This is a genomic window from Snodgrassella sp. B3882, assembly GCF_026535915.1.
In the GTDB taxonomy this organism is placed as follows: domain Bacteria; phylum Pseudomonadota; class Gammaproteobacteria; order Burkholderiales; family Neisseriaceae; genus Snodgrassella.
This window is the reverse complement of sequence record NZ_JAFNPF010000001.1, coordinates 1475980-1706665: the sequence shown is the minus strand read 5'-3', so window position 1 is coordinate 1706665 and position 230686 is coordinate 1475980. Positions and strand designations below refer to the sequence as shown.

171 protein-coding genes, 11 tRNA genes and 2 pseudogenes (2 of these 184 running past the window's edge) are annotated in these 230686 nt (G+C 39.9%); 83 read left to right on the top strand and 101 right to left on the bottom strand.

The genetic code is table 11. The features are described from left to right. The 6 genes from J3U68_RS07180 to J3U68_RS07155 all read right to left on the bottom strand — a co-directional run. Positions 1-502 carry part of the coding region annotated (locus tag J3U68_RS07180; protein WP_267375743.1) for a tetratricopeptide repeat protein on the bottom strand (this coding region is incomplete at its 3' end). Its footprint begins 323 nt before the window's first position, so 502 of the 825 annotated nt are shown. A gap of 1147 nt (positions 503-1649) precedes the next feature. Beyond that, positions 1650-2102 carry a hypothetical protein gene (locus J3U68_RS07175; RefSeq protein ID WP_267375742.1) on the bottom strand — a complete coding sequence of 151 codons (453 nt, stop codon included), beginning with the start codon at positions 2100-2102 and terminating at the stop codon, positions 1650-1652. Between the two features lie 185 nt (positions 2103-2287). Next, on the bottom strand, positions 2288-3745 hold the full coding sequence (locus J3U68_RS07170) for an NAD-dependent succinate-semialdehyde dehydrogenase (protein ID WP_267375741.1): 1458 nt from the start codon (positions 3743-3745) through the stop codon (positions 2288-2290). A 193-nt stretch (positions 3746-3938) separates the two neighbouring features. After that, complete coding sequence (locus tag J3U68_RS07165; protein WP_267375740.1) at positions 3939-4802, bottom strand: hypothetical protein; 864 nt, start codon at positions 4800-4802, stop codon at positions 3939-3941. Between the two features lie 294 nt (positions 4803-5096). Further along, positions 5097-5282 (bottom strand): hypothetical protein, encoded by a 186-nt coding sequence (locus J3U68_RS07160; protein WP_267375739.1) that lies wholly within the window; start codon positions 5280-5282, stop codon positions 5097-5099. Positions 5283-5782: 500 nt separating this feature from the next. Continuing rightward, positions 5783-6988 carry a sugar efflux transporter gene (locus J3U68_RS07155; protein WP_267375738.1) on the bottom strand — a complete coding sequence of 402 codons (1206 nt, stop codon included), beginning with the start codon at positions 6986-6988 and terminating at the stop codon, positions 5783-5785. A gap of 395 nt (positions 6989-7383) precedes the next feature. Between J3U68_RS07155 and J3U68_RS07150 the strand changes: the two genes are divergently transcribed. Continuing rightward, the gene (locus J3U68_RS07150; RefSeq protein WP_267375737.1) at positions 7384-8220 is read left to right on the top strand and encodes a VanW family protein; all 837 of its coding nucleotides are present in this window, start codon (positions 7384-7386) and stop codon (positions 8218-8220) included. Between the two features lie 342 nt (positions 8221-8562). Here J3U68_RS07150 and J3U68_RS07145 read toward each other — a convergent pair whose 3' ends face one another. Beyond that, a complete protein-coding gene (locus J3U68_RS07145) occupies positions 8563-9567 on the bottom strand; it encodes an asparaginase domain-containing protein (protein WP_267375736.1) in 1005 nt (334 codons plus the stop codon). A 110-nt stretch (positions 9568-9677) separates the two neighbouring features. On the opposite strand from J3U68_RS07145, the gene gltX reads away from it, so the two are divergent. From gltX to J3U68_RS07125, 4 genes are all read left to right on the top strand, one after another. Then, positions 9678-11069, top strand: coding sequence for a glutamate--tRNA ligase (gltX, locus tag J3U68_RS07140; protein WP_267376231.1), 1392 nt, complete (start codon positions 9678-9680; stop codon positions 11067-11069). A gap of 805 nt (positions 11070-11874) precedes the next feature. Then, a complete protein-coding gene (gene mnmA, locus J3U68_RS07135; protein ID WP_267375735.1) occupies positions 11875-12981 on the top strand; it encodes a tRNA 2-thiouridine(34) synthase MnmA in 1107 nt (368 codons plus the stop codon). A gap of 126 nt (positions 12982-13107) precedes the next feature. After that, entirely contained in the window at positions 13108-14769 is a 1662-nt protein-coding gene (locus tag J3U68_RS07130) for an AMP-binding protein (protein WP_267375734.1), read from the top strand. Positions 14770-15293: 524 nt separating this feature from the next. After that, positions 15294-15878 carry an imm11 family protein gene (locus tag J3U68_RS07125; protein WP_267375733.1) on the top strand — a complete coding sequence of 195 codons (585 nt, stop codon included), beginning with the start codon at positions 15294-15296 and terminating at the stop codon, positions 15876-15878. A gap of 494 nt (positions 15879-16372) precedes the next feature. Here J3U68_RS07125 and J3U68_RS07120 read toward each other — a convergent pair whose 3' ends face one another. The 5 genes from J3U68_RS07120 to J3U68_RS07100 all read right to left on the bottom strand — a co-directional run bounded on the left by J3U68_RS07120 (position 16373) and on the right by J3U68_RS07100 (position 19757). Beyond that, on the bottom strand, positions 16373-17224 hold the full coding sequence (locus J3U68_RS07120) for a L,D-transpeptidase family protein (protein WP_267375732.1): 852 nt from the start codon (positions 17222-17224) through the stop codon (positions 16373-16375). Between the two features lie 433 nt (positions 17225-17657). Next, the gene (gene purE / locus J3U68_RS07115; RefSeq protein ID WP_267375731.1) at positions 17658-18146 is read right to left on the bottom strand and encodes a 5-(carboxyamino)imidazole ribonucleotide mutase; all 489 of its coding nucleotides are present in this window, start codon (positions 18144-18146) and stop codon (positions 17658-17660) included. A gap of 29 nt (positions 18147-18175) precedes the next feature. After that, positions 18176-18856: a tetratricopeptide repeat protein gene (locus tag J3U68_RS07110; protein WP_267375730.1), complete on the bottom strand. Its 681-nt coding sequence runs from the start codon at positions 18854-18856 to the stop codon at positions 18176-18178. Positions 18857-18887: 31 nt separating this feature from the next. Further along, positions 18888-19556, bottom strand: a complete 669-nt coding sequence (locus J3U68_RS07105) for a class I SAM-dependent methyltransferase (RefSeq protein ID WP_267375728.1) — start codon at positions 19554-19556, stop codon at positions 18888-18890. A gap of 15 nt (positions 19557-19571) precedes the next feature. Beyond that, a complete protein-coding gene (locus J3U68_RS07100) occupies positions 19572-19757 on the bottom strand; it encodes a DUF3460 family protein (protein WP_267375727.1) in 186 nt (61 codons plus the stop codon). Positions 19758-19970: 213 nt separating this feature from the next. Between J3U68_RS07100 and pcnB the strand changes: the two genes are divergently transcribed. The 10 genes from pcnB to glnE all read left to right on the top strand — a co-directional run bounded on the left by pcnB (position 19971) and on the right by glnE (position 31541). Then, positions 19971-21308 carry a polynucleotide adenylyltransferase PcnB gene (gene pcnB, locus J3U68_RS07095; protein ID WP_267375726.1) on the top strand — a complete coding sequence of 446 codons (1338 nt, stop codon included), beginning with the start codon at positions 19971-19973 and terminating at the stop codon, positions 21306-21308. Next, entirely contained in the window at positions 21305-21805 is a 501-nt protein-coding gene (gene folK / locus J3U68_RS07090; protein WP_267375725.1) for a 2-amino-4-hydroxy-6-hydroxymethyldihydropteridine diphosphokinase, read from the top strand. Before pcnB ends, folK begins: the two co-directional genes overlap by 4 nt. A gap of 29 nt (positions 21806-21834) precedes the next feature. Beyond that, positions 21835-22467, top strand: coding sequence for a deoxynucleoside kinase (locus J3U68_RS07085; protein ID WP_267375724.1), 633 nt, complete (start codon positions 21835-21837; stop codon positions 22465-22467). 428 nt (positions 22468-22895) lie between these two features. Continuing rightward, a complete protein-coding gene (locus J3U68_RS07080; RefSeq protein ID WP_267375723.1) occupies positions 22896-23147 on the top strand; it encodes a hypothetical protein in 252 nt (83 codons plus the stop codon). A gap of 396 nt (positions 23148-23543) precedes the next feature. Continuing rightward, positions 23544-24335: a 3-methyl-2-oxobutanoate hydroxymethyltransferase gene (panB, locus tag J3U68_RS07075; RefSeq protein ID WP_267375722.1), complete on the top strand. Its 792-nt coding sequence runs from the start codon at positions 23544-23546 to the stop codon at positions 24333-24335. A gap of 141 nt (positions 24336-24476) precedes the next feature. Next, entirely contained in the window at positions 24477-25301 is an 825-nt protein-coding gene (thiD, locus tag J3U68_RS07070) for a bifunctional hydroxymethylpyrimidine kinase/phosphomethylpyrimidine kinase (protein ID WP_267375720.1), read from the top strand. An 88-nt stretch (positions 25302-25389) separates the two neighbouring features. Then, entirely contained in the window at positions 25390-26049 is a 660-nt protein-coding gene (gene ung / locus J3U68_RS07065; RefSeq protein ID WP_267375719.1) for a uracil-DNA glycosylase, read from the top strand. Between the two features lie 43 nt (positions 26050-26092). Continuing rightward, positions 26093-28093, top strand: coding sequence for a DNA helicase Rep (gene rep, locus J3U68_RS07060; protein WP_267375718.1), 2001 nt, complete (start codon positions 26093-26095; stop codon positions 28091-28093). A gap of 98 nt (positions 28094-28191) precedes the next feature. Beyond that, complete coding sequence (locus tag J3U68_RS07055; protein ID WP_267375717.1) at positions 28192-28671, top strand: FKBP-type peptidyl-prolyl cis-trans isomerase; 480 nt, start codon at positions 28192-28194, stop codon at positions 28669-28671. A 173-nt stretch (positions 28672-28844) separates the two neighbouring features. Continuing rightward, on the top strand, positions 28845-31541 hold the full coding sequence (gene glnE / locus J3U68_RS07050) for a bifunctional [glutamate--ammonia ligase]-adenylyl-L-tyrosine phosphorylase/[glutamate--ammonia-ligase] adenylyltransferase (RefSeq protein ID WP_267375716.1): 2697 nt from the start codon (positions 28845-28847) through the stop codon (positions 31539-31541). 72 nt (positions 31542-31613) lie between these two features. Here glnE and J3U68_RS07045 read toward each other — a convergent pair whose 3' ends face one another. The 5 genes from J3U68_RS07045 to J3U68_RS10695 all read right to left on the bottom strand — a co-directional run bounded on the left by J3U68_RS07045 (position 31614) and on the right by J3U68_RS10695 (position 34881). Continuing rightward, the gene (locus J3U68_RS07045) at positions 31614-32054 is read right to left on the bottom strand and encodes a hypothetical protein (RefSeq protein ID WP_267375715.1); all 441 of its coding nucleotides are present in this window, start codon (positions 32052-32054) and stop codon (positions 31614-31616) included. Positions 32055-32421: 367 nt separating this feature from the next. Next, complete coding sequence (locus J3U68_RS07040) at positions 32422-32874, bottom strand: hypothetical protein (protein WP_267375714.1); 453 nt, start codon at positions 32872-32874, stop codon at positions 32422-32424. A gap of 368 nt (positions 32875-33242) precedes the next feature. Beyond that, positions 33243-33689 carry a hypothetical protein gene (locus tag J3U68_RS07035; RefSeq protein ID WP_267375712.1) on the bottom strand — a complete coding sequence of 149 codons (447 nt, stop codon included), beginning with the start codon at positions 33687-33689 and terminating at the stop codon, positions 33243-33245. A 369-nt stretch (positions 33690-34058) separates the two neighbouring features. Further along, positions 34059-34505 (bottom strand): hypothetical protein, encoded by a 447-nt coding sequence (locus tag J3U68_RS07030; protein ID WP_267375710.1) that lies wholly within the window; start codon positions 34503-34505, stop codon positions 34059-34061. Between the two features lie 250 nt (positions 34506-34755). Next, a complete protein-coding gene (locus J3U68_RS10695) occupies positions 34756-34881 on the bottom strand; it encodes a hypothetical protein (protein ID WP_416384638.1) in 126 nt (41 codons plus the stop codon). A 38-nt stretch (positions 34882-34919) separates the two neighbouring features. Here J3U68_RS10695 and hda point away from each other — a divergent pair, with 38 nt between their 5' ends. From hda to J3U68_RS07000, 6 genes are all read left to right on the top strand, one after another. Further along, complete coding sequence (gene hda / locus J3U68_RS07025) at positions 34920-35588, top strand: DnaA regulatory inactivator Hda (RefSeq protein ID WP_267375709.1); 669 nt, start codon at positions 34920-34922, stop codon at positions 35586-35588. Beyond that, positions 35585-36250, top strand: coding sequence for an HAD family hydrolase (locus J3U68_RS07020; protein ID WP_267375708.1), 666 nt, complete (start codon positions 35585-35587; stop codon positions 36248-36250). Before hda ends, J3U68_RS07020 begins: the two co-directional genes overlap by 4 nt. Before the next feature lie 891 nt (positions 36251-37141). After that, positions 37142-37552: a hypothetical protein gene (locus J3U68_RS07015; protein WP_267375706.1), complete on the top strand. Its 411-nt coding sequence runs from the start codon at positions 37142-37144 to the stop codon at positions 37550-37552. A 709-nt stretch (positions 37553-38261) separates the two neighbouring features. After that, entirely contained in the window at positions 38262-38402 is a 141-nt protein-coding gene (locus J3U68_RS07010) for a hypothetical protein (protein ID WP_267375705.1), read from the top strand. Between the two features lie 93 nt (positions 38403-38495). Further along, positions 38496-38636, top strand: a complete 141-nt coding sequence (locus J3U68_RS07005) for a hypothetical protein (protein WP_267375703.1) — start codon at positions 38496-38498, stop codon at positions 38634-38636. 448 nt (positions 38637-39084) lie between these two features. Continuing rightward, the gene (locus tag J3U68_RS07000) at positions 39085-42033 is read left to right on the top strand and encodes an autotransporter outer membrane beta-barrel domain-containing protein (protein WP_267375701.1); all 2949 of its coding nucleotides are present in this window, start codon (positions 39085-39087) and stop codon (positions 42031-42033) included. A gap of 567 nt (positions 42034-42600) precedes the next feature. On the opposite strand, the gene J3U68_RS06995 is transcribed toward J3U68_RS07000, so the two are convergent. The 3 genes from J3U68_RS06995 to J3U68_RS06985 form a co-directional block, all read right to left on the bottom strand. After that, positions 42601-42792 carry a hypothetical protein gene (locus J3U68_RS06995; RefSeq protein WP_267375700.1) on the bottom strand — a complete coding sequence of 64 codons (192 nt, stop codon included), beginning with the start codon at positions 42790-42792 and terminating at the stop codon, positions 42601-42603. Between the two features lie 620 nt (positions 42793-43412). Further along, the gene (locus J3U68_RS06990) at positions 43413-43781 is read right to left on the bottom strand and encodes a nuclear transport factor 2 family protein (RefSeq protein ID WP_267375699.1); all 369 of its coding nucleotides are present in this window, start codon (positions 43779-43781) and stop codon (positions 43413-43415) included. Between the two features lie 153 nt (positions 43782-43934). Continuing rightward, positions 43935-45203 (bottom strand): glycerate kinase type-2 family protein, encoded by a 1269-nt coding sequence (locus J3U68_RS06985; protein WP_267375698.1) that lies wholly within the window; start codon positions 45201-45203, stop codon positions 43935-43937. 595 nt (positions 45204-45798) lie between these two features. Between J3U68_RS06985 and J3U68_RS06980 the strand changes: the two genes are divergently transcribed. Further along, positions 45799-46233 carry a DoxX family protein gene (locus J3U68_RS06980; protein ID WP_267376230.1) on the top strand — a complete coding sequence of 145 codons (435 nt, stop codon included), beginning with the start codon at positions 45799-45801 and terminating at the stop codon, positions 46231-46233. Between the two features lie 631 nt (positions 46234-46864). Here the strand turns inward: J3U68_RS06980 and J3U68_RS06975 are convergent. Both J3U68_RS06975 and J3U68_RS06970 read right to left on the bottom strand, forming a co-directional pair. Next, positions 46865-50845 carry a translocation/assembly module TamB domain-containing protein gene (locus J3U68_RS06975; RefSeq protein WP_267375697.1) on the bottom strand — a complete coding sequence of 1327 codons (3981 nt, stop codon included), beginning with the start codon at positions 50843-50845 and terminating at the stop codon, positions 46865-46867. After that, on the bottom strand, positions 50845-52680 hold the full coding sequence (locus J3U68_RS06970; RefSeq protein ID WP_416384659.1) for an autotransporter assembly complex protein TamA: 1836 nt from the start codon (positions 52678-52680) through the stop codon (positions 50845-50847). The genes J3U68_RS06975 and J3U68_RS06970 overlap by 1 nt, the downstream gene beginning before the upstream one ends. A 599-nt stretch (positions 52681-53279) precedes the next feature. Here J3U68_RS06970 and kdsA point away from each other — a divergent pair. Beyond that, the gene (gene kdsA, locus J3U68_RS06965) at positions 53280-54116 is read left to right on the top strand and encodes a 3-deoxy-8-phosphooctulonate synthase (RefSeq protein ID WP_267376229.1); all 837 of its coding nucleotides are present in this window, start codon (positions 53280-53282) and stop codon (positions 54114-54116) included. 62 nt (positions 54117-54178) lie between these two features. Here kdsA and J3U68_RS06960 read toward each other — a convergent pair whose 3' ends face one another. Further along, positions 54179-54763 (bottom strand): adenine phosphoribosyltransferase, encoded by a 585-nt coding sequence (locus tag J3U68_RS06960; protein ID WP_267375694.1) that lies wholly within the window; start codon positions 54761-54763, stop codon positions 54179-54181. 194 nt (positions 54764-54957) lie between these two features. Here J3U68_RS06960 and J3U68_RS06955 point away from each other — a divergent pair, with 194 nt between their 5' ends. Then, the gene (locus tag J3U68_RS06955; RefSeq protein ID WP_267375693.1) at positions 54958-57168 is read left to right on the top strand and encodes a RelA/SpoT family protein; all 2211 of its coding nucleotides are present in this window, start codon (positions 54958-54960) and stop codon (positions 57166-57168) included. Between the two features lie 441 nt (positions 57169-57609). Here the strand turns inward: J3U68_RS06955 and J3U68_RS06950 are convergent, their stop codons facing one another. The 3 genes from J3U68_RS06950 to J3U68_RS06940 form a co-directional block, all read right to left on the bottom strand. Next, a complete protein-coding gene (locus J3U68_RS06950) occupies positions 57610-58044 on the bottom strand; it encodes a hypothetical protein (RefSeq protein WP_267375692.1) in 435 nt (144 codons plus the stop codon). Positions 58045-58461: 417 nt separating this feature from the next. Next, positions 58462-60324 carry an excinuclease ABC subunit UvrC gene (gene uvrC / locus J3U68_RS06945; RefSeq protein WP_267375691.1) on the bottom strand — a complete coding sequence of 621 codons (1863 nt, stop codon included), beginning with the start codon at positions 60322-60324 and terminating at the stop codon, positions 58462-58464. Positions 60325-60429: 105 nt separating this feature from the next. After that, the gene (locus J3U68_RS06940; RefSeq protein WP_267375690.1) at positions 60430-60882 is read right to left on the bottom strand and encodes a DUF4124 domain-containing protein; all 453 of its coding nucleotides are present in this window, start codon (positions 60880-60882) and stop codon (positions 60430-60432) included. A gap of 187 nt (positions 60883-61069) precedes the next feature. Here J3U68_RS06940 and guaB point away from each other — a divergent pair, with 187 nt between their 5' ends. From guaB to carB, 4 genes are all read left to right on the top strand, one after another. After that, complete coding sequence (gene guaB, locus J3U68_RS06935; RefSeq protein WP_267376228.1) at positions 61070-62530, top strand: IMP dehydrogenase; 1461 nt, start codon at positions 61070-61072, stop codon at positions 62528-62530. Positions 62531-62838: 308 nt separating this feature from the next. Then, positions 62839-63972: a glutamine-hydrolyzing carbamoyl-phosphate synthase small subunit gene (carA, locus tag J3U68_RS06930; protein WP_267375689.1), complete on the top strand. Its 1134-nt coding sequence runs from the start codon at positions 62839-62841 to the stop codon at positions 63970-63972. A 45-nt stretch (positions 63973-64017) separates the two neighbouring features. Continuing rightward, a complete protein-coding gene (gene leuE / locus J3U68_RS06925; RefSeq protein ID WP_267375688.1) occupies positions 64018-64692 on the top strand; it encodes a leucine efflux protein LeuE in 675 nt (224 codons plus the stop codon). 72 nt (positions 64693-64764) lie between these two features. Beyond that, on the top strand, positions 64765-67977 hold the full coding sequence (gene carB / locus J3U68_RS06920) for a carbamoyl-phosphate synthase large subunit (protein ID WP_267375687.1): 3213 nt from the start codon (positions 64765-64767) through the stop codon (positions 67975-67977). Between the two features lie 129 nt (positions 67978-68106). Here carB and J3U68_RS10690 read toward each other — a convergent pair. Beyond that, a pseudogene (locus J3U68_RS10690) lies at positions 68107-68577 on the bottom strand (DUF2569 family protein); the annotation flags it as partial. Positions 68578-69421: 844 nt separating this feature from the next. On the opposite strand from J3U68_RS10690, the gene J3U68_RS06915 reads away from it, so the two are divergent. The 3 genes from J3U68_RS06915 to J3U68_RS06905 all read left to right on the top strand — a co-directional run bounded on the left by J3U68_RS06915 (position 69422) and on the right by J3U68_RS06905 (position 71405). Further along, the gene (locus J3U68_RS06915) at positions 69422-70174 is read left to right on the top strand and encodes a Nif3-like dinuclear metal center hexameric protein (protein ID WP_267375686.1); all 753 of its coding nucleotides are present in this window, start codon (positions 69422-69424) and stop codon (positions 70172-70174) included. A gap of 165 nt (positions 70175-70339) precedes the next feature. Continuing rightward, the gene (locus J3U68_RS06910) at positions 70340-70945 is read left to right on the top strand and encodes a glutathione S-transferase N-terminal domain-containing protein (protein WP_267375685.1); all 606 of its coding nucleotides are present in this window, start codon (positions 70340-70342) and stop codon (positions 70943-70945) included. 22 nt (positions 70946-70967) lie between these two features. After that, entirely contained in the window at positions 70968-71405 is a 438-nt protein-coding gene (locus J3U68_RS06905; protein ID WP_267375684.1) for a ClpXP protease specificity-enhancing factor, read from the top strand. 355 nt (positions 71406-71760) lie between these two features. Here J3U68_RS06905 and J3U68_RS06900 read toward each other — a convergent pair whose 3' ends face one another. Next, positions 71761-72390: a DUF2238 domain-containing protein gene (locus J3U68_RS06900; RefSeq protein ID WP_267375683.1), complete on the bottom strand. Its 630-nt coding sequence runs from the start codon at positions 72388-72390 to the stop codon at positions 71761-71763. A gap of 410 nt (positions 72391-72800) precedes the next feature. Between J3U68_RS06900 and ahpC the strand changes: the two genes are divergently transcribed. From ahpC to J3U68_RS06880, 4 genes are all read left to right on the top strand, one after another. Continuing rightward, positions 72801-73367 (top strand): alkyl hydroperoxide reductase subunit C, encoded by a 567-nt coding sequence (gene ahpC, locus J3U68_RS06895; RefSeq protein WP_267375682.1) that lies wholly within the window; start codon positions 72801-72803, stop codon positions 73365-73367. A 155-nt stretch (positions 73368-73522) separates the two neighbouring features. Continuing rightward, positions 73523-75091 carry an alkyl hydroperoxide reductase subunit F gene (ahpF, locus tag J3U68_RS06890; protein WP_267375681.1) on the top strand — a complete coding sequence of 523 codons (1569 nt, stop codon included), beginning with the start codon at positions 73523-73525 and terminating at the stop codon, positions 75089-75091. A gap of 945 nt (positions 75092-76036) precedes the next feature. Continuing rightward, positions 76037-76513 carry a toxin-activating lysine-acyltransferase gene (locus J3U68_RS06885; RefSeq protein WP_267375680.1) on the top strand — a complete coding sequence of 159 codons (477 nt, stop codon included), beginning with the start codon at positions 76037-76039 and terminating at the stop codon, positions 76511-76513. Between the two features lie 116 nt (positions 76514-76629). Then, positions 76630-79851, top strand: coding sequence for an autotransporter outer membrane beta-barrel domain-containing protein (locus J3U68_RS06880; RefSeq protein WP_267375678.1), 3222 nt, complete (start codon positions 76630-76632; stop codon positions 79849-79851). A 692-nt stretch (positions 79852-80543) separates the two neighbouring features. Here the strand turns inward: J3U68_RS06880 and J3U68_RS06875 are convergent. The 7 genes and pseudogenes from J3U68_RS06875 to msrAB all read right to left on the bottom strand — a co-directional run. Next, positions 80544-80634, bottom strand: a tRNA-Leu gene (locus J3U68_RS06875). A 35-nt stretch (positions 80635-80669) separates the two neighbouring features. After that, a tRNA-Cys gene (locus tag J3U68_RS06870) sits at positions 80670-80744 on the bottom strand. Positions 80745-80766: 22 nt separating this feature from the next. After that, positions 80767-80840, bottom strand: a tRNA-Cys gene (locus J3U68_RS06865). A gap of 38 nt (positions 80841-80878) precedes the next feature. After that, positions 80879-80954, bottom strand: a tRNA-Gly gene (locus tag J3U68_RS06860). 31 nt (positions 80955-80985) lie between these two features. Beyond that, positions 80986-81061, bottom strand: a tRNA-Gly gene (locus tag J3U68_RS06855). Positions 81062-81165: 104 nt separating this feature from the next. Beyond that, positions 81166-81738 carry a CDP-diacylglycerol--glycerol-3-phosphate 3-phosphatidyltransferase gene (pgsA, locus tag J3U68_RS06850; RefSeq protein ID WP_267375676.1) on the bottom strand — a complete coding sequence of 191 codons (573 nt, stop codon included), beginning with the start codon at positions 81736-81738 and terminating at the stop codon, positions 81166-81168. Between the two features lie 233 nt (positions 81739-81971). After that, positions 81972-82973 (bottom strand): annotated as a pseudogene (gene msrAB, locus J3U68_RS06845) (bifunctional peptide-methionine (S)-S-oxide reductase MsrA/peptide-methionine (R)-S-oxide reductase MsrB); the annotation flags it as partial. A 135-nt stretch (positions 82974-83108) separates the two neighbouring features. Here msrAB and J3U68_RS06840 point away from each other — a divergent pair. The 5 genes from J3U68_RS06840 (at position 83109) to rfbD (ending at position 87334) form a co-directional block, all read left to right on the top strand. Beyond that, positions 83109-83597, top strand: a complete 489-nt coding sequence (locus J3U68_RS06840; protein ID WP_267375674.1) for a GNAT family N-acetyltransferase — start codon at positions 83109-83111, stop codon at positions 83595-83597. A 427-nt stretch (positions 83598-84024) separates the two neighbouring features. Continuing rightward, entirely contained in the window at positions 84025-84480 is a 456-nt protein-coding gene (gene nrdR, locus J3U68_RS06835) for a transcriptional regulator NrdR (RefSeq protein WP_267375673.1), read from the top strand. Between the two features lie 113 nt (positions 84481-84593). Next, entirely contained in the window at positions 84594-85184 is a 591-nt protein-coding gene (locus J3U68_RS06830; protein ID WP_267375672.1) for a cytochrome C, read from the top strand. A 33-nt stretch (positions 85185-85217) separates the two neighbouring features. Beyond that, on the top strand, positions 85218-86330 hold the full coding sequence (ribD, locus tag J3U68_RS06825; protein ID WP_416384637.1) for a bifunctional diaminohydroxyphosphoribosylaminopyrimidine deaminase/5-amino-6-(5-phosphoribosylamino)uracil reductase RibD: 1113 nt from the start codon (positions 85218-85220) through the stop codon (positions 86328-86330). Positions 86331-86473: 143 nt separating this feature from the next. Next, positions 86474-87334 carry a dTDP-4-dehydrorhamnose reductase gene (gene rfbD / locus J3U68_RS06820; protein WP_267375669.1) on the top strand — a complete coding sequence of 287 codons (861 nt, stop codon included), beginning with the start codon at positions 86474-86476 and terminating at the stop codon, positions 87332-87334. A 40-nt stretch (positions 87335-87374) separates the two neighbouring features. Here rfbD and J3U68_RS06815 read toward each other — a convergent pair whose 3' ends face one another. Together J3U68_RS06815 and J3U68_RS06810 are read right to left on the bottom strand one after the other, a co-directional pair. Next, positions 87375-87812: a DNA polymerase III subunit chi gene (locus J3U68_RS06815; protein ID WP_267375667.1), complete on the bottom strand. Its 438-nt coding sequence runs from the start codon at positions 87810-87812 to the stop codon at positions 87375-87377. A gap of 6 nt (positions 87813-87818) precedes the next feature. After that, a complete protein-coding gene (locus tag J3U68_RS06810) occupies positions 87819-89234 on the bottom strand; it encodes a leucyl aminopeptidase (protein ID WP_267375666.1) in 1416 nt (471 codons plus the stop codon). Between the two features lie 127 nt (positions 89235-89361). Between J3U68_RS06810 and lptF the strand changes: the two genes are divergently transcribed. Together lptF and lptG are read left to right on the top strand one after the other, a co-directional pair. Beyond that, positions 89362-90468 carry an LPS export ABC transporter permease LptF gene (gene lptF, locus J3U68_RS06805; RefSeq protein ID WP_267375665.1) on the top strand — a complete coding sequence of 369 codons (1107 nt, stop codon included), beginning with the start codon at positions 89362-89364 and terminating at the stop codon, positions 90466-90468. A gap of 2 nt (positions 90469-90470) precedes the next feature. Then, positions 90471-91556, top strand: a complete 1086-nt coding sequence (lptG, locus tag J3U68_RS06800) for an LPS export ABC transporter permease LptG (protein ID WP_267375664.1) — start codon at positions 90471-90473, stop codon at positions 91554-91556. Between the two features lie 995 nt (positions 91557-92551). Here lptG and J3U68_RS06795 read toward each other — a convergent pair. From J3U68_RS06795 to J3U68_RS06785, 3 genes are read right to left on the bottom strand one after another with little or no spacing between them, the layout of a single operon-like run. Continuing rightward, the gene (locus tag J3U68_RS06795; protein WP_267375662.1) at positions 92552-93877 is read right to left on the bottom strand and encodes a TolC family protein; all 1326 of its coding nucleotides are present in this window, start codon (positions 93875-93877) and stop codon (positions 92552-92554) included. After that, positions 93877-95304, bottom strand: a complete 1428-nt coding sequence (locus J3U68_RS06790; RefSeq protein ID WP_416384658.1) for an HlyD family type I secretion periplasmic adaptor subunit — start codon at positions 95302-95304, stop codon at positions 93877-93879. The genes J3U68_RS06795 and J3U68_RS06790 overlap by 1 nt, the downstream gene beginning before the upstream one ends. A 33-nt stretch (positions 95305-95337) precedes the next feature. After that, the gene (locus J3U68_RS06785) at positions 95338-97473 is read right to left on the bottom strand and encodes a type I secretion system permease/ATPase (protein ID WP_267375660.1); all 2136 of its coding nucleotides are present in this window, start codon (positions 97471-97473) and stop codon (positions 95338-95340) included. Between the two features lie 1388 nt (positions 97474-98861). Here J3U68_RS06785 and J3U68_RS06780 point away from each other — a divergent pair. The 3 genes from J3U68_RS06780 (at position 98862) to J3U68_RS06770 (ending at position 107927) form a co-directional block, all read left to right on the top strand. Beyond that, positions 98862-99893 (top strand): hypothetical protein, encoded by a 1032-nt coding sequence (locus J3U68_RS06780; protein ID WP_267375659.1) that lies wholly within the window; start codon positions 98862-98864, stop codon positions 99891-99893. A gap of 363 nt (positions 99894-100256) precedes the next feature. Then, positions 100257-101258 (top strand): hypothetical protein, encoded by a 1002-nt coding sequence (locus tag J3U68_RS06775; protein WP_267375657.1) that lies wholly within the window; start codon positions 100257-100259, stop codon positions 101256-101258. Positions 101259-101714: 456 nt separating this feature from the next. Further along, positions 101715-107927 carry a calcium-binding protein gene (locus J3U68_RS06770; RefSeq protein WP_267375655.1) on the top strand — a complete coding sequence of 2071 codons (6213 nt, stop codon included), beginning with the start codon at positions 101715-101717 and terminating at the stop codon, positions 107925-107927. Positions 107928-108522: 595 nt separating this feature from the next. Here the strand turns inward: J3U68_RS06770 and J3U68_RS06765 are convergent. The 4 genes from J3U68_RS06765 to J3U68_RS06750 all read right to left on the bottom strand — a co-directional run bounded on the left by J3U68_RS06765 (position 108523) and on the right by J3U68_RS06750 (position 114154). After that, positions 108523-110043: a catalase gene (locus J3U68_RS06765; protein WP_267375653.1), complete on the bottom strand. Its 1521-nt coding sequence runs from the start codon at positions 110041-110043 to the stop codon at positions 108523-108525. 759 nt (positions 110044-110802) lie between these two features. Continuing rightward, positions 110803-111150 carry an iron-sulfur cluster insertion protein ErpA gene (gene erpA / locus J3U68_RS06760; RefSeq protein WP_267375652.1) on the bottom strand — a complete coding sequence of 116 codons (348 nt, stop codon included), beginning with the start codon at positions 111148-111150 and terminating at the stop codon, positions 110803-110805. A 56-nt stretch (positions 111151-111206) separates the two neighbouring features. After that, positions 111207-112247 carry an N-acetyl-gamma-glutamyl-phosphate reductase gene (argC, locus tag J3U68_RS06755; protein WP_267375650.1) on the bottom strand — a complete coding sequence of 347 codons (1041 nt, stop codon included), beginning with the start codon at positions 112245-112247 and terminating at the stop codon, positions 111207-111209. A 35-nt stretch (positions 112248-112282) separates the two neighbouring features. Beyond that, on the bottom strand, positions 112283-114154 hold the full coding sequence (locus tag J3U68_RS06750; RefSeq protein WP_267375649.1) for a potassium transporter Kup: 1872 nt from the start codon (positions 114152-114154) through the stop codon (positions 112283-112285). Positions 114155-114595: 441 nt separating this feature from the next. Between J3U68_RS06750 and rimP the strand changes: the two genes are divergently transcribed. From rimP to rbfA, 4 genes are all read left to right on the top strand, one after another. Then, positions 114596-115078, top strand: a complete 483-nt coding sequence (gene rimP / locus J3U68_RS06745; RefSeq protein WP_267375648.1) for a ribosome maturation factor RimP — start codon at positions 114596-114598, stop codon at positions 115076-115078. Between the two features lie 47 nt (positions 115079-115125). Then, positions 115126-116613 (top strand): transcription termination factor NusA, encoded by a 1488-nt coding sequence (gene nusA, locus J3U68_RS06740; protein ID WP_267375647.1) that lies wholly within the window; start codon positions 115126-115128, stop codon positions 116611-116613. 10 nt (positions 116614-116623) lie between these two features. Then, positions 116624-119524 carry a translation initiation factor IF-2 gene (gene infB / locus J3U68_RS06735; protein WP_267375646.1) on the top strand — a complete coding sequence of 967 codons (2901 nt, stop codon included), beginning with the start codon at positions 116624-116626 and terminating at the stop codon, positions 119522-119524. A 79-nt stretch (positions 119525-119603) separates the two neighbouring features. Then, on the top strand, positions 119604-119975 hold the full coding sequence (rbfA, locus tag J3U68_RS06730) for a 30S ribosome-binding factor RbfA (RefSeq protein ID WP_267375645.1): 372 nt from the start codon (positions 119604-119606) through the stop codon (positions 119973-119975). Positions 119976-120020: 45 nt separating this feature from the next. On the opposite strand, the gene J3U68_RS06725 is transcribed toward rbfA, so the two are convergent. Further along, positions 120021-120506 carry a YbhB/YbcL family Raf kinase inhibitor-like protein gene (locus J3U68_RS06725; RefSeq protein ID WP_267375644.1) on the bottom strand — a complete coding sequence of 162 codons (486 nt, stop codon included), beginning with the start codon at positions 120504-120506 and terminating at the stop codon, positions 120021-120023. Between the two features lie 303 nt (positions 120507-120809). On the opposite strand from J3U68_RS06725, the gene J3U68_RS06720 reads away from it, so the two are divergent. The 3 genes from J3U68_RS06720 (at position 120810) to fumC (ending at position 124818) form a co-directional block, all read left to right on the top strand. Then, entirely contained in the window at positions 120810-121511 is a 702-nt protein-coding gene (locus J3U68_RS06720; protein WP_267375642.1) for an alpha/beta fold hydrolase, read from the top strand. A 181-nt stretch (positions 121512-121692) separates the two neighbouring features. Beyond that, positions 121693-122898 carry a peptide antibiotic transporter SbmA gene (gene sbmA / locus J3U68_RS06715; protein WP_323811431.1) on the top strand — a complete coding sequence of 402 codons (1206 nt, stop codon included), beginning with the start codon at positions 121693-121695 and terminating at the stop codon, positions 122896-122898. Between the two features lie 531 nt (positions 122899-123429). Next, positions 123430-124818 (top strand): class II fumarate hydratase, encoded by a 1389-nt coding sequence (fumC, locus tag J3U68_RS06710; RefSeq protein ID WP_267375641.1) that lies wholly within the window; start codon positions 123430-123432, stop codon positions 124816-124818. Positions 124819-125081: 263 nt separating this feature from the next. Here the strand turns inward: fumC and J3U68_RS06705 are convergent, their stop codons facing one another. The 6 genes from J3U68_RS06705 to J3U68_RS06680 form a co-directional block, all read right to left on the bottom strand. Further along, positions 125082-125540, bottom strand: a complete 459-nt coding sequence (locus J3U68_RS06705; RefSeq protein WP_267375640.1) for an META domain-containing protein — start codon at positions 125538-125540, stop codon at positions 125082-125084. An 85-nt stretch (positions 125541-125625) separates the two neighbouring features. Next, positions 125626-126471 carry an RnfABCDGE type electron transport complex subunit B gene (locus J3U68_RS06700; RefSeq protein WP_267375639.1) on the bottom strand — a complete coding sequence of 282 codons (846 nt, stop codon included), beginning with the start codon at positions 126469-126471 and terminating at the stop codon, positions 125626-125628. Between the two features lie 133 nt (positions 126472-126604). After that, the gene (locus J3U68_RS06695; RefSeq protein WP_267375637.1) at positions 126605-128011 is read right to left on the bottom strand and encodes an efflux transporter outer membrane subunit; all 1407 of its coding nucleotides are present in this window, start codon (positions 128009-128011) and stop codon (positions 126605-126607) included. Then, positions 128008-129273, bottom strand: coding sequence for an HlyD family secretion protein (locus J3U68_RS06690; protein WP_267375636.1), 1266 nt, complete (start codon positions 129271-129273; stop codon positions 128008-128010). The genes J3U68_RS06695 and J3U68_RS06690 overlap by 4 nt, the downstream gene beginning before the upstream one ends. Before the next feature lie 19 nt (positions 129274-129292). Next, on the bottom strand, positions 129293-130972 hold the full coding sequence (locus J3U68_RS06685) for an MFS transporter (RefSeq protein WP_267375634.1): 1680 nt from the start codon (positions 130970-130972) through the stop codon (positions 129293-129295). 291 nt (positions 130973-131263) lie between these two features. After that, positions 131264-132493: a uracil-xanthine permease family protein gene (locus J3U68_RS06680; RefSeq protein WP_267375633.1), complete on the bottom strand. Its 1230-nt coding sequence runs from the start codon at positions 132491-132493 to the stop codon at positions 131264-131266. A gap of 195 nt (positions 132494-132688) precedes the next feature. On the opposite strand from J3U68_RS06680, the gene J3U68_RS06675 reads away from it, so the two are divergent. From J3U68_RS06675 to J3U68_RS06665, 3 genes are all read left to right on the top strand, one after another. Beyond that, a tRNA-Thr gene (locus tag J3U68_RS06675) sits at positions 132689-132764 on the top strand. A 403-nt stretch (positions 132765-133167) separates the two neighbouring features. Continuing rightward, a complete protein-coding gene (locus tag J3U68_RS06670) occupies positions 133168-133506 on the top strand; it encodes a hypothetical protein (protein ID WP_267375632.1) in 339 nt (112 codons plus the stop codon). A gap of 369 nt (positions 133507-133875) precedes the next feature. Beyond that, entirely contained in the window at positions 133876-134265 is a 390-nt protein-coding gene (locus J3U68_RS06665; RefSeq protein ID WP_267375631.1) for a hypothetical protein, read from the top strand. Positions 134266-135404: 1139 nt separating this feature from the next. Here the strand turns inward: J3U68_RS06665 and J3U68_RS06660 are convergent. Both J3U68_RS06660 and J3U68_RS06655 read right to left on the bottom strand, forming a co-directional pair. Further along, positions 135405-138992 (bottom strand): PilC/PilY family type IV pilus protein, encoded by a 3588-nt coding sequence (locus J3U68_RS06660; protein WP_267375630.1) that lies wholly within the window; start codon positions 138990-138992, stop codon positions 135405-135407. A 727-nt stretch (positions 138993-139719) separates the two neighbouring features. Then, entirely contained in the window at positions 139720-143085 is a 3366-nt protein-coding gene (locus tag J3U68_RS06655; RefSeq protein ID WP_267375628.1) for a PilC/PilY family type IV pilus protein, read from the bottom strand. A 786-nt stretch (positions 143086-143871) separates the two neighbouring features. Here J3U68_RS06655 and J3U68_RS06650 point away from each other — a divergent pair. From J3U68_RS06650 to J3U68_RS06640, 3 genes are all read left to right on the top strand, one after another. After that, positions 143872-143947 (top strand) — tRNA-Val (locus J3U68_RS06650). Between the two features lie 32 nt (positions 143948-143979). Then, positions 143980-144056, top strand: a tRNA-Asp gene (locus tag J3U68_RS06645). 22 nt (positions 144057-144078) lie between these two features. Beyond that, positions 144079-144154 (top strand) — tRNA-Val (locus tag J3U68_RS06640). A 227-nt stretch (positions 144155-144381) separates the two neighbouring features. On the opposite strand, the gene J3U68_RS06635 is transcribed toward J3U68_RS06640, so the two are convergent. From J3U68_RS06635 to J3U68_RS06620, 4 genes are read right to left on the bottom strand one after another with little or no spacing between them, the layout of a single operon-like run. Next, a complete protein-coding gene (locus J3U68_RS06635; protein ID WP_267375626.1) occupies positions 144382-145854 on the bottom strand; it encodes a YfcC family protein in 1473 nt (490 codons plus the stop codon). A 60-nt stretch (positions 145855-145914) separates the two neighbouring features. After that, the gene (gene arcC / locus J3U68_RS06630) at positions 145915-146850 is read right to left on the bottom strand and encodes a carbamate kinase (RefSeq protein WP_267375625.1); all 936 of its coding nucleotides are present in this window, start codon (positions 146848-146850) and stop codon (positions 145915-145917) included. A gap of 21 nt (positions 146851-146871) precedes the next feature. Further along, positions 146872-147879, bottom strand: a complete 1008-nt coding sequence (locus J3U68_RS06625) for an ornithine carbamoyltransferase (protein ID WP_267375624.1) — start codon at positions 147877-147879, stop codon at positions 146872-146874. 22 nt (positions 147880-147901) lie between these two features. Next, positions 147902-149146: an arginine deiminase gene (locus J3U68_RS06620; protein ID WP_267375623.1), complete on the bottom strand. Its 1245-nt coding sequence runs from the start codon at positions 149144-149146 to the stop codon at positions 147902-147904. Between the two features lie 619 nt (positions 149147-149765). Between J3U68_RS06620 and J3U68_RS06615 the strand changes: the two genes are divergently transcribed. Beyond that, complete coding sequence (locus J3U68_RS06615) at positions 149766-150230, top strand: Lrp/AsnC family transcriptional regulator (RefSeq protein WP_267375621.1); 465 nt, start codon at positions 149766-149768, stop codon at positions 150228-150230. 43 nt (positions 150231-150273) lie between these two features. Here the strand turns inward: J3U68_RS06615 and argS (J3U68_RS06610) are convergent, their stop codons facing one another. The 5 genes from argS (J3U68_RS06610) to metX form a co-directional block, all read right to left on the bottom strand. After that, on the bottom strand, positions 150274-152010 hold the full coding sequence (gene argS, locus J3U68_RS06610; RefSeq protein ID WP_267375620.1) for an arginine--tRNA ligase: 1737 nt from the start codon (positions 152008-152010) through the stop codon (positions 150274-150276). Positions 152011-152366: 356 nt separating this feature from the next. Next, a tRNA-Leu gene (locus J3U68_RS06605) sits at positions 152367-152451 on the bottom strand. 144 nt (positions 152452-152595) lie between these two features. Then, a complete protein-coding gene (gene argS / locus J3U68_RS06600; protein ID WP_267375619.1) occupies positions 152596-154317 on the bottom strand; it encodes an arginine--tRNA ligase in 1722 nt (573 codons plus the stop codon). A 503-nt stretch (positions 154318-154820) separates the two neighbouring features. After that, a complete protein-coding gene (gene metW / locus J3U68_RS06595; protein ID WP_267375618.1) occupies positions 154821-155423 on the bottom strand; it encodes a methionine biosynthesis protein MetW in 603 nt (200 codons plus the stop codon). Next, positions 155420-156583 (bottom strand): homoserine O-succinyltransferase MetX, encoded by a 1164-nt coding sequence (metX, locus tag J3U68_RS06590; RefSeq protein WP_267375617.1) that lies wholly within the window; start codon positions 156581-156583, stop codon positions 155420-155422. Before metX ends, metW begins: the two co-directional genes overlap by 4 nt. 906 nt (positions 156584-157489) lie before the next feature. On the opposite strand from metX, the gene J3U68_RS10685 reads away from it, so the two are divergent. Beyond that, positions 157490-157657 carry a protein MIGRI gene (locus tag J3U68_RS10685; protein ID WP_416384636.1) on the top strand — a complete coding sequence of 56 codons (168 nt, stop codon included), beginning with the start codon at positions 157490-157492 and terminating at the stop codon, positions 157655-157657. A gap of 121 nt (positions 157658-157778) precedes the next feature. Here J3U68_RS10685 and J3U68_RS06585 read toward each other — a convergent pair whose 3' ends face one another. Continuing rightward, positions 157779-158756 carry a malate dehydrogenase gene (locus tag J3U68_RS06585; protein ID WP_267375616.1) on the bottom strand — a complete coding sequence of 326 codons (978 nt, stop codon included), beginning with the start codon at positions 158754-158756 and terminating at the stop codon, positions 157779-157781. A 1473-nt stretch (positions 158757-160229) separates the two neighbouring features. On the opposite strand from J3U68_RS06585, the gene J3U68_RS06580 reads away from it, so the two are divergent. The 4 genes from J3U68_RS06580 (at position 160230) to lpdA (ending at position 167172) form a co-directional block, all read left to right on the top strand. After that, complete coding sequence (locus J3U68_RS06580; protein WP_267375615.1) at positions 160230-160619, top strand: hypothetical protein; 390 nt, start codon at positions 160230-160232, stop codon at positions 160617-160619. 889 nt (positions 160620-161508) lie between these two features. Beyond that, positions 161509-164340, top strand: a complete 2832-nt coding sequence (locus J3U68_RS06575) for a 2-oxoglutarate dehydrogenase E1 component (protein ID WP_267375614.1) — start codon at positions 161509-161511, stop codon at positions 164338-164340. Between the two features lie 64 nt (positions 164341-164404). Continuing rightward, entirely contained in the window at positions 164405-165604 is a 1200-nt protein-coding gene (gene odhB, locus J3U68_RS06570) for a 2-oxoglutarate dehydrogenase complex dihydrolipoyllysine-residue succinyltransferase (protein ID WP_267375612.1), read from the top strand. Between the two features lie 155 nt (positions 165605-165759). Beyond that, the gene (lpdA, locus tag J3U68_RS06565) at positions 165760-167172 is read left to right on the top strand and encodes a dihydrolipoyl dehydrogenase (RefSeq protein ID WP_267375610.1); all 1413 of its coding nucleotides are present in this window, start codon (positions 165760-165762) and stop codon (positions 167170-167172) included. Positions 167173-168209: 1037 nt separating this feature from the next. Here lpdA and citX read toward each other — a convergent pair. From citX to J3U68_RS06495, 14 genes are all read right to left on the bottom strand, one after another. Continuing rightward, complete coding sequence (gene citX / locus J3U68_RS06560) at positions 168210-168767, bottom strand: citrate lyase holo-[acyl-carrier protein] synthase (protein ID WP_267375609.1); 558 nt, start codon at positions 168765-168767, stop codon at positions 168210-168212. 101 nt (positions 168768-168868) lie between these two features. Beyond that, entirely contained in the window at positions 168869-170389 is a 1521-nt protein-coding gene (gene citF, locus J3U68_RS06555; protein ID WP_267375608.1) for a citrate lyase subunit alpha, read from the bottom strand. A gap of 13 nt (positions 170390-170402) precedes the next feature. Beyond that, positions 170403-171284: an aldolase/citrate lyase family protein gene (locus tag J3U68_RS06550; protein ID WP_267375607.1), complete on the bottom strand. Its 882-nt coding sequence runs from the start codon at positions 171282-171284 to the stop codon at positions 170403-170405. Then, positions 171281-171571, bottom strand: coding sequence for a citrate lyase acyl carrier protein (citD, locus tag J3U68_RS06545; RefSeq protein ID WP_267375605.1), 291 nt, complete (start codon positions 171569-171571; stop codon positions 171281-171283). The genes J3U68_RS06550 and citD overlap by 4 nt, the downstream gene beginning before the upstream one ends. A gap of 25 nt (positions 171572-171596) precedes the next feature. Continuing rightward, positions 171597-172631, bottom strand: coding sequence for a [citrate (pro-3S)-lyase] ligase (gene citC, locus J3U68_RS06540; protein WP_267375603.1), 1035 nt, complete (start codon positions 172629-172631; stop codon positions 171597-171599). Between the two features lie 5 nt (positions 172632-172636). Further along, complete coding sequence (locus tag J3U68_RS06535) at positions 172637-173473, bottom strand: fumarylacetoacetate hydrolase family protein (protein ID WP_267375601.1); 837 nt, start codon at positions 173471-173473, stop codon at positions 172637-172639. Between the two features lie 101 nt (positions 173474-173574). Then, a complete protein-coding gene (locus J3U68_RS06530) occupies positions 173575-174948 on the bottom strand; it encodes a 2-hydroxycarboxylate transporter family protein (protein WP_267375599.1) in 1374 nt (457 codons plus the stop codon). A 463-nt stretch (positions 174949-175411) separates the two neighbouring features. Beyond that, positions 175412-176272, bottom strand: a complete 861-nt coding sequence (gene citG / locus J3U68_RS06525; RefSeq protein ID WP_267375598.1) for a triphosphoribosyl-dephospho-CoA synthase CitG — start codon at positions 176270-176272, stop codon at positions 175412-175414. A gap of 545 nt (positions 176273-176817) precedes the next feature. Next, complete coding sequence (locus tag J3U68_RS06520) at positions 176818-177228, bottom strand: RNA-binding S4 domain-containing protein (RefSeq protein ID WP_267375597.1); 411 nt, start codon at positions 177226-177228, stop codon at positions 176818-176820. A 110-nt stretch (positions 177229-177338) separates the two neighbouring features. After that, on the bottom strand, positions 177339-178556 hold the full coding sequence (pncB, locus tag J3U68_RS06515) for a nicotinate phosphoribosyltransferase (RefSeq protein ID WP_267375596.1): 1218 nt from the start codon (positions 178554-178556) through the stop codon (positions 177339-177341). A gap of 90 nt (positions 178557-178646) precedes the next feature. After that, positions 178647-179081 (bottom strand): PaaI family thioesterase, encoded by a 435-nt coding sequence (locus J3U68_RS06510; RefSeq protein WP_267375594.1) that lies wholly within the window; start codon positions 179079-179081, stop codon positions 178647-178649. Then, on the bottom strand, positions 179078-179557 hold the full coding sequence (locus J3U68_RS06505; RefSeq protein ID WP_267375592.1) for a PaaI family thioesterase: 480 nt from the start codon (positions 179555-179557) through the stop codon (positions 179078-179080). The genes J3U68_RS06510 and J3U68_RS06505 overlap by 4 nt, the downstream gene beginning before the upstream one ends. 101 nt (positions 179558-179658) lie before the next feature. Then, a complete protein-coding gene (locus J3U68_RS06500) occupies positions 179659-180453 on the bottom strand; it encodes a segregation and condensation protein A (protein ID WP_267375590.1) in 795 nt (264 codons plus the stop codon). Next, positions 180441-181217, bottom strand: coding sequence for a tRNA threonylcarbamoyladenosine dehydratase (locus J3U68_RS06495; protein WP_267375589.1), 777 nt, complete (start codon positions 181215-181217; stop codon positions 180441-180443). Before J3U68_RS06495 ends, J3U68_RS06500 begins: the two co-directional genes overlap by 13 nt. A gap of 101 nt (positions 181218-181318) precedes the next feature. Here J3U68_RS06495 and J3U68_RS06490 point away from each other — a divergent pair, with 101 nt between their 5' ends. Continuing rightward, positions 181319-181783, top strand: coding sequence for a universal stress protein (locus J3U68_RS06490; RefSeq protein WP_267375588.1), 465 nt, complete (start codon positions 181319-181321; stop codon positions 181781-181783). Between the two features lie 1003 nt (positions 181784-182786). Here J3U68_RS06490 and J3U68_RS06485 read toward each other — a convergent pair. The 4 genes from J3U68_RS06485 to trkA form a co-directional block, all read right to left on the bottom strand. After that, positions 182787-183329: an isochorismatase family protein gene (locus J3U68_RS06485; protein WP_267375587.1), complete on the bottom strand. Its 543-nt coding sequence runs from the start codon at positions 183327-183329 to the stop codon at positions 182787-182789. Positions 183330-183455: 126 nt separating this feature from the next. Next, positions 183456-185339, bottom strand: coding sequence for a transglycosylase SLT domain-containing protein (locus tag J3U68_RS06480; RefSeq protein ID WP_416384635.1), 1884 nt, complete (start codon positions 185337-185339; stop codon positions 183456-183458). 30 nt (positions 185340-185369) lie between these two features. Beyond that, a complete protein-coding gene (locus J3U68_RS06475; RefSeq protein ID WP_267375586.1) occupies positions 185370-186875 on the bottom strand; it encodes a TrkH family potassium uptake protein in 1506 nt (501 codons plus the stop codon). 10 nt (positions 186876-186885) lie between these two features. Beyond that, a complete protein-coding gene (trkA, locus tag J3U68_RS06470; protein WP_267375585.1) occupies positions 186886-188283 on the bottom strand; it encodes a Trk system potassium transporter TrkA in 1398 nt (465 codons plus the stop codon). A gap of 324 nt (positions 188284-188607) precedes the next feature. On the opposite strand from trkA, the gene J3U68_RS06465 reads away from it, so the two are divergent. From J3U68_RS06465 to J3U68_RS06450, 4 genes are all read left to right on the top strand, one after another. Beyond that, complete coding sequence (locus tag J3U68_RS06465; protein WP_267375584.1) at positions 188608-189471, top strand: M48 family metallopeptidase; 864 nt, start codon at positions 188608-188610, stop codon at positions 189469-189471. Positions 189472-190718: 1247 nt separating this feature from the next. Beyond that, the gene (gene acnB, locus J3U68_RS06460) at positions 190719-193304 is read left to right on the top strand and encodes a bifunctional aconitate hydratase 2/2-methylisocitrate dehydratase (RefSeq protein ID WP_267376226.1); all 2586 of its coding nucleotides are present in this window, start codon (positions 190719-190721) and stop codon (positions 193302-193304) included. A gap of 386 nt (positions 193305-193690) precedes the next feature. Next, positions 193691-194623, top strand: a complete 933-nt coding sequence (gene cysK / locus J3U68_RS06455) for a cysteine synthase A (protein ID WP_267375583.1) — start codon at positions 193691-193693, stop codon at positions 194621-194623. Between the two features lie 154 nt (positions 194624-194777). Beyond that, on the top strand, positions 194778-195284 hold the full coding sequence (locus J3U68_RS06450; protein ID WP_416384634.1) for a prokaryotic membrane lipolipid attachment site family protein: 507 nt from the start codon (positions 194778-194780) through the stop codon (positions 195282-195284). Positions 195285-195489: 205 nt separating this feature from the next. Here J3U68_RS06450 and J3U68_RS06445 read toward each other — a convergent pair whose 3' ends face one another. The 3 genes from J3U68_RS06445 to J3U68_RS06435 all read right to left on the bottom strand — a co-directional run bounded on the left by J3U68_RS06445 (position 195490) and on the right by J3U68_RS06435 (position 197940). Beyond that, complete coding sequence (locus tag J3U68_RS06445) at positions 195490-195981, bottom strand: peptidylprolyl isomerase (RefSeq protein WP_267375581.1); 492 nt, start codon at positions 195979-195981, stop codon at positions 195490-195492. Between the two features lie 46 nt (positions 195982-196027). Further along, on the bottom strand, positions 196028-197002 hold the full coding sequence (locus J3U68_RS06440) for a class 1 fructose-bisphosphatase (RefSeq protein WP_267376225.1): 975 nt from the start codon (positions 197000-197002) through the stop codon (positions 196028-196030). A gap of 89 nt (positions 197003-197091) precedes the next feature. Continuing rightward, the gene (locus J3U68_RS06435; RefSeq protein ID WP_267375579.1) at positions 197092-197940 is read right to left on the bottom strand and encodes a 23S rRNA (adenine(2030)-N(6))-methyltransferase RlmJ; all 849 of its coding nucleotides are present in this window, start codon (positions 197938-197940) and stop codon (positions 197092-197094) included. A 636-nt stretch (positions 197941-198576) separates the two neighbouring features. Here J3U68_RS06435 and J3U68_RS06430 point away from each other — a divergent pair. Next, complete coding sequence (locus tag J3U68_RS06430; RefSeq protein WP_267375577.1) at positions 198577-199053, top strand: hypothetical protein; 477 nt, start codon at positions 198577-198579, stop codon at positions 199051-199053. 1140 nt (positions 199054-200193) lie between these two features. On the opposite strand, the gene J3U68_RS06425 is transcribed toward J3U68_RS06430, so the two are convergent. From J3U68_RS06425 to J3U68_RS06415, 3 genes are read right to left on the bottom strand one after another with little or no spacing between them, the layout of a single operon-like run. Then, positions 200194-200631, bottom strand: coding sequence for a hypothetical protein (locus J3U68_RS06425; protein WP_267375576.1), 438 nt, complete (start codon positions 200629-200631; stop codon positions 200194-200196). An 8-nt stretch (positions 200632-200639) separates the two neighbouring features. Next, positions 200640-200924 (bottom strand): hypothetical protein, encoded by a 285-nt coding sequence (locus tag J3U68_RS06420; protein WP_267375575.1) that lies wholly within the window; start codon positions 200922-200924, stop codon positions 200640-200642. Positions 200925-200960: 36 nt separating this feature from the next. After that, positions 200961-201062, bottom strand: a complete 102-nt coding sequence (locus tag J3U68_RS06415; RefSeq protein ID WP_416384633.1) for a hypothetical protein — start codon at positions 201060-201062, stop codon at positions 200961-200963. Between the two features lie 637 nt (positions 201063-201699). Between J3U68_RS06415 and J3U68_RS06410 the strand changes: the two genes are divergently transcribed. Next, positions 201700-202386 carry a glutathione S-transferase family protein gene (locus J3U68_RS06410; protein WP_267375573.1) on the top strand — a complete coding sequence of 229 codons (687 nt, stop codon included), beginning with the start codon at positions 201700-201702 and terminating at the stop codon, positions 202384-202386. A 46-nt stretch (positions 202387-202432) separates the two neighbouring features. Here the strand turns inward: J3U68_RS06410 and J3U68_RS06405 are convergent, their stop codons facing one another. From J3U68_RS06405 to J3U68_RS06380, 6 genes are all read right to left on the bottom strand, one after another. After that, entirely contained in the window at positions 202433-203494 is a 1062-nt protein-coding gene (locus J3U68_RS06405; RefSeq protein ID WP_267375572.1) for a hypothetical protein, read from the bottom strand. A gap of 389 nt (positions 203495-203883) precedes the next feature. After that, complete coding sequence (mscL, locus tag J3U68_RS06400) at positions 203884-204333, bottom strand: large conductance mechanosensitive channel protein MscL (protein WP_267375570.1); 450 nt, start codon at positions 204331-204333, stop codon at positions 203884-203886. 147 nt (positions 204334-204480) lie between these two features. Next, positions 204481-205290 (bottom strand): enoyl-ACP reductase FabI, encoded by an 810-nt coding sequence (gene fabI / locus J3U68_RS06395; RefSeq protein WP_267375568.1) that lies wholly within the window; start codon positions 205288-205290, stop codon positions 204481-204483. 149 nt (positions 205291-205439) lie between these two features. Beyond that, positions 205440-206396 (bottom strand): thioredoxin-disulfide reductase, encoded by a 957-nt coding sequence (trxB, locus tag J3U68_RS06390; RefSeq protein WP_267375567.1) that lies wholly within the window; start codon positions 206394-206396, stop codon positions 205440-205442. Positions 206397-206519: 123 nt separating this feature from the next. Then, complete coding sequence (locus J3U68_RS06385) at positions 206520-206711, bottom strand: zinc-finger domain-containing protein (protein WP_267375566.1); 192 nt, start codon at positions 206709-206711, stop codon at positions 206520-206522. 83 nt (positions 206712-206794) lie between these two features. Continuing rightward, complete coding sequence (locus J3U68_RS06380) at positions 206795-207718, bottom strand: branched-chain amino acid transaminase (protein ID WP_267375565.1); 924 nt, start codon at positions 207716-207718, stop codon at positions 206795-206797. Between the two features lie 923 nt (positions 207719-208641). Here J3U68_RS06380 and J3U68_RS06375 point away from each other — a divergent pair. The 3 genes from J3U68_RS06375 to pyrF all read left to right on the top strand — a co-directional run bounded on the left by J3U68_RS06375 (position 208642) and on the right by pyrF (position 211054). Next, positions 208642-208983: a LapA family protein gene (locus J3U68_RS06375; RefSeq protein ID WP_267375564.1), complete on the top strand. Its 342-nt coding sequence runs from the start codon at positions 208642-208644 to the stop codon at positions 208981-208983. Between the two features lie 18 nt (positions 208984-209001). Beyond that, entirely contained in the window at positions 209002-210186 is a 1185-nt protein-coding gene (gene lapB / locus J3U68_RS06370) for a lipopolysaccharide assembly protein LapB (protein ID WP_267375563.1), read from the top strand. 139 nt (positions 210187-210325) lie between these two features. Further along, on the top strand, positions 210326-211054 hold the full coding sequence (gene pyrF / locus J3U68_RS06365) for an orotidine-5'-phosphate decarboxylase (protein ID WP_267375562.1): 729 nt from the start codon (positions 210326-210328) through the stop codon (positions 211052-211054). 61 nt (positions 211055-211115) lie between these two features. Here pyrF and ubiM read toward each other — a convergent pair whose 3' ends face one another. Beyond that, entirely contained in the window at positions 211116-212330 is a 1215-nt protein-coding gene (gene ubiM / locus J3U68_RS06360) for a 5-demethoxyubiquinol-8 5-hydroxylase UbiM (RefSeq protein WP_267375561.1), read from the bottom strand. Between the two features lie 168 nt (positions 212331-212498). Here ubiM and J3U68_RS06355 point away from each other — a divergent pair, with 168 nt between their 5' ends. From J3U68_RS06355 to prmB, 3 genes are all read left to right on the top strand, one after another. After that, on the top strand, positions 212499-213131 hold the full coding sequence (locus J3U68_RS06355) for a Smr/MutS family protein (RefSeq protein ID WP_267375560.1): 633 nt from the start codon (positions 212499-212501) through the stop codon (positions 213129-213131). Between the two features lie 170 nt (positions 213132-213301). Further along, on the top strand, positions 213302-213829 hold the full coding sequence (locus J3U68_RS06350; RefSeq protein WP_267375559.1) for an eCIS core domain-containing protein: 528 nt from the start codon (positions 213302-213304) through the stop codon (positions 213827-213829). A 94-nt stretch (positions 213830-213923) separates the two neighbouring features. Next, positions 213924-214826, top strand: coding sequence for a 50S ribosomal protein L3 N(5)-glutamine methyltransferase (prmB, locus tag J3U68_RS06345; RefSeq protein ID WP_267375558.1), 903 nt, complete (start codon positions 213924-213926; stop codon positions 214824-214826). A 38-nt stretch (positions 214827-214864) separates the two neighbouring features. Here prmB and J3U68_RS06340 read toward each other — a convergent pair whose 3' ends face one another. The 4 genes from J3U68_RS06340 to yaaA all read right to left on the bottom strand — a co-directional run bounded on the left by J3U68_RS06340 (position 214865) and on the right by yaaA (position 220615). Then, positions 214865-215329 (bottom strand): CYTH domain-containing protein, encoded by a 465-nt coding sequence (locus tag J3U68_RS06340; RefSeq protein ID WP_267375557.1) that lies wholly within the window; start codon positions 215327-215329, stop codon positions 214865-214867. Positions 215330-215670: 341 nt separating this feature from the next. After that, positions 215671-218244, bottom strand: a complete 2574-nt coding sequence (clpB, locus tag J3U68_RS06335) for an ATP-dependent chaperone ClpB (RefSeq protein WP_267375556.1) — start codon at positions 218242-218244, stop codon at positions 215671-215673. Positions 218245-219633: 1389 nt separating this feature from the next. Beyond that, positions 219634-219724 (bottom strand) — tRNA-Ser (locus J3U68_RS06330). 117 nt (positions 219725-219841) lie between these two features. Beyond that, complete coding sequence (gene yaaA / locus J3U68_RS06325; RefSeq protein ID WP_267375555.1) at positions 219842-220615, bottom strand: peroxide stress protein YaaA; 774 nt, start codon at positions 220613-220615, stop codon at positions 219842-219844. Between the two features lie 756 nt (positions 220616-221371). On the opposite strand from yaaA, the gene J3U68_RS06320 reads away from it, so the two are divergent. The 3 genes from J3U68_RS06320 to J3U68_RS06310 all read left to right on the top strand — a co-directional run bounded on the left by J3U68_RS06320 (position 221372) and on the right by J3U68_RS06310 (position 225233). Continuing rightward, a complete protein-coding gene (locus J3U68_RS06320; protein ID WP_267375554.1) occupies positions 221372-222553 on the top strand; it encodes an O-succinylhomoserine sulfhydrylase in 1182 nt (393 codons plus the stop codon). 305 nt (positions 222554-222858) lie between these two features. Then, a complete protein-coding gene (trxA, locus tag J3U68_RS06315) occupies positions 222859-223188 on the top strand; it encodes a thioredoxin (RefSeq protein ID WP_267375553.1) in 330 nt (109 codons plus the stop codon). A gap of 779 nt (positions 223189-223967) precedes the next feature. Next, complete coding sequence (locus J3U68_RS06310; protein WP_267375551.1) at positions 223968-225233, top strand: MFS transporter; 1266 nt, start codon at positions 223968-223970, stop codon at positions 225231-225233. 81 nt (positions 225234-225314) lie between these two features. Here the strand turns inward: J3U68_RS06310 and J3U68_RS06305 are convergent, their stop codons facing one another. The 3 genes from J3U68_RS06305 to aroA all read right to left on the bottom strand — a co-directional run bounded on the left by J3U68_RS06305 (position 225315) and on the right by aroA (position 229204). Next, positions 225315-226703 carry a phosphomannomutase/phosphoglucomutase gene (locus tag J3U68_RS06305; RefSeq protein ID WP_267375549.1) on the bottom strand — a complete coding sequence of 463 codons (1389 nt, stop codon included), beginning with the start codon at positions 226701-226703 and terminating at the stop codon, positions 225315-225317. 77 nt (positions 226704-226780) lie between these two features. Then, entirely contained in the window at positions 226781-227815 is a 1035-nt protein-coding gene (gene ruvB, locus J3U68_RS06300; protein ID WP_267375548.1) for a Holliday junction branch migration DNA helicase RuvB, read from the bottom strand. A gap of 72 nt (positions 227816-227887) precedes the next feature. Further along, positions 227888-229204 carry a 3-phosphoshikimate 1-carboxyvinyltransferase gene (gene aroA, locus J3U68_RS06295; protein WP_267375547.1) on the bottom strand — a complete coding sequence of 439 codons (1317 nt, stop codon included), beginning with the start codon at positions 229202-229204 and terminating at the stop codon, positions 227888-227890. Here aroA and J3U68_RS06290 point away from each other — a divergent pair. The 3 genes from J3U68_RS06290 to J3U68_RS06280 form a co-directional block, all read left to right on the top strand. Further along, positions 229203-229391, top strand: coding sequence for a hypothetical protein (locus J3U68_RS06290; RefSeq protein ID WP_267375546.1), 189 nt, complete (start codon positions 229203-229205; stop codon positions 229389-229391). The genes aroA and J3U68_RS06290 overlap by 2 nt on opposite strands. A 7-nt stretch (positions 229392-229398) precedes the next feature. Then, complete coding sequence (locus J3U68_RS06285; protein ID WP_267375545.1) at positions 229399-229722, top strand: hypothetical protein; 324 nt, start codon at positions 229399-229401, stop codon at positions 229720-229722. A gap of 851 nt (positions 229723-230573) precedes the next feature. After that, positions 230574-230686: the beginning of a hypothetical protein gene (locus J3U68_RS06280; RefSeq protein WP_267375544.1), read on the top strand. 607 nt of this gene lie beyond the right edge of the window; 113 of the gene's 720 nt are visible here — the first part of the coding sequence; its start codon is at positions 230574-230576; the stop codon falls past the right edge of the window.

The following is a 230686-nucleotide window of genomic DNA, read 5'->3' as shown; positions in this document are numbered from 1 at the left end:
CGTTTTTATACATAGCCCCTAAATTATTTTGCGCATAAGCAACGCCTTGTTTAGCAGCTCTAGTAAACCAAAATAGCGCTTTTTCTTTATCGACTTCGACCCCATCCCCTTCATAATACATAAGCCCTAAATTATATTGCGCACTATCAATCCCTTGTTCAGCGGCTCTAGTAAACCAAATTAGCGCTTTTTCTTTATTAACTTCGACCCCATCCCCTTCATAATACATAAGCCCTAAACTAAATTGCGCTTTATAATGCCCTTGTTCAGCGGCTTTAGTATACCAAAATAGTGCTTTTTCTTTATTGACTGCGACAGCCATCCCTTCGTCATACATAAATGCTAGATTAAGCTGAGCTTTCCCATCTCCCTGCTTAGCCTGTTTTTCACAAGCTAATAAAGCGTTGTCATAATCTTTTTTAATATAATATGTAGCACAATCATTTGCATAAATAGTCAATGAGAATAGTGCAGTATAGATAAAACAAAATATTTTCTTCATAAATTTTCCTTGGGTTCATAAAAATAGGATAATAAATTTAATTTTGCTCTAATGTGTAAAGTTGCAAACATTTAATGAATAATTTTTAACAATGAACAGTGCTTTGATAAGCAGCTTGATCGTCTCCTAATGTTAGCCAATTTGGTCATAAATTGACTTGTAATATTATTCAATAACTATAAGCTACGAATAGGTTGGCAATGGTTCTTACACCAATACCAGTTGCACCTGTTACCCTCAATGTGCTAGCACATTTACGGGATGTTGCTGAACAGTCGATATAAAGCCAGTTGTGATTATATTGCGAATAAAATATGCCAAAAATGTGACTACCGTGCTGTCACCAGCCGTATTAGGTGATCCGTAAATTTCTATATCATCAATTGAGAAAGGGTACTGAGAGGTTGTAGCTCTCTCTTTTTTCATCAGCATGGGTTTATTCAAAAAGCTTAGGAAATGGTTTTTATGTAAGTCATAATTAATCAGCTAAAATCATTTAACATTATAATATCAGAGTTTTGTATATGCTGACGTATTACTTTAATCTTGACTTCACTTTTTTCAAACACATATAAACTTATACATAAGCGCTGGCCATACCTAAATGTCAGGGTAAAGCAAAAATAAGAATGAAATATGCGCTTAGACTATTAAATATTTGGATCATCAAATGCGCCTTTTAATCATTTAAAGAAATAAAATTTCCCCTGATGCTGATTTTTTTTCATCAATCCAATCCTGATTATGCTGATAAATCTTTCATTACGTTATTAGCTATCCTTGTTATTGCCATAGTAATGAGTTTTTATCAATCCTTCTTCCATTTATGCTAATAATGAACCGAAAAAACCATTGGCATGATTGTTCTTGCGACTACTTTCTAAATATTTAACATGTGCTGGGTATGGGAAAACATGGTGATGGAAGCGAGCTGATAGGGCTATTTGTGATTCAGTGCTAGAAGGGTATTCTAAGTTGGATCTGTGTGATTGAATATGTTCGATTGTCGAAGGCGATTGTCGGGGGAAGGATTGCTAACTGCAAATGTTGGCCATTACTGTACAGGTTGCAGCGGTTCAACATCGGGGTGCATTAAGCAGAGCTGGTGGGAATGTTGCATAGGGCGGATAAGGTGCTATTTATTTTCTCAAAAACCACGTTGTATTTTGTTTTCGTTGATGATATCGGTGATGCTGGCGTTGGATTTGACTTTGCCATTAACAAATACAACTGGCGCCGGCATTTTCTGCACATAGTATATACGGTTAACAATTTGATTCGCTTCCCTTTCTGTATAGTTTGATAGGTCCATTTGGTAATGATAACCATTCATCCGTACTACAGGGATTTTCATATTTTCTAATTCACGCGCTAATTTGTCGGCTCTTTTTGCCTGATCTGAAGGACAATTGATTGGCGCTAGAATGACGATACCATCGCGACCAGTTAGGTTGACCGAAATATCGACAAAGCCATATTGGTCTGTGCGCGATTTGATATCGCGGACTATCTGTTGTTTGGCCAGTTTGTTTTTATGCATCTGATATCCGGCAAAGGAAAGAATGATGGCGACGATGCCAATATAGATGATTTTTTTCATTAAAGATTCCACAATGCGCTAGGTTATTTTTTTGAAAATATAGGGCAAAATGGAGTATATGTAAATATTGATCAATTATGTTAAGTTGTGATTAGGTGGTGGTATTTAAGAAGTAAGCGCAAGTATTGTTGGCGGTTGAAAGTTTTTGCGTGGATAACTGGGATCGTCTCAACCGCCTGCAAGTTTTATTGATCGATACCGGCTAATAATACGTACTTTATTTCTAAATAATCTTCAATACCATATTTGGAGCCTTCTCGTCCTAATCCAGATTGTTTAACGCCGCCAAACGGGGCTGCTTCGTTTGAAAGCAGGCCAGAGTTGATCGCTACCATGCCATAATCCAGTTTTTCACTCACTCGCACGATTGTGCCGATGTCTCGACTATAAAAATAGCTTGCTAAACCAAATTCGGTGTCATTTGCCCAATTGATCACTTCATCTTCGTGCTCGAATTTGAATACGGGTGCCAGTGGACCGAAGGTTTCTTCTTTCGCTACTTTCATCTCTTGTGTGACATCCTGAAGCAAGGTTGGTTGAAAGAAAAGCGGTCCATGGCTATCAGTGTGACCACCGGTTACGATTTTGGCGCCTTTGCTAACAGCATCGTCGATGTGTTCACGAATTTTTGCTACTGCGTTGCTGTCGATCAAAGGACCAAAGGTGACGTCGGATTCTAAACCGTTGCCGATTTTAAGTTGGCTCATGGCTTTGGTTAGTTTGCTAATGAATTCTTGGTAAACGCCACTTTGTACATACAGACGATTGGCGCAAACGCAAGTTTGACCGGCATTGCGAAATTTGGAAATCATAGCGCCAGTAACAGCTGCATCGATATCGGCATCATTAAAGACGATAAAGGGGGCATTGCCACCCAACTCCATGGAAACTTTTTTGACGGTTGAAGCGCATTGGGCAATCAGTTGGCGACCCACTTCGGTTGAGCCAGTAAAGCTGAATTTTTTGACCCGATCATCTTCGGTTAGGATTTGCCCAATTGCGGTTGAGCTACCAGTGACGACGTTGAATACGCCGGCGGGAATACCAGCACGCTGCGCCAATTCTGCAATTGCTAAGGCAGACAGGGGAGTTTGCGAGGCGGGGCGGATAACAAATGTACAACCTGCCGCCAATGCGGGGGCAATTTTGCGGGTTATCATGGCATTAGGGAAATTCCATGGGGTGATGGCTGCACAAACGCCAATAGGTTGTTTAATGACGATGATCCGTTTGTCGTTGGATGGTGCTGGAATGGTATCACCATAAATCCGTTTGGCTTCTTCGGCATACCATTCCAGATAGGCGGCACCATAAGCGATTTCACCTTTGGCCTCGGCTAATGGTTTGCCTTGTTCAAGTGTCAGTATTCGGCCTAAATCATCCTGATGCTGCATCATCAGTTCAAACCAACGCCGTAACAGCTGACTGCGCTCTTTCGCGGTTTTTTTCTGCCATAGTTTTAAAGCAGTTTGTGCTGCTGTTACTGCCCGTTGCGCTTCTGTTGCCCCCATTTTGGGGATATCAGCCAATTTTTCTCCGGTTGCTGGATTGTAAACGGTGAAAACGCTGTTATCGTCGGCCTTGACCCATTGTCCGTTGATATAGCACTGTGTTTTGAAGAGCTGTGGATCTTGCAACTGCATAATGTTTTTCCTGAAAGGTTTAAGGTGTTGTCTGTTATTGCTTGATAATAGCATTGTGTCAAATAATTCAGTATCTAAATTTGATCCTGATCTTAATCCTGCCAAATAGCTCTTTTTCCGTGTCTATAATGTTGTTGAATAGATGTTTTTTTGTATGATTTATATTGTATACTTTAAAAATTTGAATGATTTATCATTTATTTGAATAATAATAGCGATCATTAAGTTTGATTGCAATCGAGTCAATCTTCTGGATTTTTAGTTTAGAAATGTCAATAAAGTAGACGATATATGATCTGTCAGGTCTGTTAAAACCAAGTAACTTACAACCATGACTTTTATTTTTTTCAGTGACACTATTTATAAAAATACTGTGAATAAAATCTAAATGATATATTTCACCATTTGATCTGAGGTTAACATGGATATCTTTAATATCATCAATAGATTGATCAGTAACTTTTATAGTTAATTCAATTTCCTTTATATTTTTATTTTTTATTATTTTTTTTACAAGTACATTTGCGTTTTTGAAACTAGTTTGATCTAGAAATGTATTTTCTACTCCCAGTAATTTAACGCTATTTTTATAATAGTAAGGATCAGTATTTTCTAAAACGTGTTTTTCTCTATTATCTAGTAGAAAAAATATGGTAATAATATCAATGTCTTTTGAAATTGCAGTTGGTAAATTTATATCAATAATTAATAATTCCTGCTCTTTATCCATACGAATATTGGTAATTGCTTTTATTTTATCCGCATCAAATTGTAAATGGGTTAATTTTGCCGTATTACCTATGGTTAGATCTATATGCTTAATATCTGTTATTTTGCTCAAATTTTTTAATCTACTATCTATTTTTATAATAAGTCGGATCTTTTCTATAGAGTCTTGTTGTTCAGATAAAATATGATAAATGATATCAGTATCCTGAAAATGAGATTGTTTTAAAGTAATCGGATTAACCGGACTATTATTTTCTTGAGATTTTAAACCACATGAAAAGACAAATAGAGGTAATAAGAATAAAAATATTATTTTTAATTTTTTCATTGTTCGTCTTTTATTAGTTTTGATATATGAATCTATTTTCCAATTTCTAAAGGATCTTAGTCATTTGTCAATTTATAAAATTTTCCATTTTCTCTATTTCCCTATTTAGGTCCATATTTCATTTGTGTACGATTTTTTTCCAACAGGAGCAACGCCATCATTTACCTTTCACTATACATTACTGCTAGTCATATTTGCTCATTTTTGTGCAATAGATTGTTTTAATCCAATTGCTGCATGACATGCCCGTAAGAAGAGCATGCATTTTTGTGGCAAATAATAATGATCCATTATTTATATATTTTCCAGTCCATTTATAACGTTTTTGTAGATGTTATTATTATCTGCAAAAATATATGCTGCAATAGCATGAGAAAATAATGCTAAAAAACAAATTTGTTCTTGAGCAGCATAATTATTTTTGTCTGGTTTTTGTATCCTTATTTTAAACATTGCTGGTGCTAATGTATCAATACTCAATCCAGAACCATTTTTTATAACATTAATCTTTTCTTTAATAAATGTTTTAACTATATCGCTTCTATAATTGGTTTCCTACATCATAGATATTGCATAGTATAATTTTTTCATTGTTTTCCTAATCATATTTTTCTATATAAATTATTATTATTATTTGAATAAAATTTTATGTTAGCTAAATCCAATAGGTATTTGGACGAAATTTTATTAATATTCTTTCTCCATAGTTCATATTTGTGTAATAAACTTTATATTTTAAGGTTTTGCTATCAATAGTTTGTTTTTTTCATTTCCATCAGTGTAAATTCTTACCCCTTCAGTTTCTACCTTGATCGTTTCTTAGGTGTGCTGGGAAATAGTTAGCTTGGCGCAAACGATGCATCAAGCCATTTTATTCGCAAGTGTAATCATGATACTGAAGATGGCAGAAATAAATTCAAGCCTCGGCTAATGGGATGATGTTTAGTGGTTCGCTTTTCGAAAAGGGGAGATATTGATCGTTAGCTGGTTGGTGGTTTTTTAATGCTCTGTGGCGGCTGAATTATCAGGCACAGTATAAAGGACAGACAGACCATGACGAGGGAGATGGCATAAATAGCCTGATGCCCCAGTTTAGCGGAAACCACGCCTTGCAGCATGCCGGCTATAATGATGCTGCAAGATATGCAGTTATTGAACAGTGTTGAGGCAATACCGGTGCGCCCTGGAAGCAAATCCTGAAAATACAACATGCCGATACTGGCTACAATCCCAATAAATAATCCGTTTAACAGTTGTAGTAGGTACAGCATTTGGGTACTTTGACATGTCACCATGCCGATAAAGAATAAGATGCCACAAATAACGGCAAAGCAAATGAGATTTTTATTGCCAAAGCGTGGCACGAGCATGCTGGCTATCAACATGGCCGGTATTTCGATGGCAGCAGCTAAACCCATGAGCCGACCGGCTAGGTAGTCGGCAGTGGGAAGGACTTCTTTAAGGTATAAGGGCATGTCTATTAGATACATCATGTTGGCTGTGCCCATAAATATGGATGCTAGAAACAGCATTAATACGTTTTTATTGGTTATGATGGGTTCAGAAGGCTGTTCGGTCTCTATGGAAATGCGTTTATGGCGCATAGCTGGAAAAAAGACCAATACGATTAGCAACGCAACTAAGTACATTGCCGCAGCACTGCTGTACATGGATGTAAAGCCATATTTTACGGCCAATGTAAATGATAGGGGTGGTCCTATAACCCAAGCTAGGGAGAGTTGGGCACGTAATATACCGTTGAAAACGACTACGTTGCCTCCGGTACGATCAGTGTATTCTCTCGATGCGGCAAATATTTGTGGCATGGCGGCAGAGCTTAATGCTGAAAAAAAGATGCCGACGCTGAAGAGCATCCAGTATTGGCGTGAAAAAGCAAAGGTGATGCAGTTGCCAATCCCCATTAAGCAGCAAAATAGGATGATATTGCGTCTAATTCCTTTTTTATCTGAGTATTGTGCTAATAAAAAACTCACAGCTATGCCGGCGATGGCATTAACTGAATAGAATAATCCTATTAGATATTCGTTTACTTTAACTTCTTCGGATAGGTAAAGGCTTAAAGTAGGGGATTGTAACGCTCCGGCAATTCCAATAATAAAGGCGCCCAATAAAAATGAGCAGAGAATTAATATGGGTTGCTGTTGAAAGGATTGGCTGGTTTTCACACGTGTTTTTTCATATTGGCAAGATTTCTTTATATCATAATCTTTTATGCCTGTTTAGTTAAAGCCTGGTGAAATAATCTTATTTTTTGTTGGTTTATTGATGATTTTTTTTGTTGGGATTAATTTATTTTAATAATTATATCAATAAGATAAGTTTGTGATGAGGTATGTGGTGTTTGTGATGCATAGGGTGGTTTTCAGCTAAATAATCGCTGCAAATCAAGTTGTATCGAAAGGTAGTTTAGTCGTCCATTTTTTAAGTTATTCTCCTAAAAATTTTTTATCTTTAGCTATAATTATTAAATACTTACTCCATTTAGCTATTAAGATTAATAAAGTTATAGTTGGTTTGCCATTAATTATGTAAATTTTAATTTGCTATTGGACTTTATAAGATGATAAAAAATAGAGTAGAGAAACCTGAAAATCGCAGCCCTTTAAGGCTTAAATTGGGGAAAGAGTATTTTATTTTAAAACGTAAGTATTTTTGGTGGAGGGATCGTAAGTATTATAGTCAGGTTGACCTGAATAATCGATATTGTGGTTATTCGCATAAGAAACATCAATCAGTTTTACTAAGACCATTAAAAAATGTAGATATGTATTTACAGTACAACAAAATCACTAATCTGCGTTTAGCTGTTGAAAAACTTAATGGTTCTATTATTAAACCAAATCAATTATTTTCAATTTGGCACAAGGTTGGGCGCCCGACTAAAAGTCGCGGGTTTTTAGAAGGTCTTTCGTTACATAATGGTCAAATCGGGAAGGATATTGGCGGGGGGCTTTGTCAATTAGGTAATTTGATTTATTGGTTGGTTTTACACACTGATTTAACTATTGTTGAACGTTGGCGCCATAGTTTTGATGTGTTCCCAGATGTCAATCGAACTATCCCTTTTGCTTGTGGCGCAACGTTGTCTTATAACTATATTGATTTGGTATTGATTAATAAAACGTATATGACTTACCGGCTTAATTTGTGGTTAGATGATAAATATTTGCACGGTGAGATTCTTGCGGATGTGCCTTTATCTTATCATTATGAGGTGTTTGAAACGGATCACAAAATCGAACAGCAATGGTGGGGCGGTTATACCCGGCATAATAAAATATGGCAACGAAAGACCCATTTAATTGCTGGTTTTCAGGAAGAAAAACTCATCAGTGAAAATCATGCGATTATGATGTATAACCCTTTTATTCCAGATAATGAAAACTCTAATATTTAGACATGATCGACACAATACGGTTATGTAGCAGGGAAGTGTGGAGGTGATTTAATTTGAATATCACGCTGTTTCGTGGTCTGAAAACATGATTTTCGATCAGTATTGTCGTCTTTTTCTGATTAGTTCAAACCATCATTAAACTTTGAAATGTATTAATACATTATAAATATGATGAAAATCAGTGTTTTTTAGGTTTAGCGCTACAGGGATGGTTTGTTTTTACTGGAATAATATGCTATATACATAATTTGATTTTGCTTTGTTGTCATTAAAAATGAGGTTGCTCAGCATTTATTTAAAGTTAATTTTGTTATGAGTGGCTTGGTTAGGTTGCTGCTTATTTCAGATTAAATGATGCTGTTGCAAGATGGTGATGATTTTTTCTTTGTCCCAATGGTTGCTTGTAGCCAGGGTAAGTAAGGCCAGAGCGGTTTCTAAATTACATTTACCGCCATTGATGACGCCCGCTTGCCTGAGGGCATGACCTTGAGCATAGATGGCGGCGCATCTTCCTTGTGCCACTTGACTGATGTTCAATATGGGTATGTGTTTTTTTCCAATCTGTGAAATTGCTTGCAGCAAATGTGGGTCATCAGGGGTATTACCATTGCCAAAGCTTTGCACAATGACACCATCGGGTGGATTGTGGCTCAGGCTTTGAGCAATCATGTCTGTGTTAGCGCCGGGGGTAAGAATAAAACTATGAATTCTGGCGCTTGGATCTATGCTACGGGGTAGATCATCGCTGGTGTTGGGTTGTGTAGTTTGGATGTTCAGTTTAGTCCAGCCGGTATGTGCAGACCACTGCCCCATTGCGCCAAAATGTGGATTAGCAAAGCCTGCTGCACTTTCGGTACTGACTTTACTGCTGCCAATGGCTGACCACAAATATCCGTTGAAGGCAATCACAGTTTGCTGTAATTGCGGAAGTTTGAATGCCGCCAGTGCGGTGCGTAAATTCAAACTGGCATCGCTGTTTTTAGCCGCAAATGGATGTTGTGCTCCGGTAAGGACGACAGGTTTTTGCAGAAGAGGACGAGCCAAGGCTAGAATATTGGCAGTGTAAGCCATGGTGTCTGTGCCATGCAGTATCAGGATGCCATCATAATTCATCGCGTGCATATCTAGCCATTGGAGCCATTTTTTCCAGTCTGACAATGTGATGGCAGAGGAGTCTATCAATGGCTGGCACACAAACCAGTCATAGCTGAAATGATCGGCAAATTCCTGCATGATGGGTGAAACCAGTTCGGAAAGATCCTGAGCCGGTGCCAGTCCGGTAGCGGTGGGCTTCATGCCTATTGTGCCACCGGTGTAATAAATGGCCAGATGTTTACGTTTGCTCATATGATGATTGTTTCGTTGTTTACCGATTTGTAACAAGGATAACATAGATGGGTTTTGTTTAAACCCGCTTGCGCGTACAATATTGTTTTTTCGTTTATGTCTGAAAAGTGATCATGATACGTACTCGTTTTGCTCCCAGTCCTACTGGTTTTCTGCATATTGGTGGTGTGCGCACTGCTCTATTTTCTTGGGCGTTTGCCCGCAAACATCATGGTAAGTTTGTTTTGCGTATAGAAGATACTGATCTGGAACGTTCGACTGCTGAGTCTGTACAGGCGATTCTGGATGGTATGCATTGGGTGGGACTGGATTATGATGAAGGTCCTTTTTATCAGACTAAGCGTTTTGATCGCTATGGCGAAGTTTTGCAGCAACTTTTGGCAGCAGGTCACGCTTATTATGACTATACCACTAAGGAAGAACTGGATGCGATGCGGCAGGAAGCTGAAGCCAAAGGTGAACATTTTTGGTATGACCGTCGCTGGCGTCCAGAAGAGGGCAAGACTTTGCCACCGGTACCGGAAGGTGTGCAGCCAGTGGTCCGGTTTAAAATGCCGCTAACCGGTGAAACCGCATGGCAAGATCTGGTTAAGGGGCAGATAGCTATTGCCAATCATGATCTGGATGATTTAATCATTGCACGTGCGGATGGCTCGCCGACGTATAATTTCTGTGTGGTGGTAGATGATTTTGATATGGGAATTACTCATGTTATCCGTGGCGATGACCATGTGAACAATACCCCTAAACAGATTAATATTCTGCTCGCTATGGAGGCAGAGTTACCGCAATATGCTCATTTGCCCATGATCCTCAATGAAAAAGGCGCCAAAATGAGTAAGCGCCGTGATGCGGTGAGTGTGGTTGATTATGACCGGCAGGGTATTTTGCCCGAGGCTTTGTTGAATTATCTGGCCCGTTTGGGTTGGGGGCATGGTGATGATGAGTTTTTCACCATGGCTCAGTTTATCGACTGGTTTGATTTGAAAGATGTCAGCCCTTCGGCGAGCCGTTTTGATCATGAAAAGTTATTGTGGCTGAATGCGCAGCATATTAAAGCCAGCGATGATGACCGTCTGGCGCAACTAATCCGTCCACGTTTGCTTGAGCAAGGAATAGATAATCCTGCTGAACCCGCTTTAACTGAGGTTATTGCTTTGGTTAAAGATCGCGCACAGGATTTAAATCAGTTAGCTGATGAATGTGCCTATTTTTACCGTAAGAAGACGCCTACTGAACAGGAACTGGCTAAACATTGGGATGCGGATACGCCAGCACGGATGCAACGCTTTGCTGCTTTGTTGGCAGAGTTACCACAATGGAACGCTGAAAGTATTCACGCTTTATTTGCTCCATTTTGTGAAGCAGAGAGTATTAAGATGGGTAAGCTGGGCATGCCTTTGCGACTAGCAGTGTGCGGAACTGGTAAAACGCCTTCTATTGATCAGGTATTGGCTCTGATGGGACGACAAGAGGTTCTTCAGCGGTTGCAGCAAATTTAACCCACATCTGGTGATTGCATTCACATTCAGCCATGACTGCTCTGTAGTCGTGGCTGATCTTTTTGCATCGATTTAAATTTGCTGTTTTCTCCGATGAATTGATGAATTGATGGCGGCTATCTCGTATGGCTAGTCATTACACTCTATGTTTGTTAACTAGGTTTTTAGGCTGACGGAGCAAGCATAGGCTTGGTTTCTTATTTCGTTTATTGCCGCAATAGACACTGTGTTGGTTGAAGGGATTTGGTGGGATAGCGGATGTGAAAAAACGCGTTGATGATTTATACAATAATGCATACGGCATTTTATTCGTTGTTGTCAGGATGTGTTAAAGACGGGTGAGCGGCTAGGGTGAGTGATGTTTGCTACATTTTTATTTGTAGAAAAAAAGATAAAGGTTGATTTTAAACAATTTAGGTCAATATTATCTATGGTTTTATGCAGATAAGTTTTCTATTTTTTGCTGAACTGAGATATAACATGCATCGTGACAATGATGGGTTTTCGGCTGTGATGCCATCATGATTTGATTTTTGCGCTTAATGTCTTTATATTGAGTATATTCATATGGGCTGATCTTGGAATGGTAATTTGCTAAACGCAAATTATGGTAAGCAGACAGCCAATTTTATTTCTCTTGATTAGAGTAAATATTCAATTTTAGGCTGAAATCTACAGGGTTTATTAGCGTATACGCCGTCTTTACTTATGCTAACGGTAACTATGCTGTTGACGAGTACCACTCGGTTTTATTGTGGTTACTGATCGGGTATGGCACAATTTGCGCCGATTTGGATGAATGCAAATGAATACTAAAGCTAATTTATCACAACGAATTGTTGTCGGAATGTCGGGTGGAGTTGATTCCTCGGTTACCGCATGGCTGCTAAAACAAGGCGGTTATGATGTGCGTGGCATTTTTATGCAAAACTGGGAAGATGACAATGATGATGATTATTGTTCGATCAAACAGGATTCTTTAGATGCCGTTGCGGTGGCTGATCTGATTGATATGGACATTGATATTGTCAATTTCGCCAGTGAATACAAAGATAATGTCTTTGCGTATTTTTTGCAGGAATATCAGGCGGGTCGTACCCCTAACCCTGATGTGCTTTGCAATGCGGAAATTAAGTTTAAATGTTTTTTACAACACGCTTTGGCCGGTGGTGCTGATCTGATTGCGACAGGACATTATGCACGCAAGCAAGTGCGTGATGGGGTGCACTATTTGCTTAAAGGCAAAGACCAGAATAAGGATCAAAGTTACTTTCTTTATCGCTTACAGCCTTATCAGCTGGAACGAGCTTTGTTTCCGTTGGGCGATTTGGAAAAATCTGCTGTGCGAGAATTGGCGCAGCAAGCACAATTGCCTACAGCTTTGAAAAAGGATAGTACCGGTATTTGTTTTATTGGTGAACGCCCATTCAGACAATTTTTGCAACGTTATCTGCCGACTAATCCTGGCGCAATGGTGACGCCAGAAGGCAAGGTGGTCGGTGAGCATGAAGGTTTAATGTATTATACGTTGGGACAACGTAAGGGTTTGGGTATTGGCGGTGATGGCGAACCGTGGTTTGTGGCGGGTAAGAATCTGGCTTCCAATGAGTTGTTGGTGGTGCAAGGTCATGATCATCCTTTGCTATTTAGTCAAAGTTTGACGATGCATGATTTGAGTTTTACTACGCCACAACGCCCCCCTGAGGGTCAATATGGCGTGAAAACCCGTTACCGGATGCCGGATGCTCAGGCAACTTTGCGCTATGTTGATGACGATCGTGCCGAACTAATTTTTGATCAAGCACAATGGGCGGTGACGCCTGGACAATCAGCTGTGCTTTATCGGGATGACATTTGTCTTGGAGGCGGTATCATCAATGATACCGATACCCACAGTATTCACATTGATTAATTTTTTTCAATTGACTGGTTTTTGTCAGTCTTCCCATTAACAATAATTCAGCTCCTTTTGTCTGAGCGTTAATGAATGCGGATGAAGTTTAGGATGTTGGCATTATTGCAAAGGACTATATAACACATGGAAAAAATCTGGTTACAGAGTTATCAGGAAGGGGTGCAAGCTGAGGTTGATGTGCGCGCCTATTCATCAATTATTGATGTACTGCATACCAGCGTTAAAAAATTTGCAAATCAGCCCAGTTTCTCTAATTTTGGCGTAACGCTGACTTATTCTGAAACGGCTGCTTATGTAAATCAATTAACTTCCTATCTGCAAAAAATTCTCAAATTAGAAAAAGGTGAACGTGTCGCTATTATGATGCCGAATTTGTTGCAATATCCAATTGCGGTGTTCGGTATTTTACAGGCCGGTGGTGTGGTTGTTAATGTAAATCCATTGTATACACCGAGGGAGCTAGCACATCAGCTAAAAGATTCGGGTGCTACCGCAATAGTTGTTCTGGAAAATTTTGCCCATACACTCGAAAAAGCTTTGTCTCAAACGGACATTAAGCAGGTGATTGTGGCTTCTGTTGGTGATATGTTGGGTTGGTTTAAGGGTACGGCCATCAATTTTATGATGCGCAAGGTCAAAAAGCTGGTTAAACCTTTTCATATTCCAAATGCCATTTCTTTTCGTGACGCTTTATCTCAAGGTAAAAAACATCGGTTTACTCCGGTGCCTTTGACACTGGAAGATCTGGCATTGCTGCAATATACAGGTGGTACAACCGGCGTTGCTAAGGGAGCAATGCTGACCCATGGCAATATCGTTGCCAATATGCAGCAGGCTGGAGAATGGATTAAAGCGAATCTGGTTGAAGGCAAGGAGGAGGTGGTGACACCTTTGCCGCTGTATCACATTTTCTCGCTGACGGTAAATATTATGATATTTGCTAAAGTGGGTTCAAAAAATATTTTAATCACCAATCCACGAGATATCGGCGGATTGATTAAGGTGTTGAAAAAAAATTGTGTCACGGTATTAACTGGGGTCAATACGCTGTTTAATGCGCTGATTCATCATCCTGACTTCCGCAGTATTGATTTTTCTCACTTAAAGCTGGTACTCGGTGGCGGTATGGCAACGCAAAAATCGGTAGCACAAGAGTGGAAAAAATTGACTGGGGTGCCGATTATTGATGCTTATGGACTTACTGAGGCCAGTCCAGGGGTGTGTGCTAATCCGCTGAATAATACTGAATTTACGGGTACTGCAGGTTTGCCTGTTTCCAATACGGATATCGAAATTCGGGATGAGAACGGTAAGGAACTGGGGATTAATCAGGTGGGTGAGCTTTGGGTAAAAGGACCTCAGGTGATGAAGGGCTACTGGAATATGCCGGAAGAAACGGCTAAGGTTCTGGATGACCGCGGCTTTGTTGCTACGGGTGATATTGCCGAAATTGATGCCAAAGGGTATGTGCGTCTGGTTGACCGGAAGAAAGATATGATTTTGGTGTCTGGATTCAATGTTTACCCGAATGAGATTGAAGATGTTGTGGCCGGTATGCCAGGTGTTTTAGAGGTGGCATGTGTTGGCATTCCGAATGAAAAGAGTGGGGAGGCTATTAAGCTTTATGTGGTTAAACGTGATCCTGCTCTAACACGCGAAGACATCATTAGTTATTGCCGCCAATATTTGACAGGTTATAAGATTCCGAAAGATATTGAATTTCGTGATGAGTTACCTAAGTCAACGGTAGGTAAAATTTTGCGCAAGGATTTACGCAGCCAATAGCCGCTTGCAGTGAGTATCTAAGCAGCCCGATTCGGTTGAATCGGGCTGTTTTGCCATTCATGCCGGGCAAATATGCTGTTAATGGTTGTGATACTAAGGTGTCTAATGACATGACGTTTGCTGTTAGTTCGTGGTTATCCTGAGTTCAATAAATGATAAATAGATATTTATGGATTTTAAAGTAAAGTCGATTATCACAGTTTTGCTGTGAAATAAACCGCTGAGTATTTAAAGAAATTATTTCAAAAATAATCTATTTTAATGATTCAAATTAAGTATACCGATGCTTATTTGCTGTATATTCAAACCATAGATTGCTGATTTATTACAAGGGTAATAGGGTGATGAGTCTGTTTAGATCATCCAATAGTTGGTCATGTTGTGCAAAAGTAAGATACTCGGTTAGTCATCAATAATAATACTTAGAGTTGGTGTTGATGAGTAGAATCCGTTAAAATTTATGCCGTTTGAATTGGTAATACTGGACATTTTTTAAGTATAGAAAGTTATGGGGGGAGAAAAAAATGAATGAATTTAATTATTATGTGATTGATCGGGCGAGTGATGAAGCTTATCCTTTAATTGCTCCTCAGGATGATTCCAGACATACCATGCTTTATTCTATGACAAAAACCAAAATTGATACTCCTGAACGAGTTCAATATAAGTTTTGTGATCCAATTCCTAGAAAACCGGTAATTGGAGATTATTTTTCAGAACCAGAAAGTGTGGTATCCAGAAAAATAGCCGATGTTTTAGAGCCCATGCACATTGATGGAATTCAGCTTATTCCAGCAGAAATTAAAACCAATACGGGCAAAATTCTAGCAAATTATTTTTATATTCATATTTACAACCATATTAAAGCAATTGATCGTAATAAATCTGAATATGAAGTTGATGATTATGATCCAGACTTCTTCATTTGGATTGACAGCTTTGAATTAGATCGCGAAGTATTAGCCAAAATACCTAGAGAAAAAAGATTGATTTTTAAATTACGAGAATCTTCCACGACTCATCTTTATCATGAATCGATTGTACAAGCCATAAAAGCGGTGAACCCAAAAGGAGTCTCCTTCACCAAGGTTGAAGATTGGTATTTATAAACTTTAGATAAACCAATGACAAAAATATCCGCGCATTTTCGGCAGAGATAGCTTTGTGTATTGAATCGAATGGTTTAAAGCTTGCTACTCATCATGACATTAAAAAAATGATTTTTGGAAGCTTTAACTTATTTGAAGGTGTATATGGATTTTAGAAGATCGCTATAGAAATTAAGGCATTTTCTCTTCAAGAGTGGGGTTGGATGGCGCTAAATATTTTAATGCAGTAAATCTTCATTTCATCATTCGCAATTGTCTCTGATAAAAGGGGTTGCAACTAATGCCATCATCATGGTGGTTGGATGCTGGGCTATGGTTAATAGAACTGTACTGCTTCTGGCTTTGGTATGCAGAAAACCTATCTCTATCGATGAAAGGGTACGGATGCCAACAATGTGTTTCGAAGGGAATTCTCAATGTCTTGCAATGGCTTAATCTAGCTTAAACAGGCATCCCTTCGCTTAAATTGATGCCTGATATTTAGCCGTTTTTTTTTAGCTAATGCTATATTGCTGATTACGTATTTCAATTTTAGGTAGGCGTCTGTGTTGCTCAAAGAGGTCATAAGCAGGTTTTAATTCAAGCCAAAAAGGGTAGTAAATTGACGTTTGATATTTTTGCATGTTGGCTTGGTTCATTTCAAATGGAAAAATATGAATTGGTATTTGTTTTTGTCCATTGTTTAAAGCTTGAGTGACGAAAGAATAAATTTGTTCAATATTTTCATCCGTCATGGCATAACAGCCGATGGATACGCATTTACCATGAATCATTATGTAACTACCGGTATAACCTTTAGCGCGATCATAGCTATTGGGATAACCAATGTTGAAAGATAGATGGTAGTTTGTATGCGGATTAAGCAGGTTTTTTTGAGTGGCATAAAATCCTTCGGGACTTTTACCATCTCCTTCGGCTTTTTTCGGGCCCAATCCGCCAGAATAGGTGCATATTTCCCAGCTTTTATATAATTGATACGGCTGGTTTTGATGCTGAAACCACATTTCTAATCTGCGTTCTTGTTTGAATAAGCGCAAATAGATTTTGTCACCGGCAACGGGCGGTTTGCTGGAGTAATGATTGCTGGCTTGTTGGGGTGTAGTGGCAGGCAGATTATCGAAGTAATTGTTGCTGGCATGTTGAGATGTCACAGCGGGCTGATTATTTGAGATGCTGCCCCATGAAAACGCAGCAACAACAACGCTTGCTGCAATACCAGCTAAGAATATTATGATTCTGAGATATTGTCGTTTGTGGGTAAAGATTGAAGCTATGAGTCCCGTGCTAGCGGTAAACATGATGATTACGATTAAACCAACTAAAAGTTCGTAGAGCGATAGATTCATAAAATATCTTTATTGCTAAGCAGGAAAGTAATGAATATGTTTAAATAAAAATTCAAAGAATTAATTTTATCAATATTACCATGGAATTTTATTTTTCTCATTCATTAAAACAAATTTCAGACTACCGGCAGTGTGGTTATTAAATTTGTAACCGGGGCACCTGTTTGATGACATATTGCTGGCTTAAGCACTGGTTTTGCTTTAGCAAGTGCTGCATGCATGTTTGTTTATTAGCGGGTAAATAAGTTTGCTGTTGATCAAATTACAAGATTGAGCAGCCAAAGAATGAATTGACTTGGTTGTCATTGTTATCGGCATCAAGGATGATGCCGATTAAGTAACATATTCTATAGCTGCATCGTCGATTCTGATGAGGGGTCAAGCAGTGAGCTTGGCCAGATTGTTTGGGATGACTGAATAAGCTAAACGGTCGTCAGCGCGACAGTTGCATGGATAGCACGGTTTGTTGCTGATTTTCTCTGAATTGTGTTAGTTGTTGTGCCAGATGCGGTTGTTCATTGGCCAGCATTGATATGGCAAATAATGCGGCATTAGCCGCGCCAGCTTCGCCAATGGCAAATGTGGCAACCGGCACGCCTTTGGGCATTTGCACGATGGATAATAATGAATCCTCCCCGTGCAGATATTTGCTTGGAATGGGAACCCCCAACACTGGTAAAGTGGTTTTGGCTGCAACCATGCCGGGTAAATGTGCTGCACCCCCAGCGCCGGCAATAATCGCTTTTAATCCGCGCTCTCGTGCTGTTTGGGCATATTCAAACATCAGATCGGGAGTACGGTGAGCGGAAACCACTCGGGTTTCATAGGGTACGGCAAATTGATCAAGCATTTGTTCTGCCAGCTGCATAACGGGATAGTCGCTGTTACTGCCCATGATGATGCCGATTTGCGGTGTATCCATGTGTTCTACCTTGTATTAGATCTAAAAATTTATTTCTTTTTGTTGAGGAATTGTTTGGCTTTAACCGCCGCCGCACTATTTGGATAGGTATTGATGATGTGCTTGCAAGTCACGCGGGCAATATCTTGTTGCTGCATGCGGTTTTGACATTGTGCCACCAGATACAGTGCATTGGCGCTCTGACTGTGATGAGGATAGAGTGAATTGAAGCGCTGACCAATGTTAATCACCGATTCGCAGTTGTTCAAACGAGCATGATTTTGTAATAGCAACCACATTCTTTCCTGTGCCTTAGAACTACCATCGCCACCACTTTCAGCATTTTTCAGCAGGCGAATAGCTTGTGCATACAAACCAGCACGATACAGGCGGTGTGCTTCGGCGGTGTTATCGGTGTTTTTACCCGCCACAGGGGAAATGGCCGTAGGCTGATGATTGCCTGCCAAACGTACATTGAGGTAGCGTGATAGGGTTGCTTGTTGCTGGCTTATCTCTTTGACTTGTTTAGTGAGGTTTTCTAGTTGTTGCTGCAGTGCGGTTAACTGATGCTGAAGTTGAATCAATTCCTCAGCATTATGTTGCACTGTCGGATGCTTTGGTGCTGGTTCGCTGGCTGGATTTTGCGGCGCAGTGATGGTACAGGCGCTAATGATCAGCGGGGCGAAAAATTTTAAGCCTGTACGGCGTAGAGGTAGATTGTGTCGGGGCATGGTTGGTGCACCTTTAGAGTAATAGGGTAGGTTATTTTTTTTGTATCAGTGTCAGTCCGTCACCAAGTGGTAGGGTTAACATTCTGATACGCGAATCGTGAACTAAACTGGCATTAAACTGGCGCAAAATTTTGATGCTTTCTGAGTCTCGTGCTTGTTCAGCTTGCATCACCCGACCATGTAAGAAAACGTTATCAATGGCAATGATGCCACCACTGCGCACTAACTGCAGGCAGCGCTCGTAATAATGGGGTGTGGGTGTTTTATCTGCATCGATTAATACCAAATCATAGTGACCGGTTTTTTGTTGGGCAATTAAGTGATCCAAAGTAATCAGAGCCGGTTGTAAGTACAGATCGATTTTGGCACTGACGCCGGCTTTTTGCCAATATTTTCTTGCAATATCAGTGTAGGTTACGTTGATGTCGCAGGCGGTGATGTGTCCGTCTTGTGGTAATGCCATTGCCATGGCCGTACTGCTATAACCGGTATAAACGCCGATTTCTAAATAGTATCGTGCTTGAATGAGTTGTGACAGCCAAATCATTAATTGCGCTTGTTCAGGCGCAATGGACATGTTGTGTTTGCGATGATTGGCGGTTTCGTTCCTCAGCTCAGTTAAGATGGGTGGTTCAGCTGGATTGATCTTGACCAGATATTGCTGTTGTAAGCTGGTGAACTGATTAGGCTGTATGGTCATAACAGAATGGATGCTTTATTCGGTCAGGTAGGGATAGGGTTTTTTTAACAGTTTGGCTGCAGCAAAGTTGCTTTCATCTTCGCTATTCAGTTCCACATCCCATAATAGTTTGCGGTGCTGTAGCCGAGTCTGTTGGATTTCTGGATTTTGTTGCAGAAATTCATTTAGAAATTTGGTGGTATCAGATTGATAATGATACATTTTTCTTTCTCCTCTACTAAATGGCATATCAATGGAATAGGAATATTATATAATAGAACCAATATCGTTGTACTAAGGTGACTGCCTGACCCGATAGGTCAGGCTGCAAAGTGAAAAATGCTGAATAACGGCTATATGGGTTATACTATATTGCTTAAATAGCCCAATTTTGCTGTGGCTTAAGATTATTTTCTATAAGTATTTACTATTTTTATGTTAGCAAAGTGGTTACATAAGGTTTTATCCAAAAAGTCTGCGAAAGCAGCAAAAAAACGAGAGCTGCCGTTTAACCAGCACCATATTCATGCTGATGAACTCAGTTTTGCCGCTGAAAAGGTGATTAAACGCCTACATAATGCAGGATATCAGGCTTTTGTGGTGGGCGGTGCTGTACGGGATTTGCTGCTGGGCATGACGCCGAAGGATTTTGATGTGGCTACGGATGCCACTCCAGAACAAGTACGCAAGTTGTTTCGGCGTAGCCGTATTATCGGTCGTCGATTCCCGATTGTGCATGTGATGGTCGGTCCTGAAACGATTGAGGTGACAACGTTTCGCGGTGGTGAAGTCAGCAGTCAGAATGAACTGGGTCGCATTATGAAGGACGCAAGCTATGGCACGCTTGAACAGGATGCGATGCGCCGAGATTTTACCGCCAATGCGCTGTATTATGATCCTGAAGAAGAGGTGATTCTGGACTTTCACCATGGTTATGATGATATTGTACAACGCCGTCTGGTGATGATTGGTGATCCACAGGCACGGTATCAGGAAGATCCGGTACGGATGCTGCGTGCAGCCAGACTATCTGGTAAATTGGGTTTTTCAGTGGACAAAAAAACCGCTAAACCGATTGCAGAATGCGCAAATTTATTGCAGCGGGAACCACCAGCCAGATTATTTGATGAAGTTTTAAAAATTCTCTTCAGCGGACATGCACAGGCATGCTTGCGACAGTTAAATTCATTGCAATTGAATCATGTTCATCCTTTGTTAGATGCGTTGCTGCCGGGCGCAGAAGGTAACGATAATATCGTTGCTCTGGCGCTGCATAATACTGATGAGCGTCTGCGTGCTGATAAGTCGGTATCGATGGGCTTTGTGTTGGCGGCGGTATTGTGGCCGCGTATTGTTTCAAGCTGGAATCGGGAAAAAGCAGCTGGATTGCGCAGTAATGCAGCAATGAATGCGGCTATTGCCGCAGAGCGTGACCATCTGGATAAAGGTTGGGGAGTGCCTCAGCGCTATAGTGTGGTGATGCGCGAGATTTGGATGTTGCAGCCACTATTTGAAATCAGACGAGGTTCACGTCCTTTTCGTTTGCTTAGTCAGCAACGTTTCCGCGCAGCATTTGATTTTATGTGCTTGCGTGCTCAATTGGGTGAAGTTGATGCAGAAGTGGTGGCATGGTGGCAGACTTTCCAACACGCTTCTGAAGATGAACGTGCTCAGATGATCAAGACTGCCCCGGTTCAGGATGGATCTGGAACCAAATCCAGAAACAGACGGCGGCGCAGACGGTCTAATTCGGTCAGACAGGATGAGGCATGACGCAGAATGTGACGGCGGTGATCGCTTTGGGTGCCAATTTGGGGAATCCACAGCAGCAAATCACCGCGGCTCTTTCAGCTTTGAATCAGGTTGATGGAGTTCGAATTAAAGCGATATCGCCACTGTATCAGACTAAGCCGGTGGGCAAGACGGATCAGCCGGATTTTATTAATGCGGTGATTCTGGTGCACACTACGCTCAGTGCTCAGTTACTATTACGTCAGCTGCAACAAATAGAACTGGATTTCGGGCGTGAACGTACCATTCGTTTTGGACCGCGTACGTTGGATCTAGATGTGATTGATTATAACTCGCAGCTCAGCCATGATCCGGATCTGATTTTGCCCCATCCGCGTGCGCATGAGCGTGCCTTTGTGATGGTGCCACTGGCGCGCATTGCGCCTTATTACCGTATCGGCAGCCATGGCACGGCTGCCACTTTAGCGGTGAAATTATTGCAGGAAAAACCGGCAGAAAAGGTAGCTGTACTTAACTGAAGTTATTCCACGTAAAGAAGGGAAGCTGTATGGATTATCGCTATATTGTTGTCGAAGGTTCAATTGGTAGTGGTAAATCGGCTTTAAGCCGACGCCTGGCGCAACATTTTGACGCTTTGCTTTTGTCAGAAATTCCGGAAAGTAATCCATTTTTGGAAAGATTTTATCTGAATGCCGCCAATCATGGTTTGGCAACAGAAATGCATTTTTTGATGCGACGCAGTGAAGCGATAAAGGTAATCTATGCAGAGGATGAACGTCGATCGCGTGTGGTAGCGGATTTTTTGTTGGAAAAAGATCAAATTTATGTTCCTGTGATTTTGCGCGATGATGAGCAAACGCTATATTGGCAAATCAAACAGCGGGTGATGCCCAAATTCCCAGTGCCAGATCTGGTTATTTATCTTGAAGGCAGTGATGAGATGCTGGATAAACGACTACGCCAACGTAATGATGGCATGATTAATTTGTTTCCAGTAGGCTATTTGCAGCAGATTCACCACGAATACCGCCATTTTTTCCATCTCTATCAACACGCCCCATTATTGATAGCCAATACCAATGAATTAGACTTTATGGGAAATGACGATCATTTTGAATTACTGCTCAATACGATCGCCAATATGCAAGGCAGCCGTATTTACTTGAATCTGAGTGAATAAAAGCATATTACTGTTGATGAAACCATAAACAGCAAACAGATTAAGATGGTCAAGACATAGATTAATCAATCTTATTTATCAGGTGCAGTGTCTGGAATTTGTCAGATATAGGGTGGTAGCGCTGGGGAGTGGAAATTTAAAGCAAACTGTATTTTTAGTTAAAAATACAGTTTTTTTATAGGCAAAACAAAAGTTGAGTTAACTATTTATAGTCTGGTTTTTGTCATTTGATAGCACATGAAGCTAGGAACAAATATGCAACGGATTTTTTCTATTATAGATTTAATCTGCATTATCTCTGGTTCAGTTGGCGCCACCTCAATTAAACCGCTACCCTGATTTCGACTAAATAAACAAAAACGTGGTGATATTTGATGAATTTGACCCTACGATGCAAAGCTATTCAAAACCCAGATTAAAAAAATGGGATGATGTGTGTTATTGAGGGATATAACGATAATCTTCACACAGGTATACAAAAAGATATCGATATCGTTATTTCACACAATGAGCAGTATTTAAAAATGGATAGCATTGCTAAGGGATGGTTAGTAATGCCGGAGAAGAAAAATGATCTGCATGAGAAGTATTCTTGCGTGATTGTCGATATCAATGCTTCCAAGGTTGTGTGGGCAGGATCAGATCAGCGTGGTGGCAAATGGTTAAACAACAATGGGTAGATGGTTCCGTCATCATTTTTGATGGCAGTGAATAATGTCGTGAGAAAATTGGTGACATTTACACAAGATTAATACATCCATATTTAGATGCCAGATAAATAGAGTAAAATGTTAATGCACTAATCATTTTTAATATGCTATTGGCAATTTTAACTGTTTTACTGATACATAGTTGGTCAGAACGTTACTGGTATTTGAAAATTTTTGGTTAATGTGACCTGTGTTTGCTGATGTTTGTGGTATTTTCTTCAATGTTTTGATATTGCTGTCATCCTAAGATGCGTTGACAGCATATTTGCTTGAATTTGTCATTCAGGGACATGCGCCGGTTTAATTTTTTTGCCTGTGTTTGTTCTATGAGTACAAGATGATATTAATAAAATTGTTTTTTGGTTTATGAATACAATCCACACTTTAAAAAAAATGAAAGCTGCCGGCGATAAAATCGCTATGTTGACTTGTTATGATGCCAGTTTTGCCCGCTTGATGAGTGACATGGGGGTAGATGTTTTACTGGTAGGGGATTCACTCGGCATGGTAGTACAGGGACAAAGTTCGACTTTACCAGTGAGCTTGCAAGAGGTTTGTTATCACACGGCAGCGGTTGCGCGAGGTAATCAGCAGGCATTGATTATGGCAGATTTACCCTTTGGTTCCTACCAGCAAAGTAAAGAGCAGGCTTTTGCTGCTGCCGTGCCATTAATGCAAGCCGGCGCGCATATGGTGAAGCTGGAAGGCGGTACAGAAATGGCCGAAACCACGGAATTTCTGCAACGACGAGGTATCCCTGTGTGTGCCCATATCGGTTTGACGCCGCAATCGGTTCATGCTCTAGGCGGATATAAGGTGCAGGGACGCGGTGAGGCGGCAATACAGTTGTTGGCAGATGCACAGGCGCATGCAGAGGCGGGTGCGGATGTGGTGTTAATGGAGTGTGTACCTGCTCAGTTGGCTGCTGAGGTAACGGCAGCAGTGGAATGTCCAACTATTGGTATTGGTGCTGGTGTGGATTGTGACGGGCAGGTATTGGTGATGCACGATATGCTTGGCATTTATCCCGGTAAAACCGCCAAATTTGTGAAAAATTTTATGCAGGGTCAGGAAAGTATTCAAGCTGCGATTGCTTCTTTTGTTGCTGAAGTGAAGGCCAAGACGTTCCCTGAATTGGCTCATAGTTTTGGTAATTAGATGTTTGGTTCATGTTGACATCAGCATAGTTGATCAATGGATTTCATGAACCGGCTCGATGAGTTGTTTGTGAAGCGATTTGGCGAAAAGAGAATTTTTATTTTTAATGACTAATTGTATACAAATGAGATGGAGATGTTTATGTTGTCAGCGAAGCCCAACCCCCGAGCACTTACGATTGCCGGATCTGATTCCGGTGGTGGTGCCGGAATCCAGGCCGACTTGAAAACGTTTGCTGCTCTTGGTGCTTATGGAACCAGTGTGATTACTGCTCTAACTGCGCAGAATACAACCGGTGTACAACGGGTAATGGTTACCCCACCGCAAATGATTGAGGCGCAATGTGAATCAGTTTTAAGTGATATTCGCATTGATGCGGTTAAAATCGGTATGCTGGCGGATGTTGAGTCTATTAAAACGGTAGCACAAGTGCTACAACGACATCATTTGCCATTTGTGGTGTTGGATCCGGTGATGGTTGCCACTTCTGGTTCGGCACTTGCGTTGGAAGACACGGTGTGTGCATTAAAAGAATATTTGATGCCACTGGCTGATGTCATTACGCCAAATCTATTTGAATTGTCAGTGTTAACGCAGCAGCCCATAGCCACAACAGAAGAGGAAATGTTGGCGCAGGGACAAATCCTAATGCAGGAAAGTTATAACGCAATCTTGCTCAAAGGCGGTCACATCAATGACTCTGCGCAAGCGGTAGATTGGTTATTGCAGGCAGGTTATGACCCGATATGTTTTCGTTCCGCGCGGATTGAAACCCAAAATACCCATGGTACCGGATGCACTTTGTCTTCCGCCATTGCCGCGCTGCGCCCTCAACACCAAAATCTAGTGAATGCGGTTGCTGCGAGTAAAAGTTATTTGCATGGTGCCATTTCCGCAGCACAATATTGGCATTTGGGGCATGGCTTTGGACCTTTATCGCATTTCTGGCGCACGAAACGTGATTGATCAGCTAGTCTGTATGTTAAAATTCTGCCTTTGAAGTGCAACTTGCGGTTTAGTTATAGTTGTCGGTAATGAAGCAAAGGGGAATGAAATGCAGACTTGGCATGAAGCAATAGGTGCAGAGAAACAACAGCCATATTTCCAACATATCCTTGATGTAGTGCGAGAAGAACGCATGGCGGGTAAAATAATTTATCCGCCTGCTCAGGATGTTTTCAATGCATTTAAAGCAACCGAATTTGCACAAGTTAAGGTTGTGATTCTTGGTCAGGATCCTTATCATGGACCAAAACAGGCGCATGGATTATCATTTTCTGTGCGTGAAGGCATTGCGGTTCCGCCATCGCTAATCAATATTTATAAAGAACTGGCCGATGACATTGCCGGTTTTCAAATTCCTAATCACGGTTATTTGCAACACTGGGCTCAACAGGGTGTATTGTTACTGAATACGGTACTAACTGTGCGTGCCGGGCAGGCGCATTCACATGCTACTTTGGGTTGGGAAACATTTACCGATCGAGTGATAGCAGCGCTCAATGAAGGACGGGAAAATGTGGTGTTTATGCTTTGGGGTAGTCATGCACAAAAAAAAGGTGCCATGATCGATCGACGCAAGCATCTGGTTTTAACAGCATCACACCCTTCTCCTTTGTCGGCCTATCGAGGCTTTTTTGGCTGTAAACATTTCTCCAAAGCCAATGCATATTTGCAGGCTCAAGGGCTCAACCCGATTGACTGGCAACTATAATGGCACGAGCAAAACATCTTTATTCGATTTCACTGTTTAACCTATGCTGAACCTGAATCCGCAACAGCATGCTGCCATCCATTATCTTGATGGTCCGTTACTGGTGCTGGCTGGTGCCGGAAGTGGAAAAACACGGGTAATCACAGAAAAAATTGCTTATTTGATTACTCAAGCACATTACCCGCCACATCAAATTGCTGCCATCACTTTTACCAACAAAGCAGCACGGGAAATGCAGGAACGAGTTGGGCATTTATTGACTAAACCGCAAACTCGAGGTTTGACCGTCTGCACTTTCCATTCGCTCGGCATGCGCTTGTTACGAGAGGAAGCGGCGGCTGCCGGTTATAAAAAGCAGTTTTCTATTCTTGACAGTGCTGATGCTGGTAAGATTGTGGGAGAATTGCTCGGTAGTTCTGGACGAGAAATGGTGTTTAAAGCGCAGCACCAGATTTCCCTATGGAAAAACGATTTGTTGACTCCAGAAATGGTGATAGCCCAGGCAGAAGACCCATGGACCCGCCAGATAGGTCAGCTTTATGCTTCTTATCAGGATACGCTGATCAGCTATCAGGCAGTGGATTTTGATGATCTTATCCGTATACCCGTTATTCTGTTGCAGCAGCAAGCTGATATTCGTTATAAGTGGCAACTGCGTCTGCGTTATTTATTGGTGGATGAATGTCAGGATACCAATACCTGTCAATACGCCATGATGCGGTTATTGACTGGCGATGAAGGGAAGTTTACCGCGGTGGGGGATGATGATCAAAGTATCTATGCTTGGCGCGGTGCCAATATGGAAAATCTGCGCTTATTGCAGCAGGACTATCCTAATCTGAACATTATTAAGCTGGAACAGAATTATCGATCTTCGGCCAGAATTCTACGTGTTGCCAATCAGGTTATTGCCAACAATCCCAAATTATTCCCCAAAACATTATGGAGTGAATACGGATTGGGAGAAATGATCGACGTTATTGCTTGCAATAATGAAGAACACGAGGCCGATGTGGTAGTCAGCCGTATTGCTCATCAAAAGCTGGTTGGGGGTGAGACGGTAAAATACCGCGACTTTGCCATTCTTTATCGCGGCAATCATCAGGCTAGAGTGTTTGAGGAAGCTTTGCGCAGTCGGCGTATCCCGTACAAACTTTCAGGTGGGCAAAGTTTTTTTGATAAGGCTGAAATTAAAGATGTGCTTGCCTATATTCGTCTTTTGGCCAATCCAGATGATGATCCGGCATTTTTGCGTGCAGTGACTACGCCACGGCGAGGAGTGGGTGAAACCACATTAGCCAAACTCAATAACTATGCCAAAGTTGCCCAATGTAGTTTATTTACTGCGGCCTCAAGTATGGATGCCATAGCTGAACTCTCGGGTAAAAGTCGCGAATCCTTACAACAATTTATGGCATTGCTCAACGATTATCAGTGTCGGGCGCAACACGATGATGCCGGCATTTTGTTACAGGATTTATTAAAAGATATCAAATACGAAAAACATCTATTGATGGTAGAAGAGGGGCGCGCTGGCGAAATAAAGTGGCGAAATGTGCAGGATCTTATGCGCTGGATAGGGAAAAAAGGGTCTGAAGACGGTAAAAATATCGTGGAAATTGCCCAGACGATTGCTCTGATGACTTTACTTGAAGGCAAAGAAGATGAAGAAGCAGACATGGTTACGATGTCGACGTTACATGCATCTAAGGGTTTGGAGTATCCCTATGTCTTTTTGGTTGGCTGCGAAGAAGGGGTTTTTCCGCACGCAGACAGTGTGCAGGAAGATAATATTGATGAAGAACGACGACTCATGTATGTGGGCATCACTCGTGCACGACAAATGTTGACGCTGACCCATTGTCATAAGCGCAAACGTGCGGGTTCATGGGAGTTTCACGAACCGAGTCGTTTTATTGAAGAAATGCCAGCGGAAGATATTCGTCTGCTTGGGCGGAAAAACAGTGAGCCTATCGTTAGCCAGGCAGAAGGTAAAAGTATTTTAGCTAGTATGATGGCCAGACTGAATGAAAAACAGTCTTAAGTCATATTGACGCGGAGCGGACATGTATCGGTCTGGTTTCCGTGGTAAACTATAGCTATGTGCTGCTGTTGCAGCTTATTGAAGATAGAAAGAATTATATGAAGATTGCCAAAAACTCTGTCGTGACGTTGGATTATGAAATGTATGATGCTGATAATCAGTTAATTGACAAAACTGAAGAACCCATCAGCTATTTGCATGGCGGTTATGACGGCATTTTTCCTTTGGTTGAAGAACAGCTACATGATAAAGAAATAGGTGAAGTTGTTGATGTTACGCTGGAACCGGATGATGCCTTCGGTGATCAGGAAGAAGACCTAATCCGCATCGAACCGCTGGACGTTTTTCCAGTTGATGTGGAACTGGGTATGATGTTTGAAGCTGATGATCCTGAAACTGGGTATGTATTGGTTTATCGCATTACTGATATTGCTGATGGTAAAGCGGTCGTGGATGCGAATCATCCTTTGGCTGGTCAACGTATCCGCTTTAAAGCCACAGTTAAAGATATTCGCCCTGCTACTGAAGAAGAAATAGAGCATGGTCATGTTCATGGCGCTCATGACCATCATCATTAACTGCTCAACATAAATTCCAATGTTATAAGGAATATTCGTTTGTGTACGAATATTCCTTTTTGTTTTCGTACCCTAAAAAATAAGCTAGGTTCAAAGAGTAAAAATTTTTCTTTCACTGACCAGAACGATGTCGGTATGATGGCATAACAAATACATTCTATAGCGCTCAGATCATGACTCCTGCACAAATGCTCACCTCAGCCCGCCCATATTCGCGTTATCTTGCACGACTGCTTGATCATCATCAGCTAGATGATGAACGCTTTTTAAGCTGGTTAGCAAAAAAACTGCAACCTGAAGATTTTACAGCGTTTGCAAACTGGCAGTCATTGCAAGAATCGGCAAATGAAGAAGAATTATCACGCCAGCTACGAATTTTGCGACGCTATGTCATGGCACATATTATCACCCGTGATCTCCTGCGTATCAGTGATCTGAATGAAGTAACCAGCACAATTACGCATTTTGCCGATTTTGCCATTAATACCGCCGAACAATATGCACATCAATATTATGCTGCGCTGTATGGAGAACCAATTGGACGGACGAGTAATAGACCTCAACGTCTTAGTGTTGTGGGTATGGGCAAAATGGGTGGGTATGAACTGAATGTGTCTTCTGATATTGATCTGATTTTTATTTACCCCGAAGCCGGCGATACACATGGCAAACGGCAAAAAATCAATCAGGAATTTTTTACCAAAGTCGGTCAGAAAATCATTGCCTTATTGAATAATATCACCGGGGATGGGCAGGTATTTCGCGTGGATATGCGTCTGCGGCCCGACGGCGATGCCGGACCATTGGTGTTAAATGAGACCGCACTTGAGCAATACTTAATACAACAAGGGCGGGAATGGGAGCGTTATGCTTGGACCAAAGCTCGTGTGGTAACCCCCTATGCTAATGGTATTGCCGAACTGGTGCGACCATTTGTCTTTCGTAAATATCTAGATTTCAATGCTTATAATGGCATGCGCAGCCTGCATCAACAGATTCAGCATGAAGTGAAACGCAAAGGCATGGCCGACAATATTAAGCTGGGAGCCGGCGGCATCCGTGAAGTAGAGTTCGTAGCGCAGATTTTTCAGTTAATTCGTGGTGGTCAAATACGTAGCCTGCAATTAAAAGGAACTCAAGAAACACTGCATGAGCTGGTCAAACAAAATATGCTTGAACAGCAACAGGTTGACCAGCTATTGCAAGCGTATTTATTTTTACGTGATACCGAGCATCGCTTGCAGTATTGGGATGATCAGCAGACGCAAATGTTACCATTAAATCCTGAGCAGCAATTGCTTTTGGCGCAAAGCATGGGTTATGAACATTATGCTGATTTTCTATCTGCACTGAATATGCACAGAAACAGAGTACATGAGCTGTTTGAAGCGATTTTTTCCGATCCCGAAGAAAAAAAACAACCGGAAAATGTCGATATGCTTAGAATCTGGCAAGATGAAGAAGCGGATGAAGAAAAAGAATCTTTGCTCAAGACATATGGATTTAATGCAGATACAGCACTGAAACGTTTGCATCAGCTGCGTCATAGCAGCCAATACCGGCAATTAACTGCCGATGCGCAGCAGCGTTTTGATCAAATGATTCCTTCATTACTGATTGCAGCCAGTCGCTGTAAGCATGCAGATGTAACCTTGGCCCGTTTACTGGATTTTATTGAAGCGATTGGTCGTCGCAGTTCGTATCTGGCATTTTTACATGAGCATCCTGAGGCATTGGGTAAATTGGCTTCATTGATGAGTCAGAGCAGTTGGGTAGCTCGTTATTTGCAACAGCATCCCATTCTATTGGATGAGTTGCTGAATAATCAATTAATGCAAATTGATACCGATTGGACACAATTTGCTCAGGAACTAAATCGCTCATTGGATGATTGTCAAGGTGATGTAGAGGCTCAGATGGATGTGCTCAGACGCTTTCAGCATGCACATACATTTCGGCTGGCAGTACAAGATTTGGGAGGATTATGGACCGTAGAGGCTTTGTCTGATCAACTCTCTGCTCTGGCTGATTTAATCATCAGTTCGGCACTAGCGAGAGTATGGCAGGAGTTGCCACGACGTCATCGGGAAAAACCTCGTTTTGCCGTGATTGCCTATGGCAAATTAGGCGGAAAAGAACTGGGTTATACCTCTGATCTCGACTTAGTTTACCTGTTTGATGACGACGATGCAGATGCAGTGGATATTTATACTCGACTGGCACGACGCCTCACCACCTGGCTAACAGTCGCTACCGGTGCTGGAACATTATATGAGATTGATCTACGTTTACGTCCAAATGGTGATTCAGGCTTTACCGTGACCCATATGCAGGCTTTCGAACGCTATGAACGAGAAAATGCCTGGACTTGGGAACATCAGGCATTAACGCGGGCACGATTTATAGCTGGAGATCAACTTGTGGGCAGACGTTTTGATGCCATCAGGCAAGAGATTTTGTGCCGGCAACGTGATCAAACCCAGTTAAAAGCCGACATTATCAATATGCGCGAAAAAATGTTTACTACTCATCCTCCTGTGCTGGAAAATGTGAAATATGCACGCGGGGGAGTAGTGGATATTGAATTTGTGGTGCAGTATTTGATTTTGGCCCATGCACATCGCGATGCGCAGTTATTACAAAATTATGGCAACATCGCTCTATTAAGCATTGCTGCTGAATTGGGGTTGCTTGATATCGAACTGGCAGAAAATAGTAGAATCGCCTACCGCTTTTATCGTCAGCAGCAACACAATACTCGTTTACGCGATGAGGTGAGTACCGTGGTTGATGCTCAATTGCTGGCTCATTATGAAATCGGAAAAGAGCTATGGACACAGGTATTTTCAGCCGCGCCCAAACCTACTTAAAAGCTTAATGACATATAATTTTGCTTCATTATAACTATTTTATGTCTAAATTTGGTAACGTAAATTTAGCGATTATTGATTGTGCTTTAATTTAATTAACTTGTATCCATTTGGCACCGGCTCAATTTTGAAAATACCTAAATCACGCTGGGTATGATCATCAATTTTGGTGCAGTCTCTTCTTAGGCCATGTTGTTTAAACCAATCAATGCCTAGATGGATATGGTTATCATCAATTCTTTTAAAAATGCCTTTAGAAGAAGGAAAACAGCCTTCAAATCCACAATCTGATTTGTACTTTGAAACAAAGGTTCCATCTTTTTGGAAGATAATGGAGTTTCCATATATAGTGTTTTTTTCCCAGTCTTCTAGATGCGTCAAATAAAATTCCGTTGATTGCGCATTGATCACTTTATCAGTATGCCATTTATCAATCTTCCAGAATTCACTGACGTGGTCTTGGGCGAAACAAATGATTGGCAAAAGAAATAATGCTAAGAAAATTTTTTTCATTTTAGTTGCTCTGAGCGAGTTAGTATTGTCTGGAATTATCAAGTTATATTGTACTAGATGGAAGATGAGTCTATGCCAGATATTATATCAATTTTTTTATTATTAAATGTTGATCGAAGTCCTAGCGCTTAAATTAGCGGTTTAAATCATTATTTAACATAGCTCGATCAAAAAGCTAAAATGTTTATCATCAGTTAAAGCACAATTAAAAAACTGGCTACACTTATTGATGACCACAATGAAATACACGATACATTGTTTTATGTTGTCGCTTAATCAAGCGATGGCAAATTAGCATAAGGAGAAAAATTCACCATGAACTAATAAAAGATGGTGCTGGCTAATTGGTTATTAAGCACGAATGCAGTTATGGATTAGAACTGGATAGTGGTGATTTAATCAAACGATATCCCTCCTTAGTAGGCTCAATTTTGAAAATACCTAAATCACGCTTAGTAACATCACGGATTTTTTCACATCCTTTTAATGGACTCATTTGCTTATACAAACTAATGCGTAGATGGATATGGTTATCATCAATTTTTTTAAATCTGCCTTTTGAAGAAGGATAACAATCAACTGCAATATATGCGAAGTGCTCTGAAACAAACGTACCATTTGTACGGAAGGTAAGAGTGTTTCCGCTATTTTGACTCATTTCCTCTGGGTTTGTCAGAGGGTCTATCAGATATAGCTCCTGAGTTTGCGCATTGATCACTTCATCAGTAAGCCATTTATCAATCTTCCAGAATTCACTGACGTGGTCTTGGGCGAAACAAATGATTGGCAAAAGAAATAATGCTAAGAAAATTTTTTTCATTTTGGTTGCTCTGAGCGAGTTAGTATTGTCTGGAATAAACAAGTTATATTGTACGAGATGTAAGATGGGGCTAAGTCAAATATTATATAAATTCCTTTTATTATCTATATATTGAGCGAAGTCTGCTCGCTTAAATTAGCGGTTTAGATCATTATTTAAAATAGCTAGATCAAAAAGCTAAAATGTTTATCATCAGTTAAAGCACAATTAAAAACTGGCTAAACCTGTTGATGACCAAAATGAAATACACGATACATTGTTTTATGTTGTCGCTTAATCAAGCGATGGCTAATCAGCATAAAGGGAAAAATTCACCATGAACTTATAAAAGATGGTGCTGGCTAATTGGTTAGTAAGCACGAATGCATTTATGGATTAGAGTTAGATAATGGTGATTTAATTAAATGATATCCCTCTTTAGTAGGCTCAATTTTGAAAATACCTAAATCACGCTGGGTATGATCATCAATTGGTGGACAAATTCTTATTTCGCCATGTTGTTCAAACGAATTGATGCGTAGATGGATATGATTATCATCAATTTTTTTAAAAGTGCCTTTAGAAGAAGGAAAACAGTCGTATCCACAATCTGCTCGGTACTGTGAAACAAAGGTTCCATCTTTTTGGAAGATAATGGAGTTTCCATATAGAGTGTTTTTTTCCTTGTCTTCTGCATGCGTCAGATAAAATTCCGTTGATTGCGCATTAATAACTTGATTCGAACGCCAAAAATCAATCTTCCAGAATTCACTGACGTGGTCTTGGGCGAAACAAATGATTGGTAAAAGGGATAATGCTAAGAAAATTTTTTTCATTTTGGTTGCTCTGAGCGAGTTAGTATTGTCTAGAATTATCAAGTTATATTGTACTAGATGTAAGATGAGTCTATGCCAGATATTATATAAATTTTTTTTATTATCTAAATGTTGATTGAAGTCCTAGCGCTTAAATTAGCGGTTTAAATCATTATTTAAAATAGCTCGATCAAAAAGCTAAAATGTTTATCGTCAGTTAAAGCACAATTAAAAAACTGGCTAAAGCTGTTGATGACCAAACTGAAATACACGATACATTGTTTTATGTTGTCGCTTAATCGAGCGATGACTAATCAGCATAAAGGGAAAAAATCACCATGAACTAATAAAAGATGGTGCTGGCTAAATGGTTAGTAAGCACGAATGCAGTTATGGATTAGAACTGGATATTGGTGATTTAATCAAACGATATCCCTCCTTAGTAGGCTCAATTTTGAAAATCCCTAAATCTCGCTGGGTAGGGTCATCAATTGGGGGACAGCCTCTTGTTAGGCCATGTTGTTTAAACGAATTGATGCGTAGATGAATGTGGTTATCATCAATTTTTTTAAATGTGCCTCTAGAAGAAGGAAAACAGTCATTTCCACAACGTGCGTAGTACTTTGAAGCAAAGGTTCCATCTTTTTGGAAAATAATGAAGTTTCCATATATAGTGTTTTTTTTGTTGTCTTCTGGATTCGTCAAATAAAATTCCGTTGATTGCGCATTGATCACTTTATTAGTACGCCATTTATCAATCTTCCAGAATTCACTGACGTGGTCTTGGGCGAAACAAATGATTGGTGAAAGAAATAATGCTAAGAAAAAGTTTTTCATTTAAGTTGGCCTCAATGGGTAGGTGATGTCTGAAATATTAGGCTATTTCGTTAATTAAGAAAAGTAAAAATATTTGGTAATTTTCTTTTTATATCTTATTGATAGTCAAATGGTGATGACAAAATTGAATCGTTTTTCTGGTGTTTTTTGTCCGCAATTGCAGCTGAAGGTTAATCGATAGTTGAGTAAGTGACGTTTAATTTGACAAGGGATACTCTTTTTTTAGGTTTGGCTGTAAAACAGATTATTGTTAACACAATTCAATGAAAAGGTGTCTGTGCATCACTAAAAGGCGAAGGTTTGTTGCTGGTGGTATGAAAATCTTTTTTATAACTTTGCTAAGGCTGTTGCTGACTGTTCGCCTGTCAGCGTACAATCAGATATCGCACTGCAGTTTTCAACTGGTCTATTCTAGTGAATCAATTAATATTTGACTTTGAAGATCGTAATTATCCTGGTTTTGATAAATTTCTTGGCCATACTAATGCGGAACTCATTTACGTTTTGCAATATCAAGCTGACCCGTTTGTTTTTGTCTGGGGTGAAGCGGGCAGTGGCAAGAGTCATTTACTTAAAGCTTGGGTGGCGCAGGCACAATCACGCGGCCTTAAAGCTGAATATGTCGATGCTAGTCGTGAAGGATTAGGCAACTGGTTGTTTGCGCTTGATTGTGTGGCGATTGATCAGATTGAATTACTCAGTGCTTCTGAGCAACAGCAATTGTTCGCGCTGTTTAATCATTTTCGAAATAGTCGACACGGAAATCTGCTACTGAGTTCAGCTATTCCACCGCAACAACTGATGATTCGCGAAGATTTACGCACACGTATGGCATATTGTTTGGTTTATGAAATCAAACCTTTGAGTGAAGAAGAAAAATTTAATGCGTTAGTCGGTATGGCAAAAGCTCGGCAAATACCGATTGATGATGAAGTGATACGCTATCTGCTCTCGCACTGGCGCCGAGATTTAGATAGTTTGCTGTTGATGCTGAAAACGTTGAATGATTATTCATTGGCTCAGGGAAAACGCATCACCTTAACTTTACTGCGTCAGTTGCTTAAACAACAGGAACATGCATGAATCTAGCCATATTTGATTTGGACAGAACTTTAATTAATTGTGATTCTGATAATGAATGGCCGAAATATCTGTTAAAAAAAGGGCTGATAGATCAGTCTTTTGTAGATTTCGAAAGAAATAAATATTATCAAGATTATATCAATGGTTGTTTAAATATTGATGAATTTTTGAAGTTTCAATTGGCACCGCTGGGGCGATTTAGTCGCGCAGAATTGGATAAAATGCATAATGAATATTTGCATGAGTTTATTTTGCCCCATATTACGATGATGGCTAAAATGTTGGTGCAAAGTCATCGCGATGCTGGAGATGAGCTGCTGTTACTTTCTGCCACGAATGAATTTATTATCACGCCAATTGCGCATGTGTTCGGTATTGAAAATGTGATTGGGGTGCAATTAGAAACAGACAATAACGGTAATTATACAGGTGCTTATGTAGGCACGCCCAGTTTTAAGGAAGGTAAGGTTACACGTTTGCACCAATGGCTGCAAAGCCGTGGACTGACTATGTCCAGTTACGAAAAAATTTATTTTTATAGTGATTCACATAACGATTTACCGTTGCTGAAAGAAGTGTCTGATCCGGTAGCCGTTAATCCTGATGACAAGTTAAATAGTTATGCCCAGCAACATGGTTGGCCGGTTTTAAATTTTCAATGAAGATTGGTTTAATGAAGATTTAAGCGATAAACATTTGGATAAAATAGCTGGATGCTAGTTAATCTTAAAATGACTGCAAATTTGTCAATCTGATTTTTAGGTGATTGGGAACAATCGGCAAATCATATTTAATCAAGAAGTATCCGGCAATCAATTCAATATTTAAGATTTTTTGAACATAAAATAGTTTTAACGTTAAAACTATTTTATGTTTTATTTTTAAAGTTTGATCGGACTTGATAGCTTACTGGTTGCAAATTGATTTAAATAATTGCTTAAGAAATAACCCAAATAGGACTAGAGTCAGGAATTTTTTATCATTTTAGAAGTGACATCGGTCAGAGCGATAGCGCTGCAAGAAAGTCCTATTGAACCAAGTTTAGAAAAAATAGAACACGTAGTCTGAGCAAATGGTAAAGGGGACTGGAAGGAAGAAGATTTAAATGGCTTTTGGTTGAAGAAAAGAATAAACCTAATGAATTCGAATGATTATATTACGGGTTCAGAATACAGGCTTCTCAGGGCTTAAAGGAGGAATAGATGTTACGGATGATAATCAAAATTTTATGACCATGCATATAAATACAGATCTATAATGATCATGGCGGTGGAGTGAAGAACGTTGATTAATATGGTCAATTTATTGATAGATAATGCGACAAAGCCTAAACCATCAGATTATTGACATCGGATGATTAGTATGAAAAGCATCACTTTAGCTATAATGACCTTACTACTAATTAGTTGCAACTATAAAAAAGTGACCTTATCATAACGGGGCAAAGAAATGCACCGGTTGCAGAGTATCTAGCAAAGTCCGTACAAACTGAAGAAGAAATAGCACAAGCGCACAAGCGGATTGAAGATATTGAAACCTTTGTTTATAGGGAGGTGGAAAAAATTTTAAATAAGAATCAAATTGGAAAAACCTTTTTTATTCACGCGCCTGATTCTATTAAAGCAGGAGGCATACTTGAATATAAAATTACCTATCTAGGAAGCATCCAAATAAAAGGCGAAAATATTCGATTTGTAAGCATAACGTCTTATGCAGGTAACTATGAAGATTCAAAAAGAGCCAGTTCTACAATAACGCTATTTAATGGAAATAAACGGATAGGATACTATTATGTAGGTGGAGCTTTTGATTCTCTGCCTCAAATCTTAAATACTAATTTAATGATAAAGTATGCTGATTGCAGCCAAACAACGACAATCAGTTTCAAGGACAGCATACCCCAAGATATTTACGTAAGATGCACAGAAGATGGAGGAGATCTATATTCTTTTAGTAAAGAATAGGCTTTTCTTCAGTGGGCTCATCCTTCAAAAATGACTTTACTATAATTAAAATGCATGACTCACACTACACATTTAATTTTAGCTATTCCTGCAATAATAGCAATGACCAAAAACATAATCAGTGCACTGAATGCACTGGCGTTTGCCGAAAATAACTTATAAAGAAAACAGATCATTCAATGATCCGCAGCAGAAAAACTTAAGCGAGGATTGATGCTAACCGAAATATCATCTCACATAGACTTTCGACGACAATCAACTTGCTCCGATCAAAAAAAAGCACAATTATCTCATCCCGATCATCAAATTTAATCGCTTTTTCCTTCCAAGCATAACCGCATCAAACAATAAGAAACTAGCTGAGGTTAAATACAATAAATCATCAGCCATAACCCTATTCAGGTAAACCAATACTAACTTTTATTCATGATTAAAATAATACATTGATATATTTATTATATTTTAGTGAAAATTTATTCCGTTTGATTGATTTATTATTCTAAAAATATTACTGAAAATATCGTATTCATCATGCTTTTTCATGTTATGTGCTTGGCGTTTAATAAATTGTATAGAAAATAACCCTATATTTTAGGTTTATTGAGTTAATCAATATGAAAAAAATATTTATCAATCAACGTTATAAATGTCATCAAAAACGGCTTCGGGCGAAAACTTGTTATGTCAAAACTTACCAGGGAGAACGCTTATGTCGAAAAACCATCTTTACAGCATAAAACAGCGTGAGTTGGTGCAGTTTCAATTGAGTTTGCCAGCATGGCGCTGGCGAATATTGTGCGCAATAACCTCGATGATGTTGTTATTTCCGCTGCAGATGACTTTAATCTGAATAACAAAGGCGGGTTGACGCATCTATGGTGGTGGCGCTCATATTCGGTTAGGAGCAATTTTTCACAATAAAAATTTATAACAATAGGGTGTATTGCTGTTTGTAGAAACAAACTGGTTGTATGATTTATCTACACCACAAGCCAAAACCAATCGCCAACATGTTACATCCGATGCCAATAAAAAACAGTTTGTGCTTAGAGTGGGCGTAAATACCAACATCAGCCAAGCATAAACCAGCTATGCATAATTTGCGAGCAAATTGTGCCGCAACAGGCATACCACTGTCTGAGCTTATATAGGTTTGAATGATTCAGTCTGTTTTTGAGTTAGATTTAATTATTACTTAAAGCTTAGATTATCTGCAAAAGTCTAAAACAATACCTGACGTTCTGTTTTCTTAAAAATTATGTTTTTATCGTACTGTTCAATTTTACATCGGCTCAATTATTCGGCATTTAATCATTAATGTCTATAAATACATACAATATGCATAATCCAGTGTTTCTTTTTGATTTTATTCATTTGAAATATTGCTTTTGGGATAAAAATGTTCAATAATCCATTCAACATATTACAAATGATTTAAAAGTATTATGTTATTGATTAAATTAAATTTATTGATTTAATCATAATTATCAATATGATAATTAACTTTAAGTAAACTTGGAAGATATTTAATCATGAACAAAATTTATAAGGTTATAAAAAACAGGTTCGGGCAAAATCTTGTTGCCTCAGAACTTGCGAGAGGTAAAGGTAAGTCGAAAAAACTATCTTTACTGCTCAAAACAGCGTTGGTTGGTGCTGTTTCATTCGGGTTTTCCGGCATGGCCGTTGCAGATATAGTGATCAACAATTTTGAAGATGTGTTGGTTACAAAAGCTGAGGGCGAACAAAAAAAATTGTCTATTCGTAATGTTGATGAAAATATCACTGTCAATAATACGGGTCATCTTACAAGTAATGTAGATGAAGGACAGGATTTATTATACTATTTTATAAAAAATGGTAATGTCGATTTAACCAATAGCGGTACGCTGGAAACCCACAATGAAGGTACGCGCGGTATCATGATTTGGGGCTCACCAGTTGAACAAGAGCGAGTAATCAAAGTCACAAACCACGGCAATATCAACATCAATGGTGATGCTGCTTCAGGTATTGTTGTATTGGGTAATGATGTCGCTCGATGGGCTACTTCTCCTGATAGCAATACCACTGTTTTTGTGGATAATACCGGCGACATCACTGTTAAGGCGGAGAAATGGAAACCCAACGCAGATTTAAAAGCTGGAAGAGCCCCTACAGGTATCATTGCAACAGCCTTGAGTGGGAATAATGGCGATATAAACATTAAAAACTCAGGTAATATCATATCTGCCCACACTGGTATGCAAGGCTGGCAGGAAGGTATCGGTGATGTGAATATCGATAATTACGGCGATATCCATATTTATGACTCTCCTTTTTCTTCTGGTTTTGGAATCATAGGTAAACGTGATGTGGTTGGCTGGAAAGATCATCACCAATTATCAAAAGGTGATATCAACATTAAAAATCACGGTAAGCTGAGCACAGCATCGCAAAAAAATAATATTAATCTGATTCATGCGTTCATGACGATATCATCAAAGGGCGAAGGCATTGTTGAAGGCAATATCAATATTGATAATGATGGTGTGATTCAGTCAGATGGTAAAAATGCCAAAGGTATTTATGCCAGTATGCGAGGCTCAGCCGGTAATACCGGAAAAATAATCATTAATAATAATAGTTTAGTTGATATCAGTGGTGAAGATTCAAAATCTATTTATGCCTTTTCTCGTGATGGTGACATCAATGTCAATTTAGATGCCGGCTCTAAAATTATTGGTGGTAACGGCAAAGACGGCGCTGCTGTTGAAATGATCAGTGAGGAGCATCGTCTTGACGTAAGCAAAGAAACACAAGCCCTTCAGATTCTGAATAATAAGGGCGAAATCTCTGCGTCCAACGACAGAACTATTGTTGCACATCGATCCAGAGCGTCAGGCGGTCAAACCATTATTAATAATGATGGTAAGATCAACGGTTTTGTGGATTTGAGTGCTACTGAAAATCTTAATCTTGCCAAAACAGACCTGACAGCAGATCAAAATTTCCAGGACGTTAAGAGCAATGGCGAGGTTCAATTTAACAATAATGGTCTGTGGAATATTCAGGATGCCACTGGTTTGAGCAGTAATGGCCAAGTCGGCACCGTAATTAATGTAATTGGTACTGACAGCAAAAACGGTTTGATAAACAATACTGGAACTATTCAGATTGTTGATCCGGATATCAATTCAGCGGTTTTACAAAATGCCGATGTAATTAATAGTGGTATCATTGATTTGGGTAAAAATTCAGCCGACACCACTTTAACCATCAATGGTAATTACAATGGTGATAATGGTCAGGTAAACATTTACACTGATGTCGAAAATAATCTAACCGATAAATTGATTATTACCGGTAATGCGAATGGTAATACCCAGCTCGATATTATTGAAATCGGTGATGCTGATGTTGAAGAAGGACGCATAGAAGACTTTATCCATGTTCAAGGTAAAGATGATGCCAAATGGACCATTAAAGAAAATAATGACAGTGGCTTTGACTATACCATTGACAGAGATCAGAATGGCAAACTAGTCATTAATTACACCAATGCTTTTTCAAATGTGCTGAAGTCACCAGTGTCTGGATCAGTGTTTGCCAATCAAATGGCATCATTGGGTATGTTCCGTCACACAGCACAGGATCGTGCTGCTGCAGTTTATGCACCGGACTCTAATGTTTGGATGCGCTCCAGCTACAATCGTGAGAAAACCGATCTGTTTAATGGCAGACAAAAAGTAGAAATCAAGACCACAGTTTTAGAAATGGGTGTTGATGTTGTCTCCACAGATGACTTCAAAGCTGGTGTGTATGGCGGTTATGGTCACAGTTCTACTGATACTGACCTGAAAAACAGCCAGCGTAAAGGCGACGGCAGCGTTTCTGGTTATAACTTAGGCTTCTATGGTCACTGGAATAATCAGGATAACGGTGCTGGTTTATATGTGGACGGCTGGGCACAATACAGCTGGTTTAACAATAAAACCAACGTGCATTTATCTGACGTAAGAAATTTCCACAATAAATATGACAGCCACGCTATTTCACTGTCAGCAGAAGCTGGTTATGGTTTTGTTGTTCATGAAGGCAGCAACAAAAAATGGTTGATCGAGCCGCATGTACAGTTGGGTTACACCTGGACCGATGCAGATGACTTCAATCTGAATAAAAAAGGTCGTGTCACCGACATCAATGCTGATGGAGCTCAGGTTCGCCTAGGTGCAAGTTTCTACGGTAAGAACTCAAAAGAAACTTATGGCGTGTTGCCGTTTGTAGAGGCAAATTGGTTGTATGATTCGTCTACACCAGAAGCCAAACTCAATGGCAAACATGTTAAATCGGATGTAAGTAAAAACCAGTTTGAAGTTAAGGTAGGTTTGAATGCCAACTTTAGCAAAGCATTAACTGGTTATGCACAATTTGATGGCAAATTTGGCAGCAATAGTCATTCAAATGTCGGTGCAAAAATTGGTTTGAATTATTCATTCTGATTTTTTAAAAAAATCTGATCTTCAAAGCAGCATTTGAATATGCTGCTTTTTTTATTTTTCGTCATTAAGCGTAGCCTATCTCGAAGAAGCAATTTTGTGGCAATAATTTTAAATAGAGATAGACAGAGAGAAATGGTTAATGCATTTTCGATGAGCATGATTTTCAAAAGAAATCAGGTAAATTATCACGTAATTTTTTGCCAGCATCATCCTATTCAATCTAATTGATTAATAAAAGAAAAACCTAAGCTGGTTGACAGAAAAGTAGCTACAGTATGAATAGAGAACATTGGCCGAAATATCCCCAGCGGCTACCCTTGTCCGGCTGCTGAACTTTCATATCTGTGCCAAAAGATGCGGCGTTCAGCTTCCTGCTTTTTTTCACCAATCAGATTAAGTATTGTATGTAAAAATAGTGCTAATTCTCAATTATTTATCCATTATTGGTCACAACCTTCGGTTTTATTGAAAAGTGATCGCTGTTTAATAATCTATGCAAGCAATGCTGAAAAATGCTTAGTTAGCAGAGAAACTATCTATTCTGATTATTTTTAAAAGATTTTTTATTTATGCACCTTTGTTGGCGCTAAACGGCTTATCGGTGTGTATGCAGATTTCTTGCCGCGCATTGGCTAAACCACGCTGCAATTCGGTAAAGTTAATTGCTTTGTACGTCTTTAGCCAAAGATTTTGAGGAAATTGTGCCGCCAAATCGAATTGTCTGCACAGCTGGTTGTATCTGGAAAAATTTTTACTCATCTCAGATGACGCGCTTACTTTATTGTCTTATTGGCCGGATGAATAAAATTTGGCTTAATTGCTGGGTTCTTTATCTAGTGCAATGGTCCACAAAATGGACTGATCGGTTGGCGGTGGAGGGAGAACAGATGGCGCAAATAAATTCAAAAGGTGAGTGTTTAATTTATTGATGAAAATAAAATTGTTTGTACTTTTTTTGGTTAATAGGACATTTTAGATGTTGGCCAAAGTTTATAGTTAAAGGTTATCAAACAAATATTTTATTCACGAAGATTTTTTGCTTTGATTCTGCATTTTACAGTTGGTTGCTTCATCCTTGGATATTTGGTAGGGGTAAGCAAACATGCTTGTTATATAAATTTAATAGGAGGCGTTCTGTGTTAGGTAGGGTAGTTTCAAATTAAATATATTTTGCTGATGTTATTGTGATATTTTTAATAATGCTGATTAACTTAAACTGAATTTTTTTTGGGCAAATCGCTTTTTGGCCTAAACCTTGATCAGGTTATCGCTACAAAGAAGTGGTTTAAGCAAGCTATAAGGTGGGTTTGCTAATAAGATTTATCATGCAGGATATATATATATTCCTGCATGATGTGTCAGTTGTGCATATGTATAAATCAGAATACGCTATTACCGTTAACTGATTTGATTTTTTCAATGTTGGTTTCGATAACGTCCCAGTGTTCAGCTAATTGACCGTTTTCGAGACGGTAAATATCACAGGTTTTAGTCTGCTGACCTTGATCATCGGTGGTTTTGTAAAAAACGTAAACCATATCACCATCTGCGCTGATATTTTTGGTGTCGTAGGTTATTTTTTGCTGTAGCAAGGTGTGTAAGAATTTAACAAATCCAGCTCGTCCATTTTCGACCTGCGGATTATGCTGAATATAATCTTCTTTGACGAATTGTTCTATATTGGATAAATCTCCATTAATAAAAACTTGCTGATGAAATGCTGCGACGATTTCTTTGTTTGTTTTCATTATATTTACTCCTGTGTGTGACCAGTTTTATGGAAGGTTTATTGTAACGATTATTTTTGGAGTAATAGGTTAATTTAATTAAGTTAACTTTATAATTCAAATATTTATAAAGTTATTGTGTTGTTGGCAGGCTGAAATATGGCAAATGGCACATTATTTCTGAGTTAGCAGAATAGCCCGAAAATCGTTGATATTGGTGCGGGTTGGCGTTGTCATTAAAAGTTGGTCGGTAGCAGCAAAAAAATCATAAGCACGATGGTGATTGAGTAGTGTCAGTGGTGATAATCCAGCCTGCAAAGCTTTATTGAGGGAATCAGGTGTTAACCAGGCACCGGCATTGTTCTCGCTACCATCGATGCCATCGGTATCTGCCGCTAGAGCGTAGATGTTTTTTGCTCCGTTTAGGGCTATGGCCAGTGCCAGTAAAAATTCGCTGTTTCGTCCACCTTTGCCTTGATGTTTATTTAAGGTGACGGTGGTTTCGCCCCCGCTAAGTATGAGCAGGGGTTTGGTTATTCGATGTTGGTGGTATAAGGCAATACCCGCCATAACTTGCGCTACTTCGCGTGCTTCTCCGCTTATGCGATCGCCCAGATAGAGTACATCGATATTGTGTGCCTGTGCCCAGTGGCTGACTTGGCTCAACACTTGGTCGGGAGTGATGATGACAAAAGCACGACTATTGGGTAGTTTTTTGGGGGTTTCTGCTTGTGCACTGTGCAAGAAGGTTTGGATATGCTCGGGCAGTGTTAGCTGATATTGTTGGATGATGCGGTTCACATCTGCAAGGGTGGTTGGATCGGCAACGGCAGCACCGGATCCAATCGTACTAATGTCATCGCCAACGACGTCAGAAATGGCCAAGGTGGTGATGAGTGCCGGAGCCGCAGCCATTGCCAATCGTCCACCTTTGATACGGGACAAATGTTTACGCACGGTATTCATGGCTTCAATAGGTACGCCATGACTAAGTAACTGCCGATTGATGAGCTGCTTGTCGGTTATGCTGATGGAGTTAATTGGTAGGGTGGTTAAAGCGGAAGCGCCACCAGAAACGAGGTAAAAAACCTGATCTTGTGCATTTAATCCCTGCACGGCATCAAGTAAAGCCTGTGCTGCGCGTTGTCCGGCTAAATCTGGTAGCGGATGGCCGGCTTCAATGACTTTGATGTAGCGTGTTGCAACACTATGCCCATAGGGGGTGACCACCACGCCGGACAGTGGCGGGTAGTGTTGCGGCCAAATCTTTTCCCATTCTGCAGCCATGGCGGCAGCGGCTTTGCCGGCTCCAACTACGATCACTTTGCCCGCTGGTTGGTGTGGTGGTAGCCAAGCATTCATTTTGTCTGTTGGGCTGGCTTCCTGCACGGTAAGATGAAAAAGCTGCTGCAAAAAGTGGATGGCTTGATCGTCGCTGAGCATGTTGTTTCCCCTTTGGATATCTATGTTAGTCACTGTTTAGCATGAGCGAATTTGTGGATTAGACATGTGATGATAAGGTGTACTTGATATGGAGAAATTTACCATTCATTGGATGCTAGATAAAGTCTGGTTGCAAGAACGAATAAGTTTTACCAAGCTCTAAGGTTATTGGAAATTAGCCCAGTGCTCTGTGGTTGTCTGCCATCAGCTGGATGCACGAAGTGTTGTTGCGGGTACAAACGGGTAAAAAAATTAAGGGATAATGGTATCAATGCCGATTTAGCTGTAGTTTGATTGCTACTTTTGGATAAGGTTAATACTTCTGAAAGTACGTTCTGCCACTTGCGAGAAACGGTGATTTGATATCATTTTGCTGATGTGACATTACTACGCTTGGTACACTGTATTAGCCCATGCTGTTAAACCATTTAGCTAAGCTATTCATTTTGTCAATATGACACAATATTCACATTATTCTCATAGTAAATATCTGATTTCTTAACAAAAAATAATTATTCTATAAAAATGATATCGTTTCTAAATGGTACATTCAATACGGTGTAATTTTTATAATCAAAGTGATGGAAATAGAATGATGAAAACAAAAGATTTTTTTGCTTGTGGCTTGGCTTTGGCTTTGTTGCGTTTGGTAACAGCTTTTTTATACATTCAGCATGCAACGGCCAAGTTTTGGCAATGGCCGGTATCCATGACTGACGGACATGGGTCGGTGGCACTATTTTCGATGATGGGTGCAGCCGGAGTGTTGGAACTGGTGGGTGGCGCGTTATTGTTATTGGGTCTGTTTGTGCGACCAGTGGCGTTTATTTTATGTGGACAGATGGCAGTGGCTTATCTGTTTATTCATACGCCATCCGCAGGTTGGCATACTTTACTCACTCCGCAGTTAAATCATGGTGAACTGGCGGTGTTATATTGTTTTATTTTTCTCTTTTTGTTTGTTGCTGGTGGTGGCTGGCTGGCGTTGGATAATCAGCGAAAATCAAAACAGGTGCTCGCTGATTTCTGATCCTTGGAATGGGTAGCTGATGATCAGCAAGTTTGGACACGATAAAGTATTTACTGGATTAAAACGTTGGGTTGGTACTGGCGAAGAAATAAACTGTGTTCAAACTGGTGGTTTTTAGCTTTTGGTTAAACATGGGTTAGCGTTAACGATTTTATCCCGTTTATAGCATAATTGATTTTTTGATTATGCTATTTATTTGGGCTGTTGTTTATATGAATAGGCACAGGCTTGTAATGATCAATCAGCTTAGGTGAGCAAAAAGTAATTGGCTTTGGATAAGCCATTTTTTGACGCTGTGCTCTTATGTGTTTGTAATTGGGCTATTCTTCAAACAAAGTTGTGTTGCTGGCGTTGATCGTTAAACCATGGCTATTTTTCCTATATTCTGAATATTTAGCGGGTTTTTAAATGACGGGGATTTACATCCATATAGAGTAAAAGTCGCACCAGCTTTAGCCAGAATCTTTGTCTGAAATCTTAGATTCAATCTTGCGGTAATCTAGCCTCGATTACGAATGGTTAGAAAATCGTTATTCAAATTATTTTCATTCGATTTATTCGCTGTGAAATTTTTTTATTCTGGTGCCGATAGAGGGTGTGGCACCAGAATAAATATGCTGCTGCATGATCGCTAATCAAAGCGGTTGGTATAGCGGAATTCTCCACCAAAGGAATCAGTACCGAAGCGCAAGATACTTTGTAAGGTTCGGCTGATCTGGTAGGTGATGCTGACTGTCTGGGTAGCACTTTCGATGCCGTACAGATAGCTGATGTATAGGTTGTTGGACAGGTGTTTGCCTACGGTAATCGCCTGTTCTGCCGGATTCATTTCTCCGGTTTGGCTGTTACGCGTCTGATGACTGGTAATGCCGATGTCGTCAACTAAGCCAATTTTGTCATTTAATCCACCGGCTAGCCAGGCACTGGCCGCGGCAGCAATAGCTGCTTCATCACCGGCACTGCCACTACTTGGACGGTTCAGTATCAGCCATGAAAGTTTATCTTTTTCGCTCATGGCCTCGTTGGCAATAAGGGTAATACGTGGATTATCCAGCCGTCCGAGTGCTTCTACACCCGCTCCAACTTGTGAGTAACGCCGTTTTGCACGAATTTTTAGATTCGGGTTGTTCATCGGTCCAACAAAAGAAATGGTACTTCCATGCTGAATAATGAGATCTTGTCCATAGGCTTTATATTGTCCTCTGACCACGTTCACGGTACCGACTATTTGGATGGTGTTGCCTGGTGTGGCGGTAGCGGTAAGCTGTCCTCCGAGCAATACATCTATGCCTTCACCACTGAAGCGGAAGGCGTTGTTCATATCCAGATCAATATTGAGACGCACAGGAGTAGGACGCTCTTGTTCCTGTGTTTTTTCTCGACCTAATACTACTACGTCGTCATCTAATTGTGGCATACCGGATTGCTGCATACCAAATAGACCTTTATCCACTTTGAGTTTACCGGTTAAAGCAATACCATGACTAATGGTATATTGTAACTGGGTATTTCCACTGATGGTGAGTCGGCGATTGATCTGATCGAGTATGTTGTAGTTGTTAAAACGGGCAGTCACATTGATATCAGGTGTGAGCTTGGTCATGTCCACGACACCAGTCAGGTTGATGGAACCATCACGCCGGCTAAAGCTAAGGCTATCGATCAGCCAGCGGCGGCCTTGAAAATGGCTTTTAAGTGCTCCGTTTTCTAGGATGGTGCCATTTGCCTGATCGCGGTAGAAAAGGTTGCTACCGGTTAGGGTACCGTTTAATAACGGTTCACTTAACTGACCGCTGATGGTGGCATCGGCACGCATGGATCCTTTCAGCTGCATACCGATTGGCAATAGGTTACGAATTGTGCTCAGATCGGGTGCGTCAATCCTGATGCGACCACTGATCGGGGCATTGCTGAGTTTGCTGGTGCTGGATTGGTTGATGATTAAGGTAGCATCGGTGTTGCCGTAGCGGGTCAGACCAGATAAGTGGTTGTTAATGCGACCACTTTGAAACTGGGTGTCTAATTTAAGATTGTGTAACTCAAGTTTCTGTTGGTGCTGTGGCAGAATAATATCGCCCGATTGTTGATAAACTTTCAGGTATCCTTGCATATTCTGACCATAGTTGAAATTCCAGTCACCACCTAAGATCAGATTTTGCGCGAACAGCCATGATAAAAAATTATTCGAACCGCTGTCTGCACTGTTTCTACTCGAGGCGGTGGTAAGATTTCTTGGCGCTGCTCTACGATCAATAAGACCATGCAGTTCACGAATGGCAAGATTGCTGGCTGAACCATGGGTAGATAAACCCTGCTTTCTCTCCCAGATCAGCCGGTTTAAGATTAGGCTCCCACCCATTGCTGCCCAACGGGCATTTTGTAGAGTCACACGCTGGGTACCTGCTTCCAGTTGGATCGGGCTAAGCAACTTCAAATTTAGGGCGCCGTTAATGTCTAAAATACTGACCCGTCCACGCCATTGATAATTTTGGTCAAGTCCGCCGTTGGCGTTTAGGTTTAAATTATACGGTTTTCCATCGAGTAACAGATTACTGTTACCTTGAATATGATGCTGGTTACCTTTGCCATTTATTTTGATATCGGTGTTATTAATGGTTGTGGCGTTTTTCTGGTTATTGCCCCCAATATTGAGATGGTCGGCAGTGAGGGCAACTTGCAACGGCTGATTAATATCAGGAGAACCAATAAATTTGAAATCGAGTTGGTTAATATTGAGTAGCTGTGCGATCTCTAGATTTCGAGCAGATCCGCTCAGATTAGCAGTGAGTTTTTTAGGTTCGCCAGCAATATAGCCTTTGGTGAGCAATAATCCTTTGATGCCAAATCCGAATAAACTCAAATTTGGGGCATTGATATCAAGATTAAGTTTGTCGCCATTTTTACCAAAACTACCATTACTGTTGATCCGATTCTGCCCTAAAGTAAGATTGATATCAGTTTGTTCCAGATGCTGATTGCGATAGCGGATATCGGCTTTACCCGTTAAAGGTGCATTAGACAAGATACTGTTGTGCCATAACATTTTGGCTTGGATGTCAGTTTGCTGATTCAACTGACCGGTCACACTGATGTGACCGTTAATGCTGCCTGTAGGAAAGGTGTCATTGAGTTTGACGGGATTAAAATTGGTGCTGTTGATCTCAAGTTGGAGTGATTTTTCCTGATATAAAGCCAGGCTGCCCTTGGCATTGAAGCTACCACCACCTTTAGGATTAATATTGAGTTTTTCCAGTAGCAGTGTTTGCTGATGTTTTACTTCATCAGTCACAATTTGCATGACGCCATCGCTGCTGGCTTTTTCTGTGTTCAGCTGCCATTGGGTATTGAGTCCGTTAAATGAACCAAAAACGCGAATAAAGCCATTTAATGAACCAGGTAGATTGTTGGATAAGGCATCTTTAGCATAGATATGCAGCAGTTGACTATTCAAATCAAGTTGTTTGGCTGCGGTATCAATGTAGCCTTTGCTTATGATCTGTCCACTTTGTAACAGTTGCGCAGTTAAGCCAGGGAGAACCAGTCGACCATTGCTGTCGATGCTGATTTCACCTTCTATGCTGCGCAGTGGTAAACCTCTGACATTAGCCGCGTTATAAGCCAATGGTTTTTCATTTCCCAGTTTAATGTGTCCGCTCAAACTGTCCGCTTTGTCATTGACTGGAACGATGTCCATATTCATATTCAGATCAGCAAAGGGAAGGGAAGTGCTAAACGCGGCCGGATTGATATGCTGGGCTTGCAAATTGATGCTCACGATCTTGTGATTCAGTTTCAGAGCATACGGTTTCAGAATGAGATGTGTACGAAAGTGAATATCTCCACCATCCAATCGGGCAAATAAATCTGGTTGTTGTAAGCTGCCTTGCAGCAAAGCTTCGCTTTCAACTTGTTTTTTATCCAGTTCGCCGGATCCGCTCAGTTTACCCTTTAAGGCAAACGGAGTTTTGGTGTTAAGACTGATTTCGCCCTGAATAGTTTGCCATGGGGTGTTGAGTTGATTCAGAATCAATTGATGTTCGGTATGATCATAGCGATAGCTTGCCTGAGTAGCCAGCAATATCGGGTTGTGATTTTTGCCCACGCTAAACCCGCCTAACTGGATGGTATCAACACTGACCGAAATGGGCAGTTTGATGCTGCGGGGTAATGTTGGTGCTGGTTTAGCTGAGGGTTGGCTATGACCGATATAATTGATCTTGCCCACATCCAGTAGCCGGATATGAAGATGCCGATGCCAAATTTCGCGGTTGTTCCAGTCTAACTGAACTTTTTCAATGCTCAGGTCAAAATTTCGATGGTCAATCTGAATATTTTTTCCAGAAAATCCTTGCCATACGCTTCCGTTTAGCTCTTCGGCATTGATATGCATGCCAAACCATTTTGGTAGGGTTAACACGCCGAAACGTAAGCCAGAGTGGGTGCCTACTAGCCAGCTAGTTAAACTTATCAGAAGGATGATCAAGAACAGAAGGGAGCAGCAGAGTTTTTTCAACCATGAGTTTTTGCGACCCTGCCGAGATTTTTTCACGGCTGGTTGGTTAGCAGCAGAGGGTTGATTTTGATGCTCAGGTTTGGCAGCTTGTTCGGTCATTAAAATTTTGTTCCTAAATTGATCGACCAGCGCCATTTTTCATCATGGTGGCCATAAGCTATATCGAAAGCAAAAGGTGCCACGGGGCTAAACCAACGTACACCCAATCCAGTGCCTTCATACCAGTGCATATCGCTGAAGCTTTTTGAGACTGAACCTGCATCATGAAATAATGCTAAGGCAAAGTCTTTATAAACTGGAAGCTGATATTCTACACTGGCAACAGCTAAGGCACGGTTAGGCAAGACAGAGTTGTTATAACTTTTTAAACCGATACTGTCCATTTCATAACCGCGAACACTGTTGGCACCACCAGCGCGAAACATGAGATTTGAGGGGACATTAACGGCATCGCCAGTATGTACATAACCCAGTTGACCACGTAATAGCCAAGTGCCATATTTTTTGTTTTCTGGTGTGTAGTAATATCCGGCATTTGCCCAAATACGTTGCATCGAAGCTGAGGAAACCAGTTTGCCAAAGGTGGTACCAATTTTGCCTTCGAAATAATAACCGTTGGCAGGGCGCAATTGTGTTTCAATATTTTGTCGCTTCCATGATGCTGTCAGCATGGTGGCATAACTGTGCCCTAAGTCTGGACCATCTTCAATTTTACTGCTTTCGGTAATGTATTCCAGACCAATACGCGAATCTATTCCCCCGCGATCGCGCACATGCCAAACACCACTGGACAAAGCACGTGTTTCCAAATGCTGTACAGTTGAATAAGTATAGTTTAGATTAGATGTCCAAAAGTGGCCGCGACTATTTCTGGGCTGACTGATACCCAAACCAAAAGTGGTTTCGTAGCGGTCGGTATCTAATAAGGTGGAACCAACATAGCCTTTATGAAATAAGTCATAATAATCATAACCACCACGAAAACCAGGACCATTTTTAGAGTCAAAGCGTAAACCTAAGGTCACTTTTTGTCTTTTCATTTCACTGACTTTAACCAGTACCGGTACATGATCGTTTTCCATATGCTCAAAATCTGCCCGTACCACTGCATTGCCGTAATGACTATCCTGTTCGAGTGCTTGCTGATAATCCAGTAATTTATCCAAATCATAAGGCGCACCGGTGGTGAAATCCGCCATACCGGTAATAATGGAAGCAGGATAGCGTTGTGCGCCTGAGACCTGAATTTTGCCAAAATAAATGGGCTGTTTGCTGTCTACAGTTAAAGAAAGATCAGCCAAATTTTTTTGCGGATCAATTGTGGCGCGGCTGGATTGGATCACCGCTAATGGGTATTTTTTGCGCACCATTGCGGTTAATACAGAAGATTTACTGGCTGACCAGTTACTTTGGGTAAAGGGATTGCCGACAGGCAATACCCAATTATCTATGGCGCTTTTGTAGTAATTAGTCAAATTCTCATCGCCAGTCACTTGGCCAGACAAGGCAATGTTAACATTTTCGATATTGGTGCGCGCACCAGGGATAATGTGGATGATGTAACTATCTGGTTTTTTTTCAATGCTGACTTTTGCGTTAAAGTATCCTTCGGTCTCCAGCATGGTTTGAGTCTGTTGTGGGGCTTCTTCTGCCAGAAAACTGATTTGCTCATCATCAAGGTCTTCAATCAGTTGCTGCGTAATCAGGGGTAAGTGCGTGCCGATCAGTTTTTTTAATGCGGCATTGTTTACATCAATAATAATCGGTACTCGTGGCGTTTTAGGTAGTTGTTTCTTGACTTGATTACTCGTCTCATCACGATGAAAAAGGCGATGAAAAAAACCTGTTTTCGGTGGCGGTATATCATCACCATCAACACTATCGGCTGTCCAACTGGCAGCAATTGCCGTGGAATGTGTACTGTGGAGCAACATAATCAGTATCAGCCATGATAAGCGTTTGTGCGTGAAATAAGCCAAAATAAATCCTGTTTTTTTAATGATTGGTTTATTATTAAGTAAAAAATGTTATGTTAATGCAGAGTGTTCGTTTCCTATTGTAGCGCGATAATACGGATTAATCATATTGTGTGAAAATTTTAACCAAATATCTGGCGGTTTGGCTAATTTTGCTGCAATAAACCGCTATAATTTACCTTAATGCGTGTCGGATAAACAAAATGCAACAGATTGATTCTATCGCCAAATTCATGCATAGGCTAAATGATAGCAAAGAAGAATGTTAACATGTCTGTGAGATTGATTTTGTCTGGCAAGGATATCTGCAAAAACAATCTTATCAGTTGCAGCTTTATTTAAAAACCACACTGCTCATTTAACCTAAGGCGTCTGATCAGCAGTGGCAATTTTAGATTTTCTCAGCCATAAATTAGCGACTATATCGAGGCATTCGCGGCAGCAATAGCTTGACTTTGGACGTCTGGCTGGCATTTTTGTAAAATGATTGTTTTATTACTGGTTAAGCAGGATCAATAGCCAGCCAAAATATTGAAGGATTAATTGTGAGCAAGCTTATTCGTGTAGGCAATATTGATGTAGCCAATCATTTACCCATGGTATTGTTTGGTGGTTTGAATGTGCTGGAAAATCTGGATCTGACTCTTAAAACATGCGCTCATTATGTGGAAGTGACCAATCGTCTGGGTATTCCACTGATTTTCAAGGCTTCGTTTGATAAAGCCAATCGCTCTTCTATTCACTCTTATCGAGGTGTTGGCCTGGAAGAGGGTATGAAAATCTTTGCGGCAGTCAAACAGGAATTTGGCGTGCCGGTCATTACTGATGTGCATGAACCCTATCAAGCTGCCCCAGTTGCTGAAGTGGTTGATGTGTTGCAGTTGCCGGCTTTTCTTGCCCGTCAAACTGATCTGGTGGTCGCTCTGGCGCAAACCGGTAAAGTCATCAACATTAAAAAGCCCCAATTTCTTAGCCCGCAGCAAATGAAAAATATTGTTGAGAAATTTTATGAGGCGGGCAATCAGCAGCTGATATTGTGCGAACGGGGTAGTAATTTTGGCTACGACAATCTAGTAGTCGATATGCTGGGCTTTGGTGTGATGAAAAAAGTTTGTACAGATTTGCCGATTATATTTGATGTTACCCATGCCCTGCAGCAGCGCGAAGCTGGCGCGGCAGCATCAGGTGGGCGTCGTAGTCAGGTAGCTGATCTGGCTCTGGCTGGTATGGCCACCCGTCTGGCTGGTTTGTTTCTCGAAGCTCATCCTAATCCTGATCAGGCACGTTGTGATGGACCAAGCGCCTTACCATTGGCTCAACTGGAACCTTTCTTGCGACAAGTCAAAGCCGTAGATGACGTGGTGAAAGCGATGCCGGTATTAGAGATTGAGTAAATCAAGTAGTAACAAAAAAAGCAGAGTGTTGACTCTGCTTTTTTTTAATCCAGTTAAGCGCTTTATTCAACAGGGGATTGAAACAGATCAACTGAACCTGAATTCTGATACAAGGTAAACAGAGGTACATTTTCATCCCGAATTTTTTTGCCACCGGGCAAATCAGTAAATTCAATAATGGCTGCTGCTTCTACCACTTCCGCACCCAGTTTACGAATCAATTTAACACCGGCAGTCATCGTGCCACCAGTAGCAACCAAATCGTCTACCAGTAAAACACGTGTACCCGGTTTAACTGCATCGGTATGCATTTCAATAGTGGCATGCCCATATTCAAGCTCATAGCTTTCCGCAATGGTGTTAAAAGGCAATTTACCTTTTTTTCGAATTGGTACAAAGCCCACATTAAGCTGATAGGCCAAAGCTGCGCCGATAATGAAACCACGCGCATCTAGTCCGGCAACGACATCTATCTTTTGATCCATATAACGATACACCAGTAAATCGACCAATAGGCGGAAATACTGCGGACTTTGTAATACCGGCGTAATGTCATGAAATAATATTCCTTCCTGTGGCCAGTTAGGAATTTTGCGAATCTTTGCAGCTAACGCGTCTACACCAAAGACTTCTGGGTGAGTCTGCATTATAAATCCTTTTAAAAATAAGACTATATGCGAAATATATAAACGCAAGACGTGCGAGGTCAATTGCATATAGCGTATGCGAAGGTGCGCATAATAGCATTATTCTGCTATTTCCACAGCCTATAATAAAGCACAACCAATCTGATTTTGATACAATTACATGAATAATTTACCTAAATCAACAGGTCAAAGGTATGGTTAGTACGCAAAATCCAGCGCTCAAAGTCGCTTCAGCACAGTCTGATTTATGGCTGGAGCAGTATATTGCTTCATTACCAGAGTCTGCGCAAAAGGTTCTGCAACATGCCTATACCTTGATGAAACAACATTATCCCGATGATGCCTGTACGGATTGTGGTGAAAGTCTGTATGCAAATCTGTTCACTACCGCCAAAACCGTGGCTGATATGGATTTGATGGCAGATGCTGTGGCGGCAACACTTATTTGCTATTTGCCCAATTTTTTACCGGATTGGAAAAACATTGTTAAAGAGCAATGCGGTGAAAGCGTGGTGCAGCTGGTTTCAGGTTTGGATCAGATTCAGAAACTGAGTTATTTTGTCAGCGTTAACCCGTCTGCAACCAATGAAGAACGTCAACAGCAAGCCGAAGCGATGCGTCAAATGTTGTTGGCTATGGTCTCTGATATTCGTGTGGTGCTCATTAAACTGGCGATGCGAACCCAGACCATGAATTACCTCAGTCAGGTTACGGATGAAGCATTAAAAAAACGGATTGCCAAAGAAACCATGACCATTTTTGCCCCGTTAGCCAATCGACTGGGCGTATGGCAATTAAAATGGCAATTAGAAGATTTAAGCTTCCGTTACCAAAATCCTGATGAATACAAACAAATCGCTCGCTTACTGGATGAAAAGCGTACTGAAAGACTGGATTATATCAACCAATTCGTCGATACCCTGAAACATCAGCTAGGGCGGCTGAATATGCACTTTGAAGTGGCCGGACGACCAAAGCATATTTACTCAATATACCGCAAAATGGTTAAGAAAAAGCTCGATTTCAAGGGCTTATATGATATACGGGCAGTGCGTATTCTGGTCGATACAGTGGCGGACTGTTATGCCGCTCTTGGGGTAGTGCATAGTTTGTGGCAGCCCATTCCTGGTGAATTTGATGATTATATTGCTCATCCTAAACCCAATGATTATCAAAGTTTACATACAGTGGTAGTGGGGCCGGAAGATAAAGGCGTCGAGATTCAAATTCGTACGTTTGATATGCATCGTTTTGCTGAGTTTGGGGTTGCGGCACACTGGCGCTATAAAGAAGGCGGAAAAGGCAATGAAGTTTACGAGCATAAAATAGCTTGGTTACGCCAGTTACTCGAATGGCGAGAAAACGTTGCTGAAGCCGATAATGAACGCGAAGATTTATCGCGTGCATTTCAAACCGAACTATTTAACGATACCATTTACGTTTTGTCTCCACATGGCAAAGTATTTTCTTTGCCGGCCGGCGCAACCCCAATTGACTTTGCTTATGCCTTGCATACCGATATAGGGAACCGCTGCCGTGGCGCCAAAGTCAACGGACAAATTGTACCCCTATCAACGCCACTGGAAAATGGACAGAGAATTGAAATCATCACCGCGCGTGAAGGAACGCCATCGGTAAACTGGCTACATGACGGATGGGTTAAAAGCCATAAAGCCATCAGTAAAATCCGCGCCTTTATTCGTCAGCAGAATGGAGAAACCATTCGTGAGTCCGGTCGCAATGCTTTAGATAAACAATTGGCTAAAATGCAAATACAGCCAAATTATCATAAATTAGCTGAAGCGCTGGGTTTTAACGGTGTTGATGAAATGTATATGGCGATGGGCCAAGGTGAAGTCTCAACCCGCTTGATTCAGAAGGCGGTTGGCACATTGATGGAAAAACCGGAAACACCGGTGACAGAAACCCATTTGGTTCGTCAAAGTAAAATTAAAGCCAATTCCGGTGGTGTGCTGGTAGATGGTGAAGATGGTTTACTGACCACGCTAGCGAAATGCTGTAAACCAGCTTATGGTGATGAAATTATTGGATTTGTTACCCGTGAACGAGGGGTTTCTATTCACCGAAAAAACTGCAAATCATTTCACTATCTGGCACAAACATCACCAGACAAAGTGTTACCCGCATCCTGGACCCCACAATCAGCCAATCAGATCTTTGCCATTGATCTGGAAATCCGGGCTCAGGATCGCAGTGGCTTACTACGAGATATCTCCGAAACATTGGCACGTAATCATTTGAATGTTACCGCGGTGCAAACTTTATCTAAAGATCTGGAAGCCAAATTGCGCTTTACTGTGGAAGTTAAACAAGTGAATGATTTGCCTAAGGTCATCAGTAATTTGAGTGATGTTAAAGGCGTATTGGCAGTAACGCGTCTGTAATGTGCGCAATCTTTCTATTTTATTGCCAATATTCGCTGTTTAAAAAAGCTATGCAGCTGTGAGTGCTTTATTGGCAATGGGTAAACATGGATTATCAAGTATTTGGTGTTAGCAGAATTCGAATTCTATAATCACCCAGAAGAAATGTGGTCTCGTTTTTTATATTGGCAATTTAATAGAAATTTAAAATTACTAGCAATTCATTAGGCAATGAAGGTATCTCTTCGTGCAGGATACATTGATGATAAGAAATATGCTCTGCGTTACCTTCAATAGGTAGATTCAATACGAAATCAAAACAAATGTAATCCGTCTGAAATGTATTACAGCGGAAGTTATGATGAAACAATGGCTTTAGTATGGGAATGATGAGCAGATACTTTATGTAATTTAATAGCCTTTATAACTCGGAAAAATGATTCAGATTTAATAATTCATCTGTTAAAACTCGGTGTCATTGTCCCAAATTAAATGATCTATAGGTATCCATTGAGTATTTTTTTCTTGATACCATACGGTTAAATTTTGTTTGGTATTGATTTTCCAAGTTATTTCCTTAATAGTAATATTATTTTTTTTAATTTCATCTGCTTTAAAAATATTCAATAATCCAGTGCGAAATTCAGTAATAAATCCTTCTTCCTGACCGAGAATAAAGGTTTCTGCGGCAATGGGGCGATAGTCTCTTACAGCATTTTCCATAGACATATTTTTTATCAGTTCATAACTAATGGGCTGAATTTGCCTTCTTGTTGGTGTTTTTATGGCGTGATTTTTTGCAGTAATGGTTGTATCTGTATTTTCAAAATTTTCAATGTGTGATTTATTACAAGAAACAGTAATCAGGGTTGCTAATAGTAAGAAAATATTTTTCATAATTTATACAATCTAAAGGTTGTATAGGGATTATAGTCTTGAATTCGATTAAAATATAATCTAACTGTCTGTTTCTGCATTTATTACTGATATTCATAAAGCTTGATATAGGCTAAACCCAGTCCTTCATGTCAATTATACTCATCTGCATACCACCTTTTTCTGCCATGATGAGCCTGAATTCTGTTACTAATGGTATGGTCGAATTTATGGGATAGAAGATATTGTTAAAAGTGGGTCCCTGCTAGCTAAAAGCCTGTTTTATGTTTTGAGACAAATCGTCTATAAAAATAGCCCAATGCTTATAAACATGGGGTGAACATATTGAACCGTTGCATTGGGCTTACCAAGATGCAAAAAATAGATCTTAAGATTGGTTAGATTTGCTCTGGGCTAAAACGGGTTGCCAATGGGGTATTAATGCAGTGCATCATAAATTTTTTCTGCCAATGCCTGGCTAATGCCTTCGGTTTGGCTTAGATCATGTACACTGGCCGCAACGACGCCACGTAATCCGCCAAAACGGGTTAAAAGCGCCTGACGACGTTTACTGCCAATACCAGGTATATCATTCAAAGAAGATGTGATGCGAGCCTTGGCGCGTTTTTGTCTATGACCGGTAATGGCGAAACGATGGGATTCATCCCGAACTGTTTGTAACAGATGCAAAGCTGGATTATGTGGCTCGATGCGAATATTACGTTGTTGATGTGGAATGATCAGTTCTTCCAGTCCTGCCTTGCGTTCTGGTCCTTTCGCTATGCCGACTATCGGTATGGTGATTCCCAGTTCTTGCCACACATCCAATGCCATATGAACTTGTCCCTTTCCGCCATCAATTAAGACCAGATCCGGCCAACCACCGATACTGTCGTCGTTGTCGGCCAGACGGCCGTAACGTCGGGTCAAAACTTCACGCATTGCCGCATAATCATCACCGGCTTTAGCCGTGGTGATGTTGTAACGGCGATATTTACTCGGTTGCATGGCTTCATCTTCATACACGACACAGGAAGCAATGGTGGCTTCGCCTTGGGTATGGCTGATATCAAAGCATTCAATACGGTTAATATTGTCTGCATCCATATCCAACAGTTGAGCCAGAGCTTCAATCCGATATTGCTGACTATGTTGTTGTAAGCGGTGTTGTTGAATGGCCATCTGAGCATTGCGTTCAGCCATTTGTAACCAGACACGACGTTCGCCAACGGTTTTATGAATGTATTGGAGCTGTTTGCCATGATCCTGATTTAGCGCAGTGCGTAATTCAGAGGGTAATGGAAAGTTGGTGATGATGATTTCTGGTTTGCTTTTGCCCAGATAATGTTGTGCCACAAAAGCTTCGCCATAATCCTGCAATTTTTCTGAAACCCGATAACGCGTATCTGGAAAAAAGTTTTTATCGCCAACATGCCGACCGCCACGAATGCTCACCCAGTGGATGCAAACGGTGTCATTGTCTTCGGCTAAGGCCAGTATATCAATGTCTTTTTGTTTGGCGTTTTTACTGTCGATAAATTGTTGTGATTGCATTAATCCCAACGCTTGTATCTGATCTCTGACCTGTGCCGCCGTTTCAAAATCAAGTTGTTGCGCCGCTTGCTGCATTTTGGCATGAAGTGTTGCAGTGAGTTCGCTGGTTTTACCCTGCAAGAAGTCAACTGAAGCCCGTACGCTTTCATGATAATCTTCTGCGGAAATATGTCCGGTACATGGACCAGAACAGCGTTTGATCTGATAAAGCAAACAGGCGCGATCACGGTGTTCAAAAACGCTGTCTTCGCAAGTGCGTAACCGAAATACTTTTTGCAGTGTCTGAATGCTATTACGCACAGCGTAACCGTTGGGGTACGGGCCAAAATATTGATTGGGTTTTTTCAGGGTGCCACGATAATAAGCCATCTGGGGAAAAGTATGGCCAGTGAGCATCAGATAAGGGTAGCTTTTATCATCGCGAAAAAGAATATTATATTTTGGTGATAAAGCTTTGATCAGATTGTTTTCCAGTATCAAAGCTTCAGCTTCTGAATGGGTGACGGTAATTTCGATTTTCGCCACTTGTTTTACCATCAGTTGTATGCGAGGAGACTGGTCGCTTTTTTGAAAGTAACTACTGACTCTTCGTTTCAAGTTTACCGCTTTACCCACGTATAAAACTTTGCCTTGACTGTCCAGCATGCGATACACGCCGGGTAATAATGGCAGATTTTTTAAAAACAGGGTGATATTGAATTCGCCTGTTTCGGTTGGCGTGGTGGATTGAGAAGTGGAATCTGACATGATCTACTGGTAAAAACAATGTTTGATAAGAAAGCAGCACATAAAAAATCCATAAGCTGTGATAACAACTTATGGATGAAGAGCTAATTATCAAGGGTAAAGATGTTAATTACAATTGTTATTGATATCTGAATCGTAACGGTTGATCAATTCCTGACGCTGAGCTGTACGCATATTTTCCGCTATTTTGCGATTGATGCGGGCAGTTTTACAGGCTTCTTCCCGATTTTTTTTGTTTTGTTCCTGAATCTGTTTATTTTGTTCAGCAGTTTTGCGGTTTTGTTCTTCAATGCGACGATTAACCATGGCCTGTTGCGCAGCCAGCGAATCAGGTTCTGAAGCAGCAGTTGCAGTTAGAGGGGCTGGTGCTAAAGAGGTAGTCGTATGGGTGCGAACATTGAATTTTTGTGCCCTCGCCGGAACAAGTTGTCTTGGGGAATCAGAATATTCATTGTTTCCTTTAGAGTCACGCCAAGTAAACACCTCTGCCGCATTGGCAACGAAAAAGCTGCTGAGTAAGATAGCGGCTAACGATGTTATCAACGTATTATGACGCATATTTACGTATCCTTCGCAATTGGAATTATATATTTTACATATTATACGATAATTTGAGACGTTCATGTCTTTAGTGTTGGCAACGATGTGTCTTTTTTTGCCTAAATGTCGCATTTTAGTTAAAATTACTCGCCAGTTTTGCAGTATCTTATCTTTAAATTCTCCTCGTTCTCAAAGAAGCCACAAAATGCATATTGTCGAAAAAGCATACACTTTTGACGACGTCTTACTGGTACCTGCTCATTCTGCAGTACTGCCTCGAGACGTTATTTTAAAATCCAAACTTACCCGTCATATTTCTCTCAATCTGCCTTTGGTGTCAGCAGCAATGGATACGGTTACGGAAGCCAGACTGGCCATATCGATGGCTCAGGAAGGTGGTATCGGTATTATTCACAAGAATATGACTATCGAGCGTCAGGCGCAGGCGGTGGCAAATGTTAAACGGCACGAAAGTGGTGTGGTTAAAGATCCGGTCACCATCACGCCGGACACGCTGGTTGGTGAGCTAATTGGTCCGTATCGTAAATATAAGGTATCCAGTTTACCGGTGTTGGAAAATGGTCAGGTGGTAGGACTGGTTACCAATCGTGATTTACGCTTTGAAAGCAATTTACAACAAACAGTGGCCAAGGTGATGACGCCACGCGAGCGGTTGGTGACGGTCAAGGAAGGAGTCAGTATTGATGCTGCGCGGGAGTTGATGCATGCACATAAAATTGAGCGCGTGTTGGTGGTGGATGAATCATGGGCGCTCAAAGGGCTGATTACGGTTAAGGACATCTTGAAAAATACCGCTTTTCCAAATGCCAATAAAGATGATGAAGGACGATTACGTGTCGGTGCTGCTGTCGGTGTTGGTAAAGATACTGAAGAACGAATTGCTGCGCTGGTGCAAGCTGGCGTAGATGTATTGGTAGTTGATACTGCACATGGACATAGTCAAGGGGTGATAGAACGTATCCGCTGGGTAAAACAGCATTATCCTCAGGTGGATGTGATTGGTGGCAATATTGCTACCGCAGCTGCTGCCCGTGATTTGGTTGCAGCGGGTGCAGATGGGGTAAAAGTAGGTATTGGCCCAGGTTCAATTTGTACTACGCGTATTGTCGCCGGTGTCGGTGTACCACAGTTAACTGCTATTCATAATGTTGCGACTGCTTTAGCCGGAACGGGTGTTCCGCTGATTGCTGATGGTGGCATCCGATTTTCAGGTGATCTAGCTAAGGCTTTGGCAGCAGGAGCCTCATCGGTAATGTTAGGTGGCATGTTTGCCGGAACTGAAGAAGCACCAGGTGAAATAGAGCTGTACCAAGGGCGTTCGTATAAATCTTACCGTGGTATGGGTTCTTTAGGTGCGATGAGTCAGGGATCATCTGATCGTTATTTTCAGGATAATGTGGCCAACGCGGATAAATATGTACCGGAAGGTATTGAGGGCAGGGTGCCTTATAAAGGACCGATTGCGAATATTATTCATCAGCTGGTCGGTGGCTTGCGGTCCAGCATGGGATATCTAGGCTGTGGCAATATTCAGGATATGCATGATAAAGCACAATTTGTGGAAATTACTGCGGCCGGAATGTCGGAATCGCACGTTCATGACGTACAAATTACTAAAGAAGCACCGAATTATCATATGCGCTGAGTTGATCTGTCGCGCAGGACATGTTTAGCTTGGTTTTAGCAAAACGGTTGCTAATTTTATCAATTTTTTGACGTTATTGCAGAAACTTGCATTGCGAAAGTAAATAAAATTGGCTAAAATGGTTTGCTTCCATGGTGAGGTTGTGCACAAGCACAATTTCCCATCATTAAGCACGTAGCTCACGCTTTTTTGCGTGAAGCAGCGTGTTTTTTTTTGCCTGTATTGGGTCATGTGAAGCGAATTTTTTTGCCCATATAAAAGTGAGCCGTAACGTTATATTCGGTCTCATCTTACTGACAGGATTTTTCATGACTACAAGTGCTATTCTGGTTTTGGCTGACGGTTCAGTATTTCATGGAATAAGTATTGGTGCCGCGGGTCAGGCGGTTGGGGAAGTGGTTTTTAATACCAGTATGACCGGTTATCAGGAAATTCTTACTGACCCCTCCTACACCCGCCAGATGGTTACGCTGACTTATCCGCATATTGGTAATACCGGTGTGAATGATGAAGATATAGAAAGTAACAAAGTATATGCCGCCGGTTTAATCATTCGTGATTTGCCTTTTTTATACAGTAATTTCCGTGCTCAAGAAAGTTTAAGTGAATATCTGCAACGGTATCAGACCGTGGCCATAGCTGATATTGACACCCGTCGTTTAACTCGCCTGTTACGTGATAAAGGTGCACAGGCTGGATGCATTATGACTGGTGCCGAAGCCAATGTAGAACAGGCTCGAAGGCTGGCACAAAATTTTGGCAGTATGGCTGGTAAGGATCTGGCACAGGAAGTTACTTGCGCTGCACGTTATACATTTGCACAGGGCGAATGGGCATTGGGGCAGGGTTATCAGTCGCCAGCTGAAGCACATTATCATGTTGTTGCGTATGATTTCGGCGTTAAAACCAATATTTTGCGAATGTTATCTGCCCGTGGATGCCAACTGACAGTGGTTCCAGCGAAAACAACCGCGGCCGAAGTGCTGGCGTTAAATCCAGATGGCGTCTTTTTGTCTAACGGACCTGGTGATCCTGAACCATGTGACTATGCCATTGCTGCAGTACGTGAACTGCTGGAGCATAAAATCCCTTTGTTTGGTATTTGTCTGGGACATCAGTTACTGGGGCTGGCACTTGGCGCCAAAACCCGCAAAATGCCTTTTGGTCATCATGGTGCCAATCATCCGGTGCAGGATTTGGACAGTGGTCGGGTAGTAATTACCAGTCAGAATCATGGTTTCGAAGTTGATGCCTCTACCTTACCAACAAGTGTTCGTATTACCCATCAATCCCTCTTTGACGGGTCACTACAAGGTATTTCACTCATTGACCAGCCAGCATTTTCATTTCAGGGACATCCTGAAGCCAGTCCGGGACCGCATGATGTGTCCTATTTGTTTGACCGTTTTATAACAAATATGAAGGCGGCTAAAACCCAATAGGATGCAAAATAGCTAGCATCACTTCAATGTCCAGAAAGAAGAACCATGTTCGGAATCATCGATTTGGGTGAATATATTGCCGGCGCAATAGGTGTCATTCTTTTGCCCGGTCCCAACTCTATGTATTGTCTTACTGCGGCCGCTAAATACGGAATCAGACGTGCATATTGTGCCGTAGGTGGCATTTTGCTGGGGGACAGCACGTTGGTGTTGCTATCAGCTTTAGGTGCAACATCGGTGATTAAAACGATACCAGTTTTGTTTTTAACCTTGAAAATTATTGGTGGGTTGTATTTGGCCTATCTGGGTGGTGATTTGATTCGTGCGGCAGTAAAAAAATTTACGGCTGCCGCCGGCAGCCATGCAGCTTTGGTGACTTCGGTTGAAATACAGCCAGCAAACATCATACCCACGCCTTTTTCTATTTTTCGCCATGCATTATGCCTTAGCATGCTTAATCCGAAAGGCATTTTATTTTTTCTGGCTTTTTTTGTTCAGTTTGTCGATCCGAACTATGACTACCCAGCTTTAAGCTTCTTCTTGCTGGCATTGATATTGCAGTTTTGTAGTATTTCTTATTTAAGTGTGTTGATTTTTTGTGGCGTTGCTTTGGTAAGCTGGTTTCAGCATTATCGTCGCGTAGCGGCGACGATTATCGGATTAGTAGGGGTCATGTTCATTGGCTTTGCACTCAGACTGTGGACAGCCACAGTCAACTAGCTGAGCTACCGCCGCTGATTAACTGGTTGTCACTGAAAAGTACAACAAATAATTTTTGATAAAGGTATGAATATGCCTAAGCGTACAGATTTAAAAACCATTCTTATTATCGGAGCCGGCCCAATTGTTATTGGCCAGGCATGTGAATTTGATTATTCAGGAGCTCAAGCCTGCAAGGCTTTGCGGGAAGAAGGCTATCGTGTGGTTTTGGTTAACTCCAATCCTGCCACCATCATGACCGATCCAGATATGGCGGATGTGACCTATATAGAACCAATAATGTGGCAATCAGTGGCCAAAATTATCGAAAAGGAACGGCCTGATGCTATTTTACCCACTATGGGCGGTCAAACAGCTTTGAATTGTGCTTTAGATTTGGCGCATCACGGTATTTTGCGCAAATATCAGGTTGAGCTGATCGGTGCTTCAGAAGACGCGATTGATAAAGCAGAAGATCGAGGTCGTTTTAAAGCGGCCATGGAAAAAATAGGTTTGAATACGCCCAAATCCTTCATTTGTCATAGCATGGATGAAGCTTTGGATGCACAAAGGGAAGTGGGTTTTCCGGCGTTAATTCGCCCTTCCTTTACTATGGGTGGTAGTGGTGGCGGGATTGCCTATAACAAAGATGAATTCATCGCTATTTGTGAACGAGGTTTTGATGCTTCTCCAACCCACGAACTGCTGGTAGAACAATCTGTACTGGGTTGGAAAGAATATGAAATGGAAGTGGTACGTGATCGGGCCGATAACTGCATCATTATTTGTTCCATAGAAAATTTTGATCCATGTGGCGTGCATACCGGAGACTCCATTACCGTTGCACCGGCACAAACGCTGACTGATAAAGAATATCAGCTTATGCGGGATGCTTCTCTGGCTGTTTTACGTGAAATCGGCGTGGATACAGGTGGTTCCAATGTTCAGTTTGCTGTTAATCCCGCCAATGGCGAAATGATTGTCATCGAGATGAATCCGCGTGTCAGCCGTTCTTCTGCGTTGGCCTCCAAAGCCACTGGATTTCCGATTGCCAAAATTGCAGCTAAGTTAGCAGTTGGCTACACCCTAAATGAACTGAAAAACGATATAACTGGCGGCAGAACACCTGCTTCATTTGAACCAGCTATCGACTATGTGGTCACCAAAGTGCCGCGCTTTGCCTTTGAAAAATTTCCTACTGCAGATGATCGCCTGACTACCCAAATGAAATCTGTCGGAGAAGTGATGGCCATAGGTCGCACTTTTCAGGAATCGATTCACAAAGCCTTACGAGGATTAGAAACCGGATTAAGCGGATTTGACTGTCGTACCACTGATCGCGCTGTCATACAGCGTGAACTGGCTAATCCTGGACCAGAACGTATTCTCTATGTCGCCGATGCTTTGCGCTGCGGATATACGCTGCAAGAAATTCAGCAGATATGTGGTATTGATCCATGGTTTTTGGCGCAACTTGCTGATCTGGTTGCTGAAGAGCAGCAACTGACTCAGTGCAGTCTGCATGATCTTGACTATGCTCATCTGCGTCGATTGAAACGCAAAGGTTTTGCCGATCAACGACTGGCTTGTTTGCTCAATACAGATGAAACCAGCGTAAGAGAATACCGGCATACCCTCAATTTACATCCGGTTTACAAACGGGTCGATACTTGTGCAGCTGAATTTGCCACTAATACAGCCTACTTATATTCAACTTACGAAGAAGAGTGTGAAGCAGATCCAAGTCAACGCAAAAAAATCATGATTCTTGGTGGCGGACCTAATCGCATTGGTCAAGGCATAGAGTTTGATTACTGCTGTGTGCATGCTGCCTTAGCATTACGCGAATCCGGTTTTGAAACCATTATGGTTAACTGTAATCCGGAAACCGTTTCTACCGATTATGATACTTCTGATCGTCTATATTTTGAACCGTTGACTTTGGAAGATGTACTGGAAATTTGTCATACCGAACAACCAGATGGTTTAATTGTCCATTATGGTGGTCAGACACCCCTTAAACTGGCGAACGCATTGGTGGCTAATGGTGTAAATCTGATTGGTACCTCAGCTGATGCAATTGATGCTGCAGAAGACCGTGAACGCTTTCAGCAAATCTTGCAAGCCCTCCACTTACGTCAGCCTGAAAATCGCACTGCGCGCACAGAAAATGAAGCCTTAGAGCTGGCAGAAGAAGTAGGCTATCCTCTGGTGGTACGTCCATCCTATGTTTTAGGTGGGCGCGCAATGCAGATTGTGCATTCAGCCAGTGAATTACAGACTTATATGCGTGAGGCGGTAGAAGTGTCTAACGATAGTCCGGTTTTACTGGATTATTTCCTCAGTCATGCGATTGAAGTGGATGTGGATTGTGTCAGTGATGGTGAAGAGGTAGTCATCGGTGGCATCATGCAACACGTCGAACAAGCCGGTATCCATAGTGGTGATTCTGCCTGTTCTATTCCTCCTTATTCATTAAGTCAGACACTTCAGGACGAAATCCGTCGCCAAACCATTGCTATGGCCAAAGCCTTGAATGTGGTTGGTTTGATGAATGTGCAGTTTGCCGTACAGGACGACGTGGTGTATGTTTTAGAAGTTAACCCACGTGCCTCTCGTACTGTTCCCTTTGTTTCTAAAGCCACCAGTATACCGCTGGCCAAAATTGGTGCTCGGGCAATGGCAGGTATTTCATTAGCAAAACAGGGATTTACTCATGAGGTTGTTCCTGAGTTTTTTGCTGTCAAGGAAGCGGTATTTCCATTTATTAAATTTCCTGGGGTAGATACCATTCTTGGACCGGAAATGCGTTCAACCGGAGAAGTAATGGGTGTTGGCGAAACTTTTGCTGAAGCATACATTAAGGCGCAATTGGGAGCCGGTGAGCGAATGCCGGCTGTGGGTAAAGTTTTCTTGGCCGTACGTGATGAAGATAAACCACAAGTTGTGCAAGTGGCGAAAAACTTCCAATCCTTAGGTTATGGACTGTGTGCTACACGTGGCACGGCAGCGTTTTTGGCTGAACATGGAATCAATGTACAGGTAGTGAATAAAGTAACCGAAGGGCGTCCACATATTGTTGACACCATTAAAAACGGTGAAATTGCTTTAGTGGTAAATACTGTTAGTAACCTGATTCAATCAGTGCAAGACAGTCATTCTATCCGGCGCAGTGCGCTGAATATGCGGGTACCATTGTTTACAACTATTGCAGGAGCTTTGGCAATGAGTGAAGGTGTCAGTCAGCTTTCGAATACCCAAGTCTACAGTATGCAAAATCTTCATCAACGTATGCAGATGGATTGAGTGCAAAATAGAACCGAATATGTGGAAAAGCCAGCCAGAAAACACATCTGGCTGGCTTATTTTGGTGAATCGTTATCTTAATTTTTAGAAGTCATCATGGATAAACTTTTTGTTATTCCACTATTGCGGTTAATTTTTAACAAATGTATTTTTTACTCGTTTAGATGAATACATATATGGAATAGTAATTCCCGCATGAATGAAAACGGGTATAAGCTGTAGTAAAGCACTCCATGTAAGAATCAAATAAGCCACAATGTTCTCTGTTAAAAGCGTGATTATAAAAAAACTAATAAAAGAAAAAAGGGCTCTATAAATCTCCACGGCAATAAAAAATTTGGGAAATCGATAGTTTTTCTTAAAATACAGCCATATTAAATAACTGTTTAGCAATGCAAAAGTCAAATAATAAAAAAATACTATATATTGAAGTCCATATAAATAATCACCATTATGAGGCGAACTAGACTTCAATAGTTCACGAGTGAAGAGATCTATTTTATCTGAGTTTGAGTTAAACTCATAACTAAATCCACAAAATAAATTTATTAAAAAATTAGCCAGTGATACTAAAACACTAATGCCAATAATGATCAGCCACCCACCAAGCCCTTAGGGAATTCGATTTATTGAACTGAAACTCATATTCAATATCCATTTTAAAACGTAAAAACCTTGTAATATAAGCAGATATAATTAATGACAAATAAATATTACATTACAATATACGCTTTTATTAGAATACTTAACTAAAAATTTGTTTTTCCAGTATAACCTGTGATGCTATATTCAAAATTAAACTGATAATTGAAAAAAATTTCCTCAAGACGATGTGATCCGAGTAACCCATTCAAAGTGGCAAAAAACATCCTATTAAAAACTCAATCAGCCATCATCTAAGCCACACCCATTTGCTTAGCAAGCGTAACAATTCCTTGCTATTAGGGTTACGTGGCTACATATTTCTCAAATTTTGAATAATCAAGCAAATTAAAAAGGGTGATGAGGTATGAATCAACTGTCCATGACTTAACATCTTCAGTATCGAGGATACTCATATTAAGCAAATACAAGGGAGATGAATGATTCACATTGATGTCTAAATTTAAACGGTCTGATTTTGCCAAAGCTTCCATGATGCCTAATCGATCCGGCAAAAAGTGGCATGATTATTCAATATTTTTTAACTTTATAGTCTTATGCAAACTTATTCAAATATCAGCTATGTCCAAAGCATCAACACCTAAAAATTAGGGTTTTTAAACCAGACGAACAGATTGTTAAATAGAATGCTGAATGGTTTGAAATTGATAAAGATTTACTACCGATAAAAAAATCTCACTCGTACTCTAAGCAAATCTAAAATACACAGAAGGTCATAATCTAAATAGTGTTATGATGTGATTATACCTTTTAATCTCCGCATTGAATGAAATCAAATACTATGGTGAGCAGAACAGAAATATTAAGCTGGTGTGCAAATGAATTGGCGATAGCAACATTTAAAGATTTCAGCCCAAATGGATTGCAAATAGAGGGTAAGCCTAACATTAGTCATATCGTTTGTGCAGTAACGGCCAGTCAGGCAGCTATCGACTTTGCCATTTCGCAACAGGCGGATTTGCTGTTGGTGCACCATGGCATGTTTTGGAAAAGTGAGCCTTCTATCATCACTGGCTGGAAAAAACAACGGATAAAGACATTAATCAACCATGATATCAACCTCGTTGGTTATCATTTACCGTTAGATGCTCATCAACAATGGGGCAATAATGTGCAATTGGCCGCTAAGCTTGGCTGGATTGTTGAGGGATGTGGTGGAGAGCAGAACCTATTACAGTATGGTCGACTGTCTCAGTCACAGACGGTTGCTGATCTCGTCCAACACATTGGTCAGACCTTGAATCGACCACCACTGTTATTATGCCAAAATCCCCATCAAACAGTTCAACGTTTGGCGTGGTGCAGCGGTGGAGGGCAAAGCTTTTTTCAGCAGGCCATTGATCTTGGCGTAGATGCTTTTATCACTGGTGAAGTTTCAGAACCACAATATCATCTGGCGTTGGAAAGTGGCATAGCCTTTATTGCAGCCGGTCATCACGCTACTGAACGATATGGTATTCAGTCATTAGCTGCAGCCATAAGCACACAATTTCAATTACCCTATCAGTTTTTTGATGAGTTTAATCCAGTTTAATTCATGCCACTAATGTATAATCATGCAAGCAAATGTTATAAAAAAGTATATAAAACATTAACTTAAGCTATTTTTCTAGAAAAAATACTTTAATTTGTCTATAATCAATAAAATTTTTTAGATTTCACTGCATCTCTAACATACAGAAAAAATGAAAGATTAAATATGATGATTTTATATGCGGGCATTACTTGTCCGTTTAGTCAGCGTTGTAGTTTTGTCCTTTATGAAAAAGGAATGGATTTTGAAATCAAAGACGTAGACGTTTATAACAAACCTGAAGATTTGGCTGTCATGAATCCTTATAATCAGGTACCGGTGTTGGTTGAGCGTGATTTAATTCTGTATGAGTCCAATATTATCAATGAATATATTGATGAACGGTTTCCTCATCCGCAATTGATGCCGGCTGATCCGGTTAAACGCGGTCATGGTCGCTTAGTATTGTATCGTCTGGAAAAAGAACTATTCAGCCACGTTTCTGTACTGGAAAATCCAACCTCCAGTAACAAAGAAATGAATAAAGCTCGAGAAGCCATTACTCAAGGTTTAACCATGCTGGCGCCATCTTTCAGCAAAAATAAATATATTATAGGTGATGACTTTTCGATGATTGATGTGGCCTTGTCTCCATTATTATGGCGTCTGGATTATTATGACATCAAACTACCGAAGTCAGCTGCACCTATCTTAAAGTATGCTGAGCGGATTTTCCAACGCGAAGCGTTTATTAATGCATTGACGCCAGCTGAAAAAGCCATGCGCCGTTAATCACCTTCAGGGATTCAATAGCATGAGTAAAAACACCAAGCCTTACATTTTGCGAGCGTTATATGATTGGGCAATCGACAGCGGTTATACACCCCATATTGTGGTGTGGGTAAATGAAAAAACTCAGGTACCGATGCAGTATGTGCGTGATAACGAAATTGTGCTCAATATTGGACCAACGGCAGCGCGTAACCTAATGATAGATGATGAGTGGGTAAATTTTGCTGCCCGTTTCAATGGCGTATCTCATGATATTTGGATTCCTGTTGGTCACGTCAGCAGTATCTTTGCGCGTGAAAGTGGCGAGGGAATGGGATTTGATGTGGAACCTTTAACTGACGAGAACAGCTCAAATCAACCAGTATCCAATAGTGCCGATGAAACTGATGCTACAGACCAGTCTACTCAACATACCCCAGCTACTAGTAGTAACAAAAAAGGGCTTAAAATCGTCAAATAATTGACGCTTCATTCATGCCTTGTTGTAGCAATTTGATTGCTACAGGGTAAAAAATCAGGACTGAAATTTATATTTCAGTCCTTTTATGTATTGATCTTAGCCAGTACAATTTGCTACAGGTGATAAAATTAAGTAGCAATATGCATAAATTGAAAAAAATAAAGTGGCCAACATCATGGTTGATACAATAGTGCAATAGCCATCCATTTCTTCCACAAAAGAGGGCGCTAAACAATCTGTCTAATCTTTCCAGGTGATCAGCCTTTTTAATGCCACCAGAAGAGTGAACACAACCATCAATTTAGCGGTGTATTTAGGTTTGGCCAGTAAATATGTCTGGGCAATGTGGCAACCGTTACCATTTGACCAGATGTAGGTTATATCGATATGGATCAAAACGTGACCAGTGACGCTGATTAAATAACAAGTAAATCAGCATGACAGAGCAGCCTATCAGACACCAAAGCATGTCTTTTTGAGTATCCCAAATATCTCCTTGAGTGCCCAAAAACGCATTGGCTTCCTGATGTATCAGCTCAGCGACCAACCATTCAAATAATTCATAAATAGCACTAATTGACATACAGACACAGCCACTTAAAAACAGTAACCATCCCCTTCGGTATACCACTTTCAAACCGTAGAGCAATTCAGAAGTAATGATGGCCGGAGAAAAGCCTTGAAAAAAATGACCCAGCTTATCAAAATTATTACGCGACCAGCCGAAAAGAGTACTGAGATAGTGAAACATCGGTTCTTCAGCGTAAGTATAATGTCCACCTACCAGCAAAATCAGCATATGCAGTAATATGACCCAATAGGCTAATCTGCTGAACTGAAAGCGAGTATAGGTAGCTATGAGTAAGAATAAGCCTAAAAGGGCTGGAAAGACTTCTAGCCACCATGTAGGATAATCGTGAGGGTGATATGCAGACCAAAACAGAGTCACCAAAAAAATGATCAATTGTAGAATATGCTCTATCATCATAATCCCTTAGTTTATTCCAAGCTGACAGATGGTTAGTTATGTATAACGGTCAAAAATCCTTTTAATGTATTGATAAATGAAGTTATATCGGTTGATACTGAAACAATTAAGATCACTAGCGTTAAAAACGTTTTACTAAGCCGAGTTAATGGATCGCAAGCACCGATGAAAAGTATTGAGTCCAATTGCCAACATTTAATCAAATAATTCTAGGCTGGGACAGATTGATAGGATAAGCTTGCACTAATTTACATATATCACTAAATCATGGTTATAAATAATTGAAAAATATAAATAATAAAATCTATCGGTTTCATAAAATCATTTGATTATATTTATTGATCCAGATTGTGTATGATACTTCTCATTGATTCACCTACCTAAATTATTAAAAAAGGAATTATATTATGGTTGCGAATGTTAATACTGAAATCAAGCCGTTTAAAACTACTGCTTTCCGTAATGGCGAGTTTGTTGAAGTCAGTGAGGCTGATGTAAAAGGTAAATGGTCTATTTTCTTTTTCTATCCAGCTGACTTTACTTTCGTTTGTCCAACCGAGTTAGGTGATCTTGCTGATTATTATGATGAGTTGCAAAAAATGGGTGTAGAAGTTTATTCAGTGTCAACCGACACCCACTTTACTCACAAAGCTTGGCATGATGCTTCAGATACCATTCGTAAAATCAAATATTTCATGCTTGGTGATCGTAATGCTACTTTAGCTACTAATTTCGGCGTGTTGCGTGAAGGTGAAGGCTCAGCAGACCGCGCAACCTTCTTAGTCGATCCTCAAGGTATTATTCAATGTGTTGAAGTGACTGCTGAAGGCATTGGTCGCGAAGCTGCTGATCTGGTTAGAAAAGTTAAGGCTGCGCAGTATGTGGCCACACATCCAGGCGAAGTATGCCCAGCTAAATGGAAAGAAGGGGACAAAACTCTTGCTCCATCACTGGATCTTGTAGGAAAAATTTAAGCCCACATTAAACACCACATCAATATTTCTAATAATAGCCACAGAACTTTTCACCCAGATGCCAACTGCGGTATTTGGGTTTTTTTCTAAGTTTAAAAGTTAAACAATTAAAAATTTATTTTCAATAGATTTTATCAATAGAATGGAGTCTCATCATGTTAGATGAAACACTAAAAAGTCAATTAAAAGCTTACATGGAATATGTCGTTAATCCTGTAGAAATCATTGCGACCTTGGATGATAGCGATGCCGCAGGCGAAATGCTGGCTCTTTTGCAGGAAGTCGCATCGATTAGTTCGAAAATTAGTTTGCGGACTGATGGTGATCATGGGCGTGTTCCTTCTTTTGAAATCACCAATCCTGGCGTGCATACCGGTCTGGTCTTTGCCGGAAATCCTTTGGGTCACGAATTCAGTTCACTAGTCTTGGCTTTATTACAAGTTGGCGGACATCCTTCCAAAGAGGAGCAGCAATTGCAGGAACAGATTAAAAATTTATCTGGCAACCTGCATTTCGAAACTTTTTATTCCATTAGCTGCCATAATTGTCCAGAAGTGATCCAGTCGTTGAATCTGATGACCATTTTAAATCCAAATATTACTCATACGGCGATCGATGGTGCTTTATTTCAACAGGAAGTTGAAGCTCGTGAAATTATGGGCGTACCAGCAGTATTTTTGAATGGTCAACCCTTCGGACAAGGACGTATGCAATTGGCAGAGATAGTCGCCAAACTAGACAACAATGTTGCTGCAGAAACGGCTAAAAACCTGAGCGCGAAAGATCCGTTCGATGTGTTGGTAATTGGCGGTGGACCAGCCGGTGCAGCCGCAGCTATCTATGCTGCGCGTAAAGGTATTCGCACAGGTATTGTGGCAGAGCGCTTTGGCGGTCAAGTCCTAGATACAGTGGATATCGAAAATTATATCTCGGTATTAAATACCAATGGACTCAAACTTGCTCAGGATCTCGAAAATCATGTTCGTCATTACAATGTTGAGATCATGAATTTACAAAAAGTTCAAAAACTGATACCAGCTACAGCGGCTGGCGGACTGATTGAAATTCATACTGAGACAGGTGCAGTATTAAAATCACGCACAGTTATTCTATCGACAGGTGCACGTTGGCGTGCTATGAATGTGCCCGGTGAAGAAGAATACCGCACAAAGGGCGTTACCTATTGTCCTCATTGTGATGGTCCGTTGTTTAAAGGAAAAAAAGTAGCTGTCATTGGTGGTGGTAATTCTGGCGTGGAAGCTGCGATTGATTTGGCTGGTGTGGTTAACCACGTAACGTTATTGGAATTTTCCGATAAGATGCGCGCTGATGAGGTGTTACAGCAAAAACTTCACTCACTGACCAACGTTGACGTTATTTTGAATGCGCAAACGACGGAAGTCGTTGGTGAAAATGGTAAAGTCAATGGTTTGAACTATCTAGATCGGATTTCAAACACCGCGCATCATCTGCCGTTGGAAGGTATTTTCGTCCAGATAGGATTGTTACCCAATACTGCATTTGTGCAAGATACCGTGAAATTAACTACCCCAATGCGCGAAATAGAAATTGATGCTTATGGTAAAACCAACGTACCTGGTATATTCGCTGCTGGCGATTGCACCAATGTACCTTATAAGCAGATCATTATTGCTGCGGGTGAGGGTGCCAAAGCCGCTTTAAGTGCTTTTGACTATCTGATTCGTACCAAACCAGCCGAGTAAAACAGGAATCTTTAACCAACCACTCCGCTTTGTACGCTGGAGTGGTTGGTGTTGTTTAATCTAATGGCCGATTGCAGTAGAAAGTTAGCTTTTTTGATTATTTGTATCTTTCAAGTATTTAATGGCTTATAAACTGATTGTTCATCAATAAGGTCGGGCTAGCGTGTTTTATCATTATAATGATCAAGATAGCTAGTTTTATGCTTGTATAAAAGATTTTGAATATGTTTTAAAAATGGATATGTGTTCAAACTAGTCGCAGTCGCCTACCTCAACTTCCCCTACACATTCTCAAGCTTAGCATGGCTATAACTCTGTAGATCCTTAAATACCGATTTGATGAAGTCTGATTACTTAAGCAAAATAGGCTGTGATCACTATCGACTAAGCCGATGTGTTTTTTCACTAGTGCATATTTGGTCTACTTCTTTGATCCAATAAGCTTATTTTAGTACTCAAATTTACATCAATCATCAACTCTAATTTTGCTGAAATACTATTCCACTCTAGTTTGCTTAATTTATACCACTGGTTTTAATCATTCGACATAAGTCATTTCATTCGTGTCTAACTTACAACAGACAAAAATATTAAATATAAGTAATTATTTGGTAATATTTTCAAGCATACAAATTTGCAAACTATGCCTTATTATTATTGCAATGTCTTCATTTAAGCACCGCCAATATTCAAAGTTATTGAATTAACAGAAAACTAAAGACTTGATTTTTGTTAAATAATAGTTATTTTCTTAACCATAGCTTAAATAATATTGAAAACATTAATTAATGTGGTAAAAAAATTTAATCTGTGTATTTTAAATGAATATGATATAAAGCAAAAATATTAAACAAAATGTTAATAATTATTTTTTATTTAGGTAATAGCTATTGTAAAAATAATTGTTAATTCAATATTTTGAGTAGAGGAATAATGCAAAGTGATATGGCTAATCAACAACAGGTTTCAATCAGAGTAATTGCACCCAGTATTTTCCCAGACGCTAGTTGGAATGAAGCTGAGGTGATCGGCGCGATGATATGGTTATGGAGCAAACATCCTGACTATAAAAAAACTGCGGTCGATTCTGCTTTAGAGATTTTATTACCCATTATTCGTTCTAAAAACTTTGCCTTAGTTATTACGGACCAGAAGCCTATTGGCTATATCAATTGGGCGTTTTTGAATCATAAGGAGGAAATTCAGTATTTAAATCAAACCAAAGACTATCTGACTTTTGTCAGACATGCGCAGCCAGATAAAAACAAAAATTTATGGATTTTGACTTTTTTTTGTCCTTTTGGATTGCGTGATGTTTTGCTAACTAAATCAGTTTGTAAAAAAGTTCTTCATAACCATTTGTGTTTTTTTGGATACCATAAATCAAAACAACAAACTGTTGTAAGAAATATTCAATGTTAATTTTAAAAGTGTAAACTTTTGATTTTAAAGAGTAAATTAAAAAATAATTATATAAATCCAATAATTAAAAGCGATAAGATCAAAGTAGTCTTACTATCGACTAAGAGGAAATCAGTATGAATAAAATTTACCATACCAAATATAATAAAATAACTGGAACAACCGTAGCCTGTTCTGAATTGGTACGGCGGGCGTGCAAGGTAACAGCGACGATATCTATCCTAGCTGCATCAACCACCGCATTTGCGCTTGATTGTACTCAGAATGCCGATGGCTCATATTTACCTGGTGGGAGTGGTCCGAATTATAGTTGTACTAATGTCAATACCACGACAGTCACTCAAAGCGGAAATGCCGGTTTTTTTCTCCTTACCCGAAGCGGTATACACGGCCCGCTCACTGTTGGTGATGCAACCGTAACGGCAAATGTGAATGGTGATTATACCGGATTAGGTAATCAATACGCTTATGGAAATTCTGGGGCCTCGATCAGTACAGGTAATCTGAATTTTACTGTCAATACTAATGGTAATTTTTCTGGTTTAGCCTCTTATCATAATGTAGATTTAACGGCAAAGAATGTTGAACTCAATGTGGTTAATGATTACAACCGAGGAGGAAACTCAAGTGGTGGCGTAGCATCCTATGGTATTTTGGCTGGTTCAGCTGCTAATGCTGGAGAAAGAAAAGATTACAATGGCAAATACACCACGGTGACGGTTGATAAGTTAACGATTAATCAAACAGCCAAAGGTGGTAAAACTCAACCTATCCTGAATACTGGTATCCGAGCCATACAAGGTGCATACGATAACTCCGGCGATGGCTCTGCTGGTCGAGTTATTGTCAATGATGATTTGGATATGACTTTAACCGGTAATAGATCTATTGGTATTTATATTTCCGGTAATTCTACTAATCATCAGGGTGCAGAAGATACTGGTATTGAAGGGCAGTTGACCCCAATTGTGGTGTTAAATGGTAAAAATAATAAAATCACCATCAATCAGGGAACAGATTCTTCTACCTTAAATTGGGATAGTGCCGGTATAAAACTAGGTAAGACTCGTAATACTGGTGAAGGCGCGGGGATTTTAGAATCGCATGGTAATTTAACCATTGATACCACCAATGCCAAAAGCAGTAGTGGCATCAAATTGGTGCGAAATTCGTTATTAAAAGCTGATTATGAAAATAGTTCTACCACCATCAACTCTAATGGTTATGCGTTGGAAATCGGTACCCATGACGATGCAACAAAAGATGGTAAATATGAACAAGCCGCTTCTCATGATGTAAGTGCCAGTTTTAAAGATGCTGTTTTCACCACTACCGGCAACAGTGCTGATCCAGTGATCAGCGGATCAGTGGGTCGAAAAGATTTGATTTTTGTCGATCAAGGACAGGTTAATACCAACTTGACCTTTTCCGGAGACAAAACGAATCTGACTGCTCACGATGAAGGCTATATCGTTAATGTTAGCGGTAACTACACAGGCCCTAACTATGAATTTTTTTCCAATACATATGATAGTAGTGGGAATGAACAGGGACATGAAGCCTATCAAGCCTCTTCAGTAACATTTAATGCCACTGGTAAAGGCAGTATGACAGGTTTGGTCACTAAAGGAACAGTCAAAACTGAAGAAAATGAAGTATTGGATGACGGCTTTAAGCCCATTCTAAATGTTAATCTGAATGACGGCTTTAACTGGAATCTAAAGAAAAGTGGCTCTGAGAATATCGCTAAGTTTGATACCTTGAATTTAACCAATGGTGCAGTGGTTAATGCGGCTTTTGACGATGCTGGAGGGAATGAATTTATCCTGCAAGGTAATGTCAACAATAATGGAAGTATCATCAACCTCGATAATTCTTCTCATGCCAAATACAACGATATTTTAACCATTGAAGGTAACTATACTGCTTCAAACGATGCTGTTGTTAAAATGAATACGTTGTGGAATGATCCGGGCAGTGCCGATGGTGCCAATTCTCAATCGGATAAATTGATCATTACCGGCACAGCTACAGGTTTAACCCGTGTTATTCCATTGAATGCCGATGGCACTGAAAAAGTGATAGATGGCAACGTTAAACAAGTTTATGAGGTGATCAATTCAGTGCCAGTGGTTCAAGTTGGAACCAGTAGTAGCGAAAACGCCTTTACGGGTACAGCTCAGACTTCTGGGGCAACAGAAGTTCAATTGGCGAAAAGGTCTACCGCAAATGGAGATGAGTATTATTGGACGATGCAGGCGCTAGAAAAATCGCCGCCAATTAAACCTGTTGAACCCGTCGAACCCCTCAAACCGACGCCCATTTATTCAAATGCTGTGGCCGGATACGTGGCAATACCACATGTTAACCAGGAACAGGGTTTTACCAGCGTGGGTACATTACACGAACGTCGGGGAGAACACCTGAATTCTGACATAGCAAATTGTGACAACTGCGAAAAACAGCCCAATAATTGGACCAACGGACAAACTTGGGGACGGGTATTGGGTAAACATCTGAAGCAAGATGGTAAAAACCGTTTAAATGCAGATACGGATATCACAGGGATTCAGATTGGCCATGATTTCTTCAATCAGATAAACGATAACGGCAGCCATAATCACACCGGTGCTTATATCTCTTATACTCGAGGTAATACTGATTTTTCTGACGATTACCGTGCGGTCAATGGGGTCATTGTCGGTGATAAGTACACTGGTAAAGGTAAGTCTGATGCGATCAGCTTGGGTATAACCAATACTTACTACACAGCCAATAATGGTTATCTTGATTTAGTCGGTCAATTATCTTACCTGCACAATAAATATGAGGCGCGTAATGGTATCAATCCCGATAGCCAAGATGGCTGGGGTCTAGCCATTTCTGCGGAAGCTGGGCAACCATTTGTACTGTCTAACGAGTCTAATGAGCAAAATAATTGGACAATTGAACCGCAGGCACAATTGATATACCAATACGTCAATCTGGATAGCTTTAATGACCAATATCGCCATGTTGATCAAAATGGTCAGGATGCACTGCGTGGTCGGGTTGGGGTGCGTTTGGCCTACAATGGTCAAACAGCCAATGCCACACCAGCTACATTCTATGCTGTTGGTAATGTATGGCATGATTTCATTAACCCAAGTAGTGTGGATATTGGTAAAGATAGTGTGCGTGAAAAATATGCCAAAACTTGGGGTGAAGTAGGCGTAGGTCTCAAAATTGGGCTGCAAAAAAATAGCTTCCTATATAGTGATGTGCGCTATGAGCATGATTTTGGCAGCACTAAACGAACTGGTTTCCGCGGCAGCCTTGCTTTTGAGCATAAATGGTAATAGCGGGTAACAGCAAGAAAATGGACTACTTAGTCTGATTTTCCAAGCTTCTGCCAATACTCACGTGGTCAGGTTAATTCCTCGACCACGTTTTTTAATTATATGTCTGAGTTTTAAGCTGAGATGATCATAATCAATCGATACTGTGATCGAAGAGTGATAGGCAATCAATTTATGAAAATAATGACTGTAGTCAGTGATTGAAACAGAGTGATAGAACATGGAATAGAAGTGTTATTGTTTCTAATTTTGATAAATCAAGTTGAGACATTCGTTTCAACTTTCAATAGCTATTTGTCATTTAGATATATTTTCAATCGAGATGGATTCAAATCAACTGGTTATAGCCAAGGATGTACAAGCGACAAATAGGCAGATGCATAACAATTTTGAAACTTTAAGAGGTAAATACCATGAATGCGGTGAAATTCATTCAATTTCGACCTAAGTTTCAGTGAATATAGTTCGTGCGGAAAATTTACAGTAATGAGTTAAGTGAAGGTAATAGCTATGCAACAAAAAAACATTACATATTGATTTAACTTTTTCAAATGAAATATGGCGGTCATCAATCTATAAAGAATAATGATCATGAACTTTTAGACCACAGCGATGATTCATCGCTGGATTAGCGCAGATTAGAAAATAAAAAAAATGATATTTAGTTCTATAGACTAAATATCATTTGGTAGTGGTGCCCGGAGCCGGAATCGAACCGGCACGGCCGTTTTAAAAGCCGACGGATTTTAAGTCCGTTGTGTCTACCTATTTCACCACCCGGGCGATGTTTAATATTTTTTAGATATTAAACCTAAAATTGGAGGCGGGGGCACGGATTTAAACCGGCCTACGCAGCTTTGCACACTGCGGCATAGTCACTCTGCCACCCCGCCATGCATACTCTCAAGCTTTGTCTGGAGGCGGGAGTCGGAATCGAACCGGCGTCCACGGATTTGCAGTCCGCTGCATGACCACTCTGCCATCCCGCCATTCGTACTTTACAGTCGGGTAGAGTAACAAATCACTCTGGAGCGGGAAACGAGTCTCGAACTCGCGACCTCAACCTTGGCAAGGTTGCGCTCTACCAACTGAGCTATTCCCGCATTAAAACTTTAAGCACGCAATCGTATATTTTGGAGCGGGAAACGAGTCTCGAACTCGCGACCTCAACCTTGGCAAGGTTGCGCTCTACCAACTGAGCTATTCCCGCTTAGTTCATTCGTGTTGAATGAAGAGCATCATTATAGCGATGAAAAAAATTGTGTCAAGGCTGAACAGCAATTACAACATATATTTTTTACTTTCGTTTTGATTTTATGCTTTAAATTCTTTTGCCGCCATTTTTAAATAATACAGCATCGACCAAATAGTCAAAACACAGGCAATCAACATAAGCAAATTACCTAATTGCGAAAGATTATTTGGATTGGTGATGGTGGCGGAAGACAATAGAAGTAGAAAAATAGCTGCCATTTGCGCTGCAGTTTTAAATTTACCTATTTGGGCAACGGCTACATTATTGCGCTTGCCTTGTTGTGCCATCCATTCCCGCAAAGCAGATATGGTAATTTCGCGTCCAATAATAATCATGGCAAAAATGGCGTAAGTACGTCCAGTGGCTACAAGTAATATCAGTGCTACTGCAACCATTAGTTTATCTGCTACCGGATCAAGAAAAGCGCCAAAATTAGAGGTTTGCCCCCAACGTCGAGCTAAATAACCATCAAACCAGTCGGTCACCGCAGCGGCCGCGAAAAAGAAGGCTGCCAGCCAATTAATAATTTGTTGATTACTTACCCAATTGGCAGGTAGATAAAATAATAAAGTAAAAATAGGAATAAAGAGGATACGCAACCATGTGAGCAATATCGGGAAATTCCAAGGCATGACGTGCTGTTCCTGAGATTGAATAATAGAGTTTGGTGATATGATACCTGTTTAAATAGAGTTATGGATGTTTTTATTTAATCTAGCTTGTTAACCAGTTAAATTAACCAACATAAACATTCTGGAAACCATCATTGAGTTTGAAGCATTTGCTCAGCCCATTTCGACTAAACTGAAGCAGTACTGTCATCAATACTTACGGCAATACTGCTTTGTTTAGGTTTATCGAAGACTTATTTCACCCAGTGTTTGTAGGCTCCATAACCGGCAGCATCCATTTCTTCATAAGGAATAAATTTCAAACTGGCGCCATTGATACAGTATCGCATGCCCCCTCGATCTTCTGGTCCGTCGTTAAATACATGACCCAGATGTGAATCGGCTTGCTGACTACGAATTTCTGTACGTTCTCTACCAAGACTATGATCACTGTGTTCAGTAACCGCATCATTTTGTATAGGCTGGCTGAAAGCAGGCCAGCCACACCCTGAATTAAATTTGTCTTTAGAACTGAAGAGTGGTTCACCACTGACAATATCAACATATATACCGGGCGCAAACAATTCATCATATTCATGGCTGAACGGACGCTCTGTGCCGGCATGTTGAGTAATCTCAAAACTTTCTTGACCTATTTTTTGGCGTAGTGTTTCCGCATCTGGTTTATGAAAATTTTGAGCATCATAATGTTCAGTATGAGGTTCATATTCGGGTAACGACGGTAACGGATCAGCCGCTTTACTGATGTCAATGTGGCAGTAACCACCTGGATTTTTATCCAGATATTCCTGATGATATTCTTCTGCTGGAAAATATTGATCAAGAGGTAGATTTTCCACTACGATCGGTGCTTTATATCGACCTTGCTCGGCATTAATGGTCGCCTGAATGATGTCATGATCAGCAGGATCAGTATAATAAATGCCGCTGCGATATTGAGTACCAACATCATGAGCCTGTCGGTTTAAGGTAGTTGGATCGATGACACGGAAAAAATGGCGTAAAATATCAGTCAATGAAATGATATCGGCGTCGTATTCCACTTTTATGGTTTCCGCATGACCAGTATTTTGCTGGCAAACCTGCTCATAGGTAGGGTTTTCGGTGTGACCATTGGCATAACCTACTTCAGTTTTCAACACACCGTTAATTCTTTTAAAATAACCTTCCATACCCCAAAAACAACCGCCTGCCAGATAAATAATTTTTTTATTCATGATGTTAATAATTTCCTTTGCGAGGTACGTACATCTATGCTATCACTAGCAACAGGAGAATAAAAGTTTTAGTTTTGCTTACTTATGTATTGATGATATAAAATATGTTTATATCTATTTAAATCTGTTTGATTAGGAAAAATAAGTTTACTTATGAGTATTATTACTTATTTACGACCGGCTCGACCGGAGGATTGTGAAAATATTTATAATGCTCATCGTTATGCTGTGCAATATACCTGTGCGCGTAAATATGACGAAAAAGTTTTACGAGCATGGTTAGCACTTCTCAATATTGATAGTTATTTGCAAACGATGGCTGATCCTGAAAAAGCATTGTGGATTGTTGACTACAAAGGGCATATTCAGGGTTTTTTTCAGCTAGATCTGCAAGAAGCTCAATTAGATGCTTTATATGTACATCCTTTTGTCCATAATCAAGGTTTGGGCACAGCATTATTACAGCGAGCGGAGTATTTGGCCAATCAAGCCAGCTTAGGCTTATTAAAATTATATGCCTCATTAAATTCAGTAAAATTCTACGAAATTAATGGCTACGACTCATTGGGCGAGTATGAATTGCCGTTAAATACCGAAGTAACAGTTAATTGTTTATTGATGAGAAAATATCTAATTGATTAGATAATAGCCGTTGGCAATATGAATACTCATCTAGTTGCCTGATCACTACTCAAACTAGTCCACAGCAACAAATTTTTATTCATATTGCAGTAGAAATTATTTTGCTTAAATTTTAATCAATCATATTTTTGTTAATATATACAATTGGTTATTGTACTTATCCCCAGCATTTACCGAGACTGCTCAACACAAAACGTGATTTAAACAATCCATTTTCGCCTAAATTTTAAGCAAAGAAATATTTGATCGTTAAATCAGTCTTGTATCAGAATTATCCACATATTGTGAGCATAGATTTACGCTGAAATATGTGAACAGGTGAATAGCCAAAATCTGAAATGAGGGAAACAAGTCCACCCAGAAATTGGCTTGCCAGTTAAGGTGTGTCCTGACACAATAGCTCTTTATCAAAAAAAAAACTATTCTTATGAAATGTCCTTTTTGCCTGCATGCCAATACTCAGGTTATTGATACGCGATTAAGTGAGGGCAGTAATAGTATTCGCCGACGCCGTCGATGTATGTCTTGTGACAGTCGCTTCAGTACCCTTGAAGCAGTAGAAATGAGAATGCCATTGATTATTAAACGCACTGGCGAAAAAGTGCTCTTTGATCCGGCAAAATTGTTTACCAGTATCAGCAGAGCTTTACATAAGCGGCCAGTCGATCAAGATACCATTGAAACAGTGGTGTCCGAAATAGAAACCAAACTTTATCACATGGGCGTTAAAGAAGTTCCTAGTCAGCTTATCGGTGATATGATTCTGGCTTCACTGGTGAAATTAGATGAAGTTGCATATGTCCGTTTTGCCTCTGTTTATAAAAGTTTTCATGACGTGTCTGAGTTTACTCAGGTCATCGCCTCACTGAAAAAACAAAGTTGATAAAATTTCGTCATATGCCTCCTGAATTTGCCTCAAGGCAAAGCTGCAAGGGAAGATAATTCTTGTTATACTTTGCTAATATTTTGTCCAGTCCTGAAAGCTTATAAGAGATCATGTTGAAATCACGTTTATATTTGTGGGTTGCTATCGCGTTAATCAGCTTATGTGCCTGTAAAGAAAATGAAACCTCAGTAACACTGAGTGGTAGTGATGCAGCTATTGGCAGTAACACATCTGTGGCCAGCTCTGAAAATAATGTAGCCACAACACAGACTCTAAGCAGTCGTGATGAAAAACTATCTATAGTGGTTGATGGCAATTTTGTTGACGAAATGGATGATGCGGAAAATCGCGTGCTTAAAGACGATCTGGCTACGCTCATACTATTGCAGTATGATGAAAAAAGTAATATTACCCTCGTTGCTAATGATCTCGGCCCGCTTAAAATCGAGGCAAAAGACTACTTTGCCAACTTGGTAGATAGCCTTAAAAAATCAACTTCTTTAAAATCTTTGGATGTAGGCATTGCTACTGACAATCGCATCAACTATCGCATTAGTCATGAAGCCAATGGCGTGATCTTAAACGAAAGCTGCGTAGCCATCGTTGCTAATAATAACCTCTATTCAGTGTGTGCAACCAGTGATACAGCCAAACCCGATGCCTTGGCGGCCACATTGAAAACCATCAATATCAATAATTAAACAATGTACTTTTCTACACTTGATGAAAAGTTTATGCAAATCGCTCTTGATCTTGCTTGGCAAGGGCGATTTTCAACGAGTCCTAATCCCCGTGTTGGTTGTGTCATTGCTCAGGGTGAGCAGATCGTAGGTCAAGGATTTCATGTCTATACCGGTGAACCCCATGCAGAAAGACATGCATTAAATCAGGCTGGTCATTTCGCTGCTGGAGCAACCGCGTATGTTACCTTAGAACCATGTAGTCATACAGGACGAACAGGTCCGTGCGCACAGGCATTAATTGATGCAGGTATATCCCGTGTTGTGATGGCTATGACAGACCCAAATCCATTGGTACAGGGTAAAGGGCGTGCCATGTTACAACGAGCGGGAATTGAGGTCAGTAGCGGATTATTAGCCCAACAAGCCAGAATGCTGAATGTAGGCTTTCTTTCCAGAATTGAACGACAACGACCCTACATTCGCTTAAAAGTGGCTGCTTCATTGGATAGTAAAACCGCCTTAAGCAATGGTGACAGCAAATGGATAACGGGTGAAGCTGCACGCGATGATGTACAAACCCTACGGGCAGAAAGCTGTGCAATTCTAACTGGTATCAATACTGTTCTTGCTGATAATCCACTCTTAAATGTACGACGTTTTAATACCATACGTCAGCCAATAAGAATTATTTTGGACAGTCGTTTACGCCTGACAGTCAATCATCATGTCATCAGTGATAGCAATAGTCCAACCCTAATCATCACCACAGTACAAGACACGGAGAAAAAGGCTGCTTTTACACCATATGATCATGTTTCCATCATTACAGTCCCAGCTGACCAGCATGGTAGGATAGATTTGAATCAACTATGGCCAGCGTTGGCTCAGCGTCAAATCGGCATGATCTTAGTTGAAGCTGGTTTAACCCTCAATTCCGCCTTACTAAATTCTAAAGTAGTAGATGAAATCATTTACTATCAAGCACCAAAATTTTTGGGTCAATCAGCGAAAAATGCGTTTTCTTTGGCAGAAGACCCGCAAGCACTGCATAAAAGCGAATGGAATACTATGGCTTTGGATTTAGTCGGTACTGATTGTCGCTGGCAGTTACAGCACACCGAGACCTCACTATGGGCAAATGGCATAGATAGTTATAGCGATTAACAGACTGGTCAACAAATTGGATTTGATGATCACAATCCAAATATCAATTGACAATTGCTTGGGCTATTAAATCAACATGATCAAAAATCATTAAACAACTATTAACCCCGTTATATACTGCGAATCGAAACATAAGGCATGCTATGCGTATTCTACTAACCGGCTCACAAGGACAGCTAGGAACTTGTTTAAAAGAGCGTTTTCCAGAAGAGTGGGAAATCATCGCTTGCGATTCCCAAACCTTAGACATCACTGATGCTCAAAATGTATTGAATATGGTCAAAACATTTGAACCTAAAGTGATTATCAATGCAGCAGCATATACCAAAGTTGATGCGGCTGAGACAAATAGCGAGCAGGCTTTTGCAGTGAATGCAACAGGTACCCTGAATCTGGCTATGGCTGCCAAAAGCATTGGTGGACGGTTGATCCATGTATCAACTGAACAAGTATTTGATGGGCACCAGCAAATACCACTGAATGAAAATATGGCTCCTAATCCGATAAATGTTTACGGACAAAGCAAACTGGCTGGTGAGCTTTTGGCATTACATGCTCATATCGATACCACTATTGTGCGCACATCTTGGGTTTACAGTGAACACGGGCACAATTTTGTTAAAGTAATGTTGAATAAAGGTCTTGAAATGCTCAAAATGCGGGTAGTAGATGATCAAATCGGCTGCCCGACTTATGCCGGTGATTTAGCCGAAGCAATCATTAAACTTGTTCAATTAAACCATTCACCCCGTGGTTTATTGCATTTTGCAGGAGACCAACAGATGAGTTGGGCTGACTTCGCTCATCAAATATTTACTTTAGCTGCAGAAAAAAAACAGTCATATCGACAGGTTAGTGTTGAACGTATTCGAACAGCCGATTATCAGTGTGCAGCCAAGCGCCCTGCATATGGTGTTTTGGATAGCACTACCTTAAACAAGCTTCTTGACCAACCCATTGTGCCTACACCTTTAGCACATGTTATGGCTAAATTGATCGATTAACCCAACAAAAAACGGACATGAAAATGTCCGTTTTATCATTTTATTTACGCATGTCGTGGTGTTCAATCGTATATCCAGCATTGCGATATGTTCTAAATCGCTGCCGAGCAGCAGTTAAAGCATCCAGATCAGCACTAACCAGCTCTAATATTCGCTGAGGAGGTTGAGGTGCATTACACCAATAGATATCAGCTAAATTAATCACCACCCTGTTTTCCGACAGTTCAGGCAATTCATCACCGCATGCTAAAAGCACAGCCGGTAAATCTCCTCTTAGATTTTGTCCGCCAAGCCATATTTCATGTGGTATAAAACTAATCGGATCAAAAGCCCATAAAGCCTGATCAAATTGTTGCACTTGTTCTGCATCCTCTAACCAGACCAAGACCTTTTGACCACTTTTAAACACTTTTTGTGTCAGCCGGCAGGCAAAATCTGACAAATCGGACAGGTGGGTGTAAAAAGTAGTGGTGGCCATTATTTCTCAACTTCCGCCATATTGCTGTAAGAATTCCAGCAAAAGTGGCACAGGACGACCAGTAGCTCCTTTATTACTGCCTGATTGCCATGCAGTTCCAGCAATATCCAAGTGAGCCCAAGGATAGTTTTCCGTAAAATAAGATAAAAAGGCAGCAGCGGTTATCGTTCCGGCAGGACGACCACCTATATTTTGTAAATCGGCAAAATTGGATTTTAGCTGTTCCTTATATTCTTCATATAAAGGTAACTGCCAGGTTTTATCATTACTTATTTTTGCGGCATTTAAAAGTTGATCGACTAAATCCTGATGATTTCCCATGACTCCTTGTGCCACATGCCCCAGAGCAATAATGCAGGCACCCGTCAGAGTGGCAACATCAATCACCGCTGCCGGATTAAATCGCTCTGCATAAGTTAAAGCGTCACATAAAATCAGACGACCTTCTGCATCGGTATTTAAAACCTCAATAGTCAAACCATTCATCGATTGAATAATATCACCAGGCTTCAGCGCATTTCCTGCTGGCATATTTTCACAGGTAGGAATCACCGCCACCAGATTAATAGGCAACTTAAGCTTGACTGCGGCAGCAAAAGTGCCAATGACCGTTGCTGCACCGCACATATCATATTTCATCTCATCCATTGAGGCACCCGGTTTGAGTGAAATACCTCCTGAGTCAAAACTAATCCCTTTACCCACCAACACTATTGGTTTATCTTGACTATTTTGGGCACCATAATAGCTCAGTTCAATCAGCCGTGCACCTGCAGAACTGCCTTTAGCTACTGCCATAAAAGCATTCATTCCCAACTTCTCTATCTCATCTTCCGCCATGATTTTTGATGAGGCGCCTAGTTGAGTAGCAAGATTAACAGCAGCATCAGCAAGATAGCTTGGGGTACAAATATTAGCTGGGGAGTTGCCCAGATCCTTGCAAATATTCATACCAAAGACAATCGCCTCAGCTTTCTGTAAAGTTTCATGGACAGCAAAATTAGAGTAATAATTCACCGTAGATAGCATACAGGTACTTGACTTACGCTTGAAAGAATCAAATTGATAAGTTGCCTGTTCGGTAGCAATAGTAAAAGCCTCCACCCATTTTTGAGTTTCAGATTCGTTTAACCGAGTTAAATCAACATCTATTACAGCTTGCTCTTTAGCCCATTTAGCAGCAGTAATGGCTAAAGTCTGAATTGCCGCATAATCATCATTTTTAATTTTAGCTATGGCCACAGATCGCACAGATTCTTGTTCCAACCAATCTGCTGAACAAAAATCCTTTTCTTGTTCAACTAACTGCTTATAAAGTATTTCGGCAGGATAATCAGTGACAACAGCATTTTCCGTGCAAATAATCAGTAAAGAATCCATGCGTTGCGGCTGCAATTGTTCTACTTTTATGCTAAATTCCATCTTTTAATCTTTCATGACTTGATAAAGGCGTACATCTGCTTGATTATATCCCTATACAGGATAAAGTATCCCTAATTGTAACTCATGCTGCCATCAAAACGATATGCAGCCTAATTATAGAAATTTTATGATCTATCGACGCCAATTTATTAAAGAACTATCATGGACGGCAGTAGGAATATTTTTAATCTTACTAGTCGTGCTGGTGACTACTCAAACCATTAATCTTTTGGGCAGGGCAGCCTCAGGAAGAGTTGCCATCGATGCAGTAACCACCTTGATAGGCTTTTGGACCATTGGCTTAACCCCCGTCTTATTGATATTGACCGCATATATCAGCATCCTCTCTGTGTTGACCCGTTACTGGCGTGACAGCGAGATGGTAATATGGTTGTCCTGTGGGTTATCACTGCGTAACTGGATTGTCCCTTTACTAAAATTTGCTGTGCCATTTGCCGTATTAGTAGCCTTAGTTTCCATGCTAATTCAACCTTGGGCAGAATGGCGTAGTCGAGAATTTGCCGAATTATTAAAACAAAAACAAGAATTATCCCTCATAGAGCCCGGTGTTTTTCGCGAAATAGGCAAAAGCCACCCGCGGATTTATTTTATCGAATCATTTAATGCCGATACCGGCCAAGGAAAAAATCTGTTTGTTCGTGAAAAAGAAAAAAATGGCAAAGACAGTACCATCTTTGCCAAACGTGGCGAATTCACTCAGGATGGAGAAAAACGCATTTTGATATTAGAAGATGGATATCGCTATAGCGGGACGCCAGGCCGAGCTGATTATGAGCGCGTAGCCTTCTCCAAAATGACCCTGATTATCAGCGTCAATACTTTAGTAATTGACCCCAAACAAAATCGACATACCATTTCCACTTCAGCATTATTAGCGAGCGACAAGCCAGCATACAAAGCAGAATTAATGTGGCGCATATCCCTGCCTATAAGCGTATTAATATTGTCATTAATGGCTTTGCCTTTATCGTATTTTAATCCACGTACCGGCCATACCTACAATATACTTATAGCTATTGTAATATTCCTAATTTATCAAAACGGGCTAACCTTTCTGCGAGATCTGGTAGAAGACGGACGTTTACCGATGTGGCTTGGTCTAGTGCCTATGCATTTGATCATGTTTCTATTATTTTTACTCCTGCTTCGTTGGCGTGACCGACCCGCCGCTCCTTTACGCACCGCATTGACTTCCTTGATAGGAGGGCATTGATAATGCGATTACTCAATCGTTACATGTTTAGCCAGCTTACAGTGTGTACAGTTTACGCTTTACTGGCTTTGATCAGCTTGTATGGCTTTTTCGATATCATGGGTGAAATTAGCCATGTTGGTGATGGGAGCTATACCGCATTAAAAATGCTGTACTATGTTATGTTACTGGTTCCTGCCCATGCCTATGAGCTCATGCCATTGGCTGTATTGGTAGGAGCATTGATTTGTTTGAGTCAGATGGCTTCTCATAGCGAGTTAACCGTCATCAGAACCAGCGGCATCAGCCTGATGAGTATCATTGGAATGTTGTTACAATTTGGCTTAACCTTTGCGGTGTTAACTGCCGTACTGGGTGAAATCATCGTGCCTAAATCTGGCCCCTACGCAGAGCAATATCAGTTGCATGCTCGGCAAAACACCATCAGTTCAGGGGAGAGTGGCATCTGGCTGAAGCAGGGTGCCGATATCATCAATATTGCTGAAATGTTGCCTGATGGCACCCTAAAAGACATCACCATATATCAACATAATGATCAATTTCAACTGACTCAGACCCTACATGCAGATAAAGTTAAAGTAGTAAGCGCTCATCAGACTAATAAATCGCAATGGCACTTGCTAGGCGTGACACAAACCCAATTAGAATCAAATAAAGTGGTCGCCTCTCATTTGGATAAATTGGACTGGAAAATCTTAATCAATCATCAGTTGCTTAACGTGTTATTGATCACTCCAGAACAAATGTCCATCAATGCTTTATCTACTTATATCAAACATCTTAAAAATAACCATCAACAGACAACACGCTATCAATTGGCTTGGTGGCGGAAAATCGCTTATCCACTAGCTTGTATGGTGATGGCACTTGTCGCTTTAGCATTTACACCTCAGCAAAACCGCCGGGGCAATATGGGATTGAAACTATTTTATGGTATTAGCTTAGGATTACTTTTCCATTTTTCAGGCCGTTTATTTGGCTTTACTAGCCAATTATATGCCGTTCCTACTCCTGTAGCCGCATTTTTGCCGACACTGTTATTCCTATGTTTGGCCATTTATCTGATCAGAAGACAGGAAAAACGTTAGTTACATCATTTCGAATATCATGGTTTAGTTATCTCCCCATCTTAGTAACTAAACCAAAATGCAGTATGCATAATTTTGTGGATGAGCTAAGCGATTTGAAAAATGAGTAATATTACCTGAAAGATGGGTGTTATTTAAATTATATGGTTATATCAATAATTAAATGGAAATTCTGTGCTGTATAGATATGGATTAATTTTTATTTCATTCATATTAATCTGACCCAATCATAATTAAAATAATGAATTGAATTGATATTCCGAATGAAAACAAATTGACTAATCAGCCAAATTATTTGATTCCAATCCTTATCCAACTCTTATAAAGCTATTTAAAAAGCATAAAAACATCATTATTTACATGTATCATTGACATAAATCTTTTATATCAGCTTATTATCTAAAACTATAACTTATTTTACCTTTAGAAATTTTACTAATTAAACCGAATCTGCTTTATAACCCTCAGTTTAATATGTTTGGGTAAAATAATATATACAGTCATTATTCAAAAATAAATTAAATATTATATTTCATTGATTAACCAAATAACTTGGTAAAAATCATGCTGATCCAATTATAAATAAACCTACCTAAGACAACACACAAAAATAGTATTTATCATCAAATTTACTACTTTGCAATTTATACAGTATTAATCCTTTATTAAGCATTACTAGACTATTCATCTACTTATAGGAAAATATCATTTATTACTAATTATTTCTACCAATCTCAAACAGCTCTGAAGGGAAGTTTGAAGTTATTTTTTTCTCTATTGTGTTAACACATTAAAATTCTTTTAATCATCAAAAAATTAAAAAACTTTATTTCAGTAGATTAATGATTACAGTAGAAAGCTAATCGATGCATGAAAATAACAAAGAAAACGTTAGAGCAGAGTTAAATAATTAACTTTAACCGTTGAATTTACTCACTGGATCAATTTAAATAATTAATTGGATACAATCCACATAACTACAAATAAGACCTGATTTAATACCTGTATAATAATTGACGAATTTTTAATTGTTCCTTTGGTTGAGAAAGAGTACCCGAACTTTGCAAAAGCTGAATATAATAAGTAATATAATTATACTGTGCTTGAGCTAATTTTTGCTCAGCATCTGCTTTAGACTGTATTGCCTGTAACTCATCCAGATTACTACGAACACCAACCTTACGTCCTAATTTAGTCGCTTCGAGTTTAACCGAATTTGCTTTCAATAATTGTTGCTGTGCCTTAATCTGATACAAACTTCCGAGTGTATTTTGATAGGCTTGATTAATATTCAATTCAATCTTACGTTCAGTAGCGATTAATAAAAACTTATTTTGTTGTTCCTTTGCCGCTGCCTCCTGAGTTTTGCTGTGGATCAACCCTCCATTGAAAATAGGTACCGTAAATTGAGCCGATACCGTTCCACCTTTACTCCGAGTACCATGATTTAATCCATAAAACTGTTGAATCTGATGATTATCCTGATAGCCACCATTTAGAGTAAGTTTAGGCCATTTTTCCGCTTTTGCTCCAATTAAAGCTTGCTTAGCGTTTTCCAAGGTCAGAATTTGTTGTTGCCATTGAGGATTATTAATTCTAGCCAAATTTAACCAATCTGATTTGGACGTTTTACCGAGTAAATCCCCAAAATTAATATTTTTTAGATGTTTAATTTTCTTTGGATCCAAGCCAGTTATATTGGTTAAATTGTTTTGTGCAACCAATAATTCAGTCATCACATTGATTTTTTTAGCTCGAGCACCTTCATAACCCGCTTGTGCTTCATTTGTATCAACAATAGTGGCTGCACCCTTATTAAACATGGCTAAGGATTGTTTGATCTGCAATGCATAAGCCTCTTGTTCCTTATCGATCGAAACCAATTGATCTTCCAGCATCAAAACTTGAAAATAAGCTTTTGCAGTTTCGTAAAGTAAATTGTCTTTGACCATAGCAAGTTGCCAGTCAGCCATTTTGGCCACAATTTTACCTTGTTGATATTGTGACCATTTAGCCTTATCGAATAAAGTTTGACTTGCCTGTACATTCCAACCATGTGATTGGGTTGTACTGGATAGAGAAGAGGGCTGTTTTTGATAGACATAATTAGCATTAACTTGAGGCAAAAGTCCTGATCGAGCTTGAGCCAGTTGTTCTCTTTGCGCATCCCGCTCACTTCGAGCTGCAGCATATTCTGCAGAATAGTCTAAAGCCGCTTCCCATGCTTCAAATAAATCGAAAGCATGTACATCATTAGGCATAAACCAGATAGAACCCATCAGACAAAATGTAAATATTGAAGATACAAAACCTTTTTGCATTAACGTTCTCGCAAACTTTCATCAATTTTAGTTTGAAGCGGACTTAAAAGATAAGTGATAACTCGGCGTTTACCCGTCTTAATTTCTGCCGTGACATTCATCCCAGCCGTTAAATTCACTTTTTTTCCGTCAATCATCAAATAATTTTTATCCAGAACAATAGTTACCGCAAAAACCAGTCCTAATTTCTCATCTTCTATAGCATCAAAACTGACATTTTTAACCTTACCAGTCAAATAGCCATATCGCGTATAAGGAAACGATTCAATTTTAATAATGGCTTCCTGATTTGCTTTAACAAAACCTATATCCTTATTGGGTAATAAAGCCTCAATTTCCATCTGATCCTGATCAGGAACCACAACCATAATTTGCTGTGCTGCTGTAACAACGCCACCTACAGTATGTGTAGAGAGCTGTTGTACAGTCCCATCTACCGGCGATTTTAAAGTCATTAATTGTTTACGTTGCAAGGCTTTTTCTGTTTCTTGCTTTAATTGTTCGATAGTTTCATTGGCTTGACGTAATTGATCAAGCAGATCTCGTTTGAGCGTTCTAGTATTGAGTAGCCGATTTTGTTCGGCCTCACGAATGCTTTCTCTTATTTGTACCACTTGACTGCGTTGACTAGCTAAATCATTTTTATTTTGAACCAATTTACTTTGTTGTTCGTAATAAGCATGCTTAGAAACAAAATTTTGCCCTAACAGATCCTTGTAGTCAGAAGTACGACTTTGCTCAATTGCCGTTGTTTGCTCCAGCTTACGAACTTGAGATAAAGTACCTTGTAATTGCGCCCGATGCTCACGCAATACTGTCTGTAATTGAGCATCTTGAGTAAACCAGGTTTGAAACTGATTAACAGCCAAAGACTGAGCTTCAATTAGCTGATCAGGATCTAAATGCCATTGCTCTGCCAGAGCATGATCTAAATCAGGTGGTTGGCGATGATCAATCGCCCGTATCACGGCTTCCAGACGGAGTTTATTAACACGCGCTGCTTTTAAGGATTTTTCTGACTGAGCATAATCACTGTCAGAACCGATACCACTGAGTTCTACTAAAACTTCCCCCTGTTTGACATGAGCACCATTTTTGACAGCTATCTTATCAACTACAGAAGTTTCTAACGGTTGGATAACCTTACTTCGTCCTCCCAAAGTTGTTTTACCCATGGCGACAGCCACAATATCCAGTTTACCTATCAACGACCACAATAAAGCAATAATGGCAAAGATAATAATGAGTCTTGCTGTCCATTTGGGTGCAGCAGATATTGGCGTTTCCGTTAATTCAAGATGAGCAGGTAAAAAAGCTCGTTCATCCTCATCACGTTTAGGCGGATCGAGTTGAAAACGCACAGCCCAAACATTTTTCCAGACTGTAGAATAACGTTGAAAAAAATCTTTACATGCTTGAAAACGAATACCCATATATTAATTTCTTATTTTGATTGTGACTTAGCTATTCTGAAGTTGATACAAATATCGGTAATAACCATCTGGCTTGGCTAATAATGCCTGATGAGTTCCTTCCTCAACGATGACACCCTTATCCATTGCAATAATTCGATCGGCCATACGCACAGTGGATAAGCGATGAGCAATGATCAGAACAGTGCGACCTTTACATATTGCTTGCATATTTTGCATAATTGCCCGTTCAGATTCATAATCGAGCGCACTCGTGGCTTCATCAAATATCAGAATACGAGGATTGCCCACCAATGCCCGCGCAATGGCAATTCGCTGTTTTTGCCCCCCCGAGAGCCCCGAACCTTGTTCACCAACTATCGTATCGTAACCTTCGGGCAATTCCATGATAAAATCATGAGCACCGGCCATTTTGGCAGCATACATAATTTTCTCTAATGCCATACCAGGATCCGCTAAAGCAATATTGGCTCTAATACTTTGGTTAAGTAAAACATTCTCCTGTAATACCACCCCAATTTGACGTCTCAGCCAACTAGGATCGGCTAAAGCCAAATCGTTCCCATCGACTAAAACCCGACCTCGTTCCGGTACATATAATCGCTGCACCAGCTTAGTTAAAGTGGATTTTCCAGATCCAGATCTACCAACTATGCCTAAAATTTCTCCAGCCTTAATCGTTAAATTTAGATCGCGCAAAATTTCAGCACCATCAGGACGATAGCGAAAAGAAATTTTTTCAAAATCAATCTGCCCTTTGATATTGGGGAGTGCCATGCGAGAGGTTGGATTTTCGGTCGGCGTATTCAAAATATCCCCAAGACGAGCCACAGAGATACCGACTTGCTGAAAGTCTTGCCACAATTGCGCTAATCTGATTACCGGAGCTGCCACCTGACCTGCTAACATGTTAAATGCAATCAATTGACCTACAGTCAGCTTTCCATTTATCACTAAATGCGCCCCAAGCCATAACGTAATTACCGTCACCAACTTCTGAATCAACTGAACACCCTGCTGACCCACTGTAGCCAAACGAGCTACCCGAAAGCCTGAACTTACATATGCAGCAAGCTGTTGATCCCAGCGTCTAGTCATCTGCGGTTCCACCGCCATGGCTTTAATAGTGCCAATTGCTGTTACTGATTCAACCAGAAAAGATTGATTATCAGCATTCCGCGCAAATTTATCATTTAGCCGTGAGCGCAAAATCGGACTGATGGTTGCAGACCAAAAGGCATAACAAGGTAAAGAAATCAGCACAACCAAAGTTAACCAGCCACTATAAAACCACATCACCAGTAAGAAAATAAAAGAAAAACACAGATCTAGTACCGAAGTTAAAGCCTGACCAGTTAAAAAATTGCGTATTTGCTCCAGTTCACGTACCCGGGCTACAGTATCGCCAACCCGTCTAGATTCAAAATAAGCGATAGGCAGACTCAAAAGATGACGGAATAACCTGGCGCCTAATTCCACATCTATTCTCGAAGTGGTGTGAGCAAAAATATAAGTTCTTAAACCACCTAAAATGACATCAAACACAGTGACAACCAGCAATGCAATAGTAATGACATCTAAAGTAGAAAAACCGCGATGTACTAAAACCTTATCCATCACTACCTGAAAAAACATTGGTGTGATTAATGCAAATAACTGAATGACGACAGAAACACCTAAAACTTCCAAAAAAATTCGCCGATATTTAATCACTGCTGGGATAAACCAAGTGAAATCAAATTTAGCTAACTGCCCCAGAATGGATGCGCGCGATGCAACCAAAATAACCTGTCCGGAATAACGTAGGCTAAACTCCTCCTTACTTAAAATCACCGGTTTTCCCAATTCGAGATCCTGAATTAAATACCGATCGCCATCAATTTTAGCTAACACAAAATGTTGACCATCTTCGCGCCATACCAAAGCTGGTAAAGCTAATAACGACAAACGATCTATTTTTTGCTTCGATAACTTAGCTTTCAACCCTAAGCTCTTAGCGGCTAAAAGCCAATCTTCAACGGTCATTGCGTGATCATGGACATACTGATGTGCAATGTCCTCGCCATTGATGGCGATACCATGGAAATGTGCAATAATCTTCAGAGCAGTGAGTGCTAAATTATGATTATTCGGAACAGGACTAGCAGAGTTATTTATAGGCATTATATGACTCGTCAAACAAAACATCCGAAACCATACGCATAATCAAAGGCTGGAATGTATGTATAACAGATAAAATTTACTTGTAAAATTTAATTATAATATACCAAAATAAACAAATGTAAGCTAATATTAATTTTATTGTAATTGGTTTTTGAATATAATGAATACTAATTATTACTTTAAATATATTTTTGAAAATTATTAAAATATATATAAATTAGCCGGTTAGCCATTGATCAATACCAATCCCATAGAAAAAGCAACTTTAGGTTTGCTATTAATTAGCTGATGTCAGTATAGATTGTTCTAAAAAGAAATTAGATGGAGAAATTTAGACTGATATATTAAAGAATATAATTTAAATCAATATCATGATATGCGCACTGGTGGTGTTGAAAGTGAAATGCACATACATAAATTATAGCCAAACAAAATAAAATGTAAACCTATATAAATGTTAATGGACGGATTAAGTTTAATATTTCTGCAATATCTGCTGATTTAAAAAATGGCAGAACGTATAAATTAAAATATAATTTATTAGCAATTTTTGAAATCGAATATTATAGTTTAAGCTTGAAAGTAAATTATTTTTGATTTTAAAGTTTAAATAGTAATTAAAAATAATAAATCTAAATTGAATTTAATATAAAAAGATAAAAAGCCATAACCAACAAATTAATACAAGATGAGTCTAAGGTAATTATTCTCCATATATGCGTATATAATTGAATAGGGAACAGGTTTATCATTTTAAATAGAGGCTTTGCTACCCATAAAAAATTACTAGCAGGAAATATATATTCTGAAGCAAGATTGAAATTTAAACTAAGAGAGAATAGATATGTTCAAAAAAATTCAAGATTTAGCCAAAAGTAAGCATGAAAATTAACTTTTTTATCCATTTTAAAGCTTATTTCAGTAAGAAGTTGAGATATTGGCATTTTTGGTGCAAACAATGACCTTACTTTAGTTTAAAAAATAATTCTAAAAAATTATTGCTTGCAATAAAAGGGGGAAAAATTTGGTTCCAGATTAATCTGCTGTATACGATTTGGGTATTAACGTGTCTAAATTTATGATAAATTTCAAAAATCATTTGTTTACACTAAGCCATTATAAAATGGAAAAATAAATTATGTTATTATTTTAACTATTTTAGCTATAAGCTGAATTTATAAATTAACTGAGATAAAAAAACAAATTGATATCAATTTTAATTGATGATATTAATGGTAAATAAATGTTAAATGAAAATTAAATTGCTGTTAAGCATAAATTTTCAACATTGTTAAGTAGTAGTAAATTTGCAATGGTAACATCTCTGCATAGAAAAAAATGAAGATAAATCTGAATCACGAATTAACAGACGTTTTGACGAATAAATTATGAATAGTATTCTATATTACCTGTTTTTCACTCCATTAATTATTATAATTCTTTTCTATTTGTTAATCGTTATTGGCAATAGATTAAATATACATTGGACTAAATTCTGTAGAGCACATCCACGTTTAGTCAAAGACCTTAACAAGGTCTTGCTATTATTATTTGTTTTATTTTTAGGTCTACAAATTCGTGATGTGTATTATGTAAAATCCAATAATATTTTTTGGCACATGGTAGTCAAAAAAAACCACAAACCTTTTGATGTGGCACTAACAGAATTTGAAACTAAAAACCGTGAAGGTTATTGTTGGCGGGATAGAAGGTATTATAGTAAGGAAGAACTGTGGTTTAAAGCCATGAAAAGTTTGGTTACTAGAATGTTGTATGAAAATCAATTTTTCTTGCAATATGAGCCTTTGGATGCGAATGATGACCCTTTACCAGCAGGTGAATATTGTCGTCGAATAGATGGATGTTTTGTAACAATGATTTCAAAGAATTTAGATAAACAAAGACTGGTAAGAAATAGGTTCGTCGATAAAAACAACTTGGAATTACATAAAAAGCCATTTATAGACAACGATGTCGAGAAAATTTTTAAATCTGCAACAGACAAAAATTTTATAAATGAAGATTTCAAATTAGAAAACTTTGTTTTATATCCTAATACTATTTCTGACTTTTCATCAATTTTTGAAAGTGAAAACTGTTGCCATATTTTAAATAAATCTGAATGGTTTTTGCTTAAGAACAAATACCATTTACAGGACTATGAAAAGTTTAATGAGGCATTTGGACAGGAAACGGTCATCCCTGACAATATAGACATCAATTCATGGGGAATAGGAAATTTTTATTTTGTAGTGACAGCTTCCAGGCCAAGAGATGATCACTCTTTCACGGATCATGAAAATAACCTACTTAAAAGTCCTGAGAAAGTTTATTTGATGAATAATTGTGGCGATATTTTATATATGCCGTATTATTCCCCCAAAAGCTTGAAAAAGGGAAAGTTTGAGTTCGTAAAGTAGACTATTGTAGGCATAATATGTTTTATCTATTGAGCCATCGAAGAAATCTTAGCTTAGTGAAAAAAATTTCAGCTATCTGCGAATAATCGATGGAAGAAGATGAGTGCTTGTTTAGTAATGATATAGAGTCTATATAAATGTAAGGCAATAATATTCTATTATCATGTCAAAGATTTTTAACATAAAACTAGTAATAAATTGCTGTAGTTAATATGTAAGTTAATGTTATATAGAAGAATATTGATTTTCTTAATGTAATTCTAATTTTATTGTCAGATATCCATATTTTAATTATTGAATAAGTCTAAGTTTTTTTGAATTTTATGTTCTTGGCTGGATGGGCTAGATGGAGAATAAGAATTTATGCAAAAAATTGATTATTTTATAGAAATAACTCTTTTGATTATCATCATTGCTATCATTTTTTACTCAATGCGTGTCGTTTTTCGGATTACTATGATCATGATAGCATGGGTAAAAGTTGATCCCAAAAAAGCATTATTATGTTTAATGTTCGCTGTTTTATTATCTATTTTAATCGTGAGTTTTTTTATTCGCTCTTTTAATAACCAGACTACGCCATATGATTTATGGAATGAAATGAAAACCAAAGATCCTAAACCGAATAATATCCCGCAAGTTGAATATGAGGCTAAAAATAGAAAGGGTTATTGCTGGCGAGATAAAAAATACTATAGTAAAAAAGAACTGTGGTATAAAGCAATGAAAAGCTTAACCGGTCGAATGTTTTATGAAAATAGATATCATGCGTTACATGAGTTACCAGAAAAGGATTGCAATTCTGGAAAAACTTGTAAAGTGGCACGCATTCCAAAAAATTCTGATACAGATAAATTGTTTCAAATCAGACTTAATACTCCTGAATTTTGGGAAAAACTAGATACATTGATAAAAAATAATCAAGCTCAAAGCTGGAACCATCAATCAATTGCAAAATTTGCAAATGATGATTTTAGGTTAAACAACTATATGTTAATCCATCAATGGAATGATACTAGTAGTTTTTCAATGTATGACAGCGAAAATTGCTGTAAGATTTTAAATAAATCAGATTGGTCATTAGTAGCTGAACATTACATTTTAAAAGAAGGAAACAATGGTGAACGTGTATTTAACCAAGAAGCGAGAATTCCTGTAGATGAAGACATAAATTCCTGGGGGATTGGAAATTTTTATTTTGACGTTACCAAATTAGTCTATTCGACTAATAATTTAAAATATAATAATAATACTGAAATATTAGAAGTACAAAAAACCATATTTATAATGAATAATTGTGGCGATATTTTATATAAACCCTACTTTTATTTTGACGAAACTTCCAAAAAAAATGAGAACACTTAAATCTATACAACATCACCGTGTAGATAAATTGTGTCCGAGTTTACATTGATTTAGTTGTTAGATGCAGTTAATAGTTTCGCTGAATGCAATAATGGAAATTATTCGAATTTAGTAGACCCAGTAATTAAAACTACCGACATTTATATAAATTAATAAAAAAAAACCATACTTAAATTATGTAAATTATGGTATAAACATCATACGCAGATAAAATCTAAAGTTAACAGTAATTTAATTATGATTTATAAATTTCTATAAAGACTTAATCAATTTATCTGAAAAGAAATATTAATTTATATTATTTAAAATTAATATTTATTAACGTTGATGTTGGTATTAAATGAGATATTAAATTTAATAATCATTTTAATAAATTTGGTATCTAAAAATTAATATATTTAACTTTTGTTTTAACTTTATTCTGACCTAATAATTACAATTGAAAGGGAGTATTCTATGGCAGGCCATAAAATATCTAAAAGCGAAGCTGAAGCAATTCGACAATCGATAGAAGTTATACAAAACAAATTACAACTGGGTAATACTACAATATCTACTGGTAAAGAGCTCGCTGATAAAGATAAGAAACATGATGATGTAACACGGGATGCAATTTGTGCCAGTGAAGTAATTGCAATTTTAGGATATGCAAATGCACTAGGTAAACTGGAAAAGAAATCTGGTTTTGGATGGATGGGGAAATTAAACTACGTTGATATGGGTATCAATGCTACAGTTATTGCGCATGATTATCACAAGACCGGGGTAATAGATACTGGGAATATTTGGAATATAGTAGGTTCAGCTTTAACAGTAATAGGAAGTGCTACACTAACTGGAGCTCTAACAGGTGCACCAGTTGGGGGAGTTGGGGCTGCCCCAGGTGCTGTTATCGGAGCTGTTGCTGGAACAGCTTTAGTCGCAGGTGGTATTGCAGCTGCTGTCTACGGAACATGGGCTGGAGAAAAAGTAGATATTGATGCAATGCTAACTGAAACGAAAAAACAAGTATCTGACTTTTTCCAAAAAGAAAGTAAAGAATTTAAAGAAGCATTCAATAAGGGTTGGGACAAGGTTAATGAGGCATTCAAAAATGCTGAGTCAAACTTTGAAACTCTTAAAGAGAATGTTAGCGATTTTATAAAAGATAAAGCTGATAAACTTGCTGATGCACATGAAGAATTTACAGATAAAGTCGGTGAATTATTCAATGATTTATCAGATGCATTAGATGATGCAAAAGATGATTTCGCTGATAAAGTTGGTGATTTATTCAAAGATTTTGCAGATTGGATTTATGACGAAACAGATTGGAATGGTGACATCCCCGGATTTGATGATTTATTAGGTCCAGTTTTTGATTGGGTTCATGATAAAACTGGTTGGAATGGAGATTTACCAGACTTTGGTGACTGGTTTGGCTTGAACCGCGATGGTAAATATTATATTTATGATCCAATAGTTCTAGATTTAGATGGAGATGGGATTGAAACCATAGGTGCCAATGATTTCAATGGAGCGATGTTTGATCATGACAATGACGGTATTCGCACCGCTACTGGTTGGGTCAAATCTGATGATGGTTTTCTTGTAGTTGATCGTAATGGAGATGGTATCATTAATGATGGTTCAGAACTTTTCGGTGATGGTACCTTACTCTCAAATGGAAAATTTGCTAAAAACGGATATGAAGCGTTAGCTGAATTTGATTCAAATGACGATGGCATAATAGATGATAAAGATATAAATTTTAATCAGTTGAAAGTATGGCGTGATTTAAATCAAGATGGTAAAACTGATCAGAATGAAATCTTCTCGCTTGATCAGTTAGGTATTAAATCTTTAAGTCTAAACTATACTAATGCCAACAAAACTTATGATAATGGAAATATTCTAGCGGAGCTGGGTAGTTATGAGACAGTAGATGGTAAAAAACGAGAGATGGGTGATGTCAATTTTAGATTCGATAGTGTTTACAGCGAATTCATTGACCCCATCAAATTGACATCTGAGCAAAAAGCATCCATTAATCTTAAAGGTATTGGGCGTGTCCGTGATTTACGCGAGGCGGCAACCTTATCTAAAAAGCTTAATAATGTTTTGAAAAAATATACCGACGCCACAACCAAAGAAGAGCAAATAGCGTTATTGGATGAACTGATCAAAGAATGGGCTAAGACGGATAAAAATTATAAAGATGACAAAATTCTTTTTAATCATTTTTTTGTGTTAGCAGGAAGTTCAGGCCAGGGAACTGGATTTACGCCAGAACAATATAAGTTAATAATGAATAATAAAGATGATCCTGCTGTCGAATGGTTAAATTATTTTGAATCAATAAGCTATAAGGTGAATTGTTTAAATTCTTTAACTGGTCAAAGCTCACAAAAGTTCTACGCAGTAACTGCTGAACAACGCAAACATATAACTGATACCATAGATAATACCTATGCAGATCTATCGGAACATATTTATAAAAGCTTGTTATTTCAAACTCGATTATTACCTTATTTAAATGAAATAAAATTTGTTCTAAAAGAAGAAAAAATTGAATGGGATTTTTCCCATGTTTATAATATGTTTGAAAAAGTATCTGAAAGTGATCAGAAAAAAGCATTTATAGATTTAAGTGAATTTTTGATTTATCAACCAGAGATTAAAAACTCTTGGAATGAAAGCCTTGAATTAATGAATAAGTATTTAACTTATGCAGATCAGCAGGGTGAATTAAATAACTGGCTAAAAGAAATCAAATCAGAATTATTTGAACAAAATAATATTTATATCAATAGCCAAAATAAAGCAACCATAAATGGATCTTCATCAAATGATTTATTATATGGCAGTCAAAATAATGATCAATTATATGCTGGTGCGGGTGATGATGTATTAAATGGAGGAACAGGTGATGATAAATTGTATGGAAATCATGGCAATGACACGCTAATAGGCGGCACGGGCAATGACTATATGGAAGGTGGTGATGGCAATGATACCTATATCTTTGCCAAAGGCCATGGTCATGACACCATTTATGATACAAACGGCTTAGATACACTGCAATTTACCGATATAGATTTTGCCGAAGTTAAATTCCGTAAGAGAGGTAATGATTTAATCATTTATGGTTATAACGATGGTGATTCAATCACTGTGGAATATTTCTTCTACTCGAATTATTATTCAATTGAAAATTTTGTGTTCAAAGATAAGACAGTCACTTTAGCAGAACTGAATCAAAAAGGATTTGAATTGTATGGCACAACCGGAGATGACGACATTAATTACACCGGTGGCAATGTAATACTGCATGGCGATGAGGGTAATGATACTCTTGTAACAGGTGCTTATGATGATGTACTGGATGGAGGAGCAGGTGATGATAAATTGTATGGAAATCATGGCAATGACACGCTAATAGGCGGCACGGGCAATGACTATATGGAAGGTGGTGATGGCAATGATACCTATATCTTTGCCAAAGGCCATGGTCATGACACCATTTATGATACAAACGGCTTAGATACACTGCAATTTACCGATATAGATTTTGCCGAAGTTAAATTCCGTAAGAGAGGTAATGATTTAATCATTTATGGTTATAACGATGGTGATTCAATCACTGTGGAATATTTCTTCTACTCGAAAGATTATTCAATTGAAAATTTTGTGTTCAAAGATAAGACTGTCACTCTAGCACAGCTAAATCAAAAAGGATTTGAATTGTATGGCACTGCCGGAGACGACGACATTAATTACACTGGTGGCAAAGTGATACTGCATGGCGATGAGGGTAATGATACTCTTAAAACCGGTGCTTATGATGATGTACTGGATGGAGGAGCAGGTGATGATAAATTGTATGGAAATCATGGCAACGACACGCTGATAGGCGGAACGGGCAATGACTATATGGAAGGTGGTGATGGCAATGATACTTATGTCTTTGCCAAAGGCCATGGTCATGACACCATTTATGATACAAACGGCTCAGATACACTGCAATTTACCGATATAGATTTTGCTGAAGTTAAATTCCGTAAGAGAGGTAATGATTTAATCATTTATGGTTATAACGATGGTGATTCAATCACTGTGCAATATTTCTTCTACTCGAAAAATTATTCAATTGAAAATTTTGTGTTCAAAGATAAGACTGTCACTCTAGCAGAGCTGAATCAAAATGGATTTGAATTGTATGGCACTGCCGGAAATGACACCATTGAAATAACTGATAGAAGCGTGATACTGCGTGGTGATGAGGGTAATGATATTCTTAAAACCGGTGGTTATGATGATGTACTGGATGGAGGAGCAGGTGATGATAAATTGTATGGAAATCATGGCAACGACACGCTAATAGGCGGCACGGGCAATGACTATATGGAAGGTGGTGATGGCAATGATACTTATGTCTTTGCCAAAGGCCATGGTCATGACACCATTTATGATACAAACGGCTCAGATACACTGCAATTTACCGATATAGATTTTGCTGAAGTTAAATTCCGTAAGAGAGGTAATGATTTAATCATTTATGGTTATAACGACGGTGATTCAATCACTGTGGAATATTTCTTTTACTGGAATAAATATAATTCAATAGAAAATTTTGCGTTCAAAGATAAGACAATCACCCTAGCTGAGCTGAATCAAAAAGGATTTGAATTGTATGGCACAGCCGGAAATGACACCATTGAAATAAATGATAGAAGCGTGATACTGCGTGGTGATGAGGGTAATGATACTCTTAAAACCGGTGGTTATGATGATGTGCTGGATGGAGGAGCAGGTGATGATAAATTGTATGGAAATCATGGCAATGACACGCTAATAGGCGGAACGGGCAATGACTATATGGAAGGTGGTGATGGCAATGATACTTATGTCTTTGCCAAAGGCCATGGTCATGACACCATTTATGATACAAACGGCTCAGATACACTGCAATTTACTGATATAGATTTTGCCGAAGTTAAATTCCGTAAGAGAGGTAATGATTTAATCATTTATGGTTATAACGATGGTGATTCAATTACTGTGGAATATTTCTTTTACTCGAAAAATTATTCAATCGAAAATTTTGTGTTCAAAGATAAGACAGTCACTCTAGCACAGCTGAATCAAAAAGGATTTGAATTGTATGGCACAGCCGGAAATGACACTATTGAAATAAATGATAGAAGCGTGATACTTCGTGGTGATGAGGGTAATGATACTCTTAAAACCGGTGCTTATGATGATGTACTGGATGGAGGAGCAGGTGATGATAAATTGTATGGAAATCATGGCAACGACACGCTAATAGGCGGCACGGGCAATGACTATATGGAAGGTGGTGATGGCAATGATACCTATATCTTTGCCAAAGGCCATGGTCACGACACCATTTATGATGCAAACGGCTCAGATACACTGCAATTTACCGATATAGATTTTGCCGAAGTTAAATTCCGTAAGAGAGGTAATGATTTAATCATTTATGGTTATAACGATGGTGATTCAATTACTGTGGAATATTTCTTTTACTCGAAATATTATTCAATCGAAAATTTTGTGTTCAAAGATAAGACAGTCACTCTAGCAGAGCTGAATCAAAAAGGATTTGAATTGTATGGCACAGCCGGAAATGACACCATTGAAATAAATGATAGAAGCGTGATACTTCGTGGTGATGAGGGTAATGATATTCTTAAAACCGGTGGTTATGATGATGTACTGGATGGAGGAGCAGGTGATGATAAATTGTATGGAAATCATGGCAATGACACGCTAATAGGCGGAACGGGCAATGACTATATGGAAGGTGGTGATGGCAATGATACTTATATCTTTGCCAAAGGCCATGGTCATGACACCATTTATGATACAAACGGCTCTGATACACTGCAATTCACCGATATAGATTTTGCCGAAGTTAAATTCCGTAAGAGAGGTAATGATTTAATCATTTATGGTTATAACGATGGTGATTCAATTACTGTGGAATATTTCTTTTACTCGAATTATTATTCAATTGAAAATTTTGTGTTCAAAGATAAGAAAGTCACTCTAGCTGAGCTGAATCAAAAAGGATTTGAATTGTATGGCACAGCCGGAAACGACGACATTAGTTACACCGGTGGCAAAGTGATACTGCATGGCGATAAGGGTAATGATATTCTAAAAACCGGTGCATATGATGATGTACTGGATGGAGGAGCAGGTGATGATAAATTGTATGGAAATCATGGCAACGACACGCTGATAGGCGGAACGGGCAATGACTATATGGCAGGTGGTGATGGCAATGATACTTATGTATTTGCCAAAAACCATGGTCGCGATACCATTTATGATCCATATGCTAAAAATGCTTTTGGTAATAAAATTGCCTTCCAAGATTATAACAGTGATGAGCTATGGTTTAGCCGAGACAACAATAATTTAGTGATCAGACATATTGGAACTGATGATCAAGTTGTTGTTGAAGATTGGTTTTATTCTAACTCTTATCGACAATTTACTATTGAAACTGCGGATGATAAGGAAATCACTGCGGCTCAAGTGCAAAATTTATTGTCGGCTATGGCAGGATTTAGTGTTAATACGACTGATAAAATGAGTACAGCGGAACAAATGCACTTATTTAATCAGCAAAATACTATATCTGCTTATTGGGGCAGTTAACACTGTTGAGGTAGTGTAAATATGGGGTACCCTTAATATATTTTATGGGTACCCTTTTTTATTAAGGAACTTTAGTTACTGTTATCAAGTATGGTAAGGTGCATTAATTGTGTTTTATTGAATTTTGGGTATTGAATTGAAATAAATAGAGATAATTTGCAAAAAAAATTTTATATATTGATGTATTTTTTTTTATGAAAAAATTTTTTTATTTATTTTGGTCAATGCTTTGGATTTTTATATTAAACTAATGATTAAGGTTAATAAAAGATATTTAAACTTAAGAATAATATCAATTATAAGTTATTGTACAAAAAATTAAATGTTAAAATGTCGATATTTAATATGTTTTTTGCTCTTTATTTATTTGATGTATTTGATTGTTAACTATTGGTGTCTATTGCATCAAAATTAAAATGGTTATTATTTTCTGCATTCGATAAAGGTTAAATATATTTGCATTATGCTGAATCACTTGAATTTATGCTTTTGCACACCTATTTGTCAATTCAAAAATAATGAATTATCGATGATAAAAAGATTAAAAAATCCCTTAAACCTCTGTTTAAGGGATTGCTCATAATCGGATTACGATTTAAATCAGTACGGCACAACCTTGGGCCGGATCATTACTGCGTGCTGCTAATGCATCTTCAACAGTCATTCCAAGGGCTTTGGCGACGCCTGCTCCATAGTCGGGATGGCAAGCATGGCAATTGCGAATATGGCGGTATTTAATGAAATCCAATGCATCGCCCATTGCTCTGGCTGTGTTGTCATAAAGTACTTGTTTTTGTTCCTGACTCATTAGGTTGAATAAGGCGCGTGGTTGACTGAAATAATCGTGATCATCTTCATGAAAATTCCAGAAATCTGCATCGCCATTGATTTTTAAAGGTGGCTCCCTATATTCAGGCTGTTGCTGCCATTGATGAAAACTATTGGGTTCATAATGTGGCAGGCTGCCGTAATTATCATCTACTCGGGTTAAGCCGTCGCGATGATTGCTAAATACTGGGCAACGTGCTTTGTTGACAGGTATTTGATGATGGTTCACGCCAACGCGATAACGCGCGGCATCTGCATAATTATAAAGGCGAGCTTGTAGTACTTTGTCGGGTGAAACGCTGATGCCTGGAACGAGGTTGCTGGGGGCAAAAGCTGCCTGTTCTACATCTAGATAGTAGTTATCAGGATTCCGGTTGAGTTCAAATTCACCCACTTCTATTAATGGGTAGTCATGATGTGACCAAACTTTAGTCAGATCAAAGGGATGGAAAGGAACTTTTTCTGCCTCTGCTTCTTCCATAATTTGGATATACATGGTCCATTTAGGGAAGTCACCCTTTTCAATGGCATTGTATAAATCGCGTTGATGACTGTCGCGATCCTGTCCCATGATGTTTGCTGCTTCTTCATCGGTTAGGTTTTTGATGCCTTGTTGGGTACGAAAATGGAATTTAACCCAAAAGCGTTCTTTATTGGCATTGATGAAGCTGAAGGTATGTGATCCAAAACCGTGCATATGACGATAGCTGGCGGGGATGCCACGATCGGACATGGTCATGGTGACTTGATGGAAGGCTTCGGGTAGAAGGGTCCAGTAATCCCAGTTATAGGTAGGACTACGCAGGTTGGTGCGTGGATCGCGCTTGACGGCTTTGTTTAAATCGGGAAATTTGCGAGGATCCCGTAGAAAGAAAACGGGCGTGTTGTTTCCCACTAGATCCCAATTGCCTTGTTCGGTATAAAACCGCATGGCAAAGCCCCGAATATCACGCTCGGCATCGCCACCGCCACGTTCAGCAGCTACCTCAGAAAAACGTACAAACATTTCGGTTTGTTTACCTATTTCGCTGAAGAGTTTGGCACAGGTATATTGGGTTATGTCGTGGGTAACGGTGAAGGTACCAAATGCGCCAGATCCTTTGGCATGCATTCGTCGCTCAGGTATAACTTCTCGTACGAAGTTAGCCAATCGTTCGTTGAGCCATAAGTCTTGAGCTAATAAAGGACCGCGTGGCCCAGCGGTAAGACTGTTCTGATTATCAGATACTGGCGCACCTTGATCGGTAGTCAGATGGGTGACCGGACATTTTTTGGGATCTGGATTCATGGCGAAGCTCCTTAGACAAGTTATTATTGATGTTGAAATTAGCTCTTTGGCTATGTTTTTGATTATATGCTTGAAATTTAGATTTTGTTGTAAAGGTTAATGGGTTTTACATTTGATTTGATTGGATAATCCAGTTTATTTTTGGTGAATATTTGATAAGTTAGGTAATTCCTTGTGGTTGTTTTTCTGCTTTGATGAACCGTTTAAATAATGTAATGATAGAGTTTGACGCAAAGACTTGTGATGGGTGAGCCATTGATTATTACTCATTTATAGGCAAATATATTTGTAAGATGTGTTTGTTGATTATGACAAGTTTATTTACTGGCTGTTTTTTTCTGCGGAGGTAGGGTTTAGTATTGGTTTGAGAATAAATAATCGATATTGAATTTGTGATAAGCACTTTGTCTTCAATTAATACTTAACTATGTGCTTAGGCAGATGGTCGAATATTTTAAGATGAATGTTTTTGCTATTCGATGATATTTGGGCAAATAAAAATAATCTATTTTGGCGCTAATTGGGGATAACAGGTATAAATTTGATGTAAATAACTATTTGGGGTTAGCAGGTAGGTGGGGAGTTAGATTTTTGGATTCAAGGTATTTCATCCTTAGTTTGATTATATGTTCAAAAAAAAAGAGGTTTTAGGAAATAGGGGGCAAGCGTGGCATTATTTTGGCGCTTATTGATAATTGGTTTTGATGGGCTAGAGAATAAAAAAACTTCAGATTAACTCTGAAGTTTTTTTACATTTGCTTAGACTGAAAATGATGACCCACAGCCACAGGTAGTTGTGGCATTAGGATTACGAATGACAAATTGTGAACCATGTAAGCTTTCAGAATAATCGATTTCAGCTCCGATGAGATATTGGTAACTCATTGGGTCGATAAGAAAGGTTAATCCATCTTTTTGTACTTCAAAATCGTCATCGTTGGTGATTTCATCGAAGGTAAAGCCATATTGAAATCCTGAGCAACCTCCGCCAGTAACAAAAACGCGCAGTTTTAAATCTGGATTATTTTCTTCTGCAATTAAATCTTTGACTTTGGTACAGCAACTGTCGGTAAATAGGATTGGGGTATCGGTATCGTTTGCTGACATGTTTTTGTCCTTAATTATTAAATGTGTGTTGTTGTTTCAGTTTGTTTAGGCCAGGTTTAGGGTAACAGTGGAATCTGTGTTAATCCGCAGGTTTCTTCAAGCCCAAACATGATGTTCATGTTTTGTACTGCCTGACCGGCCGCACCTTTTACTAGGTTATCAATGACAGAAAGAATAATCCAGGTATTGCTTTGCGGGGCTTGTTGAACACTAATCCGACATAGGTTTGCGCCTCGTACGGAACGAGTTTCAGGTGTACTGCCAGCCGGCATAATATCTATAAATGGATTGTTCAGATAGTATTCTGTAATCAGTTGATGAGGATTATATCCCTGTTGCATTTGTAAATATATGGTGGCATGCATCCCTCTAATCAAGGGGGTTAGATGGGGAACGAAGACAAAATTGTTTCCACTATGCTGTTGTAGGTGGTTCAGGGTCTGTTTGATTTCCGGTAGATGCCGATGACCAGCGATGGCATAAGCTTTGAAGTTGTCGCTGCTTTCGCTATATAGGCTGTTAATAGAGGCTTTACGCCCAGCACCAGAAACGCCGGATTTGCAATCAGCAATGATAGGTTGTTCTGGCAACAGGCATGGGTGTTGTAAAAGTGGCAATAACGGAAGGCTAACGCAAGTCGGGTAACAGCCAGGATTGGCAATGAGTTGTGCCGTGGCGATGGTGGAACGATTTAGCTCAGATAAACCATAGACAGCTTTATTGACCCAATCAGGGCTGGTATGTCTAAGCTGATACCATTTTTCCCAAGTAGGGATATCTTGTATACGGAAGTCAGCTGATAGATCCACTATTCTGATGCCTTTAGCCAGTAGTGCAGGGGCTTCATTCATGGCTACACCATTCGGTGTGGCAAAGAAAACTAGGTCACAATCACTTAAATCGGTATGGTCTGGATGTTGAAAGGTTAATTGGTCATAGACGCCGCGTAAACTGGGAAAGTAGTCGCTTACGGCAATATTTGCTTCAGTTCGGCTGGTGACTGCAATGACTTCTGCATGTGGATGATTTGCCAGCAAGCGCAACAATTCTACTCCAGTATAGCCAGTGGCTCCGACAATACCGATTTTAATGCTCATTTTTTGCCCTTTATAGTTTATTGGATGGTGCTTGGTTATATTTTTACTTGTGCACCCAGTTCTACTACTCGATTTGCTGGTATGTGATAGTAACTGGTGGCAGAAGCACTATTAGTATATAACCATTTAAACAGTCTGGCTCGCAGCCGACCCATATTGCCTGGTTTTGTTTTGTTGGCAACGACAATGCTGTCATTGGACAGAAAAAAAGATGTTTCCATGGTATCCAGCGTGATTCCCTGTTCGGCCATGAGTTTAAGGATATGAGATATATCAGCAGTCTCTTGAAAACCATAATCGGCAATCACCCGGGTAAAACGTGGTCCGATTTGTTTCATAGCAATACGTTCACTGTCTGGAATATGTGGCACTTCTTTGGTTTTAATGGTTAGAATGACATTGTAATTGTGCAATATTTTATTGTGTTTGAGGTTATGGAGTAAAGCTCTTGGTACATTAAAGGGATCTGCAACCATGAAAACGGCGTTACCAGATACAATTTGTGGTGGATAGTCATTTAAATTTTGCACAAATTCATCCAGAGCATATTCATTGGTTTGGTGCATGCGTTTTATTTGAATTTTTCCATTTCGCCAAGTGGTAAAGATGGTGACGACTATTAAGGCAACCATCACCGGAAACCAACCGCCATGAATTAATTTTAATAGGTTACTGCTAAAAAATATCAGGTCAAAGGACAGAAATATTAAGGTCAATAGCAGAGCTAATGGAATAGGCCAGTGCCAGTTTTTGATCATGACAATGCAAAATAATAATGTGGTGATAACCATGGTGCCGGTAACCGCTATGCCATAGGCTGAAGCAAGGTGCTCTGAATCATGAAACACTAAAACAACTAAGGTAACCGCAGTGAGTAATAACCAGTTGACCAAGGGCAGGTATATTTGACCCACTTCTTGGTTATTGGTGTGGATGATGGTCATCCGCGGTGCAAATCCGAGCTGAATAGCCTGTCGTGTCAGTGAAAAGGCACCGGCAATGACAGCCTGACTGGCTATGATGGTAGCAAGGGTCGCCAGTATGATGAAGGGAATTAATAACCAGTGTGGGACGCTGAGGAAAAAGGGGTTTTTTATGGCCAAAGGATGACGCAGGATCAATGCTCCTTGCCCCAGATAGTTGAGTAATAAGCTAGGTAATACGATTTTTATCCACGCAGTTTGGATTGGCTTGCGACCAAAATGCCCCATGTCAGCATATAGGGCTTCGGCACCAGTGACAGCCAGAACGACACAACCAAGACCAATAAAGCCCTCCCACCCATGGGTGATGGCAAACTGAATACCATAATAAGGGTTAAAAGCCAGAATGATTTTGGGTGATTGTACGATTTGAAATAAGCCTATTAAGGCAATAGCGCTAAACCACAGTAACATGATAGGACCAAACAAGGTGCCTATTTTGTGGGTGCCTTTTTTCTGAATGAAGAACAATGTGAACAGGATGCTCAGGGCGATAGGCATGACATAAGGACGAAAGCTTTCGCTGATGACTGTCAGCCCTTCTGCGGCAGAAAGAACGGACACCGCAGGGGTAATCATGGCGTCGCCATAAAACAGGGCGGTGCCAGTAAGTCCCATCATCATGATTAGCCAAACAGGCTTGCCTTTAAGATTTTTTATCGCTTGTTGCATTAATACGACGACACCGCCTTCACCATCGTTATCTGCGCGCAAGATGAACAGAACGTATTTCAGGGTGACAATCAGTAGAAGCGACCAGATAATTAATGAGACAAACCCTAAAACATTTGCTGGTGAGGCATCGATGGAAGAGGCGCGAAAGCTTTCTTTCAATGCATATAAGGGACTGGTACCTATATCTCCGTACACAATGCCCAAGGCGGCAAGTGTGGTGGCGCTATTGGCAGTAAGCTGAAAACGCATTTAATGATCTCTTGAAAAGGTGTCAGGATAAAAGTTTAGTTTTAGCATTGGTTTTTCGCCAATTGTGTATAGATTGGTTTTGATGCTAAAAAGTCAGGTGATAATGGTTAGGTGGCGTTTTAAACGTTATAGGGTTTTTTGCCAAGATTAGTTTACATAATTTGATGTGTTACGGGATTATTTTTTACTCATTGTTATTATTGATGGAAGGAATGATGGTGTAGTTTTAACACATTGTATTTTTGTTTTATGACTATTTTATTTATTTATTTGCTATTATAAATCTAATCCATTGATATGTATAAAATAAAAATATTATCTTTGGTGATGGAGATGTTGTTTTAAGCTTTCTTTTTTTCTGACAATAGGTTAAAATAAAGAAATTTTTCGGATTATTGAGAAATGGCCCTGAGGCCATTTTTTTGTTTTTAAGGAGCACAGATGGATATTCAAGGCATTTTAGAAAAAACTTTGCCGGGTCTGGGCTATGAGTTGGTGAATTATGAATTGACCGCCCAGGGAGATTTGCGGGTTTTTATTGATAAACCTGAAACGGGTATTTCTTTGGATGATTGTGTTGCGGTTAGTAATCATTTGAGCCGAGTGTTGGCAGTGGAAGATGTGGATTATCAACGTCTAGAAATTTCCAGTCCCGGATTGGATCGTCCGCTGACTAAGCCTGCTGACTTTGCTCGGTTTGCCGGTCAGCTGGCAAAATTTAAAACTCGTTTGCCGATAGATGGACAAAAGAATTTTATCGGACGAATTAATGGTATTGATGAGAATGATGTGATCAGTATTACGCTGGAAGAAGCTAATGAAGCGCGCCGAGCCAAACGTGCGGCGGTGATAGCCGGTAAGACGGTACTGATTGAGTGGCTCAATGTGGATAAAGCACGTTTGAAGCCAGAATTTAATATTTAACCGAATTTTTATATTGTTGTGAGTGGCATGCTCGCAGGGAGAATTAAATGAGTCGTGAAATTTTACTTCTGGCCGAAGCGTTGGCAAGTGAAAAAAATGTTGATACGGAAGTCGTTTTCAGTGCATTGGAATTTGCTTTAGCCAGTGCAGCGAAGAAAAAAACTGAGCGGGAAAATATGGATGTACGCGTGGCTATTGATCGCCATACTGGCGATTACAGCAGTTTTCGTCGCTGGTTGATTGTTGCCGATGAAGATTATACCTATCCTGATATTCAGAAAACGATTGAAGAAATTCAGGAAGAAATTCCTGGAACAACTATTCAGATCGGTGAGTATTATGAGGAACCGATTGAAAATGTTGAATTTGGACGGATTGGTGCACAAACTGCGAAGCAGGTTATTTTGCAACGCATCCGTGATGCTGAACGTGAGCAGATTCTGAATGAATTTTTGCAGCGTAAAGACAGCTTGGTATTGGGAACAATTAAGCGGGTAGAACGGCATGGTGCAATAGTTGAAATTGGCCGCTTAGAGGCTTTGCTACCACGTGATCAAATGATTCCACGTGAAAATTTCCGTAATGGTGACCGAGTACGGGCTTTATTTCTGCGGGTTGATCAAATTGGCAATCGCAGTCAGGTTGTGTTGACCAGAATTTCGCGGGAATTTCTGCTTAAATTATTTGAGCTGGAAGTGCCGGAAATAGAAGATGGTTTGCTGGAAATTAAGGAAGTGAGCCGTGATCCTGGACTGCGTGCCAAAATTGCAGTGAAATCCAATGATAGCCGCATTGATCCACAAGGTACATGTATCGGCGTGCGCGGATCCCGAGTGAATGCGGTCACTGAAGAATTGGCTGGTGAACGCATTGATGTGGTGTTGTGGTCGCCTGAAACTGCTCAGTTTGTCATTAATGCACTGAGCCCAGCTGAAGTGACGCGCATTCTGATTGATGAGGATCATCATTCAGTAGATGTTATTGTGGCTGAAGATCAGTTAGCGCTGGCTATTGGTCGTGGTGGACAAAATGTTCGTTTAGCAGCCGAGCTAACCGGTTGGCAGCTAAATATTATGACTGTCGAAGAAGCGCAGGAACGACATGAAGCGGAAGATAAGGCTCTGCGTGAATTGTTTGTTAATCATTTGAGTGTTGATGAAGCTGTGGCAGAGGTATTGGTACAGGAAGGTTTTACCAGTTTGGAAGAAGTTGCCTATGTGCCAGTAGAAGAAATGCTTGAAATCGATGGTTTTGATGAAGATACAGTAAATGAATTGCGTAATCGAGCCCGTGATGCCATCTTGACTCTGGCGATTGTCTCCGAAGAGCAATTGGAGCGTATGGATGATGATTTAAAAAATCTGGATGGTGTAGATCAGGAAATGCTGCATGATTTGGCCAATGAAGGGATTAAAACGCGCGATGATTTGGCCGAACTGTCTGTAGATGAACTGATTGAAATCACAGGTATTGATGAAGAAACCGCCAAGAAAGTGGTGATGGCTGCACGCGCCCACTGGTTTGACGAAGCATGAGGGTACGCGAATGAGTAATCAAATAACAGTAGAACAATTTGCTTCCGAGCTGCACTTATCAACTGCAAGGTTGCTGGAACAGCTTGCTGAAGCAGGAGTACATAAACAGGCAGCGACAGATAAACTGACATCTGCTGATAAAAAACAGCTACTGGTGTATCTGAAGCAGTCAAACGGTAGTATGACAACCAATACGATTACGATCAATCGTAAGAAGCCGGCTGAAAAAAGCACAGTTGCCGGTGTTGAAGTTGAGATGCGACGTCGGCGTCGAGTTGCTATTGCGCCGGAAGAATTGTCTGAGCAAACATCTCCAACTCAAGCTGAGGCTGAAGTTGAGACTCCCGCTATTGCGGTAGAATCTGAAGCTGAAAAACAAGCGAAACTGGCTGAGGCTGCTGAAGCAGAGGCTAAACGCCGTGAAGAATCAGCTGCAGCAGCGGCAGCTGAGGCAGCACGTCTGAAAGCAGCCAATAAACAGGAATACAAACCCAAACAAGAGGCTGAGCAGGCTAAAGTGGTAAACCAGGAAGTGAAACAGAAAACAGTGGAAACGGAACATAAGAATCAAAATGTATCCGTAGACGATAAAGCTGCTGATAAGCAGGAACAACATAAATCCAAACGCAATCGTAATCATAAAAATGCGAAAAAAATTGATTTGGCTGCATTGGTTGCGGAAGCGTCTAAACCGATTATCAGCCCTGAAGAGCAAGCACAGCGGGATGAAGAAGCCCGACGTGCGGAAGCTATGCGGGCGCATCGTGAAATGCTGTTGAAACAGAAGCAGGAACGACAAGCTCGGCGCGAAGCTGCTAAACAGCAGGCGAAAGAAGAGAGTAAAGCCCCAAGTGAGCAGAAAGCAGCTGAAGTTCGTTCGGCAAAACCGAGTGAAAAGAAACCGGTTGCCAGTGCTCCGGCAAAAAACAATGAAGGTAGCTCTGATTCCACCAGTCGGCGCAAAAAAGATGATTCTCGTCGTCAGCATGAAGATGAAATGCCAAAAGGTAAATCTGCACGCGGTGGAAAAAACCGTCGTTCATCTGATGTGTCGAATGTGGATGAAAACCGCAGACGTGGTGGCAAAAAAGGTGGTAAGAAGCAGCTTAAATTGGAACCAAATCAGCATGCATTCCAAGCTCCGACAGAGCCGGTTGTACATGAAGTATTGGTACCAGAAACCATCACTGCGGCTGAATTAGCTCATAAAATGGCTGTTAAGGCAGCCGAAGTCATCAAAACGCTGATGAAAATGGGCATGATGGTTACCATCAATCAGTCATTGGATCAAGAAACTGCCTTGATTGTGGTTGAAGAGATGGGACACATTGGTAAAGCGGCCGCAGCGGATGATCCAGAAGCATTTTTGGATGAAAATGAAGTGGTGGTTGATGCTGAAGCGGTAACTCGCCCACCTGTTGTAACGGTTATGGGTCACGTAGACCATGGTAAAACTTCACTGCTTGATTATATCCGTCGTGCCCGTGTGGTTCAGGGTGAAGCAGGGGGTATTACCCAGCATATTGGTGCTTACCATGTTGAAACACCTCGTGGTGTCATTACTTTCCTGGATACACCAGGGCACGAGGCCTTTACCGCCATGCGTGCACGTGGTGCTCAGGCTACCGATATTGTGATTTTGGTTGTTGCGGCTGATGATGGTGTGATGCCTCAAACTATTGAAGCGATTGCACATGCTAAAGCTGCGAAGGTACCTTTAGTCGTTGCGGTTAATAAGATTGATAAAGAAGGTGCTAATCCAGAACGCATTCGACAAGAATTAACTGCGCATGAAGTTGTTCCTGATGCATGGGGTGGCGATGTACAGTTTATTGATGTGTCTGCTAAGCAAGGAACCAATATTGATGCCTTGTTGGAGGCAGTATTGCTTGAAGCTGATGTATTGGAGTTGAAAGCGCCGGTTGATGCTCCAGCTAAAGGTATTGTGGTTGAATCTCGTCTGGATAAAGGACGTGGTGCAGTGGCTACTTTGTTGGTACAAAGTGGAACATTGCATAAAGGCGATGTACTGTTGGCTGGTACGGCTTTCGGTCGGGTACGCGCAATGGTGGATGAGAATGGTAAAACCATTGAATCTGCTGGACCGTCAATTCCGGTTGAAATCCTTGGTTTATCAGACGTTCCCAATGCTGGTGAAGACTTTATTGTACTGGCTGATGAGAAAAAAGCACGTGAAATTGCTTTATTCCGTCAAGGCAAATATCGTGATGTTCGTTTGGCTAAACAACAAGCGGCCAAGCTGGAAAACATGTTTAATAACATGGGTGAAAACCAAGCACAAAGTTTGCCAATTATTATCAAAGCAGATGTACAAGGTTCTTACGAGGCCTTGGCTGGCAGCTTGAGAAAATTATCAACAGATGAAGTACGTGTTGATGTATTGCACAGTGGCGTAGGTGGCATTAGTGAATCAGATGTCAATTTGGCTATTGCTTCTGGTGCAGTGATTATCGGCTTTAATGTTCGTGCTGATGCTGCTGCCCGTAAACTGGCTGAACATGAAGATGTTGAAATTCGTTACTACAATATCATTTATGATGCCATTGATGATGTTAAAGCTGCTTTAAGTGGTATGCTGGCGCCAGAACAAAAAGAAAATGTTATTGGCACGGTTGAAATTCGTCAGGTAATCACCGTATCTAAAGTGGGTAATATTGCTGGTTGTATGGTGACGGATGGCATGATCAAACGTGATTCACATGTACGTTTGATTCGCAATAATGTTGTGATCCATACCGGTGAACTGGCTTCTCTGAAACGCTTTAAAGATGATGTTAAAGAAGTACGTCAAGGCTTTGAATGTGGTTTAATGCTGAAGAATTTCAACGATATTATGGAAGGTGATCAGCTGGAAGCTTTTGAGGTTGTTGAAGTTGCACGTCGGCTTTAATGATCACTAAAGATTTCAGGCAGCTTGAATGAAATCTCAGGCTGCCTGAATTTTTTGATCGACCTAGAAAGGAGTGATTATGCGTAAGGCACAACGTGGCTATGCTCGTCAGGATCGGGTTAAAGAACAGATCATGCGTGAATTGGCTGAACTGGTGCGGGTTGGTCTAAAAGATCCACGCGCAGGTTTTATTACTATCAATGAAGTGGAAGTGACTCGTGACTACAGTCATGCAGTAATTTATTACACTGTTTTAGATGATAAAACCAGAGCAGTTACCGAAGAAGCTTTGGATCATGCTAAGGGTTATTTGCGCAGTGAATTAGCTCGTCGCATAACCCTTTTTCGCACACCGGAATTATCGTTTGTTTATGATGATTCGCTGGAACGTGGCATGAGTATTTCCCATCTGATCGATACTGTGTCCAAAGAAAAACCGGTGGAAGATTAAGAAAAAAGGTTAGCTCAGTTAGCTAACCTTTTTTTGTTTAAGTCATCAGCGACCGTAATAAACAGTCAAGGAGGTTTTGGCGATGGTATGGGCATTAACCATAAAGCCAGTTAAACTGGTGGTGGCATCTGCAGGTACCTCGATTTTGTCGGTATTAAGGGCATATAGAGTAAAGATATATCGATGCGGTGGATCGCCAACAGGTGGATAAAAGCCTGAATAGCCCAAGGTTCCGGTGTCATTACGTAGTTGTCTGGTACCTGTAGGCATATTTTGACCATCTCTTCTACCAGCATCACGTTTTAGTTCGGTTATAGTAGGTAGAATATTGATTGCCATCCAGTGCCACCAACCTGCACCTCCAGTTGGGGCATCGGGGTCGTGACAAGCGATCGCAAAACTTTTGGTTTCAGTTGGTGCATTTTCCCAGATCAAAGCAGGTGATTGGTTGTCCTGATCACTTTGATAGGAACTGTCAACTCTATCGCCTTCCTTGAATTCTGGGCTGGTTAGAATAAATTTCTGTGACATATCATCTCCTTAAGAAATATGTTAGCAATTGCAAGTTATTTTGTGATAAAGGTTTAATTTAGTCAATATTGTTGTTGCTACATCAAGTTATTATCTCGAAGCCCGATTCTATGATGCTTAAATGTGTAAGTTTTAATCCGGTATGGATGACTATTGCAGACAAACTTTCACCTCCTGATTAATTGATCATGTTATTTAGTTTGGTTATGCTCGCTGTTAACAAGTTGATGAGGCACCTGATATCCTCTGTTATATGCTAAGGTGTTATAATATTTACCTAGAGATTGATTATTGGAGTTTTTTATGCCAGCTCAGTGCTTACCATGGGTGTGTCTTTCTGGGTTTATGCTTGATGAGACGCTGTGGGATGACGTGGTCGCTAATTTGCCGGAGCAGCAGTCGGTAGAGTGCCGGTCATTAACACAGGGTGAGACAATTGCTGCGATGGCGGATCACATTGCTATGAGTATGCCGGAAAAAGCTATTTTAATAGGTTTTTCTTTGGGTGGTTATGTTGCCCGCTCTTTAGCCGCTCGATATCCGGATCGGGTAGCTGGGCTGGTTTTAATTGCTACATCATTGCGAGAAGATACTCCAGCACAACGTCAGGCAAAGCTAGAAACGCTGGAAGTACAGCGTCATTTGCATTTTCGTGGTATTGGTCGTGGAGCGATTATTAAAACTTTGCGTCCTGATAATAATCACAATGAAGTTTTGATTGCACATATCAGAGAAATGAGTCAGCGGCTAGGATTTGAAGTGCTACAGCGTCAGTCTTTACTGGATCGGTCTACACCAGTTGCCGAGAAAATTGCTTGTCCTACATTAATTATAGCTGCCGAAGAGGATCAGATGAGATCCCCAGATGAACAAAAAGAACTGCAACAGCATATTCCTCAAGCCCAGTTAGTGATGGTAGCAAATAGTGGACATATGATCCCTTTGGAGCAGCCGCAAAAATTAACTCGGATAATCGAGCAATGGGTACAAACTAATTGTCTGTAAAATAATATTTTGCTTGAACATTGAAGTACTCTGAGATAAATTTAATTCAGTAAAAAAATTTTTATGTATAATAAATGACTATGTCATTCGCATAGCTGTCTCAGTTCAAATTATCAACTTTTTTCATCACTCTTATTATCATAAACCCTTTGTCTGTCACAGGACTATTACAGGATTACTCATGTTTCAATCTTTCTTCCCTAAACCTCGTTGGTTTTTTTTGTCTGTGGTGTTATGGATTGCGCTAAATATTGTGCTCTGGTATGCCGGCGGTAAATCAGCAGGCGAATGGTTTGGTTGGCCAACAGACTATGCCTCACAACCCCTAACTATCGGCTTATCGCGCTTTTGGTCGCCGGCTTTTCTGTGGTTTTATGTTTGGTTTATGATTTCAACTGGATTGTTTGCGACTTTTTGGTATGTGGTTGATCGTCATCCATGGCAACGTTGGTCTATATGGGGATCAGCTCTGATATTGTTTAACATCTGGTTTGATGTACAGGTCAATGTCACGATTAATGCTTGGTTTGGTCCATTTTGGGATCTGATTCAAGATATGCTGGATAAAGGTGGTTCGATAAATAGTATTTATCAAAATATGCTGACTTTCATGTATATTGCGATGGTAGCGGTGACGATTTTTATGCTGAATTCTTTCTTTGTCAGCCACTATGTATTCCGCTGGCGTATGGCTATGAATGATTATTATATTGAAAATTGGCCTAAATTGCGTAATGTTGAAGGTGCATCTCAACGAGTTCAGGAAGACACCATGCGTTTTGCTGATACGGTGGAAACGCTTTGTGTGAAACTAGTCCGCGCGGTGATGGTCCTGATTGCCTTTTTACCTATCTTATTTGAGCTGTCTAAGCATGTTCCGGTATTACCGCTTATTGGGGAAATCAAATATTCTTTGGTTTGGGCAGCGATCGGCTGGTCATTATTCGGAACTTTGCTTCTAATGTTAATCGGAATTAAATTACCAGGTTTGCAATTCAATAATCAGAAAGTGGAAGCAGCTTATCGCAAGGAATTGGTTTATGGTGAAGACCATAATGATCGAGGTGAACCTATGACCTTGCAGGAGTTATTTAAGCAGGTTAAAAACAATTATTTCCGCCTATATTTCCATTATGCTTATTTTAATTTAATCAGTACTTGGTATCTGCAATTAGATAATTTGTTTGGTTTATTGATGTTGGTGCCATCTATTGCTGCTGGAATTATGACTTTAGGACTGGTTAATCAAATTCTGAATGTGTTTGATAATGTCCGTTCGTCGTTACAGTATCTGATTAATTCCTGGAAAACCATTATCGAGTTATTATCAATTCATAAACGCTTGAAAGAATTTGAATCGATTCTAAATCTGAATGGCCATCATTAGGATAGATTTTGGGATGAAATCGATTTTTATCTCTATATTGAGCCATAAACTTAGCCAATAAAATAATAAATTAATTGTGATATCAGGTTAAATTATATTGATAAGTTTGTATTATTTTTAATATTGATTAATAAAAAATTGAGGCTTCTCAAGTTTTTCCACTAATTTTTAGGTGATAATATGATTAATTAAACTGGTTATAAGGCATATAACCTTAATTGATCTAATCATTTCCTGATGTTTAATGTAGTTTAGTTTTGCTCATGTTTTGCTATGGAAAGTTAGGTAAATAGTTTTTAATGCTGTAAGGATTTTAGAATTATTGTTTTAAAAATAATAATCAAATCCTGTGTTTAAATGAGGCATTATTTGTCCTGATGTTGATTAGGTTGAACTGCTGCACAACAGCCATTATTAATAAGCTGAAATTTAGATACAATCCAGTTGAATTTTGTTGTGATTTGTAATTGGCCAATGCATAAATTATTACTTTTTAACCAGTGATGATGAATGCGCAATCAAGGAGACGTTATGAGTACACGTATTGAACATGACAGCATGGGTGAAATTGCAGTATCTGAAAATGTTTACTGGGGAGCACAAACTCAGCGCAGTTTGCAGAATTTTGATATTGGTGGTGAAATTTTGCCTCCGGCCATGATACAGGCTTTGGCGATGGTAAAAAAAGCCGCAGCTTTGACCAATAAACAATTAGATCGCATTAGTGGGGAATGTGCTGATCTGATTGTTCAGGCCGCAGAGCGCGTCTTGAAAGGTGAGTTGGCTGATCAGTTTCCTTTAGTAGTGTGGCAAACCGGTTCAGGTACGCAAAGTAATATGAATATGAACGAGGTGTTAGCTAATGTCGCTAATGAAATAGCTGGTAAACCTCGTGGCACTTATGCACCTGTCCATCCTAACGACCATGTAAATCACGGTCAATCTACCAATGACTGCTTTCCGTCTGCTATTCACGTCGCTACCGCGATGCAAATTAAACAACATTTGATTCCAAATGTTAAAGCATTGCGTGATTCTTTGGCTGCAAAAGCTGAAGAATTCAAAGGTATCGTGAAAATTGGTCGTACTCACTTACAGGATGCAACACCGTTAACCCTTGGTCAAGAATTTAGTGGTTATGTTAGCCAGCTTGATCATGGTTTGGCTCGTCTGGATCAAGCATTGCAATGGTTGTATGAACTGCCTCTGGGCGGAACTGCTGTCGGTACTGGCTTGAACTGTCATCCTGAATTTGCGGAGAAATCAGCTGCTAAACTAGCTGAGTTGACTGGTTTACCATTTGTCACTGCTCCAAACAAATTTGAGGCTTTGGCTGGTCGTGATGCTGTGGTGTTTGCTTCTGGCAGCTTACGTACTTTGGCGGTAAGCCTGAACAAAATTGCCAATGACATTCGCTGGTTGGCCAGTGGTCCGCGTTGTGGTATTGGTGAAATCACTATTCCGGCTAATGAACCAGGTTCTAGTATTATGCCGGGTAAAGTCAATCCAACTCAATGTGAAGCAATGACCATGGTTGCTGCGCAGGTGATTGGTAATGATATGACTATTGCTATGTCAGGTGCTTCTGGCAATTTTGAGTTGAATGTTTATATGCCAGTGATCGTATTTGATGTTCTGCAATCTATCCGCTTATTGGCTGATGCATGTAGAAGCTTTAATTTACGCTGTGCGCAGGGTATTGAACCAGTTCGTGAAAAAATTGATGCAAATCTGCACCATTCTTTGATGCTGGTTACTGCGCTAAACCGTCATATCGGTTATGAAAAAGCGGCAAAAATTGCTAAAACTGCTTATGCTCAAAATCAAAGTTTGAAACAAGCTGCTATTGAGCTGGGATATTTGACAGCAGAACAATTCGATGAATGGGTTGTGCCTGAGAATATGATCGCCCCAAGATAAATAAGATTTAACTTTTAAAACCACATTTGGTGTAAATCAAATGTGGTTTTTTGTTTTGGCAAAGGGAAGGGGGTTTTACTATTTTCAGCCAAAAAAGCTTGAGTAGTCATATTTCGAATTGGCTGTTTGCAGTAAGGACTATACTGAAACTGTAGTAGGGTTTTCAACTCATTTTAAAGATGAAAAGTTGACTTGCAAAGGCTGTTTGCACGGTCATATTTGTGCTGGAAAAGGACTCTGAGTGCACGAACGCACAAGCAAGATTATTCTGGTACCTTTTCTACAGCTTGATCATCATCTTCTTTCAGCAAACGAGCTTCGAGCCGCACATAATTATCTTTATCCAATAAATGCAACCGCACACCAGCACTATCATTGATGATGCGCCAACGTCTAACAAAAGTTAAAGTGCCCGTGCCTGTACGCTCATCTTCAATATTTTGACATAACTTGGTGATACCGAACGGCTGGCTTAATCGTAATCTATGCTTAAAGTCGCGATAACTACCATGAATATGATTACAGCCAAAATAGGCATAATATTGATGGGTACGATGATCAAAGCGAATACGCGAATGGGTATCGGGCGTTGGTTCATTATTTAAGGTTCGTATTTGCCAGTTACCACTTAGATGTTTGGTGTTCAGTTTATCTGCAAAAGCGCATCCCTGAAGAGAGCTGATTGTCAGCATACACATAAAACTTAAAGTTAATATTTTCATTTAATGGGTCACTTTTTGAATAAAATGTATTCTTACATCAAAAATTTTAGCATTTATGTTTAATTTTGTCATGTTTGTAAAAATTTTATTCTAATTGTTGCTGCTTTTTATATTCTTGTAGCCAATTTAAAGCGGTGGCTTTTTCTTGCTCTGTTCCATATTTTAATTGCCGCACAGCTCGTCTATAAGCTGCTTGTTGCTGCGCTTTGGCTATTTGTTGATGATGAAAGTTTTGCTGATTATCGGGAACACTGCGATGAACTTGCTGCGTTTGTGCTCGTTGCATGGCTTTTGCGATTAAATCGGCAGGATTAATGTTTCGATTAGAAGTTGTAGGAGCAGAATTGGGCGCAGAAATAGATTCAGTTTTTTTTCGATTAGCTTGCAGGTGAGCATTTTTTTGATGCTGTAGCCGCTCTAATCGTTCGGAACGATGTTGATAACGCATTTGTGCTTGTTTTGCTGCGGCAAAACGTTCATTTGTACAATCGGTAGACAGAATGTGCGAACGTGGTAACCATTTATCTTCTACTGGTTGTAAATGAATACAATCAACTGGACAAGGGGGGACGCACAATTCACATCCGGTGCATTCAGATTGTATGACGCTATGCATTTGTTTGGTTGCTCCGATGATGGCATCCACCGGACAGGCTCGGATACAGGCTGTGCATCCAATACACTCAGTTTCATCAATATAGGCAATAGATTTAGGTTGTGCTGCGCGCTGCGGATCCGCAGGTTGCAGTATGGGCAGATGAAGTAATTTGGCCAAATCGTCGATAACGGTCTGACCGCCTGGGGTGCACAAATTAATCATAGCCTCACCTCGACTTAGAGCCTGCGCGTACGGGGTGCAGCCTGAATACCCACATTGCTGGCATTGCGTCTGGGGCAGAAGTGCGGCAATGCGTTCTGGAGCAATATTCATGAAGTAATTTACAGCCAAACAAAACCAAAAGGAGTGTATTTTAGCATAGTGCTAAATACACTCCGAGGTGGTCTCAGCTATGATATTTTCGCCTATCAAGCCGCACTATTAAACCTGAGCTGAAGAGAAAAGATCAATTCATTTTGGAATTGAGTTTGTTATTTGGCACCACCCAGCCACCGCCTAACGCCTGATAAAGGGAGACCTGTGAAGTCAGATAATCTGCTTGGCTTTGGATAAGCTGACTCTGTACGCTAAATAGGGTACGTTGGCTGTCTAAGACTTCAATATAGGACGAATATCCAGCTTGATAGCGATTACGCGCATGATGTAAAGCACTGGCCACTGCGTCACGTTCCATCTGTAATGCCTTTTGTTGCTCTTGTAGACGATAACCTGCTGAAAGCTGATCTTCTACTTCTTTCATTGCCGTCAGCACAACTTTGCGATAATTCCATACTGCTTCGTTACGCTTGGCAACATTAAGATCAAAATTAGCTTTGATTTGACCACCCTCGAATATGGGTGCCAATACGCTGCCACCAATACTCCAGACATTGATCGGCTCTTTGATTGGAGCGGTAGAAAAAATTCGACCAAATGCAGCACTGATTCTTACCGTTGGAAAAAACTGAGCCTGTGCCGCTGCCAGACTGGCATCACTGGCGGCCAAAAGCAAAGAAGATTGCACGATATCTGGTCGGTTTTTCATCAGCTCTGAAGGCAGAATATCCGGTATAGCCGGCGCATGCAGTTCGGATAAGGATAATCCGCGCTGTATGGTTTGGCTGGTGCTACCTGTAAGCATGCTGATCAAATGTTCTTGTTGACCGATACTAGATTGAATAATCGGGATTTGTTGCAAGGTGGCCGCATATTCTGCTTGTGCCTGATTTAATTCTAATTGTGAAGTATAACCAACTCTGGCTTTAGCGTTGGCCAGTTGTAGCTCTTTTTGCCGAGCTTCTAATGTTTGCTGTAATAATTTTAATTTTTCATCAAGTGCCCGCAAACTGATATAGGCTTTAACTGTGGTACTGATCACACTTATTCTAGTGCTTTCAGCAGCCATTTCAGTCGCCAGACGGTTTAATCGTGCAGATTTCCAGTTTTGCTGGTTTTTACCAAAAATATCCAGTTCGTAAGCTGCTTGAAAGGTAGGTTGCTCAACGCGTGAAAGGGTTGCAACCCCAAATGCATTTAAACTTTTTTGGCGAGTGGTTCCGCCACTGGCATTTAGTGATGGTAATAGAGACGAGCGGATAGCATGCTCTTGAGCCAATGCCTGTTGGATGCGTGTCTGGGCGAGGGCAATATCTGTATTGTGTTTGAGTGCTTCATCAATAAGTTGATTCAGTACCGGATCATGCAGTTGTTTCCACCAATGTTGCTCAGGTTGTTGATGACTAGGCTGAAATTTTTCATGCCAAATCGGTGGTGGGTTGATTTTGGCTGCACTAGGTTTGTCGGGAATGCTCTGAATACAGCCATTTAATCCCATGATAATCCAAGGTAATAATTTTAAAAATGATTTGCTCATGATTTTACCTTGCTGGTGTCAATGCTGACTTCTACCGACATACCTGGGCGTAAGCGATCAAAAAGTTCATTATGTTCATCGATATGAATTCGAACGGCAATTCGTTGCGGAACTTTGACAAAATTACCGGTAGTGGTGTCTGGTTTGATCGCAGAAAATTCGCTCCCAGCTGCTGGCGATATTTTTTCTACGTAACCTTTAATTTTAGCGTGGTTTAAGGCATCAATTGTAAACCATGCTGGTTGACCAACACGAATATTAGCGGTTTGAGCTTCTTTAAAATTAGCCACAACCCATTTACGTTTGGGCACCAGAAACATCAGCTGGCTACCTGCATTGACCAATTGTCCGTTTTTAACGCTGATTTCGCTTAAGCGTCCGTTTTCTGGGGCACGAACAATGGTATTAGATAAATCAATTTCAGCCAGTCCCAATTGGGCCCGTGCATTGTCTACGTTCGCTTTCAATCCAGTTTTGCCCACATGGGTACTTTTTAAATCTTCCTGCGCTACCCGATATTGTGCCTTAGCTTGAGCAACTGCTGTTTGTGCCTGTTTCAAAGCAGCTCGGGTCTGATCACGTTCTCGTAAGGACAGTGAACCATCGGCAACCAAGATATTGACGCGCGTCATATCCGCCTGTGCTTTTTGCAACTGAGCCTGTGCGTTTGCAATTTCTGCTTCACGGGCAACCAGCGCGGCTTCTTTACTACGACGATTCTGATCAAAATTAGCCAGATTACTATCTTGCAAATTAATTCCAGCTGAGGCTGCCGCAACTTTTTGCTTGTAGATGCGGTCGTCAATCTGAATTAGAGGCTGACCAGCTTTCACATCATCAAAATCTTGTACATATACTTTGGTTACATAGCCGGTTACTTGTGGGCTAATGATGGTAGTTTGACCGCGCACGTAGGCATTGTCTGTAGAAACCATCGAATTACGAAAAGGCGGTAATTGCCAGGCACGGAGGATCATTAACACACCAAGCAGTAATATCATCACCAATAGTGCTGTAACAATCCATTTACGTTTTGGCGGTTGCCAATACTGGTTGGCCGATGTAGCAGAAGTGGGCGTTTTTGCCGGATCGCTCTTCACAGACTGGTCATCATCTTGGGGGGCGGGGCCAGGGTTTGACGATGCGGTTGAGTCGGATGATTTTGGCTCATGTTTTTGTGTATGTGACTGGTTGGTGGGTTCAGAGGGTGATAAACCCTTTTTTTCCTTTTCCGCTGCTTCTTGATGTGATGTGTTATTCATAATGATCCTGTCAATAGTATTATTTTGACGATTCTTGTCTTGCACGCTGGACAGCAGCGGCAAAAAATTTTAATTCTCGACTAATTGGGTTGGTGCCACGGAACTGGTGCCACCAGCGATGTCCTCCAACCACTAAAAAGCAAATCAATGAACCGACACCAACGGTTACAAACAGATCGTTATAAGCTGCAATTTGCGCCAAAACCGTGTCTTGTTGAATCAGTTTACTTACTCCATAGGCGTGATTCCATACACTATCGTTACTATAGCGTTGTGCAGCAGCTGCATTTTGCTGAATCAGTTGATTCACCAACGGATCCGATAAGTTAACGCCATCTGCGCTATTGATTAGATGGATGCGTGTGCGAATGGTAATAAACGCATTGAGTAATGCTGAGCCCATTAATCCACCAACGGTTTGCGAAAAACCAAATACCGCGCTGAAACTCATGATGTAATCTGAACCTTTAGCTAAAGCGCGGATCATGCCCTCCATCATAACTGGACCGAAGAAAAACAATGAGGCAAAAGCAATTAAGAATTCAGGCAGATAAAAGTTGATTGGTCGTGACCATTGATTTTGACCAACTTCCATAAAGGAGGCGATTGCAATCACAGCAAAAGAGATAACCAAGGGTAATTTAATATCAGTGACCTTAAAAGCAAACGCACTGCATAATAGCCCGCAAGTAGCGCCAATAGTAATCACTGTATAGAAATGAACCATCTGATCACTACTGAGCCCCAATACAGTGAGCAAACCGGCAGCACCCATATTTTGTTCCGACAAGGCGACGCGAATCAAAGAACCAAAAACCAGCACTTGTAACATGCCATTGGCGTGTAATATCCATTTGATGTCTAACATCGGATTTTTGCGGTTGTATTCAATAATGGCAGAGATCATGCAACAAATGAAACCAGCCACAAAAAGATAACCTATCCAATCTTTATCCCACCATACAATGCGTCCCTGTACGGCACCAGCACAAATAAAGGCAATACCAGTTGCCATTAAAGGGAAGCTGATTAAATCTATTTTTTCAAAAGATTTTTCCAGATAACCGGACGGAATCGGTAATAACCACACGGCTGCGGATACCAGCAAAGCCATGCCTAACTGAAAACTAAAAATTAATTGAAACTGTTCATGTTGCAAAATCAACGGGGAAATTACTCGAGCTATAGGCTGACTTAACTGGGTCAATCCCAGACCAAGAATAATGCCCTTGGCTCTGTGCACGGTTGGCATGGCTTGCATCATGTAGTACATCGCCATGCTGTTTAAACTTCCGCCAACCAATCCGCTAATGCAGCGGGCAAAAAGTTCCATATAATAGTTATGGAAAAAGAACTGCATACAATTGGTTAAGATTAAACCTAAGACAATATAGCGAACATATCGAGGTAGACCAAACGCCTGACGAATTTTAAATAACAAAACGCTGATTATGGCACTGGACATATAGTAAGAAACCATGACCCAGCCACCTTGTACAGGATTCAGACCGAGATAGCCTTGAATTTGAGGGATATTTGCCAGCAACATACCGTTGGTGAATCCTGCTGTTAAGCCCACAATCACCCCAATAACTGCATACCAAAACCGACGTTGCAACGGATGGTCAGGAAATGAAGGAGATCCTGCCATCATCGGACGTTCATGAGGTTTTAACAGGTAAACATTATCTTGTGACATAAATTAACTAACAGTCATATACAAAGATTCAGTGATCAACGTAAAAACGCCGTCCATTAATCCCAGTTAAAGGTGGATAGGCGTTTGTTATCTTATCTGACAATTCTAATGCAATTAATTAATTTCTGCTAACAATATTTTAATGTGCGTAATAGTTACTGAACGTAAGTAATATAACGACACATTGTGTATTATTTTGATAGTAATAGAGTATTTAGGTAAATTAATCTAACAAAAATAAAAGCTGCCATCTGAATTTGAATGGCAGCTTTAAGAAAAAAATGAATTAAATTAGTGATCTACTTCAGAGCTTATTTTTGGTTTAGGTAAAATCAGATTCAACACTATAGCCAGTATGGCACATAGACCTACACCGGCAAACGCCATAGAACCGATTTTAACAATCATGCCACCTACACCAACTGTTAAGACAGAACTCACAATCACCAAATTTCTCGGCAACATAAGGTCTACTTTGGCGTCAATCAGCGTTTTCAACCCCAATGAAGCTATAGTCCCAAATAATAGCAACATAATACCGCCCATTACTGGCAACGGAATAGAGCTAAGAAAAGCATTGAATTTACCAAAGAACGCCATAAAAATAGCGAAAATAGCCGCCCAAGTCATAATGACCGGATTACTGTTTTTAGTAATCATCACCGCTCCGGTCACTTCACCATAAGTAGTGACCGGAGGTCCACCAATCAGACCGGCAACACAAACGCCAAGACCATCACCGAATAATGTACGATGCAATCCAGGTGATTGAATATAATCTTCACCCGTAACTTTACCAATCGCCATAATACCGCCGATATGTTCAATTGCCGGCGCTATCGCCACCGGTAGCATAAACAAAGCGGCCTGCCAGTTTACTGCAGGTGAGGTAAATTTCGGCACAGCGAACCAAGGTGCTGCTGCCATAGCATGGGTATCGACCATGCCGGTTACCAGCGCGAGTATATAGCCTGCGGCCACGCCGATCAGAATTGGGATCAATCGCATCATTTTTGAACCGAACACCGTTACAATAACGGTTACGGCAAAAGTAAAGCCAGATAGCAACAAAGACTGGCTGTAGTCAAAAACTTGTTGATCTCCTGATTTACCCATAGCCATATTACACGCTACCGCCGCTACCGATAAACCAATGACCATAATGACCGGACCGATGACCACGGCAGGCAGCAGTCGATGCACAGCAGCTAAACCACGCCATTTGATCAGCGCAGCAAACACAAAATACATAAAACCTGCTGCAAATAAGCCAAACATGGTTGAAGCCAACCCCCACTCATGCATGGCATAAATGATAGGAGCGATAAAAGCGAAAGAAGAACCCAGATAGATAGGTACCTTCCGTTTGGTACATAGTTGAAACAGCAATGTTCCCACACCCGCACCCAACAGCGCCAGAGCTGGATTTAGACCGGTTAGCAATGGCACCAGAACCATGGCGCCAAATGCAACGAACAAAATCTGCGCGCCGGCAATTGCCAACTTAAATTGATGCCCCATTCATAGGACTCCTCTTGAACAAATTGAGGGATTATAATACAAACGCGCTGACAAATAAGTTAGCTTGTGTCAGACAATAGCTAAAAATTGATTAAACATCTATTTTTAAATCAATAGCTTGATTTGAAATTAAAAAAATTCTCTAAAAAAAGCTTGCATCTTTCCGCTTAATTGCGCATAATGCGCATCTCTTCAGCCGGTATAGCTCAGTTGGTAGAGCAGCTGACTTGTAATCAGAAGGTCCCGAGTTCGACTCTTGGTACCGGCACCAATACTAATGCAGTGTAATCTATCGATTACGCTGCATTTTTTATATTACGATATAGCTTGATGTATTACCTTCATTTTCAATCCATCTGTGCTACATCGCTCGTTAAATAAGTTTCGCACTAATTCGAGCTCATTTATTCTTTTGCCTAAAACATAATTTTGAATTTACCAGATTAACCGTTCAGCTTGAATTGCTATTTGCTCGGAACAGGCTCAAAGCTTTTGATCCATTAAGATCAAATTCACGGTTTTAATATTGAATTAATAAGCACACAAGAATTGTTAATATTAATACAATAAAATAGACGGTTATGATATCGATAATATAAATGATGGAGTCTTGGGTGAGGATGAAACATACATGCTATTTGATCAGTTTAATGATCAGCTTATTGCTTAGTCAGTTGGCTACCGCTTCTGAGCCAAATCGTTGTGTGCTGTCTGGTACGTTACTAAGCGATCCAGAACTAGCTATTTTTTCTGTTGGCAGGGGTGAGCAGGAACGAGAATTCAGCTTTTTAGAAATTAATGTTTTAATCACCAATGCAGAAAAAGCAGGTAAAACTGATCATGCTTGTCGTTTACCTAATGATAAACCTTACCCATTAGCAATCAAGTTAAAACCCACGTTTAAATTCGATTCTTATAAAAAAGGGGATCAGATTAAATTAATTGAAGATCGTCTTGATAACGATCAAGGCGAAATATTTTCTAATGTTTATAGCTTATATAAAGATGAATGAATAATTTAGGAAAATTTTTTTTCCGGTAACACTGATGTTTAATGATCGATAAAGTTAATGACTGCATAGAATGGTATCGAAAGGAAAAAAGATCAATGCAAAATGTGTATGACCTCTGATGAGAAAAAGGTGAAATTTTGGCACTATTGAATTGCAATCCCTGGCTTGATGAAATAAACAGATCTATTATTTTTATATGACTGTGTAAACAAGCATCTTGATGCTATGGTTAGAAATCAATCTATACAGCACTGCAATGACTGCGTAATGCTCATTGAACAAGATAGCAATAAATAATGAGTTTCGGCGAGCTAAAACCTAGCCATTAAAATTGACATACAAAAGACTAAAAGAGAAAAATATTTAACTATGAAAGCGAGCAAAATAAATCAGTTGGAAAAACTTGAGCGGTTATATAAAAATGGACGAGTATCTGAAGCTGAGTATCTAGACCTCAGAGGAGAGATAGTAGGATACACTTATTCTGAAAAAGATTTTCAACAGCAGGAAGGCTCATCTTCTAAAAGTAAATTACTTAAATGGGCTTTAATTCTAGGCATGATATGGATGGCATATTTGTTTCTTTTTAGTAATAAGTCGCCAAAAAAAGCAGATTTAGAGCCAACAGATAGACAAGATGCGTCTAATGCCGATCTCAAGCAGGTAATAGATAAAAATCTTGATAAAGCCAGGGAAGTGAAAAGATTAGAAGAAGAAAGAGGGCGGCAAGAAAGCAAAATGCTGGATAATTTATTTTAATTTAGGACGTACATTAAAAAAACGCTTTTGCAAAAGATATAATTTTAAGTTCAATCTTGGCTGAGTCGGCAATATTGTATGGCTGTCTGATATAAATAACCTCTTTGGGTGGTTGTTTATTTAGCATGATTATTTAATCAAGATACGCTAGGATTACATTAGGATTTATTGTTGATTTATTACTTAGTCGGTATATAACAATCACTTCATTGTGACTCAATCGAATATGAAAAAAGCTCCTAAATGAAAAAAGGAACAAATCAGCATAAATTTGATTGATAATTTTCGTGAGCAATAATTTACTATCTGGGCTTTAGTTCAATGTGGTAAAAATTTGAATATTTTTTCCCGTTCTTACTGGATATATGAATTAGGTAGCTGCATTCATCCCTTATTTTGACTAGAGCAAATTGCCTGTACACCGGCTGGTTTTCTTTTATGCTGCTAATCATTGGTGGTATGAGCAGGATTTAGCTTGACTGACCATTGAGGATTGTTAATCTTTTAAACTTTAGCTTGAAAACTGCTAATGCGATTATGCTTCCAGTACATCTCAACGATGATTAAAACCTATGATGTTGTCTGGCGCGATTTTTTGCTATAACAATACTATTATTAAAAATAAAAGGCTAAAAAAAACAAATATAAAATATAGCTTAGACGGTATTTTCTATGATCACCAGCTGGTTTGATTCATGCTGGTTTATTGTGGTGCAAGCTAAAGATCTATACATCGTCAAAAGATATCCATTTAATTTCTGTGTTTTGCTTTTTTGAGCATGAATAATCGAGAAAACTTAATATTACTTATTATATCTACTGCGTTAGCTTTTTTGATTAAGGTAAACACAGCTATTAAATCGACCGCGATAGAATTGGTTAGGTATGTATTGAATAGGCGGATCAGCCGCTCTGACTAAAGCGATGGATAGCCATAATCATGTATGGGCTAATTGATTTTTACTAACGATAAATATTGTGTCAATACCATGAACTGTTGATACATGGATGAGGATTGATTTTAATTGTCTATCAAGTAATGGCGATAAATTGATGCAAGTTTGATGGCTTATACTTTGTTTTGGTTTTTTGGCAAGGTGATGAAAGGTCAGATTGCAAATCTGACCTTTTATTATTGACTACAGATAACCCGTTTTGATTTCCCGCCATCCCAAACTCTTGAAACTGATGGCACAAGCTGGGAGATTTTTAATCATTAACTCTGATCCATCTGAGCTATAGACCGTAGGAGCTTCTTTCAGACAGGTTGCCTCTGGCGCCTCTGATCCCGGTACTTTCTGTTGTCCGGATTTTCCAGCGTTCAGATGATTATAATGACTGTTGGTAGCAAGCATGACATTAAATAATCCATCAACACTGATGCTGTTATCGAATGCAGTGTTTTGATATTTAAATGTGATTAGCGGATTATCTGGTTTTAATGCCCCTCCAGATCTGGCATCAAATTGAGTAAGTCGTGATATGACTGAATTACCTTCTTTTCTGACGGTCATGGTACAAGGATCCGGTGGTAAAGACGTTTTCATTCTGCTATAGCTACGTGTGACTACATAGCCGGTAGACAATAATGCATTCACCGGACTAACAACCCGCTCGCCATCCTGATTCAGTTTGAAAAACCAGCCGTTGTATTTGGATGAAGAAAAGGGCAGATTGGTCAGACTACCAGTATCGCCTTCATAGGTCATGGTTTGTTCCAGTAGCTGGCTTTTATCAATCAAAGCTTTAGAAACTCGGGTTTCTATTCGCGGTTGAATGCTTCGCAAATCATAGGCCTCTTCATTTTCATCTTGATTGTCATCAGGAGGGCTACTTGAGCTAATGACTTCCCCGTCGGCCGCAGAAACTGGATTATCAATCACGATACCAGTTTGACCATCCTCATCATTCTCATCGTCTTGAAAAGCGTTACCCAGGTCGTAATCATCGTAAATGCCATAAATCGTTTGCTGACTTTTGTTATGCAAATCTGATTGATAGATGTCACTGCCTGTGCCAAATACCACCACTACTTTATAAGGATTGCGACTGTCACTGTTGTCTTTGGCCGGTTTAAATAAAGTTGGTGCGGTTGTAATCGGACCATCTGCGGTAAATACTTTTTGCACATGCCATTTTTTAGGATCAGGGTTGCGTAGATCAAATCGATACAGATTGCCACCATAATCACCGGCATACACCAGATCTGCCACGCCATCATCGTCTATGTCGTAAACGACCGGACTCGATAATCCACCTTGGGATTTTGCAGCCACTAACTTTCTTATTAAGGTTCCTTTGCTATCTCCAATACGTTGGTAACTATTGATACCAACATCTACGCCCAAAGCATCATAAATATATAAAGCTGATTCATTTTCGATGCCAGGATAATTAAACCCATTATTGATGATGGCAGCCTCACGTAAGTGGTCGCCATAAGTATTGCGAGGAGCATTGGTATCTCGGTTTACTCGAATAATGGCTATGGCTGGTTTGCCTATGGTGTAACCAAATTTATTGTCGCTTCCAGTTGGTGTTTGAAATAAAAATAGTTGTTGATACCAGTCGAAATTATGTAAATTATCCGCGGCAATATTCTTTCCAGTGACTAAGTCCTGACCGCCAACATTCAGCGCAAACGCACCTCGACCTGCCTGACCCATATTTGAAAGCATAAAAATTTGCTGCGATTGATTAGTCATTTTTGGGGTTGCTACGACGGTAAAACCACCATTGAGCAGATAGCGAAATGGATGTTCAAGGTCTTTGCCATAGGCGTTATTAGTTAGGTCTTGGTAATAATGGCTAATCAAATCGGTACCATCAACACTATCACGTTCAAAAGCAATCGGCATGTAATTAAACTTGAGATCATAGGGGTGATTAGGATCATCGCTTGCCGCAAAAACATAGACCATGCCATCATTGGCGGAAGTGATAAGAAATTTTTGTTTGTCATTGACTATTTCACCAATGGCTTGGATTGGATTGTCCAACATGACGCCCATATTGCGGGTATTGCCAAATCCTTCTTTGGAGGTAGGGCGGTAACGATAATCCAACACAAAATCTTTCTGTTTGATACTTTGATCTGGCATAGAACGGCTATACCAGCTTAATAAACCGTTTAGCCACTCAGACTGATTTTTTTGCTCATTGTTGGCTATAGCAAAAGTGGCATTGCTGAAAGCGTCTAAAGAATTAGAATATAAGTAAGATTGTTGCCCGTCATTTAAAACCAGTTTCCTGTGTGAAAAACTCGGTTGTAACTCACAGCTATTTTGATCTGAGCCGGCTTGTTGTTGCGGATAAAAACACAGTTGACTGCTCCAACTGCCGGTTTCAATCTGCGCTTTGATCAGCATATTGTTCGATGCTGTACCAGTTTGACCCATGTTGGGAGAAGTCATTACCACATCGGCATGAGCTGTGGTGGTGTTTATTTTGATGTTTTTAAAAATTCCCTTAAATGTATCTAGCAGTTCCTGACTTGAATTGGCATTGAAAAAATAACGACTTTCAGGATTGGTGACAGGATCATAGTCTGGCTTGGGTGAAGCACCATTTTTCAAATATTCAATAGCTTGCTTTTGATTGTTTGTCAGTCCAATTTTTCCCATACCTGCACCTACGGTGAAGGTCTGTGCTGTCTGAGTAAATCTTTCAGAATGACCGGGTAAATGTGCCAGTGGATCAGGACTGTCCCAAGGCTGACCAGCATCATCAGTGGTTCTGGCTTCAGCGCGACTCACTTTAGCAACCACAGTACTGATATCATTGATAATATCTTGATTATAACTAAATATGCCAAAACTTTTCGTCAATAGCGTATCGGACATATATTGTAATCTGTTTACAAAAGTAGGGCTTTTTCTAACCGTATCGCCGTCAAAATAGCCATCGTAATAGGCATAAGAATCTGGCTTGCGGCCACTAGTGCTGTCAGTCAGAGGCAGAGTCGATGAGGCTAAGCCATCCGATAAAACAATAATATAGGATTTTTGACAACGGTATTTAAGCTTATTGATGACAATATTTCTCGCTACAGCATTAAACCGCTGAGTGGTGTTGGTCCCACCTCCTGGCGTGATGCTGGGAATATTCAATGCGGCATTACCCAGAATGTGGTCTTTGATAAACTGATAATCTAGATCATCCTCAGTGTCATAAAATTTGGAATAGTTAGGTTTGACTGCAGGCCGTCCTTCTGTAGTATTGTAGCGATTCATTAATTGTAGATTAAAATAAAAATCGTAGCGATAAGCATCGACAATACCCGCCAGTACATTTTTAACCGTGTCGATCCTTTTTATAACATTGCCATATTGGTCAACTACATTAGTACAATCTTTATATTCTGTTTGAATGTGTTTTTCTAGAGGATCATTGGCATTATCCTCTGTATCACGAGTTGTGCCAGAGACGGGTATGCCCGGAATTTTATTTTCTTTACCACTCCAAGCACTCCATGTGCCCCATCGGGAACAGAGTTTATTGGCATTTAAAGTAACACAGGCGCGACGACGATACTGACATTCCATGCTCAAGGCATAGTTCATACTGGCTGAGTCATCGATGAGAAAGGTGATATTAGGCTTAATACTGTAAGTAGAAGTAGAGGTTTCTTTGTTTTGCAAAAAAAGCGGAGTTTCTGCAAATAGGTTAAAAGCGCATGCTTCTGCAAGAGCAAAGAAACTGAGAGCACAACCGAGGGTAAACTTCAAGTGTTGTCTGATCCTGGAATGATGGTGTCGGTGTTGAATTTCTACCAGTTTAGTTATGGCAGATTTGATGCAGGTTATTTTCATATCTATTAACTAAATACCAACATTAAATAAGGTAATATGTTTAAAATTATCTAAAGTTATCCTAATTGTAATTAATTTTATTATGCAATATCAAATATTATCTTAAGTTATAATAAATAGAGATTTGTTTTAAATGCTAATTATTTATCTATAATTGATATTAAATAGTTAAAATATGCCTAAAATATAAAATTTCTTGCATATTTATTGAATTTCGATGTTGATTGTCGATGTAGTATGTGAATGATCTTAATTTAGATAATAATTAATTATAGAATAATGACTTGATAAATTTGGTCTGCAATTGGCATGCAGCTTTCAAGCTTTTTAGTCAGTGAGCAAGTCATGACAAATTATTAGGGCTAAATAACCTTCAACTTTAATTGTTATGAATTTGTTACCATCTATTCTAATTTAGATAATTTGCAAAATTAAATATGGCTTCAGACTGGTCAATACTTTCTGTTTCTGGTCTTGATACTATAACCATTGTGGCAGCAAGAATTGGCAGTGGGCACAGCAATTAGCTAAAGCTAGTGGGGTATGCAGATGTGATTAATGAAGATAAAAGATGATGCCATCGCTGGTGATACAGATCCAAAGGTCAGATATGAATCTGACCTTTGATGATAGGATGGCCTTATTAGCGATGATAACTTCGTTTGATTTCTCGCCGTGAAAGTACTTTGAAACTGATGGGGCACTTGGGTACATTTAAAATGAGGCTACTGCCATCGGTTGTTGCCGCAGTAATGCGTGCCCGGGTGCAATCGCTGGGTAAATTTTTCTTCGGACCCAAGGGTGGTAGAGTCATCGAGCCACCAATGTCACTGCTTTGATAACCGCTGATGGTTAAGGCAAAGGGACCATAAGTATAATTTCCGCTGCCTATAGGTGTGTTTTGATCAAAGATAAAATGCGGATCCTTTTCTGTTAATCCACCGCCGTTCAATACGTTATACTGTATTTTTCCGGTCGTCACGCTATTATATTGGTTTAATTTAGTGGGTTTGCACGGGTCGGCCATTGGCTCGTCTTTAGTTACGCTATACATTCGGCTTAATACGATCCCAGCATAAGAGACGAGGATAGGTTTGCTGACGACACGTTCGCCTTCTACGCTAGATAGATTAAAATACCAACCTTTATGAATTGCAGGTTGTAGCTGATATTGCGTTAATTGGCGATAATTTTTATTGTAGGTAAATTGTTGTTGCAAAAGTTGATCCTGGGTTATGGTTTCTACCATTTCACTATCTAAATCATCGTAAATTCCATATACCGTCTGCTGGTCTTTATTGTTGAGATCGTTTTGATAGATGTCGCTACCGGTGCCAAAGGTGACCAGTGCTTTGATATTGCTTTGCGTTGCTGTGGCTTGCTGAGCGTCTTTGTTGGTCAGATAAACAGCAGGGGCAGCTGTAATGGGACCATGAGCTTTAAATAAGCGATAAACTTTCCAATCTGCCGGATTAGGAGCGCGTAAATCAAAACGATATAAATTACCGCTGTAATCTCCAGCATAAACGATATCGGCTACACCATCTCCGTCTATATCGATGACAGTTGGACTGGAGAGTCCGCCACTGCCATAGGGTGCAACCAATTTAGCAATCAGTTCTCCTTTTTTATATCCCGTAGCTATGTGTGCTTCAGTACCGGTGTCCAGACCCAGAATATCATAAATATATAAGGCAGATTCCGGTGAGGGTTTGGCTACAATATCTTGGCTTAACGAGGAAGAATAGTTGTAACCGTTACTGATAAATGCGGCCTGACGGATATGATCAGTAATTGAATCTTTGGAGGCTTGTGCACTACTATTCACGCGTAGGCGGGCACTAGCTGGAGTTCCAATGGTGTAACCAAACTGATTGTTGCTACCTGTGGGTGTTTGGAACAGAAAAACATCCTGATACCAATTGGGATTTTGCATATTATCTGCAGCGATCGGCTTACCACTTAGGATGTCATGACCACCAATATTGATGGCAAATGCACCTCTTCCTGCCTGACCTAACGTTGACACCATGAATATTTGTTGTGGTTTACCGTTGCTTCCATCGGTTTGTTGCACCACCATGCCACCATTAAGCATAAAACGGTGTGGGGTATGTTCATTTCTGCCATAGTTATTTTGCGTCAGGTCTTTGAGATAATGGGCGAGTAAATCCGAGCCATCATTACTTTGTCTCTCAATCCCCAGGGGCATAAAATTAAATTTCAAATCATAGGGTTTTTTGGCATTGCTACTAGATAGGAATACATACACCATGCCATCATTAGCAGAAGTTAATAAGTACTTCTGGTGGTTATGCGCAGCTTGACCAATGGTAATTACTGGATTATCAATAATATCGCCCAATTCGTGTGAAGTGCCATAATTGTTGATGGTGTTACGCTGCCGATAATCTAAACTATATTCTGGTCGTTTGATTTTACTATCCGATTGAGTGCGACCAAACCAGGCCAGCAAACCATCACGCCATTCATTCTGGTTATGGCTATTGTTGGGTATTTTAAACAGATCGTTATGAAAGCCTGTCATCGCCGCATGATATAGATGAGTAGTTTGACCATCATGAATTAATAACTTGCGATTGTGATAGGAAGGCTGCTTATTGCAGTTGTCAGGCTGATTGCGTTTTTCGTTTAAATCATTGATACAGATTTTACTGCTCCATGTACCGGATTCAACTTTAGCGGTAATGCTGACATCGTTGGTCAATGTATTTGAAATCGCCACTGTTGGCGCAATAGTGGTGGATTGTATGGTGGCAGACGAAATCTCGCTTTTAATGGTTTTAAAAATTTTATCAAAAGCGCTAATGATTTCACTGCGTGAGTTAGCATTAAAAAACCGTCCGTCAGGATTTGAAGTAGGGTGATATTCACCACTGGGTGTGGCTGCATTTTCTAAATAAGGAATGGCGATTTTGGCTTCATTGGTGGCTCTTTGACCTAATCCCACGCCAATAGTAAAAGTTTGCGCCGTTTGGCGAAAGCGTTTTTTGGTTGCCGGATCAACTTCATTCCAAGGTTGCCCAGCTTCATCAACACTGCGTTTCGTTAGGCTGGAACTGATCGATTTCCCACTGGCACTATAATAATCTTGTTTATAAATGTAGTTACCAAAATTAAAGTTATTCAATCGGTCTGTGTAATATTTAAGGCGCAAAGGTTTGTTGATATTATGATTTTTAGTTAAAAATGCCAATCGATCAGTTTCCGTTTTGTAATCACGGTCAAAATAGGCATCAAAACGGGCATCTTTGCCTTTAAAGTTTTTATCCGATATGGCGTAGGTATTATCAGCTTCGCCATCACTTAAGACGATAACGTAGGATTTCTGACAACGATATTTAAGTTTGTTGATAACTAAATTACGTGCTATCACTGGAAACTGACGAGTGGTCGGGGTATCACAAGGTGTTTCCAGTTTTTTTATGCTTTCGAGCATGTTGCGGTAATTTTCCGGCTTAGAAGTATCATAAAACTGGTTGTATTTTTTTTGGTCACCTGTTCCGCACATTGGGCGAAATGCAAAGTACATGTCATTATGATAGTTAGTAATGATGTCTGTCAGCACTTCTTTGACCGAGTCTATTCGGCGGTAGGTTGTACAGCTATAACGAACATCTTGTGTATTTTTGGGAATGACATCAAAGCCATACTGGTAAGATCCAAAAGGTTCCCATTTTCCACCACTCCCGCTGGCATTCGGTATCCAATGGCTTACTCGGCATTTATAGGTCATGGGCACAATGTTCATGGACATACTGCCCGAGTCATCGATGTATAAAGTGATATTAGGTTTTACACTATAGGCAGAAAAAGTGGTTGCTTTACTTTGTAAGTGCAGGGGGATATCGGCAAAGAGATCAGCTTTTGCCAACACCGGGTCGACAAACATCAGATTTAGGCACATGAGAAAAAGATAAGGTAATCTTTTGCTTAGATGATCAAAAGAGTATTCGGATACGGTTCGAATCTGCGAAAAGTGATTCATTATGCACCTGTGTTGATATAGGTAAATGAGGATAGCAATTGAAAATGTTGCGGGCAGCTTTATTCGGCTTTCAAAAATATCTAAAATTATTGAGGTTTATAAATATAATTCATTGTTTTATAATTAATAATTAGATTTCTGCGATGGATGGAACAGGCAGAAATCATTAAAAAAAATTTTGCTACTCCAATTGATGGTTTATCATTAGGCAATATTTATTTACTGGAAAGATGAATAGATATAATTATTTTAATAAATTTTGAAGAGATTAAAGTTTGCTTACTTGATAATTAATGTAAATAAAAGTTTGATATTTTATATTAATGTAATATAAATATTTAAATATATATTTCAATTTTTATAATATTTTTAATTTAATGTTCTATAAATATTTATTATGACTTAAATTTATTTTCAGGTAATAAACTCATTTTCTAGAATTAAATACCATTAAATATAAAATTTATGTTTGTTTATGCTAATCTATGTAGGTTAATTATATTTATTGGCATATTGAACAGTGAACTTATATATCTCGTTCAATCTTTCGCTTGATTTGATAGTTAAACAATAGACAATAATTGATTAAGCAATAATTTATCTATTTGGCTGAAACAATATAGAAGTGCTAGGTGGCTAACATGAATATTCCTTATGGATATTATACGATTGTAATTTTTATAATATCCTTTATAAACATTTGGTTGTAGCAATTTTGTCAATATTTCTAAAAAAGGACTTGCTGTAACTATCTCGGTGTGGTTAAATACGCGCCTCGATAACGAGGGGTGATTAGCTCAGTTGGTAGAGCGTCTGCCTTACAAGCAGAATGTCGGCGGTTCGACTCCGTCATCACCCACCAGTTTTCAATTTTATGCATAGCATAGAATATGCGCGGTGGTAGCTCAGTTGGTTAGAGTACCGGCCTGTCACGCCGGGGGTCGCGGGTTCGAGCCCCGTCCGCCGCGCCACATCTTCTAGTAGTTCAAAATTGGGTGATTAGCTCAGTTGGTAGAGCGTCTGCCTTACAAGCAGAATGTCGGCGGTTCGACTCCGTCATCACCCACCACATACCTTCATTCTTCTTCTTTTAATTAAGCCAAAATACCAATTTGTCGTATTATTTTCAATGACTTAGCGCTATAGGCTTAAAAATTATAAAGTCTAAACAGAACCTCAAAGAAATCAGCTTCAAATCACCGTACCCGATTTCTTAACTGTGTTTCATGTAACAAAACAGCCTCGTAATGCTCAAAGAAGCTACGAGACTGTCAACATCATAATGAGAATATATTCTTAAGTTAGTATCAGCATAGAAGCGGTTAAAATTATAATATTCATTATGCATATAATTAACACCGGAATATACATGAATTTCAACCAGGTACTGTAATTCACTTTTGATAGCTGCAATCCGCCCATAACCACCCCAGAAGTAGGGGTGATTAAATTAATCAAACCACTGCCTGCAACAAAAATCATTATCATAATATTGGGATCCATTCCTAATTTGGCTGTTAAGGGTCCTAAGATAGGAATAGAGACAAAAGCTAAGGCAGAAGTGGATGGAATTAAGAAAGACAATCCAAGATAGATGAAATAGGCTACCGGCACGAAAACCAGTGGAGACAAGCCTTTGAGTAAACTCTGGGCTTTATCTAAAATAAATAAGTCTAAATGAGTTTCACCCATTAATACTGAAATGGAGCGAGCTACCACAATTATCAATACCACCGATAAAATATCGCAGGCACCAGCGATAAAAAAATCAATAATTTCTTTTTCTAACATCTTTGCAATAATGCCGATGACCACCGCCATAATCAAAAACCACATGGCAAGATCACCGAAGGTCCATTCACCAAAATGATGATCAGTCAGAAATGACGTCCAACTATCGAATAGAGTAACTTTAAATTCTCCCCATGGAATTAATGAAAAAATCATGATCAGAAATGTAAATGCAAATAACAGCAAAATGATTTTTTCCCGTCGGCCAAAATTTAACTGCGCAGAATTATCAGCTTTGAAATATAAATTCATGTCTGCTTGTTCAGAAGACGATAGCAAAGTAAATGCTTTATCTTGCTTGAGCTTTTTTGCATATCTCATCACATACCAAATACAAAAAGCCAGCGTTGACAACCACAAAATGGAGCCTACGGTAATAATGGTTGCTTGATTGGGGTGATAACCGACGCCACGCAGGGCATCTGTGGCGACTCCAGTTGCAAAAGGATTGACAGTTGATCCCAACACCCCGGCACCAGCGCCTAATAATATGACGCCGACGGCAACCAAAGTATCAAAGCCAGCTGCGACCAACGTTGCTGTGATAAGAACATAGAAAGCGATGGTTTCTTCTGCCATGCCATACACGGTGCCGCCAACTGAAAACAAAAACATCAGCAAAGGTATTAACATGAGTTCTTTGCCTTTCAGTTTTTTAACTAAAGCGGCAATACCGGCTTCTAATGAATTGGTTTTCATCGCTACATTGATAAAACCGCCCAATATCAAAATAAATACGGCAATATTTATTGAGTTTTGGAAGGATTTAAACGGTGCCATCACTAATGTACTGAGCGATGGCGCGATGACGCTGGAGACGACTTCATTGCTTTCTGGTAAGGTTACCGGAGTGAAGTTATGACCAGCCAAGAAGATTGATATCAGCCACAAAAGGAATAAAATAATAAATAAAATACTGAATGCTGATAATGATTTTTTGTTCTTTTTTTCTGATGGCGCTTTATGTTCAGTTTGCATTTTACGCATCCTTAAAAAAAGGTATCGTATTGATTAGATACGATACCTTGGGTGATTCATTTAGTAATAAGTGAGTTCGCTCGAACAGGATGTATTTATTTTTGTACCGGCAAGTCCTTTAACGATATCCCCGATATCCGCCAGAGATCCGATCACAGCTGACTTACCCGGATTTTGGCGGGCAAAATTGATGGCTGCCTGAACTTTGGGTCCCATCGATCCAGCAGCAAAGCCCATTTTATCGAGTGTATCAGGATGCGCTTCTTTAATTGCTTGCTGATTGGGCTTATTCCAGTTGACAAAGGTAGCTGATACATCTGTCGCAATAATGAACAGATCTGCATCGATTTGTTCGGCTAAGACAGCTGAACACAGATCTTTGTCAATAACAGCTTCTACTCCTTTCAAACTACCATCATCATCATAAAATGTCGGTATCCCACCGCCGCCAGCACAAATCACCACCGTACCTTTATCTAACAACCATTTAACCGGTCGAATTTCAAAAATCCGTTTTGGGGTAGGGCTAGGGACAACACGTCTGTATTGATCATTATCTGGGGCAATGGTCCAGTTTCGTTCTTTGGCGAGCTTTTCTGCTTCTTCTTGAGTGTAAACCGGTCCAATGGGTTTGGTTGGCTGTTGAAATGCCGGATCATTCTTATCCACTTCCACTTGTGATAATAAGGTAGCTAACGGCGTTTCTAAAGGCAGCAAATTTCCCAGTTCTTGCATAATCATATAACCGATCATGCCGACTGATTCGGCTCCAAGTACATCTAACGGATAGGGAGGTACACCTGTATAGGACAGTGACTGTAAGGCAATTAATCCTACCTGTGGACCATTACCATGCGCGATAACTAATTGGTTACCTGGGTAAATTTTGGCAATTTGCTGACAAGCAATTTTGGTATTTTGGCGTTGATTTTCTGCCGTTAATGGTTCTCCACGGCGCAATAATGCATTACCGCCTAATGCAATGACGATTCTCATATTTATTCCAGTTGGTTAGATTTAGATTAGGCTAGAGACAATGACTGCCTTAATGGTGTGCATTCTGTTTTCTGCTTGTTCGAATGCAATATTGATAGGAGATTCAAAGATCTCTTCAGTCACTTCGATCCCATTCTGAAATTGAGGGTATTGCTGTGCTATTTCTCTACCTACAGTGGTTTCTGAATTATGAAAAGCAGGTAAACAGTGCATGAACTTAACGTGAGGATTACCAGTGGCGGCAATCAATTCTTGATTTACTTGATAGGGTGTCAACTCATCGATTCGTGCACCCCATGATTCGATTGGTTCACCCATAGAAACCCATACGTCAGTATGAATAAAATCCACCCCTTTAACCGCTTGCTTAACGTCATCGGTAACCATGATTCGTGCGCCACTTTGTCGAGCAAATTGTTCACACAGTGCGACCAGATTAGGTTCAGGTAACAACGACTTGGGACCAGAAATACGCACATCCATACCTAATTTAGCCCCGATCAACAATAATGAGTTACCCATATTGTTACGAGCATCACCGACATAGGCATATTTGATTTCGTTTAATGGTTTACCGTTGGCGTATTCTTGCATGGTCAACACATCTGCAAGCATTTGCGTCGGATGAAATTCATCGGTTAAACCATTCCAAACAGGTACGCCGGCATAGTCTGCTAATTCTTGCACGATAGATTGTTGATAACCGCGGTATTCAATGCCATCATACATACGCCCAAGAACACGAGCAGTATCTTTCATGCTTTCCTTATGGCCAATTTGAGATCCGCTTGAACCAATATAAGTGACATTGGCACCTTGATCGTGCGCAGCTACTTCAAAAGCACAACGGGTGCGTGTAGAGGTTTTTTCGAAAATCAAAGCAATATTTTTACCTTTTAATAATTGCTTTTCAGTACCAGCATATTTAGCTCTTTTTAGATCACGTGCCAGATCGATCAGATAGTGAATTTCTCGTTCAGAATGATGAACCAAGCTCAGCAGATGACGATTTTTCATGTTGAAAGCCATAATATATATCCTTTGTTATTGATTAATTAATTGCATCACGACTAATAGGACAAGTCATACAATGGCCACCACCGCGACCACGCCCTAATTCACCAGCATCCACTTCAAGCACTTCAACACCGTGATCTCGCATAATGTTATTGGTATAAATATCGCGGTCATAAGCGATACAGATGCGACGATCTAACATGATGACGTTATTGGCATCATCCCATTGTTCTCGTTGTGCTTGAAAACTATCCCCGCCTGTTTGAATACGGGTTACTTGAGATCCTGATATCTTGCCCATCGCTTCAGCAACCACATCGACAAAATGCTGATCTTTATGTTCTTCAATAGTGATCTCTTCTTCGCCATTTTTTATATACAAGCTATAGCATTTAATCTGATCCACCACTTCCGGGAAAACCGAGAATAAATCATAGTCCAACATCGAAAATACGGTATCTAAGTGCATTGCCGCTCTGGATTTAGGCATCTGGCAAGCGATTACTCTGGTTGCTCCGTTCTCTTTTCCGCAAATACTCTTGGCTAACTGCGAGACTGCTTGAGGATTTGTTCGTTCCCCCATACCGATTAAAACCACCCCATTACCAATAGGCATGACATCTCCGCCTTCAATAGATAAAGAGCCCGTATTTTCGTCAGTGTCTCCCCACCAGATTTTGGCTTTGCCGGCAAAATAGGAATGGAATTTATAAATGGCTCTCATAATCAGCGTTTCCGGACGGCGAGCGTTCCAATACATCGGATTTAAATTGACACCACCATAAATCCAGCAGCTTGGATCACGTTGGAAAAGCGCATTGGGAATTGGCGGGATTAAAAAATCATCCTCACACATATAGTTGAACATCAGATCAATGTTCGATTTGAAGGGTAAATCTCCCTTGGTGATACCGCCAAAGAGATAAGTAGATAATGCTGGGGCGGGTAATTCATTTAACCATGCATAAACATCGTTGAGCATATGTGTTCCGATATTTTGCGGAACCAGCAGACGATCAAGAATCCAATTTCGATGTTCTTTATTTTCTAATACTTGTTTCAGTGCATCATTCGCATCGATAACGTGGATACCACGATCTGTCATAATTTTGACGAAATTATCATGATCACGTTGAGCCTTTTCAACCCAAATAACATCATCAAACAAAAGTTGGTGGCAATTTGAAGGAGTCAGTCTGCTATGAGCTAAATTAGGACGGCATACCATCACACTTCGTAATTTACCGCATTCTGAGTTCACACCGAATTTTTCTGACATTATTATTATCCTTAAATTATTGTTTAATATGAAACCTCCGTCGCGTGGTAATTATGTCGGTAAAGCGTTGAAATTTAATTTTTTAAACTATCTAGATGGTATATATTTTGCAATTTAATTTCAGAGAATTTCTGATTGCTGAAATCGGATATTAATTTTAAATTTCGAGCTAAATTGTGCTGAAAATAAGTTGATAATTCTGTTTTTTTACACCACAATTATTTTAATTTGATAAATAAATTAGCTGAATATCATGTTTGAACCAGTTTGCAATACAGTGACTTTCCAGTTTCAGTTTAAGCATCAGCAATCTGATAAACAGTTTTTTTAAGCTGGTTATAACTGGTCATGCATGCTAGGGCACAGTACTAAATTCGATCACCTCTAGCTGTATCGCAATAAATAAAGCATTTATCCATCCTAAGATTAAATAAAACAAAAGGATATATATAACGTTTACTAAAGCCAATATGCCATTTGCATAAAATAAAATATAACTTCATTAATCTGAACTATTGTCCATATAAGGTACAAGCAAAATGATACCGATCAAATAAATAACCTAAACAAGCGACATCATTTCCTTTGTAACTGCAATATTAACAATGGGGTATTAACAATGAAACTGGATAACATTGATAAGAGAATATTAAGAACACTACAGCGGGAAGGAAATATCCAAAATAACGAACTGGCCAAAAAAGTGGGTTTATCACCTTCCCCTTGTTTGCGCCGGGTGAAAATACTCGAAGAATCCGGTTTTATTAAACAATACGTAGCATTACTCGACAAAAAAGCCATCAACAAACAATTGATCGTTTATGTCAGAATAAAAGTTGATATATTTAATAACAGCTCGGCTGCCATTGAAAGATTTATCTACGAAGTGAAATTATTGTCACAAATACAAGAGTGTTACGTGATGGCTGGAGAAAATGACTTTTTACTTCGAGTCATCTGTGAAGATTTAGAAGAATACCGAAATTTTCAGGTGCATACCTTAGCTCTATTACCTGGTGTTTGTAGTATTCGAACGGAAATACCTTTGCAAGTAGTTAAATGGACAACAGAAATCGATATTTGAATCCCAATAAAAATAAAGCCTGAAGATTCAGGCTTTTCATCAGTTACATTTTATCTAAAACTTCCAGTCCCAACATATTCATACCCAGTTTTAACGTTTTGGCCGTTAATCTAGCTATTTGTAGTCGACTTTTTCTAATGTCATTTTGTGCTTTCAATATTGGAAATTTCTCATAAAACTTCGAAAACTGCGTAGCAAGTTGAAATAAATAGTTAGCCAAATAGTGTGGCATACAATCTTTGGCTACCGATAGAATAATATCTTCAAATTGCAGTAATAAGCACAAAAGATTTTGTTCTTCTTTTTCATGCGCATAAATTCGGCTATCTAGATCGGATTCCAGCGTTTGGCCGCCCTTGAGCAACAGACTATGAATACGCGTATAGGCGTATTGCAAATACGGTGCGGTATTGCCTTCAAAAGACAGCATGCTTTCCCAGTTAAAAACATAATCACTGGTTCGATTTTTGGATAAATCGGCATATTTGATTGAAGAGATGCCGATGGCGTGAGAAATAGTCTTGATTTCTTCTGCGGTCAAATCAGAATTTTTGGCACAGACCAATTCTTTGGCACGTTGAATTGCTTCATTTAACAAATCAATCAATTTTACCGTGTTACCCTCACGGGTTTTGAATGGTTTGCCATCTTTGCCCATCATCGTACCAAAAGCAACATGTTCTAAGCTAACCTCTTCAGGAGCGAAGCCAGCTTGGCGTGCAGTAGTAAATAATTCCTTAAAGTGTAAGCTCTGACGTACATCAACCACGTATAAAATTCGATCCGCTTTCAATTGTCTGACACGATAGCGTATACAAGCCAGATCAGTAGTAGAATAGAGAAAACCACCATCGCTTTTTTGAATAATGAAGGGCGTTGGCTGACCGTTTTTATCACGAATTTCATCCAGAAATACCACCTTTGCGCCATCACTATCTACGGCAATACCTTGTTGTATGAGTTCATCCACAGTGGTCTGTAAATCATCATTATAGCTAGATTCACCTTGCAAATTACTCGCATCAACCAATAAACCCAGTTTTTGGTACACTTCAAGGCAATGCTTTTGTGATACTTGGACAAAACGGCGCCACAGTGCCAATACCTTTTCATCTCCTTTTTGTAATAGCACAACATAGCTTCTGGCCGTATTAGCAAATTCTTCCGATTCTTCAAAACGTTTTTTGGCATTGCGATAAAATCCCTCCAGATCAGCCAAAGCAACCTGACTTTGTCCGACCTTTTCCGTTTCAACCATATAAGTAATTAACATGCCAAACTGAGTGCCCCAATCACCAACATGATCCTGACTAAACGCATCGTGACCCAAAAATCTTAAAACCCTATTTAAAGCATCACCGATTATGCTGGCGCGTAGGTGGCCTACATGCATCTCCTTGGCTAAATTCGCAGAGGGGTAATCAATCGGTATGATTTGTCGAGATTGTTTAGCTATCCCCAATCGATCATCCTGTAAAATATCCAAAGCTTGCTGGCTAAGAAATTCCCCCGACAGAACAATATTGATGAAGCCAGCGCCGACGATCTCAATAGCATTAACCATGCCGGCATCTTTTAAGGGCATAAGATGGCTGACTATTCTTTCAGCTAATACTCTTGGATTGGTTTTTAACGCCTTTGCCGCCCCCATGGCGCCATTAATTTGATAATGTCCAAATTCTGCTTTTGATGCTGGGTATAACAGCGTCGGAAAGTCGGCTAAATCACAACTTTTAAAAGCATTAATGACATAACTATTTAACAATTTGTGTAATTGCATGACACAGCCCCTAATTATTTTATTTATATGACTATGTATAGCATGAGTTGATTGCTAATAAATTCTAATTATTTTTGATATTTTGCTATTCGATTGCTGAATGTCAAAGATATTCCACTTGTAGGAAAAAGGTCTTGCTTGGTTGAAGTTGATTGATGCTGGTTATGATCGATGAAATGATTCTCAGGGAAACTACTCGGAGAGCAAAATAATCTCAATTTTGACATTAGCGTTTACATGAAAGCAACTAGCAGCATTAAAAATCGCGAAAAAATTAAAGAAAGTGAACCATCTTGATGAAGGATGTAGAAATAAAAAAAGATATCTTAAGTATTTAAGATATCTTTTAATATTCGTGGTGCGGATAAAGAGACTCGAACTCTTACACCTTTCGGCGCCAGAACCTAAATCTGGTGCGTCTACCAATTTCGCCATATCCGCATTTCAATTCGGCTTGAATTGAAGAACATGGATTATAGAGTAATTTAAGATGGCTGCCAAGAAAAATTTATAGGCTTGGCAGCATATCATTGAAATTAAGCTTATTACTCTTTAACTTAATCCGGCTCAGTTTCCAAGCGAAGATTACATCATATCTAATGTATCAATTCCCAACAGATCCAAACCATGTTTTAAAGTAAGACCGGTTAAGCGCGTTAGTTGCAAGCGACTGGCTCGTACCTGTTCGTCTGCTTTCAGAATAGGGCATGCTTCATAGAAGCGACTGAAAAGAGTGGCTAGCTGATACAGATAGTTGGCCAGATAATGCGGGTATGAAGTATCGGCGGTGTTATTCAGCACATCCTCGAATTTGAGTAATTCCAGCGCCAATTGATGCTCAAGCGGTGCAGTAATACTAATATCAGCACCTTGATCCCATGCACCAGCTTTGCGAAAGACGCTTTGTACACGGGTATAAGCATATTGCAGATAGGGGGCGGTATTACCTTCAAACGACAGCATGCTGTCCCAATCAAATATATAGTCACTGGTACGATTTTTACTCAAATCGGCATATTTAACGGCACCAATGCCAACTACATGACCTATGTGACTGATCTCTTCATCACTAAGATCGGGATTTTTGCTGGCAACTAAAGATTTTGCCCGAACAATGGCTTCATTCAAGAGATCCATTAATTTAATGGTGTCACCACTGCGGGTTTTGAAGGGTTTACCATCTTTACCCATCATGGTGCCAAAAGCGATGTGTTCTGCAACCACATTATCCGGTAGCCATCCAGCTTGACGGGCAATAGTAAACAGCTCATTAAAATGCAAACTTTGTCTGGCATCAACCACATACATCAGCCGATTGCCATGCAACGTATTGATGCGGTAGCGCAGGCAAGCTAAATCAGTGCTGGCGTAAAGAAAACCGCCATCTTTTTTCTGAATAACGAATGCAGCCGGTTCGCCATCCGGATTCTTAAATTCATCCAGAAAAACGACTTTGGCACCATCGCTATCCACAGCAATGCCTTTAGCCATTAATTCGTCAACAGTGGGTTGTAACTGGTCATTATAGAAAGATTCTCCAGTCACATCGGCGGGTGACAATTTCAAACCCAAAAGCTGATAGACAGATTGCGCATGCTGCAAAGATGTGGTGACGAATTGTTGCCATAGTTGCAATACACTTGGATCACCACCTTGTAATTTGACTACATATTCGCGGGCAGTATCGGCAAATTTTTCATCTTCATCAAAACGTTTTTTGGCATCGCGGTAGAACCGTTCCAAATCAGTCAGTTCCAAGTCTGCTCGACCATTCTGATTTTGTTCATATAAATAGGCTACCAGCATGCCAAACTGAGTACCCCAATCGCCAACGTGATTCTGAGCTATCACTTGGTGACCAAGAAAAGACAAAATACGATTCAAACTGTCCCCGATAATACTGGAGCGCAGGTGACCAACATGCATTTCTTTGGCCAAGTTGGGGGAAGAGTAATCGATAATCGCGGTTTTAGGCTCTGCGGTGCGATTTACCCCCAAATGTTCATCCTGTAAGGCTGCTTGGAGGTGCTGAGCCAGCATTTCACTATGTAAGCGCAGATTAATAAAACCTGGACCCGCTACTTCAGCAGAGGCAATGATGCTATTGTTGGCTAATGAGAGGGCAATTTTCTGTGCTAATTCACGCGGATTTTGCTGGCTTTTTTTGGCAGCAGGCATGACGCCATTAATCTGATAATCACCAAAATCATGATTTTTAGCTACTTGCAAAATAATTGGACAGTCTTGCAGCCCATTAGATGCAAATGCTTTTTCAACTTCGGTCGCAACAAGTTGGTGTAGTTTCATTATTGTATACTGATTAAAATAATTGCCAATTTTCGCATAAATCAGCTCAGACCGCATTAATTCGACCATCACTACCTGATGATATAGCGCATAAAGTGCCTGATATTGAATATTTGTAAAAATAAAACCTAAATGTGCCAACCCTCATTCTGCTAAGCTGATTTATACTGAATAAACACCTATTCTTGATTCATTATTCCATTGAACATATCAGTTCATCATATAGTTATAGAGTTGAAAAAACCAATTTTAATTGATTTACCTATTGAATTTTCAGGAAATTTAAATAGCTTTGATTTTTAATTTACAGACAAAATTCCAAATATTCTTCAAGCTTAAATTGCAGCATTTGTTAAGTTTTTCCTCAATTTCACAAAGCTGAATCCATGAAATTCAGGTTATGGCATTAAGGAAAGCGACGATTGAAAATTAATGCATGACATGAATTGGATTACTACGGATTTGGCAATAAATACTTTAACATAGCAGAGTCGCAACTTTACTCAACCAATCCGATAAAAAGCCAGACTACCGAGCAAATTTGGCCACAAACCAATGCGGCGATTGCCGCTCATGACCGCGCGTTCATTGATGACGAGATGATTATCAGCACATAATTGTTCAAAATCCTGTAATGTGCACCAATGAATATTAGGAGTGTTATACCATTGATAAGGCATACGTTCAGAAACCGGCATATGTCCACCAAAGCAGATCTGTAAACGGTTGCGCCAATAGCCAAAATTAGGAAAGGTGACAATGGCCTCTTTGGCCACACGCTTCATTTCACACAATATCTGTTCAGTATTTTGCATCGATTGAATCGTTTGGCTCAAAACAATGACATCAAAACTGTGATCATTAAAATGGAGCAAACCGGCCTCTAGATCAGCTTGAATAACATTTATTCCTCGCTGCATGGCAGCCAGAACGTATTCGGTATCAATTTCCAGTCCATAGCCTTGGCAGTTTTTATATTTCATCAATGCGGCTAACAATGAGCCATCGGCACAGCCCAAATCAAGCACACTGCTTTCAGGCTGTATCCAGTCAAAGATAAGCTGCAGATCACTGCGTAACGATGGTAGTGCTGAAATGGTGTTCATACCAGCTCCTGTGCTATACGATTAAAATAAATGCGAATGGCGCTTTGATAATGTGGATCGTCCATTAAAAAAGCATCATGACCATTGGCCGATTCCAAAGCAATATACTGCACTGGCTTGTTGGCTGCCACCAAGGCATCAAGAAGTTCACGAGATCTTTGAGGAGAAAAACGCCAGTCACTGCTAAAACTGGCAATAAAAGTTTTAGCTTGAATCTGCTCAACGGCTTTAACTAAATCGCCATCATAATCACGCGCAGGATCGAAGTAGTCCAAAGCCTTCGTCATTAGTAAGTAACTGTTGGCATCAAAAGCATCGGCAAATTTCTCACCTTGATAGCGTAAATAAGATTCAACGGCAAACTCGCTATTGTAATCATATTGGTATTGATCCTGCTGCATCTGACGACCAAATTTTTTTCCTAAACCATCTTCAGCCAAATACGTGATGTGCCCCATCATTCGGGCTATTCTTAAACCACGTCGAGGCAGAAGATTTTGCCGCTGATAATGTCCCTGACAAAAATCAGGATCAGTTAAAATAGCCTGACGAGCTACATCATTGAAGGCTATATTCTGAGTAGATAATTTAGGCGCAGAGGCAATAATTAAGGCATGTCGTAACTTTTCTGGCTGATCGATTGCCCATTGCAAAGCCTGCATGCCACCTAAGCTACCGCCCATTACTGCCGCCCATTGTTTAATCCCTAATCGGTCAGCCAACATAAGCTGACTATTAACCCAGTCTTTAACCGTTACTAAGGGAAAGTTGGCTCCATACGGTTGCTTAGTTTGCGGATCGATGCTTAATGGTCCACTGCTGCCATGGCAGCCACCCAAGTTATTTAAGCCAACCACAAAAAACTGATCGGTGTCCACAGGTTTACCAGGTCCTACCATATTATCCCACCAGCCAGGGTACTTATCGGTATGGCTGTGATAACCGGCTACGTGATGATTGCCGGAAAGGGCGTGGCAGATCAACAGCGCATTATTTTTTTTGGCGTTAAGCGTGCCATAGGTTTCCACCATCAATTCGAATTGAGGTAAAGTTTGACCATTCTGAAGCTTTAACGGGGTATCAAAAGTGTATTTTTGCGGAGTGACGATACCTACACTATTTATTGCATATCTATCTGGTTTTTCTTTTTCAATACGCATAATGGATTTTCGGCAATGGAAGAAGAATAAATAGTATAGTCCATAGATCAAGTTTTCGGTTCATCAAAACCAAAATTTTTTTTATCCCTTAAATAACCCTCTACAAGAATTAAATTTACATAAAGACCGATAGGCTGAAGAATAAAACAAATATAAATACTGCACTTTTCTCATTCGGATTTGTCATAAAAAAGTGCTAATTGATCCCTCATTAACATGATTTTTGATCTACCAAATTTGTTTTTAAGAATGTTGGTTTTCAAGGCAATTTATAGAAAAAGCATTAAATAGCATCAATTGCATTACGATAATTTCATGATTTTAAATATGCCTAACAGATTATTTGCCATTATTATCTGTGTTAGCAATGTTTATTTGGCATGATTTTATTGAGTTACCAATTTTATTCGAGCAGGTTTTTCTCATTTAATATCTTAAATGATTGATTCTGCAAAGTAACTCTGGCTACTGTGTTACTTTTTAATTGATTTTAGCATTGCGATAATCATTTTTATAATAGCTCATAATCATAGTTATAAAATAATAAACATCAATAAAACAGCATTTCAATCAAAAAAATGAATGATGAAATATTTGATCAAATTAAGCAAATATTATAATTATCTCTGTAAGTGCAGGTGTTATAGCCATTATTCTCGTTTTAAAATTATATAATTATTATTATTTTAAGTTATTCAAATCAAAAAATATAAAGCATAAAACTTTTTTAAATATTATTTACCAATAAGAATTTTTATTTATTTTAACATCGTTTCTATATGAGAGATATCCAAATAAATAGAAATTCATTGTTGCAAACCTATTTGAGTCAAATAGCAAAAAAGCTTATGATAATTAGCCTAGAATTTTGCATCACTAGAAATCCTTGAAAGAGAAGAAATACCGATGTTAGGAAAGTTATGGCACTTGGGGTTATGTTTTATCCTGATTGGCTCTTTGATCCATTTTTTTTGCCATAAACGGCAAAAATCTGCGTTGCATAAAAGAATGAATCAACTTGCCGCCATTTTAACATTGGTGTCGATCATCACGATCGTGGTTTATTTAAGCTAAACCAATACCGGATTGAAGTTTGAATGAATCCGGTATATTGGATAAAAATTTACCCTGCTATGAATTCACAGCAGGGTAAAATTAAATTTAATCTGAATGACAGTATTAATCAGTTCAGAAATTACAGAAGGTGGTTGATTTCAGCTCTTTCTTCTTCCAGCTCCTGCAGTGTTTTATTGATGCAAGATTGACTGAATTCATCAATTGGCAAATCTTGCACAATTGTGTATTCCCCATTATTGCAAATTAATGGGAAACCAAAGATGATGCCTTCTGGAATACCATACGATCCGTCAGAAGGGATACCCATAGTTACCCATTCACCATTGCTGCCGATCATCCAGTCATGAATTTGATCAATGATGGCATTTGCTGCGCTGGCAGCTGAGGATGATCCACGTGCTTCAATAACCGCCGCACCACGTTTACCAACGCCTGGTAAGAATTCATTTTCATACCAGTTATGATCATTGATCATTTTCTCAACGCTGTCGCCTTCAATTGTGGCAAAGCGGTAATCTGCATACATGGTAGGACTGTGATTACCCCACACAAACATATGCTTAATGCTGCTTACAGCTTTACCAGTTTTTGCTGCCAATTGGTGTAAAGCACGATTGTGATCCAGACGCATTAAAGCGGTGAAATTTTTAGCTGGTAAATCAGGAGCAGATTTCATCGCGATATAGGCATTAGTGTTGGCTGGATTGCCTACCACCAATACTTTAACATCACGGCTAGCTACTTTATTCAGCGCCGCACCTTGTTTAGTGAAAATTTCGGCATTGGCCTGTAGCAAATCACTGCGTTCCATACCTTTGCTACGTGGTCTTGAACCAACTAAAATAGCAATATCTGCATCTTTGAATGCCTCTTCGGCTTCGGAACTACCAAATACATCAACCAGCAAAGGAAATGCACAATCCTGTAATTCCATGATAATACCGTCGATTGCCTTTTGAGCTTGTGGTAAATCCAGAAGTTGTAAAATGACAGGCGTGTCTTTTCCTAACATTTCGCCGCTTGCAATACGAAACAGTAATGCATATCCAATCTGTCCACAAGCGCCAGTAACGGCAACACGTACAGGTTTTTTCATATTTAAGTCCCTTTATTTGGCCATAAACGACTATTGATGTTTTTTTATTCTTGCTAAAGAAGATAATGAACAGCAACACCCAAATTGTGCCTGCGATGATATCAAAAAAACCTTGAAAATTGAATTTAAGCGAATACTTAATTGAGCTAATTTGGATATTTTATTTTAATCTATATCAAAACAAATTAAAAAAAGTAACTTAATTTGTTATTTCAGAAGCAATATAGCTAATAAATTAACAACAATTTACATTAATAAAATAAGTGTAAATATATTTTATGCCCTAAAGCCGAGCCATTACCCCTGATTTAATAGGTATTGAAAAAAGCTAAATGAGATGAAGTGAATAATAATATTTTGTGTTGTTACGATCAGCTGGATATATATTGCTAAATAAAAATTATTGAGATTAATGTTAGTTAATAATATTGGCGGTTTCTGCTCCCTGATTTCTGCCGATGGATTTTCTTCGAGCTATAAGTTTGAGGGGAAAGATTAAACCAATAGCATTATAAAAAAATCAAACCTTGCGGTGACTGTGAATCAGATAGACATCAATCTACCTCATTATGTTATTGAACAGTTAGAGCGAGCCGATGATAAGCTGGTAACCTAGCACGAAAATGATGCCTGAATAAGTGACATTTTGTAATGCAAAAAACGAGAAAGTTTATCTACAGTCGATTTTTAACTAGATATGTACTGTTCAATTTAGCAGATGTTGAAGAACAAATATCGTAAAAACAAGGATAACAGCTCATAAATACATGGTGAGTGTATCTAACTACGCACGATTAATTCTGTCTGGATAAACTACCTATAAAAATTTTCGCGATTAATTTTGCTCTACACTTCATCTAAAGATGTTTTTCAATTTAAATAAGTAACTCATGCTTGAGTTTTTCAGCCTGCTTAGCAACGACTTAGTTAAAAATTTAGAAATGTTTCATCACCAGAGATCTAGAAATCAAAATTGTAGGGGCAATGTTGACTGTCATGGGCTAATGCTGATCTCAGCGCATATTCAATTCAAGTGATTTATGCATATGCATCACAACAGAACGCATTGTCTCAACTAAGACGTCATTATATAGATGAGGTGTATATTAACCTTTTACCTAAATTGTCTACCCACTCGGTTATTGCGCATTCATCACTTTTTTTATTGAATTTTGCGCTAATCGTGTGAGTCGAACGAAACTTTTAGTTGCTATTTTAAGCGTATAGTTATGAATGCAGAATATAATAAAATGCTCATTTTTCGATACTTTTGAGGGTTCTGTAATTTTTCTGATCAATGTTATCTAATCTAAAATATGATCTAATGTAACAAAACTACAATCTCCCAAGAATGTAGCATGTTCTCAAATGACAGCAATACAGTTGTTACATGATGAAATTGATCTGTTACCCAATCATACAAACGCACTTGAAATTTCTCTAAAAAGCTAAAAAATATGAATAAACAGTAATATGGAAAAACCTATCATTAAAAGAGTATTGATAATGGAAAACAATCTAATTGAAGTATTTGGCAAATTAGTAAAAACTAGTCGCGATACTGGTTTAGATATAGTATCGAACTACAAAAATAATATTGAAATTCCTCAAAGTCCAGATGAAGAACAAAAAGCACTCATGGAATTAATAAAAACATTAGATGTTGAACAGTTTCATCAATTACATAAAGGGATGAAATATTGTATAGAGCTTTCACTGTTTAAATTGCTAAGCACTATTGAACGAGGCGTAGGCGATTATTCTTTCGACTTATCTATGCAAAACAGTAGTGATAAAACACAATTAGTCGGAGAAAATATTGATAACGAGCTTTCGCTCGAATATTGGAATTGGATTAGTTAATATTGAAATTTATTATGAATTGGTTGGTACAGCACCAAACAATTTCTTATCTCTTTCAGCTCAAAAGCGGAATAAAAAATGAAAAAAAAGATGTGGCTAAGCCACAAATCATCTATTTAATTTGATAGCTTAATTTTTTTATTTTATTCCCGATCTAATTTGAAGTGTTCTCTCAGATTAACCCAATATGGTTGTTTAACATGATGGTATAATGGGCAAGGTATTTTCAAGCGTTACAGATGTTTTAGTGCAGAATATTTTGAGTTGGATAATCCTGTCTTAGGTGTTTAATTGAAGCACAAAAATCATAAGATTGGCTGATCTATATAGGCCTTCATTGACTAGAAAAAACACCGCTTTTTTGAAATCCTTAAGAGCCGTTTTAATCTTTAAAATATGCAAAAGTTAAAGAATGTTGAAAAAATTGAATTTAAGGGGGGAAATTCTGCGAAAAAATTGCTTTTTAAAACCTATACTTGGTTGTTTATGCTCTTAATTCGAATGTTTATTTTTAACTGAATATTGTATTATTTGGTCTTGTGAATATCGTGACGCAAGTTTCTACTTGGGTTTCACGAGATAGTTAAATTCTTAAATATAGCTTTAGCATGCAACTAATGCTGATCTGTATCAGATAAAATTTTACCTATCTCGGTTATATTCATCGAGTACTGGTTTAAACAATTATGTTGAATAACAGCGTGCTTTCTTAAAGCAAATTTAAGTATATTTACAAACTGATGCTTCATCCCTATGTTTGTGCGTAGAGATCTGGGATCGGTATGTTGATATGCGGTGAGTTTGAATCGGCATTCGGTTCTTTAGTTTTATATTGGTAGGGAATAACAATATTCCTGTTTTAATAGTTTAAGGTAAAAGGGTTTTTACCATGATGGATGAACAAACCAATCTTTCATACTTATATGGTGCTAATGCTCCTTATATTGAGGAGTTGTATGAAAATTATCTGCGAGATCGCAATTCAGTTGATGAATACTGGAAAGATTACTTTGATAAAGTAGCTGCCTTGCCAGGTTATGTAGCTAAGGACATACCGCAATTACCGATTCAGGCTTCATTTACCAATATATCTACACAGCCGCATGGCAGCGCACAGGGTAGTGGTGATGTACACATTCTGCAAAAACAAGTTGCCGTTTTAAATCTAATCAATGCATACCGCACATTAGGTACATATAATGCAGACTTAGATCCGTTAAAACGACGCCAAAAAGAATATATACCTGAGTTGGATCCAGCATATTATGGTTTGACTCAAGCGGACATGAATACTCAGTTTTACGTGGGTAGTGATTTTGCACATAGTCCTAAGTCAGCTTTGTCTGAAATCATCAAAAAATTGGATCAGACTTATTGTGGCAGTGTTGGTGTGGAATATATGCACATCATCAATCCGGAAGAACGTAAATGGGTGCAGGAACGTGTTGAAAACAATATGTCCTCTGGTCAATATACGCCTGATCAAAAACGACGTATGCTGACTCAATTAACTGCAGCCGAAACTTTAGAGCGCTATCTGCATACTCGTTATGTTGGTCAGAAGCGCTTTTCTTTAGAAGGTGGAGAAAGCACCATCGTAGCGCTGGATTACCTGATGCAGAATTGCGGTAGTGTCGGCATCGAAGAAGTTGCTATCGGTATGGCTCACCGCGGTCGATTGAACGTGTTAGTCAATATTATGGGCAAATCACCGCAAATTTTGTTTGATGAATTTGAGGGTAAATATGCCAATAATTTATCTGGTGCCAGTGGTGACGTAAAATATCACATGGGCTTCACTTCAGATTTGGCTACTAAAAACGGTCCTTTGCATGTATCTCTGGCTTTCAACCCTTCACATTTGGAAATTGTTAATCCAGTAGTAGAAGGTGCTGTACGAGCACGTCAGAAACGTCGTGAAAAAGACGGTCACAAATCCGTATTGCCAGTTTTGATTCATGGTGATTCAGCCTTCTTAGGTCTGGGTGTTAATCAGGCTAACTTCAATTTATCTAAAACCCGTGGCTATTCTACCGGCGGTACTTTGCATATTGTTGTAAACAATCAGATTGGTTTCACAACCTCTGATATGCGCGATATTCGTTCTACAGTGTACTGTACAGATCTGGCTAAAATGGTCAATGCGCCAGTTTTCCATGTAAATGGCGACGATCCAGAAGCAGTAAGTTTTGTTACTGCACTGGCTATGGAATATCGCAGTAAATTTGAAAAAGATGTAGTAGTAGACATTGTTTGCTTCCGTAAATTGGGTCACAACGAAGGTGATGATCCAATGCTGACTCAGCCAATGATGTATAGCAAAGTTCATCAGCATCCAGGTACCCGTGCGGTTTATGCTGATCGTCTTGCGGCTGAAAAAGTTGTGACCAATGAGCAGGCTGATGCTTTGATTCAAGCTTATCGTGATGCATTGGACCAAGGTAAGCATGTAGAAGAATTCACGCTACCTAATCACAAAAACAAATATGCAGCCGATTGGTCTGCTTATATCGGTACCAGCTGGAAAGATTCCGTTGCAACTGGTATACCTGAAACTGAAATTAAACGTCTGGCGACTAAATTTACCACTTTACCAGAGGGATTCACTCCTCATAACACAGTGAAAAGAATGCTGGCAAATCGCGTAGCGATGGCAGATGGAACTGCAGCTGTGGATTGGGGTATGGCCGAAACACTGGCTTATGCAAGTTTGGTAACCAATGGTTATGGCGTGCGTATTTCAGGTGAAGATTCAGGTCGTGGTACTTTCTCACATCGTCATGCAGTATTGCATGATCAAAAACGCAAAAATTGTGAAGACGGTGCTTATGTTCCGTTGAGCAATATGAGCGATGATCAAGCTTCATTCATGGCTATCGACTCTATTCTTAATGAAGAAGCTGTATTGGCTTATGAATATGGTTACGCTTCTAGTGCCCCTGATCAATTGACTATTTGGGAAGGCCAATTTGGCGATTTTGCCAATGGTGCTCAAGTTGCTATTGACCAGTTTATTACTTCAGGTGAAACCAAATGGGGTCGCTTGTGTGGTTTGACCGTTATCCTGCCACATGGTTATGACGGTCAAGGACCTGAACACTCTTCCGGTCGTCCAGAACGCTGGTTACAATTGTGTGCTGAAGAAAATATTCAAGTAGTTATGCCTTCTGAAGCTTCACAAATGTTCCATTTATTGCGTCGTCAGGTATTGCGTCCATATCGTAAACCTTTAGTGATCTTCATGTCTAAACGCCTGTTGCGTTTCAATGACTCCATGAGCCCATTGAGTAATTTCACCGAAGGTACATCTTTCCGCCCAGTAATTGGTGATGAAGTTCAGGGTAATGAAAACAGCGTAAAACGCGTTATTCTTTGTGCTGGACAGGTTTATTACGATATCAATAAAGCACGTTTGGAACGCGATCTGGGCAAAGATATTGCTATTGTCCGCGTTGAACAATTGTATCCGTTCCCATATGACGAAGTTGCTGCTGAATTGAGCCGTTATCCTAACGCCACCGAAATTATGTGGGCACAGGAAGAGCCGAAAAATCAGGGTGCTTGGTATCAGATTGTACATCGTATTCAATCTGTTGCTAAAGATAATCAAAAAGTTATCTTTGCCGGTCGTCCTGCCAGCGCTTCGCCTGCAGTTGGATACATGAGCAAACACACTGCGCAATTGAAGCAGCTGGTTGATGATGCTCTTGAACTGAAATAATTCCATTTAGTTTAAATAACGGTCACCAATCGGTGGTGACCATCTGTTTTTTTAGGAGTAATCCATGATTATTGATGTTGTCGTTCCCATGCTTCCTGAAAGTGTGACTGAAGCCACTCTGATGACTTGGAACAAAAAAGTAGGTGATTTTGTTCAACGTGATGAAAATCTGATCGATCTGGAAACAGATAAAGTTGTTTTAGAATTGCCTGCTCAACAAGCTGGTAAAATTGTTGAAATCATCGAAGCTGATGGTAGCACCGTTACTTCTGGTCAGTTGTTGGCCAAGATTGATACAGCTGCTACTGCAGAAGCCAGTGCTCCTGCTGCTGCCGCAGCACCTGCGGCGGCTCCTGCAGCTCCTGCTGCAGCAAGCAGTAATGCTCAAGCTGGCGTAGCTATGCCTGCTGCCGCTAAACTGGCTGCTGAAAAAGGGGTGGATACTTCTAGCATTCAAGGTTCTGGTCGTGATGGTCGTGTGTTGAAAGAAGATGTTGCTGCCGCCATTGCTAAAGCGCCAGTGATGACTGCATCTAAAAATACTGCGCCTTCTACAGCGGGTAACCGTATTGAAGAGCGTGTACCGATGTCACGTCTGCGTTCTCGTGTAGCTGAACGTCTGTTGCAATCTCAGCATGAAAATGCCATTCTGACCACGTTCAATGAAGTGAACATGAAACCAGTGATGGATCTGCGTAACCGTTATAAAGAGCAGTTCCAAAAAGAACACGGTGTTAAACTGGGCTTTATGTCTTTCTTTGTTAAAGCTGCCGTAGCTGCACTGAAAAAATATCCAGTTGTGAATGCGTCTATCGATGGTACTGATGTGGTTTACCATGGTTATTTCGATATCGGTATTGCAGTAGGTAGTCCTCGTGGTCTGGTCGTACCAGTTCTGCGTGATGCTGATCAGATGAGTATTGCTGATATTGAGCAAGCGATCAGCGATTATGCTGTAAAAGCTAAAGATGGTAAATTGGCTCTGGAAGACCTGACTGGTGGTACATTCAGTATTACTAATGGCGGTACTTTTGGTTCAATGATGTCTACTCCGATTATCAACCCACCTCAATCTGCTATTTTGGGCATGCACGCAACTAAAGAACGTGCTGTGGTTGAAAATGGTCAGGTTGTTGTGCGTCCAATGATGTACTTGGCTTTATCTTATGACCATCGTTTGATTGACGGCCGTGAAGCTGTGTTGACACTGGTAGCAATTAAAGATGCTCTGGAAGATCCTGCTCGTTTATTGTTGAATGTGTAATACTTAAAGTCAACTCGCTGCCAGATGAAGTTTTGTCTGGCAGTTTGCTGATTAGAACAGCTATGATGATGAAAACATGAAGCAATAAAAGCATGTCTATTTCGTCATGGCTGTTTAATCATATTAGTGAAATATAATAATTGAAAGGAATTTCGATGTCTCAATTTGACGTTGTGGTCATTGGTGCCGGCCCTGGAGGCTATGTAGCAGCGATTCGTGCAGCTGAGCTGGGTTTTAAAACGGCTTGTATTGATGCTGGTTTGAATAAAAAAGGTGATGCACCTGCTTTGGGTGGTACCTGCTTGAATGTTGGCTGTATTCCTTCTAAAGCATTGTTGCAGACCAGTGAAAATTATCACGCTGCAGAAACTGAATTTGCTGAACATGGCATCGAAGTTAAAGTGAAAAAATTCGATGCTAAAAAGATGATCGAGCGCAAAGATGCAATCGTTAGCAAATTAACTAACGGTATCGGCTTTTTATTCAAAAAAGACAAAGTAGAAAGTATTTTCGGTCGCGGTTCTTTGCAAGGACAAAAAGATGGTTTATGGCAGATCGAAGTAGAAGCTAATGGTGCTAAACAAACTGTTTCTGCTAAGCACGTCATCGTAGCAACTGGTTCATCTCCACGTCCATTACCATTGATTGAAATTGATAATGATAAAGTCTTGGATAATGAAGGTGCTCTGAATCTGGAAGAGGTTCCAGGTAAATTGGGTATGATCGGATCTGGTGTAATCGGTCTGGAAATGGGTTCTGTATGGAACCGTCTGGGCGCTGAAGTGACTATTCTTGAAGCTATGCCAACATTCCTGGCGGCTGTAGATCAACAGGTTGCTAAAGAAGCGTTTAAGATTTTCACTAAAGAACAAAATTTAAATATTCATTTGGGTGTGACTATTAATGCAATAGAAAAAACCAAAAACCATGTGAATGTTAAATATACTTTGAATGGTGAGGAAAAATCAGATTCTTTCGATAAACTGATTATTGCTATTGGTCGTATTCCAAATACCAACGGTTTGAATGCTGAAGGTGTTGGTTTACAAAAAGATGAACGTGGCTTTATTGTGGTTGATGAAGAATGTCGCACTAATCTGCCAAATGTATGGGCAATCGGTGACGTTGTTCGTGGACCTATGCTGGCACACAAAGCTTCTGCTGAAGGTGTGGCTGTGGCAGAACGAATTGCTGGTCAAAAACCGTTTGTTAATATGAGCACTATTCCTGCTGCAATGTATACTCACCCTGAAATTGCCTGGGTTGGTCAGACTGAGGAGCAATTAAAAGCAGCTGGAGTGAAGTACAAAAAAGGTCAATCTAGCTTTGCTGCTAATGGACGTGCTTTGGGTATGGGACAAGGTAAAGGTTTCGTGAAAATTTTAGCAGATGCTGAAACTGACCGAGTTCTTGGTGTGCACATCATCGGACCTGTGGCTTCTGAATTGATTTCCGAAGCTGTTATGGCCATGGAGTTTAAAGCTTCAAGTGAAGATATCCGCCGAATTATTCACGGTCATCCAACTTTATCTGAAGCAGTACATGAAGCTGCTTGCTCTATTAAATAAGTCTAATGATTTATTAAAAAACCGCATCTTTGTGATGCGGTTTTTTTTGTTACAGACTAGGTATTAAATGAATGTGCGCTAGAGAATACTTTCTTTTTGATCAGGGTGAATACGAGATTAAATGTCTACGAAGTTTTCGCATAATTAGCTGGTTTTTTAGTAGTCTGACTCATATTTGGCTTTGTTGTAATAAATACAGATATTGTCTAAAGCCCATGTTTTTGCGATTTTGCTACTTTACGAGTAAATCCAACACGGTATTGAGGATTTTCTGATCTGAATGACTGGCAAACGTCTATGCAAGATGAGTCGGGGAAATTCTGGTTAAACTTATGTGACAGATCAAAGTAGGGAGGCTTAAGAATAAATATATTATGACGATATAGCATACTATCAAGTTGGATTTAATGGATTCTGATGACTGTAAGCTATCGTTCCGCAATTAATTATCTAGGTGATCGTTTAATTACGAAAGCATAACAATACAGATCGCGATGTAGTGAAGGGTTTTGTAATTGCTATGTGCGGTTATTCAAATATTACGTCCACACGTTTTTTTTAAGTTTCAAACTTCAGTTTATTGATGGATTAAAAGTTTCTGTAAGTAGGTAGATGAGATTGTCTAACTTACCTGTTTGCTGATTGCTAAATTTTTATTATCAATTTACTAGACAGTATTTGAGCTATTGGAAACAATCGCAATATTTCTGATATGGCTTAGTTGTATCTGTTTTCCAGTATCTAATCATTCTGCTGGTTCATGCAAAAATTTCTAAATATTGATGCAACTTTCAGTCTATTGTTGAATGTTAATTTCGGTAGAAATATACAATATCTTAAATAGTTATAAATTGAATTATTTCATATTGAATTTGCCTTTATTGCAGTTGAATCATGATTACCATTAACCAAATAAAGACATCATCAAGTGAGACATTGAAGATGTATGTGACATATGGTTTAGGGTTTAATTAAGCTGCGGCAGTATTTACGCTGAGAAAGAAAGTTCAACGATTAAGAAGCCTGAGACTTATGGGTCAAGGTTTATCTGCTGTTTGCACACGATAATTAGTGATTTTGTCATGGATTACAGAGAGTAGTTCTTGTAATGGATGTTGTTGCGATCGAGCGCAGGCTTTAGCTGGTTGTTGGCAAACTAAACAGGCTCTTGGTTCGATAGACATCATGCTGCGACTAAGGGCTGTGCCGGTATCAGGATTGAATACGTCAATGTCCCACATTCGCCCTAATGGGTGCTGCTGTTCAAGTTCAATCAGTAATTTTTTTATTTCTTTAGCTTTTTTGTCTGCGATAACCCAATAGGCTTCTGCGCCGGTGATTAATGGAAGTTGCTGCTGATGCAATATATGCAATTTATTTTTTTTTGCCACAGATTCAATAGCAGAAACTGCTTGGGTAAATAACAGTATACTGTCTTCATTCAGTTTTACTTCACCTGGCATGTTGATGGTAAGACAAATTAATGTTGATTGGTATTGCTGTAATAATTGAGCTTGCCGTGTTTGACGCTGTTCTCGAGCTAGTAGGAGTTGTGCAAGGGTAATTGGTGTTGGTGTTATTGTGCCTGAATTCATCTGCTGTCTTTATTTAGGGTTGTGATGAGGTAATAAATAGGCTGCATACCTGAACTGACTAGCGGAGCAAGGTATGCAGCCTGAACTATGGTCGGTTAAGATCAGTCTTGAACTTCACGAACCACGTCAATGATAGAGCCATCACGGTAATGTACGATACCAACGATCTTATCTTTAAATTTGATCGGTTCTGGTTCGGTAGTTAAATCAATGGCGCGTTGATACAGTTCTTCAATGGTCAATACTGGAAGACCAGCATCTTTCAAGCGTTGAGCAACTTCTGGACGATTTGGATTTACGGCGATACCATGATCGGTAACCAATACGTCGATGCTTTCGCCTGGTGTCACGATGGTTGTGACTTTAGAGATAACGGTTGGAATACGGCTTCGGATTAATGGAGCGACGATAATTGAAAGATTAGCACCTGCAGCAGTATCACAGTGACCACCTGATGCACCACGCATCACGCCATCTGAACCGGTTAGTACGTTAACGTTGAAGTTCAGGTCAATTTCCAAAGCACTTAATATGACGATATCCAGATGATCGCAGGCTGCTGCCTTAGCGGCTGGATTGGCATAATAGTTGGTGGAGATTTCGAAATGGTTTGGATTTTCACCTAAAGAAATACCTGCGGCATTATCGAAGCTTTGGGTATCCAGTAAAACTTTGATTAAACCTTTTTGGTGTAAATCCACAATACTTTGGGTGATGCCACCTAAAGCGAAACCAGCTGTGATGTTTTTAGCACGCATTTTATCTTCTAAAAAGCGTGTACAAGCAGTAGCAGCTGCACCGGAACCAGTCTGGATAGAGAATCCATCTTCGAAGTAACCAGAATGTTCAATGACTTCAGCTGCATAGCGGGCGATCATCAGTTCACGGGGGTTGCTGGTGATACGTACGGCACCCACGCTGATTTTGGTTGGGTCACCAACCTGATCAACTTTAACAATGTAGTCAACCTGATCCTGACGGATACTAGCAGGGTGGTTTGGATAAGCAACAATTTCTTCCGCCAATAAAACCACTTTTTTGGCATATTGCGCATCAACCATGGCGTAACCAAGCGAACCACAGCGAGATTTGCCGGTTACGCTGTTGGCGTTACCAAATTCATCTGCGGTAGATACGGCTAGGAAACTAACGTCCAGATTAATGACGCCATCCTGAATCAGTTTAACCCGACCACCATGTGAATGGATGTGTACAGGATTTTCCATCAAACCGTGAGAAATGGCATCGGCCAATTTACCACGCATACCTGAAGTATAAATCTGGGTGATGACACCTGATTTGATATGCTCAATCAGGTAATCATTACAAGATAATAATGAGCTTGAAGCCAGGGTCATATTTTTGAAACCCATTTTGGCCAAGATGCCCACTACCAGATTAATGATTTTGTCGCCTTCGCGGAAAGCATGGTGAAAACCAACGGTCATACCATCTTTCAACCCAACTTTTTTAATTGCGTCTTCAATACTCTCACACATTTTACGCTGGTATTTTTGCTCTGTATCAGCAAGATAGGGCGTAGTGGTGTTAGCACCGCTGAATGCGGTCAGACCGGTAATTTGCGGATATTGTTCTGCAATGGAATCGATTATTTTAGTCATAGCTGCTCTGATATTAATGTAAAAGATTATATTGGCTTGCCATTTCCAAAACCATTCTGGCATGAGTGATGATAGGAGCATCAATCATTTTGCCATTTAAGGAAACAACACCCAGTCCTTGCTGTTCAGCTTCTTCCGCTGCCTGAATGACTGCTTTGGCATTGGCAATTTCTTTGGCTGTAGGAGCATAAACTTTATTTAACAATTCGATTTGACGAGGATTGATGAGTGATTTACCGTCAAAGCCAAGCTGTTTGGATTTGGTTGCTTCTTGGATGAAGCCTTCATCATTGTTAACATCGCCAAATACGACATCATAAGCCTGAATTTTGGCTACGCGAGCAGCATGCAGAACGGTACAGCGAGCATAGAATAGTTCGGTACCATCACCACGGGCACTACGCATATCAACCAGATAGTCAAAGGCAGCCAATGCAATACCCACCATACGTGGGCTTGACTGAGCAATAGCCAATGCGTTAACCACACCCTGTGCAGATTCAATGGCTGCAATGATTTTGGTAGAACCCACTGGACGAACACCAGTTTGTTCGATTGATTCAATCAGTTTTTCCAGTTCTTTTACGTCTTCAGGTGTATGTGTCATAGGTAAACGAACCACGTCAACACCTGCGCGAACTACTGCTTCAACGTCGTCTTTGAAGTATGGAGTATCAAGAGCATTGACACGAACCACAGTTTCAATACCGTAACGTTGGTAAACCCCCATTTTTAATGTCTGAGCAACTAACAGACGCGCGCTGTCCTTTTCAGAAACGGCCACGGCATCTTCCAGATCAAACATTACAGAATCCGGACGATAAACGAATGCAGTGGATAACATAGCTGCATTAGCGCCCGGTAAAAATAGCATACTGCGACGAACTTTACTCATAATACTTGACTCCAGTTCAGGGTCGGATTTTCTAATGATCGTTGTACTGCACTTTGCACGCGGGCTTTGATGACACAGTCAAGCGCACCGCGATCTTCGATGATGAACAGACCATCTGAAACACCTAGATCCTGTAAGGTCTGATCTACAACATGTTTGATTTGGTGACCAAACTGTTTATGAACATCGCTGTTAATAACAATTTCTAACCCTTGATTGGGTTCCACTTTAACCAGCAGATCGCTGGACTCAAGTGTTCCCGAAAGGGCAGGTTTTTCAATTTTCATTTGTTTACCTCATATTGAAGGCTTGTTAAGAAATGCTGAAATCATTATTTTTTAGATACGACCATGTGCTTGGTGGTACTAAATTCTCAATGGCCGCATAGTTTTTTTCCGCTAATAATTTGCGTACTCTGGATGCTGAAACAGCATCACCATCAATCTCTAAGCGTTCCAGTTCATGTACGGCAATCGGTGGGGCGGTTGAGGCAGTGGGGCTGTCCAACCATTTATGCATCGCTTGATTGTAGGCAGAGGTGACCACGCTATAAGGCTCTGTACCGACGAAACGTTGGGTGATGTTTAAAGTAGGAGCAATATAATTACGGAACATGAGTAAATCGACCGCCAAATAGGCTTGTTCAATTTGCTGCGCAGTTTTTAAAAAGTAGGTTGGGAAGGTTGCGCGAGAAATGAGATATTCCGATCCTAAGATCACGCTAACACGTGATAAATGTTGTACACCCTGACAAACTAAATCATAACGAACTTTGGTAGGAAACAAGGAAGCATCTTCACTCACAACAAATATATATAGCCAAGGTACCTGTTTTAATGCCTGTTCAACCAAATACAGATGTCCACGCGTGAACGGATTGGCATTCATCACTATAGCACCGGCTTGACAGTCTTGTTTTAAAGCAGATAACTGCTGACAATACCGTTTGATGCCCACAGGAGTATTTTCCATAATAACTAAAGTATCTGGAACAGTTACCAGTGGATAAAAACCACATTGACGAAAAAGGACTTCGTTATGTGGTTTGGTGTAAAGAAAGAGCTTATTGTAACCTTGTTTTGCAGCAAATTTTTGAATATATTCGCATAATTTGAGTGAGAGCTGGCAACCTTGATAGGATGGCAGCATGGCTACACATTTAATAACGTTGTGATCTAAACCTGCGCAGGCGATAAGCTGGTCGTTGTGCCATCCAACCAGCAGTGTTTGAATTTGGCTATCATATTCCAGATCAACCTGAGCAAGCAGTTTGCTTGCCTCAGCAATGACTGCTGGTTTTTTTGCCGGATCAATAAATTCAAAAACGATATCTGTGGCTGCGAACATTTAGATTACTCGTTAGCAATAGTATTGGTTAAATGACCGATTTTATCAATAATCACTTCAATTTTATCACCGGCTTTTAAAAACAATGGTGGGTGACGTTTTTTTCCTACACCACCTGGAGAACCGGTAATAATGACATCACCTGGTGAAAGGCGCGTAAAAGTGCTGATGTATTCAATGATAACGGGTACTTTATACACCATATTGCCTAAAAAATCATGCTGAACGCGTTCACCATTCAAAATAGTTTGAATTGAAAGGTTTTCTAAGTCTGGCACTTCATCAATTGTGGTTAGACAAGGACCGAATGCGCCAGTATTGAGCCAGTTTTTGCCAGCTGTAAACCATTCATATTGCCAATCTCGAACAGAACCGTCCATGTAACAACTATAACCTGCTATGTACTGTTGTGCATCAGCTGCTTTAATCCGATGGCATGGTTTACCAATGATGACAGCCAATTCGCCTTCATAATCGAATTCTTCAGTAAACGGAGGTTTGATCACTGGTTGAAGATGACCTACCTGAGTATCACTGAAACGGGTGAACAGTGTCATCGCGCTTTCTGTGGCAGAAAATTCTTTCCGTTTCTCTTTATAATTCATCCCAACGCACAAAATTTTGTTTGGATTGGGAATGACTGGTAAAAAGGTCACTGAGTTAGTGGGAATTACGGAATCTAATGGATATTCTTTTGCTAATGCAAGGGCATCCGGATCGCTAATCAAAGATTTTAAATCTGGATATTTATTACCAAAATGCACGGAAAGATCAGTAATACCTTTTTCGTGCATCACGCCGTAACCAGGTTTACCAGAGATAAGGTAACTGGCTAATTTCATATGTGCTCCTAGATGTATGATTTATATCATCCATTTAACCTATTCCTTACTCAGTTAAGGAATAGGTTATTTTACTCTTTGCTGAATTTTTTAATCAGTCTTTAAGAGAGCGGATTGATGTAAGACAAAAAATTACCTAATATAAGTAGTGAAAGTGAAACATTGATTGCTCCACCAATACGGGTGGCTATCTGAGCAAAGGGCATTAATTCCATGCGTTCAGCTGCTGTCAGAATGGCCACATCACCAGTACCACCTTGTCCGCTTTGGCAGCATGAAATCACTGCAGTATCAATTGGATACATGCCCATTTTTTTGCTGACAAAAAAGCCTGTTGTAACCAATGAGATGACGGTAGACAGGATAACGATGATGTTAGTTATGGTGAAAGCATCAACGATTCTTTGCCATGGTGTAATTGCAACGCCGACAGCAAAAAGAATTGGATAAGTGACGGAAGTTTGGAAAAATTTATAAACGACTTGAGAACCACTCAATACTTTGGGTGACACGGCAGAAGTTAATTTAACCAAAATGGCAGCAAAAAGCATACCAATCGGTGCCGGTAAGCCAATCAGTTTATGTAATATCATGCCGACCATATACAGCATGGTCGCTAATAAAACGCCACTGGCAAAGGTGGTGACATCATTAGTCACTTCAATTTTAGCGTGTAATGAAACATTATCCGCATCACCAGCAGGAAGAATTTTGCCATTACCAGTCAGGTGAGGATATTTTTTGCCGATGCGATTTAAAACACCTGCACATAAAATACCCGTCAAACCACCAAGCATAACGATAGGTAGCACCTGACCAAGTGCATCACCTTGCTGCATACCCAGTATGGAGGCATAGCCCATAGATAATGGGATTGCGCCCTCACCAACACCACCGGCCATAATGGGCAGAACTAGGAAGAAAAATGTATAGGATGGACTCAAGCCAAGAAGCGTACCGATTAAGACGCCGGTAAGCATCCCCACAATTTCACCACATAACATTGGGCCAAATATTTTCAAAAAGCCTTTAATCAATGTGTTTCTATCCATGCTCATAATACTGCCGACAATGATGCAGCAGATATATAAATAGAGAATGTGGGTGCTTTTATAGAAGGAAGTGGTTGCCGTGACGATTGGCTCCGGCAGTATTTTGTAAAATACCAGTGCAGAAGGAATGAATGTAGCACAGATTGCCGCTGCACCCATTTTACCGACGATTGGTAAGCGCTTGCCAAATTCACCGCACAGAAAACCGAAAAAGGCACAGGTTACTACCATCACTACGATGTCTGATGGAAGTTTGTCGCCTAGGAAAACTTCAGTAAATATCAGCAGACCGGCAAATATAAAGAATGGCAGGGGAATGATACCGACTTTGTAGTTATCCAGTATTCGCCACCAGCCTGTGGGCCAGAATCTGGTATTTTGTTCAAGGACAGCATTGTCTGAAGTTTTTTTGGATGAATCCATATTACTTTTCTCCCGTTTAATAACAATTAAACAAAATTGAAAAAGTTGGCTACACGATTAACCAAGTACGGTAAGCTGGCCATGCGAACAATACTGAGTTTTCAAGCAGCAAGAAAAACACTTGTATAGTTAAAGCTATGAATGTTCTCAATTAATAGCGGCGGATTTTAACATTCCAATACGTCACTATTTGTTCAAATTAGTCACTTAAATAAGTGATTAAGCAAAAAAAATTCAATATCCCAATGTAGTAGTACGGTATTAATGTTTTTATGTCTCGGTTTTCAAACTATTATGATTTTTGCATAAATTATTTAATGCAAAGTATGAAAATAATAATGCATATATGTAATAGTATTTAATGCTCTGATAATATCTCTATTTCTCTGACTAGTTAGTAACTTAGCCGATAATTGCTTTTCTTTCAATTAAATTTACTTTGAAATTTTAATTTAGGCAATGATTAATCAGGAAAATGGGCTAGAAACCATGTGACAGCGATTAAGTCTGCGCTACCACCGGGACTAAGACGGCGTTGATTCATTTGTTCATCAAAAGCGATTAACTTTTCTATTCCTGCTTCGTTTAACGCACCACCATTATTCAATAATTGCTTTGCTTGAGATTGTACCCAATCCAATCCGTCTAAACCGCCGCGGTGCACAATGTTGGTATCTGGATTGTTGGCCATGAGTGTCAGCAAGGTTTGTAACAGACTGAAGGTTTCGTTGTATCCAAGATCTAAACACTGACGATAGCATGGTAAAGCCTTGTCTCTAATCAGTTGATAGCCACTTTCTGCTTCACCTCGTGCACCAGTAAGCTGAAACTGGTTAAATAAACGCTCTCCAGCTGTCTGAGCATTATTCTGATGCAGATCTTTAGCGACCAGACCACGACACATTTCTGATATTAATGTGGTGATGCTGGTCACGGTGACTGGTAACTGATTGCCTTGTAGTCGTCCAATAGAGGACAGTAGTAAAACAAAAGCAAAAATAGCACCTTTATGGGTATTGATGTTGTTGGTAGCCTGAAACATCTTTTTTTCCGCTTGCTGACCAATCAGGCGTAGTTGTGAAAAGAAAGGTTCCAGCGGCATACACGCATGTTGGAATCCGAAATGAAGAGTTTCAGCTAAGAAGGGGGTGATGGCTTCAATACTCTTCAAAAAGGTATTGAGATCCATATCTTGGTGTGCACCGTTATTATCCTGATCAACCAAACCGGGTTTTGGCGTGAGATAGATTTCTTTGTATAGGGCTTCTTGAGCCAAATTGGCAATGGTTGCAAAAGAATTAGGTGACACTTGAATAGGTTTCATAGCGGATGTAATTGTCGTGAAGTTAGGAGCGGCAGAGGAGAAGCATTATAAGATAATTTGTTGCTTAGAAATGGATTTAGATTAAGGTTCATTTTGGGCTAGGGAATTACGTCATTTGAATTTTGGCATTTGCTATTAAGAATTTAATAAATTCAAATGCGCATACTATACACCTATTGATAATACATGAATTAATCGGTCAACGAGGGAATAAGGGTTGAGTTTGGCGAATACTTCCTGAAAGCGCGTGAAGGTTTGAAATTTGATTAAGGAAAAATGCTGCAGAATAAAGACCATATCTAATTTACTGTAATTTCTTATCATTTGAAAAAAGGATCTGTTAAATGGTATTTTTTCAGCTGTTAAATTGTTTAGTTTAGAATAGGGAAAGATATTTTTTTACGTAAATAAGAATATCTGAAATGAACGGAATATTTATGAATGACTATGGGATTGCGATTATTTAAAACATAATGATCAATGTAAACAGCATTTAATGGGCCAGTATGATGCTGTTTACATTAATCCATGGTTGAGATCGGCTTTTAGCTTTCCCAATGTTTTTTTACTTTATCCAATGCTCGCCGATCGCGTTTGGTTGGGCGGCCATCTGGATAGGCAGCTGTAATCTGACTGGCTTGATTAAGAGCTTTGATTTCAGCACGTTTTGTAGCAACGGATTCGTCTTCTACATATAATAATTTGGCTTCAGATGCAGGTCTGCGCATTGAGTTAAATCGTAAAACCTTGATTCGGTATGGTAATGAATTCAGTGTTAAATCAATGGTATCACCAATCTGGATAATTTTGCTGTTTTTCACTTTTAGCCCATTTACTAAAACTCGACCCAGCTCTATGTGTTTTTGCGCCATAGCTCGAGTTTTAAAAAAACGAGCGCACCAAAGCCATTTATCCAGACGCATGGCATTGGCACTATTGATGGTGTTTTTGTTCATGGTGAAGCTTTACATTAATCTTTTTAGGGTTACTACTATAATCAATTACAATAGGATGATAGGTTATTATACCTATATTATCAAAATGTTATCTTTTTAAAAACCCTTTTTTACTCGGGAATATCGAAAACCTGTCTCATATAGGCAAGGAATGTACTGTTATCTGTCATGGTTTTACCAGGTGAATCAGATATTTTGGCTACAGATTGACCATTGCATTCAACAAGTTTTAACACAATATTTAATGGTTTTAATCCCATGTCATTAGTCAGATTTGTTCCAATACCAAAGCTGGTTTTAAAACGGTTATTAAAGTAGAGGTATAAATCCCAGGCTTTGGGTAAATCTAACCCATCGCTAAAGGTCAGCATTTTGTTGCGACTGTCAATTTTCAGTTTTTGATAATGCGCATAGGCTTTTTCTCCCCATTCATAGGGATCACCGCTGTCATGCCGCAGACCATCAAACAATTTGGCAAAATATAGATCAAAATCACGTAAAAAAGCATTCATACCAACTACATCTGTTAAAGCTATACCGAGATCGCCGCGATATTCGCGTACCCATGATTCAAGAGCAGCTTTTTGAAAATCACGCAAACGTACATCCAAAGCTTGAAAAGCCTGAAAAAATTCATGCGCCATGGTACCAATAGGGATCAATCCAAGCTCTTTGGCTAAATGAACATTACTGGTGCCACGAAAAACAGTTGGTGCTGCTGCATTAAGGGTTTCGATTACATGTTTGTGCCAGCTGTAGCGATAACGCCTTCTGGTGCCAAAATCAGAAACCACAAACGGAGAATGGTATTTAAGTTGTTCTACTTCATAGAGGCGAAGAAGATTGGCTTTTTCCTGCAAACGTCTTTCACCTTCCAAAAGTACGGCAGGGGTTTCTAATGGTCGAAAATACAGTTCATTGACAATGGATAGGACAAAAATCTCAAAAAACATTGCCTGAATGATGGGACCTTCTATACGGATGTTGAGAAAGTTATTGGCGTCAACCGAAGTGTGAATGAAACGCCGTTTCAATTGAAACAGCTCCATGTAATCAACAAAATCACTCTTTATAAATCTTAAACTGCGCAAATATTGCAAATCTTCCTGACTAAATTTAATTGAGCATAGCCGATCGAGTTCCCAGTCAAGTTCATCTTTTATCTGACCTAAGGGATAAACGGTTTCATGATTATTGCGACAGCGAAATTCATAAACACCGGTTGCCTGAGGAAATTGATGGAGAACGACTTGTAACATAGTAAATTTGTATAGGTCGGTATCCAGCAATGATTGGATGATTGGAGGTCGCTCGGTGTCTATGGTCATAGTATGCAATAAGTGTATTTAAAAGGTAATTTTAATAGATTATTGAAATTCCAGCAGATTAATTTATAAAATTTTTTGACCTAGGTCACATTAGTCATCATTGGGCATGCGCAAATGAGCACGAGCTATGGCAATAGGTTTGTCCGGATTATCTTGCCACATGGTGACGGTAACCTGAGATATTCTACGTCCTGAATGTAAAATCTGACATTGAGCATAGCTGTCTAGAGCATTGCCAGCGCGCAAATAATCAATAGCAAAATTAATCATAAACGGCGGGTCAGTATGTTCTGTGTGTTCGGATAAATAATGATATATGCATGATTGTAAGAATCCGCCAATCAGACCACCATGTAAACGAACAAGAAAAATATTACCGATATTTTGTTTGGCAAAAGGTAAGTGAAACAGCCGGTTGCCTTGTTGATCGGTGCCAATGCGCAAATTGATTCCCTGAGAATACGGACTGAGTTGATGTGCTTGATCAGTTAACGATTGATCGATTTGGAATATTGGAGAATTCATTTAGCCAGCTCCTGTTGCATATATTCATGTATGGCTTGCTTTTCAGCAATGGTGAGTGGCGTATGCATAAATGTAGTCATACCTAAAGCGAAAGGATCTTGCTCATCTTCCTGAAAGCAGTGGCTGCGAATGTAGGCAATTTGACCTTCCAGACGATAGCAATGGGCGCGAACATGAACTGGCAAATTTTTGCACACGGGACGTAGATAGTCTACACGCATATCAAGGGTTGCGGTATTTTCGAAATCGGTTAATTTAGCAGCCAAAGCACCGGCTGAAGCCATGTCTATCAAGGTAGTGATGACGCCACCGTGTAAATTTCCGCTGCGCTTATCGGCTATGAGTTCTTCACGCCATGGAATGGAAATCACCGGTTGGTCGGTACTGTTATCACCATAAATTCCTAGCCATTGGCAATGAGGTAGCTGTAAAAGATGATGAAATAAGGCTTGGAAAACCTTGTTATTTGCTGGCATATCTGTTTCTCATATTCATTTTTCTGTGGGTAATATGATAGGTCTTTTGTCAATATTTGTCATTAACTTGTCACTTAATGTATTTCTATGATTTGGAATTGTCACTGACTCATAGCCTGTATCAAGATCGGGGCGGTGGCAGAATTTTGATTGATTTGCACCAGTCCTTCTTTAGCCAATTCGAGTAAGGCTATAAAAGTGGTAACCACCATTGCTAGACTATCATTTCGACCAAACAGTTCGGTAAATTTACACTGCTGATGGGTGTGCAAATAACGCAATACGGACGTCATTTGAGCGCGCACCGACAAAGACTCTTTAACCACATGATGACTGCGGTTGTGCTGGGCTCGAGCCAGTATCGCCAGCCAAGCTCGGGTCAAATCTGCCACCTGAACCTGAGGTGGTTGCGTTACAGCAATAATTTCAACTGGTAACCACGCCCAGCCAAAATCCCGACCAGCACGGGGTAAGGCATCCAGTTCAGCAGCAGCCAATTTCATCTGCTCGTAGGCAAGCAGACGACGAACTAATTCTGCACGTGGATCGATTTCCTCTTCTTCAGCTGGTGGAGGCGAGGGAAGTAGTAATCGAGTTTTAATTTCTATTAATACAGCCGCCATCAATAAATATTCTGCTGTCAGATCCAGTTCATGCTTTTGCATTTGTGCAATATAGCTCAAATATTGCTCTGTAATGGTCAGCATGGGAATATCCAAAACATCAATATTTTGTTTACGGATCAAATACAAGAGTAAATCAAGGGGACCTTCAAAACTTTGTAAAACAACAGTCAAGGCATCTGGAGGAATAAACAGGTCTTGCGGAATTTCTGTAACTGGTTGACCAAACAACCAGGCAATAGTTTGATTTTCCGCAGTGCTTATGGCTGACATAAATGCTCCAGACAAGCCTGTGCACATAATAAGCCAAAACTAGCAGTCACTACCATGGAAGCTCCATATCCGGCACAAGATAAACCTTGGGGTGCAGTTTGATCAGACAGGCAAAGGCCACTTTGCGGAGGCGTGATGTTTTCGGTGGAATAAACACAAGAAATGCGCATATTATCTTTGGGGTTGCGGCTAAAGCCAAACTGTTTACGCAAGGTGTAGCGTAGATTAGCAAGCATGCGATCATGAGTGACTTTACTTAGATCGGCGCGCTGAATCAAGCCGGCATTTTTTTGTCCTCCTGCACCACCAGAAACAACAAATGGTTGTTGGTGACTGATAAAATAAGCTGCCATCGCCGCTTTAACACGGACTTGATCAATGGCGTCGATAACAAAGTCAAAAGGTTGAGCAAATATATTGGAGATGTTGTCTGCATCAACAAAGTCTTCAATACAATTGACACTGCATTCAGGATTGATATCATTGATCCGTTCAGCGATAGCATCCACTTTGGGTTTGCCTATTAAGCTGATGAGGGCCGGTAGTTGGCGATTAATATTTGATTCGGCGATATTATCTAAATCAATAATGGTTAATTGACCGATGCCACTGCGCGCCAAAGCTTCCACCGTCCATGAACCTACACCACCTACGCCGACTACACAAACATGTGCCTGTCTGAACCGGTTCAGATTGTCTTCACCGTATAAACGGGCAATACCACCGAAGCGGCGTTGATAATGAGTAGAAAAGAAATCAGACATCTGTATCTCAATAAAATTTCAGAAAGCCATTTTTGACTAACCGTAGTATTATACTGTATCTGATTCAGTTTCGAATGGTTACAAATGAAAAGGAGAGCTTCGTGTATAAACATTTATTGGTGGCTGTAGATGGAAGTCATACTTCTGAAAATGCGCTGGATCACGCTATAGGATTGGCGCAGGGTGAAAATGCAGAACTGACTTTGGTGAATGTTGCCAATCCAACTGAATACATGGCTTTGGCTCCTGAGTTTTTGCAGCATGAAAGTTATGAAGCAGCTGCTTTATCAGAAGGAAATAGTGTTCTGGATGAGGCCATGAAAAAAGCATTGGCTAGCCTGCCGGCTGAAAAAGTGCATCGGCATTTGCTGGTAGCAAATAAAGGGGTTAAAGAAATGGCGCAACTGTTGGTGGATTATGCTGATGAACAGAAAACTGACATTATTATTCTCGGTACTCATGGACGCAGTGGACTCATGCATTTGTTGATGGGAAGTTTTGCTGAAACCGTGATGCGAGAGACCAATCTGCCATTACTGATTATCCGCAGTGATGGTGAAGCATAATTCCAGATAAATTATAAATTGTTTTTTAAAACTGCTTCAATGGGAAGCAGTTTTTTATATTTTGAAACACCTAAACAGATTTAGCAGAAGGTTAGAATTTCGCAAGATGAGGGTTTAATGAATGGCTCAAGGCATATTTAGGCGGTCATTTTGCTGGGTTGCTGGTTCATTTCAGTTATCAAATCTTTTTGATTAAGATATTGTTCAAAGTATCGCTATCCCTTTAACAGCTATTGTTGCAAGATTCTTTGGAATTAAAATTCTTTTCTTTCATGTTCTAAATTCAACTCAATAATTCTTTTTTCTTTTAAATTATGCAGCAACTATTTTCTGTATTCATTAAAATTTATTGTCTAACTGACCATAAATCTCATTAAACTGATTAGCATAAACCCTCGTATAAATATTGTTTGTTATGTTTTATTACAAATTTCACTTCATGTTAAGCCAGCATCTATTTATATTTTTTTCTTAGAGCTGATTATTTATTCAAAACCTGATTAATAGTTAAATATCCATATTCCGTTTTTTAGGATTTTTTAGATTAAATTCTCAATATAATGAATCTGGGTGAAATAAAATTTTAACTAAAATTTCAAAGCAAAGGATATTTTATTATGCTGATGTCAATGTAAATACATTCTTTTGCTTGGATATCTTAATAATTTTGGTATCTCGCAGACAATTCTTTGAATGCACAATTTTTTGAGATATTTCGAATATTATTTTAAATCTTTATTCATTTTTGATTGTATTTTTAGCTTATTTCAATCACTGTTATGTTGGTTGATATGAGCTTTGAATATCGGTCATATAGACATTAAACAGAAATAACTCTTCTGAGTACAAGATCATTTACCGATAGTCTTAACGCAGCTACCAATATTCTTTGCTGATTAAGCTGTTGTGGCGATGATTAAACCACACATCCTTCTGTTGTGCGTCATTGAATATGATATCAATCATCACTAACGAATCAGAATAATCAGCAAAGTTGGGATGCTTAGCGAATGTATTTTTTATGAATTTCTTTAAATTTTGGATGGTTAGCTGAGCCTAGCCATTCAAAAGCAATCATTTCACGACTAACGATTTCACATCCATGAGCTTGCAAGCGTTGCATTGCCAATTCCAAATCTTTAGATCGACGAGATCCAACGGCATCGGCAACCACAAATACTTCATAACCATTTTTACGTAAATCTAGAGCAGTTTGTAAAACGCAGATATGTGCTTCAATACCGGTAATGATGATTTGATTGGCTTGATGAAAAGTTTCTGGGGTTAAAACTCCCGCTGCGAAAACCGAGAAGGTTTGTTTATGGACTATTTTCGCTTGAGGTGCGGCAGCGATGATCTCTGCTGTGGTCGACCCAATGTTGTCGGCACAATGTTCGCTGATAACAGTGGGAATGGCGAGGTCATGGGCAAGCTCGGCTAGCCAAAGATTATTAGCTAGCAATGGCTCATTATCTGCTATTGCTGGTAATAGGCGAGTTTGCAAATCAATGATTAGTAGAGCAGAGTGTTGGCTATCAAGTAACATATTGAGCTTCCTGTTGCAGTGAAACAATGAAAATATAATAGCATGCCGTTCAACATGGCAAAGTATCATCCTTTTATTTTTGCCATTAAAGGATGTTACTTTGCTATTCTGTCATGATGTAAAGATTTATCTGGCTGGAATGGTACCCATGCGTTTGGTCAGTGAATCTCTTGGCTCACCAAACAAATGCGCATAATAGGTAGTATTGGCCATGACATTTTTGACGTAAGTGCGGGTTTCATCAAATGGAATCGTTTCAGCGTAAATGGCTCCTTCAAGCGGAAAACTGGCTTGCCAACGTTTGGCTCTGCCTGGTCCAGCGTTATAGCCTGCTGTAGCCAATACTTCATGCCCCAGTTGTCTGCGTACATTCGCCATATACCAGGTACCCATGCGAATATTGCCTTCAATGGTGTTGATTTCATTACTACTCATGCCGATTTTGCTGGCTATTTCCCGCGCAGTTGCTGGCATCACTTGCATTAATCCCGATGCGCCAACACTTGAGCGTGCACCGATCATAAAGCGGCTTTCCTGCCGGATTAGACCATAAACCCAAGCTGGATCTATGCCAACCTGTTGTGCATATGGGGTAGTTATTTCTCTGAAAGGTGCTGGATAGCGCAAATGATAATTCAATTTGTTGTCAGCTTTATCTGCACTGTAAATAGCCATTTCATAGAAACCGTTGCTCTCGGCTAATGTGGCTGCGGCAATTAAGGTCTCTTCATTGAAATCACCTGTGGCAAAACGCCATTCTTGTTGGGCTTGTCGACGCATTGGCCAATTATTTTCATTTTGCGCTGTTTTAAATAAGATCAATGCACGATCAATGTTGCCATCAGTGGCTATTTTATTTTGGAGCTGTTTATTACTTTTATCAACCGTATTATGGGTTTCTACTTTTTTTCCTAAAGCTTCCTGAGAAAGCAAAGAGTAGAAATTACGTCCACGCTTGGCTGTTTGTTTAAACAATTTTTCCGCTTCGCTTGTTTGTCCTTGAGCAGCATAGCAGCGAGCCAGCCAATACTGCCAGGTTACTTGCTGCTGGAGGCTCTCGGGCATCTTTCGGATAATTTGGCTCAGTTTTTGCCATCGTTGTAAGCGTAAAGCGGAACGTGCGTACCATTCCCACATTTCATCATCCATTTGTTGATGATCTGCTCGATCAAAATAAGTCAGTGCTGTGGCAGCATTTAGACTATATGCTTGGGCTAACCCTAACTGAGCCCAGCCATAACCTTGCTGTGCCGATGATAGTCTGCTGGATATTTGTTCCAAAGTATAAGCAGCAGTGGCTTTGCTGCGGTTTTCTTTGCTGATAACCTGATATAGTAAAGCTTCTTGTGCTCCTTGGCTCGCCCCAGAACTATTACTTAGCGGATCTGGTAATGGACTACCTAAAGCTTGGGCTAAATTTCGTGCATTACTGACTTGATTGCGTGACAATAAAACCCGTACTCGATGCCAACCATTTTCTTGGGTAATTTGTTGCTTTCTGGCGGCTTGCTCCAACATGCGGTTACAACCTGCCGGCAAATTACTGCTGGTTTTACTGAGCTCGGTTAAGAAAGATTGATCTTGTTCGATCCCGGCCAAATTGGCATAACAGCGAGTTTCTTGATCGCGGAATGGTGAATCCAGTCCACGATAAAGTTCACGAAATTTGCTCCAGTCAGCCTGCTTACCCAGCTGTTGTAACAAAGCATTATGAATATTGTTGCGCATAGCACTTTTGGGTAATTGTGCCAAAAACTGCGTTGCTTGCATCACATCCCCATTTTTAGTCGCTTTAAGTACCAGCAGATATTGCTGATAACTATTAATGATCCGATCAGGGCTTTCTTTAGCCTGTGTTCCGGGAAGAACGCCAGAGCCAGAATTGATCGGTTGGATCGCCACTTCTTGCTGATTGCTGCAAGCGGTTAATGCCAGTACCGCGCCTGACAATATAGATAGTGAAATGTTCAAACTCGATTTCAGCTTTTTTATTTTTTTAATCAATTTCATTCCTTTAATTTGTCTTAATAGTCAGAATATTTATTTTTTCCAATAGGCTGGTGTAAAGAGAATAAAAACAGTAAATATTTCCAGCCTCCCAAGTAGCATAAGCATAATGCATAGCCATTTTTGTATATTGCTAAGCATGGCAAAATTATTAGATGGGCCGACTGCACCCAGTCCTGGCCCGGTATTGGTCATAGAACTGATCGATGCCGTTAACGCAGATAGGAAGTCTAACCCAGATATCATAAGTGCGAAACAAAATAATATGATTGTCGTGAAATAGACAAAAACAAAAGCCATCACGGTTAGAGCACGCCGATCCGGAATGTTATTGCCATTGATTTTTACCACACTAACGGCATTCGGATGTAGCATCAGCACCATTTCGCGCAAACTAAATTTGAATAATACGATTGCACGTATGGTTTTAATCCCACCGCCAGCAGATCCTCCGTTGGAAAGAATATTAGCGAGAAAAAACATCCATAATGTGGCGATTAATGGCCATTGTGCGAAGTCAGCATTGGTATATCCATTCGCTAACCCAATTGAGATCAGATTAAAGCTGGTATAGCGTAATGCGTCGATGAAAGAATAAAAACTTTGCCACCATAAATAAATCCCAATCGCAAATATGCTAAAAAACAGCATACTGATTAATACTCTGACTTCTTCATCCCGCCAGTAAAGACGCCAGCTTTTTTGTCGCAGTGCATTATAGTGATTGGTAAAATTGATGGCACCAAATATCGTGGCAATGCTGAGAATGATCTCTATTGGCACAGAGTTAAAATAGGCGATACTGGCATCATGCGTAGAAAATCCGCCGAGGGAAAATGCTGACATGGCATGACAAATGGCATCAAACCAATTCATGCCGGCCAACCGTAAAGCTAACACCGTGATAAGTGTAAATAATAAATACACACCCCATAGTTTTTTGGCGGTTTCGGAAATCCGCGGTGCCATTTTATTGTCTTTATTAACGCCCGGTATTTCGGCCTTAAATAACTGTGTTCCGCCGGCGCCCAACATAGGCAAAATGGCAACGGCCAGAACAATAATACCCATGCCACCTAGCCAGTTCAGCATATGACGCCAAAAGTTTAATGAGGGGGCCAATGTATCCAAACTGGTCATTACCGTGGCACCGGTGGTGGTTAAACCAGATACCGCTTCAAAAAAAGCATTAGTAAAGCTCAGACCGGGCAGATAAATATAAAACGGCAAACATGCAATCAGAGCAAAACCAATCCACATCATGAATACCAAGGTATAGCCATCCCGTGGGCGCAACTCACGGTTGTAGCGCATGGTCAGTAACCAGGTTATGGTACAGACGGCAATACTGATACCGGCTGTAGACGCAAATGCCGGAAGGACATGATCCATATATAGCCACGACACTATGGTTGGAATCAATAACAATAAAGAAAACAATAATCCGGTTTTGGCAACGAGATGAGCCGTAGGAGCGATTTTATTAACAAAGCTCAAATTTTTATGATGCAGGGCAAATCTGATGTGAAAATGACTCATGCGATATGCCCTATGCAAAAAAGCCCAGTTTAACCTGAATCAATTTTTCCAGATGTTGCATGGCTTTCCGATTGGAAACAAAGAAAATGACGTGATCGCCTTCTTTAAGTTCAGCATCGCGGTGTGCCATCAGAATTTCATCCTGACGAACTACAGCCGCAAAATGACAATGATTAGGCAAGCGCACGCGTGACATTTTCCGACCCACTAGCTTAGAGGTGTGTTTGTCACCATGTAAGACAACTTCAACCGCTTCAGCATTATCGCGGCGTAAGGGGTGAAAAGCCACAACATCGCCCATATGCACATGAGTTAAGATAGAGCCAATGGTGATTAAATGCGGCGAGATTACAATGTTGATCGTATTTCCTTGCAATAAGTCAACATAGCTGCGTCGGTTGATAATAGACATGACTCGTTTGGCACCAAGATTTTTCGCCAAAATCGATGACATGATATTATTCTCATCATCATCAGTCAGCGCGCAAAAAATATCGATTTCATCGATATATTCGTTTTCAAGCAAACTTTCATCCGAAGCATTGCCATTGAGCACTAGGGTATTATTCAGGTTTTCTGCTAGCCATTCAGCCCGTTCTGGTTTGCGTTCGATAATTTTGATATCCAAAACATTTTCCAGCTTTTTCGCTACGCGATATCCTACATTACCTCCACCAGCAATCATGATACGTCTGGTGCGTTGGAGGAAAGGGCGTAACTGACGCATAATTTCTTCAATATGCGCCGTCGGCATGAGCACAAAAACTTCATCATCTTCCTGCAAAATAGTACTACCCGTAGGAACGATTAATTTATCATGCCGATAAATGGCACAAATTTGGCAATCAGTGTTTTCTTGCAGGTGTTGCTTCAGTTGATTGATCGATTGGTTGACTAATAATCCGCCCGCTTTGGTTCGTAACACAACTAAACGAATGCGATCCTTGGCAAAGCTAACAATCTGCAATGCACCAGGATAAACCAGCAAATTAACAATTTGATCAGTGACCAATTGTTCGGGGCTGATGGTTTCCGTAATATTAAAAAAATCTAATGTAGTGCGATTATTAACATCATTAGTTTCAAACTCAACAAAATCGCTGTAGCGAACTCGTGCAATTCGGTTGGGAATATTAAATAGGCTGTAAGCAATCCTGCAGGCAGCCATATTGGTTTCATCATTTTGTGTTAGTGCCAGAAGCATATCAGTGTCTTTTGCTCCAGCAGCAGCCATCACTGATGGCCAGGCACCATTACCCACAATAGTTTGTACATCTAATCGTTGACTAATGTTGGCCAACGCTTTTTCATTGGTATCAATAATAGTGACATCATTCTGACTCATTTTAGAAAGATTGCTGGCAATAGTCGAACCAATCTGACCACAACCCAGAATTAAAATTTTCACGTTTTATTTAGCTCCAATGTAAAAAAGATTCTATTGTATCCTTTGCTCGGTTTAATGCAAATATTGGTTTATTTACAACAAGTTTATTATAAAATATTAATGCATGCTATTTTAATAACATGAATGCTAATAGTGATTTATTCAAAATTTAACTTGTTAAAAATTAAAAATAAATTAAAAAATATTAACTATTCTATAATAAATTCATTGATATTAACCAATAAATTACAATATTATTAAAAAAGCTTTCTGATTATAGGTTAATTCAGGAATTTTTTAAAATTCCGAAACTTTCCAAACTTTTACTTACCTACGGATAAAACTATGCCTGACAAAACATTCAAGCTTAAACTCGCTGCTTTAGCTACTTCTATCGTTATGTTTGCCGGTTGTGCGCAAGTAGCTGATCTGGCTGGTTACGATTCTAAAACCATGAATGCGGATTCTGCCAAAAGCTATGCAGAATTGATCAATAAATCTCGAGCTGTAGGTGCCGTTGATAATAATAGTGCAATAGCCAAAAGAGTAAACCGAATCTTTAATCGCATGTTGCCCTATGCAGATGCAGCTAATCAGACCGGAGAAAAATTCAACTGGCAGATGAATGTGATTCGCAGCAATGATGTCAATGCATTTGCCATGCCAGGTGGCAAAATGGTGGTATTTACCGGTATAGTTACCAAATTAAATCTAACTGATGATGAAATTGCTGCAGTGGTGGGGCATGAAATGACCCATGCATTGGAAGAGCATAGTAAAAAAGCTGCTGGTCAGCAAATTATTACCAATGCAGCAGTTAAAGCTGGCGGTTCAATTATTCAGCAAAAAACCGGTTTGAGTGCCAGTACCGTAGAATTATACAAAGACACATTAAGTAAATATGGTCTGACCTTACCTTTTTCTCGTCATCAGGAAAACAGAGCAGACATCGGTGGATTACGTCTGATGGCTCAAGCTGGTTATAATCCTGAGGCCGCTGTCAGCGTTTGGCAAAAAATGAATAAAGAATTTGGTAGTAATACTTCAACCAGTCTGCTTTCAACACACCCAAGCAATGATGCGCGTATAGCTTCCATTCAGAAGATGCTACCTGAAGTGATGCCTATTTATGAGCAGTCGAAATTCAGATCAAGTAAAGTCTCTGCGAGTGGTTCTGGTAAAAGACCAGTTGGTAAAAAAAGACGCTAAATTGATCGTTATTATCACAATGCATACAAGCATAGTGGCTTGAAAGCGTGATAAAACATGGCAGAAGCTTAGGCTGACTGCCATGTTTTTGTTTTAAGTTTATTTCCTTGCCGCTTCGATATTGTATTAGTTAAAAAGCATTTTAACTGACAAACTTATAACCATTGAAGCCATTATCTCGTCCGTAGTCTGAGTATCTGCAATCCTCGTTTTCACTATAAATTAAAAATAGCTTATGCTGGTTTGTCTAAATGGCTAAGCAGCGTAATCACCATAATTCTTGCCATGATTGTATTCAGCCAATCATATGATTGAACCGAAGTTTTCTCGCAAAATGTGGAAATAACTCGCAATATTAATCAACATCAAGTGTGAAAAACATCACAATCAATAAATCTGTCTGGCAGCATCTTGCTAGAACTATTGATGCTGTGCCGGAAGAAAAATCATGGTTTGTAAAAGCATCAATATGTTCATTATTTACCTTAAATATAGACTTATTTGCTCCAAATTTCGCTGAATCAATTTGCTCAATTGATTAAAACCGCTAAAAGATTCAAAACAATGATAAAAACTAACTCGCCGCGCTAAATATAGCGGTATATTGAGGTCAGTGAGTTGGGGTTTAGGTTAGTTATACTGGAGGAAAAATTGAAATTCACCTTAAGTGGCTGACGCGATCTGTAATTAGGTTCTGTCTCTTTTTTACCATTAGAGTAGATTGAATTCATGGTGTGCTAACAAAAGCCAGCTTATAACAAAAATAGATCCAGAATTTCAAACAGTTGGTTGCGTTAACAAGAACCAAGCTGCTATATGCAAATGGCTTGTATGCAAGTTTACTACATAAACCCTCAGGATAATGTTTGTGGATTTTAATACATTACAAAAAAGATAAAATAATGATTTTTAGTGTTTTTTACTGTTTAATTAATCAATCTTAAAACCTTAAGTAGTTTTCAAGGGATAGGGTTTTACATCATGACTGGTTTTCAACAATTAGTAGATGCCTAATTTTTCTACAGGATTTGCGCCAAAAGGCGTGATAAAACGGTGATTTTAAGCTGTGTAAAGATTGAAAATTGGCTGCTTTATTTTAGCTAGATCAAGTTAACCGTATTTAATCTCAACCATGCTAGGGAAATAATTTTAACTAATGTTAAATTGGAGTATGATAAATATCATCATATAAATGATGAATGTCAGTATCATAATAATTCAGGAACATTACACTAAGGAAGTTCATGATGTTAGACGCTTATCGAACAGCTGCAGCTGAACGTGAGGCCAAGGGGATTCCCCCTTTACCTTTAACTGCTCAACAAACAGAAGAATTAGTAGAATTACTGAAGCACCCGCCCACCGGTGAAGAAGAATTTTTGATTGAGCTAATATCTAATCGGGTTCCACCTGGTGTAGATGATGCATCAAAGGTGAAGGCATCTTTTTTAGCAGCGATAGCTGATGGTACTGTAAAAAGTCCATTGATCGATTCTAAAAAGGCTGTTGAATTATTAGGAACAATGCAGGGTGGTTACAATGTTCATCCTTTAATTGAATTGCTGGATCATCCCGAACTAGCACCGATCGCAGCTAATGCATTAAAACACACGCTTCTCATATTTGATGCTTATCACGATGTTGAAGAAAAAATGCGTGCGGGTAATACCTTTGCCAAAGAGGTGATTGAATCTTGGGCAAATGCTGAATGGTTCACATCTCGCGCTAAGGTACCAGAAAAAATTACCGTTAGTGTGTTCAAAGTGACTGGTGAAACCAATACCGATGACCTGTCTCCAGCTCCTGAAGCATGGAGTCGTCCAGATATACCATTACATGCCTTAGCCATGCTGAAAAATCCACGGGATGGTATACAACCTGACAAAGCAGGTGAAATCGGTCCAATGAAACAATTGGATGCTTTAAAGGCAAAAGGTCATCCTATTGCTTATGCAGGTGATGTGGTCGGAACAGGGTCATCACGAAAATCAGCAACCAATTCACTGATCTGGCTGACCGGTCAGGATATTCCTTATGTACCGAATAAGCGCTTCGGCGGTATTTGTTTGGGTGGTAAAATTGCCCCTATTTTCTTTAATACTCAAGAAGATTCTGGCGCATTGCCTATCGAAGTGGATGTATCTGCTCTGAATATGGGTGATGTGGTGGATATATTGCCTTATGCTGGCAAAATCACCAAAAATGGCGAAACTGTTGCCGAATTTCACTTGAAGTCTCCTGTGATTCTTGACGAAGTGCAAGCAGGTGGACGCATTAATCTAATTATTGGTCGGGGTCTGACAGCCAAGGCTCGCGAGACGCTAGGCATAGGACATTCTGACGTTTTCCGTCTTCCTCAGGCGCCTGCGCCAAGCTCAGCAGGGTTTACTCTGGCACAGAAAATGGTTGGACGTGCTTGCGGTTTACCAGAAGGACAGGGTATTCGTCCTGGAACTTATTGTGAGCCACGCATGACCACGGTTGGTTCTCAGGATACCACCGGACCAATGACACGTGATGAATTAAAAGATCTGGCTTGTTTGGGCTTTTCTGCTGATTTGGTTATGCAGTCATTCTGTCATACTTCAGCTTATCCTAAACCTGTAGATGTTAAAATGCATAAAGAACTTCCGCAATTTATTTCATCTCGTGGTGGTGTGGCTTTGCGCCCAGGTGACGGTATTATTCATTCCTGGCTAAATCGAATGTTGTTGCCAGATATGGTTGGTACAGGTGGTGATTCTCATACCCGTTTCCCAATGGGGGTTTCTTTCCCTGCAGGCTCTGGTTTGGTGGCCTTTGCCGCCGCAACTGGTGTGATGCCTTTAGATATGCCTGAATCGGTATTAGTCCGTTTTACTGGCAAAATGCAACCCGGCATTACTTTGCGTGATTTGGTTAATGCTATTCCATTACAGGCGATCAAAGATGGTTTATTGACGGTTGCTAAAGCCGGTAAGAAAAATATATTCTCGGGTCGAATCCTCGAAATTGAAGGCTTACCAGATCTGAAAGTGGAACAGGCATTTGAACTGACAGATGCTTCTGCAGAACGTTCTGCTGCCGCCTGCACGGTCAAACTCAATAAAGAGCCGATTAAAGAATATCTGCAATCTAATATTGTTTTGTTGAAAAACATGATTGCTGACGGATATCAGGATGCCCGTACCCTGAAACGCCGGATTCAGAAAATGGAAAAATGGCTGGCCGCACCAGATTTACTCGAAGCTGATGCCAATGCAGAATATGCAGCCGTTATTGAGATCAATATGGACGAAATTAAAGAGCCGATATTGGCGTGTCCTAATGATCCTGATGATGTGAAACCATTGTCTGAGGTTGCAGGCACACACATTGATGAGGTGTTTATTGGTTCATGTATGACCAACATTGGTCATTATCGTGCTGCTTCAACTTTACTGACTGGAAAAACGGATTTACCAGTGAGATTATGGGTGGCTCCACCTACCAAAATGGATGCTAAAGAGCTTTCAGATGAAGGTTATTACAATAATTTTGGACGCGTGGGCGCACATGTAGAAACACCAGGTTGTTCTTTGTGCATGGGTAATCAGGCTCAGGCTAGAGAAGGTTCAACTGTGGTGTCAACCTCTACCCGTAATTTCCCTAATCGTTTGGGTAAGAATACGCAGGTGTTCTTAAGCTCCGCAGAACTGGCGGCAATCTGTTCTAAACTGGGGCATATTCCCGATATTAAGGAGTATCAGGAAAATATCGAAATTATTAAAGATAAAGGATTGGAAATTTATCGTTATATGAATTTCGATCAGATTCAGGATTATGTTGAGGTTGCTGCAACAGTTGAAGCCTAAATAATTCGGTAAATGAACGTTTTTAAGGACTGCTCACCGCAGTCCTTTTTTATACCTTATGGATGTTCTACACAAGGTCATTTCTTGACCAGCTTGAGCTGAAAAAAGTAGGTAAGTACTTCGTTTAAACTATAAATAGCCAAGAGTGTTACTGCCAGATTAAATAGTTCTACGCTAATAGACAAGCTTGAGGCTAATTTGCAGTGTATTCATGCTTAAGCAACCGTTTTAAAGACTATAAATTGTGTATCAAATAAATTCTCTTTAAATTGTATTACAAAACAAAAGACAATCTGTTAACATCGCCTAAGAAGATTAAACTCTAAATCTATGAATTCGGTAAAATTTTAAATTATATTTAAAAGTTTAGCGAATGAGGACGGAAAATGAACATCGCATCTAATATCACCGATCTGATCGGTCATACACCTCTAGTTCAATTAAACCGGTTGGGTAAAGATCTTCCCGGTAAATTGGTGGTTAAACTGGAATTTTTTAATCCAGGAAGCAGTGTTAAGGATCGCATTGCCGTTAATATGCTTGATGCTGCTGAACAAGCAGGAAAGATTAACGCAGACACAATTATTGTAGAGCCTACCAGTGGTAACACGGGTATTGGATTGGCGATGGTATGTGCCGCTCGTGGATACAAATTGATTATTACTATGCCTGACACCATGAGTAAAGAACGACGTATGTTATTGCGTGCTTTTGGTGCCGAACTAGTATTAACACCGGGAGCGGAGGGTATGTCTGGAGCCATTGCGCGGGCACAGGCATTTGTGGATGCGGACCCAAACAAATATTTTATGCCACAACAGTTTGAAAATCCGGCTAATCCAGCCATACATCGTGAAACAACTGCACAAGAAATCTGGCATGATACGGATGGACAAGTAGATATCTTTGTTGCCGGAGTGGGTACAGGTGGCACCATCACTGGTGTCGGTGAGGTGTTGAAGGAAAAAAAACCTCAAGTACAGGTTTTTGCGGTGGAACCGCAAGCTTCACCAGTCTTATCAGGCGGTGAAAAGGGACCGCATCCAATTCAGGGAATTGGCGCAGGCTTTGTGCCAAAGATATTGAATACGCATATATATGATGGAATCATTCAGGTGCCGAATGATGAAGCTTTTGCTACAGCTCGTGCCATGGCTGCTAAAGAAGGTATTTTGGTGGGTATTTCTTCAGGGGCAGCTGTGTGGGCAGGTTTGCAATTGGCAGCGAAGAGCGAAAATAAAGATAAGCTTATCGTGGTTCTAATTCCATCTTATGGCGAACGTTATCTGTCAACACCCTTGTTTGCGGATTTGGTCTAATAAAGAGTAATCGTGTGAAATAAAACCGAATATGTAATTGGGTTTTATATTACGCTAATGACTGTGCTACAATTATGGTTAATAAATGTACAGCCATACGCTGAAGCTAGCTGGCTTTTTATTTTGTTTTAAGCAATTTATTGAGTAAACAATGATGAAAAAAATATTAGCATTAAGTGTTGTCGCAGTATTATTGAGTGCTTGTAACAATTTCGAAGTTCCTACTTTTAGTAGAACTCACCCTAAATCTTCAAGTACTTCTAATACAAACAAAGTTGAGAATGGAACCATCAGAGGCAGTAATTTTAGATTGGCTGCAAGCCATTGGTCTGATGTAGCAAGAATCCGTAACGAAGCAACCCGCTTAAGTTACCGTGTTTCACAGGGTAATATGACTAAAGTTCAAGCAGCTCAGATGCTAAATAAATTCCGTATTGCTCAGGTTGGACACAATATGTTAGATGATGAAATGTATGAAATCTATCTACGTAGTGCGGTTGAAAGTCAGCAAGGGTCGATTAATACCGCTCAGTCTAAAGCCTATATTAAAAATGCCTTATTGGGCTGGCAGCAGCGTTGGCCAAATATGAAGGAAAGACCAACTAATCCAGCCTTCACTAATTTTCTGATGGAAGTGATGGATCTAAAACCTTTACAATAAGTTTCGGTTAAAATAAAACCCTGTTGATCGTTAAACTATCGACAGGGTTTATTTTTTTTAATAAGATTTATTAAGAATATTGAAGCTTAATATTAAATCTTTACCTGATCAATCTCACTGACACTGATTAAGCAAGTATCTTGCCTACATCGGACTTGGTGGATTTTTAACAAGATAGATGATTCATCATCTGTTTTCAGGCTATTTAAACGATCTCTGCTTTTTCAATAATGACATTTTCTACTGGCACATCTTGATGACCAGCTCGATTGCCGGTTTTTACTGTTTTGATTTGATCAACCACATCTTGACCTTCTACCACTTTCCCGAAAACAGCATAGCCCCATCCGTGTAGGTCTGGAGCAGTGTGATTAAGGAAATCATTGTCTTTAACATTGATAAAGAATTGAGCACTGGCAGAATGCGGTTGCATAGTACGAGCCATAGCGATGGTATAACGATCGTTTTTCAATCCGTTATTGGCTTCGTTTTCGATCGGTTCATGCGTCTGTTTTTGCTGCATATTTTGATCAAAACCACCACCTTGAATCATAAAGTTATCAATAACACGATGAAAAATAGTACCGTCATAAAATCCATCGCGCACATAGCGTTCAAAGTTTTCAGCGGTTTTAGGTGCCTTTTCGTGGTCTAGTTCAATGCCAATTACACCAAAGTTGGTTGTCAGTTTAATCATGGTTAATCTCCTGATATACATGAGTTAATGGATAGATCCATTAAGGTTAAATATGCTGATGTTTTGCGGTAAGATAATCAACTTCTTCTTTACTGCCAAGGACTACAGCGACACGCTGATGTAAACCTGTAGGTTGAATATCGAGAATATTTTGTTGCGTATTTGTTGCTGCTCCCTGTGCCTGTTCGACCAATAAGCTCATTGGATTGGCTTCATACATTAGACGAAGTTTACCGGGTTTGCTTGGATCTCTTTGATCTTGCGGATAGGTGAAAAGTCCACCACGGACAAGAATGCGGTGTACTTCTGCTACCATGGAAGCTACCCAGCGCATGTTAAAGTCTTTGCCTCGTTTGCCTGTTTTGCCTGCCAGTAATTCTGCAATATACTCTTGCATCGGAGCCTGCCAATGACGCTGATTGGACATATTGATCGCAAATTCAGCGGTTTGTACCGGAATAATGGGTTTATCTTGGGTGAGCTGAAATTTATTGTCTTGATTCAAGGTAAACATGGCCACACCATGTTTGACTGTTAACACCAAAATGGTTTGCGGTCCATATAATACATAACCACTGGCTACTTGCTGTCGACCACTTTGTAAAAAACTTTCGGTGTTTAATTCGCCCGCTGGCTTGCGGAGGATAGAGAAGATGGTGCCAATGGAGATGTTGACATCAATATTGGAACTGCCATCTAACGGATCAAATAATACCAAATATTCGCCGTGTTGATTCGCCCTGACAAAGGATTCTTCTTCTTCACTGGCCAAGCCGGCCACGGCAGGTTGGGAGGTTAGCGTATTGATCAGGATCTGATTAGCCAGGACATCCAGTTTTTTTTGTTCTTCCCCCTGCACATTACCGGTGTGGGCGCTGCCAAGAATATTTCCCAGCGCACCTAAGCGCACGGCCTGATTGATGTGCAAACAGGCTTGACTGATGCTAAGCAAGACATCAGTCAAAGACGATGGCACAGAATGGTCTTGTTGCTGTTGTTGTAAATAGTCATTCAAGAGTATGGACACGCTGGCACTCCCATATTAAATTTTGTGTCATTATACATTGGCTGGTTTAATTGGTCGTAAAAAGAGATTTATGCTCATTCTGCTCAAGCAATTGCTGAGCGCAGAGTATAGCGAGCATAGTCATCTTGTCCTAATAAATTGACTAAAACAGGTAAAGCTTCCGCCAGAGTATCAGGTAGGGTATAAGGTGGATTGATGATAAATACGCCACTGCCGTGCATGCCAAAACCATCAGCTCGTGGCGTATGTACATGCAATTCAGCCTGCAAATAATTATCGGGTGACAATTTAAGCAGATTTAAAGGTAACTGTTCACTTTCCTGTCGGCTCAGGCAGGGATACCAGACCATATAACAGCCGGCAGCAAATTTTTTCAAAGCCGCTTTAAGCGTGTCAACCACGTGCTGATAATCTTGTTTCAATTCATAAGGTGGATCGATTAAGACAACCGCTCGTCTGCTCGGCGGTGGCAGCATGGATAATAAGCCTTTAAAACCATTGTCGCAAAACACCTGTGCGCGGTTAGGTAAGGAAATCTGACGCATATTGCGACGTAATATCTCGGCATCAGCCGGATGAAGTTCAAACAGGCGCAAACGATCTTGTTCTCGCGCTAATGCTTGCGCTAGCCATGGGGAGCCACAATAATGATCTTTATGATCGGGCAGACAGTCAGTGACTATCTGGCGAAAATGTTGCCAACAATCTGGCAGATTGGTGGCGGTAAGTAATTTCTGTAAGCCATCGCGGTATTCGCCAATTTTTTGTGCTTCAGGGCTACTCAGATCATATAAGCCAGCACCGGCATGGGTATCTATATACCAATAAGCCTTGTCTTTTAGATTAAAGTATTCCAGCACACTCATCAGGCAGAAATGTTTCAGAATGTCGGCATGATTGCCGGAATGAAAGGCATGGCGATAACTAAGCATGAGTTTTAACAGATAAGGAATCAAGAGCACAGAATGTTTATTGTACCGAATTTAGTCCGACTATCGTAGCCTTAAGCGCAATAATTGAGGAATAATTATTCTATTAGTATTGAAGGGCGCACAATTATTTGGGTAGGTTAAAAACTGAATTTTAAAATCAGCAAAGATAGCTCATGTGCGTGTGCCATTATGGTTTAAATTAATCAGCAAAAGTTGATTGGTAGATTATGCTTGTTATTGATATCGAAGGTATTTTCTTCTTTGATCATAGTAGAATGATCAAATCTTCTGCATTATCTTGAAATGGATTAAGTTTTAATTGGTGTTGATACCTATTCTGGCTCCCTAAATGCGGACAAAAGCACCGCTTTTTTTATGGTGATAGCGGGAATAGGGGGTGATACAGTTGGAAAATAATGTTATGTTACGATAATGTAATCGGAAATAATATTGTAGGAGACGACAATGTAATTTGATTGTTTTGTAATTGCACAAAATATGAACTAGAAAGTGTGGCTTACATCAGAAATAGCTATATCTGATTCAGATATAAAAATACTCTAACCATATAAAAAAATGACCAAAAAAGTACTCTGTTTACTCATTCCCTTTATCGTTAATTGCAGCGGCGGAAATGTGTCTCAAGTTAACCTGGTTCAATCAAAGATAGAATCTGAAAATGTAAGCTTGAATCCTAGTCAGTCCTTTACTCTAATCAATGGTGAAAAAATATCATTATCAAATATTTATGCTATACCTAACAATATAGATTCTATACAAGTGGATGATGTGCAATTTGAGGCTAAATTAGCAGATTTTTGTGGGAAGGGACATGAAATTTATGATAATAAAAAAATGCAGGGTTTTTTATCTAAAAAGCTTCAATTTATTCTATATGATCAATACAAACAGAATCATACGGAACCCACGGCATTTAACTTTAACCAAGATAATGCAAATATTTATTTAACCGTTGTTAACGATGAAATCATTAGCAAATATTGTAGGAAAAGAAATATACGTACGCTAAATAGCGCTTATTTATTAAAGGTTTATTCCAACGGTGTCAGATATAATTTACTGGCTATTCATGATATAAAAACGATTGAATAAATATTAAAATCAGAGAAAGATGAAAAGAACATATTATTGGGTTGGTTTCTAGCACTGGTATTACTCTTTAGTTGCGGCAATAAACCGTTCAAAAAATGCAGAATTGAGTTTTTTCAAGGAAAAAGAATATTAATACCGCAGCAAAAGAGTTATCCATCATTGAAGAAGATGTCGAAAGCACTTATATTTTTAAGTTATTTCGATATTTTTCGCATAAGATAATGTGCTATTTGATGTTTCTTTTGATCAACTAAAGCCATGAAAGGGCTTGGAACTCTCTTAGATAAGCCATACAGATTTGGTCATTGTCGAAATACAGCTTAGATTGGGTGTAAGTTTCCATCAACGGTTTATGCGAGACAGAAATAACAATCAGAAATTTTCAAACAAATTGCTACGCATCGTTTATCTTTAGTCACCAGCTATTTATGCTGCTAATTAATAAAAACAGCAAACTACTACCATGATTCGAGCTTTTTAGTGACGGATGCACTCATTAAAAATTTTAATGATTAGTGACGATCAGAGATTTGGGCTAATGAAATTCTATATAATTGGAATGAAATGCGTTATTGGTCAACTCTAGTTTTAATTATTCCAGTTTGCGCAAGTGGTTATCTGTTAGAAACAAAAAAACAATGATCTTCTTTCATGTCACCTTAGGTGAATCATTTATTTAAATGGCGCAGAATAATTTGCGCGTGATGAAGTAAAGGATTTAAAAGAAAGAATAGAAACTGTGGCGATAATTTTATTTTTAAGATTGAACAATCATTTTTTGCAGCCTGTGCTATAAGACAAACTTCTTTAGTTAACTGTTGAAAAAAATTCTTCCAAAAATTTGATTTTGTTTCTGAACTATTTTTAACCAGTTGCTCCCTTTTTGTTCCCAAAATAGGTTTTCAAACCTCAGTCCGCCCCCGATTAAAGATTGGTTTTGCGGATCTTGACCATTGCCTATCGCTTTATGCATCAATGCTCATTGCTGATATTGGTTATCACCTAATGCGCCAACTAACTGCATCACTTTGGGAAAGCAAACCACGAAAAGGATAAAACTAAATAAAGGATGAATTGAAACTCTTAGATAAGCTGAACAGATGAAAAAAGAAAAAGCTGTCTATCATGACAGTCTCTTTTTTATATTTCGTTATCTTTTAATCTGCAATAGATTCCTTTATTTTCGAGTTCATTAATTGTTCTAATAATATTATCCTTAGTAATTCTGGTTAGAAAAATGATGTTTTCTTCATAAAAAAAAGAAGATTGTTGCAACTCTTCCGCGACATCTTGCGAAAATCTAGATATATCATAAAAAGAAATTTTGTACTTAATATTAGTGGAAAATTCTACAATAATATTAAGTAAACATCCTTTACTTTCTACTTCTAGTTTATACAAATCATCATCAAAATAATATTTAGCATCATATATTTTAGGAAATTTATTTGACATAATTTTATTGACATTTAATTTCAGAATGATGAACACCATAATAGAAATTGATTCAGTTTCTTCACCTGTTTTCCATTCTCCTTTTTCTTCATATTTTACCATAACATAATTTTTATACATCATCTCAGAACTTATGCCTGCCGGAGCAACACCAACATTTTTTTGGTCATGGTGTCTTTCCAGATTCCATTTTTCCTATAGATCACACCTTGACGGTTAATAATGGCATGCTGCTTTTCGTTAATATGAAAACTATATTGTCTTTCTTCATTACATAGAAATTCTCCCTCCAGTTGATGATCACCAACATGCAGCCTGATTTGAAATGGTTTATCGGTAGGATTATGGCTAACGAGATCAATGTAATGATAAAAAAACAGCAGCACCCGACCCAAAAGGCAACACTCGACCATCATCAGCAAAAGGATCAAAGCTATGTTTTGCCCGTTCGACTAGTTGAAGTTCTGAATGGAGAACCACCAATGAATTGAATTACTGATCTGGCTGATTCCACCGCCAATACCGGAACGAGCTGCGCCAAACGAAAGTTCCATTCCATTCCCAAATCCTCGCCTCTTTGTTGTTTTCCCACCAATCGGCACAACGAAAAATATTTACCAGATTTAATTAAGATTCCATTTAGCGAATCAACTGCAATTTTTAAGTTTATGACTTGATTGTATTGAAGTTGAATGTCGCTATCACCCAATCGACGTATTATTGGATGTGTGATTTTTTATAGTGAAATGGTTAACGTAAATCATGACAAAGTTCTAAGTATATTGGCGTGAAGAGCAATAGCAGAATAAACGACGAAATAAACGACGCTGATTCACTCTTAACCAATAAAGTAGGGGTGATAGCTTGATAACGGTCTGCGCATTATTTTTTTACTTTTATTCTTCTAACATAGATGATAACGATTTACCATTATGTTGTTAATTTAATTATATTTTTTGGTATTGCTAACCGGACTCTTTGCAATATTGATCTAAATACCTGAACAATTAAGCTATTTCATTCTCTGAAATAATTCTTTTATGCTGTGGGAAAATCTTGACGGGTGGATTACTATCAGAATATTAGATTGACTATTGGGTCAAGGCGTACCAATATTAGGTTTATTTGGTCAAGTACATGTTATTTGAGCTTTTTTGTAAGCTGTAAAAACAAATTATCAAAGGGGGAAGGATGTCAGATTATCAGTTATATATAGGGAATAAAAATTATTCTACGTGGTCAATGCGTCCTTGGCTAGTGATGAAACATTTTGATCTGGTATTTACCGAAAAAAAAGTTAGATTCGATAGTTTTGCTGCTGATTCGGTCTTTAAACAAACCGTTATACCGCTCAATCCGTTTGGAACGGTGCCGATTTTAGTGGATGGAGAGATTAAGGTAACGGATTCTTTGATGATTTGTGAGTACTTGGCTGATAAGCATCCTGATGTTGAAATGTGGCCGAAAGAAGAAAAAGCGCGGGTAAATGCCAAAAATCTGGTGGCAAAAATGCATAATGGTTTTCCTTTTGTGCGGCAATATTTACCGATGAATATTGAGGCTTTTATGCCGGAGGTGGGGCAGATTATCATGCGCGATCAGCCGCAAGTACGCCATGAAGTTGAATTTTTGGATCAAATACTGTGTGGTTTTTTAAAACAGTCTGACGCTTATCTGTTTGGTCAATTTACCATTGCTGATGCTTTTTATGCGCCGTTGTGTATGCGGCTTAAAAATTATGCTATACCCATCTCTGCTCGCCTGTCACAATACATTGATCAGTTGCTACAAAATTCAGCTGTGGCTGAATGGGTAGCCGATGCCCTTGAAGAAAAAGATTTTGTGGAGATGGATGAACCTTATCGGATTAAGGCTTAAAGCAACCGCGCTGAATTCAGCGCGTTTGCTTTTTGGATAAGCTCATTTATTGATTGATGCTTTGTTTGATTTCCAAAGCGAGATGAGGATTCCACATTGCTCCGGTTGCGCTCATGACAGCATCTGCACCCGCAGCACGGTATTGCTGATAATGGTCGGCGGTACTCACACCACCTACGCCGACTATGCTGAAATGGTGATTTAATTGCTGTCTTAATCGACAAAGTCTTTGTACCATGTCTAGCCCTGCCCAGCGGATGGCATCGCCACATACTCCGCCACTGGGACGATTCTGACCTAATGCTGGTTGTCCGTGTTCGTCTACCGGATAGGCAGATAAGGTATTGATGGTGCTATAACCATCTACAACTCCGTCTAATTTTTGCAGTAGTGGTAAAACGTCGTTATCGTTGGCAAAATAAGCCAGTTTTAATAATAAAGGCTTGTCGGGCACGGCATTTTTAATTTCTTTCGCCAGACGTTCTACTTTATCAAAATCAAAACATAAAAGTTTGTTAGCGCCTTCATTGGGACAGCTTAGATTTGCTTCGAGAATAGGTGCGCCGGTTTCATTAACTAAACGCGCCGCAAGGGCATAATCTTGTTCAATAGAACTGCTGTTACCTGGCGTTCCCTGAAAACTACCAATGACGTATTGTCCCTGCTGCGCTGCACTGACTGCTTCGGCCATATCACTTTGCCACACCTCAGGATCAAATGATGGCACCCCAAAGGAATTGGTAATGGAGATGGGGCTGGTGTAATTTTTATCGGCTAAGACGGTGTCTAGATTGGCAGACAGTTTGCCCTTCGGGTGGATGGATAAGACGTTAGGTAAGGGATGACTTTTATGCGCTTTGGTACGTACTGTTTTGTACACACACAAGTCAAAACCATAGGCGAAAGCTGCTTTGACAAACTTAGCATTAAGTAACGGTCCGGCTGGAATGCCAAAGGGTAGATTAACTTCCAGATTTAAAAACCGGCTGGTGTGAAGAGTGTTCACAGGTGAGGCTGGGGCGTGCTCAAAAGCACCAAACGGTCCCTGCTCGTAGTTATCTTCATAACTTAATAATGGATCATAAAATGGGACGGTGGTATTTTGCATGAAAGAATCCTGGTTATTTTATGGCCACATGCCGGAAAGTCATTATACGAGCTTAGTATCACGCTGTTGCGATTAATGCAGAAATTTTTTGCATATCAGCTGTAAACGCTTGAGTAGGATGATGATTAATGAATGATTATTATTGTAAGTATTTGTATAGATAAAATTAAATTAGGGTGTTGTATGAAGTGTTGTTTGCAGAATATTGGATTTCTATCGCGAAATTGATTGGTTTGATTATCAGATGAATATCGCTCATGAACAGAGAATGGATAATTGAAGCTGTCTTTTAGACCTGATGATTTTTGCCGCCATGAGTAGGATAAAAAGGCTACTTTTTTAAGTAGCCTTTCGTCTGCATATGTTTGTGTGCACTTAATTGAACGAGATCAATTTAACTGGGAAGTACAATTTGGACAACGTTTGGCATGAATTGGAATATCGGTACAGCAATCAGGACATTGTTTAGTTGTAACTTGTGGCGCAGGTGCTTTGTGCAGTTTGTTGATGGCTTTAACCAGCATAAATATGGCAAAACCAATGATAATCAGGCTGATCAAGGTATTGATAAATAAGCCTATGTTGAGCGTTACTGCACCTGCAGTCTGTGCTGCACCAAGTGTTTCGTAAGGACCAGGTGCGTTAGGGCCCTGACGTAAGGTAATAAACAGGTTTGAGAAATCAACGCCACCTATCAGTAAACCGATGGGGGGCATAATGATATTGTCTACCAGTGATTTCACCATGTTGCTGAAAGCGGTACCTACGACCATACCAATGGCCAGATCAATGACGTTACCACGCATCAAAAAAGCTTTAAATTCATCAAGAAATTTCATGATTTCTCCAAGTGTTCAATAAAATTAATTACTTAGCTTTTTCATCTTAGCGCGTTTGGTTTCTTTTACGGGATCAATTGCTTATTTTTGCAATGTAAAAAAAAGTTGCCTGACAATTACAGGCAACTTTTTGGCATGCTGAAGCCATCATTCAGCTTTAGGACTATCCAAATCTTCTGGCACACCCAAAGCATTGATGCTGTAGCCACCATCAACATAGGTGATCTCGCCGGTAATACCTGATGCCAAATCGGACAGCAGGAATGCGGCAGTATTACCCACTTCTTCGATAGAAATATTGCGACGGATCGGATTTTGTGCCGAAACGTGAGATAGCAAGCGACTGAAATTAGCAATGCCAGATGCTGCCAATGTTTTGATTGGACCGGCTGAGATACCATTACAACGGATACCTTCCTGACCAAGACACGCTGCGGTAAAGCGAATGCCAGCTTCCAGAGAGGCTTTAGCCATGCCCATTACATTGTAGTTAGGAATAGCACGAACTGCACCCAGATAGGTGAGGGCAACGATGGAACTGTTGTGACCGGTCATCATTGGGCGAGCAGCTTTAGCCAGAGCAGGTAAACTATAGGCTGAAATTTCATGCGCGGTCATGAATGCTTCACGGGTGATGCTATCAAGAAAATCACCGGATAAGGCTTCTTTGGGGGCAAAGGCGATGGCGTGTACCAACCCATCCAATTGACTCCAATTTTTTCCTAAATCAGTAAATAACTGGTTGATTTCTTCATCGCTGTTAACGTCGCAACGAAATACCAGTTCAGAGCCGAATTCTGCTGCCATTTTACGAACACGGTCAGCAAGTTTATCCACTACGTAGGTGAAAGCCAGCTCAGCACCTTGTTCATGACAGGCTTTCGCGATGCCATAAGCGATGGAACGGTCAGAGATCATACCGGTAATCAGGATTTTTTTGCCTTGTAAAAAGCCCATAGATATATCCTTGAAGTGATTTGCTTTTATCATAAAACCCGCATTATAACCGTAATTGACTAATAACGCGATATGCTTAGCTAGAGTAGAAACTTTAAAACGGGTTGATTTGATGGTGATTAATCAGCCCGTTGCCTGTTCAGTGAAGTTTACTGGCTCAGACCAGATAAATAGATATCAGCGTCTAAAGCTGCCTGACAACCTGACGCTGCGCTGGTTATGGCTTGACGGTAAATGTGATCTTTGACATCGCCTGCAGCAAAAACGCCAGGAATGTTGGTGGCGCCAACATTACCGTCATTACCGCCTTTGGTAATCAGATAACCGGTTTGATCCATATCCAGTTGTCCTTTGAATATGTCGGTATTTGGATGGTGACCAATGGCAATAAAGACGCCATTTACAGCTATGATTTCGCTTAATTGGTTGTTATCGATAACGCGCACGGCATTGACACCATTTTCATCGCCCAAAATTTCATCGACGGTGCAATTTAGCTTGAGGATGATTTTGCCTTCTTGCGCGCGTTCCATCAGTTTATCGATCATAATTTTTTCTGCACGAAAGGTATCACGCCGATGAATTAAGGTGACTGATTTGGCAATATTGGCCAGATAGAGCGCTTCTTCGATGGCGGTATTTCCACCACCAACAACGGCTACATCCTGATCTTTATAGAAAAAACCATCACAGGTTGCACAAGCGGATATGCCTCTGCCAGCAAAGACTTCTTCACTAGGCAAGCCAAGATATTTTGCTGAAGCACCAGTAGCAATGATGAGTGCATCACAGCTGTAGGAACCCATGTCGCCAATTAATGTAAACGGACGGTGTTGTAAATCAACTTGGTTGATCTGATCAAATATCATTTCGGTACCAAAACGCTCGGCATGAGCCTGAAAACGCTGCATTAATTCGGGACCTTGCACACCTTCGAAGTCGGCTGGCCAGTTGTCGACTTCCGTCGTGGTCATTAATTGTCCACCCTGAGCCATGCCGGTGATCAATGTTGGTTTAAGACCTGCACGGGCTGCATACACCGCTGCGGTATATCCGGCTGGCCCAGAGCCAAGAATGATTAATCGGCTGTGTGTGAGTTCGCTCATGATCTTTCCTTATTTCTAACGTCTATCTGTACTCAGGTAAATGTTGCATACTGTACCACAATACCGATCAGTTCTATTGACTGCGTAAGACAACTGAAAAGGTAATGGTGTAGCAAGTGTCACTTAATGGTGATGTTCAATCATCCCATCTAAATGGTACTGGGTGCTGCAATACGGGCATTGAATGCTACTATTGGATTGAATGGGTAAGTATATCCGCGGGTGTCCGTTCCAGGTTTCATGTTGTGGACCGGTGCAGATTAAGGGCAGATTTTTGGAGGTGATGGTTATCACAGGATGATCGGTTTGGTTCATGAATGATTCCTGTTAACAGTCTGCTGGTAATCAGATTAGCAGGTTCAGTTTGCCTTTTAAGCAAACTGAACCTGATTCAAAGCTTAATCGATATACGTTAGCCAAGATTCATATTTGGCATTTCTACCATTGACGATATCGAAATAGCGCTGTTGAATTTCCGTGGTGATTTTACCACGAGCACCAATGCCGATGGTACGACCGTCAATTTGTCGTATCGGCGTCACTTCTGCGGCGGTGCCTGTAAAGAACACCTCATCGGCAGTATAAAGTTCATCTCGAGTAATGTGTTTTTCGATCACGGATAAATTCATATCGGCAGCTATGGACATGACGCTGCGGCGGGTAATACCGTCCAAGGCTGCATCCAAGGATGGTGTATACAGTTGTCCATTAGCGATCATAAAGATGTTTTCGCCTGAACCCTCAGCCACAAAACCCTGAGAATCCAATAAAATGGCTTCATCATAGCCGTTACGGGTTGCTTCATTAACTGCCATGATTGAATTCATGTAATTGCCATTGGCTTTGGCTTTAATCATGGTAATGTTGGGATGATGGCGCGTAAACGAACTGATCTGAACTCGAATACCTTGCTGTAAGCCTTCTTCTCCCAGATATGCACCCCATGGCCAAGAAGCCACAATGACGTTTACATCATCCTGATCGGGACGAACACCCAATTTGTTCGAGCCATAGAATGCCATAGGACGGAAATAGCATGATTCCAGCTTATTGGCTTTAACTAAATCGATATGCGCCTGATTAATTTGTTCTGGGGTGAACGGCAGATGCATGCCGGTGATTTTAGCAGATTTAAATAAACGTTCGGTATGATCCTGCAAACGGAATATGGCGGTTCCCTTGGCGGTAGAGTAAGCGCGTACCCCTTCAAACACCCCTAATCCATAATGCAGTGTATGTGTTAGAACATGGGTTTGCGCTTGACGCCATTGAACCATGTTGCCGTTATACCAAATAAAACCGTCTCGATCGGCCATAGACATAGATAGAACTCTCCAAAAAATGACATTAAGCTGCAAGAGTAGAATTCATGCTTTGTGTGGGGTAAAGCAAAGTAATGGTTCTCACTTCAGCAGTTATCAAATGTATAGATAATTGCGCTTTTCGGACTTATTTTTAGCCGTTATTCACGATTTCCATAAGTAATGTTAATTAATTATTATACACTTCTAAAAAATTTTTGTTTTTATTGCAAACTGTTTTTGTGGTTTCTTTTAACTCAAACACGAGTTAACCGCTGCTGTATCAGTTGACTGAATATGGAAGCTAAGGTATGACTTTTTATTGTTTTTCCTGCAGATTCAGACGGTTTATTCAGCAAAATGCATCCAGTTCCCTTCGTTGCCGCTAGCGTGCAATTCTTTGTCCAGCTGTTGTAACTTTGATTTAAAGTGCTCAATGATGATTCAGGTCAATTAGGTTTTCTTTTATTGATGGTGGCACGCTATAATTATGAATATATTAATAAATAAGATTTTTGTTAGCTTTACAAAGTCAGTGATTACTCGTTTTTTCTATAATCAGGCATGAGTGTTATGCGAATGGGTAGTGGTAACTCAAGGCGCAACAGTTTGTATATTATATAGGGATTAATTTTTCATTGGCTTTCTCTTCATATCGTTTCAGCGTGCTCTAAGCATTATGAGTGCACGGAGTGATGACTCTGAATAGATTTACATTGCTATTTTTTATTTACTTAATAAAACAAGATTTTATTTTTTATTTTTCAGTTTTATTTCAATTAATTGCGCTTACAGTCTTTAAAATAAATGAGTTGCCTAAGATGACAGCCATTTTTGCTATTAAGTGACTAAATCGTTTAAACTGTATAATAAATGCAATTTTTTTAATTTCTTTATTTTTTTAATTGTTTTTAGATAAACAATGCCTTTCAGGATGGGAAGTGATGAAGATTATTTATACTTTGATCAAACTGGTGGTGTTAATTGCATTGTTATTATTGGCAATTAGTAATACACAGACGGTTACCTTCAGTTATTTACCCGGTCAGTCTGTTGATGTGGCGTTGATTGTGGTATTGCTGGCTTTTTTTATTGTCGGTGCAATATTCGGGGTGTTTGCTACGTTTGGTCGCCTTTTGCAGTTGCGCTCGCAGGTCAATGCTTTGCAGGGACAATTAAGAAAAGAGCAGGAGATCAATGTTCAGTTGCAATCGGAAAAGAATGCTCTACAATCTGCCAATCAGCCGGTGATATCAGATACAATGTCTTCTGAATCTAAGAAGTAAAGAAAGTTAGCTGTTTGTATGGATAGTAATGATTTTTGGATGTGGCTTGCTCCGGTAATTATGCTACCGGTGTTTTTCGCTATGGGCTGGTTTGCAGCCCGAGTTGATATGCGCACAGTATTAAAACAGGCTAAAACCATCCCGGAAGGTTTTTATAAAAGTTTAGATGCTTTAGTAGAACATAAAAGCGGGGTGGCTGTGCGAGAACTTGCCGAGGTAGTCGATCAGCAAAGTGATGCCAGCCAAAGTACCTATGAGTTACATCTGACTTTAGGTAAACTTTATCGCCAACGCGGCGAAAATGATAAGGCCATTACTCTACATCAGCGTTTGCTTGAATCTCCAGACACGGTTGAAGATCGTCGGGATAATGTGACGTTTGAGCTTGGGCAGGATTTTCAAGCTGCTGGTTTGGTGGATCGAGCAGAGCAAATTTTTGTGGGTTTGCAGCATGGAAGTAAAGCCAGAGCGGCACGCGAAATTTTACTGAATATTTATCAGCAAGATCGGGATTGGCAAAAAGCCATTAAACTGGCCGAAGAATTGAGTTCATCAGAACAGTCTTACCAGTTCGAAATTGCCCAATTTTTTTGTGAATTGGCTCAATTGGCGTTATATCAGTCTGAATACAATAAAGCACGAGAATATGTGTTTAAGGCTTTAACTACCAATCGTAAGTGTTGCCGCGCCAATATGATTCTTGGTGATGTTGAACTGAAACAGGAAAACTATCAGGCAGCCATCGATGCCTACAGCGCCATCGAAAAACAAAATTATGAATATTTGAGTTTAATCGCTGATCGTCTGTATGACGCTTATGAAGGGCTGAATAAGGCTGCGGATGGTTTGGCGGTTTTGATTGGTTATGCCCAGACTTTTCCGCAACTGGATTTAACCAGCGTAATTTATGAAAAGTCTTTACCCATATACGGCGAAACCAAAGCCACTGAAACAGCGATTGATCTCGTGCGCCGTAAACCCACTTTAACCGGTACTTATCGTTTATTGGCGGTATTACAAAATAATATTGATGCAAAATGGCGCGTTGATGTGGATATGATGCGTTCTGTGGTGGGCATGCAGATGCAAAAATCCGTTATGTACCGCTGTCGTCATTGTCATTTTAAATCGCAGGTTTTTTTCTGGCATTGTCCAGCATGCAATAAATGGGAAACATTTACCCCAAACCGCATTGATGTTTAAAACTGACTGAAAAATGTATGATCTGGCTGGCTGATGTGGTTTTGACAGCCAGTTTTTTATGTGTATTCAATGCTAAAATAAATTATGGTTAACTTGTCTAAGCTAACTATTTTTCCTTGATTTGACTGTCTTATTACCCATGAATCCCTTAATACTTGATACAGAAAACTATGTTCATCCTCGCACACCGGTCATTGTGGCGTTGGATTTTGCTGATGAAAAGCAAACTTTGCAGTTTGTGCGACAATTATCGCCACACCTATGCCAACTGAAGATTGGTAAAGAGTTATTTACTGCTTCTGGCCGTCATTTGGTCGAACAGCTTGTTCATCAGGGCTTTAAGGTATTTCTGGATCTGAAATATCATGATATACCCAATACGGTGGCTGCTGCCTGTAAGGTGGCTGCAGAGATGGGGGTGTGGATGGTTGATATGCATGCCAGTGGAGGGCAGCGGATGATGGAGGCGGCCGCCGAAGCGGTCAGTCATTATCAGCATCGACCATTTTTGATTGGTGTAACGGTGCTAACCAGTATGACGCAGGCAGATCTATTGCAAACCGGCGTGAACAGACCTATTGCTGAGCAGGTGATGCATTTGGCTGGTTTGGCTCAACAGTCTGGTTTGGATGGAGTGGTTTGCTCGGCACAGGAAGCAACGATGTTGCGCGCTCAGCTTGGGCAAGAATGGTTGCTGGTTACCCCTGGTATTCGTCTGAGCACAACGACTACAGATGATCAACGTCGCATTATGCTACCAAAGGATGCGTTAGCTGCTGGCAGTAGCTATTTGGTTATGGGTCGTCCCATCACCCAAAGTGAAAACCCAGTCTTATTACTCGAACAAATCAACCAAGGCCTGATCTGATTGCCCCATTATTGTGGTAAAAAAAGAGCTTGAAAAAAATTCAAGCTCTTTTTTATCTGTATTAACCCGTTAATTGTAAGCTAATGAGTTTTTTCAAGGGCGGTAGATTATTGCTTACCCGTAGCACCATGGAGCGAACCAGTCGCGCAGGGGGGGTATCATTGGTGAACAAAGAAATCATGGCGTTGGTGCCGTGATAAAGAGCCAAGGTATGGGGCATATGATGACGCTGATAACTGGCCAGTAGGGCACTGCTGCCTATGTCTTTGCCTTGTTGTACAGCATCATTAATTTTTTTGGCTAAAATACCCACACTATTCAGGCCCAAATTAAAGCCATGCGCTGTTACCGGATGCATGCCGACCGCAGCATCACCAATCAATGCAGCCCGATGGGTATAAAATGTATTGGCATGTACACCCACTAATGGATAATGATGGATGGTGCTGGCTAAGGTCATATCACCAAGTTTACCGCGCAACTGTTTTTTGATGTCTTCTTCCAATTGCGTTGGTGTCATGGAGAGAATCTCTTTGACATATTCATTATTGATGGTGATTACGCAGTTGGTTAAATTTTCTTCTAGCGGTAATAAAGCCAATGTTCGACCATAATGAAAACATTCAAATGCCGTATGCTGATTGGTCAAAGTGTGGCGCATTCTAAACACGATTACTGTGCGGCCGAAATCACGCATATTTGCCCCTATGCCAAGTTGGCGGCGAATACCTGAAAATCGACTGTCAGCAGCGATCAGAAGTTTGCTTTTTAAAATTTGTCCATTATCCAGCACCGCTTCAATGGTTTCTGGCTGACTATTATTAACTTCGGTGATGCTATGTCCATCGATGATTTGAATGTTTTCATAGGGCAAAACCGCTTCATACGCTGCGCGACGTATATTATGATTACTGATTAAAAAACCCAAAGAATTAGCCGGTTTGCCACGAGCCTTAGTGGGTTGTTCAAAATGTAACTGATAATTTGAATGACCATTGATGACTTTAGCATCGCGTAGTGGATAGATTTCTTCCGGAGAAATTTTTGACCATAACTGAAGCTTTTGCATTAATTCTTTGGAATAATGCGTCAGGGCTATTTCCCGTCCATCGAAAGGGGGTTCAGCTAAAGTAGCACGGTCGTTTTTTTCTACTATGGTGATCGCTAAACCAGATGGTGCCAATGCGCGCGCCATACTGAGTCCGGCAGGACCAGCACCGACAATAACAACATCAGCTTGTTCGATGAATCGTGCCGGTTCATTATGTGTAGTCATAAAACTGATTCCAAATTATGGTTATGTGTTTCATTTGAGTGCAGTATAACTAAATCTGCTTCGGGATACTACAGTTGCATTTAACGCAATTAACTTATTTAAGCGATCAGTATTAACTTCGCCTCTGCTAGAATATTCCTATCGTTATGTGATTTCAAGATTATCTGTATGAGTAAAACCCCTTTTCAGGATCAATTGAAACAATTAAGTAAACAGGCTAAGGCGCAACGGCAACAACAGCAGGAAGAAGCACGCCAGCAGCAGCAAAGTCGAACTGAAGATATCGATTTTGCTAAAGAAATGGGAACGTTGGTGACACCGCTGAAACCACGCAATCAATTTCAGCATCCGCGCAATTCATCTGCGATTAAGATCAGGACCAAATCTGCTGATGAGTTAATCGATGATAGCAGCTATTTTTATATTGGAGATAGTCAACAGGATGAAGCACCAGCATTTTTTAGTAAAAATGGTCGGGGTAAGCAGGATATCCAGCGTTTACAAGCTAAACATTATCCCATTGTGGCGTATGTTGACTTGCATGGATATCGGCAGGATGAAGCACAGGAAACACTCAATGAATTTATTGAGTATGTTCAACAACATGGCGTGGTGGGTGAGATCGTGCATGGTAGCGGATTGGGGTCAAAAAATTATCAGCCAGTATTAAAAAATTTAGTCCGGCGCTGGTTGATGGAGCATCCGCAAGTTCTGGCTTATGCTCAACCGAATGAGCGCAATGATGGTGCGGTGTATGTATTGGTGAAAAGAAAACAACGACATCCCAATACTGATCAATAAATTTAGCGGTTTGGGCTAATAATTGTTTACCTATTTGACCAAAACACGCACAATATGGGTCAGCATGAAGACAGCATAAAGCTAAATTTTATTATCTGCAGATGTTCAATCAAGCTTTCTGTATTCATGAGCCGTATTTAATCCATTTAAATGATGTAACAAACCAATTCATGTCAGAACTTAACCACAAAAAACGCCTGCTTTCGCAGCGAGAAATAGAACTTGCCCGAAATACTTTGGGCAATGCTATTGATTGGCGTAAGGTGCAAATAGCCGACGGGGCATGGTGGCTGCTGCACCCCGATGCTGCTATTACTTGCGGAAATACCATTGTGTTTCCCTCGGCGCATTATCAGCAGGACTTTAGTCAAAGTGATGTTGAAACACGGGCTTGGTTTATTCATGAGTTAGTGCATGTGTGGCAATATCAGCATGGCTATCCTTTGTTATTTGCTGGTGTTTGTCTCGCTGTAAGAGGAGGATATTATCAAGCTCGTGGCTATACCTATCCAGCATTGAATACCATCAACGCCTTTAGAGACTTAAATATGGAGCAGCAAGCAAGGGTTGTTCAGCACTATTATCTGGCTCAACAACATGATCCACGTTATTTATCCTGCTTGCCCGAATTTCGCCGACTTCTGAAACCATTTTTTCAAAACCCTGATAACCGCCATCTATTGCCTCGTCAATTTTGAGTTTGTTTTTGCCAGGCATGTCTTTAGCCAATATTCCCGAACTGGATGCGGCAACTGTTATAATTAGCCATTAATTTTTCCGTGAATACAGACCATGTCAGAATGTGATGAAGTTTTAGTTAGTCTCAAAACAGTACAAGATTTTTTTCGCTATGCAGTCAGTCAGTTTAATCAGGCTGAGCTCTTTTTTGGTCATGGGAATGACAATGCCTATGATGAAGCAGCCTATCTGATTCTGCATACTTTGCATCTTCCCTTGGACACTTTAGAACCATTTATGCAAGCGCGCCTGTTAACGGATGAAAAAGTTCGGTTACTGCAATTGATTCGTCGCCGAGTTGAGGAGCGTATTCCGGTGTCCTACCTGACCCATCAAGCATGGCAGGGTGAATATGAGTTTTATGTCGATGAACGGGTAATTGTGCCGCGCTCATTTATTTACGAGCTTTTAGGGGAACCATTAAAGCCGTGGATTGAATATGAAGAGTTGATCCATAATGCCTTAGATCTGTGTACTGGCAGTGGTGCATTGGCCATTCAAATGGCTCATGTTTATCCCGAAGCCACCATCGATGCGGTTGATATCAGTCTGGATGCGCTCGAAGTGGCTGGAATAAATGTGGAAGCCTATGGTCTGGAAGACAGGATACATCTTATTCACACAGACTTATTTACCGGCTTAGAAAAGACTTATGATCTCATTGTCTCCAATCCTCCGTATGTAGATGCAGAGTCGGTGGCAGAACTTCCAGAAGAATATTTACATGAACCGGAACTGGCATTAGGAAGTGGAATAGACGGATTAGATATCACCCGCCAGATTATTCAGCAGGCAGCGAAATATCTTAATCCACAAGGGGTGTTATTGGTTGAGATAGGGCATAATCGCGATGTACTGGAACAGGCATTTCCGGAGCTGCCATTTACCTGGCTCAATACCAGCGGCGGTGATGGCTTTGTCTTTTTGCTGACGCGCGAAGATTTACTGCTGAGCTGAGCAAAATAGATTGTGCCAATGAATTAGCATTGATGGATTTACCAGGTACTAAAAGGTCGCTTAACCAGATTGTTGTTGTAATAGCGGGGGTCATGTGAAACTTCTTTGCCAATCCATGCGGGCAAATGTAGAACCTGATCAGGCGAGAGCAATTCTACTTCGGCCATTATCAATCCCTGATTGGCGCCTAGAAATTCATCAATTTCCCAGACAACATCATCTACAGGGATGCGATAGCGATATTTCTTGATTATTGGTTGCTCAGCCAGCTTCTCCAGCATCATCTGGGCATCAGCTAAAGGAATCGGGTATTCAAATTCACTTCTACTGATTCCTTCAGTGAGCCCTTTAATGGTTAAGGTAGCTTGATCGTGTTGAATGCGTACCCGAACAGTGCGATGCTTGTCTGTAGATAGATAACCTTGACTAAACAATATGCCACTGGCTAATTCTCGCCATGCATTGCCATTAACCAGAAATTTGCGTTCAATTTCTTCTGCCATTTACCTTCCTATATTGATGTTCAATTCTAGTGAGTTAGCCACCACTGAATTTTTAATGCTGCACAGTTGGTTTACGCTTTGCATTAATAATTTGAGTAATTGAATAATCATCCGTTGCAAGAGACAAAATAAAGTCAGTGTCAACAAGATGGAACTTGTCATTGCGACTATGCAAATAATGATCATAATGCAGTTTGAATCTTAAACCAAATTTTTGCCAACATGGCGGTAAATTTTAATCTAACCCATTGGTCGTTTTAACTGTTGATGTTTGAAGAAGAGCAGCATAAAAAAAGCGGATGGGTTTCCCATCCGCTGATCATGCTGAATGAATGCAGTGCTTAGGCAAAAGTCAAAATACCATCTTGTGCGGTAATCATGATGGTACTACCTGGAGCATAATCACCAGCCAGTAACTCTTTTGCCAATGGGTTTTCGATTTCAGTCTGAATAGCGCGTTTTAACGGACGTGCGCCATACACCGGATCAAAGCCCACCTGTGCCAAAGCATCTAAAGCAGCATCGTCAACCTGTAAATGCAAATCCATGTTTTCTAACCGCTTGCGTAATCCCGCCAATTGAATATTGGCAATGGCACGGATATTGGATTGATTGAGACTGTGGAAAACCACCACTTCATCAATTCGGTTAATGAGTTCAGGACGGAAATATTGTTTCACTTCTTCCATGACTGCTGCTTTAATTGCTGCATAGTCTTCCGTATCCATTTTTTGGATTTCCTGACTGCCGATATTCGAGGTCATCACGATAACTGTATTTTTAAAATCAACTGTTCGTCCTTGACCATCGGTTAACCGCCCATCATCCAATACTTGTAACAAAATATTGAAAACATCTGGATGTGCTTTTTCAACTTCATCTAAGAGCACCACACTGTAGGGATTACGGCGGACTTGCTCTGTCAGATAACCACCTTCTTCATAACCGACATAGCCGGGAGGCGCACCGATGAGTCGGGCGATAGAGTGTTTCTCCATATACTCAGACATATCGATGCGGATCAAATGTGATTCACTGTCAAACAGAAAAGTTGCCAGCGTCTTACACAGTTCGGTCTTACCCACACCAGTAGGACCTAAAAACAGAAAGCTGCCATAAGGTTTATTCGGGTCAGCCAGACCAGAGCGCGAACGACGAATCGCATCGGCGACAGCACGTACCGCTTCATCCTGACCCACCACGCGTTCATGCAACACTTGCTCAATTTTAAGAAGTTTTTCGCGCTCACCAGCCATCATTTTAGAAACAGGAATGCCAGTCATGCGCGAAACGATTTCTGCAATTTCTTCTGAGCCGACTTTAGTACGCAGCAACTTATTGGGCTGCTCACTAACCTGACCATTATCGGCTGCCTGTAACTGTGCTTCCAGTTTTGGTAACTCTTCATATTGTAGCTTAGCTACCTCTTCCCATTTGCCTTCACGTTTGAGTGCATCCATTTTGATTTTTAAATGATCAATCTGTTCTTTAATGGTCACACTGCCTTGAGCTTTGGCGCGTTCGGCTTTCCAGATTTCATCCAGATCGGCAAACTCGCGTTTCACATTGTCCAGTTCTTCATCCAGCAATGCTAAACGTTTCATACTGGCTTCATCAGTTTCTTTCACTAAAGAAGCACGTTCAATTTCTAACTGTATTTCACGGCGTTTAAGTTTATCCATGCTTTCAGGCATAGATTGACTTTCCACCTTGATTAAAGACGCGGCTTCATCAATTAAGTCGATGGCTTTATCCGGTAAAAAACGATCGGTAATATAACGATTAGATAATTCAGCCGCAGCCACAATGGCCGGATCGGTGATTTCCACACCATGATAAATCTCATAACGTTCTTGTAAACCACGCAGAATGGCGATGGTGTCTTCAACCGTCGGTTCTTTAACCAGCACTTTCTGAAAACGACGCTCCAGTGCAGGGTCTTTTTCAATGTACTGCCGGTATTCATCTAAAGTAGTGGCACCAATACAATGCAATTCACCTCGAGCTAAAGCAGGTTTAAGCATATTACCTGCATCCATTGCACCATCAGCTTTGCCGGCACCCACTAACGTATGTATTTCATCAATGAAAATAATCGTATTACCTTCATCTTTAGATAAATCATTGAGCACCGCTTTTAAGCGTTCTTCAAATTCACCGCGAAACTTAGCCCCAGCGATCAGACTGGCGAGGTCAAGCATAAGCAGACGTTTATTACGCAAAGAATCCGGTACTTCATTATTCACCATCCGCTGAGCCAGACCTTCCACAATGGCCGTTTTACCCACACCAGGTTCACCAATCAACACAGGGTTGTTTTTAGTGCGTCGTTCTAGCACCAAAATTGTTCGACGAATTTCATCGTCACGACCGATCACTGGATCCAGTTTGCCGGCACGTGCGCGCTCAGTTAAATCAGTAGTATATTTTTTCAACGCATCGCGCTGATCTTCTGCATTTGGGTTATCCACGCTTGCTCCTCCGCGTACAGCGTCAATGGCTGTGTTTAGTCCGTCTTCAGTGGCACCTGCCTGTTTTAAAATCCGCCCACATTGTCCGTTTTCTTGCACCGCAGCCAGTAAAAATAACTCACTGGCGATATAAGCATCATTGCGCTTGGCGGCCGCTTTATCCATTAAATTTAAGATATGCTGTAATTCAGTGCTGGGAAGGATTTCACCACCTTGTCCGGATACTTTAGGCAGGCTGGATATCGTACTTTCGATTTGCTGTTTGACTTGCGAAATATTGACATTGGCTTGCGCGAGAAGGGCAGAGCTGCCACTATTGGGATCGTCCATTAAAGCTTTTAACACAAAAATCGCTTCAATGTAGCCGGCATCCTGCGCTAAAGCCATACTTTGAGCATCTTGTAATGCTTCTTGAAATTTAGCGGTTAGTTTGTCGAATCTCATTAAATTTCCTCCAGAAGATTTTGTTGTTATGAAATATATGGGTCTGGGAAAATTAATGTCAAGAGAGAAAATAAAAAAAACTTATAGGTTTGTAACACTATAATTTTTATATACTTTTAACAAAGCAGCTGTAGCTCAAGTAAAAGCTTTGTTATCAATAAAAAATAAATAAAGCTAAAGAGTGGCCGTCTTAATGGTAAATCTCTTTTAAGGATGTTTACTCGCTAGCAAACGCAACCTGAATTAATCTAGCGCCTAACGCCAAATAGGCTAAAGCATTAGTAACATTTGGTCTGATCTCATGGCATTTTTAACTGCATACCATGAGAACAAATATTGGGAAGGAATAGATTAGCTACAAAACAACGCTTAATTTGTTTATCTCCTCATTGGAGCAACTTCAGTTTCACTGGTTTACCCTAACTACGCATTAAGATCGATGCGGTATAAATTCAAAATTATCCTTCATGGCATCGGTGCAGGGTATTTGCGGCAGTCACTATGCTAAGGCAAGTTGATGATAAAGCTTGAACAATGGTGATAAGAAATTATTGAAAACTTAAGCATAAGCTGTCTGCGATTATCGAGGTTGACGACAAGGTTATTTGATTCAAATGCCTGTGTATTAAATTTACATAAAAGAATAGGCAATACATCATTTATTCAAAGAGAATGTAAATTTAAATTTTGTCAAAAGTCAATATATCCGGTTAAGTTTGCACATGATGCTGCAATAAAATTAAAGTAAATCTGATAGATAGTTTATATATTTTTTTTTGGGCTAAAATTTGAAAGTAAAAGCACTGCCTGCAAAATTTCACAAAAAATGTGAGTATATCTGTGGATAACTCTAAAAAATATAGGTGAATCAAACCGAACATGTATTGCATAAAAATTAAGCAATTTATGCTATATGATTATATAATCATTCATGCTAAACAGACGATTAAGTGTTTAAAAATTACATATTATCTAATAATAAAAGATTTCTGCAAACGCATTTCTCTGTGCAACCAGAATGGCAAAAAATCAGAATTAAATGAATGATGCCGGCGCCATATTGCGTTAATGGGCGACTTAACTCATTTGAATGCCACGATAGATTGATGGTTGCGGATTGAGGGAATAAATTTAACCTAAAGATATGGTTTTTTTAATAGCTTATGTCTGCTGCTGTTAAGCTAGGAATTGAAACAATACGGGTAAAGACCTAAAGCAGGATAAGACTTATTTTGAACGGGGGTTTGAGGCGTTGATGATTCTCATGCTGGATAGAGCCATAGCCAAAAGATGGGATTGAAAGAAGATAGCAATAAAAAATAACCTAAAAAGATCATTTAGGTTATTTTTTATAGGGCTAAGCACTGATAAAAGTACTTATAAATATTTTGGCGGAAGCGGTGAGATTCGAACTCACGGTGGGCTATCAACCCACGACGGTTTTCAAGACCGTTGCATTAAACCGCTCTGCCACGCTTCCGTCTTTGAAGAAGTCGAATATTAGACGAAAAATAAGGTTTTGCCAAGTGATTTATTCAAGCAAATGCGTGATTGAAGGCTAAGTAATTATTTTTCTATTTGAAATAGTTTGGTTAATCTAATGAGCATCGCGCAAATAGACCCATTCATGCTCGGTTGAAGTGGCTTCATAGAAATAATAGCCTGCATAATCAAAGTCTTTAAGTTGTTCAGGTTTGCTCAATTGATTTTCCGCAGCAAAACGCATGAATAAACCGCGCGCACGCTTGGCATAAAAACTGATGGTTTTATACTGTCCATTCTTCAGATCTTTGAAAATGGGGGTAATGATTGGGCAGGATAGCTGCTGCGGTTGAATGGACTTAAAGTATTCCTGTGAGGCAAGATTGATCAAAACATCATCATTGACCGCGTGCATATTTTTTTTAATGGTTGCCGTGATGCTGTTTCCCCAGAAGTGATACAAATCCTTGCCTTGATCATTGGCCAGTTTAATGCCCATTTCCAGGCGATAGGGCTGGATCAGATCTAAAGGTTTTAATACGCCATACAGACCGGATAAAATGGCGGTATGCTGCTGCAGATAATTTAGCGCTTGGGGTTCTAAAGTACTCGCTTGCAGACCGGTATAGACATCGCCATTAAACAAATACACGGCTTGAGTGGCATTTTCTGGTGTAAACGGCAAATGCCAATGATGATAACGGTCAGTATTGAGTAATGCCAGTTTATCCGAGATGGCCAAAAGTTTAGCCAGCTCATGCGGAGCCATTTGTTGCAAAATTTTAATCAGTTGTTGGCTTTGTTCCAGCAATTGTGGCTGAGTATATTCAGTAGTAGGGCTTTGCGCTTTGGCATTTAAATTTTTGGCTGGTGATAAAACAAAGTACATTTTTTTCCTTTAAAATAATTGCCATTAACGACACTTAAAAATAGATTAATCTGTTTGGTTTCCCTGTGTTGCCGCAACCTGATCAGTTAAACCCATCATATCACGTGGTTTAAAATTACACGTTGTTGCCTTTGATCAATCAAATATGCACAAGGCATGAAAAGTCAGATCAGCATAAATTAAAGTTTGCGGCTATCTATACATCTTATCGGGGCAAATTGATAAAAACCAATCTATTAAAATACCTGAACCCTAAAATATCAAAGATAAGATCTTAGTCGATCAGGATTGAATGATAAATTTTTTTTCATAAACTAATCATGTTGGTTGATTAAGCCAAGACATGGTGGTGTTAGCAGCATTTAGCCGCCAGATAAGTTATGAAAAGCCTGAAATAAAGCGCGCAGATATAAATGATCCTGTCAGAGAGATCCTGTTTGTAACACACCGGCAATTAAAGTTGATCTTATATTTAACCATTTACTTTTTGCTAGGCTTGGCACGAATGTGCCTTAATTGCTGGCATAGCAGCCAAAAGGCACAGGCAAGAAAGATGGGTAAGATCAAGATAAGAATTTGGTGAGGATGGGGGATCAGTGTTTTATCATGATGATGAGAAATAGCCCTTTTTAGCAGCGGCAACATAAATTTTTTCTAGCATTAAAGTGCGGTCTAGCTGAGCAGGCTGATTTGCATAATGTAACAAAAAAGTGGACAATTCTTTACTCTAACGATCAATTATATTTCTCATGCATTATGTCTACATTGCCTCTTCATCCAGCAACACTCGCTATCCGCGGTGCCAAGGAACAAACCGAATTTAATGAACACAATTCAGCCTTATTTCTGACCAGTAGTTTTATGTTCAGCAGCGCTGAAGAAGGAGCGGCGCTTTTTGCCGGTCAGCAGAGCGGATATACATATAGTCGAACCAGTAATCCTACGGTTGCGGCATTTCAAAATCGGGTAGCCCAATTAGAGCAGGGTGAAGCTGGGCTGGCCACTTCAACCGGAATGGCCGCCATCAACGCTGTTATGTTGGCTTTATTAATAACCGGTGATCATTTGATTGCCAGTAAAAGTTTATTTGGTACTACTGTGGGGCTCATAACCAATATTTTGCCTCAGTATGGTATTGAAGTCACCTTCGTGAGCCAAACCGATCCTGACGAGTGGGCTGCGGCAATACAAACAAATACTAAAATGTTGTTTGTCGAGTCTCCCTCTAATCCTTTAAATGAGCTAGCGGATATTGAAAAGCTGGCAAATATTGCACATGAGCATCATGCTTTGCTGGTGGTGGATAATAGTTTCCTCTCTCCTGCATTACAGCAACCCTTACGCTTGGGAGCCGATATATCGGTGCAGTCAGCCACTAAAGCGATAGACGGACAGGGACGAGTAATGGGCGGAGTCATCTGTGCTAGTGCCGCGATCATTGAGCGCATCTATCTACAGGTTCGAACGACCGGTGAAGTGCTGTCACCATTCAATGCATGGGTACTCTTGAGTGGGTTGGAAACCTTATATGTGCGCATGGAGAAACAGTGTGCGAATGCATTGCAGCTTGCCCAATTCTTGGCAGCGCAATCTCAGGTGGTGAAGGTGCATTACACGGGTTTAACTGATCATCCGCAACTGCCTCTGGTACAAAAGCAGCAGCAAGGTGGTGGAACGGTGGTGGCGTTTGAGTTGCGAGGTGGTGAAGAAGCTGCGTGGCAACTAATCGATAAAGTTGCCTTATTCAGCAAAACCGCCAATCTCGGCGATGTCAAATCGACCATTACCCATCCATGGACGACGACTCACGGACGTATGTCACCAGAAAGTAAATTGGCAGCCGGCATCCAGCCTGGATTGGTTCGCTTAGCGATTGGTTTGGAGCATGTTGATGATTTACAAGCTGATTTGCAGCAGGCCTTAACCGCGCTTGCTTAAGTCAGTGGCGATCCATCAGCTGGAAGATAAAATTTCCATTTCGATGAAAATGACATAAATAGCCGAGTGATGGTAAGATCGTTTCTGATTGTTTTTACATCCAGATAGCTTGCTCCAGCAAAAATGTAAACTCGGCTCTGATGAACTCCAATATACTTGCCGTTAAATGGGTGTCTGAAAGGGTGCTTACTGATTAATTAGGCATCCTAAAACTTGCATGAATGCTGTTGGGTTAAGTGAAACTTGAATTCAGAGCAAAAAAACTATATTTTAGTAGTTGTAGGCAAAATATAAAGGAAACCACAATGAGTAATGACTTGATTTTAAATGTATCTGATGCGGATTTTGACAAAGAAGTGATTCAATCTTCTGTACCTGTATTGGTGGATTTCTGGGCATCATGGTGTTCACCTTGCAAAATGATTGCGCCAATCTTGGAAAGTTTGGCTCCAGAATACTGTGATCGCCTAAAAATTGTTAAAGTTAACGTTGAGGATAATTCTCAAACGCCCGCTAAATTTGGTATTCGACAAATTCCTACGTTGATCATTATCAAAAATGGTCAGGTTGTGGCGACTAAAGTAGGCACGCTAAGTAAAGGGCAGTTAGAGGCATTTATTAACGCATCAATCTAATCTGCAAAATATGCATTTGACTTAATTAGGATTTCATTTCCTGGTCAGTCTGATTAAAACCTGCATAGCATATGCTATTCAGGTTTTTTTCTATTTTAAACTGGTTCAGCGATGACTGATGGCAATTTATTGCCACCCACAGAGGTTTTTGTTTCGCCTGACCGCATACATGGCTCAGTCTTAGCCAATCTTGTTAAAGCACTTTGCCAAAATGAGTTAAGGCTTTTTTAATGGTACCGAAACAAAAGGGTTGTAATTCATTTTTTTTTCAATATTATTGAAATTTCAGTCATTTCTTTACTTTATCTTTTGTAATATATGTTAATATAGATATGAAAAGGAATATTAACCCTTAATTATTGAGTCATACTGGAGGAGGACCAATAAAGGCGGGGTTGAGGGGATTACCCATGTTGCTGATGAATGATTTGACCAGCTATAAATGAAAATAAATTTATTTATGGGATTAATTATTTATTACTTGGTAATTTAATGTAAATTCTTATTTATAAATAAAATTTAATTTTGTCGAATTATTGAAAACTTTATCATCAATGGGTGTTTTTAATTTTACATTCACTATTTTCAAAAATTCGATGGTTAAGTTAATTTGAGTTACGCACACTTTAATAAAATTAAACTTAAAATAATGTAAATTTATTTTTTTTCATACAGGAATAGAAAACTTCATTCATCTATACACCTTTTTGCCCCCTTGCTAATATAAATATGCTTTATTTAGCTTTTTCGAAATCAGGATCACGGAAAGTGAGAATATTATGAATCCTAATAAAACGATTTCTCCAACCGGCGGCGACCAATCCAAGCAACTGAATACGATTTTTATTGTCGCTTGGTTTACTTGTACGATCTTCTATTTTGTACAGTATGCGCTGCGTTCGGCACCAAGTATTATGCAGCAAGAAATTATTGCTACGTTAAATATTTCCAGCATTGAAATGGCTGGTATTATCGGGCTGTATTTCTATTCTTATGCATTCTTCGCATTGGTTTCAGGCGTATTACTTGACCGTATTGGTCCAAGATTCACAGCTTCGTTAGGAATATTACTGGTGGTGGCAGGGTGTGTATTGTTCTGCTCCGGTACGGTTTTCACTGCACAGACAGGACGTTTCCTGCAAGGCGCAGGTTCGGGTCTGGCCTTTACTAGTGCGGTATTTTTGGCTACCAGAGGCTTTCCCAAAAAATGGCTGGCTACTGCGGTGGGCATGACCCAATGTTTCGGTATGCTTGGTGGGTTCATGGGTCAGGCTGTGGTCTCTCCAATCATTAAGAATAATGTGATGAGCTGGCAGATGTTCTGGATGGTGGCTGCTGGTGTATTGGTGGTGATCTTCTTTGCTTCAGTGTTCATTACTCCGCGCACACGTGAAGGTAAGGTGAACTGGGGCGGGTTGACTCAACCTTATTTAGTGGTTTTGAAAAATCCGCAATCCTACGTTTGTGCCATTATCAGCGCTATGATGTTTATGCCTACTAACGTCGGCAATATTGCTTGGGGCAGCCAGTTTTTGATTGATGGATTAAACGCTGATCCTCATGATGTTGCATTGCGCTTGGCTATGGTGCCGTTAGGCTGGGTGATTGGTTGTCCGATTCTTGGCTATATCTCTGATAGTATTGGTCGACGTAAACCAGTTGTATTAGGCAGTATTATTATGATGTTAATCACCGGTGGTGTGATTGTTTATCTGCCAAATATTGTACCGAATTATTTAATGGGCTTGTTGCTCGGTGTAGCGTCTGGCGCAGCAATGATTCCTTATACCATGATTAAGGAAGTCAATCCGGATGAAGTTAAAGGTACTGCTACCGGTGTGATCAATTTCATTGTGTTTGTGACCAGTGCCATTATGACCAATCTGTTTAATATCCTGATCAGACATTTGACTGAAGTTGAAGGTGGTCAGTTAAATCTGAATGTATTCCAGAAAGCAGATATGGTTTTTGTCGGTGGCTTAGTTCTGGCATTTGTTTTAACCTTGATTGTTCGCGAAACAGGCAGTAAAGCCAAAGTAGCATGACAATTCAAGTAATCGTAAAAACGGCTACAATATGTAGCCGTTTTTGTTTTGCTCTGTTTGCCAGATTAGTAAATCTTTCGCTTAGTTCCAGATTAAATCAGGATTTTGAGCAAGTACTGCTTTAAACTGGTTAATGATTCGATCTAATGCTGCCTGATTATCAGCTTCAAAACGCAGAACCAAAACGGGTGTAGTATTGGAAGCGCGCATCAAACCGAAACCATCTTCAAATTCTACCCGCAATCCATCGATGGTTATGCGTTCAATTTCATTCTCAAACTGAGCTGTCTGCGCCAGCTGATGAATGATTTCATGCCCTGACTGCCCATTAGGTACCGATATATTGATTTCAGGAGTGGAGATACCTTCGGGTAACTGATGCAATACGGTAGATGGATTATCGCTCTCGGACAGAATTTCCAGCAGCCGAGCTCCAGCATAGAGTCCATCATCAAAGCCTAACCAGCGTTCTTTAAAGAACACATGGCCGCTCATCTCACCAGCCAGTAAAGCGCCACTTTCTTTAATGGCGGCTTTGATGAAACTGTGTCCAGTTTTGCTCATGATCGCAATACCGCCATGTTGCTCAATCCATGGCTTGAGTAAACGAGTGGATTTAACATCATAGATGATTTTGGCATTCGGATTGCGTTTAAGCACGTCTGCGGCAAACAGCATAAGTTGACGATCTGGATAAATGATGTGTCCGTCTTTGGTGACCACACCCAGACGATCCCCGTCACCATCAAAAGCCAAGCCGATTTCTGCATCGCTGTGGCGCAGTCGTTCAATCAAGTCCTGTAGATTAGCTGGTTTTGCTGGGTCTGGGTGATGATTGGGGAAATGACCATCTACTTCGCAATACATTTCTTCTACTTCACAACCTATGGCACGGTACAAATCACCAGCATAGGCGCCAGCAACGCCATTACCCGCATCAATGATGATTTTCATGCTGCGTTGCAGGCGGATATGGGCAGCAATGTATTGAATATATTCTTCTGCAATCGGCAATTTATTCACTGATCCGCTTCGTGGCGCATCGCTGGCTAACTGATTGGTTTCAATTGCCATACGCAATGCTTGAATAGTGTCACCAGAGAGTGTTGTACCCGCCAACATCATTTTGAAACCATTGTAATCGGGCGGATTGTGACTGCCGGTTATCATGATGCCGCTGCCCTGACAATGTTCAATCGCGGCAAAATACAGCATTGGCGTGGCGACCATACCGACATCAACGACATCGATGCCGCATGCATTGATACCTTGAATCAGACTGGCAGCCAGAATTGGACCGGACAAACGTCCATCACGTCCAACCGCAATCTGGGTTACCCCTTTTTTTATTGCTTCTGTGGCCAGTGCTCTGCCGATTAATTCGGCGCTATCTTTGGTCAAAGAGACATCCACAATCCCGCGAATATCGTAAGCCTTAAAAATGGAGGCATCGATTTGCTTGCCGGTCATATATTTTTTCCTTAGTTACAATCATAAAATAGAAGATTTTTACCTCATCTGCTGATGAGCCTAAACAAAGATTTTGATTATTCTTTGGGTAAAGATAGCCCGAAATGCTGATAGCTCAATTCAGTTGCCATTCTTCCGCGAGTGGTTCGTTGCAGAAATCCTTGCTGGATTAAATACGGTTCGATGACGTCTTCAATGGTGTCGGTAGATTCACCGATAGCAGCGGCGATATTGTCCAGACCAACCGGACCGCCGGAAAATTTATGCAATATGGCTTCCAAATATTTGCAATCCATCACATCCAAACCAGACTGATCAATATCGAGCATTTTTAAAGCGGCATCCGCAATGGCAGCATTGATCTGTCCTTGATGTTTTACTTCGGCATAATCGCGTACGCGTCTGAGTAATCTATTGGCGATTCGTGGCGTACCGCGACTTCGTCTGGCAATTTCAGCAGCTCCGGTTTCATCAATATTCAATTGTAATAATTGCGCTGAACGAAACACAATCGTGGTCAGGTCAGAATTGCTGTAAAACTCTAATCGAGACACGATACCAAAGCGGTCACGCAACGGGTTAGTCAGCATACCGGCGCGAGTGGTGGCACCGATCAAAGTAAACGGCGGTAAATCGATTTTAACTGAGCGTGCTGCAGGTCCTTCACCAATCATGATGTCCAGCTGGTAATCCTCTAATGCCGGATAGAGTATTTCTTCTACTACCGGATTGAGGCGGTGTATTTCATCGATAAATAAGACATCGTGTGGTTCAAGATTGGTCAATAAGGCTGCCAGATCGCCTGCGCGCTCTAAAACCGGTCCTGAAGTTTGTCGCATATTGACTCCCAGCTCATGAGCTATGATATGTGCCAGTGTCGTTTTGCCCAAACCTGGAGGACCAAATAACAAAGTATGATCCAGTGCCTCATGCCGGATTTTGGCTGCCTGAATAAAAATGGATAATTGTTCTTTTGCTTTGTGCTGCCCAATATAATCGGTTAATGCACGCGGACGTAAAGCCCGTTCCAGTTGTTCTTCCTGCAAGGAAGTGGCTCGCGGGCTAATAATCCGTTGCGGTTCGGTACTAGAGAGTTGATCTTTTTGCAGCATATTTAATTTAAAACTTATATAACAAAAAAAAGTGTCGTCATGGTAAAGCTTAATATTAACCTTTAACCAATATTATACAGGCGTGCACATGCGGGCAAAAACTTTAAAATAATCCGGAAAGGTTTTATTCACACATTGCGGATCATCAATATAAACCGCAGTATTGAGTAAGCTCACCAGTGAAAAACACATTGCCATGCGATGATCATCATAGGTGTGAATGTGTACTTGATTATTGAGTTGTGCCGGAGCAGTGATGCTGATACTGCTTTCGGTTTCAGTGACCTGAGCACCTAATTTTCGGAGTTCGGTGGCCATCGCAGCAATGCGATCGGTTTCTTTGACCCGCCAACTGGCAATATTGCGGATACGACAGGTTTGCTTACATGCCAGCGAAATAATCGCTAAAGTCATGGCTGCATCTGGAATATGATTGGCATCAATATCAAATGGCTGAATTTCCTGATTTGCCGGACGGGAAATTTCAATATATTGTTCTCCCCATTCAACCAGAGCGCCAATTTTCGCTAATTCATCTACAAAAGCGATGTCGCCTTGAATGCTATGGGCATCTATACCGTTAACGCGGATCGGTGTACCAGACAATAAGCCGGCAGCCAAAAAATAAGACGCGCTGGATGCATCACCTTCAACATAGATTTTTTCAGGAGCATGGTAATGTTGATTAGCAGGCAAATGAAAATGGCGAAAATCTTCGTTTTTGACCTCAACGCCGAATTTGGCCAATAAATTTAAGGTAATGGCTATATACGGTTTTGAAATAAGTTCACCAATCACATCAATATGATATTCCTCACCAGTGAGAGGCAAGGCCATGAGAATTGCAGTTAGAAACTGACTGGATACGTTGCCCTTGATATGTAAATGATGATGACGCTGCTCAGTACCGTGCTCAGATATTTGTAACGGTGGATAACCGCTTTGTTGTTGATAGCTAATACTTGCACCAGCTTGTTGTAACACTTCGACCAAATCACCTATCGGACGCTCGTGCATGCGCGCGCTACCATGTAAAAAATACTCACCACCCATAATAGCCAGCACTGCTGTTAAAGGGCGAAATGCTGTTCCGGCATTCCCAAGAAACAAATCCGCCTGCCGTGCCGGAAAACGTCCACGGCAACCCTGTACCTGTAGATGCATACCCGGTTCTGAATCGTCGTGGGGCAAAGAAGTAATCTGCACACCTAACGTTTTCAAGGCAGAAAGCATGTACTGCGTATCATCTGAGTCCAAAAAATGCAAAATTTCGCTAGGGTTGTCGGCCAATGCTGCCAATAACAAGCAGCGATTGCTGATACTTTTGGAACCGGGAAGGGTGATTACGGACGGTACACAAGTACTGGCGGGAAGAAACAAGCTATTCATGTTGGATATTTTTTGTTGGGCAAATGAGTATATTTTAGTTTATCAGTTTATTGCGCCTGAAGATATGAATCTGACGTGGACACAACAATTATTTGCTACAACCGAATGGCAAAAGCAAATTTATTCCGCTTTGCAAGGACTACTAGGCTTAGTTATGTCTTGGGGTGTATTCCATCCCTTGTTGTGAAGTAAACATGAAACTTAACTTAGAGTGGCGTTGGTCTGTTCGTAGTAGCCTATTTTTACTGATCATCATAGTCGTGCCATTTGTACAAGCATTACATATCGATACCAAATGGGAAAAAATAGTCGAACAAGCTCAAACCATTTTTTTATTTGGCAGCTTTGTTTTCACTTTGGTATTGACATTGAAATACCCATTTAACCCGAAGCAGCGCGAATTTTGGTTATGGGCTGCGCTGTGGTGGTTGGTGCTATTAGGGCGCGATCAAAATTGGGTACGGCAAATGTGGTCTGGTTATTCTATAGCCGTTTACCATAGCATAGCCGCCGTATGATGATTTACTGGAAGAATTATATGAATGTCCGTTTATGTTGGCTCTATTCTCAGTGTCTTGCTACATTCAATGACAAACAATTAAAGAATTGAAACAAAAAAGAGCTTAATCAGCAGTACCATGGTTGATGAGATTAAGCATGGTCAAATCAGACATATTCATGCTAAATCAATATTACAATCACAATTAATATATAGTATGCCAACTTGTATAGTTGGCTTTATTTATGGTTATCACCACTCTTCGATATTCAATCAGTATCTATCATTGATTAAAATCTTTTGAAATTTGTTGGTTGCACAATGTCTGTATTAGTCTATTTATAACGCGACAAAATTTCTTTTTCATCATCTATGTCTTTGTACTCAAATTCAACCCTAGAATAATAGACATCATCGTTATCGAAGAAGTGGACTAAATCAATATTTAAAACAATACATATACTGCTAAGCTTCATAACCAGTGGGCAGTAAATAGGTTTGTCGTTGGAAAAAATTAACTGATTGATTTGATGTAATCATGACAGCCCTTAGGTAACAGCACAATACAATATCGGACAGCATTAAACTAATTTTAAAAGCATGTATTACTGCTGAAGTACTATTTGCCAAAAAATTCTTCTTCAATCATCAATGTGCCTTCTCATGAATAATTTAAGGGCTTAGAATTACCCGCTATAGTAATAGTTTTGATGGATAACCGAATGGTGATAAGTTATATATAAGAGAAAAGAGAAATATGATTACAATCCCGATAACACAAATAAAAGTAATATAATTGTAATCAATAAACTAAGTGGCGCTGGCAAATAAAAATTATTCACCCCAACAGTAATTAAGAAGGGCAATAACATGAAACAGATACTTATTATTGGCATTTTTTGCAGTATATTTTCCTGCAATGCCCAGCTAACCGATTCAACCTTCTTAAATACTGACCGAATAGAATATTTCGATATAAAAAA

Coding starts and splice junctions, on each gene's coding strand:
- J3U68_RS07175 (WP_267375742.1), bottom strand. CDS start 2,102: ATGAAAAAAATCATCTATATTGGCATCGTCGCCATCATTCTTTCCTTT.
- J3U68_RS07170 (WP_267375741.1), bottom strand. CDS start 3,745: ATGCAGTTGCAAGATCCACAGCTCTTCAAAACACAGTGCTATATCAAC.
- J3U68_RS07165 (WP_267375740.1), bottom strand. CDS start 4,802: ATGAAAAAATTAAAAATAATATTTTTATTCTTATTACCTCTATTTGTC.
- J3U68_RS07150 (WP_267375737.1), top strand. CDS start 7,384: ATGATAAAAAATAGAGTAGAGAAACCTGAAAATCGCAGCCCTTTAAGG.
- J3U68_RS07145 (WP_267375736.1), bottom strand. CDS start 9,567: ATGAGCAAACGTAAACATCTGGCCATTTATTACACCGGTGGCACAATA.
- mnmA (WP_267375735.1), top strand. CDS start 11,875: ATGAATACTAAAGCTAATTTATCACAACGAATTGTTGTCGGAATGTCG.
- J3U68_RS07130 (WP_267375734.1), top strand. CDS start 13,108: ATGGAAAAAATCTGGTTACAGAGTTATCAGGAAGGGGTGCAAGCTGAG.
- J3U68_RS07125 (WP_267375733.1), top strand. CDS start 15,294: ATGAATGAATTTAATTATTATGTGATTGATCGGGCGAGTGATGAAGCT.
- J3U68_RS07120 (WP_267375732.1), bottom strand. CDS start 17,224: ATGAATCTATCGCTCTACGAACTTTTAGTTGGTTTAATCGTAATCATC.
- purE (WP_267375731.1), bottom strand. CDS start 18,146: ATGGATACACCGCAAATCGGCATCATCATGGGCAGTAACAGCGACTAT.
- J3U68_RS07110 (WP_267375730.1), bottom strand. CDS start 18,856: ATGCCCCGACACAATCTACCTCTACGCCGTACAGGCTTAAAATTTTTC.
- J3U68_RS07105 (WP_267375728.1), bottom strand. CDS start 19,556: ATGACCATACAGCCTAATCAGTTCACCAGCTTACAACAGCAATATCTG.
- J3U68_RS07100 (WP_267375727.1), bottom strand. CDS start 19,757: ATGTATCATTATCAATCTGATACCACCAAATTTCTAAATGAATTTCTG.
- pcnB (WP_267375726.1), top strand. CDS start 19,971: ATGTTAGCAAAGTGGTTACATAAGGTTTTATCCAAAAAGTCTGCGAAA.
- folK (WP_267375725.1), top strand. CDS start 21,305: ATGACGCAGAATGTGACGGCGGTGATCGCTTTGGGTGCCAATTTGGGG.
- J3U68_RS07085 (WP_267375724.1), top strand. CDS start 21,835: ATGGATTATCGCTATATTGTTGTCGAAGGTTCAATTGGTAGTGGTAAA.
- J3U68_RS07080 (WP_267375723.1), top strand. CDS start 22,896: ATGATGTGTGTTATTGAGGGATATAACGATAATCTTCACACAGGTATA.
- panB (WP_267375722.1), top strand. CDS start 23,544: ATGAATACAATCCACACTTTAAAAAAAATGAAAGCTGCCGGCGATAAA.
- thiD (WP_267375720.1), top strand. CDS start 24,477: ATGTTGTCAGCGAAGCCCAACCCCCGAGCACTTACGATTGCCGGATCT.
- ung (WP_267375719.1), top strand. CDS start 25,390: ATGCAGACTTGGCATGAAGCAATAGGTGCAGAGAAACAACAGCCATAT.
- rep (WP_267375718.1), top strand. CDS start 26,093: ATGCTGAACCTGAATCCGCAACAGCATGCTGCCATCCATTATCTTGAT.
- J3U68_RS07055 (WP_267375717.1), top strand. CDS start 28,192: ATGAAGATTGCCAAAAACTCTGTCGTGACGTTGGATTATGAAATGTAT.
- glnE (WP_267375716.1), top strand. CDS start 28,845: ATGACTCCTGCACAAATGCTCACCTCAGCCCGCCCATATTCGCGTTAT.
- J3U68_RS07045 (WP_267375715.1), bottom strand. CDS start 32,054: ATGAAAAAAATTTTCTTAGCATTATTTCTTTTGCCAATCATTTGTTTC.
- J3U68_RS07040 (WP_267375714.1), bottom strand. CDS start 32,874: ATGAAAAAAATTTTCTTAGCATTATTTCTTTTGCCAATCATTTGTTTC.
- J3U68_RS07035 (WP_267375712.1), bottom strand. CDS start 33,689: ATGAAAAAAATTTTCTTAGCATTATCCCTTTTACCAATCATTTGTTTC.
- J3U68_RS07030 (WP_267375710.1), bottom strand. CDS start 34,505: ATGAAAAACTTTTTCTTAGCATTATTTCTTTCACCAATCATTTGTTTC.
- J3U68_RS07020 (WP_267375708.1), top strand. CDS start 35,585: ATGAATCTAGCCATATTTGATTTGGACAGAACTTTAATTAATTGTGAT.
- J3U68_RS07010 (WP_267375705.1), top strand. CDS start 38,262: ATGTCGAAAAACCATCTTTACAGCATAAAACAGCGTGAGTTGGTGCAG.
- J3U68_RS07000 (WP_267375701.1), top strand. CDS start 39,085: ATGAACAAAATTTATAAGGTTATAAAAAACAGGTTCGGGCAAAATCTT.
- J3U68_RS06995 (WP_267375700.1), bottom strand. CDS start 42,792: ATGAGTAAAAATTTTTCCAGATACAACCAGCTGTGCAGACAATTCGAT.
- J3U68_RS06990 (WP_267375699.1), bottom strand. CDS start 43,781: ATGAAAACAAACAAAGAAATCGTCGCAGCATTTCATCAGCAAGTTTTT.
- J3U68_RS06985 (WP_267375698.1), bottom strand. CDS start 45,203: ATGCTCAGCGACGATCAAGCCATCCACTTTTTGCAGCAGCTTTTTCAT.
- J3U68_RS06980 (WP_267376230.1), top strand. CDS start 45,799: ATGAAAACAAAAGATTTTTTTGCTTGTGGCTTGGCTTTGGCTTTGTTG.
- J3U68_RS06975 (WP_267375697.1), bottom strand. CDS start 50,845: ATGACCGAACAAGCTGCCAAACCTGAGCATCAAAATCAACCCTCTGCT.
- J3U68_RS06970 (WP_416384659.1), bottom strand. CDS start 52,680: ATGTTGCTCCACAGTACACATTCCACGGCAATTGCTGCCAGTTGGACA.
- J3U68_RS06960 (WP_267375694.1), bottom strand. CDS start 54,763: ATGCAGACTCACCCAGAAGTCTTTGGTGTAGACGCGTTAGCTGCAAAG.
- J3U68_RS06955 (WP_267375693.1), top strand. CDS start 54,958: ATGGTTAGTACGCAAAATCCAGCGCTCAAAGTCGCTTCAGCACAGTCT.
- J3U68_RS06950 (WP_267375692.1), bottom strand. CDS start 58,044: ATGAAAAATATTTTCTTACTATTAGCAACCCTGATTACTGTTTCTTGT.
- uvrC (WP_267375691.1), bottom strand. CDS start 60,324: ATGTCAGATTCCACTTCTCAATCCACCACGCCAACCGAAACAGGCGAA.
- J3U68_RS06940 (WP_267375690.1), bottom strand. CDS start 60,882: ATGCGTCATAATACGTTGATAACATCGTTAGCCGCTATCTTACTCAGC.
- guaB (WP_267376228.1), top strand. CDS start 61,070: ATGCATATTGTCGAAAAAGCATACACTTTTGACGACGTCTTACTGGTA.
- carA (WP_267375689.1), top strand. CDS start 62,839: ATGACTACAAGTGCTATTCTGGTTTTGGCTGACGGTTCAGTATTTCAT.
- leuE (WP_267375688.1), top strand. CDS start 64,018: ATGTTCGGAATCATCGATTTGGGTGAATATATTGCCGGCGCAATAGGT.
- carB (WP_267375687.1), top strand. CDS start 64,765: ATGCCTAAGCGTACAGATTTAAAAACCATTCTTATTATCGGAGCCGGC.
- J3U68_RS06915 (WP_267375686.1), top strand. CDS start 69,422: ATGGTGAGCAGAACAGAAATATTAAGCTGGTGTGCAAATGAATTGGCG.
- J3U68_RS06910 (WP_267375685.1), top strand. CDS start 70,340: ATGATGATTTTATATGCGGGCATTACTTGTCCGTTTAGTCAGCGTTGT.
- J3U68_RS06905 (WP_267375684.1), top strand. CDS start 70,968: ATGAGTAAAAACACCAAGCCTTACATTTTGCGAGCGTTATATGATTGG.
- J3U68_RS06900 (WP_267375683.1), bottom strand. CDS start 72,390: ATGATAGAGCATATTCTACAATTGATCATTTTTTTGGTGACTCTGTTT.
- ahpC (WP_267375682.1), top strand. CDS start 72,801: ATGGTTGCGAATGTTAATACTGAAATCAAGCCGTTTAAAACTACTGCT.
- ahpF (WP_267375681.1), top strand. CDS start 73,523: ATGTTAGATGAAACACTAAAAAGTCAATTAAAAGCTTACATGGAATAT.
- J3U68_RS06885 (WP_267375680.1), top strand. CDS start 76,037: ATGGCTAATCAACAACAGGTTTCAATCAGAGTAATTGCACCCAGTATT.
- J3U68_RS06880 (WP_267375678.1), top strand. CDS start 76,630: ATGAATAAAATTTACCATACCAAATATAATAAAATAACTGGAACAACC.
- pgsA (WP_267375676.1), bottom strand. CDS start 81,738: ATGCCTTGGAATTTCCCGATATTGCTCACATGGTTGCGTATCCTCTTT.
- J3U68_RS06840 (WP_267375674.1), top strand. CDS start 83,109: ATGAGTATTATTACTTATTTACGACCGGCTCGACCGGAGGATTGTGAA.
- nrdR (WP_267375673.1), top strand. CDS start 84,025: ATGAAATGTCCTTTTTGCCTGCATGCCAATACTCAGGTTATTGATACG.
- J3U68_RS06830 (WP_267375672.1), top strand. CDS start 84,594: ATGTTGAAATCACGTTTATATTTGTGGGTTGCTATCGCGTTAATCAGC.
- ribD (WP_416384637.1), top strand. CDS start 85,218: ATGCAAATCGCTCTTGATCTTGCTTGGCAAGGGCGATTTTCAACGAGT.
- rfbD (WP_267375669.1), top strand. CDS start 86,474: ATGCGTATTCTACTAACCGGCTCACAAGGACAGCTAGGAACTTGTTTA.
- J3U68_RS06815 (WP_267375667.1), bottom strand. CDS start 87,812: ATGGCCACCACTACTTTTTACACCCACCTGTCCGATTTGTCAGATTTT.
- J3U68_RS06810 (WP_267375666.1), bottom strand. CDS start 89,234: ATGGAATTTAGCATAAAAGTAGAACAATTGCAGCCGCAACGCATGGAT.
- lptF (WP_267375665.1), top strand. CDS start 89,362: ATGATCTATCGACGCCAATTTATTAAAGAACTATCATGGACGGCAGTA.
- lptG (WP_267375664.1), top strand. CDS start 90,471: ATGCGATTACTCAATCGTTACATGTTTAGCCAGCTTACAGTGTGTACA.
- J3U68_RS06795 (WP_267375662.1), bottom strand. CDS start 93,877: ATGCAAAAAGGTTTTGTATCTTCAATATTTACATTTTGTCTGATGGGT.
- J3U68_RS06785 (WP_267375660.1), bottom strand. CDS start 97,473: ATGCCTATAAATAACTCTGCTAGTCCTGTTCCGAATAATCATAATTTA.
- J3U68_RS06780 (WP_267375659.1), top strand. CDS start 98,862: ATGAATAGTATTCTATATTACCTGTTTTTCACTCCATTAATTATTATA.
- J3U68_RS06775 (WP_267375657.1), top strand. CDS start 100,257: ATGCAAAAAATTGATTATTTTATAGAAATAACTCTTTTGATTATCATC.
- J3U68_RS06770 (WP_267375655.1), top strand. CDS start 101,715: ATGGCAGGCCATAAAATATCTAAAAGCGAAGCTGAAGCAATTCGACAA.
- J3U68_RS06765 (WP_267375653.1), bottom strand. CDS start 110,043: ATGAATCCAGATCCCAAAAAATGTCCGGTCACCCATCTGACTACCGAT.
- erpA (WP_267375652.1), bottom strand. CDS start 111,150: ATGTCAGCAAACGATACCGATACCCCAATCCTATTTACCGACAGTTGC.
- argC (WP_267375650.1), bottom strand. CDS start 112,247: ATGAGCATTAAAATCGGTATTGTCGGAGCCACTGGCTATACTGGAGTA.
- J3U68_RS06750 (WP_267375649.1), bottom strand. CDS start 114,154: ATGCGTTTTCAGCTTACTGCCAATAGCGCCACCACACTTGCCGCCTTG.
- rimP (WP_267375648.1), top strand. CDS start 114,596: ATGGATATTCAAGGCATTTTAGAAAAAACTTTGCCGGGTCTGGGCTAT.
- nusA (WP_267375647.1), top strand. CDS start 115,126: ATGAGTCGTGAAATTTTACTTCTGGCCGAAGCGTTGGCAAGTGAAAAA.
- infB (WP_267375646.1), top strand. CDS start 116,624: ATGAGTAATCAAATAACAGTAGAACAATTTGCTTCCGAGCTGCACTTA.
- rbfA (WP_267375645.1), top strand. CDS start 119,604: ATGCGTAAGGCACAACGTGGCTATGCTCGTCAGGATCGGGTTAAAGAA.
- J3U68_RS06725 (WP_267375644.1), bottom strand. CDS start 120,506: ATGTCACAGAAATTTATTCTAACCAGCCCAGAATTCAAGGAAGGCGAT.
- J3U68_RS06720 (WP_267375642.1), top strand. CDS start 120,810: ATGCCAGCTCAGTGCTTACCATGGGTGTGTCTTTCTGGGTTTATGCTT.
- sbmA (WP_323811431.1), top strand. CDS start 121,693: ATGTTTCAATCTTTCTTCCCTAAACCTCGTTGGTTTTTTTTGTCTGTG.
- fumC (WP_267375641.1), top strand. CDS start 123,430: ATGAGTACACGTATTGAACATGACAGCATGGGTGAAATTGCAGTATCT.
- J3U68_RS06705 (WP_267375640.1), bottom strand. CDS start 125,540: ATGAAAATATTAACTTTAAGTTTTATGTGTATGCTGACAATCAGCTCT.
- J3U68_RS06700 (WP_267375639.1), bottom strand. CDS start 126,471: ATGAATATTGCTCCAGAACGCATTGCCGCACTTCTGCCCCAGACGCAA.
- J3U68_RS06695 (WP_267375637.1), bottom strand. CDS start 128,011: ATGAGCAAATCATTTTTAAAATTATTACCTTGGATTATCATGGGATTA.
- J3U68_RS06690 (WP_267375636.1), bottom strand. CDS start 129,273: ATGAATAACACATCACATCAAGAAGCAGCGGAAAAGGAAAAAAAGGGT.
- J3U68_RS06685 (WP_267375634.1), bottom strand. CDS start 130,972: ATGTCACAAGATAATGTTTACCTGTTAAAACCTCATGAACGTCCGATG.
- J3U68_RS06680 (WP_267375633.1), bottom strand. CDS start 132,493: ATGGGGCATCAATTTAAGTTGGCAATTGCCGGCGCGCAGATTTTGTTC.
- J3U68_RS06665 (WP_267375631.1), top strand. CDS start 133,876: ATGAAAGCGAGCAAAATAAATCAGTTGGAAAAACTTGAGCGGTTATAT.
- J3U68_RS06655 (WP_267375628.1), bottom strand. CDS start 143,085: ATGAATCACTTTTCGCAGATTCGAACCGTATCCGAATACTCTTTTGAT.
- J3U68_RS06635 (WP_267375626.1), bottom strand. CDS start 145,854: ATGCAAACTGAACATAAAGCGCCATCAGAAAAAAAGAACAAAAAATCA.
- arcC (WP_267375625.1), bottom strand. CDS start 146,850: ATGAGAATCGTCATTGCATTAGGCGGTAATGCATTATTGCGCCGTGGA.
- J3U68_RS06625 (WP_267375624.1), bottom strand. CDS start 147,879: ATGGCTTTCAACATGAAAAATCGTCATCTGCTGAGCTTGGTTCATCAT.
- J3U68_RS06620 (WP_267375623.1), bottom strand. CDS start 149,146: ATGTCAGAAAAATTCGGTGTGAACTCAGAATGCGGTAAATTACGAAGT.
- J3U68_RS06615 (WP_267375621.1), top strand. CDS start 149,766: ATGAAACTGGATAACATTGATAAGAGAATATTAAGAACACTACAGCGG.
- argS (WP_267375620.1), bottom strand. CDS start 152,010: ATGCAATTACACAAATTGTTAAATAGTTATGTCATTAATGCTTTTAAA.
- argS (WP_267375619.1), bottom strand. CDS start 154,317: ATGAAACTACACCAACTTGTTGCGACCGAAGTTGAAAAAGCATTTGCA.
- metW (WP_267375618.1), bottom strand. CDS start 155,423: ATGAACACCATTTCAGCACTACCATCGTTACGCAGTGATCTGCAGCTT.
- metX (WP_267375617.1), bottom strand. CDS start 156,583: ATGCGTATTGAAAAAGAAAAACCAGATAGATATGCAATAAATAGTGTA.
- J3U68_RS10685 (WP_416384636.1), top strand. CDS start 157,490: ATGTTAGGAAAGTTATGGCACTTGGGGTTATGTTTTATCCTGATTGGC.
- J3U68_RS06585 (WP_267375616.1), bottom strand. CDS start 158,756: ATGAAAAAACCTGTACGTGTTGCCGTTACTGGCGCTTGTGGACAGATT.
- J3U68_RS06580 (WP_267375615.1), top strand. CDS start 160,230: ATGGAAAAACCTATCATTAAAAGAGTATTGATAATGGAAAACAATCTA.
- J3U68_RS06575 (WP_267375614.1), top strand. CDS start 161,509: ATGATGGATGAACAAACCAATCTTTCATACTTATATGGTGCTAATGCT.
- odhB (WP_267375612.1), top strand. CDS start 164,405: ATGATTATTGATGTTGTCGTTCCCATGCTTCCTGAAAGTGTGACTGAA.
- lpdA (WP_267375610.1), top strand. CDS start 165,760: ATGTCTCAATTTGACGTTGTGGTCATTGGTGCCGGCCCTGGAGGCTAT.
- citX (WP_267375609.1), bottom strand. CDS start 168,767: ATGAATTCAGGCACAATAACACCAACACCAATTACCCTTGCACAACTC.
- citF (WP_267375608.1), bottom strand. CDS start 170,389: ATGACTAAAATAATCGATTCCATTGCAGAACAATATCCGCAAATTACC.
- J3U68_RS06550 (WP_267375607.1), bottom strand. CDS start 171,284: ATGAGTAAAGTTCGTCGCAGTATGCTATTTTTACCGGGCGCTAATGCA.
- citD (WP_267375605.1), bottom strand. CDS start 171,571: ATGAAAATTGAAAAACCTGCCCTTTCGGGAACACTTGAGTCCAGCGAT.
- citC (WP_267375603.1), bottom strand. CDS start 172,631: ATGTTCGCAGCCACAGATATCGTTTTTGAATTTATTGATCCGGCAAAA.
- J3U68_RS06535 (WP_267375601.1), bottom strand. CDS start 173,473: ATGAAATTAGCCAGTTACCTTATCTCTGGTAAACCTGGTTACGGCGTG.
- J3U68_RS06530 (WP_267375599.1), bottom strand. CDS start 174,948: ATGGATTCATCCAAAAAAACTTCAGACAATGCTGTCCTTGAACAAAAT.
- citG (WP_267375598.1), bottom strand. CDS start 176,272: ATGAAACCTATTCAAGTGTCACCTAATTCTTTTGCAACCATTGCCAAT.
- J3U68_RS06520 (WP_267375597.1), bottom strand. CDS start 177,228: ATGAACAAAAACACCATCAATAGTGCCAATGCCATGCGTCTGGATAAA.
- pncB (WP_267375596.1), bottom strand. CDS start 178,556: ATGACCATAGACACCGAGCGACCTCCAATCATCCAATCATTGCTGGAT.
- J3U68_RS06510 (WP_267375594.1), bottom strand. CDS start 179,081: ATGAATTCTCCAATATTCCAAATCGATCAATCGTTAACTGATCAAGCA.
- J3U68_RS06505 (WP_267375592.1), bottom strand. CDS start 179,557: ATGCCAGCAAATAACAAGGTTTTCCAAGCCTTATTTCATCATCTTTTA.
- J3U68_RS06500 (WP_267375590.1), bottom strand. CDS start 180,453: ATGTCAGCCATAAGCACTGCGGAAAATCAAACTATTGCCTGGTTGTTT.
- J3U68_RS06495 (WP_267375589.1), bottom strand. CDS start 181,217: ATGTCTGATTTCTTTTCTACTCATTATCAACGCCGCTTCGGTGGTATT.
- J3U68_RS06485 (WP_267375587.1), bottom strand. CDS start 183,329: ATGTTACTTGATAGCCAACACTCTGCTCTACTAATCATTGATTTGCAA.
- J3U68_RS06480 (WP_416384635.1), bottom strand. CDS start 185,339: ATGAAATTGATTAAAAAAATAAAAAAGCTGAAATCGAGTTTGAACATT.
- J3U68_RS06475 (WP_267375586.1), bottom strand. CDS start 186,875: ATGAGTCATTTTCACATCAGATTTGCCCTGCATCATAAAAATTTGAGC.
- J3U68_RS06465 (WP_267375584.1), top strand. CDS start 188,608: ATGCCTGACAAAACATTCAAGCTTAAACTCGCTGCTTTAGCTACTTCT.
- acnB (WP_267376226.1), top strand. CDS start 190,719: ATGTTAGACGCTTATCGAACAGCTGCAGCTGAACGTGAGGCCAAGGGG.
- cysK (WP_267375583.1), top strand. CDS start 193,691: ATGAACATCGCATCTAATATCACCGATCTGATCGGTCATACACCTCTA.
- J3U68_RS06450 (WP_416384634.1), top strand. CDS start 194,778: ATGAAAAAAATATTAGCATTAAGTGTTGTCGCAGTATTATTGAGTGCT.
- J3U68_RS06445 (WP_267375581.1), bottom strand. CDS start 195,981: ATGATTAAACTGACAACCAACTTTGGTGTAATTGGCATTGAACTAGAC.
- J3U68_RS06435 (WP_267375579.1), bottom strand. CDS start 197,940: ATGCTTAGTTATCGCCATGCCTTTCATTCCGGCAATCATGCCGACATT.
- J3U68_RS06425 (WP_267375576.1), bottom strand. CDS start 200,631: ATGATGTATAAAAATTATGTTATGGTAAAATATGAAGAAAAAGGAGAA.
- J3U68_RS06420 (WP_267375575.1), bottom strand. CDS start 200,924: ATGATGGTCGAGTGTTGCCTTTTGGGTCGGGTGCTGCTGTTTTTTTAT.
- J3U68_RS06415 (WP_416384633.1), bottom strand. CDS start 201,062: ATGGAACTTTCGTTTGGCGCAGCTCGTTCCGGTATTGGCGGTGGAATC.
- J3U68_RS06410 (WP_267375573.1), top strand. CDS start 201,700: ATGTCAGATTATCAGTTATATATAGGGAATAAAAATTATTCTACGTGG.
- J3U68_RS06405 (WP_267375572.1), bottom strand. CDS start 203,494: ATGCAAAATACCACCGTCCCATTTTATGATCCATTATTAAGTTATGAA.
- mscL (WP_267375570.1), bottom strand. CDS start 204,333: ATGAAATTTCTTGATGAATTTAAAGCTTTTTTGATGCGTGGTAACGTC.
- fabI (WP_267375568.1), bottom strand. CDS start 205,290: ATGGGCTTTTTACAAGGCAAAAAAATCCTGATTACCGGTATGATCTCT.
- trxB (WP_267375567.1), bottom strand. CDS start 206,396: ATGAGCGAACTCACACACAGCCGATTAATCATTCTTGGCTCTGGGCCA.
- J3U68_RS06385 (WP_267375566.1), bottom strand. CDS start 206,711: ATGAACCAAACCGATCATCCTGTGATAACCATCACCTCCAAAAATCTG.
- J3U68_RS06380 (WP_267375565.1), bottom strand. CDS start 207,718: ATGTCTATGGCCGATCGAGACGGTTTTATTTGGTATAACGGCAACATG.
- J3U68_RS06375 (WP_267375564.1), top strand. CDS start 208,642: ATGAAGATTATTTATACTTTGATCAAACTGGTGGTGTTAATTGCATTG.
- lapB (WP_267375563.1), top strand. CDS start 209,002: ATGGATAGTAATGATTTTTGGATGTGGCTTGCTCCGGTAATTATGCTA.
- pyrF (WP_267375562.1), top strand. CDS start 210,326: ATGAATCCCTTAATACTTGATACAGAAAACTATGTTCATCCTCGCACA.
- ubiM (WP_267375561.1), bottom strand. CDS start 212,330: ATGACTACACATAATGAACCGGCACGATTCATCGAACAAGCTGATGTT.
- J3U68_RS06355 (WP_267375560.1), top strand. CDS start 212,499: ATGAGTAAAACCCCTTTTCAGGATCAATTGAAACAATTAAGTAAACAG.
- J3U68_RS06350 (WP_267375559.1), top strand. CDS start 213,302: ATGTCAGAACTTAACCACAAAAAACGCCTGCTTTCGCAGCGAGAAATA.
- prmB (WP_267375558.1), top strand. CDS start 213,924: ATGTCAGAATGTGATGAAGTTTTAGTTAGTCTCAAAACAGTACAAGAT.
- J3U68_RS06340 (WP_267375557.1), bottom strand. CDS start 215,329: ATGGCAGAAGAAATTGAACGCAAATTTCTGGTTAATGGCAATGCATGG.
- clpB (WP_267375556.1), bottom strand. CDS start 218,244: ATGAGATTCGACAAACTAACCGCTAAATTTCAAGAAGCATTACAAGAT.
- yaaA (WP_267375555.1), bottom strand. CDS start 220,615: ATGTACTTTGTTTTATCACCAGCCAAAAATTTAAATGCCAAAGCGCAA.
- J3U68_RS06320 (WP_267375554.1), top strand. CDS start 221,372: ATGTCTACATTGCCTCTTCATCCAGCAACACTCGCTATCCGCGGTGCC.
- trxA (WP_267375553.1), top strand. CDS start 222,859: ATGAGTAATGACTTGATTTTAAATGTATCTGATGCGGATTTTGACAAA.
- J3U68_RS06310 (WP_267375551.1), top strand. CDS start 223,968: ATGAATCCTAATAAAACGATTTCTCCAACCGGCGGCGACCAATCCAAG.
- J3U68_RS06305 (WP_267375549.1), bottom strand. CDS start 226,703: ATGACCGGCAAGCAAATCGATGCCTCCATTTTTAAGGCTTACGATATT.
- ruvB (WP_267375548.1), bottom strand. CDS start 227,815: ATGCTGCAAAAAGATCAACTCTCTAGTACCGAACCGCAACGGATTATT.
- J3U68_RS06290 (WP_267375546.1), top strand. CDS start 229,203: ATGTTGGATATTTTTTGTTGGGCAAATGAGTATATTTTAGTTTATCAG.
- aroA (WP_267375547.1), bottom strand. CDS start 229,204: ATGAATAGCTTGTTTCTTCCCGCCAGTACTTGTGTACCGTCCGTAATC.
- J3U68_RS06285 (WP_267375545.1), top strand. CDS start 229,399: ATGAAACTTAACTTAGAGTGGCGTTGGTCTGTTCGTAGTAGCCTATTT.